The sequence below is a fragment of the Pandoraea pneumonica genome, from assembly GCF_902459645.1.
Classification (GTDB): Bacteria; Pseudomonadota; Gammaproteobacteria; order Burkholderiales; family Burkholderiaceae; genus Pandoraea; species Pandoraea pneumonica.
In genome coordinates, this window is sequence record NZ_CABPSK010000003.1 from 513,115 (window position 1) to 743,189 (window position 230,075).

The 230,075-nt window shown below is 63.0% G+C and carries 207 protein-coding genes, 2 tRNA genes and 5 pseudogenes (1 of these 214 running past the window's edge); 111 read left to right on the plus strand and 103 right to left on the minus strand.

Annotated features, from left to right (window positions below; all coding sequences use genetic code 11):
* The first annotated feature begins 46 nt into the window (after positions 1-46).
* The 3 genes from PPN31114_RS17890 (at position 47) to PPN31114_RS17900 (ending at position 5,252) form a co-directional block, all read left to right on the plus strand.
* Complete coding sequence (locus PPN31114_RS17890; RefSeq protein WP_150680842.1) at positions 47-1,348, plus strand: UDP-N-acetylglucosamine 1-carboxyvinyltransferase; 1,302 nt, start codon at positions 47-49, stop codon at positions 1,346-1,348.
* Positions 1,349-1,791: 443 nt separating this feature from the next.
* Positions 1,792-2,547, plus strand: a complete 756-nt coding sequence (locus PPN31114_RS17895) for a response regulator transcription factor (protein WP_370865900.1) — start codon at positions 1,792-1,794, stop codon at positions 2,545-2,547.
* On the plus strand, positions 2,544-5,252 hold the full coding sequence (locus tag PPN31114_RS17900) for a hybrid sensor histidine kinase/response regulator (protein WP_150680844.1): 2,709 nt from the start codon (positions 2,544-2,546) through the stop codon (positions 5,250-5,252). The genes PPN31114_RS17895 and PPN31114_RS17900 overlap by 4 nt, the downstream gene beginning before the upstream one ends.
* A gap of 91 nt (positions 5,253-5,343) precedes the next feature.
* Here the strand turns inward: PPN31114_RS17900 and PPN31114_RS17905 are convergent, their stop codons facing one another.
* The 3 genes from PPN31114_RS17905 to PPN31114_RS17915 all read right to left on the minus strand — a co-directional run bounded on the left by PPN31114_RS17905 (position 5,344) and on the right by PPN31114_RS17915 (position 8,566).
* Positions 5,344-6,684, minus strand: coding sequence for an MFS transporter (locus PPN31114_RS17905; RefSeq protein WP_150680845.1), 1,341 nt, complete (start codon positions 6,682-6,684; stop codon positions 5,344-5,346).
* A 56-nt stretch (positions 6,685-6,740) separates the two neighbouring features.
* Complete coding sequence (locus PPN31114_RS17910) at positions 6,741-7,394, minus strand: DUF4286 family protein (RefSeq protein WP_150680846.1); 654 nt, start codon at positions 7,392-7,394, stop codon at positions 6,741-6,743.
* Positions 7,395-7,612: 218 nt separating this feature from the next.
* Positions 7,613-8,566, minus strand: coding sequence for a LysR family transcriptional regulator (locus PPN31114_RS17915; protein WP_150680847.1), 954 nt, complete (start codon positions 8,564-8,566; stop codon positions 7,613-7,615).
* 345 nt (positions 8,567-8,911) lie between these two features.
* On the opposite strand from PPN31114_RS17915, the gene PPN31114_RS17920 reads away from it, so the two are divergent.
* From PPN31114_RS17920 to PPN31114_RS17935, 4 genes are all read left to right on the plus strand, one after another.
* Complete coding sequence (locus tag PPN31114_RS17920) at positions 8,912-9,124, plus strand: hypothetical protein (protein ID WP_150680848.1); 213 nt, start codon at positions 8,912-8,914, stop codon at positions 9,122-9,124.
* A 74-nt stretch (positions 9,125-9,198) separates the two neighbouring features.
* Positions 9,199-9,546 (plus strand): hypothetical protein, encoded by a 348-nt coding sequence (locus PPN31114_RS17925; RefSeq protein ID WP_150680849.1) that lies wholly within the window; start codon positions 9,199-9,201, stop codon positions 9,544-9,546.
* Between the two features lie 30 nt (positions 9,547-9,576).
* On the plus strand, positions 9,577-10,980 hold the full coding sequence (locus tag PPN31114_RS17930) for an O-antigen ligase family protein (protein ID WP_150680850.1): 1,404 nt from the start codon (positions 9,577-9,579) through the stop codon (positions 10,978-10,980).
* 25 nt (positions 10,981-11,005) lie between these two features.
* Positions 11,006-11,905, plus strand: a complete 900-nt coding sequence (locus PPN31114_RS17935) for a glycosyltransferase family 2 protein (protein WP_150680851.1) — start codon at positions 11,006-11,008, stop codon at positions 11,903-11,905.
* A gap of 158 nt (positions 11,906-12,063) precedes the next feature.
* Here the strand turns inward: PPN31114_RS17935 and PPN31114_RS26205 are convergent, their stop codons facing one another.
* Complete coding sequence (locus PPN31114_RS26205; protein WP_174988177.1) at positions 12,064-12,237, minus strand: hypothetical protein; 174 nt, start codon at positions 12,235-12,237, stop codon at positions 12,064-12,066.
* 109 nt (positions 12,238-12,346) lie between these two features.
* Complete coding sequence (locus PPN31114_RS17940) at positions 12,347-13,399, minus strand: YeiH family protein (RefSeq protein ID WP_174988180.1); 1,053 nt, start codon at positions 13,397-13,399, stop codon at positions 12,347-12,349.
* A gap of 252 nt (positions 13,400-13,651) precedes the next feature.
* Between PPN31114_RS17940 and PPN31114_RS17945 the strand changes: the two genes are divergently transcribed.
* Positions 13,652-14,314 (plus strand): 2-hydroxychromene-2-carboxylate isomerase, encoded by a 663-nt coding sequence (locus PPN31114_RS17945; protein ID WP_150680852.1) that lies wholly within the window; start codon positions 13,652-13,654, stop codon positions 14,312-14,314.
* An 82-nt stretch (positions 14,315-14,396) separates the two neighbouring features.
* Here the strand turns inward: PPN31114_RS17945 and PPN31114_RS17950 are convergent, their stop codons facing one another.
* The 4 genes from PPN31114_RS17950 to yfiR form a co-directional block, all read right to left on the minus strand.
* Positions 14,397-15,662, minus strand: a complete 1,266-nt coding sequence (locus PPN31114_RS17950) for an SGNH/GDSL hydrolase family protein (RefSeq protein WP_150680853.1) — start codon at positions 15,660-15,662, stop codon at positions 14,397-14,399.
* Positions 15,663-15,872: 210 nt separating this feature from the next.
* Positions 15,873-16,481 (minus strand): outer membrane lipoprotein YfiB, encoded by a 609-nt coding sequence (yfiB, locus tag PPN31114_RS17955; protein ID WP_306439736.1) that lies wholly within the window; start codon positions 16,479-16,481, stop codon positions 15,873-15,875.
* A gap of 128 nt (positions 16,482-16,609) precedes the next feature.
* Positions 16,610-17,905, minus strand: a complete 1,296-nt coding sequence (gene dgcN, locus PPN31114_RS17960; protein ID WP_150681136.1) for a diguanylate cyclase DgcN/YfiN — start codon at positions 17,903-17,905, stop codon at positions 16,610-16,612.
* A gap of 152 nt (positions 17,906-18,057) precedes the next feature.
* Positions 18,058-18,675, minus strand: a complete 618-nt coding sequence (gene yfiR, locus PPN31114_RS17965) for a regulatory sequestration protein YfiR (protein ID WP_370865901.1) — start codon at positions 18,673-18,675, stop codon at positions 18,058-18,060.
* Positions 18,676-19,163: 488 nt separating this feature from the next.
* Between yfiR and PPN31114_RS17970 the strand changes: the two genes are divergently transcribed.
* The 7 genes from PPN31114_RS17970 (at position 19,164) to PPN31114_RS18000 (ending at position 28,357) form a co-directional block, all read left to right on the plus strand.
* On the plus strand, positions 19,164-20,885 hold the full coding sequence (locus PPN31114_RS17970) for a putative bifunctional diguanylate cyclase/phosphodiesterase (protein ID WP_150680854.1): 1,722 nt from the start codon (positions 19,164-19,166) through the stop codon (positions 20,883-20,885).
* 131 nt (positions 20,886-21,016) lie between these two features.
* Entirely contained in the window at positions 21,017-21,685 is a 669-nt protein-coding gene (locus tag PPN31114_RS17975) for a cupin domain-containing protein (protein ID WP_246182624.1), read from the plus strand.
* A 193-nt stretch (positions 21,686-21,878) separates the two neighbouring features.
* Complete coding sequence (locus PPN31114_RS17980; RefSeq protein WP_150680855.1) at positions 21,879-22,985, plus strand: S-(hydroxymethyl)glutathione dehydrogenase/class III alcohol dehydrogenase; 1,107 nt, start codon at positions 21,879-21,881, stop codon at positions 22,983-22,985.
* A gap of 106 nt (positions 22,986-23,091) precedes the next feature.
* Positions 23,092-24,738, plus strand: a complete 1,647-nt coding sequence (locus tag PPN31114_RS17985) for an inorganic phosphate transporter (RefSeq protein WP_217426968.1) — start codon at positions 23,092-23,094, stop codon at positions 24,736-24,738.
* Between the two features lie 223 nt (positions 24,739-24,961).
* Complete coding sequence (locus tag PPN31114_RS17990; RefSeq protein WP_150680856.1) at positions 24,962-25,747, plus strand: SH3 domain-containing protein; 786 nt, start codon at positions 24,962-24,964, stop codon at positions 25,745-25,747.
* Positions 25,748-26,266: 519 nt separating this feature from the next.
* Positions 26,267-27,679 carry a branched-chain amino acid transporter BcaP gene (gene bcaP, locus PPN31114_RS17995; protein ID WP_150680857.1) on the plus strand — a complete coding sequence of 471 codons (1,413 nt, stop codon included), beginning with the start codon at positions 26,267-26,269 and terminating at the stop codon, positions 27,677-27,679.
* 210 nt (positions 27,680-27,889) lie between these two features.
* Positions 27,890-28,357, plus strand: a complete 468-nt coding sequence (locus PPN31114_RS18000; protein ID WP_150680858.1) for a cupin domain-containing protein — start codon at positions 27,890-27,892, stop codon at positions 28,355-28,357.
* A 16-nt stretch (positions 28,358-28,373) separates the two neighbouring features.
* Here PPN31114_RS18000 and PPN31114_RS18005 read toward each other — a convergent pair whose 3' ends face one another.
* Positions 28,374-28,820, minus strand: a complete 447-nt coding sequence (locus tag PPN31114_RS18005; protein ID WP_217426960.1) for a hypothetical protein — start codon at positions 28,818-28,820, stop codon at positions 28,374-28,376.
* 169 nt (positions 28,821-28,989) lie between these two features.
* Here PPN31114_RS18005 and PPN31114_RS18010 point away from each other — a divergent pair, with 169 nt between their 5' ends.
* Positions 28,990-29,775: a helix-turn-helix domain-containing protein gene (locus PPN31114_RS18010; RefSeq protein WP_150680859.1), complete on the plus strand. Its 786-nt coding sequence runs from the start codon at positions 28,990-28,992 to the stop codon at positions 29,773-29,775.
* Positions 29,776-29,792: 17 nt separating this feature from the next.
* Here PPN31114_RS18010 and PPN31114_RS18015 read toward each other — a convergent pair whose 3' ends face one another.
* The gene (locus tag PPN31114_RS18015) at positions 29,793-30,086 is read right to left on the minus strand and encodes a hypothetical protein (RefSeq protein WP_150680860.1); all 294 of its coding nucleotides are present in this window, start codon (positions 30,084-30,086) and stop codon (positions 29,793-29,795) included.
* A 302-nt stretch (positions 30,087-30,388) separates the two neighbouring features.
* Here PPN31114_RS18015 and kefF point away from each other — a divergent pair, with 302 nt between their 5' ends.
* Positions 30,389-31,132: a glutathione-regulated potassium-efflux system oxidoreductase KefF gene (gene kefF / locus PPN31114_RS18020; RefSeq protein ID WP_150680861.1), complete on the plus strand. Its 744-nt coding sequence runs from the start codon at positions 30,389-30,391 to the stop codon at positions 31,130-31,132.
* The gene (gene kefC, locus PPN31114_RS18025; RefSeq protein ID WP_150680862.1) at positions 31,132-33,030 is read left to right on the plus strand and encodes a glutathione-regulated potassium-efflux system protein KefC; all 1,899 of its coding nucleotides are present in this window, start codon (positions 31,132-31,134) and stop codon (positions 33,028-33,030) included. Before kefF ends, kefC begins: the two co-directional genes overlap by 1 nt.
* A 55-nt stretch (positions 33,031-33,085) precedes the next feature.
* Here kefC and PPN31114_RS18030 read toward each other — a convergent pair whose 3' ends face one another.
* Positions 33,086-33,511, minus strand: a complete 426-nt coding sequence (locus PPN31114_RS18030) for a hypothetical protein (protein WP_150680863.1) — start codon at positions 33,509-33,511, stop codon at positions 33,086-33,088.
* Between the two features lie 315 nt (positions 33,512-33,826).
* Between PPN31114_RS18030 and PPN31114_RS18035 the strand changes: the two genes are divergently transcribed.
* Both PPN31114_RS18035 and PPN31114_RS18040 read left to right on the plus strand, forming a co-directional pair.
* Complete coding sequence (locus PPN31114_RS18035; RefSeq protein WP_150680864.1) at positions 33,827-35,149, plus strand: TIGR00366 family protein; 1,323 nt, start codon at positions 33,827-33,829, stop codon at positions 35,147-35,149.
* Positions 35,150-35,271: 122 nt separating this feature from the next.
* Positions 35,272-36,174 (plus strand): ferritin-like domain-containing protein, encoded by a 903-nt coding sequence (locus PPN31114_RS18040; RefSeq protein ID WP_150681141.1) that lies wholly within the window; start codon positions 35,272-35,274, stop codon positions 36,172-36,174.
* A gap of 97 nt (positions 36,175-36,271) precedes the next feature.
* Here the strand turns inward: PPN31114_RS18040 and PPN31114_RS18045 are convergent, their stop codons facing one another.
* The 4 genes from PPN31114_RS18045 to PPN31114_RS18060 form a co-directional block, all read right to left on the minus strand.
* Positions 36,272-36,679 carry a DUF4148 domain-containing protein gene (locus PPN31114_RS18045; protein WP_150680865.1) on the minus strand — a complete coding sequence of 136 codons (408 nt, stop codon included), beginning with the start codon at positions 36,677-36,679 and terminating at the stop codon, positions 36,272-36,274.
* 202 nt (positions 36,680-36,881) lie between these two features.
* Positions 36,882-37,832 (minus strand): SRPBCC family protein, encoded by a 951-nt coding sequence (locus PPN31114_RS18050; protein ID WP_150680866.1) that lies wholly within the window; start codon positions 37,830-37,832, stop codon positions 36,882-36,884.
* A complete protein-coding gene (locus PPN31114_RS18055; RefSeq protein ID WP_150680867.1) occupies positions 37,816-38,172 on the minus strand; it encodes an ArsR/SmtB family transcription factor in 357 nt (118 codons plus the stop codon). The genes PPN31114_RS18050 and PPN31114_RS18055 overlap by 17 nt, the downstream gene beginning before the upstream one ends.
* 93 nt (positions 38,173-38,265) lie before the next feature.
* The gene (locus PPN31114_RS18060; RefSeq protein WP_150680868.1) at positions 38,266-39,180 is read right to left on the minus strand and encodes a bestrophin family protein; all 915 of its coding nucleotides are present in this window, start codon (positions 39,178-39,180) and stop codon (positions 38,266-38,268) included.
* Between the two features lie 243 nt (positions 39,181-39,423).
* Between PPN31114_RS18060 and PPN31114_RS18065 the strand changes: the two genes are divergently transcribed.
* A complete protein-coding gene (locus PPN31114_RS18065; protein WP_246182625.1) occupies positions 39,424-39,825 on the plus strand; it encodes a hypothetical protein in 402 nt (133 codons plus the stop codon).
* A 114-nt stretch (positions 39,826-39,939) separates the two neighbouring features.
* On the opposite strand, the gene mmsB is transcribed toward PPN31114_RS18065, so the two are convergent.
* From mmsB to PPN31114_RS18080, 3 genes are all read right to left on the minus strand, one after another.
* Positions 39,940-40,872: a 3-hydroxyisobutyrate dehydrogenase gene (mmsB, locus tag PPN31114_RS18070; RefSeq protein ID WP_150680869.1), complete on the minus strand. Its 933-nt coding sequence runs from the start codon at positions 40,870-40,872 to the stop codon at positions 39,940-39,942.
* A gap of 30 nt (positions 40,873-40,902) precedes the next feature.
* Positions 40,903-42,402: a CoA-acylating methylmalonate-semialdehyde dehydrogenase gene (locus tag PPN31114_RS18075; protein ID WP_150680870.1), complete on the minus strand. Its 1,500-nt coding sequence runs from the start codon at positions 42,400-42,402 to the stop codon at positions 40,903-40,905.
* A gap of 121 nt (positions 42,403-42,523) precedes the next feature.
* Positions 42,524-43,762: an ABC transporter substrate-binding protein gene (locus PPN31114_RS18080; protein WP_370865892.1), complete on the minus strand. Its 1,239-nt coding sequence runs from the start codon at positions 43,760-43,762 to the stop codon at positions 42,524-42,526.
* 137 nt (positions 43,763-43,899) lie between these two features.
* Between PPN31114_RS18080 and PPN31114_RS18085 the strand changes: the two genes are divergently transcribed.
* A complete protein-coding gene (locus tag PPN31114_RS18085; protein WP_150680871.1) occupies positions 43,900-44,868 on the plus strand; it encodes a LysR family transcriptional regulator in 969 nt (322 codons plus the stop codon).
* Between the two features lie 9 nt (positions 44,869-44,877).
* On the opposite strand, the gene PPN31114_RS18090 is transcribed toward PPN31114_RS18085, so the two are convergent.
* Positions 44,878-45,873, minus strand: coding sequence for a LysR family transcriptional regulator (locus tag PPN31114_RS18090; protein WP_370865893.1), 996 nt, complete (start codon positions 45,871-45,873; stop codon positions 44,878-44,880).
* Between the two features lie 100 nt (positions 45,874-45,973).
* Here PPN31114_RS18090 and PPN31114_RS18095 point away from each other — a divergent pair, with 100 nt between their 5' ends.
* The gene (locus PPN31114_RS18095; protein WP_150680872.1) at positions 45,974-47,203 is read left to right on the plus strand and encodes an MFS transporter; all 1,230 of its coding nucleotides are present in this window, start codon (positions 45,974-45,976) and stop codon (positions 47,201-47,203) included.
* Between the two features lie 97 nt (positions 47,204-47,300).
* Here the strand turns inward: PPN31114_RS18095 and PPN31114_RS18100 are convergent, their stop codons facing one another.
* Positions 47,301-48,149 carry an arylamine N-acetyltransferase family protein gene (locus PPN31114_RS18100; protein ID WP_150680873.1) on the minus strand — a complete coding sequence of 283 codons (849 nt, stop codon included), beginning with the start codon at positions 48,147-48,149 and terminating at the stop codon, positions 47,301-47,303.
* 232 nt (positions 48,150-48,381) lie between these two features.
* On the opposite strand from PPN31114_RS18100, the gene PPN31114_RS18105 reads away from it, so the two are divergent.
* Positions 48,382-48,816 (plus strand): GFA family protein, encoded by a 435-nt coding sequence (locus tag PPN31114_RS18105; RefSeq protein ID WP_150680874.1) that lies wholly within the window; start codon positions 48,382-48,384, stop codon positions 48,814-48,816.
* A 37-nt stretch (positions 48,817-48,853) separates the two neighbouring features.
* Here the strand turns inward: PPN31114_RS18105 and PPN31114_RS18110 are convergent, their stop codons facing one another.
* Positions 48,854-49,390 carry a glyoxalase superfamily protein gene (locus PPN31114_RS18110; protein ID WP_150680875.1) on the minus strand — a complete coding sequence of 179 codons (537 nt, stop codon included), beginning with the start codon at positions 49,388-49,390 and terminating at the stop codon, positions 48,854-48,856.
* Between the two features lie 343 nt (positions 49,391-49,733).
* Between PPN31114_RS18110 and zapE the strand changes: the two genes are divergently transcribed.
* Positions 49,734-50,789 carry a cell division protein ZapE gene (zapE, locus tag PPN31114_RS18115; protein ID WP_150680876.1) on the plus strand — a complete coding sequence of 352 codons (1,056 nt, stop codon included), beginning with the start codon at positions 49,734-49,736 and terminating at the stop codon, positions 50,787-50,789.
* Positions 50,790-50,813: 24 nt separating this feature from the next.
* Here zapE and PPN31114_RS18120 read toward each other — a convergent pair whose 3' ends face one another.
* The gene (locus tag PPN31114_RS18120; RefSeq protein ID WP_150680877.1) at positions 50,814-51,704 is read right to left on the minus strand and encodes a LysR family transcriptional regulator; all 891 of its coding nucleotides are present in this window, start codon (positions 51,702-51,704) and stop codon (positions 50,814-50,816) included.
* 104 nt (positions 51,705-51,808) lie between these two features.
* On the opposite strand from PPN31114_RS18120, the gene PPN31114_RS18125 reads away from it, so the two are divergent.
* From PPN31114_RS18125 to PPN31114_RS18140, 4 genes are all read left to right on the plus strand, one after another.
* Entirely contained in the window at positions 51,809-52,585 is a 777-nt protein-coding gene (locus tag PPN31114_RS18125; protein WP_150680878.1) for an NAD(P)H-dependent oxidoreductase, read from the plus strand.
* Between the two features lie 101 nt (positions 52,586-52,686).
* Positions 52,687-53,313, plus strand: a complete 627-nt coding sequence (locus PPN31114_RS18130) for a LysE family translocator (RefSeq protein ID WP_150680879.1) — start codon at positions 52,687-52,689, stop codon at positions 53,311-53,313.
* Between the two features lie 203 nt (positions 53,314-53,516).
* Positions 53,517-54,158, plus strand: a complete 642-nt coding sequence (locus PPN31114_RS18135) for a hypothetical protein (protein ID WP_150680880.1) — start codon at positions 53,517-53,519, stop codon at positions 54,156-54,158.
* A 35-nt stretch (positions 54,159-54,193) separates the two neighbouring features.
* On the plus strand, positions 54,194-54,952 hold the full coding sequence (locus tag PPN31114_RS18140; RefSeq protein ID WP_150680881.1) for a 3D domain-containing protein: 759 nt from the start codon (positions 54,194-54,196) through the stop codon (positions 54,950-54,952).
* 27 nt (positions 54,953-54,979) lie between these two features.
* Here PPN31114_RS18140 and PPN31114_RS18145 read toward each other — a convergent pair whose 3' ends face one another.
* Positions 54,980-56,464, minus strand: a complete 1,485-nt coding sequence (locus PPN31114_RS18145) for an MmgE/PrpD family protein (protein WP_150680882.1) — start codon at positions 56,462-56,464, stop codon at positions 54,980-54,982.
* 118 nt (positions 56,465-56,582) lie between these two features.
* Between PPN31114_RS18145 and PPN31114_RS18150 the strand changes: the two genes are divergently transcribed.
* Complete coding sequence (locus tag PPN31114_RS18150) at positions 56,583-57,488, plus strand: LysR family transcriptional regulator (protein ID WP_150680883.1); 906 nt, start codon at positions 56,583-56,585, stop codon at positions 57,486-57,488.
* A gap of 18 nt (positions 57,489-57,506) precedes the next feature.
* Here PPN31114_RS18150 and PPN31114_RS18155 read toward each other — a convergent pair whose 3' ends face one another.
* The gene (locus PPN31114_RS18155; protein WP_150680884.1) at positions 57,507-59,135 is read right to left on the minus strand and encodes a metallophosphoesterase; all 1,629 of its coding nucleotides are present in this window, start codon (positions 59,133-59,135) and stop codon (positions 57,507-57,509) included.
* Between the two features lie 416 nt (positions 59,136-59,551).
* On the opposite strand from PPN31114_RS18155, the gene PPN31114_RS18160 reads away from it, so the two are divergent.
* The 4 genes and pseudogenes from PPN31114_RS18160 (at position 59,552) to PPN31114_RS18175 (ending at position 63,951) form a co-directional block, all read left to right on the plus strand.
* Positions 59,552-60,205 (plus strand): PsiF family protein, encoded by a 654-nt coding sequence (locus PPN31114_RS18160; RefSeq protein ID WP_150680885.1) that lies wholly within the window; start codon positions 59,552-59,554, stop codon positions 60,203-60,205.
* Between the two features lie 260 nt (positions 60,206-60,465).
* Positions 60,466-61,875, plus strand: a pseudogene (locus tag PPN31114_RS18165) (sensor histidine kinase).
* Positions 61,872-62,564, plus strand: coding sequence for a response regulator (locus tag PPN31114_RS18170; protein WP_150680886.1), 693 nt, complete (start codon positions 61,872-61,874; stop codon positions 62,562-62,564). Before PPN31114_RS18165 ends, PPN31114_RS18170 begins: the two are co-directional and overlap by 4 nt.
* A gap of 253 nt (positions 62,565-62,817) precedes the next feature.
* A complete protein-coding gene (locus PPN31114_RS18175; protein WP_174988183.1) occupies positions 62,818-63,951 on the plus strand; it encodes a porin in 1,134 nt (377 codons plus the stop codon).
* Between the two features lie 159 nt (positions 63,952-64,110).
* On the opposite strand, the gene PPN31114_RS18180 is transcribed toward PPN31114_RS18175, so the two are convergent.
* A complete protein-coding gene (locus PPN31114_RS18180; protein ID WP_150680888.1) occupies positions 64,111-64,794 on the minus strand; it encodes a hypothetical protein in 684 nt (227 codons plus the stop codon).
* 134 nt (positions 64,795-64,928) lie between these two features.
* Positions 64,929-65,720, minus strand: a complete 792-nt coding sequence (locus PPN31114_RS18185; RefSeq protein WP_150680889.1) for a hypothetical protein — start codon at positions 65,718-65,720, stop codon at positions 64,929-64,931.
* Positions 65,721-66,341: 621 nt separating this feature from the next.
* Between PPN31114_RS18185 and PPN31114_RS18190 the strand changes: the two genes are divergently transcribed.
* The 3 genes from PPN31114_RS18190 to PPN31114_RS18200 all read left to right on the plus strand — a co-directional run bounded on the left by PPN31114_RS18190 (position 66,342) and on the right by PPN31114_RS18200 (position 68,609).
* On the plus strand, positions 66,342-67,295 hold the full coding sequence (locus tag PPN31114_RS18190) for a hypothetical protein (RefSeq protein WP_150680890.1): 954 nt from the start codon (positions 66,342-66,344) through the stop codon (positions 67,293-67,295).
* 92 nt (positions 67,296-67,387) lie between these two features.
* A tRNA-Gly gene (locus PPN31114_RS18195) sits at positions 67,388-67,461 on the plus strand.
* 113 nt (positions 67,462-67,574) lie between these two features.
* Complete coding sequence (locus tag PPN31114_RS18200) at positions 67,575-68,609, plus strand: RNA methyltransferase (protein WP_150680891.1); 1,035 nt, start codon at positions 67,575-67,577, stop codon at positions 68,607-68,609.
* Positions 68,610-68,635: 26 nt separating this feature from the next.
* Here PPN31114_RS18200 and PPN31114_RS18205 read toward each other — a convergent pair whose 3' ends face one another.
* Positions 68,636-69,472, minus strand: coding sequence for an SDR family NAD(P)-dependent oxidoreductase (locus tag PPN31114_RS18205; protein ID WP_150680892.1), 837 nt, complete (start codon positions 69,470-69,472; stop codon positions 68,636-68,638).
* Positions 69,473-69,552: 80 nt separating this feature from the next.
* Positions 69,553-70,251 (minus strand): TetR/AcrR family transcriptional regulator, encoded by a 699-nt coding sequence (locus PPN31114_RS18210; protein WP_150680893.1) that lies wholly within the window; start codon positions 70,249-70,251, stop codon positions 69,553-69,555.
* Positions 70,252-70,349: 98 nt separating this feature from the next.
* Between PPN31114_RS18210 and PPN31114_RS18215 the strand changes: the two genes are divergently transcribed.
* The 5 genes from PPN31114_RS18215 to PPN31114_RS18235 all read left to right on the plus strand — a co-directional run bounded on the left by PPN31114_RS18215 (position 70,350) and on the right by PPN31114_RS18235 (position 76,270).
* Entirely contained in the window at positions 70,350-71,147 is a 798-nt protein-coding gene (locus PPN31114_RS18215; protein WP_150680894.1) for a class II aldolase/adducin family protein, read from the plus strand.
* 108 nt (positions 71,148-71,255) lie between these two features.
* A complete protein-coding gene (locus PPN31114_RS18220; RefSeq protein WP_217426962.1) occupies positions 71,256-72,653 on the plus strand; it encodes an MFS transporter in 1,398 nt (465 codons plus the stop codon).
* A gap of 72 nt (positions 72,654-72,725) precedes the next feature.
* Positions 72,726-74,246, plus strand: a complete 1,521-nt coding sequence (locus PPN31114_RS18225) for a class I adenylate-forming enzyme family protein (protein ID WP_150680895.1) — start codon at positions 72,726-72,728, stop codon at positions 74,244-74,246.
* A gap of 160 nt (positions 74,247-74,406) precedes the next feature.
* Complete coding sequence (locus tag PPN31114_RS18230) at positions 74,407-74,988, plus strand: TetR/AcrR family transcriptional regulator (RefSeq protein WP_150680896.1); 582 nt, start codon at positions 74,407-74,409, stop codon at positions 74,986-74,988.
* A gap of 97 nt (positions 74,989-75,085) precedes the next feature.
* Positions 75,086-76,270 carry an MFS transporter gene (locus tag PPN31114_RS18235; RefSeq protein ID WP_246182626.1) on the plus strand — a complete coding sequence of 395 codons (1,185 nt, stop codon included), beginning with the start codon at positions 75,086-75,088 and terminating at the stop codon, positions 76,268-76,270.
* A gap of 54 nt (positions 76,271-76,324) precedes the next feature.
* Here PPN31114_RS18235 and PPN31114_RS18240 read toward each other — a convergent pair whose 3' ends face one another.
* A complete protein-coding gene (locus PPN31114_RS18240; protein WP_150680897.1) occupies positions 76,325-77,230 on the minus strand; it encodes a LysR family transcriptional regulator in 906 nt (301 codons plus the stop codon).
* A 110-nt stretch (positions 77,231-77,340) separates the two neighbouring features.
* Between PPN31114_RS18240 and PPN31114_RS18245 the strand changes: the two genes are divergently transcribed.
* The 9 genes from PPN31114_RS18245 (at position 77,341) to trmB (ending at position 86,900) form a co-directional block, all read left to right on the plus strand.
* Positions 77,341-78,165 (plus strand): alpha/beta fold hydrolase, encoded by an 825-nt coding sequence (locus tag PPN31114_RS18245; RefSeq protein ID WP_150680898.1) that lies wholly within the window; start codon positions 77,341-77,343, stop codon positions 78,163-78,165.
* A gap of 177 nt (positions 78,166-78,342) precedes the next feature.
* Positions 78,343-78,912: a CDP-alcohol phosphatidyltransferase family protein gene (locus tag PPN31114_RS18250; protein ID WP_246182627.1), complete on the plus strand. Its 570-nt coding sequence runs from the start codon at positions 78,343-78,345 to the stop codon at positions 78,910-78,912.
* Positions 78,909-79,532: a lysophospholipid acyltransferase family protein gene (locus PPN31114_RS18255; protein ID WP_150680900.1), complete on the plus strand. Its 624-nt coding sequence runs from the start codon at positions 78,909-78,911 to the stop codon at positions 79,530-79,532. Before PPN31114_RS18250 ends, PPN31114_RS18255 begins: the two co-directional genes overlap by 4 nt.
* Before the next feature lie 3 nt (positions 79,533-79,535).
* Positions 79,536-80,474 (plus strand): phosphatidate cytidylyltransferase, encoded by a 939-nt coding sequence (locus tag PPN31114_RS18260; protein WP_150680901.1) that lies wholly within the window; start codon positions 79,536-79,538, stop codon positions 80,472-80,474.
* Positions 80,475-80,576: 102 nt separating this feature from the next.
* Positions 80,577-81,383 (plus strand): DUF3348 domain-containing protein, encoded by an 807-nt coding sequence (locus PPN31114_RS18265; protein WP_150680902.1) that lies wholly within the window; start codon positions 80,577-80,579, stop codon positions 81,381-81,383.
* Positions 81,364-84,390 carry a DUF802 domain-containing protein gene (locus tag PPN31114_RS18270; RefSeq protein WP_150680903.1) on the plus strand — a complete coding sequence of 1,009 codons (3,027 nt, stop codon included), beginning with the start codon at positions 81,364-81,366 and terminating at the stop codon, positions 84,388-84,390. Before PPN31114_RS18265 ends, PPN31114_RS18270 begins: the two co-directional genes overlap by 20 nt.
* The gene (locus tag PPN31114_RS18275; protein ID WP_150680904.1) at positions 84,387-85,052 is read left to right on the plus strand and encodes an OmpA family protein; all 666 of its coding nucleotides are present in this window, start codon (positions 84,387-84,389) and stop codon (positions 85,050-85,052) included. The genes PPN31114_RS18270 and PPN31114_RS18275 overlap by 4 nt, the downstream gene beginning before the upstream one ends.
* Positions 85,045-85,842 carry a DUF2894 domain-containing protein gene (locus PPN31114_RS18280; RefSeq protein WP_150680905.1) on the plus strand — a complete coding sequence of 266 codons (798 nt, stop codon included), beginning with the start codon at positions 85,045-85,047 and terminating at the stop codon, positions 85,840-85,842. Before PPN31114_RS18275 ends, PPN31114_RS18280 begins: the two co-directional genes overlap by 8 nt.
* A gap of 257 nt (positions 85,843-86,099) precedes the next feature.
* Positions 86,100-86,900, plus strand: coding sequence for a tRNA (guanosine(46)-N7)-methyltransferase TrmB (trmB, locus tag PPN31114_RS18285; protein ID WP_150680906.1), 801 nt, complete (start codon positions 86,100-86,102; stop codon positions 86,898-86,900).
* A gap of 90 nt (positions 86,901-86,990) precedes the next feature.
* Here the strand turns inward: trmB and PPN31114_RS18290 are convergent, their stop codons facing one another.
* The 4 genes from PPN31114_RS18290 to PPN31114_RS18305 all read right to left on the minus strand — a co-directional run bounded on the left by PPN31114_RS18290 (position 86,991) and on the right by PPN31114_RS18305 (position 89,787).
* A complete protein-coding gene (locus PPN31114_RS18290) occupies positions 86,991-87,833 on the minus strand; it encodes an undecaprenyl-diphosphate phosphatase (protein ID WP_150680907.1) in 843 nt (280 codons plus the stop codon).
* Positions 87,834-87,951: 118 nt separating this feature from the next.
* On the minus strand, positions 87,952-88,572 hold the full coding sequence (locus tag PPN31114_RS18295; RefSeq protein WP_150680908.1) for a DUF1439 domain-containing protein: 621 nt from the start codon (positions 88,570-88,572) through the stop codon (positions 87,952-87,954).
* An 88-nt stretch (positions 88,573-88,660) separates the two neighbouring features.
* Positions 88,661-88,927 (minus strand): YkgJ family cysteine cluster protein, encoded by a 267-nt coding sequence (locus PPN31114_RS18300; protein WP_150680909.1) that lies wholly within the window; start codon positions 88,925-88,927, stop codon positions 88,661-88,663.
* An 86-nt stretch (positions 88,928-89,013) separates the two neighbouring features.
* Positions 89,014-89,787 (minus strand): SDR family NAD(P)-dependent oxidoreductase, encoded by a 774-nt coding sequence (locus PPN31114_RS18305; RefSeq protein ID WP_150680910.1) that lies wholly within the window; start codon positions 89,785-89,787, stop codon positions 89,014-89,016.
* Positions 89,788-89,948: 161 nt separating this feature from the next.
* Here PPN31114_RS18305 and PPN31114_RS18310 point away from each other — a divergent pair, with 161 nt between their 5' ends.
* From PPN31114_RS18310 to PPN31114_RS18325, 4 genes are all read left to right on the plus strand, one after another.
* Positions 89,949-90,575, plus strand: coding sequence for a TetR/AcrR family transcriptional regulator (locus PPN31114_RS18310; RefSeq protein ID WP_174988187.1), 627 nt, complete (start codon positions 89,949-89,951; stop codon positions 90,573-90,575).
* A 79-nt stretch (positions 90,576-90,654) separates the two neighbouring features.
* Entirely contained in the window at positions 90,655-91,323 is a 669-nt protein-coding gene (locus tag PPN31114_RS18315) for a protein-L-isoaspartate O-methyltransferase family protein (RefSeq protein WP_150680912.1), read from the plus strand.
* 122 nt (positions 91,324-91,445) lie between these two features.
* Positions 91,446-91,769: a rhodanese-like domain-containing protein gene (locus tag PPN31114_RS18320; protein ID WP_150680913.1), complete on the plus strand. Its 324-nt coding sequence runs from the start codon at positions 91,446-91,448 to the stop codon at positions 91,767-91,769.
* A gap of 9 nt (positions 91,770-91,778) precedes the next feature.
* The gene (locus PPN31114_RS18325; protein WP_246182628.1) at positions 91,779-93,290 is read left to right on the plus strand and encodes a TolC family outer membrane protein; all 1,512 of its coding nucleotides are present in this window, start codon (positions 91,779-91,781) and stop codon (positions 93,288-93,290) included.
* A gap of 57 nt (positions 93,291-93,347) precedes the next feature.
* Here PPN31114_RS18325 and waaA read toward each other — a convergent pair whose 3' ends face one another.
* The 4 genes from waaA to PPN31114_RS18345 form a co-directional block, all read right to left on the minus strand.
* On the minus strand, positions 93,348-94,643 hold the full coding sequence (gene waaA, locus PPN31114_RS18330) for a lipid IV(A) 3-deoxy-D-manno-octulosonic acid transferase (RefSeq protein WP_150681148.1): 1,296 nt from the start codon (positions 94,641-94,643) through the stop codon (positions 93,348-93,350).
* Between the two features lie 2 nt (positions 94,644-94,645).
* Entirely contained in the window at positions 94,646-95,605 is a 960-nt protein-coding gene (gene kdoO, locus PPN31114_RS18335; RefSeq protein ID WP_246182629.1) for a Kdo hydroxylase KdoO, read from the minus strand.
* Positions 95,602-96,633 (minus strand): lipopolysaccharide heptosyltransferase I, encoded by a 1,032-nt coding sequence (gene waaC / locus PPN31114_RS18340; RefSeq protein WP_281350992.1) that lies wholly within the window; start codon positions 96,631-96,633, stop codon positions 95,602-95,604. Before waaC ends, kdoO begins: the two co-directional genes overlap by 4 nt.
* A 196-nt stretch (positions 96,634-96,829) precedes the next feature.
* Entirely contained in the window at positions 96,830-98,227 is a 1,398-nt protein-coding gene (locus PPN31114_RS18345) for a phosphomannomutase/phosphoglucomutase (protein ID WP_150680914.1), read from the minus strand.
* A 333-nt stretch (positions 98,228-98,560) separates the two neighbouring features.
* On the opposite strand from PPN31114_RS18345, the gene PPN31114_RS18350 reads away from it, so the two are divergent.
* The 7 genes from PPN31114_RS18350 to PPN31114_RS18380 all read left to right on the plus strand — a co-directional run bounded on the left by PPN31114_RS18350 (position 98,561) and on the right by PPN31114_RS18380 (position 106,740).
* The gene (locus PPN31114_RS18350; RefSeq protein WP_150680915.1) at positions 98,561-99,778 is read left to right on the plus strand and encodes an oligosaccharide flippase family protein; all 1,218 of its coding nucleotides are present in this window, start codon (positions 98,561-98,563) and stop codon (positions 99,776-99,778) included.
* Between the two features lie 4 nt (positions 99,779-99,782).
* Positions 99,783-101,000: a glycosyltransferase family 4 protein gene (locus PPN31114_RS18355; RefSeq protein WP_246182630.1), complete on the plus strand. Its 1,218-nt coding sequence runs from the start codon at positions 99,783-99,785 to the stop codon at positions 100,998-101,000.
* Entirely contained in the window at positions 100,961-102,154 is a 1,194-nt protein-coding gene (locus tag PPN31114_RS18360) for a glycosyltransferase (protein WP_150680916.1), read from the plus strand. Before PPN31114_RS18355 ends, PPN31114_RS18360 begins: the two co-directional genes overlap by 40 nt.
* A gap of 6 nt (positions 102,155-102,160) precedes the next feature.
* Positions 102,161-103,315, plus strand: coding sequence for a glycosyltransferase family 4 protein (locus tag PPN31114_RS18365; protein ID WP_150680917.1), 1,155 nt, complete (start codon positions 102,161-102,163; stop codon positions 103,313-103,315).
* Between the two features lie 55 nt (positions 103,316-103,370).
* On the plus strand, positions 103,371-104,468 hold the full coding sequence (locus PPN31114_RS18370; protein WP_150680918.1) for an MraY family glycosyltransferase: 1,098 nt from the start codon (positions 103,371-103,373) through the stop codon (positions 104,466-104,468).
* A 49-nt stretch (positions 104,469-104,517) separates the two neighbouring features.
* Complete coding sequence (locus PPN31114_RS18375) at positions 104,518-105,609, plus strand: MraY family glycosyltransferase (RefSeq protein WP_150680919.1); 1,092 nt, start codon at positions 104,518-104,520, stop codon at positions 105,607-105,609.
* Positions 105,610-105,723: 114 nt separating this feature from the next.
* The gene (locus PPN31114_RS18380) at positions 105,724-106,740 is read left to right on the plus strand and encodes a symmetrical bis(5'-nucleosyl)-tetraphosphatase (RefSeq protein ID WP_150680920.1); all 1,017 of its coding nucleotides are present in this window, start codon (positions 105,724-105,726) and stop codon (positions 106,738-106,740) included.
* 143 nt (positions 106,741-106,883) lie between these two features.
* Here the strand turns inward: PPN31114_RS18380 and PPN31114_RS18385 are convergent, their stop codons facing one another.
* From PPN31114_RS18385 to PPN31114_RS18415, 7 genes and pseudogenes are all read right to left on the minus strand, one after another.
* Positions 106,884-107,714 carry a lysophospholipid acyltransferase family protein gene (locus tag PPN31114_RS18385; RefSeq protein ID WP_150680921.1) on the minus strand — a complete coding sequence of 277 codons (831 nt, stop codon included), beginning with the start codon at positions 107,712-107,714 and terminating at the stop codon, positions 106,884-106,886.
* A gap of 12 nt (positions 107,715-107,726) precedes the next feature.
* Entirely contained in the window at positions 107,727-109,022 is a 1,296-nt protein-coding gene (locus PPN31114_RS18390; RefSeq protein WP_150680922.1) for a dihydroorotase, read from the minus strand.
* Between the two features lie 8 nt (positions 109,023-109,030).
* A pseudogene (locus PPN31114_RS18395) lies at positions 109,031-109,984 on the minus strand (aspartate carbamoyltransferase catalytic subunit); the annotation flags it as partial.
* Positions 109,985-110,052: 68 nt separating this feature from the next.
* Entirely contained in the window at positions 110,053-110,481 is a 429-nt protein-coding gene (ruvX, locus tag PPN31114_RS18400) for a Holliday junction resolvase RuvX (RefSeq protein WP_150680924.1), read from the minus strand.
* A complete protein-coding gene (locus PPN31114_RS18405) occupies positions 110,478-111,047 on the minus strand; it encodes a YqgE/AlgH family protein (RefSeq protein WP_150680925.1) in 570 nt (189 codons plus the stop codon). The genes ruvX and PPN31114_RS18405 overlap by 4 nt, the downstream gene beginning before the upstream one ends.
* A gap of 106 nt (positions 111,048-111,153) precedes the next feature.
* Complete coding sequence (locus PPN31114_RS18410; RefSeq protein ID WP_150680926.1) at positions 111,154-112,584, minus strand: hypothetical protein; 1,431 nt, start codon at positions 112,582-112,584, stop codon at positions 111,154-111,156.
* Between the two features lie 24 nt (positions 112,585-112,608).
* Positions 112,609-112,779 carry a rubredoxin gene (locus tag PPN31114_RS18415; protein ID WP_006400971.1) on the minus strand — a complete coding sequence of 57 codons (171 nt, stop codon included), beginning with the start codon at positions 112,777-112,779 and terminating at the stop codon, positions 112,609-112,611.
* Between the two features lie 212 nt (positions 112,780-112,991).
* Between PPN31114_RS18415 and thiD the strand changes: the two genes are divergently transcribed.
* On the plus strand, positions 112,992-113,864 hold the full coding sequence (gene thiD / locus PPN31114_RS18420) for a bifunctional hydroxymethylpyrimidine kinase/phosphomethylpyrimidine kinase (protein ID WP_150680927.1): 873 nt from the start codon (positions 112,992-112,994) through the stop codon (positions 113,862-113,864).
* 64 nt (positions 113,865-113,928) lie between these two features.
* Here thiD and PPN31114_RS18425 read toward each other — a convergent pair whose 3' ends face one another.
* From PPN31114_RS18425 to recA, 8 genes are all read right to left on the minus strand, one after another.
* Positions 113,929-115,740, minus strand: coding sequence for a PglL family O-oligosaccharyltransferase (locus tag PPN31114_RS18425; RefSeq protein ID WP_150680928.1), 1,812 nt, complete (start codon positions 115,738-115,740; stop codon positions 113,929-113,931).
* Positions 115,741-115,847: 107 nt separating this feature from the next.
* The gene (locus tag PPN31114_RS18430; RefSeq protein ID WP_150680929.1) at positions 115,848-116,372 is read right to left on the minus strand and encodes a pilin; all 525 of its coding nucleotides are present in this window, start codon (positions 116,370-116,372) and stop codon (positions 115,848-115,850) included.
* Between the two features lie 180 nt (positions 116,373-116,552).
* A complete protein-coding gene (locus tag PPN31114_RS18435; protein WP_150680930.1) occupies positions 116,553-117,281 on the minus strand; it encodes a TerC family protein in 729 nt (242 codons plus the stop codon).
* 125 nt (positions 117,282-117,406) lie between these two features.
* On the minus strand, positions 117,407-118,288 hold the full coding sequence (gene sucD, locus PPN31114_RS18440; RefSeq protein ID WP_150680931.1) for a succinate--CoA ligase subunit alpha: 882 nt from the start codon (positions 118,286-118,288) through the stop codon (positions 117,407-117,409).
* An 83-nt stretch (positions 118,289-118,371) separates the two neighbouring features.
* Complete coding sequence (sucC, locus tag PPN31114_RS18445) at positions 118,372-119,538, minus strand: ADP-forming succinate--CoA ligase subunit beta (protein ID WP_150680932.1); 1,167 nt, start codon at positions 119,536-119,538, stop codon at positions 118,372-118,374.
* Positions 119,535-120,212 (minus strand): DUF2889 domain-containing protein, encoded by a 678-nt coding sequence (locus PPN31114_RS18450; RefSeq protein WP_150681151.1) that lies wholly within the window; start codon positions 120,210-120,212, stop codon positions 119,535-119,537. Before PPN31114_RS18450 ends, sucC begins: the two co-directional genes overlap by 4 nt.
* Before the next feature lie 329 nt (positions 120,213-120,541).
* A complete protein-coding gene (gene recX, locus PPN31114_RS18455) occupies positions 120,542-121,087 on the minus strand; it encodes a recombination regulator RecX (protein ID WP_150680933.1) in 546 nt (181 codons plus the stop codon).
* Between the two features lie 79 nt (positions 121,088-121,166).
* A complete protein-coding gene (recA, locus tag PPN31114_RS18460) occupies positions 121,167-122,231 on the minus strand; it encodes a recombinase RecA (protein ID WP_150680934.1) in 1,065 nt (354 codons plus the stop codon).
* 201 nt (positions 122,232-122,432) lie between these two features.
* Between recA and PPN31114_RS18465 the strand changes: the two genes are divergently transcribed.
* The 4 genes from PPN31114_RS18465 (at position 122,433) to PPN31114_RS18480 (ending at position 126,872) form a co-directional block, all read left to right on the plus strand.
* On the plus strand, positions 122,433-123,122 hold the full coding sequence (locus PPN31114_RS18465; protein ID WP_150680935.1) for a response regulator transcription factor: 690 nt from the start codon (positions 122,433-122,435) through the stop codon (positions 123,120-123,122).
* Between the two features lie 93 nt (positions 123,123-123,215).
* Positions 123,216-124,763 (plus strand): sensor histidine kinase, encoded by a 1,548-nt coding sequence (locus PPN31114_RS18470; RefSeq protein ID WP_246182632.1) that lies wholly within the window; start codon positions 123,216-123,218, stop codon positions 124,761-124,763.
* Between the two features lie 171 nt (positions 124,764-124,934).
* On the plus strand, positions 124,935-126,593 hold the full coding sequence (locus PPN31114_RS18475) for an MFS transporter (RefSeq protein ID WP_150680936.1): 1,659 nt from the start codon (positions 124,935-124,937) through the stop codon (positions 126,591-126,593).
* Between the two features lie 202 nt (positions 126,594-126,795).
* A tRNA-Met gene (locus PPN31114_RS18480) sits at positions 126,796-126,872 on the plus strand.
* Positions 126,873-126,935: 63 nt separating this feature from the next.
* On the opposite strand, the gene PPN31114_RS18485 is transcribed toward PPN31114_RS18480, so the two are convergent.
* Complete coding sequence (locus PPN31114_RS18485; RefSeq protein ID WP_150680937.1) at positions 126,936-127,298, minus strand: TFIIB-type zinc ribbon-containing protein; 363 nt, start codon at positions 127,296-127,298, stop codon at positions 126,936-126,938.
* A gap of 186 nt (positions 127,299-127,484) precedes the next feature.
* The gene (locus tag PPN31114_RS18490) at positions 127,485-128,264 is read right to left on the minus strand and encodes a TerC family protein (protein WP_150680938.1); all 780 of its coding nucleotides are present in this window, start codon (positions 128,262-128,264) and stop codon (positions 127,485-127,487) included.
* 180 nt (positions 128,265-128,444) lie between these two features.
* Between PPN31114_RS18490 and PPN31114_RS18495 the strand changes: the two are divergent.
* Positions 128,445-129,317 (plus strand): annotated as a pseudogene (locus PPN31114_RS18495) (LysR family transcriptional regulator); the annotation flags it as partial.
* A gap of 133 nt (positions 129,318-129,450) precedes the next feature.
* Complete coding sequence (locus PPN31114_RS18500; RefSeq protein ID WP_150680940.1) at positions 129,451-130,524, plus strand: AI-2E family transporter; 1,074 nt, start codon at positions 129,451-129,453, stop codon at positions 130,522-130,524.
* 103 nt (positions 130,525-130,627) lie between these two features.
* On the opposite strand, the gene PPN31114_RS18505 is transcribed toward PPN31114_RS18500, so the two are convergent.
* The gene (locus tag PPN31114_RS18505) at positions 130,628-132,202 is read right to left on the minus strand and encodes a tetratricopeptide repeat protein (RefSeq protein WP_150680941.1); all 1,575 of its coding nucleotides are present in this window, start codon (positions 132,200-132,202) and stop codon (positions 130,628-130,630) included.
* A gap of 545 nt (positions 132,203-132,747) precedes the next feature.
* Here PPN31114_RS18505 and PPN31114_RS26640 point away from each other — a divergent pair.
* The 3 genes and pseudogenes from PPN31114_RS26640 to PPN31114_RS18515 form a co-directional block, all read left to right on the plus strand.
* Positions 132,748-133,683: pseudogene (locus PPN31114_RS26640) on the plus strand (ABC transporter permease subunit); the annotation flags it as partial.
* Between the two features lie 165 nt (positions 133,684-133,848).
* Positions 133,849-134,487, plus strand: a pseudogene (locus PPN31114_RS26645) (ABC transporter permease subunit); the annotation flags it as partial.
* Between the two features lie 10 nt (positions 134,488-134,497).
* The gene (locus PPN31114_RS18515; RefSeq protein WP_150680943.1) at positions 134,498-135,814 is read left to right on the plus strand and encodes an ABC transporter ATP-binding protein; all 1,317 of its coding nucleotides are present in this window, start codon (positions 134,498-134,500) and stop codon (positions 135,812-135,814) included.
* A 70-nt stretch (positions 135,815-135,884) separates the two neighbouring features.
* Here PPN31114_RS18515 and PPN31114_RS18520 read toward each other — a convergent pair whose 3' ends face one another.
* The gene (locus PPN31114_RS18520) at positions 135,885-136,778 is read right to left on the minus strand and encodes an outer membrane protein (RefSeq protein ID WP_150680944.1); all 894 of its coding nucleotides are present in this window, start codon (positions 136,776-136,778) and stop codon (positions 135,885-135,887) included.
* Positions 136,779-137,244: 466 nt separating this feature from the next.
* On the opposite strand from PPN31114_RS18520, the gene PPN31114_RS26210 reads away from it, so the two are divergent.
* Positions 137,245-137,388 carry a hypothetical protein gene (locus PPN31114_RS26210; protein WP_174988190.1) on the plus strand — a complete coding sequence of 48 codons (144 nt, stop codon included), beginning with the start codon at positions 137,245-137,247 and terminating at the stop codon, positions 137,386-137,388.
* Between the two features lie 72 nt (positions 137,389-137,460).
* Here PPN31114_RS26210 and PPN31114_RS18525 read toward each other — a convergent pair whose 3' ends face one another.
* Together PPN31114_RS18525 and kbl are read right to left on the minus strand one after the other, a co-directional pair.
* Positions 137,461-138,435 (minus strand): NAD-dependent epimerase/dehydratase family protein, encoded by a 975-nt coding sequence (locus PPN31114_RS18525; protein WP_174988193.1) that lies wholly within the window; start codon positions 138,433-138,435, stop codon positions 137,461-137,463.
* Positions 138,436-138,437: 2 nt separating this feature from the next.
* The gene (gene kbl / locus PPN31114_RS18530) at positions 138,438-139,655 is read right to left on the minus strand and encodes a glycine C-acetyltransferase (protein WP_150680946.1); all 1,218 of its coding nucleotides are present in this window, start codon (positions 139,653-139,655) and stop codon (positions 138,438-138,440) included.
* Positions 139,656-139,779: 124 nt separating this feature from the next.
* Between kbl and PPN31114_RS18535 the strand changes: the two genes are divergently transcribed.
* Together PPN31114_RS18535 and PPN31114_RS18540 are read left to right on the plus strand one after the other, a co-directional pair.
* Positions 139,780-140,370, plus strand: a complete 591-nt coding sequence (locus PPN31114_RS18535) for a helix-turn-helix domain-containing protein (RefSeq protein ID WP_150680947.1) — start codon at positions 139,780-139,782, stop codon at positions 140,368-140,370.
* Between the two features lie 214 nt (positions 140,371-140,584).
* Positions 140,585-142,213, plus strand: a complete 1,629-nt coding sequence (locus PPN31114_RS18540; protein WP_150680948.1) for a methyl-accepting chemotaxis protein — start codon at positions 140,585-140,587, stop codon at positions 142,211-142,213.
* A 9-nt stretch (positions 142,214-142,222) separates the two neighbouring features.
* Here the strand turns inward: PPN31114_RS18540 and PPN31114_RS18545 are convergent, their stop codons facing one another.
* Positions 142,223-142,951 (minus strand): TetR/AcrR family transcriptional regulator, encoded by a 729-nt coding sequence (locus PPN31114_RS18545; protein ID WP_150680949.1) that lies wholly within the window; start codon positions 142,949-142,951, stop codon positions 142,223-142,225.
* A 246-nt stretch (positions 142,952-143,197) separates the two neighbouring features.
* Here PPN31114_RS18545 and PPN31114_RS18550 point away from each other — a divergent pair, with 246 nt between their 5' ends.
* The gene (locus PPN31114_RS18550) at positions 143,198-144,484 is read left to right on the plus strand and encodes an MFS transporter (protein ID WP_150680950.1); all 1,287 of its coding nucleotides are present in this window, start codon (positions 143,198-143,200) and stop codon (positions 144,482-144,484) included.
* Positions 144,485-144,552: 68 nt separating this feature from the next.
* A complete protein-coding gene (locus PPN31114_RS18555) occupies positions 144,553-145,686 on the plus strand; it encodes an alkene reductase (protein WP_150680951.1) in 1,134 nt (377 codons plus the stop codon).
* A gap of 75 nt (positions 145,687-145,761) precedes the next feature.
* Here the strand turns inward: PPN31114_RS18555 and PPN31114_RS18560 are convergent, their stop codons facing one another.
* The 7 genes from PPN31114_RS18560 to PPN31114_RS18585 all read right to left on the minus strand — a co-directional run bounded on the left by PPN31114_RS18560 (position 145,762) and on the right by PPN31114_RS18585 (position 151,386).
* Entirely contained in the window at positions 145,762-146,106 is a 345-nt protein-coding gene (locus PPN31114_RS18560) for a type II toxin-antitoxin system PemK/MazF family toxin (RefSeq protein WP_150680952.1), read from the minus strand.
* Positions 146,100-146,231, minus strand: a complete 132-nt coding sequence (locus tag PPN31114_RS26560; RefSeq protein ID WP_281350993.1) for a hypothetical protein — start codon at positions 146,229-146,231, stop codon at positions 146,100-146,102. The genes PPN31114_RS18560 and PPN31114_RS26560 overlap by 7 nt, the downstream gene beginning before the upstream one ends.
* A gap of 163 nt (positions 146,232-146,394) precedes the next feature.
* Entirely contained in the window at positions 146,395-147,633 is a 1,239-nt protein-coding gene (locus tag PPN31114_RS18565) for a mechanosensitive ion channel family protein (protein ID WP_150680953.1), read from the minus strand.
* A 181-nt stretch (positions 147,634-147,814) separates the two neighbouring features.
* Complete coding sequence (locus tag PPN31114_RS18570; RefSeq protein WP_150680954.1) at positions 147,815-149,014, minus strand: osmoprotectant ABC transporter ATP-binding protein OsmV; 1,200 nt, start codon at positions 149,012-149,014, stop codon at positions 147,815-147,817.
* On the minus strand, positions 149,011-149,658 hold the full coding sequence (locus PPN31114_RS18575; RefSeq protein ID WP_150680955.1) for an ABC transporter permease: 648 nt from the start codon (positions 149,656-149,658) through the stop codon (positions 149,011-149,013). Before PPN31114_RS18575 ends, PPN31114_RS18570 begins: the two co-directional genes overlap by 4 nt.
* Positions 149,659-149,710: 52 nt before the next feature.
* Positions 149,711-150,634, minus strand: a complete 924-nt coding sequence (locus PPN31114_RS18580) for a glycine betaine ABC transporter substrate-binding protein (RefSeq protein ID WP_370865894.1) — start codon at positions 150,632-150,634, stop codon at positions 149,711-149,713.
* Positions 150,635-150,651: 17 nt separating this feature from the next.
* Positions 150,652-151,386: an ABC transporter permease gene (locus PPN31114_RS18585; RefSeq protein WP_174988196.1), complete on the minus strand. Its 735-nt coding sequence runs from the start codon at positions 151,384-151,386 to the stop codon at positions 150,652-150,654.
* An 870-nt stretch (positions 151,387-152,256) separates the two neighbouring features.
* On the opposite strand from PPN31114_RS18585, the gene PPN31114_RS18590 reads away from it, so the two are divergent.
* Positions 152,257-153,624, plus strand: a complete 1,368-nt coding sequence (locus PPN31114_RS18590) for a GGDEF domain-containing protein (RefSeq protein WP_150680956.1) — start codon at positions 152,257-152,259, stop codon at positions 153,622-153,624.
* Between the two features lie 63 nt (positions 153,625-153,687).
* Here the strand turns inward: PPN31114_RS18590 and PPN31114_RS18595 are convergent, their stop codons facing one another.
* The 5 genes from PPN31114_RS18595 to PPN31114_RS18615 all read right to left on the minus strand — a co-directional run bounded on the left by PPN31114_RS18595 (position 153,688) and on the right by PPN31114_RS18615 (position 159,610).
* Positions 153,688-154,107, minus strand: a complete 420-nt coding sequence (locus tag PPN31114_RS18595) for a VOC family protein (RefSeq protein WP_150680957.1) — start codon at positions 154,105-154,107, stop codon at positions 153,688-153,690.
* Positions 154,108-154,126: 19 nt separating this feature from the next.
* Positions 154,127-155,674: a SpoVR family protein gene (locus PPN31114_RS18600; protein ID WP_150680958.1), complete on the minus strand. Its 1,548-nt coding sequence runs from the start codon at positions 155,672-155,674 to the stop codon at positions 154,127-154,129.
* 2 nt (positions 155,675-155,676) lie between these two features.
* Entirely contained in the window at positions 155,677-156,939 is a 1,263-nt protein-coding gene (locus tag PPN31114_RS18605; protein ID WP_150680959.1) for a YeaH/YhbH family protein, read from the minus strand.
* 15 nt (positions 156,940-156,954) lie between these two features.
* Positions 156,955-158,877 (minus strand): PrkA family serine protein kinase, encoded by a 1,923-nt coding sequence (locus tag PPN31114_RS18610; protein ID WP_150680960.1) that lies wholly within the window; start codon positions 158,875-158,877, stop codon positions 156,955-156,957.
* A gap of 457 nt (positions 158,878-159,334) precedes the next feature.
* Complete coding sequence (locus tag PPN31114_RS18615) at positions 159,335-159,610, minus strand: hypothetical protein (protein WP_150680961.1); 276 nt, start codon at positions 159,608-159,610, stop codon at positions 159,335-159,337.
* Between the two features lie 382 nt (positions 159,611-159,992).
* Here PPN31114_RS18615 and PPN31114_RS18620 point away from each other — a divergent pair, with 382 nt between their 5' ends.
* From PPN31114_RS18620 to gloA, 15 genes are all read left to right on the plus strand, one after another.
* Positions 159,993-160,853, plus strand: coding sequence for a metal ABC transporter ATP-binding protein (locus tag PPN31114_RS18620; RefSeq protein WP_174988199.1), 861 nt, complete (start codon positions 159,993-159,995; stop codon positions 160,851-160,853).
* Positions 160,843-161,721: a metal ABC transporter permease gene (locus PPN31114_RS18625; protein ID WP_150680963.1), complete on the plus strand. Its 879-nt coding sequence runs from the start codon at positions 160,843-160,845 to the stop codon at positions 161,719-161,721. The genes PPN31114_RS18620 and PPN31114_RS18625 overlap by 11 nt, the downstream gene beginning before the upstream one ends.
* A gap of 11 nt (positions 161,722-161,732) precedes the next feature.
* Positions 161,733-162,662 carry a metal ABC transporter substrate-binding protein gene (locus PPN31114_RS18630; protein ID WP_150680964.1) on the plus strand — a complete coding sequence of 310 codons (930 nt, stop codon included), beginning with the start codon at positions 161,733-161,735 and terminating at the stop codon, positions 162,660-162,662.
* Positions 162,663-162,891: 229 nt separating this feature from the next.
* Positions 162,892-164,235, plus strand: a complete 1,344-nt coding sequence (miaB, locus tag PPN31114_RS18635) for a tRNA (N6-isopentenyl adenosine(37)-C2)-methylthiotransferase MiaB (RefSeq protein ID WP_150680965.1) — start codon at positions 162,892-162,894, stop codon at positions 164,233-164,235.
* A gap of 31 nt (positions 164,236-164,266) precedes the next feature.
* Positions 164,267-165,328: a PhoH family protein gene (locus tag PPN31114_RS18640; RefSeq protein WP_370865895.1), complete on the plus strand. Its 1,062-nt coding sequence runs from the start codon at positions 164,267-164,269 to the stop codon at positions 165,326-165,328.
* The gene (gene ybeY, locus PPN31114_RS18645; RefSeq protein ID WP_150680967.1) at positions 165,325-165,891 is read left to right on the plus strand and encodes an rRNA maturation RNase YbeY; all 567 of its coding nucleotides are present in this window, start codon (positions 165,325-165,327) and stop codon (positions 165,889-165,891) included. The genes PPN31114_RS18640 and ybeY overlap by 4 nt, the downstream gene beginning before the upstream one ends.
* A gap of 11 nt (positions 165,892-165,902) precedes the next feature.
* Entirely contained in the window at positions 165,903-166,601 is a 699-nt protein-coding gene (locus PPN31114_RS18650) for a gamma-glutamylcyclotransferase (RefSeq protein ID WP_150680968.1), read from the plus strand.
* 78 nt (positions 166,602-166,679) lie between these two features.
* Positions 166,680-167,555, plus strand: a complete 876-nt coding sequence (locus PPN31114_RS18655) for a CorC family transporter (RefSeq protein WP_150680969.1) — start codon at positions 166,680-166,682, stop codon at positions 167,553-167,555.
* Between the two features lie 21 nt (positions 167,556-167,576).
* On the plus strand, positions 167,577-169,124 hold the full coding sequence (gene lnt, locus PPN31114_RS18660; protein ID WP_246182633.1) for an apolipoprotein N-acyltransferase: 1,548 nt from the start codon (positions 167,577-167,579) through the stop codon (positions 169,122-169,124).
* Positions 169,125-169,390: 266 nt separating this feature from the next.
* Complete coding sequence (glyQ, locus tag PPN31114_RS18665) at positions 169,391-170,329, plus strand: glycine--tRNA ligase subunit alpha (protein WP_058379905.1); 939 nt, start codon at positions 169,391-169,393, stop codon at positions 170,327-170,329.
* Complete coding sequence (gene glyS, locus PPN31114_RS18670) at positions 170,326-172,437, plus strand: glycine--tRNA ligase subunit beta (RefSeq protein ID WP_150680971.1); 2,112 nt, start codon at positions 170,326-170,328, stop codon at positions 172,435-172,437. Before glyQ ends, glyS begins: the two co-directional genes overlap by 4 nt.
* Before the next feature lie 23 nt (positions 172,438-172,460).
* A complete protein-coding gene (gene gmhB / locus PPN31114_RS18675) occupies positions 172,461-173,054 on the plus strand; it encodes a D-glycero-beta-D-manno-heptose 1,7-bisphosphate 7-phosphatase (protein WP_150680972.1) in 594 nt (197 codons plus the stop codon).
* Between the two features lie 81 nt (positions 173,055-173,135).
* On the plus strand, positions 173,136-173,900 hold the full coding sequence (locus PPN31114_RS18680; RefSeq protein ID WP_150680973.1) for a lysophospholipid acyltransferase family protein: 765 nt from the start codon (positions 173,136-173,138) through the stop codon (positions 173,898-173,900).
* 101 nt (positions 173,901-174,001) lie between these two features.
* A complete protein-coding gene (locus PPN31114_RS18685; RefSeq protein ID WP_150681154.1) occupies positions 174,002-174,910 on the plus strand; it encodes a M48 family metallopeptidase in 909 nt (302 codons plus the stop codon).
* Positions 174,911-175,009: 99 nt separating this feature from the next.
* Positions 175,010-175,411, plus strand: a complete 402-nt coding sequence (gene gloA, locus PPN31114_RS18690; RefSeq protein ID WP_150680974.1) for a lactoylglutathione lyase — start codon at positions 175,010-175,012, stop codon at positions 175,409-175,411.
* Between the two features lie 62 nt (positions 175,412-175,473).
* Here gloA and PPN31114_RS18695 read toward each other — a convergent pair whose 3' ends face one another.
* Entirely contained in the window at positions 175,474-175,920 is a 447-nt protein-coding gene (locus tag PPN31114_RS18695; protein WP_150680975.1) for a rubredoxin, read from the minus strand.
* A 251-nt stretch (positions 175,921-176,171) separates the two neighbouring features.
* Here PPN31114_RS18695 and PPN31114_RS18700 point away from each other — a divergent pair, with 251 nt between their 5' ends.
* Entirely contained in the window at positions 176,172-177,062 is an 891-nt protein-coding gene (locus tag PPN31114_RS18700) for a DMT family transporter (RefSeq protein WP_150680976.1), read from the plus strand.
* On the opposite strand, the gene rsmA is transcribed toward PPN31114_RS18700, so the two are convergent.
* Genes rsmA through PPN31114_RS18720 form a run of 4 tightly spaced genes read right to left on the minus strand, consistent with a single transcriptional unit; the run spans position 177,037 to position 182,692 of the window.
* Entirely contained in the window at positions 177,037-177,870 is an 834-nt protein-coding gene (rsmA, locus tag PPN31114_RS18705) for a 16S rRNA (adenine(1518)-N(6)/adenine(1519)-N(6))-dimethyltransferase RsmA (protein WP_150680977.1), read from the minus strand. The two genes, PPN31114_RS18700 and rsmA, sit on opposite strands and share 26 nt — an antisense overlap.
* 10 nt (positions 177,871-177,880) lie before the next feature.
* Positions 177,881-178,978, minus strand: coding sequence for a 4-hydroxythreonine-4-phosphate dehydrogenase PdxA (gene pdxA, locus PPN31114_RS18710; protein WP_150680978.1), 1,098 nt, complete (start codon positions 178,976-178,978; stop codon positions 177,881-177,883).
* A gap of 44 nt (positions 178,979-179,022) precedes the next feature.
* A complete protein-coding gene (locus PPN31114_RS18715; RefSeq protein ID WP_150680979.1) occupies positions 179,023-180,390 on the minus strand; it encodes a peptidylprolyl isomerase in 1,368 nt (455 codons plus the stop codon).
* Entirely contained in the window at positions 180,383-182,692 is a 2,310-nt protein-coding gene (locus tag PPN31114_RS18720) for an LPS-assembly protein LptD (protein WP_217426963.1), read from the minus strand. The genes PPN31114_RS18715 and PPN31114_RS18720 overlap by 8 nt, the downstream gene beginning before the upstream one ends.
* 263 nt (positions 182,693-182,955) lie before the next feature.
* Here PPN31114_RS18720 and PPN31114_RS18725 point away from each other — a divergent pair, with 263 nt between their 5' ends.
* The 7 genes from PPN31114_RS18725 to purH all read left to right on the plus strand — a co-directional run bounded on the left by PPN31114_RS18725 (position 182,956) and on the right by purH (position 190,623).
* On the plus strand, positions 182,956-184,005 hold the full coding sequence (locus PPN31114_RS18725; protein ID WP_370865902.1) for an aminoglycoside phosphotransferase family protein: 1,050 nt from the start codon (positions 182,956-182,958) through the stop codon (positions 184,003-184,005).
* An 8-nt stretch (positions 184,006-184,013) separates the two neighbouring features.
* Complete coding sequence (gene murU, locus PPN31114_RS18730) at positions 184,014-184,733, plus strand: N-acetylmuramate alpha-1-phosphate uridylyltransferase MurU (RefSeq protein WP_150681155.1); 720 nt, start codon at positions 184,014-184,016, stop codon at positions 184,731-184,733.
* A 98-nt stretch (positions 184,734-184,831) separates the two neighbouring features.
* A complete protein-coding gene (locus PPN31114_RS18735) occupies positions 184,832-186,163 on the plus strand; it encodes an aminopeptidase P N-terminal domain-containing protein (protein WP_150680982.1) in 1,332 nt (443 codons plus the stop codon).
* A 27-nt stretch (positions 186,164-186,190) separates the two neighbouring features.
* Positions 186,191-187,564, plus strand: a complete 1,374-nt coding sequence (locus tag PPN31114_RS18740) for an FAD-dependent monooxygenase (protein ID WP_150680983.1) — start codon at positions 186,191-186,193, stop codon at positions 187,562-187,564.
* Positions 187,565-187,642: 78 nt separating this feature from the next.
* Complete coding sequence (dusB, locus tag PPN31114_RS18745; RefSeq protein ID WP_370865896.1) at positions 187,643-188,671, plus strand: tRNA dihydrouridine synthase DusB; 1,029 nt, start codon at positions 187,643-187,645, stop codon at positions 188,669-188,671.
* Positions 188,668-188,901, plus strand: a complete 234-nt coding sequence (locus PPN31114_RS18750) for a Fis family transcriptional regulator (protein WP_058376120.1) — start codon at positions 188,668-188,670, stop codon at positions 188,899-188,901. Before dusB ends, PPN31114_RS18750 begins: the two co-directional genes overlap by 4 nt.
* 156 nt (positions 188,902-189,057) lie before the next feature.
* Positions 189,058-190,623, plus strand: a complete 1,566-nt coding sequence (gene purH, locus PPN31114_RS18755; RefSeq protein ID WP_150680985.1) for a bifunctional phosphoribosylaminoimidazolecarboxamide formyltransferase/IMP cyclohydrolase — start codon at positions 189,058-189,060, stop codon at positions 190,621-190,623.
* Positions 190,624-191,036: 413 nt separating this feature from the next.
* On the opposite strand, the gene PPN31114_RS18760 is transcribed toward purH, so the two are convergent.
* The 12 genes from PPN31114_RS18760 to PPN31114_RS18815 all read right to left on the minus strand — a co-directional run bounded on the left by PPN31114_RS18760 (position 191,037) and on the right by PPN31114_RS18815 (position 205,447).
* Positions 191,037-192,092, minus strand: a complete 1,056-nt coding sequence (locus PPN31114_RS18760; RefSeq protein WP_150680986.1) for a porin — start codon at positions 192,090-192,092, stop codon at positions 191,037-191,039.
* Between the two features lie 42 nt (positions 192,093-192,134).
* On the minus strand, positions 192,135-193,196 hold the full coding sequence (locus tag PPN31114_RS18765; protein WP_150680987.1) for an XdhC family protein: 1,062 nt from the start codon (positions 193,194-193,196) through the stop codon (positions 192,135-192,137).
* Positions 193,196-195,430, minus strand: a complete 2,235-nt coding sequence (locus tag PPN31114_RS18770) for a xanthine dehydrogenase family protein molybdopterin-binding subunit (protein WP_306439739.1) — start codon at positions 195,428-195,430, stop codon at positions 193,196-193,198. Before PPN31114_RS18770 ends, PPN31114_RS18765 begins: the two co-directional genes overlap by 1 nt.
* 97 nt (positions 195,431-195,527) lie before the next feature.
* Positions 195,528-195,971 carry a (2Fe-2S)-binding protein gene (locus tag PPN31114_RS18775; RefSeq protein ID WP_150680989.1) on the minus strand — a complete coding sequence of 148 codons (444 nt, stop codon included), beginning with the start codon at positions 195,969-195,971 and terminating at the stop codon, positions 195,528-195,530.
* Positions 195,972-196,180: 209 nt separating this feature from the next.
* Complete coding sequence (locus PPN31114_RS18780) at positions 196,181-197,122, minus strand: AraC family transcriptional regulator (protein ID WP_150680990.1); 942 nt, start codon at positions 197,120-197,122, stop codon at positions 196,181-196,183.
* 232 nt (positions 197,123-197,354) lie between these two features.
* Complete coding sequence (locus PPN31114_RS18785; RefSeq protein WP_150680991.1) at positions 197,355-197,981, minus strand: HutD/Ves family protein; 627 nt, start codon at positions 197,979-197,981, stop codon at positions 197,355-197,357.
* Between the two features lie 15 nt (positions 197,982-197,996).
* Entirely contained in the window at positions 197,997-199,292 is a 1,296-nt protein-coding gene (locus tag PPN31114_RS18790; protein WP_281350999.1) for a glutamate-5-semialdehyde dehydrogenase, read from the minus strand.
* A 31-nt stretch (positions 199,293-199,323) separates the two neighbouring features.
* The gene (gene holA, locus PPN31114_RS18795) at positions 199,324-200,403 is read right to left on the minus strand and encodes a DNA polymerase III subunit delta (protein WP_150680993.1); all 1,080 of its coding nucleotides are present in this window, start codon (positions 200,401-200,403) and stop codon (positions 199,324-199,326) included.
* A gap of 34 nt (positions 200,404-200,437) precedes the next feature.
* The gene (locus PPN31114_RS18800) at positions 200,438-200,953 is read right to left on the minus strand and encodes an LPS-assembly lipoprotein LptE (RefSeq protein WP_174988202.1); all 516 of its coding nucleotides are present in this window, start codon (positions 200,951-200,953) and stop codon (positions 200,438-200,440) included.
* A gap of 82 nt (positions 200,954-201,035) precedes the next feature.
* The gene (leuS, locus tag PPN31114_RS18805; RefSeq protein WP_150680995.1) at positions 201,036-203,627 is read right to left on the minus strand and encodes a leucine--tRNA ligase; all 2,592 of its coding nucleotides are present in this window, start codon (positions 203,625-203,627) and stop codon (positions 201,036-201,038) included.
* A 302-nt stretch (positions 203,628-203,929) separates the two neighbouring features.
* A complete protein-coding gene (gene dapB, locus PPN31114_RS18810; protein WP_150681156.1) occupies positions 203,930-204,727 on the minus strand; it encodes a 4-hydroxy-tetrahydrodipicolinate reductase in 798 nt (265 codons plus the stop codon).
* A gap of 30 nt (positions 204,728-204,757) precedes the next feature.
* Positions 204,758-205,447: an outer membrane protein assembly factor BamE gene (locus PPN31114_RS18815; protein WP_246182634.1), complete on the minus strand. Its 690-nt coding sequence runs from the start codon at positions 205,445-205,447 to the stop codon at positions 204,758-204,760.
* 164 nt (positions 205,448-205,611) lie between these two features.
* Here PPN31114_RS18815 and fur point away from each other — a divergent pair, with 164 nt between their 5' ends.
* Both fur and PPN31114_RS18825 read left to right on the plus strand, forming a co-directional pair.
* Entirely contained in the window at positions 205,612-206,043 is a 432-nt protein-coding gene (fur, locus tag PPN31114_RS18820) for a ferric iron uptake transcriptional regulator (RefSeq protein ID WP_023594193.1), read from the plus strand.
* Positions 206,044-206,209: 166 nt separating this feature from the next.
* Positions 206,210-207,079: a hypothetical protein gene (locus tag PPN31114_RS18825; protein ID WP_150680997.1), complete on the plus strand. Its 870-nt coding sequence runs from the start codon at positions 206,210-206,212 to the stop codon at positions 207,077-207,079.
* A 107-nt stretch (positions 207,080-207,186) separates the two neighbouring features.
* Here PPN31114_RS18825 and gap read toward each other — a convergent pair whose 3' ends face one another.
* Positions 207,187-208,197 carry a type I glyceraldehyde-3-phosphate dehydrogenase gene (gap, locus tag PPN31114_RS18830; RefSeq protein ID WP_150680998.1) on the minus strand — a complete coding sequence of 337 codons (1,011 nt, stop codon included), beginning with the start codon at positions 208,195-208,197 and terminating at the stop codon, positions 207,187-207,189.
* Positions 208,198-208,225: 28 nt separating this feature from the next.
* Positions 208,226-210,238 carry a transketolase gene (gene tkt, locus PPN31114_RS18835; protein ID WP_150680999.1) on the minus strand — a complete coding sequence of 671 codons (2,013 nt, stop codon included), beginning with the start codon at positions 210,236-210,238 and terminating at the stop codon, positions 208,226-208,228.
* A gap of 197 nt (positions 210,239-210,435) precedes the next feature.
* On the opposite strand from tkt, the gene PPN31114_RS18840 reads away from it, so the two are divergent.
* The 4 genes from PPN31114_RS18840 to PPN31114_RS18855 all read left to right on the plus strand — a co-directional run bounded on the left by PPN31114_RS18840 (position 210,436) and on the right by PPN31114_RS18855 (position 213,497).
* Positions 210,436-211,377: a spermine/spermidine synthase domain-containing protein gene (locus PPN31114_RS18840; RefSeq protein WP_174988205.1), complete on the plus strand. Its 942-nt coding sequence runs from the start codon at positions 210,436-210,438 to the stop codon at positions 211,375-211,377.
* 109 nt (positions 211,378-211,486) lie between these two features.
* Positions 211,487-211,909 carry a VOC family protein gene (locus PPN31114_RS18845; RefSeq protein WP_150681001.1) on the plus strand — a complete coding sequence of 141 codons (423 nt, stop codon included), beginning with the start codon at positions 211,487-211,489 and terminating at the stop codon, positions 211,907-211,909.
* Positions 211,910-212,070: 161 nt separating this feature from the next.
* The gene (locus PPN31114_RS18850; protein WP_150681002.1) at positions 212,071-212,808 is read left to right on the plus strand and encodes a 16S rRNA (uracil(1498)-N(3))-methyltransferase; all 738 of its coding nucleotides are present in this window, start codon (positions 212,071-212,073) and stop codon (positions 212,806-212,808) included.
* Between the two features lie 47 nt (positions 212,809-212,855).
* Entirely contained in the window at positions 212,856-213,497 is a 642-nt protein-coding gene (locus PPN31114_RS18855; RefSeq protein WP_150681003.1) for a YidB family protein, read from the plus strand.
* Between the two features lie 145 nt (positions 213,498-213,642).
* Here the strand turns inward: PPN31114_RS18855 and PPN31114_RS18860 are convergent, their stop codons facing one another.
* From PPN31114_RS18860 to PPN31114_RS18870, 3 genes are all read right to left on the minus strand, one after another.
* A complete protein-coding gene (locus PPN31114_RS18860) occupies positions 213,643-214,191 on the minus strand; it encodes a barstar family protein (protein WP_150681004.1) in 549 nt (182 codons plus the stop codon).
* 7 nt (positions 214,192-214,198) lie between these two features.
* Positions 214,199-214,594, minus strand: a complete 396-nt coding sequence (locus PPN31114_RS18865; RefSeq protein ID WP_150681157.1) for a guanyl-specific ribonuclease — start codon at positions 214,592-214,594, stop codon at positions 214,199-214,201.
* Positions 214,595-214,899: 305 nt separating this feature from the next.
* The gene (locus tag PPN31114_RS18870; RefSeq protein ID WP_150681005.1) at positions 214,900-217,203 is read right to left on the minus strand and encodes an NADP-dependent malic enzyme; all 2,304 of its coding nucleotides are present in this window, start codon (positions 217,201-217,203) and stop codon (positions 214,900-214,902) included.
* A gap of 319 nt (positions 217,204-217,522) precedes the next feature.
* On the opposite strand from PPN31114_RS18870, the gene thiL reads away from it, so the two are divergent.
* The 3 genes from thiL to PPN31114_RS18885 are packed head-to-tail and all read left to right on the plus strand — an operon-like array spanning position 217,523 to position 219,685.
* Positions 217,523-218,608: a thiamine-phosphate kinase gene (thiL, locus tag PPN31114_RS18875; protein ID WP_174988209.1), complete on the plus strand. Its 1,086-nt coding sequence runs from the start codon at positions 217,523-217,525 to the stop codon at positions 218,606-218,608.
* The gene (locus PPN31114_RS18880; protein WP_150681007.1) at positions 218,605-219,126 is read left to right on the plus strand and encodes a phosphatidylglycerophosphatase A family protein; all 522 of its coding nucleotides are present in this window, start codon (positions 218,605-218,607) and stop codon (positions 219,124-219,126) included. Before thiL ends, PPN31114_RS18880 begins: the two co-directional genes overlap by 4 nt.
* Positions 219,127-219,181: 55 nt before the next feature.
* The gene (locus PPN31114_RS18885; protein ID WP_150681008.1) at positions 219,182-219,685 is read left to right on the plus strand and encodes a CinA family protein; all 504 of its coding nucleotides are present in this window, start codon (positions 219,182-219,184) and stop codon (positions 219,683-219,685) included.
* 190 nt (positions 219,686-219,875) lie between these two features.
* Here the strand turns inward: PPN31114_RS18885 and pyrF are convergent, their stop codons facing one another.
* Both pyrF and corA read right to left on the minus strand, forming a co-directional pair.
* Complete coding sequence (gene pyrF / locus PPN31114_RS18890) at positions 219,876-220,688, minus strand: orotidine-5'-phosphate decarboxylase (RefSeq protein ID WP_150681009.1); 813 nt, start codon at positions 220,686-220,688, stop codon at positions 219,876-219,878.
* 110 nt (positions 220,689-220,798) lie between these two features.
* Complete coding sequence (corA, locus tag PPN31114_RS18895; protein ID WP_150681010.1) at positions 220,799-221,761, minus strand: magnesium/cobalt transporter CorA; 963 nt, start codon at positions 221,759-221,761, stop codon at positions 220,799-220,801.
* 341 nt (positions 221,762-222,102) lie between these two features.
* Between corA and PPN31114_RS18900 the strand changes: the two genes are divergently transcribed.
* On the plus strand, positions 222,103-222,957 hold the full coding sequence (locus PPN31114_RS18900) for a mechanosensitive ion channel family protein (protein WP_150681011.1): 855 nt from the start codon (positions 222,103-222,105) through the stop codon (positions 222,955-222,957).
* A 97-nt stretch (positions 222,958-223,054) separates the two neighbouring features.
* Here the strand turns inward: PPN31114_RS18900 and mtgA are convergent, their stop codons facing one another.
* The 7 genes from mtgA to mpl all read right to left on the minus strand — a co-directional run.
* A complete protein-coding gene (gene mtgA, locus PPN31114_RS18905; RefSeq protein ID WP_150681012.1) occupies positions 223,055-223,798 on the minus strand; it encodes a monofunctional biosynthetic peptidoglycan transglycosylase in 744 nt (247 codons plus the stop codon).
* 9 nt (positions 223,799-223,807) lie between these two features.
* Positions 223,808-224,701, minus strand: a complete 894-nt coding sequence (gene aroE / locus PPN31114_RS18910; protein WP_150681158.1) for a shikimate dehydrogenase — start codon at positions 224,699-224,701, stop codon at positions 223,808-223,810.
* A 99-nt stretch (positions 224,702-224,800) separates the two neighbouring features.
* Positions 224,801-225,697, minus strand: coding sequence for a lipid A hydroxylase LpxO (gene lpxO / locus PPN31114_RS18915; protein WP_150681013.1), 897 nt, complete (start codon positions 225,695-225,697; stop codon positions 224,801-224,803).
* A 73-nt stretch (positions 225,698-225,770) separates the two neighbouring features.
* Entirely contained in the window at positions 225,771-226,751 is a 981-nt protein-coding gene (locus PPN31114_RS18920) for an energy transducer TonB family protein (protein WP_246182635.1), read from the minus strand.
* A complete protein-coding gene (locus tag PPN31114_RS18925; protein ID WP_150681014.1) occupies positions 226,745-228,958 on the minus strand; it encodes a ribonuclease catalytic domain-containing protein in 2,214 nt (737 codons plus the stop codon). The genes PPN31114_RS18920 and PPN31114_RS18925 overlap by 7 nt, the downstream gene beginning before the upstream one ends.
* Before the next feature lie 129 nt (positions 228,959-229,087).
* Positions 229,088-229,699: a YqiA/YcfP family alpha/beta fold hydrolase gene (locus PPN31114_RS18930; protein ID WP_150681015.1), complete on the minus strand. Its 612-nt coding sequence runs from the start codon at positions 229,697-229,699 to the stop codon at positions 229,088-229,090.
* 66 nt (positions 229,700-229,765) lie between these two features.
* Positions 229,766-230,075 carry the end of a UDP-N-acetylmuramate:L-alanyl-gamma-D-glutamyl-meso-diaminopimelate ligase gene (gene mpl / locus PPN31114_RS18935; RefSeq protein WP_150681016.1) on the minus strand. Its footprint extends 1,073 nt past the window's final position, so 310 of the gene's 1,383 nt are visible here — the last part of the coding sequence; the start codon falls outside the window, past its right edge — the gene reads right to left on this strand; the stop codon is at positions 229,766-229,768.

The following is a 230,075-nucleotide window of genomic DNA, read 5'->3' on the forward strand; positions in this document are numbered from 1 at the left end:
CGATTCGCCGTTCCCCCGCACGACGCACGAAGCCCGAAGGTAGCCCATGTCCCATCTGGTAGTTCACGGCGGCCAGCCCCTGCGCGGCCGCATCACCCCCTCCGCCAACAAGAACGCCGTACTGCCGGTACTGTGCGCGACGCTGCTCACCGACAAGCCGGTGCGTTTGATTGGCGTGCCCGAGATCACCGACGTACGCAAGATTCTCGACATCTTTCGCCAGCTCGGCAGCGATGTCGCCGTCGATTTCGAGGCGGGCACGCTCGACGTGCATCACCTGAATACGAAGTTCGACCCGCGCACCGACCATCTGCCGGAAGAAATGCGCTCGTCGATCATGCTGGTGCCGCCGCTGCTGGCCCGCTTTGGCGTGGCGCGCATCGAAGACAACATCAAAGGCTGCACGCTGGGTGTGCGCGAGATCGACCCGCACATTGAAGTGCTGCGCCACTTCGGCGGACGCGTCGAGCGCACCGAAGGCTCGCTGCTGATTCACGCCGACAGCGCGCGCCCGGCCATTCACCACTGGCTCGACTACGCGTCGGTGACCACCACGGAAAACTTCGTGTTGTGCGCCGCGTCGGCCAACGGACGCTCGCAATTGAACAACGCCGCGTCCGAGCCGCACGTGCAGGAGTTCTGCCGCTTCATGCAGATGCTGGGCGTGCCCATCGAAGGCGTGGGCACCTCGCAGCTCGCCATCGAAGGCGTGACGAGTTTTGGTGGCGGTGAATTCCGCTTCTCGGAAGACTTCCACGAAATCACCACCTTCCTCGCGCTCGGTGCCATCACGGGCGGCGAGATCACCGTCAAGAACACGGCGCCCGAGCAGTTCCCGCTGATCGACCGCACGTTTGCGAAGTTCGGTGTGAAGGTGGAGCATCGCGACGGCTGGTCGACCGCCACGGCGCAAGGCCCGCTCAAGGTGCAGACGCCGTTCACGAAGAACATTCTGACGAAGGTGGAAGCCGCGCCGTGGCCGTACTTCCCCGTCGACCTGTTGCCGATCTTCATCGCCCTGGGCGTGAAGGCCGAAGGCAGCGCGATGTTCTGGAACAAGGTGTATGACGGCGCGATGGGCTGGTCGACGGAACTCTCGAAGTTCGGCGCCCATGTGTTTCAGTCCGATCCGCACCGTCTGATCACGTTCGGCGGCATCCCGCTCTCGCCGGCGGTGGTCGAGAGCCCGTACATCATTCGCGTCGCGATTGCGTTGTTGATGGTGGCCGCGAGTATCGACGGCCAGTCGACGATCAAGAATGCGCTGCCGATCAAACGCGCGCATCCGCGCTTTGTCGAAAACCTTTGCTCGGTGGGCGCCAACGTCGTCTGGACGGACCCGAAGTAATTCAAGGGAAGCGAGCAACGGAAGCAGAGTCCGGCCGGTCCCCCCCCGGGGGGGCCGGGCTCGCAGATCGAGCGCGCCAGCGGCATACGACCCCCCGATCGCCTGCGCGCCGGTCATCGCTACAGCGAACCCGACGGCTGACCTTACCTGAGCCGCTATTGCTCGACGGCATCGCACCTTTGCCCGACGGCATGCGACGTTTGCTTGGCGGAAAAATATTTGCCGCGCCCCGGCAATCGCCCCACATCCCCCCGGCACGCCGGACCGAATGTGAAAGAATGACGGCCATCATGAGCGATCGCCCCCTGCCCTTGCCGCCGTCCGGCGCAGTCCATGCCACGGCTGCCGCACGCCGTGCCGGTACCCCATGGCCCGTCTCGCCGCATGCCCGCCAGTTGTCGGGCGCACGCGTGCTCGTGGTCGACGACAATCAAGAAGACCGCATGCTGCTGATGGACTTCCTCAGCCAGCAAGGCTGCCGCGTCTACATCGCGCAAGACGGCCGCGACGGCTACACCAAGGCGCGCACGGTCCAGCCCGACCTCATCCTGATGGACATCCGCATGCCGGTCTGCGACGGTCTCGGCGCCTGCCGTCTGCTCAAGGCCGACCCGGGCACCCGGCACATCCCTCTGATCTTCCTGACCGCCGCGGCACTGCCGGGCGAGCGTGTCGCCGGACTCACCGCCGGTGCCGTCGACTACGTGACTAAACCGTACGACTTCGAAGAAGTGCGTTTGCGTCTGTCGATTCACCTTAAAGCCAGCATGCCTGCGCCCGCACCCGTGGCCCCTGTGAGCGCGCCTGCGGCAGCCCTGACAGAAGAAGCCCCGTTGCCTGTGCAGGCGCACACGCTCGACGCCGTGCTCTACCGCGCCACGCGCGCCTTGCTGCTCGGCCAGCTCGACGTCACGCCGGAACTGGCCGGGCTGGCCAGTGCCGTCGGCACGAACACACGGCGGCTGAATCTGGCGTTTCGCCGATGCGTGGGCGTGACCGTCTTCGACTTTCTGCGTGAAGAGCGCATGAAAGAGGCGCGCCGCTTGCTCACGGAAACCTCGCTCGACGTGCAAGACATCGCCGCCGCCGTGGGTTTTGCCAGCGCCGCCAACTTTGCGACCGCGTTTCGCGAGCGCTTCGGCATGCCGCCAAGCGGGTTTCGTGGGCGCGGCCCGACCGAGCCGGGATCTCCGCAATGACCGTAGCGCCTGCGGGAAGTCAGGCCAGTGGTTGGCGGCAGGCAGCCTGGGCCGTCGCCGTACTGCTATTCCTACTCATCAGTTGGCTGACGCCCGCCCGCAGCGCACACGCTGCGCCATCGGCGATCGACATAGCGAGCGCGCCGTCGCCGCTCAAGCTCGACCGGCAATTGCGTCTGCTGGTGGACACCTCCGGCCAACTCGATCTCGCACAAGCCCTCGCCGCCCCCGACTGGCGCGACGTCACACCCAAGATGCTCAACCCCGGCTACAGCCGCTCGGCGTTCTGGCTCCAGGGCACGCTCGATAACGCGAGCGATCAACGTGTCACGCGCTGGCTTAGTGTTGGCATCGTGCGATTGGAAGACATTCGCTTCTACGCGATGCCCGTGGGCAGCACACAGCCGTCTGTCGCATGGCGCGCGGGTCACACCGTGCCGCTGGCCCAGCATCCGATACGCTCGGAGACCTCGGTCTTCCCGATCTCGCTAGCCCCCGGTGAGCGCATCACCTTCGCCATTCGCGTGCAAACCCGTTCGTCGGTGAGCATCGTGCCGCAGCTCTGGCTGCCCGACGACTACCGTCAGACCGAATCGCGCAATGCGATGGTCGCGATGCTGCTCGCGGGCTCGATGCTCACCATCGCGCTGTACACGCTCGTACTCGGCGTCGCCCGGCGCGACATCGTGTTCACGCTGCTCGCGCTCACCACGCTGACGCAGGTGGCGCAAGACATGGCGTTCCAGGGGTTCATCTATCGCTATCTGCTCCAGCAGGGCGGCGACTTCATCGTGCGAGCGCCGAGTTTCTTCTCGACCATCACGGCGGCGGTCTTCAGCGCGATGGTAGCGATCTTCTCGGGGCTGAACCGGATCACGTTCTGGCGATGGATGTATCGCGCCATGATTGCGGTCATGGTTTGCATGACCCTCTGGGTCGCGTTCGGCGATCACCGAGCTGCCGCGTTCACTCACCTCCAGTTACTCACCGTCTTCAACGTGATCTGGGTGGTGTCGATGGCCGACGGCTGGCGGCGCGGGTACGCCAACGCCCGGCTGTGCCTGCTCTCGTTCTCGCCGGGCTGTGCGGTGCTGTTCTGGCGTTTGGCCATCATCAACGGGCTGCTGCCCGAAGACTGGCTCGCCAACACGGCGATGGCATGGAGCACCAACTTCTCGGTGCTGATCATGCTCTCGGTGATCGTGGCCGGGCGTTCGCGCGAACTGGATCGCAAGCAACGTGCTGCCCAGCAGGAAGTGCTCGACACGCGCCGCGAAGAACAGGCGCGGCTCGCCAACGCGGTCGATACGCGCACACGCGAACTGCAAGCCGCACTGATCGCCGCCGACGAGGCGAGCAGCGCCAAGAGCGACTTCCTTGCGCGTATCAGTCACGATCTGCGCACGCCGCTCACATCCATCATCGGCTTTGCCGATCTCGTGCAGGCGGGCGGGCGTGAAGATGCCGACCGGGGGCGCATCATCCGTCGCAGCGCCCATCACATGCTCGCAATGATCAACGATCTGATCGAGTACGCCGGTGGCGGTGCTGCCGACGCGCTGCACGTCGCGCCCGTCTACACGCACGCGTTTATCGACGGCGTTGCGCAAGAAGGGATGAGCCTCGCGCGCAAGCACGGCAATGCCTTCTTGCTCGACATCCGCGCGCCGTTGCCGCCGCTGCTCACGCTCGACGCCAAGCGGGTGCGGCAAGTGCTCGGCAACCTGCTCGACAATGCGGCGAAATACACCGCCGACGGCACCATCACGCTCACGCTCTCGGCGTCGCCCGACCCCAAGCACAACGACATCGTGCATGTGTGCTTCGGCGTGGAAGATTCCGGCTGCGGTATTGCCCGCGACGATTTGGCGCGCGTGTTCGAACCGTTCGCACGGCTGGATCGCGCGCGGCGGCTGCCCGGCGTCGGGCTGGGGCTCGCGATCGTGCGGCAATGGGTCGAACGCATGAAAGGCACGATCTCCATCGACAGCACGCCGAACGTCGGCACTCGTGTGGCGTTCACCTTGCCGCTGCGCATTGCGCGCGAAGGCGAACTCGTGCCGCAGTCGCTCGCGGGGGCGACGCATGCGCTGCCCTCCTTCGATGGCACGGGCCACCATATCTGGCTAGCGGAAGATTCGCCCGAAATCCGGCAGTTTTTGCATGACGAACTCGCCAGTCTCGGCTTCACGGTGAGCACGTTCAGCGATGGCGTGGCACTGATTGCGGCGCTCGGCAACCCGCGCGAGACCGAGCCGGATCTGGTGCTGACCGATCACATGATGCCCAACGCCGACGGGTTGAGCGTTGCGCGCGCAGTGCGCCGTTACTGGCCCGGCATGCCGGTGCTGGCCATCTCCGCATCGCCGCAAGTGGTGGCGTCCGACGGCGGCTATACGGCCTGTCTGCTCAAGCCCATCGAACTGGCGGACTTGCGCAACACACTCGCCCGACTGCTCGACTTGCAACGCGACGACGCCCAAGCGCCCACCCAAGACGACGGCAACGTGGCACTGACACGCCCACCGCGCGAGCATCTGCAACAGGCGCGGCAATTGATTGCCATGGGCGCAATCACCGACCTGATGGACTGGGCGCGCGAGCTCAGCGAGCAAGCGCCGCAGTTCGATGGTTTCGCGCGGCACGTGCACCAACTGGCGCAGCGCGGCGATTTGTCCAGTCTTGCCGAGTTGTGCGAAGCCTGAAACGCGGCCATCGCCAATAAAAAACGGCACGCCTTGAAGCGTGCCGTTTTTCGTTACCTCCAGCGCAACGTGCGTTGCCCGGTTTGAATCGTCAGTCTCTGAGCGGCTGGTGTGCCGTTTCGCGAGCCGCGAACAAGGCAATGGCCGTAATCGCCAGCGCCGCCGTCACGTAAAGCGACACCGACACCGTGGTGCCGAATTCCTTGTACAGACTCACGATGATGAGCGGTGCGAAGCCGCCGCCGAGAATGCCTGCGAGCGTGTAAGCCAGCGACGACCCCGCATAGCGAACACGCGTCGGAAACTGTTCAGTGACGAACGCCGCCTGCGGGCCGTACATGATCGCGTGAATCACCAGACCGATCACCACCGACAGCACGATCAGCGCCGGGCTCGACGTATCGAGCAACACGAAGAAGCCATACGCCCAGATCACGGCACACAATACACCGAAGCCATACACCGGACGGCGGCCGAGCTTGTCGGAGAGCGCGCCGAACAACGGCACCGTCAGCGCGTTGAACGCCGTGCCGACCAGCACGGCAGTGAGCGCCAGCGGACGCGACAGATGCAGCGTGCCGGTCACGTACGTCAGCGTGAAGACGACCATCAGCGCGTAGAGCACGTCCGAGCCGATACGCGAACCGCCAGCGACGAGCAGATTGCGCCAATGCTTGCGGAACACATCGGCAATCGGCATTTCCGCCTGACGATCCGAATGCGCCATCGCTTCGAACATCGGCGTTTCCTCCACACCGCGGCGCACCCACAGACCGAAGGCCACGAGCACGAGACTCAGCAGGAACGGCACGCGCCAACCCCACGACAGGAAGTCTTCAGGCGAAATGGCCAGCGTAATGAGCGCGATCAGGCCAGTGGCGAGCAACGTGCCGAACGACGGCCCGACTTGCGTCCACGACGCATTCAGCCCGCGTTTGCGCTGGTCGCCATGCTCCACCGAGAGCAGCACCGCACCCGCCCATTCGCCGCCGAGCGCCACGCCTTGCACGAAACGCAGTGCGACGAGCAGCACCGGGCTCCAGATACCGATCGAGGCGTATGTCGGCAGCAGGCCCATCAGACCGGTCGTGAGCCCCATCACCACGAGCGTGAGCACGAGCACGGCGCGTCGACCGATCTTGTCGCCGAGGTTGCCGAACACCATGCCGCCCAGCGGGCGCGACACGTAACCGACGGCATACGTGGACAGCGCCAGAATCGTGCCCGCGAGCGGGTCGACCGACGGGAAGAACAGATGGTTGAAGACCAGCGCGGCGAGGGTGTTGTAGACCGTGAAGTCATACCATTCGAGCGTGGTGCCGACCATGCTGGCCGTGGCCAGACGGCCTTTTTTCGTCCGTTGCTGGCGGGCCGTGGCGGCAGCATCACCGTCGTGGCCGACGGTATCGCGAGCGTCCGTGTAGGTAGTCATGCGTGTCTCCGGAAGGGGCGGATCGGGGGCGGTAGATCGGGTGGCGTGAGCGTCAATCAATCGTCACCGGCACCGAGACGCCAAAGCATGGCGAATCGCGTGACGTCGGTGGCGGGCACGCCGTAGGCGGCGGCGAGCGTCTCGGCAGCGGCGCGCACGGCATCGGCGTCGGTGCCTTCGATCAGCACGACGGCATCGGCTGGCGGCAGCGGGGCGTCTTTGGCGGTCAGCGAGACCGACAGCTTGGGCACCGTCACTTGCAGCGTGGCGCGCACAATGCCGTCGCCTTGTGCGAGTTCGGTCAGTTGGGAGGCTAGGCGAGCATGGGCTTTCGCCACCGTCGCCTCATTGAGCACGAAAGCGGCAAGCTGGCCGCCCTGACCTTCACCGGCCTCCACATCGAGCGTGCCGACCCGGCGTTGCGTGCCCTGCATGCGCGCGAAGTTGCGCAGCGACCATTCCGTTTGGTGATTGAAGGCTTGTGCGTAAGGCTCGCTGGTGAACACACCGGCGTCCTGCGTGCAGTACAGCGCGAGATAGGGGCGCGGGGTGTCGTGCAGGGCCTTGAAGCGGCGGGCAAACCGGAAGCCCGGAATCGCCACACGCTCCTGCATGTGTTCCCGGTCGTACCAGCGGTTGAAGTCCGCTTCGAAAGCCGGGTCGATATTCGTCCAGATGCAGAGTTGAGCGCGCGGGGCAGTGGCAGTCATGAGGCAATTTCCATCGGTAGCGACAATCGGGGGGCCGGCCCAGCGCAGGCATGCGTTGCATGCGTGGGGCTCGACCGTCGCACCGAGTGTGCAAAACCGGGGAAAAAGCGTCCAACAAGAAATCAAATTTGCCGTAACAGCAAATTCTTATGACCGCCGCAGGCCCGCCTACATTGGGTTCTCGACCGATTGCGGCCCACTGTGGACAAGCGAGGGCGTCAGGATTCCGCGTCGCCCCAGGCGGGGGCCGTCATGGCGGCAGCGGGCGGAATGGCGATATCCGGCCCCATATTGAGCGCGAACTCGCTTGCGGTGCGCTGCGCAAGGCGGGCGACGTTTTCGGCCAGCAGCGCCCCTGTGCGGAACGAGCCGACCAACGGCAGATTGGGGAAATTGGCGTTCACGCGCAGCAAATGCAGGCTGTGCTCGCCCAGTTCGCGTTGAATGATCGCGGGCGGCAGCATCGCCACGCCGAAACCGTCGACCACGAGCCGGATGATGGCGGCCACCGACGTCATGCAGTGCACCCGCACCGGCCGCTCGGCCGCGACCGAGAACATGCGCTCCAACGTCTTGTGGGGCCCGGAATTGCGCGAAAAGCTCACCAGCGAATAAGCCGCCAGGTCGGCGACGTCGAGCGTCTCGCCCTCCAGATTGAGCTTGGGGCTGGCCACCCAGCGCATGGGAAATTCAGCCAGCGGCAGGTTATCGATGCCTGTGCCGTGCTGCATGTCGGTCTGCAACACGAGATCGAGCGACCCGGCTTCGAGCTGTTTGCACAGGTTGATGGTCGTCTCGCTGGTGACCTCGATCTCGAGCTGCGGGTATTCGCGGTGAATACGGGCAGCCAGATCCGGAAACCAGCTATGCACGATCGACTCCACCACACCGATCTTGAGCACACCGGGCGGCATATCGGGGTCGGACAGTTCACGCTTCATCTCCTGCCCGAGCATGACGATGCGCTCGGCATACGCCAGCGCCTTCTGGCCCGCGGCGGTCAGCGTCACCTCTCGCGCGCTGCGATCGAACAGCCGTACGCCAAAACTCTGCTCCAGCGACGCGATCCGGCTCGACACGCCCGCCTGCGTGGTGTGCAGCCGCTCGGCCGTGAGACGGAAATTGCGCAGCTTGGCGAGCCAGACGAAGGTTTCGAGAAAGCGAAGGTTCATGCAGCGTGGCGAGGACGGGGGATGTCAGATTTCGGCAAAAACTCGCCGCAGATTGCGGTGAGGCGTCGGCTCATTCTAATGGAACACAAAAGGGGCACCTCCGCGCCCGCGCGAAGGGTGCGTCGAATTCGGGCCGTCGAACTGAGGCCGTGTTACGTCCGACGTTCCGGCGATGTTTCGTTTCCGTAACGTTTTGGCGGGGTTTCGGAGGGTGTGCGCGGCGTTGCCCGCGCCGCACGCCTTACAAATCAAGTAGTTGAGGGTATCGAGACACATGGCATGAGATTTGCTGACTGAGAAGTAACGGCCCGTCGAGGCCGGAGGGCCGATTCACTGGAGACTGTCATGCCATCAGCCCACTTTCGCCGTCCGCATCCGACAGTAGAACTCGCACGTTGCGTGTTCCGTCAGCACTACATTCGCATCATGCAGGCCGACCAGCCGGGTAATTACGCGGTGCTGGTGGATGTCTGGCCGATGGACGGCCGCACGTTCGCGAGTATCGATCAGGCCAAACACGCCGCCATGCTGTTCATTCGCGATATGGAAAACGATTGAGCGATTGAACGACAGAGTCCACGTAAGTGTTCCCGCGCCGGGACGCCTGGCGCGGCCAACGAGACGAGACCGTCATGAAACACCACCACACACGCCATACTGCCGCCCGAAACCATGCCCTGTCTGCGATGCCGAAGATGGCAGCCCGTCAGGAGGTTGTGCTCGACCCGGCGGCCGACCCGTTCGCCCGCATTGCCGTCGAGGCTTATGCCGAAGCCTGTGCCAAGGAACAGCCGTGGCTGGCGGAAGCGTTGCAGCGGCAATACCAGTTGGCCGGCGGCACCCCGTCGAGCGCGGCGGCCATGTGGCGCGTGTTTCACGCAGCGCAACGGCAGGCGCGCGAGGGCGATGCCTACGACGAAGCCGCCTGGACACACGTGGCACTCCACCTGTGCGCGGTGCTGGGGGCGATGAACCTCTGAGTCAACCCGCGGCAGGCTTGCGCGGAACACTTGTTGTGCCGCAACACACCGTGGGCGCGTAAAGGGCGGTTCCAGGCACTATTTCTGGCATACTTCGTGCAGTTTTATTTGACGAAGTCTGCCAGGTATCCAATGAGCAAGACCCTTGCGCCGACCCGCAATCCCGGCCGGCATTTGTTTGCCACGATTGTAGGCATCCTCATCCTGTTGTTTCCCGCTGCCGCGCTCGTCGTTCCGCGCGGCGGAAATACTGTGATGTTCCTCATTACGGCCTGCGGTGCCATTGCGCTTTTCCAGTCGCGCAAGTGTGGCAAGTCGCGCCCTTGCACTCGGGACCGCGTACCCTTCGGACTGTTTATCGCCTCGCTCGCGCTGCCGGTGATTGCCGTCCTGATCGTCGAATTGCTGCATCGCAACGTCGTCGCCAATACCCTCGACTCTCCGGTCCGGTTTTTGGTCGCCTTGCTGGTATTTCTCGGACTGCGTCATATCGCCACCACGATCCCCAAATGGATCGATCTAACCTTCGGGCTCGGCGCCATCTCAGCGGCGGTCATGGCGCTTTATTCGACGGCAGAAACCCTTTCCACGCGAGCCGAAAGCACGTTTCTCAACCCCATTCACTTTGGCGATATCGCACTCCTGCTTGGCGTGCTCTCGATCGTCGCCATTCACTGGTTCCGCCGTGATCGGTTCTGGATCGTCGCCTTCAAGCTGCTGGGCGGTACCGCCGGGTGCTACGCGTCGTGGGCCAGTCAGTCCCGTGGCGGATGGGTCGCCCTCCCCGTTCTGATCGTCGTTTGGTTTCTTTACAAGCCGCACGCAGACAACATGAAGCGCCGCGCGGCCATCGCGGGCGTGGCCGTGCTGCTTATCGCCAGCACATTCCTGTCGGCCACGGTCAGAGAGCGCTTTGACGCGATCTCCTCAGACCTCACGCTTTTGCGCGCAGGCCAGGCAGACACGTCTGTCGGCATACGTCTCGAATTGTGGAAAGCTGCCGTGAAGCTCATTCGCGAGCATCCGTTGACGGGTCTGGGTGCCCACGGGTATCGGGATGCCATGCCCACCATGGCAGCGTCGGGCGACCTCACGCCGGTCGCTGCCGACTATGGCAAGGGCGAGGTCCACAATCAGATCCTCGCGTATTTCACCGATTACGGACTGCTCGGCCTATTGGCCATCCTTGGCGTCTACGTCGGCCCTGCCTACTTCTTCATTCGCGTAGGCGCAATACAAACCGAGCGACGTGAACAGCGAGCCGCACTCATGGGCCTGATCACCGCGCTTTCGTTCGCCGTGTTCGGTCTGACCGTCGAAACCTTCAATCTGAAGGTCACGGTGGCGTTCTACGCGACGATGCTGGCACTTTTGGCCGCACTTGCCTATCCTGACAAGCCGACCGGCACCGCCGTTGCGGCCGAGCGCTCCTAACTCGCACCGAGGCCGCAGCCCCGCCATGCTAAGCATTCTGATTCCGACGTGGAACAACCTGCCGTTTCTCAAGCTGTGTATCGACAGCGTGCGACGGCACTCGGGCGAAGCGCACGAGATTCTGGTCCACGTGAACGACGGCAGCGACGGCACGCTCGACTGGGTGCGCGAAGAAGGGCTGCGCCACACGCACAGCACCGGCAATGTCGGCGTGTGTCTCGCACTCAACCAACTCGCCCCGCTCGCCTCGCACGATCAACTGTTGTTCCTGAACGACGACATGTTCGTCACGCCCGGCTGGGATACCGCCCTCACCGACGCCGCACGCGCGCTCGACACCCCGGTCTATTACCTGTCGTCGGTCATGATCGAGCCCAATGCGGGCGTGAGCAAACAAGTGGTCTCGCAAGACTTCGGCACGACGACCGAAACCTTCGACGAAGCCGCCCTGCTCGCTTTCGCCAAGTCGCTCGGGCGTGGAGACGTCAATGGCGTGCCTACGCAGCCCACGCTGGTGAGCCGCAGTCTTTGGCACCTTGTCGGGGGCTACAGCATCGAATTCGGTCCGGGCATGAGCAGCGACGACGACTTCCTGATGAAGTTGTGGCTGGTGGGCTGCCGCACGTTCCGCATTGTCGGCAAGAGCGTGGTTTATCACTTCGGCTGCCGCTCGACCGGGCGTGTGATCAAGAACCGGGGCAGCCGCGAGTTTCTGATGAAGTGGGGAATGACGCAGGCGGAGTTCAAGCGCGATTATCTCGACCGCGCAGGCACCCCCGCGGGCGACGCGCTGCCGAATGTGCCGCAACCGAGCGGCAAGAGCCGCATCAAGCGCGCCTTGCACGGCGGCAAACCGTACCCGCTGGAAGATTTGGCGCGCTGGGACAAGAACGTCCCGCGCCATTTGAAATTCGATGAATCGTGAGGCACGTCACCGTCTGACGGGCGATTGACGCCGCCAGACCGGACACACTGCCCCAAGCGGCCGGCCTAAGCGCCGGCCGTTGTCATTTCCGGCAGCCCGGCTTTATGACGGCGCTAACACGCCAACACTGCGGCGCGCACCCGCCCAGCCGTCTGCCGTCAGTGGTGCCGTGGGTGCCGGATACGGGCCCAGGCGTGCTCCATACGCCGCACGGCGGGGCTATCGGGGTGACGCGTCCACCACACCCCTAGCTCCCACACCATGCCCGCGAGCAGCGCAATGATCACCAGGGCGCCGATCGTGTACCAAATCTCTCCGAACGAGGTTGCCATGTTCGTCTCCCGAAAACACATCACGCACAGCCAGCGACTGTGCGTGATTGCATTCTAGGCGAAGCGTTCCGGCTTGCCCGCCGGGTCTGCCCTAGGGCGTGGCCCCGACTTAGAGTTGGCCCATCGCGAGTTGCACGGCCAGGCTGCTCACCGAGACGGCCGCCCACACGCCGAGCCCCAGCAGAATCGGGCGCACCCCGGTCGATGCCATGCGGCGCAGGTTCGACGACAGGCCGATGGCCGTCAGTGCCACGATGATCAGGAATTCCGCCGCCTCATGAATCCACGGTTGCAGCGAAACCGGCACGAGGCCTGCCGTGCGGATGCCCGATGCGATCAGGAAACCCAGAATGAACCACGGGAAGATGCGAGCGAGGCTGAAGTTACCGGCACCCGACTTCTTGGCGCGATACGCCACGATGGCGGCCAGCGTCAGGCAGATCGGGATGATGAGCGTGGCACGCGTGAGCTTGACGATCGTCGCGTAGTCGCCAGCTTCCTTGCTGTAGCTGTAGCCTGCGGCCACCACCGAAGACGTGTCGTTGATCGCCGTGCCTGCCCACATTCCGAAGCCCAGATCCGAGAGGTGGAGCATGTGGCCGAGCATCGGGAACAGCACCACGGCGGCGATGTTGAACAGGAAGATGGTCGAAATGGCGAAGGCGGTCTCATGATCGTCGGGCTTGACGATGGGCGTGACCGCCGCAATGGCCGACCCGCCACAAATGGCCGTGCCCACGCCGATGAGCAGCTTGAGCTTGCCGCCGACGCCCAGCATGCGGCCGAGGCCCCACGCCGACAGGCCGGCTGCCGTGATGGTCACCGCCGTAACGGCGAGCGATTCGAGGCCGGTATGCGCCACTTGCGAGAGGCTCAGGCCGAAACCCAGCGCGATGATCGACCACTGCAACACGTACTTCGATGCGAACTTGATCCCGGCTTCGTAACGCGCGCCGGGAGCAAAGATGTTGCGAACGAGAATGCCGAGCAGAATGCCGAACACCGGACCGCCGACGAGCGGCATCTGACGCCCGAGCAACAACGCCACAAACGCGATGACCGTCGAAAGAATGAGGCCCGCCCACGGGTTGTGTTGATCCGGCACCAGCGTGTCGGGGCGGGATGCCGTTGCGGGGCGAGCGTCGTGGGTTTTCGTTGTCATGGCAGGCACTCCTGTTGAATGCTTGCCAGTCTAAGAAAAGCGCTTCAATAATAAAAATCGTTATATCGAATACGATATATAAATATTCCCGATATTTATCAAGCGCTGCGGTAAATCACTGAATTCGTTGCACTTTCCGGCGGCGGGCGCAGACGGATACGACCGAGCCGTTACGTCGAGTGGCCTGAGATACACTCTTTCTAGCCTGCTTTACGTGACAACCAGAACCCTAAAATCCGGAGACCGTTCCTCATGTCGCAAGCTGCCGACACTCAGGCACATCGCGCCGAGTGGTATTTCGACTTTGCCTCGCCGTTTGCTTATCTCCAGTTCGAGCGCTTCGATTCGTTGCCCCGGTCGCTCACTGTCGAACTCAAGCCCATCGTGCTCGGTGCGATTCTCGTGCATTTGCAGACGCAGGGTCCGGCCGAGATTCCGGCCAAACGCATCTTTACGTACCGCATGGCGCATTTCCGCGCGGCGCAGAACGGCATTGCCTTTCGCATGCCCCCGGTGCACCCGTTCCACCCGATTCGTGTCCTGCGTCTGGCGGTCGCGCTCGGGGCCACGCACGACGTGGTACGCACGATTTTTCGCTTCATCTGGGCGGAAGGCCGCGACGTCACCGACGAGGCCGGGTGGCGCGATCTGAGCGAGCGCTTGGGACTGTCGCCGGAAGAGGCGACCGCACGCACCGAAGCCCCCGAGGTGAAGGCCGGGTTGCGTGAAAACACCGAAGCGGCCATCGCGGCCGGGGTGTTCGGCGTGCCGACGTTTGCCTGCGAGGGAGAGTTGTATTGGGGCGATGACGCCACGGCGCTGTTCCAGCACTGTCTGGCGCATCCGGAATGGCTGCATTCGCCGGAAGTCGAGCGCCTGCAACACCTGACGGTCGGCGTGCGGCGCGAACGCTGAGCATGGCCCGCCAACGCGCTCGATGGTGGATCGTTGGCTGATCGACGACGAAGCGACGACGAATTGACGGCGAACCGATGCGTTATCGGCCAGCGCCCATCACGAGCGGCAACGGCACGGCATCGGCCATAGCGGCGTAGCCCGCGTCGCTGGGGTGCGTGCCGTCGCCGCTATCGAGTCGCGGCAGCATGCGTGTCGGCTGGCCCGGGTCACGCAGCGCAGCATCGAAATCGATCACGCCATCGAACGCCCCGCCCGTACGCACCCACGTATTCACCGCTTCCCGCACGGCTTCACGCTCGGGCGGCAGTTTGCCCGGCGGAATCGTGGTGCCGAGAATCCGCACGCCCCGGGCACGCGCCGCGGCAATCAGCGTCTGATAGCCCGCGATCATCTCGGGGGCGGTCACGATCACGTGCGGTACGTCGCAGTCGAGCCCTGCGTGCGGCGGCACATAGCCGAAGTTGATGTCGTTGATACCGATTTGCACGACCACCGTGCGCACGCCGGGCTGTTCCAGTGCGTCGCGCCGGAAGCGCGCCACGAGCCGTTCGCCGTAACACGCGGAATCGTGCAGCAGTCGATTGCCGCTGATCCCCAGATTGAGGACCGAAATGTCGCGCCGACCCGCCGCTTCCAGACGTTGCGCCAGCCGGTCCGGCCAGCGGTGGTTGGCGTTGAGCGAACTGCGCATGCCATCGGTAATCGAGTCGCCGATGGCGACGATCGCATGCGCGGGCGCTGCGGGCACCACGCTCACACCGGCGAGCCACAGCGTATTGGTGAACTTCGTGCGAAACGGCGTCGGGAGTTCGCTTTCGACAAAATCGCCTGCGCCGCTCAGGAACGCTGTCTGCTGGGCGATCTTGTGCCAAGTGGTCGGCGTTTGCGCTTCACGGGTGAACAGGCTGATGGCAAGCGGCGCGCCTGCGCGGGCGGACATTGCAACCGGATCGCTCTCCAGCGAGGCGCCGGGGGCGATCTTGGCGACCGGCTGGCCCGCGAAAGTCAGTGCGCGCAACGTCGTCGCATCGATGGCCGCGCCTCGCACGGACGCCGCCACACTTGCACGCTCGATCACGAGCGGCTGTGTGCCATAGGCGTTGGTGAAGCGCACGCGCACTTCGCCGCCCGACAGACTGGGATAAATGATTTGCCGCACCGTGCGCCCGCCCACGGCAGGCGCGCGATTGAAAGACGGCGCGGCGGGATGCTGTGCCACCGCCTGCGGGGCCGTGGCCCACGTGCCCACGCGGGCAGTCTGGGCGTTTTGTGCCAGAGCGGACGATCCGAGAAGTATCAGACCGGCAGCGAACGAAAAACGAAGCATCGGCGGTGTTGGGGACATCGGGGGCATCGGGTACGGCGAAGCAGCGGCGAAGAAGCGACGAAGAAGCGGCGCTCGAATCGTTGCCGGGGCAGCCCGGCAATAGCCGCCATTGTGCCTGATTGTGGCCGTTGGCAAGGACTTACATTACCTTACGGCCGCGCCGTGGCAGGACGGCGCGGCCCGAGCGACACAGTGGCTCAGTGGCTCAGTGGCTTACTAGCTCGCGACTCAACGCGTCGAAATGACGATCGCGACGCGTCGGTTCTGCGCGCGCCCGGCGGGCGTGCTGTTGTCTGCCACTGGATTGCGCTTGCCCGCGCCGACGGTCTGGATGCCGCTGCGCTGCATTCCAGCGTCGACCAGGACGCCTGCGACGGCGTCGGCACGACGGGCCGAGAGTTGCTCGTTATACGTGTCGCTGCCCACGGAGTCGGTGTAGCCGTACACGCGCACTTCGGAGAGTCCGACCTTCACGAGCGTCTGGCCGATACGGGTAACGGTTTGCCGGGCAGGGTCGCGCACGACGAACTTGTCGGTATCGAAAAGCACGGTGTCGGACAAGCCGAACTCCCAGCCTTCGTCGGTCTGCACAAAGCCTTCGGACTTGAGCGCGGCGATCTGTTCGGCGGTAAGACCATGTACGGGCGCGGTCTGGCAGCCCGCGAGGACGCCCACGCCGATCAAGCAAGTCAGCATGGCCAAGCGGCGGCTGAGCGTGCTCAGGCGCGAGAGCGATTGCGAAAGAAGGCGCAGAACGAGGCGCGCGGCCCCGAAGATGCAGGCATGAACCGGCGAAGTGCCCGGGCGCGATTGTGTGGTGTCAACTGCGAAGTTCAAGGTGATTCCCCATTGCGGTGTGTAATCCGGTCGTCTTTATCTTTATGGTGCTGCTAGTGCTGCTTTTGCGATGCTTAGTCGCGACTAGTTGAGACTAGTTCTATTCATGTTAGGTGCTGCTCGAAACGCTATCCCTTGGGGGTTTCCGCAACATGCCACGTGCCGACACCGGCTCGCTTGGCCTGATACATCGCCGCGTCGGCCATGCGCAGCAGTGCTGGCGCATCCGGCGCGTGCGTCGGATATAGCGCGACGCCGATACTCATCGACGTAACGATCTCGCCGCCCCCTGGCAGCGCGATCGGCTTCTCCATCGACACGAGCAAACTCTGCGCGAGCCGCACGGCATTGGACGTCTGACGCACCCCCGGGAGCATCACGGCGAACTCATCGCCGCCCAGACGCGCCACCAAATCGCCTTCGCGCAGCGGCTGACGCAAACGCTCGGCAATCGCGATCAATACCGCATCGCCCGCGTCGTGGCCTAAATGGTCATTGATATCTTTGAAGCGGTCGCTATCGAGATACAGCAGCGCGACGTGGGTGCCCAACTCGTGCGCGTCGCTCAGCGCCTGCGCGAGACGCGTTTCGAAGTACGCGCGGTTGGGCAAGCCCGTCAGCGGATCGTGATTCGCTTGATGCGCCAGCGTCGCGTTCTGCGCCCGCAAATGGTTCTGCCAGCCTTCGAATTCGTCGAGCAGCGCGTTGAAGTCGTCGCCCAGCTCCTTGAGTTCAGCCAGCGGCGTGGCGGCAACGCGCTGATGAAACGCGCGCTCGCGGCGCACTGCGTGGGCCACTTCGGCCAGCGCCCGCAACGGCTTGACGATATCGCGGTGCATGCGCTTGGCCAGCACGGTCGCCACCGCGAACGTCACCAGCAGGCACGCCAGCACACCACCCACACCACTCAGTAGGAATACGAAGAATTGATGACCCTGCCCCTGCACTTCAATATGACCGACGACATCGCCGTCATGGCGAATCGGCAGCGTCACCGGCCCGGGCAACGCCACGTCGGCCACGGCACGCTCCAGCGTTGCCAGCGCGCCGCCGTCGGGGCGCCGCCACAACGCGAATTGGGCGCCGTGCGCATCGAGTACGCGCACTTGCACCACATCTTCTTCATTCGCGATCATCGCGATCGCTTCCTGCGCCGCCACACGGTCGCCGAACACGACAGCCGCTTCGACGGTGTAAGCCAGCGAGCGGCCCAGCAACAGCAGATTGTTCTCGGCATACACACGCAAGGCGATCCATGCCACCAGCGTGAGCGAGACGGCCGCCAGCACCACGGCGGAGACCGCCAGACGCAAGTGCGTGCGCCGCAAGACACCTTGCAGCGAGGGCCTGCGGCGGTGTTTCACCGGCGCATCGAAAGCGTTCGCGGCTGCGGCGGCTGCGTCGGTACCGCCAGACAGCGGCATATCGTGCGTGGCGCCATTAGCATGCGCCGTCGACGCACCTTGAGAATCGGCGGACGCGCCGCCGGGCATCTCGACCGGTGCGAGTCCGGCGAGGGGGGCGTGTCCAGACATCGGCGCGCCGGGGGGTGGGGGGATGGGGGGGCGTGGGATCGTCATGGTGTCCCCGGCTTACGTGCCAGCTTCAGCACGTTGGGGTGAACGCGAACGCCGCTGCGCGCGACGGTATCGAGGTTGATGTCGAAGGTCACACGATCGGCATCGACGTTCAGGCAGAACATCGTACCGAGCGTGCACGAGTCGTTACGCTCGCTGATCGTGAGCATGGGGCGACCGGCGATATGGTTCAGCAATTGCCGCCGTTCACCGTCGCTCACGGCACCGAGATAAAGTGCATCGCACGACGTGGCGAGCGCGGGGTCGCCCACCTGAACACGCTGCGCTTCGACCGGCACACCGGCACTCGGCAGCGGCCCGGTCAGCAGATCGCGCGCGTAGTCGGTGTTGCCAGCCACGCACAGCCGCACCTTGGGCGGGGTCGCTGGCCAGCGCGTGAAGCTGATGATGCCCAGCACCACCTGCCGCACGTTGGCCTCGCGCGTGCCCGCCGTCGCCGTGCCACCAGCGCCGCCAGCACCACCAGCACTTGAAGGCGCGCCAGCAGGTACGGCGCTGCCGGAGGCCGCGCTCGCACCCGGCACCTGCGCGCTAGCGCTGCCCATGGCGAGCCACCACAGGCAGAGAAAAATAAGGGCGACGCGCACGCGCGTCATCCGAGGTGTCTGGCGCGTATGCCAGGCCCTCGATGCCATGCTGCCCGTCAACGTCCAGACGCAATACAACGCTGTAGTCCTTAATAATTGTCGGCAATCACCGGCCAATGCGCCGATGGCTTGCCGCATGCCCCAATTTGGGTCAGGCCGCATCATACCGAAGCCCCGTGTGCGAGGCCATATGAAGCCATGGCCCGAAAGGTCGCACGGGGGCCCGTATCGCTCACACCCACCCCTCTTATTTTCGATAGGCCGCCAGTGGCGGCCGACATCGCACAGCATGCGCGCGCGAACCGGTTTTCGAAAGCCCTGTCACGTCCGCATTTTCCCTTGCACGCGCGTGCTTTTACCATGGCAGAATAAAGGCCATAACCTTTTGAAAATCAAGGTAAATCGGGCGGCGAAGATCGCTCGAAAATCAAGAGATTCGCGACGCCAGGGAGGTGTTGCATGCGACTGCGGAAATCCGCCATTCAACGCGCGCGATCATGAACGATCCCGTGCCGCGTCCGGTGCCCGATATTCAAGCCGAGTTGAGCCGTGCCGCGCTCGACAGCGCGCCCTATGCGATGTTCGTCTGCAACGACGACGGCATGCTGGAGCGCATGAACACCGCCTTCACCCGGCTCACGGGCTACCTGCCGGAACACCTCATCGGCTTGCGCAGCGTTCTCTCGCTACTCGATCCGTCCGAATTGGCGCGCCGCCGTCTGCCCGCGCTGGCGAGCCTCTCCCCTAACGAAGCGGTGCCCTACGACGACGAGTGGCATCTGCTGACCCACGTGCGCAGTTGGCTGCCGATCCGCCTGGCGCTCTCCTGCGTGGAGCACGCCCCCGGCGAGCGCCGCTGGGTGGGCATCGTACTCGATCTGTCGCAGCAGGTTCAGGTGGCGTCCCGGCTCTGGTACGTCACCCATCACGATCCGGTCACACGGCTGCCCAATCAAACACTGCTCAACGAACGTCTTGAGCTCGCCATCCATCGCTGCGCCCGTCAGCAGGTGGGACTCACCGTGCTGCTGGTGGAACTCGATCACCTGCGCAAATTGCGCAGCACCTTCGGGCCGCCCACGGCCGAGTTGGCGTTGCGCATTGCCGCCGAGCGGCTGCGCGAAGCGAGCGGTCCGGAAGACGCGCTGGCCTGCCTCGGCAGCAGCCAGTTCGTCATCGTGACGAACGACACCGGCGACGCGGCACGTTTGCTTGCGGCGCGGCTTCAGGCGCGGCTCGCGCAATGGGCGGATGTCGACCAAAACCCCGTCGCGCTCGATGCGAGCATCGGCGCGGTGAGCTACCCCGAGCATGGCAACACGCCAGAAACATTACTCAGACGCGCCCACGTCGCGCTTGCCGAGGCGAGTGCCAGCGGCGGCGGCATGCGCTTTTTCAGCAGCGAAATGGATGCGCAGGCCCGCAGGCGCAACGAGCTGGAAGGCCTGCTGCGGGTGGCCGTGAACGAGCAAGCGCATTCGCAGTTGCATCTGGTGTATCAGCCACAGATCAGTTTGGCGGATGGCGAAATCCGCAGCGCGGAGACGCTGCTGCGCTGGCGTCATCCGATGCGCGGCAACATCGGACCGGCCGAATTCATTCCCATCGCCGAGACCTCGGGCCTGATGCTGCCGCTGGGCGAATGGGTGATGCAGACCGCCTGCCGGGAAGCCAGTCGGCTGCTGCGGCGCTGCGGCCATTTGCCGCGTATTTCCGTGAACGTCTCTGCGCAGCAGTTCGCGCGACAGGATGTGGTGGCTATGGTCGAACGGGCGTTGCTGGCGCACGCGCTGGAGCCTCGGCATCTGGAAATTGAAATTACAGAGACGGTGCTGCTGGGCGACTCCAGCGCCGCCGTGGGCACGTTACGATCGCTGCACGACATGGGCGTGGAGATTGCGGTCGACGATTTCGGCACCGGCTATGCGAGTCTTGCGTATCTCACGCGGTTTCCCGTCAATCGGTTGAAGATCGATCAGACCTTTGTGCGCGACATGCTCGTGCACCCGCCGAGCCTCTCCATCGTGAATGCCGTCATCGCCATGGCGCACTCGCTTGGGTTGCGGGTGACCGCCGAGGGCGTCGAGACAGAAGCGCAAGCGCAGCGTCTGAAAGAACTGGGCTGCGACGAAGCCCAAGGCTTTTGGTTTGCGCGGCCCGTCGATATGCACGGGCTGTATCACATCGTGGCTCCATTAGGCAGCGGCGCCCGCCGCTAAGCCACGCGTCAATGAAGCAGCGGCGCCCGCCGCTGAGCCACGCATCAATGGCATAGTGCTTTCGACGCTTTTTGGCACTTCCTGACAGGACATCGGCTCCCTAAGCTGAGATCCTTTCAGGAGGATTCGCCATGTTCGACTTATCGAAGTTTTCGCGCGCAATGCGCGCGCCGGGCACGCCGGGCACGTCACCGCTGGCCCCATGGGTCGCGCATCGCACCACGGCGGTCGTCGCGGCGCTGAGTATCGCCGCCGTCGGACTCGCCTTAACGCCCCCCGCGCAACGCGCACTGCCCGGCTGGCTCGATACGTTCTGCACACTGGCCACGCGTGCCAACGATGCGCTCTCGGCTCACGCGTCGTCGCTGTCATCGCTGTCCTCGGCTCCGTCACAGCCGCAGGTCACGACCGCCATGACAAGCGCACCGGCGAACAGTGGCGCTGCCGCCCGCCCGTCGACCAAGCTCACCCCGTTGTCGTGCGAGCCGCTCGCCAACGCGCCCGGCAAATCGGTGACCACCGCCATCGTGGAATTTCCACCGCTCGCCTTCGCCCCGGCGCACCGGCATCCGGGGGCGGTCACCGCCGTGGTACTCGAAGGCACGATCCGGTCGCAACTCAATGCCGAGGCGCCCGTCACCTATACGGCCAACCAGACGTGGTTCGAACCGCCGGGCACGCTGCACACGATGTCCGAAAACCCCGATCCGACACACTCGGCCCGCTTGCTCGCCTTCTTCGTGACCGAGGAAAACTGCGGTCCGCTCACGATCTACGAGCCGACGGCGCAGCCGTCATGACCTGACCCCAGCACACCTGGCGGTTCATTGGCGCGCGCCGTGCTGGCGCGGCCTGCGCCTTGCTAATTACGCTCCCGGCCCTGCTTTTTTTGCGCGACTGGCGTGTCAAGACTCGCGCGCAAGTTTAGAACGCGGTAAGGTACGTCGCGAAGGGAATCACCCCCCAAACGTCGTTGCAACGAGGAATTTCTCCATGAAAACCAAAGCCGCCATTGCCTGGGAAGCCGGCAAGCCCCTGACCATCGAGGAAGTTGATCTGGAAGGGCCGCGCGCTGGCGAGGTGCTGATCGAGGTCAAGGCCACCGGCATCTGCCATACGGACTACTACACGCTCTCGGGTGCCGACCCGGAAGGTATTTTCCCCGCGATTCTCGGCCATGAAGGCGCGGGCGTCGTGGTCGATGTCGGCCCCGGCGTGACCACGCTGAAGAAAGACGATCACGTCATTCCGCTGTACACGCCCGAGTGCCGCCAGTGCAAGTTCTGCCTCTCGCGCAAAACCAACTTGTGTCAGGCAATCCGCAGCACGCAAGGCCGCGGTCTGATGCCCGACGCCACGTCGCGCTTCTCGCTCGACGGCAAGCCCATCTTTCACTACATGGGCACGTCCACCTTCTCGAACTACATCGTCGTGCCTGAAATCGCCGTGGCGAAAGTGCGCTCCGACGCGCCGTTCGACAAGGTTTGCTACATCGGTTGCGGCGTAACCACCGGCGTGGGCGCCGTGGTGTATTCGGCCAAGGTCGAAGCCGGTGCCAACGTCGTGGTGTTCGGTCTGGGCGGTATCGGTTTGAACGTGATCCAGGGCGCGAAGATGGTTGGTGCGGACAAGATCATCGGCGTCGACATCAACCCGGGCCGAGTGGAACTGGCGAAGAAATTCGGCATGACGCACTTCATCAACCCGAACGAAGTCGAAAACGTCGTCGATCACATCGTGCAACTGACCGACGGCGGCGCCGACTACTCGTTCGAGTGCATCGGCAACGTGACGACGATGCGTCAGGCGCTCGAATGCTGCCACAAGGGCTGGGGCCAGTCGTTCATCATCGGCGTGGCCGCAGCGGGTCAGGAAATCAGCACCCGCCCGTTCCAGTTGGTGACCGGACGCGAATGGAAAGGCTCGGCCTTCGGCGGCGCACGCGGACGTACCGACGTGCCGAAGATCGTCGACTGGTACATGGAAGGCAAGATCAACATCGACGATCTCATCACGCACACGCTGCGCCTCGATCAGATCAACGAAGGTTTCGATCTGATGAAACGCGGCGAGTCGATTCGCTCGGTCGTGCTGTACTGATCGACACGGCAACCCGCCGACCGTGACCCGCCCCGGCGAGGCAAGCGCCAAGTCACCCGACCCGGCGCTTGCGGCGGACCACCCGCTCGCACCGCCCGACGCGAGCGTGTCCACCGGACCGCTCGCCCAGGCGCGGCGGCGGCGTCATCGCATCCGCCTCGCCATCTTCTTCACGCTGCTCATCGCAGGTCTCGTCTTCACCACTTACAGCCTCGTGCGCGACGTCGGCCGCGCGGGCGAGCACTCGATGGCGTTGCTGCCGTTTGCGCTGCTGGTCATCGCGCTCGTGATCGCGCTCGGCTTCGAGTTCGTCAACGGCTTTCACGACACGGCCAATGCCGTCGCCACCGTCATCTACACCAACTCGCTGCCGCCCAGCGTGGCCGTGATGTGGTCGGGGCTGTTCAATTTCCTTGGCGTGTTGCTCTCCAGCGGCGCCGTCGCGTTTAGCGTCGTGTCGTTGCTGCCGGTCGAACTGATTCTGCAAGTGGGGTCGTCGTCAGGTTTCGCGATGGTGTTCGCGCTGCTGATCGCCGCGATCGTGTGGAACATGGCGACGTGGTGGCTGGGGCTGCCCGCGTCGTCGTCGCACACGCTCATCGGCTCGATTGTCGGCGTAGGCATCGCCAACGCGCTCATGCGCGGGCGCGACGTCACGAGCAGCACGGGCGGGATCGACTGGAGTCAGGTCGCCACCGTCGGCTATTCGCTGCTGCTCTCGCCGGTCATCGGTTTCGCGTGCGCTGCGGCGCTGTTTATCGCGCTGAAGTTTTTCGTGCGCAACCCCGCGCTCTACGAATCGCCCAAGCCACGCACGCCGCCGCCCTGGTGGATTCGCGGCTTGTTGATCCTCACCTGCACCGGCGTGTCGTTTGCGCATGGCTCCAACGACGGTCAAAAGGGCATGGGACTCATCATGCTGATTCTGGTCGGCACGGTGCCCATGGCCTACGCGCTCAACCACGCCATGCCCGACGCGCAGGTTTCACAATTCGTCGCGTCGGCACAGACGGCGCAGCGTGCGCTTGCAGCGCAGCCGCCGCTGCTTGCGTCGAACGTCGCGTCGAACGTCGATGCCACAACGGCCGCGCAGCCCGGCAATGCCGCGTCACCGGCACCGCGCGCCGTGCTCACCGCTTTCGTTCGCACCGAGACACTCACTCCCGAAGTGGTGCCCGCGCTTGCGGTACTAACCGGCGACATCGCTCAAGAAGTCGCCAATCACGGCTCGTTCGCTCGCATGCCCGCCGAATCGGTCGCGAATGTGCGCAACGACATCTACGTCGCCGCCGAGTCGATTCGCCTCCTGGAGCGGCATCACGACGCGCCGGTCACGCCGGAGGCAGCACGCGCGCTTAAAGCGTTTCGCGCGCAACTCGACGAAGCGACGAAATACATTCCGTTCTGGGTGAAGGTGGCCGTCGCGATTGCACTGGGGCTGGGCACGATGGTCGGATGGCGGCGCATCGTCGTGACCGTCGGCGAGCGCATCGGTAAGAAGCACCTCACTTATGCGCAAGGGGCTTCCGCCGAACTGGTCGCGATGGCGACCATCGGCGCGGCCGATCTTTACGGCTTGCCGGTGTCGACCACGCACGTGTTGTCGTCGGGTGTGGCAGGCACGATGACCATCAATGGCTCGGGCTTGCAGTGGGACACCATCCGGAATTTGTTACTGGCGTGGGCGCTGACCTTGCCCGCCGCCATCGTGCTCGCAGGCGGGTTGTACTGGGCCTTCAGCCAGGTGTTGTGAGGCTCTGCGCCGCAATACCGCGCCCGCAACGGGCATCGGCGCGACCTTCCCATTTTGTAAGCCCCGTAATGTGCACAAATATTGCGATCCGGTTTCGATACGCGTGACAGCAAACCAAGTGGGAACATGACGAGTCGAACCGCATACGAAGCTACGAAGCGTGTCGTCCGCTGGCGGTTCTCGCAAACCACCCGGGCGCGCTGTTACGACAGGGAGACTGCAAATGAAGAAAAGCCTCTTGCCACTCGTCATGACGGGGGCATTGACGGCCGTCACCCTCGCCGCGCTGCCCGAAATGGCATCTGCGCAGGCGAGTCAGGCCGTCATCAACTCGCCGGCCAATGTGCGCGCGGGCCCCGCCAGCGACTATCCGATCGTCTCGCAAGCCGGCCCCGGTATGCCGGTGACCGTCTATGGCTGTTTGTCCGATTACACCTGGTGCGATATCGGGCTGCCCGGCTCGCGCGGCTGGATCTACGCCGCGCTCCTGAGCTATCCGTATCAGGGCAATCCGGTGCCGGTGCTCAACTACGGCACGATGATCGGGCTGCCGATCATCACCTTCTCCATCGGCGCGTACTGGGGCAACTATTACCGTGGCCGCCCGTGGTATCACGATCAGCGCTATTGGAACCGCCCGCCACCGCGCCCTCGTCCGCCGCATTGGGGTGGGCCGGGACCGCGCCCGCCGGGTGGCCATTACCCGGGCCCCGGCCCTCGTCCGCCTGGACACGGCGCAGGGCCCGGTCCTCGCCCGCCGGGCCACGGTGCCGGTCCGGGGCCGCGTCCTCCCGGGCATGGCGCAGGTCCGGGACCGGGCCGTCCGCCCGGTCACGGTGCTGGCCCCGGCCCGCGTCCCCCGAGCGGCGGTGGCGGACACGGTCCGCGCCCACCGGGCGGCGGTAACGGGGGTGGGCACGGTGGTAATGGTGGTGGAGGTGGTGGACACGGTGGTAATGGCGGTGGCGGTGGACACGGCGGCGGTGGACGCCCTGGTGGCGACCGCTGATCGCAATGGCAGCGAAGGGGGTCCGTCCGGTACTCCGAGTACGTGACCCCAATTCAGCAGGCACTGCACGCGTTTTGGGAAAAACGCTTAAAATGTGGGCATTGTCGGCCAGGCGGAGGTGCCAATCAGGCGCCCATGGCCGACCCGCAGGACAGCGAGCCCTCGCCCGATCGACGCCCCGGCGTCGAAGTGCGCAGCCAGCGCATCGGGCATCCGTCACATTGCAGACCACTTAGCAGATCTCTCTCAGGCGTGCCGTCGCAGCTTCATCTCGCGGCGCTCACGTCAGTCCGGCAAGATCCTCCGTCAGTCTCGATCGTGTTCCCCCGCCCCCACGGGCGTGCGTCGGCGTTGCTCGCGTCTCCTGCGGCCAATCCGTCAAGCATGGGAACGAGCGGCCACAAGCCCGGGGTGCCCCTTGCAGCCAGGTCGCGGGTCATTGTTGCCCGCGGGATTTCTCTATGGCGCGCGCCTTAATGCCGCGTCAGAGACATACGTTGCAGGAACCTTTTGCAGGTCATGAGTCTTTTTCGAACCAAAAACATCGAGAACATGCTGGCGGCCAGCCGCACCGGCAGTCTCCGCAAGGTGCTCGGCCCCGTCGATCTCGTCCTGATGGGCATCGGCGCCATCATCGGCACCGGCATCTTCGTGCTCACCGGCACCGGCGCACTGACGGCCGGCCCGGCCCTCACCCTCTCGTTCATCATCGCGGCCACGGCCTGCGGCTTCGCCGCGCTGTGCTACGCCGAGTTCGCTTCCACAATTCCCGTCTCCGGCTCGATCTACACGTACAGCTACGCCACGCTGGGCGAGATCGTCGCGTGGATCATCGGCTGGGATCTGATGCTGGAATACGGTCTGGCGTCGTCGGCCGTGTCGGTCGGCTGGTCGGGTTACTTCCAGTCACTGGCCGCAGGCTTCGGCTTGCACCTGCCCGCCATAATTACTGCCGCCCCCGGCAGCGTGCCCGGCGTGACCACGTTCATCAACTTGCCTGCCGTCGTGATCATGCTGCTCATCACATGGGTGCTGTCGTATGGCGTGCGCGAGTCGGCCCGCATCAACAACCTGATGGTGGCGATCAAGATCGGCGTGGTGCTGCTCTTCATCGCTGTGGGGGTGTGGCACGTCAAACCGGCCAACTGGACGCCGTTCATGCCGTTCGGCACCAGCGGCATGTTCAATGCTGCCGCGCTCGTGTTCTTTGCCTTCATCGGCTTCGACGCGGTGACGTCGGCGGCGGAAGAAGTGCGCAATCCGGGACGCGATTTGCCCATCGGCATCATCGGCTCGTTGATCGTCTGCACGCTGCTGTATGTGGCGGTCGCCGCGATCATGACCGGCATCGTGCCGTTCGCGAATTTTGCTGGCGTCGATCACCCGGTGTCGCTGGCATTGCAATACGCCGGTCAGAACTGGATCGCGGGCTTCGTCGATCTGGGCGCAATCCTCGGCATGACGACCGTGATTCTGGTGATGACTTACGGCCAGACCCGCATCACCTACGCGATGTCGCGCGACGGCTTGCTCCCGCCGATGCTCTCACGCATTCACCCCACGCATAAGACGCCGTTCGCAGGCACCTGGATCATCGGTGTGGTGTTTGCCGTGATCGCCGGTTTCGTGCCGCTGGGCGTGCTTGCCGAGCTGATCAATATCGGCACGCTGTCGGCATTTGCGCTCGTGTCGGTGGCGGTGCTCGTGCTGCGCCGCACCCGTCCGGACCTGCCCCGCGCGTTCCGCGTGCCGGGTGCGCCGGTGGTGCCGCTGATCTCGGCAGGCCTTTGCCTGTTCCTGATGGCACACCTGCAAGCCGCGACGTGGATCGCCTTCGTCGTGTGGCTCGCCATCGGCATGGTGATCTACTTCACCTATGCGCGCCGCAACGCGCTGCTGCACAAGCACGGCGACAAGCCTGCGCAGCCGTAATCGTCGTCATAGCCAGTTCGGTCGTACCCCCCGCTCTACCGACTTCCCCGTCTCCCGCCGTTTCGCGGGAGCGCGTATAGTCCGGCACAGGCCCTGCCGCACACATTGTTGTGCGGCAGGGCCGTCCGCCCTCATGGCGGTTCTGCAAGTCGCTCGCTCGTGTTTTCCGTTGTCCGCTCACTACAAAGCACCCACAAAAGGAACAAGAACATGCGTCGTTACGTCCTGCTCGCTGCCGTGCCTGCCGCCTTCGCCGCGGGCTTCCTTTCGTCCCACCTGATGCCGAACGCCTCGGCACAAGCCGCCGCCCCGGCACCGCTCACCGCCCAGATCATCGACGTCGGCGCTATGACCGACGAACAGATCGGCAAGCTCGTGCCCAACGTCGGCACGTTGCGTTCGCGCACCCTGGTCGCCACGGCCAACGGCACCGTCGCCGTGCAAAGCGGCAACGTGCCGCGCCACACGCACCAGGAAGCCGACGAGATTCAATATGTGATCTCCGGTAGCGGCACGTTCTGGCTGGGCGACCAGCAGCGCGAGGTGCACCCGGGCGATCTCATCATCATTCCGCGCGGCACCGTCCACGCTGGGTCGCAAAACACCAGCGGCGAGTTCAAAGTGCTCGCGATCAAGCTCCCGCCGCAGGCACCCAACGACATTCAGTTCGTGAAGTAATCGAACGTAGCGCACCTCAGGCCTGCGCTGCTCGGCGGCGCAGCCCGATTAACGTCAGCTCGGCGAATACCAGCACGGTGACGATCTGCACGCCGATGAAGGCCGCACCTAACGCGTTGGGTGCGATCCAGCTGGAGGCCAGCAACACGCCGCAGTCGAGCGCCCAAATCACGTTGATCGCGATGACCACCCACGCCGCGCTCGCGGGCAACGTGGTGCGCCGTACCAGCCAAACGAGCGCCGCCCCGTAGACGAGCAAGACGAGGCCTGTCACGCGCAGGCCATCGGCGGGCAGGTCCAGCAGCGCCGCCAGCGGTGCCGCAGCGAGCACCTGCAACAGCCCGACGGCACCGCTGACGATGGCGTCGGCGAGCATGACGCGGGCAAGAAAAACAGAACGGGAAGAAGCACCAACCGAGTCGTGGCGCGAAGCCTCGAGCGAAGACTGACGGGATGACATCATGATGACCTCCATCGAAGTGGGACCGATCCGGACAACGCGCCCTCGGCGACGTTGTTCAGGATGACGAGACATCGTGTCTCGCTGACTGCCATCTTCGTGACTGCACGACGTGCCGTCGATTACCTGTGAGGTAATGGCGGCTCACACCCCAGCCGCTATCATCCGTTTCATGACAACACCTGCTATCGGAACCCTGTTGCGCGACTGGCGTCAGCGCCGGCGCATGAGCCAACTCGATCTCGCGCTGGAAGCCGAGATATCGACGCGTCATCTGAGCTTTGTGGAGACCGGCCGCGCGCAACCCAGCCGCGACATGCTCCTGCATCTTGCGCAAGCGCTCGACATCCCGCTGCGCGAGCGCAATGCCTTGCTTGTGGCGGCGGGCTTCGCGCCCCGCTTCGAGGCACGCGCCTTCGACGCCCCCGACATGGCCGTCGCTCGCGAAGCGGTGCAACGTGTGCTCGATGGACACGAACCGTATCCGGCGCTGGCTGTCGACCGGCATTGGACGCTGCTCGCGGCAAACCGGGCAGTCATGCCGCTGCTCGCCGGTGTCGACCCGTCGCTGCTGAGCGGCGCGGTCAACGTGCTGCGCTTGTCGCTACACCCCGACGGGCTCGCGCCCCGCATTGCCAATCTGCCGGAATGGCGCGCGCACCTGTTACATCGCCTGCGTCAGCAAATTCACGCGAGCGGCGACGCGACGCTGGGCGAGTTGTATGAGGAATTGAAGGCGTATCCCGTGACAGAGCGCGGACCCGCACCGGTGGTGCCGCCAACGGCAAGCATCTTCGTGCCGATGCAATTGCGCACGAACGATGGTTTGCTGTCGTTCTTCAGCACGACGACGGTATTTGGCACGCCCGTAGATGTGACGCTCGCCGAACTGGCGCTCGAAGCGTTCTACCCGGCCGACGAAGCGACGGGCCGAATCATGCGCGCCATGGTGCTGTGACGCCGCTGCCGTGCGCTTTAGCCGAAGTTGCGGTTGAACCACACGATGCCGTACCCAAGGGCAAACATCGTGAGCAGCAACGGCACCGAGATGCGCAGCACCTGAATGACGAGCGGGCGCGGCGGCAAGTCCTCTTCCTCGGGCATGCGGTCCGCCTCGCGCAGCGCACCGGTACACAGCGCCGCCGCGACGGCACTCACAAAAACCCAGAACGTCTGGTTATAGACGAGTGCGACGAGCAACAACGCCAGCGCGACGTTGCGGCCGTGGTAGATCAGGTTGACGGTATTGCGAAAGGCTTGCGGCGACATGTCGGTGTGGCGCAGGTCTTGGCCGCCAGGCGGCCCCTGCGCAAAAGTTCTAGTTATGTGACGTCATCCCGTGCTGCCGTGCACGCGGCACCGGGCAAAACAGAGCCCTCAAAAAGCTCAGCGAAGCATAACCAGACTTAACGGCCAGTGCTACCGCAGTCTTTAACATCTGCCTGAATTGCCCGCTTCATCGGCCCTCATCGGCCCATTTCGGCGGCCTCATCGAAGGTGTGTGCGCCGCATATCAGCGCCTTGCGCGAACGCCATGTTCGCTGCCATATGAATGCGGTATTCTCCCTCGCATGACCGAATCCGCCGCCTCCCCCACCCCCTCTGTCAGTGCCGACGGTCCGCCCGGGCGTGCCGTCTACGTCATCGTGGCCCATCCGCGCTGGCGCGACTCCCGCGTGAACCGCCGGTTGCTCGACGCCGCGCGCAGCATCGCCGGTGTCGACGTCAACGACCTGTATTCGACCTACCCCGACTTCAGCATCGACGTTGCCGCCGAGCAGCAGCGCGTTGCCCGGGCCGACCTGATCGTGCTTGTACACCCGATCTACTGGTACAGCATGCCGCCGCTGCAAAAGCTCTGGTTCGATGAGGTACTCACGTGGGGCTGGGCTTATGGGCACGACGGCCACGCGCTCGCGCAAAAAGACCTGTGGCTCGTGCCGAGCACTGGCGGCCCGCAAGCGAGCTATCGCGTCGAAGGATATAACCAGCACGAATTTGCCGACTTCCTGCCAGCCTACGAACAAACGGCGCGCCTTTGCGGCATGCGGTTCCTGCCACCGCATGTGTTCTTTGGCGCGCGCCGCAGCGACGATGCCGCGCTCGACGCGCACGTCAGCGAATTCGCCGGTCGGCTGGCGACCTACCCGCAGTGGCCGGAACTGATCACCATGGACGCCGCGCCCGAGTGCAGCGACATCCCCGACAGCGACCGGCCTCGCTGCCCGCCGGACGCCTTGCAAGGTCCGGCATCCGCCACCGATCCCGAGCCACCCGCCAATGACGCGAGCGCACGCTCCGGGAGGGCCGTCTGATGGAACACGTCCCGTCGTGGCTGCTCGCCAGCCTCATCTATCTTTCCGCTGCCGTCATCGTCGTGCCGCTCTCCCGCGCCTTGGGTCTGGGCGCGATCATCGGCTACCTCGCCGCAGGCATTGCGATTGGCCCATGGGGGCTGGGACTCGTCTCGCGCGTGGAAGATGTGCTGCACTTTGCCGAGTTCGGCGTCGTGCTCATGCTGTTTCTCGTCGGTCTCGAACTGGAGCCGAAGCGGCTGTGGAACCTGCGACGGCCAATCTTCGGCTGGGGATCGGCACAAGTCATCGGTTGTGCGGTGCTGCTCTTCGGTGTGGGCGTCGCGCTGGGCGCCCCATGGCGTATCGCGTTGGTCGCCGCCCTCGGTCTTGCGCTGTCGTCGACCGCCATCGCGTTGCAGGTGATGGCCGAGCGCAACCTGCTCGGCACGCCCAGCGGACAAGCCGGTTTCTCGATTTTGCTGTTTCAGGACGTGGCGGCCATCCCGATCCTGGCGCTGCTGCCACTGCTCGCCAACTCGGTCGATAGCCATGCGCTCACCGGCACCGAGCGCGCACTCGAAGCACTGAAAATCGTCGGTGTCATCGCGGCCATCATTCTCGGCGGACGATTGGCATTGCGCCCGTTGCTGCGCTGGATTGCCAACAGCAAAACGCCTGAAATCTTCACCGCCGCAGCCCTGCTGCTCGTCGTCGCCATTGCGGCGTTGATGCAATGGGTGGGGCTGTCGATGGCATTGGGTGCATTTCTCGCCGGGGTGCTGCTCGCAGAAAGCGAATACCGGCGCGAGCTTGAGACCGACATCGAACCGTTCAAGGGCTTGCTGCTCGGGCTGTTCTTTATCGCCGTGGGCATGAGCATCGACTTCGGGGTGCTGTTCGCGCAACCGCTGCGCATGCTCGCCGTGGTCGTCGGCTTTATGGCGGTGAAGGGCTTCGCGATCTACGGGCTGTCGCGCCTGATGAAGCTGCCGTATCAGGAACGGCCAATCTTCACGCTGCTGCTGGCACAGGGCGGCGAATTTGCGTTCGTGGTCTTCCAGTCGGCGGGCCCGCAAGTCTTGCCGCCTGCCGTGTCGTCGTTCCTGATTGGCGCCGTCGCCCTCTCGATGCTGATCTCGCCGCTGTTGCTCGTCGCGATCGACAAATGGCTCCTGCCGCGCTACAGCCTCAAGGGCTCGCCGCGCATGGAAGAGATTGCCGAGCCGCAGACGGCCAGTGTGGTGATTTGCGGCTTTGGCCGATACGGCCAGATCGTGGGCCGCGCGCTAGTGCCGCAGGGCGTGTCGGTGACTGTGCTCGATCATGATCCGGACACCATCGAGAGCCTTCGCCAAATTGGCTTTCGCGTGTTCTACGGCGATGCCACGCGCCTCGACTTGTTGCGTATTGCGGGCGTCGCGAATGCCCGCGCGGTCGTGGTCGCGGTCGACGATGTCGATCAGTCGCTCGAGATCGTAGATTTGCTGCGCGAGCATTTCCCCGACGTGCCGATCGTCGCGCGAGCACGTAACGTGGGACATCTGTTCCAGTTGCGCGACCGTGGCGTGAAGCACATCGAGCGGGAGGTCTTCGAGTCGTCGCTGCGCAGCGCGCGATCGGTGCTGGAAGAACTGGGCTGGCCGACGGCCGAAGCGCGTGAAGCCACCATGGCGTTCCGGCGCGGCAACATCAAGCTGACCGACGAGATGTATCCCTTCTATCAGGACCGCAACAAGATGATTGCCAAGTCCAAGGAAGGCCGCCGTCAGTTCGAGGAGCAGATGACGCGCGAGCGCGAACAGCGCAAAGCGCAGCGGCAAGTCACGTTCGGATGGGACGGCGATAAGGCACCGGACGTGACACCCACGCCCGTGCAAACGCCAACGGCAACGAAGGAAAAAACTACCGGGCAATAACGCCTAGTAACACCTAGTAACGCCCCGCCCGGTGTATGCGCTGCCGTCCGGCCGTTCAGTCGAACGGCTTGAAGTGACCGTCGGCCGGAACTTTCGCGTCGGTGCGCAGACGCTCTTCAGCGTCGCTGCCAGCCAGCCCGCGATAGTAGAGATGCACGGCAATCGCGGCCGAATAGCGGCGAATTTCCACCAGCGTCAGGAAGGCGTGCGTGGCCGACGTGAACATCAGGTACGGCGACTCTTCTTCGATGAGTCCAGCGACCTGATGCAGCCCGTGGCGGTGGAGCACGTCGGCGAGTTCATCGCGGCTGCGGTGCGTGACGGCATCGGTGGCCGGGTACATCATGCGCAGCAGTACGAGCGGATGCTCGGCGCACGCCAGCGAGAGCGCCTGCACGACGGCGTGGCTATCGAGTGCCGTAGCGACGGCTTCACCTTCGGGGCGATGCTGGGGAAAGAGTTGCTCAAGGGTCAACGTCATGATGAGTCCAGTGCAAAGAAGCTGAAAAACAGCGACAGCGGGCTCACCAGTCTAGTGAGCCCTCGACTCAGGATAAACGCTGTCGGGTGATAACGCGCGTTGCGTCAAACGAAACAATTACAGCATATTTCAAGCCGCCCGCCCTCTTGCCCCACCTCACTTCCGACTGAGTTTCACCTCCGTAGCGCCCCGATTTCCACACACCTGCAACTGCCTTCGGCACTTCGCAATTACGTAGTTTTACGTCATGTCTGCGCCCTGAGGCGCGTGCGACAATGCGCCGATTAACATGTTAACTATAAGGAAGAGGCAACTGTGGTTAAGAGTATTTCCCGTTTCTTTACGCAGGTCGTGCATCGTTTTTTGCCTGATCCGCTCATCTTCGCCATCTTTCTCACCGTCATCACTTTCGCGCTCGCGCTGGGCTTCACGCCGAAGACGCCCGGGGATCTGGTCTTGCTGTGGGGATCGGGATTCTGGAATCTGCTCGCGTTCTCCATGCAGATGGCGATGATTCTCGTCACCGGCCATGCGCTGGCCAGTTCCGCCCCGATGAAGCGCGCGATGGCCGCCCTCGCCAGCTCGGCGCGCTCGCCCGCACAAGCGACGATGATGGTGGCGCTGCTCGCAGGCATTGCGTGCGCGATCAACTGGGGCTTCGGTCTGGTGCTGGGGGCGATGTTCGCACGCGAAGTCGCTCGGCGCGTGAAAGGCACCGACTACCGTTTGCTCGTTGCCTGTGCCTACATGGGCTTCCTGACGTGGCACGGCGGGTTGTCTGGCTCGGTGCCGCTGGTCGCGGCGACGCATGGCAATCCGATGGAGAAAGTCGTCGGCCTGATTCCCGTGTCGCAAACGCTCTTCACCGGCTACAACGCGTTCATCACGATTGGTCTGATCGTGATGTTGCCGCTGCTCGCGCGGGCGATGATGCCGCGCCCGAACGAAGTCGTGTCCGTCGATCCGAAGCTGCTGATCGATGAACCCACGCACGAGCGCGTGCTCGGCCCCGACGCTACGCTGGCCGAGAAGCTCGAAGAAAGCCGTCTACTCTCGCTGCTTGTCTTTGTGCTGATCGCGGCTTACCTGATCATTCGCTCGGTCACCAAAGGCTTCACGCTCGACATCGATACCGTGAACATCGCGTTCCTCGGCATTGGTATCTTGCTGCACAAGACGCCGATGGCTTATGCCCGCGCAGTGGCCAATGCGGCGCGTGGCGCGTCGGGCATCATGATTCAGTTTCCGTTCTACGCTGGCATTCAGGCCACGATGGATCACTCCGGGCTGGCGGGCGTCATCACCAACTGGTTTATCGAAATCGCCAACGTGCACACGTTCCCGTTGCTGGCCTTCCTCAGCTCGGCGGTGATCAACTTCGCCGTGCCTTCGGGCGGCGGTCACTGGGTGGTGCAAGGGCCGTTCGTCATGCCCGCCGCGCAAGCGCTCGGTGCCGACATGGGCAAAGCCGCCATGGCCATCGCGTACGGCGAGGCGTGGACGAACATGGCCCAGCCGTTCTGGGCCCTGCCCGCACTGGCCATCGCAGGCCTGGGCGTGCGCGACATCATGGGCTATTGCGTGACGGCGCTGTTGTTCTCGGGCGTGATTTTCGTCGCCGGAATGTACTTGTTTTAAAGGGGTTTGCGCAGCATTCGCGCGCCGCGAACAGACAATTCTGGTCGGCGCGCGCGTATCGCTTGAGGTATGATTTTTGCGAATGCCGATATGACCGATACCTCATGCGATATCCAAACCAGATGTCCGACACGCAGGCGGCGGCCGTAGCCGCTGCCGACCATGTCATGCGCCATTGGCAATACGATGTCGATGGCGCGGTGGCAATTGGTTCGGACTCCCACAAGCAGATGTTTTGCCGCATGCTGCTTGAGTCTCACAATCCCTACAAACCGGCCGTTATCGACTGGCCCGAGCTTCCCCCCGACGCACTCAAGCGGCTTACCGCGCTGCCCATTTGGGACATCGCCGTGCAAACCGAAGGGCGCGCCTCCATTCGCGTGAGCACTTACGCTGCGACCGTTCAAGACCCGTTGTTACGCGATGCGATCGCAATGGACGGCGACGAAGAAGCGCGCCACAAAGTCGTGCTCTCGAAGCTGGTGAAAGCCTATGGCATCGAGCTCGTTCCCGAGCCTGCCTACCCGCCGCCCAACGATCCCGAATGGGCATGGATGAAGACCGGTTTCAGCGAGTGCATCGACAGCTTTCTCGCGTTCGGTCTGTTCCGTTCGGCACAGCGCTCCGGTTACTTCCCCAGCGCCCTTGTCGAGACGTTCGAGCCAGTCATTCAGGAAGAGGCCCGCCACATTCTGTTCTTTGCGAATTGGCTGGCTTGGCATCGCCACAACCTGCCGTTCTGGAAGCGCCCATGGTTTTACGCGCGCGTCGCTGCCATTTGGGTCGTGTTGATTTGGGAGCGCGTGGCCATGGCACGTGGCATCGACACCGATGGCGTGGCACACGATGCGAACTTCCTTGCCACCGGCACCGCCGAGATCGGCGAATCGCTCAAGCCCCGCGATCTAATCGCGTTATGTCTAGAGGAAGACGCCCGCCGCATGGACGGCTTCGACAAGCGCCTGCTGCGCCCGACGTTCGTGCCGAAACTCGCGCGGCTGGCGCTGCGATTCATGAAGGCGTGAATTGCGAATCAGGCGCTGTCAGCCCGGCCATCACAAAGAAAAAAGCCGTTCCCTCGGGAACGGCTTTTTATTACCTGCTGCGAGTGCTACCGGCAGATCAGCTGCCTTCGCTCACATTCAGTTCACCAGCAGCGCGGGCGCGGGCGAGTTCTTGCTTGACGTCAGCGCGCGACACGCTCGGGCCTTGCGACACGACGATCGGGTAGTCCACGTCGTTTTGTGCCATCAGGCCTTCAGCGCGGGCTTGTGCCAGTTCGCTCTTCACTTCGACGCGGCTCTTGGCCGGGCCCGAAGCGACATACACCGGATAGTCGGCGTCGCCTTGCGGGATCAGACCGTTAGCACGGGCTTGAGCCAGATCGGCCAGCACGGCAGCGCGGGTCAGCGGAGCACCTTGCGAAGCCACGTCCGGGTAGTTGTTACCGTTTTCGACAGCGTAGCTGGAAGCGGCACCGAACGAAGCGGCAGCGGCGATAAGGGCGATTGCGATGTTCTTGCGGTTCATGTTTGAAAACTCCTGTCAGTTGCGACGGCTTTGTTTTGTTAAAGCGCCGTCGATGGAAGGAAGTCTAGAACTCGCAAATGCAATGAAAAACGCGATATTTGTCCACGAACTATTGCGTCTTTCGATGAGAATCGCATGCCCGATATTGGTGCAAACCCTGAGAAACCGCGCCCAGCAACGATCGCCGGGCGCGGCCACTGCGTCAGTTCGCCAGGGACGCCCCCAGCGCATCGAGCAAAAATTGCGTGCCGCGCTCGCGCGAACCGGAATCGTCGTACCCGTCGAGAAACGCGCCTTGCTCGGTCATCACCAATTGCGTGCCGCCGTCATGCGCGCGCAGCTCGATGGTGGCGAGCGACGCCGAAATCTTGCGGGTATCGAGGTGCATCTCGTAGGCGTAGACGAGCCGAGTGTCGGGGACCACGTCGTAGTAGAGCGCGTCGAACGTCGAGACCATGCCGCTCCCCCAACGCCCTTTCGAATGCTCGCGGCCGCCCGGGCGCACATCCATCGAACGCTCCACTTGCGTAAAACCGGGGCCGCCACCAAACCATTTGTCCTTGGCTTCGCGCACCGTCAGGGCCCTGAACACCCGTGCGGGCGAGGCCGCATACTGCCGCTCGATGCGAAACGTGGCGTGCACCACCGACCGGTTCGACGGCGCGGCGGCGTCGGCATCGAAGCGCGTGACTTCGCGGCCAAGCTTGTCGAGGGTTTGCGCCCAACCTTGGCTGGCGCCCGCAGGCATCCACGCGAAGGCTGGATCGAGCACGGTGTAGCGTTGCTCGACTTCCAACCGCGTGCCGTCGCTCACATTGGCAAAGCCCGCCGTCGTGTGTGCGCGAAACAGCGCGTGCCCGGCAGCATCGGTCACGTCCATTTCGATGGCCAGCCTCACCGGCGCATCGACTTCGGTGAAATGTCCGCGAATCCAATGCGACTCGCCTTCCGGCGACTGCATTCGCAGTTCGAAAACACCGCCCACACGCGCATCGACGCGTGCCTCGGGCACGGTGTAACCCGTCGGACAGAACCAACGTTTGACCGCCTCCGTCGTCGTCCAGGCTCGAAACACCGCCTCACAGGTGGCCGGATAAGTGCGGCCAATCGTCAGCGGGCGTGGCTGTTCTGCTGCATCACTTGCCGTGTTCATCAACGTCTCCTTCGGGCGGCAGGCTGGCCAGATACTCGCCCAACCGGTCGAGATGGCCCTCCCACTCATGTCGGCGCTGGTTGATCCATCGCTCAGCAAGACTCAGCGCCTGAGGTTCGATCCGGCACGTTCGCACGCGGCCGGCCTTTTCCGTTCGCACCAAGCCCGCGCTCTCAAGCACGGCAAGGTGCTGCATGACCGCCTGTAGCGACATCGCCAACGGCTGCGCCAACGCACTCACCGACGCCGGCCCCTGCGCCAGGCGCACGAGCATCGCGCGCCGGGAAGTGTCGGCCAGCGCCTGAAACGTCAAATCGAGGGTGTTGTCATGGTCAAGCATGTGCTTGAGTATAGTGGCGAAAATTAGTAAAGCAAGAACTTTAGTATCAAGTCCTTGCTTAGCGGTAGATCGGGTGGATTGGGCTGAATCGGATCAGGTGATGATGTGATGCTCGCCGCGCTCGCGCAGCTTGGCGGTGTGCTGGCGATGCAGAATTTCGCGTAGCGACTGCTCGGTGGAATCGGACATCGCGTCGAGTGCGAGGTCGTTAGGCTCCAGCCCGAACGGCTCTTCGATCTCGGCGCTAACCGCTTCGAGGGCAAAGAAGGTGTACGAGATAAACGCGACGATCACCGGCGTCATCGGCCCGATGGAGTCGACCAGACCGAACGGCAACAGCACGCTGTAGAGATACGTCACGCGGTGCAGGATCACGCCGTAAGTGAACGGAATCGGCGTCGAGGCAATGCGCTCGCAGCCGCCGATAGCCTCGCCAAGCCGGTCGAGGTGCATCTCCATGACTTGCGCGAGCGGGGCTTCGATTTGCCCCTTGAGACGGCGCTCACGCAGCCATTCCCCGGCCATCAGCAAGATGGTGATCGGCTTGAACTGCTTGCGCATCAGGCACTTCACGTCTTCGGGGCTGAGCAGCCGCTCGAAGTCGGCGCGCGGGTCGGTGCCACGCAACTGATGGCGCATGCCGTGCACGAACGCGATCAGGTACGCCACGAAGCGCGGCGAATCGGAGGTATCGGAGACGAGCGTCATCGACTGACGGGCGAGCGCACGCGTCTCGTTGAGCACGCTGCCCCAGAGCACGCGGGCTTCCCAGTAGCGGGCGTAGCTCGTGGTGTTACGAAAGCCGAGAAAGATGGCGAGCGTGATGCCGATGAGCGAGAACGGCACAAACGTGAGCGGAATCTTCCACTCGAACACACGGCCGTGCGCCAGCGTGACGACGATCGAAATGATCGTGGTGAAGATGAGCTGCGTGGCGATCTTGGGCACGATCGAACCGCGCACGACGAAAAGCATGCGCAGCCAATGCAGATTGGGACGGACGATCATGGCGGAATTAACGCTCGCAAGCGCTCAGAACAGGCGGTGGGGGAGCCGATTCGCGGGCATCATACGCCGCTGCCCCGCGTCCGGCAACGATTTCTGGCAATTTCTCCGATCCCTGCGGCGGTGGCCTCACATTGCTGCGGCTGAAATGGTTGCAACCGTTTGCAACAACGCTACCCGCCGCATTCGCGGCTCGCGAGAATGCAACTGCGCCGTCTTGGCGTGTACAAGTGCTCAATAACGATCATGAATCCACATCGCACTCAGGGTAAGGCTCGCGGCCTGGCCGCTCTCGCACTGGTCGCCGGTCTCGCCGGCGTGGTTGGTAGTTTGTCGGGTTGCGTTGTCGAGCCGCCCCGTCCCGCGCCTGCCGCGCGCGTCGTGGTCGAGCAAGACCCGCATACCGTTGCCTTGCAACGCCGCGAGCAAATCGACCGCCGTATCTCGAATGAATCGCACGACATCGACAATCACGTGAACCAAGGCTACTACCCGCCGCCGCGTGGCTACGATCTGCACCGCCGACTCGACGCCATCGCGCAGGAAACACGTGACATGGGCGCCCAACATGGCGGTGGCTTGTCGGCGGACGAACAGCGTGCGCTCAATCAGGAACTCGATCAGTTGCATCGCATGATCGCTGGCTAAGCGCAGCGCATAACGCACTACGCGCTACGCACTAAGTGGCTAGACATGCAAAAACGCCCGGTGGCTCCTAAGCCATCGGGCGTTTTGTCATTCGAGCGATGCGTGTGGGCGTAGTTACTTCACATCCAGCGCCTGCGCCAGCGTCACCGGATCTTGGAAGATGCTCGAGAAATCGAGCGCCCCATGACCGTTGGCGCGATGCACTTCGAAGATGCGGCGCGCCAGATCGCCCAGCGGCGTCGCCACATCGCTGGATGCCGCCGCCCCGTGCGCGAGACGCAGGTCTTTGGCCATCAGGTCCGTCGCAAAACCGCCGGTGTAGCCGCGCGACGAGGCCGCGTTCTCCATCACGCCCGGACACGGGTTATAGACTTCCAGCGTCCAGTTGCGCCCGGAACTCGCTTGCATCACCGCCGAGAGCACCTTCGGATCGAGCCCGTTGGCAATGCCCAGCCGCAGTGCTTCGCTCGTGCCTGCCATCAAGATGCCGAGCAGCATGTTGTTGCACAGCTTGAGCGTCTGCCCTGCACCGAGCGCACCGCCGTGATGAATGGCGCGGCCCATGTTGGAGAGCAACGGCCGCATGCGCTCGACGAGCGCCGCGTCGCCGCCCACCATAAACGTCAGCGTGCCCGCCGCCGCGCCCGCCGTTCCGCCGGATACCGGCGCATCGAGCAACGCCGTGCCAGGGCGCGCCAGCTTCGCGAGTTGTCGCGGAATCTCCGGCGGTACCGTGCTGCTGTCGATCAGCACCGCGTCGGGTGCCGCGTTCGCCAGCACACCGTCCGGGCCATCGTAGGCGGCCAGCACATGCTCACCGGCAGGCAGCATCGTGATCACCACCTGCGCGTCGCGCACCGCATCCGCAATCGATTTCGCCGCCTGACCGCCCGCGGCGGCGAGCCGCTCCAAAGCCGGGCCGGATAGATCGAAGCCGCGCACGGTGTGTCCGGCCTTCACCAGATTCGCCGCCATCGGGCCGCCCATATTGCCCAGTCCGATGAACGCGACGCGCCATGTGGGCTGAGATGTCGTTTCCGTAGCCATCGTCATGTCTCCCAAGTATTGGTGCGCGCCTTACTTCAGCGTGATCGTCGTGTTCACGCCAGCAGGGCCGGTACCGCGCGCTTGCCAACGTGCCGTGACCGTCTTCGTTTGCGTCCAGAACAGAATCGCCTGCTTGCCGTTGGGGCCCAAGTCACCCAGCTTCGAACCACGCGAACCGGTGAAGCTGAACCACGCCACCGGCACCGGAATCGGCAGATTGATACCGACCTGCCCGACGTCGATCTCGTTCTGGAATTGACGCGCCGCGCCGCCGTCTTGCGTGAACAACGCCACGCCGTTGCCGTTCGGGTTCGCATTAACGAAGGCGATGGCTTCGTCGAGCGTGTCGACACCGGTCATGCACAGCACCGGCCCGAAGATTTCGTCGCGATAGATCGACATATCGGCGTTCACGCCGTCGAAGATGGTCGGGCCGACGAAGTTGCCTTCCGGCGCTTCCTTCACGACATGACCGCGCCCGTCGAGCAGCAGCTTCGCGCCCTCTTCCACACCGGCGCCAATCAGCTTTTCGATACGTGCGCGCGCTTGCTTCGAGACCACCGGGCCGAGGTCGGCCTTGCGATCGGTCCCCGGGCCAACCTTGAGTGCACGCGCACGTTCGACGAGTTCCGGCACCCACTCACGCGCCTCGCCCACGAGCACGGCGACCGACGTGGCCATGCAGCGCTGCCCGGCAGCGCCGAATGCCGCGCCCAGCAGATGATTGATCGCTTGTTCACGGTCGGCGTCCGGCAGAATCACACAGTGATTTTTCGCGCCCATCATCGCCTGACAACGCTTACCGGCTTCCGACGCGCGGCGGTAGATATGCGTGCCGACATGGGTCGAACCGATGAACGACACCGCCTTGATGTCCGGGTGATCGCAAATCGCGTTGGCGATGTCCGGGCCGCCGTGCACGACGTTGAGCACGCCCGGGGGCAGACCGGCTTCGAGCGCGAGCTCGGCCAGACGCAGCGACGCGCTCGGGTCTTGCTCCGAAGGCTTCAGTACGAACGTATTGCCGGTGGCGACAGCCAACGGGAACATAAAGCACGGCAGCATCACGGGGAAGTTGAACGCGGTGATACCGGCGCACACACCCAGCGGTTCGATCAGCGTGTAGACGTCGACGCCACCTGCGGCGTTCTGCGCGTATTCGCCCAGTTGCAGCGACGCGATCGAGCAAGCGTGTTCGACCACTTCCAGACCACGCCCCACTTCGCCCTCGGCGTCGGGCAGCGTCTTGCCGTGCTCACGGGTAATCAGTTCAGCCAGTTCGCCCGTGTGATCGCGCAGCAGTTGTTGAAAGCGCAGCATCACGCGCATGCGCGACGCCTGCGAGGTGGCACGCCACGTCTTGTAGGCGGCCTTCGACGATGCGACGGCGGCGTTGAGTTCTTCCGGCGTGGCAAACGGTACGCGTGCAATCACTTCCTGCGTGGCAGGGTTCACGACGTCGCGCCACTGCGACGACTTCGATTCAACGCGCTTGCCGTCGATGAGCAGCGGAATGGTAGGCAGGGACATGACACGCTCTCCAAATCGAAACGAATGCAAAGTTCAGGAATGGCGGGTTGCGAGCGAGACCGCCCACAGCGCCGCCGGTAACTCAAAGATAGGCAATCGGCGCGACGCCGTTGCCACGCATTTATCGTGCCGCCGCCGTCGTCTTCACGAGCGGACAGGTCGACTTCGACAACGGTTGGAACGCTTCGGTGGCAGGCACCGTGGCGACCGTGGTGTAGTAGTCCCACGGGCCTTTCGACTCGGCGGGCGACTTCACACGGAACAGGTACATGTCGTGAATGACGCGGCCGTCCGGGCGGATCGATGCGTTGTGCATGATCGGATCGCGAATCGGCAATTCACGCATCTTTTGCGCAACCACCTTGGCATCGACGCTCTTGGTCGCGGCCACGGCGCGCAGGTAATGCAGCACGCTGGAATACACCCCTGCTTGCACCATCGTCGGCTTCAGATCCTTGTACTTCTTCTGAAAGCGTGCCGACCACGTGCGCGAGGCATCGTCGAAATCCCAGTAGAAGCCGTCGGTAAACATCAGCCCCTGCGCGGTATTGAGCCCCAGCGCATGCACGTCCGAGAGGAACACCAGCAATGCGGCGAGCTTCTGCCCGCGTTGCACGATGCCGAATTCGCGCGCCTGTTTCAGCACGTTGACGGTGTCTTGTCCGCCATTGGCGAGTGCAACCACTTCCGCCTTCGAGCTTTGCGCCGAGAGCAGGAACGAGGCGTAATCCGACGCATTGAGCGGGTGGCGCGACTGGCCCACCACCGTGCCGCCCAGCGCCTTCACGTTGTCGGCGGCATCTTTTTCGAGCGAGTGGCCAAAGGCGTAGTCGACGGTGATGAAGTACCACGACTTGCCGCCGTTCTTGACCATCGCGCGAGCCGTCGCGGCCGATTGCGAATAGGTGTCGAACATCCAATGGAAGCCCGTCGGGGAGCAGTCTTCGTTGGTCAGGCGGGTCGTGGCCGGGCCGGAGAACAGCGCGATGCGCTGTTTGTCCATCGCAATCTTCTGCACGGCGAGCGCCGCCGCAGAGTTGGTCAGGTCGGCAATGGCATCGACGTTATCTCGATCGAACCATTCGCGCGCCTTGTTGGCGGCGACATCGGCCTTGTTCTGGTTGTCGGCCGAGACCAGATCGATCTTCATGCCCTTGCATTCGGCGGCCAGACAGTCGTCGATGGCCATTTGCGCAGCCACCACCGACCCCGCGCCGCCCATCGCCGAATACGTGCCCGACATGTCGGTGAGCACACCCACCTTCACCGGACGGTCCGGCAACTGCGCCATGCTGCCCACCGACGCCATCCCCAAGCCCGCACCGAATCCCAGCGCGAGCAGCCACGGCTTGATCTTCATTGCTTTGTCTCCTGGTTTTTATCTTGCGTCGCTGTCGTCTATGCGCAGCGCTCATGAATTGTATTTGTGCGAATTTGCTTTACATAGCACATAACTGCATCTACTTTGTGCATAAATGCACATAGGAGACGGCGCCCATGGCGACCCGCAAGCTCGCAACGGCCACCCCGCCCGCAGGCGTAGAGCCGCGTCCTGATTGGGACGATCTTCGTTACTTTCTGGAGGTGGCACGCACGCAGCGCGTGAGTGCTGCGGCACTGCGGTTGGGCGTCGATCACACGACGGTGTCGCGCCGCGTGCGGGCGCTGGAGCAGTCGCTCGGCACGTTGCTATTCGATAAATCGCGCAACGCGGGCTTTGCGCTCACGCCGGAAGGCCAGCAATTGCTCGTGCATGCCGAGCAGATGGAAACCACGCTGCAATCGGCATGCGAGCAAGTGGCGGGTCTTGGGCAGACGCTCTCCGGTCACGTGCGCATTGGTTCGACGGAAGCCTTCGGCACTTATTTCGTCACGCCCGTGCTGGCGCACTTTCAGCGCGAATACCCGGCCATTCAACTCGACGTGCTGCCCGTGCCGCGCTTCGTGAGTTTGTCGAAACGCGAAGCCGACATCGCCATCACCATCGAGCGGCCGCAGCGCGGGCCGTACGTGTGCAGCAAACTGTGCGATTACCGGTTGCAGTTGTACGCGACGCCCGGCTATCTCGCGCAATACGGCGGCGTGGAGACGTTCGCTGACCTGAGCGGACGGCGCTTTATCAGCTATGTCGACGAACTATCGTTCAGTAATGAACTGCGCTATTTGGAAGATGTGGTGCCCGGCTGCGACGTCGTGATGCGTAGCACCAGCGTAATCGCCCAGTATCAAGCGGCGTTACAAGGCGAAGCGCTTGCGATCTTGCCGTGCTTCATGGCCGCACAGGACACGCGGCTCGTGCCGCTGCTCGCTGGCGAAGTGGTCGTCACCCGCAGCTTCTGGATCTATTGCCACGAAGAGTTGCGCACGCTCAAGCGCATCACCACGCTATGGGACTATCTGCGCGATGCGGCCCAGCGCAACGAAGCGCTGCTGCAAGGCAAAGCGGGGAAACTCGTGCAGGCGTGAGCATCAAGTTCACAAATCGCGAATCTTGCGCTGCTCGTTGTTGATCACCATCGGCACAGCGGCGCGCATCGCCTCGACAAAGCGCAGCAGGCGTGCCGGGTAGTGCTTCGCGTAGGGATAGATCAGGTTCATCGGCAGCGCCGTCGAGCGCCATTGCGGCAACAGTTGAATCAGCCGCCCTTGCGCCACGTCTTCGGCCATCACCCATGCCGAACTCACCCCCACGCCCAGCCCGCGCAATGCGGCACTGCGCAATACGTACAAGCTGTCGGTACTCATGCGCGCGTCGAATGCCACCCGCGCCCGCTCGCCGGTCGTCTTGTGCGTGAGCGTGATGTCGTTGCGATAGAACGTGGTGAGCGCCAGCCACGGCATCTGCACAAGATCCTGCGGATGCGCAGGCATGGGCCGGTCTTGCAGCAGATCGGGCGACGCCACGACGATACGCGGCACATCGGTCAGTGTGATCGCCACGTTCGACGGATCTCGCAACTCGCCCACATGGATGGCGCAGTCGATGCCTTCCGCAATGAAGTCCGGTTCGCGGTCCGACAAGAACCAATGCACCTTGATGCCTGCGTAGCGCTCGAGAAAGCTGACGAGCGGTGCGACCAGCAGTTCCTGCCCAAACGCGTGCGGCGCCAGTACACGCAACGTGCCTTCGGGTTCTTCGCCAGTGCCGCGCAAGTCGGCCTCGAATGCCTCCCAGCTTGCCACCAGTTCTTTCGCACGGACAAAACATCGCTCGCCGTCTTCGGTGAGCTTCATCTGGTGGGTGGAGCGTTGCAGCAGCCGAAGCCCGAGCGAGCGCTCCAGCATTTGCAGGCGGCGGCTGACCGTCGGCTGTGTGGTCCCCAGCAGCGCCGCTGCCGCCGACAGGCTGCCCGCTTCGACGATGCGCACGAAGGTCTGCATCAGTTCGACACGGTCGGCCCCGCCGCCCTTCGGAGCTGGGGTGTCCATTGAGATGCTGGGCGAATTCGGCACTTCCGGGGCTTTGGTCATACGTCACACGTATAAAGGTTCTACGGATTATAGGTCTACCGTTGCACCGCACCAAGGGCGAAACTACGCGCCGTACTGTGTCCTCACTGGAGCAACACACATGAGTTCCGCCCAACTTTCGAATGCCAGCCCGTCAGACGTCCGGCCTCAGCCGGAACTGTCGGCACGGCTGATCCTGCTACTTGCCGCCGGTGCGGGTTTGACCGTGGCCTCGCTGTACTACGCCCAGCCGATGCTCGGCATCATGACCGACGACATCCATGCGGCGAACACGACCGTCGGCTGGGTGCCCACGCTCACGCAATTGGGTTACGCGCTCGGCATCTTGCTGCTTGTGCCGCTGGGCGATCGCTTCGACCGCCGCCGTATCGTGCTGATCAAGGGTGCGGCACTGGCGCTGGCCTTGCTCGTCGCCGCTGTCGCGCCGGGAATCGGCACGCTGCTGGCCGCGAGCCTCGCTATTGGGCTGACGGCGACCATGGCGCAAGACATCGTGCCCGCCGCTGCCGCGCTCGCCCCCGAGTCGATTCGTGGGCGCGTCGTCGGCACGGTGATGACCGGCCTGCTGATGGGCATCCTCCTATCGCGGGTGATTTCAGGGTTTGTCGCGCAGAACTTCGGCTGGCGCGCCATGTACGTCGTCGCGGCCATCAGCGTGGCGGGGTTTGGCGTGGTGGCGTGGCGCGGCCTGCCGTCGTTCCATCCGACTACGCAGATGACTTACCGCCAACTGCTCGGCTCCGTCATCGGCCTGTGGCGCAAGCACTCGACACTGCGCCGTGCCGCGCTCGCACAGGGCTTGCTTTCGGTGGCGTTCAGCGCGTTCTGGTCGACGCTGGCGGTCATGCTCCACGAAGCGCCGTTCCATCTGGGCGCGGCAGCCGCTGGCGCGTTCGGTCTGGCCGGTGCCGCAGGTGCGCTCGGCGCGCCGCTGGCCGGGCGTATTGCCGATCGCAAGGGCCCGCAGGTGGTGACGCGCCTCGGCGCTTCGCTCGTCGCGATCTCGTTCGCCGCCATGCTGTTCGCGCCGTTGCTCAGTGCCCATGCGCAGTTGTGGCTGATCGGGCTGGCCGCCATCGGTTTCGATCTGGGCGTGCAGGTCGCGTTGGTCTCGCATCAAACCATCGTGTACGGGATCGAGCCGCCCGCACGCAGCCGCCTCAATGCGGTGCTCTTCGTCGGCGTGTTCATCGGCATGTCGGTCGGTGCGGCGCTCGGCGCGCAGGCGTTGGCGCACTGGGGCTGGACGGGCGTGGCGTCGCTGGCAACCCTCGCCTCGCTTGGCGCACTGGCAGTGCGCATGTGGCCGGGGACGACCGTCGCCGATTGATTCGCGCAACCATCGCCGGTGTGCTCAGGTGGGGCGGATGGCGATGGCGACAAAACAATGGCCGCGTCCCTCACGGGAGGCGGCCATTGTGTTTTGTTCAGTTGGCGGCAGCAGCGGCTTTGGCAGCACAAGCCTGCACACGTCGGAACAGATCGTCGATATCGATCTGCGTGACGTTCAGGCCGAAGCGATCGCGCAATAGCTGTTCCAGTTGCGCGGCCGATGCAATTTCTGATTCGCCGATCGCTTCCCCCCGCGTATTCCGCTCGGTCAGCCGGGTGTTCAACACGGCGAGGCGGCCGTGCGGCAAAGCACGCGTGAGGATCAGGTTGTTGCGGAACACCGAATCGGGCGCGGTTGACGTGAACCAGTTGCCGAGCTTGTAATCGACCCACTCGGCCGGGCGCGTCACGAAGCGATACACCGGCAACCATTTGTCGGCCGATTGCACGCTTAGGTGAAACTCGCCATCAGGCGCGGTGGCGAGACGATAGGTTTCCAGCGGCGTCTCTTGCGGTTGCGTCGAATGCAGGCGCAGCGGCGCTGTGAGCGTGACCGAACCGAAACCTACATCGGCGAGCCACGTCTCGCCCTCCAGCGCGACGCGCAGCAGCATGTGCGTCTGCCCGGCTTCCGCATCGAACGAGCGCCCCCACACCACGCGGCCAATCATCGGCGTGACGTCAAAACCGAGGTGCTTGAGCGCCGTCGCGAAAATCAGGTTCTGCTCGAAGCAGTAGCCGCCGCGACCGCCATCGATCAACTTGGCGACAACAGACGGCAAATCGACGTGGACGGCGAGTTCCCGAATCGGATTCAGGTTTTCGAACGGAATGGCGAGCGGATGCAAAGCGTGAATGCGGCTAAGAACATCGAGCGTCGCTTCGCGCGGGCCGGTATAGCCAATGCGCTGAAAGTAGCGCGCCAGATCGAATGCATCGGACATTTCAAGCACTTCCAGTAACGAGAGATGCCGGTACGTTACCGCATTGGCTGCATGCGCGGGCAAAGCCCCGATTTGGCCAGGGCCATTCGTGCCTCGCATAGGCGGCGAAGCCTGCGATTTTCGGTAGGCGTCGCCAAGCGCCGGGTGCCGTATGCTCAAGCCTTCGCGCTTCGGGCGCACTCAATATGGCCACGGAACGTCGACAACATGACGCCGGGCCAGAACGGTTTCAATGAATTCAGCAACCCATACGTTGTCTGTGACCTGCCAGTGTGGCGGCGTCACGATGCATCTGCACGGCGCACCCGCCGCCCGCGCCAACTGTCACTGCAACGCCTGCCGAGATTTTTACGGCGCGCCAGTGCTGGCCGCGACGGCGTGGTCGCCCGAGCAAGTGGGTGTCGATGGTGCGACGCAGGTTTTCGCGCATCCGTCGCGCAGCCTCACGCGCCGCTTCTGCCCGCAATGCGGCGAGACGATGCACGGCACCAACCGGCTCGACATGTGTGTTGTGCCGAACGCGCTGCTCGCGCGGGCGCACGACGGCAAGCTGCCTGCCGAACTGCAACCGACGATGCATCTGTTTTATCGCCACCGTGTGCTCGACGTGCGCGACGCCCTGCCGAAGTATCTCGACGGCTGGGACGGCCCTGTACACGACGAATGACCGCGACGGCAGCACCGACGCGGTCATTGGCATTGGCTTAGTCTTTGGATTCGCAGAACCGAATGCGGTTATTGAACGGGTCGGTGACCGTCATTTGATTGCCCCAGTCGAGCTCCTCGATGCCGGGGTTCATATTCGGGTACCGCTTGCCGGAGAGTTCTTGCTGATAGGCCATGACGCCGTGCATAAACACGAAGGTCGTGGCACCGGGGCTCGCGTCGCCGAAGTGACCGGAGAGATGCAGCGTCATGCCCGCGCGCGAGACCTGACAGTAGAGCGGCATGCCGTCGGCAAAGCGGTGTTCCCAGTCGAGCCGGAAGCCGAGAAAGTCGAGATAGAACTCACGCGCTTTCGCTTCGTCGAAAATCCGGTGAATCGGTGCGACGGTGTTGAAGACAATGCCGTCGGCGCCCGAGGCAGATGCCAGTTTCGCGGCGAGCACGTTCCAGTCCGCAAAGCCGAATTGTGCGGCGACGGATTCTAGTGCCTGAGCGTGGGAGATATCGATGCCCTCGCGTGCCAAACGTTCGCGCAGGGACTTCGCCATGATCTTGGCGTCGAGATAAGTTCGCATGTTAGCCATCCTTGATAGCGTTCTACGGCGACGGATGCGTTCAGTGCTCGCGTTGCTGATGCGTGTCGCCAATGGAACGGGACGGACATGCGAATTGCGATGCTTTCACCGTGCCCGGGTTGCGGGTGCGAGCGGCAGGCAACATCAGCCTTGCCGGCGATTCTAGCAGCATCGCTCTCACCAACGGAAGTCCCCAAGCGATGCCGAAATGCGATGACCTGCGCGCGAATTCCAGATTGGCCGTAGCCGCGGCAGGCCGGTATAGTGGCGCTCGTTATCACCGTCCCCCGTCACCCTCCTCTCCCCTGAGGGGCCGGTTGCCGTATTGCGGAGCCTTATTCTCATGATCGACGCCGCGCGCGTTACGCAAGCGCTGGCTGAGCGCCACGTTTCTCCCGATGTCCGCCAGCGCGAGGCCATTGCCGCCCTCACCGCGCTAGGCACGTCAATCGCCAGCCATGCTGGCAGCACGTTCGACGGCGTGTATTGCTACGGCTTGCCCGGACGCGGCAAAAGCCTCGTCGTCGATATGGCATTTAGTGTCGCCGCGTGCGAAAAGCGCCGCGTCCATTTCCACGAATTCCTGCGCGATATCCATCGCCAGCTCGTGCGCGAACCGAAGTGCGACGACCGGCTGGCTGCGGTGGCCAATCGTTGGTTATCTGGCGTCGAGTTGCTTTGCTTCGATGAATTCCATGTGCACGACATTGCCGACGCTTTTCTCATCGGCCGTTTTCTCGACATTGCGCTCGCCCGAGGCGTGAAGCTGGTGCTGACGTCGAACTATGCGCCGCAGAACCTGTTGCCCGATCCGGAATTTCATGAACGGTTCGAGCCGACGATTGCCGTCATTCTCCAGCGCTTTGCCATCGTGCATTTCGATGGGGCGACCGACTATCGGATGGGGGGCGAGGCGGCAACGATCCCCCGCTGGTTGGCACCGCTCGATGTGGCGGCGGCGATGCTGCCGCAACACTTCGCCACGTTGGAAGGCGCGCCAGCGGGTGACGCCGCTGAAGTCTCGCTGGCGGGACGCCCGCTTGCCGCGCGCAGCGCAGGCGAGCGTGTGCTGTGGGCCAATTTCGACGATCTGTGCGTCGCGCATCGCTCACACCTCGACTATCTCGCGCTGGCGGAGCATTGGCAGGCGTTGATCGTCGACGCGCTGCACGTCGAACAATTGCGACGCCCCGACACGTTGCAGCGTTTTCTCTGGCTGGTGGATATTTGCTACGACCGGCAGCGCACGCTGCTCATTGCGTCGGATGCGCCGCTGATTCCAGCACTCGATGCGATGCGCGACTGGCGCGATCTCTCGCGCACGATCAGCCGGCTGGCCGAGATGGGTTCGCTCGATTACGAGCAGCGCACGATTGCCCCGCTTACTCGACCTCGCTGATTGTTCTCGACAAAGCCTCGTGCGCTACACCGCGTTCGCGATTCGCTCTCGCAGCCATTGATGTGCCGGGTCGCGATGCACGCGCTCGTGCCACAGCATCGAGATTTCGAATCCGGGGACATCGATAGGTGCCGTCACGATTTGCAGGGCCGGATCGTTGCGCACTAGCCGCTCGGGGGCCATCGCCACGAGATCGGACGCGGCCACTGCGGCGCGCGCGATCAGAAAGTGCGGCACCGACAGTACGACCCGGCGCGCATGTCCCAACCCCGCCAGCACCTCGTCGGTGCCCGCCTGAAACCCACCGCTCTGCGACACCATCACGTGCTCAAGTTCGCAAAACTGTTTGAGTGTGGGACGGCGGCGCAACTTAGGGTGCTCGCGGCGCCCCACGAGCACGTAGCGCTCGGTGAACAGCGTGCGGCGGCGCAGCCCTTCCGGTGAGCCGTCCGTCGTGTGAAACGCGAGATCGATGTCGCCCTGTTCCGCCTGCTTCGTCATCAGGGCTGGCGCCATCTCGACTAGGGCAAGCCGCGTATTCGGTGCGACTGCGCGCAAGTCGCCAAGCATCGGCAGCACCACCGTCGACTCGGTGTAGTCGGTGGCGGCGATGCGCCATGTTCGATCGGCGCTCGCAGGATCAAACGGATCTGCGGGGGCAACGGCCTTCGAGAGCGCCGCCAACGCTTCGCGAAGCGGCGCGCGTAACGCTTCCGCGCGCGCGGTCGGACGCATACCGCGCGGCCCCGGCAACAGCAGCGGGTCGCCCAGCAGATCGCGCAACTTCGCCAGATGCACACTCACGGCCGGTTGCGAGAAGTGCAGCCGCTGCGCCGCACGTGTCACGTTTTGCTCGGCCAGAAGCACGTCGAGCGTGACGAGCAGGTTCAGATCGAGGCTTCGCAAATTATCCATGGTTATACCTGCAATATTGGCAATTCATTTCCAATATACCTGCTAGCCGCCTAAGCTGCCTTCATTCCCTGAACGAATTGATGAATTGGTAATGGAGGTTGGTCATGAATGTCCTGATTGTCTACGCGCACCCCGAACCGCGCTCACTGAACGGCGCGCTGCGCGACTTCGCTGTGCAACGCCTCGAAGCGGCTGGACACCACGTGCAGGTTTCGGATTTGTACGCGATGCAGTGGAAAGCCGCAGTCGATGGGGACGACTCGCTCGTGCACGAAGCCAGCACGCCGTTCAACCCGTCGCTCGCGTCGAAGCACGCTTTTGAGAACGGTCAACAGCGTGCCGATATTGCGCGTGAACAAGACAAGCTGCGCTGGGCCGACACGGTGATTCTGCAATTCCCGCTGTGGTGGTTCTCGATGCCCGCCATCATGAAAGGCTGGATCGATCGCGTTTATGCCTATGGGTTCGCCTATGGCGTCGGCGAGCATTCGGACGCACGCTGGGGCCTGCGTTATGGCGAAGGTTCGATGGCAGGCAAGCGGGCGATGCTCGTGGTGACGACTGGCGGCTGGGACTCGCATTACAGTCCGCGCGGCATCAACGGCCCGATTGACGACATCCTTTTCCCGATTCAGCACGGCATGCTGTTCTACCCAGGGTTCGACGTGCTGCCGCCGCATGTGATCTATCGCGCCGGCCGTATGGATGACGCCAGGTTCGAGCAGACTACGCGTGAACTGGGTGAGCGTCTCGACACGCTGGCGACGACGCCGCCGATTCCGTTCCGTCGCCAGAACTACGGGCAGTACGAGATTCCGGCACTCACGCTCAAGGACGATGTGGCCCCGGGCAAGCGCGGATTTGCCGCCCATATCGGCTGAATTGGCTGAATCTCCAAGGCTGGCGGGCGGTCCGCCGGCCGCTTGCCGACGCCGGGGTTATCTGCAAGACTGGCACCCGATCCCCTTTCCGGTGCCTCGCCATGCAACTCTCCACGCTTGCGATTTACGCCACCGCCGCGCTGATCGGCGGCCTGATTCCCGGCCCGACCACGCTACTGGCGTTGGCCAACGGCGTTTCCGGTAACTGGCGAGTGGTGCTGGTAGGGATGGCTGGCGCGGCGCTTTCCGACCTCGCGATCGTTGCGGCCGTCGGTGCTGGCCTTGGCGCCCTGCTCATGGCATCGGCGACGCTCTTCGCCACGGTGAAATGGGTGGGTGTGCTCTATCTCGTGTGGCTGGCGGTGCAGTTGTGGCGCAGTCATCCGAAGGATTTGAGTCAGGTGCGCATCAAGGCCGATCTCAGCGCCCGCCGCGTCTTCCTGCGCAGCTTCGGCGTGACGCTCACCAATCCGAAGATTCTGCTGTTCCTGTCGGCGTTTCTGCCGCAGTTCGTCAACACGTCTGAGGCACTGGTGCCGCAGTACGCCACGCTGGCGGTGGTCTTCGCACTGGTCGATATCGTGGTGATGACGCTTTACGCGACCGGTGGCGTGCAAGCCGCACGCCTGATGACGGCACGTGGCCTGAAGCGCCTGAACCGCGTATGCGCTGTGGTGATGTTCTCGTTGGCGGGCGGGCTGGCGTTGTACCGAAAATCGGGGAATTGACACCTCCGGCACCGCCTGGACGCGGCCCTCCACGGCCATCGTCCATTTGAAGGATTCCCAACCTTTTTCGTTTCCCCTATTTTCTGACGCAGCCGTTCGTTTTAGAAAATCAAGCCCCAGCCTGACGCCGTCGACCGATCGCGGGCATGGGTCAAAAATAATGACGATGCTGTACCGGCGCCCAGCGCCGCAGGGGAAACGTTATGAATCGGTATTCGGCCATCACCGCCATCAGTGCGGTGGCCATCGCCTTGCTGCCCACGCAGGCCCTCGCGGCTGACACTTGTACTTCCGAGGCGTCGCTGTTGAACACAGGGGTTAGCACCCCGCAGCTCAAGCCGTTGTTTGCCCCCTCAAAGCCCGATACGGCATTGGTCAGTGAGCTTCAGATCAAGCCCGAGCAACTGAACGAACTAGAAACCACGCTCACGACCTATCAGGTCATCGATGGCGTAAAGCTGGAGGCCGTCGTAGGTCAGGCGACCGGTAGCAGCGACCAATTCCTGACGATCTACTCGTTCAAGCAATACCGCTCCGACGGCGGGAAGAAATACGGCGTGTCGATCGAGATGCGAATTCGTTACAAATCCAAGTCGGGTTCGATCTCGCTCTCCAATCTGTTCGGTTTCCTCTCGGCGTCGGGTAATGCCAGCAAGTTCGACGGCAGCATCAGTTTGTCGGTCCACGGTATCGGCAACGCGAAAACGGCGGCCTTATTGCCGATGCCATCGAAACTGGATGAAAGCGCGGCAGCCATGTATTTCGGCTACATGGGCACACTCAAAAGCCTGATCACGGATCAAGGCACGCAGATCATCCCGGTAATTCTCTCCGAGTGCACTTAAGCACCCCGGCCAATCGACTTGCATAAGGACGCACGATGACGCTTCGCTATCTGGCGGCTGTCACGCTACTCATTTCGCCTGCGCTGACCTTTGCAGGCACCGCGCAGCAATCCGACTTCGATCTGCCTGCACCGGCGGCCATCACGACGCCTAAGCAGCTTTGGGCAACGCACTACTACGTTCATGTCGCGGCAAGCGCGCCGACGGGCATCCCTTACCGCGATGCGGCGGGCAACGCGCTGTCGGACAACATTTCCCCGAAGGACTGGTGTCTGGGCGCCATTGAGGGGACCGTGCAGGTGACTCTGGGGACGGAGAAGCGAACACTGAATTACGACGGCAAGGGTGCCCAACAGGTCGATTGCAAGGCAACGCTCAACGCCAACGTCAAGAAAACGCCGTGGATCACCAGCACGGGCAAAAGCTATTTCAAACTCGCGAAGGGGCCGTTTGGCGACGGCGTGAACGACTTTCAATTGGTGCCACTTCGCACCATTGCGGTGGATAAGAGCGCCATTCCGTATGGGTCAGTCATCTATGTCCCAGCGGCGCGAGGTGCGACGTTCGAGATCGATGGCCAGAAACTCCAGCACGACGGCTACTTCTTCGCCGGGGACACGGGAGGCGCCATCAAGGGCAATCACGTTGACGTGTTCTGCGGTGCCACCACGGCCAACTGCCTGCCGGGCATTATCACGAGCAACGACAAGCGCACGTTCGATGCCATCGTCGTCACAGACGCGAGCATCGTGAGCCGCTTGCGCGCGTTGCACGAAGGCAAGTCCACGCCGTAATCGCGTCGCGGTCTTGCCTCCCCGACGTCACGCCTTGATTGCGCCCAGCGAAGCGATATCCGCCGCGTTATCCAACTTCTCGACGTGCCAGCACGCATCGATCAAACGATGCGCCTGTGCGTCGGGCAGGATACCGTTCACCAGATCGAGGAATTTGGTTTCGAGTTGCTTGTCGGTCATCGGCACTTCCAGGCTGCCGATGGCGTGCTCGATGAACTTGTGCAGCTTGCGGCCGTCCTTGAGCGTGATGGTCATGTCGACCTGTTCCGGCTTGATCGACGGCACGATGGTCGCCGTCACACGATCGCGCAAAGCGATCACGGCCGGGTCTTGCACCGCGCGGTCGCTGTACTGACGCTCGCCCGCTGCGCCTTCGATGATGGCGACCGCCACCGAGTGATACACGCTGAACTTGCCCTCAAGCCCGATGCGCGGCGTCTTCTTACCGGTCAGTTCGATGACGAGCGGATTGACCTTCAACTCGATGCCCGCGATCTGATCGGCCGTCAGCTTGTACTCGTTGCGCAACTGAATCGCCGCATCGATCGCCGGGTGAATCACGATGCCGCACGCGAACGGCTTGTAAGTGTTGAGCGCCGCCTCGTAGCGCTGCCCCAGCCCTTCGGTGATTTCGCGATAGTCCTGCTTAGTGCTGATCGCATTCGCCCAGCCGCGCTTCGCTTCGATCATGCCGTCCGAACTCGTGAAATCTTTCGCCGCGAGCAGCGCTGCAAACAGCCCGTTGCTCGCCGCGCGCCCCGGGTTGAAGCTCTTGTTCATCGAGCCGAACGACTCACGCAACCCCACCGGCTGCGACGCCGCCAAGCCCAGCGCCCAGACCATCTGCTGCTCGCTCAGCCCCAGCACTTTGCCCGCCGCTGCTGCGGCACCGAACACGCCTGCCGTGCCCGTAATTTGCCAGCCCACATCGTAGTGATTCGGATAGACGGCGTTGCCGATGCGGCATTCGGTTTCCACGCCGAGCACCAAGGCGTTCAGAAAATCGCGGCCGGAGATCGGGTGATATTCCGACAGCGCGAGCAATGCTGACGTGACCGGACCCGCCGGGTGAATGATGGTCTTCAGATGGGTGTCGTCGTAATCGAAGATATGGCTGGCGACGCCATTGAGGAACGCGGCATTCATGATGTCGAAGCGTTCTGTGCGGCCGAGCAGATGCGCTTGCGCAGGCCCGGAGAACGGCGTGAGTGCGGCGACTGCACGATCGACGGTCTCGTGACGCGAGCCGCCCACGGCGACGCCGATCCAGTTCAACAGCGTGCGCGTGCCTTCCTTGCGCACCTTCGCGGGCAGGTCTTCATAGCGCGCGGTGACGATGTATCGCGCCAGCGTGCGCGTCACGCCCTGCCCCGCAGTGCCCGCGTCGCTGCTGGCGGCCGACGCCGCTGCCGGAGCAGGTGCGGCCATGCTGCGCTGCATGAGCCCTTGCGCCGCAGCGATGGAAACCACGGCACCCGCCTTCAGGGCCGCGCGGCGATTGATCGTGTTCATGTGTCTTTCCTCCATGTGTGTCTTGTTGGTGCACCCTGCGATGGGGCGGTCTTCGATCATGCGCGATATCCCGACGCATTAGAATCGCAAAAATCACAACCATTAGTGCACCGTACGCATGAATCTAGAACTGAGCGATCTGCGCGCCTTCGTGGCGATTGCCGAGCGGGGAAGCTTCCGTGCGGCGGCCGAGGAAATTCATTTGTCGCAATCGGCGCTGTCGCGACGTATCGCCAAGATGGAGAGCACGCTCGGCGTACGCCTGCTTGAGCGCACGACGCGCCGCGTCGATTTGACGGTGTTCGGGCGCGATTTCGCCCGTAAGGCGCGCGACCTACTGAACGAGTTCGAAGACAGCCTGCGAGGCCTGACCGATGGCGCGACGCGCATGGGCGGCGAAGTGACGCTGGCCTGCGTGCCGTCTGCGGTGCGTCACTTCCTGCCGGAAGTACTTCGCCGGTATCACGAGACTTATCCGCGCGTATTGATTCGCGTGAGCGACACGGGCGCGAGCGATGTGCTGTCGAGTGTGGTGCGCGCGGAGGCGGACTTCGGTCTGAATTATCTGGGCGCGCAGGAAGAGAACATCGAGTTCCAGCCGATTCTCAACGAGCCGTTCGTGCTGGCGTGTCGGCACGATCATCCGCTCGCTGCACGCAAACGCGTGAAGTGGTCGGAGCTGAAGGAGCACGAGTATTTGGCGGTAGCGAAGGCCAGCGGCAATCGGTTTGTTCTCGATCTGGCGCTTGCGGAGACGCCCGACTTGCCGCGCTCGTTTTGCGAGGTTCGGCATGTCATGAGCGTCGTGAGTCTGGTGGAAGCGGGGCTCGGCATCGCCGCCGTGCCGCGTTTGGCGATGCCGCCCGGCGACCACCCCACGCTCAGAAGCGTGCCGTTGGTGGATCCCCCGGTCACGCGCACGATGGGGCTGATTCGCCGCCGGGGGTTGGTGCTATCGAGCGCCGCGCAGCATCTTTACGACACGATTCTGGCGTTCGCCGAGCGGCCGGGTAAAAAGCGTTAAGCGAGCGCTAAGCAAGCATTAGGCGCGACCGGTGCCATCTCGGCGCGGGCGGCGCAGCGTGAAGTGTTCGAACGGCGCAATTTGCCCGTCTATGCCCACCACGTCGTAGTAGGTCACACGAATCTCGGTCATGTCGCCGGGGCGGCGTCCCGGGTCGACATCGAACGAGGCGAAGCCATAGGCGCGTGCGGCGTTGCGCACGGCTGACCACGGGGCGTCTTCCTTCACGTAAATCGGTGGGCGTTTGCCGGTCTTGGCATCGCGCTCGCCCACGCCCGTGATGACGCGGCAGCAAGGCGGGTTGAACAGCAACTGATTGGACGGCGCAGACGTGCCCCCGCCACCGATCACCATGTGCACGGTGCCTTGCGTGGTGTCGATGACTTCGGTGCCCATTGCGACAGGAATCGGCGTGAGCGTGCCGTTGGCTTGCTGGCCGCGGATGGGATGCGAGCGCTCGTAATGGTGCTCGTGACCGCAGACGACGAGATCTACGCCGTATTTGTCGAAGAGCGGCAGCCATTCCTCTCGGATCCCCAGATCGGCGCCGTTGAATTTATCGGCGGTCGAGATCGCGACCTGGTGCATGCAGACGATCAGCCAGTCGATCGATCGGTCGGCGCGGGCGGCGGCCAGCTCTTTTTCGAGCCATGCCTTTTGCGCGCCGTTGGAATAGCCGCGCACGTAGGTGTCACCGGCGTCCTGATAGCAGACGTCGTCGTTGGCAATGGCGATCACTCGCACTGCGCCTGCGGTGAAGGCGTACCAGAGGCCACGCGTCACGTCGGTCTGGCCGTCTGCGGGCGGCAGCGAGAAATAAGTCTGGTAGGCCTGATAGCCGATCGGCCCGTTGCCGAGTTCGTTTTCGTGATTGCCCGGCGACGGCATCCACGGACGATTGCGTGCGCTGCGGGTGTTGTTGTTCCAGAAGTCCCACCACGTGCGCACGCGATCTTGCGAGAGGTTGGCGTAGCAGAGGTCGCCGTTGAACAGATGGAACAGCGGACGCAAGCGTTCGACGCCGAGCACGGTGTCGCCAGCGACGGGGGAACCGAGGTTATCGTTCACGTAGGTCGGCGGCAGCGTGACGCCTTCGGGCGGCGTGAAGAGCTTGCCGAGGGTCGGCGTGCCCTGATCGCCGAAGCTGGTGAAGCGCAGCGGCTGACGACCGCGCGGTGCAGTACGGAAAGTGCCGAATTGCGGTTCTGCACCGTCGTGCAGCGCGGCGTAGAGATAAGCGGAGTCGGAGGCGAGACCGGTGATCTTCGCGTGATAGGCGTAGACGGTTTGCTTCGATTTGCCGTCGACATAGCGGACTTCGTCGGCGGCGACCGTCTTCTCGAGTCGCCCGTCGGGTCGGCCGAGGATGGCGCGCGGGTGCTTGACCGGTTGGAGTGAATGCCAAGACACGACGATATCGCGCGAAGCATCGGCACCGAACTGGAGATGCAGGCCTGCGACCGGGGGCGTTGCGACGGGATCGATTGGGGTGGCCGCGTGTGCCGATGCCAGCGGCGTGGCGGTGCCCTTGCCTGCTGCCTCAGCGCTAAGCGGCGCGATCAATCCAACGGCACCGATGCCCGCGGCGGCCAACAACCGACGGCGTGCGAGATCGGGGTTGACGTCGTTTTTGTCCAGAGCAGTCATCTCGGAGACCCACCAGCTTTGAAGGGACTCCCACTTTAAGGACGTTGTGTGACAGCCGATGGATTACGCGGCGGAAATACAGCCCACTGTGATTTGTCTCAGTTTCCCCAAATCCGGTCGGCGGGTATCTTTGAATCAACTCGCGGAATCAACCAACCCGCGAGACCGATGAAACCCAAGACTGGAGGTGTGACATGCCCTGGATGGCAATTCTCGACGGAATGGTGACGGTGGGTACGTGGGCTAGCCGGGCCGCACCGGTGGCAAAGTTCTTCTCGGATGTGGCGAGCCTGTTCATGTAAGACCTAGCGCGTGGGGCAGACACATGTCCTTCATATCGTGGATGCGCAGCGGATCTCCCCGTGGCACCATGCGCACATCTCGGAGGCACACAAACCAAATATCAGGGGGAGAGGATGCGACGACATTCACTGATCGGCATGCTGACATGGGGCGTCCTGTTCGTCGCGGCTGACGCGGCCGCTCAGGCGCCTACGGCGAACCAACTGCGCATGAAGCAATGTGCCGACTTGGCGGGTTCACGCCAAGGCAGCGACCGCACGGCTTTCATGCGGGCGTGTATCACGAGCGATTCGCCACCGTCGGCGCCTGCTGACGCGCAGACCCAAGGCAATCTGACGGCATCGGGCTTTTCGGGAACCGCAGATGGCTTCGAGTTTTCCGTGGACGGATCGCAGGCGGTCGGCGTCGGAGGGCCGTGCGTAAGTGCGGGCATCAAACGATTTACGTTCACCGTCGTGCCGAGCTTCGTGCAGTGGCAACGCGGCACGTTCCGCACTCAGTACGTGTTGACCGGCCATGGGGAGCTGCCTCAGAACTCCGGCCCGCCGCTTGACGTGCTGTACACCTTCGACGCGAATTTCGACTGGGCAGGTCAACTGGCGGCAGTTGCGCAACAGCGCCGTCGCCTGTCGGACGGCGGCGCGCCCATTGAATGCCTTGCGCGCAGCCACAGCAAATACGTCGAAGCCGCCGAGAACTGGATGCGAATCAACAAATCGATGATTCAAAAACAGTGGGGCGCGCAAATCAAGGAAATGACCCACTAACTCCCTCCCCCTAACCCGCTAATACGGGCGGGACGGGGGACGCGCTCGTTTCACCCTGCGGCACCGCGCCAAGCCGTCTCCTGTGTGATGCAGATACGCAACAAAAAGGGAAACCCCTTAGTCCTTTTCCCGCCCAGATGAAAGCTGGTCGAAGGATTGCGCTCCGTAAAATCGCCGAAAAGATACCGCTGCCCCCCCTCCCTTCGTTGGGGAGCACAGCGGCACATTCGGAGACAATCATGCGACCCGGCATTCCTTTAATGCGGTGGCCCCTGCGCGCCGTGCCCCCGCGTGACCTAAGCCTGCGGCATCGACTGCTGTGGTGGTTGCTGCTTCCCTTAGCCGTCTTCACCGTGATCTCGGGCGCCATGTCATACGACGCCGCCCGGCAGACCGCTGCGTTGGTCGAAGACGGGGCGTTGCTCGCCTCGGTGCGCACCATCGGCGAGGACATCGATTGGGACGACGGCGTCGTGAATGCGACGGTACCGCCAGCAGCGCTCGAAATCTTCGAATCGCCCGAGCAGGACCACGTGTTCTACAAGGTGACGGATCAACGCAACCGGCTTCTGGCCGGTAATCCGGACCTCGCGCCGCCCCCGGTGCGGCCAGCGCATCCGCTTTACTACGACACCACGCTCGCCGGCCAACGGATTCGCGCGGTTGCCTATGAGCGCCAGCTCTACGACGCCGGGGCCACGACCGTGGTGACGGTCATCGTCGGCAAGACGCGAGCCTCGCGAGACGCCATGGTCTAGCGCCTGTGGCAGCCGCAGTTGCTCCGCCAGGTCATCATGCTTCTACTTGCCGCGCTGTTCGTCCATCTGGGGCTCACCTTCGAATTGCGCCCGCTCATGACGCTCAAGGACGAAGTGGCTAACCGCGAGCCCACGCATCTCGTCCCGATTCGCGTGGATCGCCTGCACGCCGAACTCAGACCGATCGTCGATGCCATCAATCAATGCATCGCTCAATTGAATCTGTACGCCGCAACACAACGGCAATTCATCGCCGACGCCGCGCACCAGCTACGCACGCCGCTGGCCGTACTCGATGCGCAGATTCAGTTCGCCCGCCGCTGCGAGAGTCCCGATCCCAAACTGGCCGACACGCTGGGTTGCATGCAACGCAGCAGTCACCGAATGGCCGCGCTCACCAGCAAGTTGCTGTTGCTCGCACAAGCCGAATCCACGGCATCCGGCAGCCTGCAAGACAAGGTCGATGTCGCTGGCGTCGTCTCCGATACGCTCGGCGACATGCTGCTGCTCGCCGAACAACGCGACATCGACCTCGGTGCCGATCTCGCCCCCGACACGCATGTGGCCGGGAACGCAAGTTTGCTCTCGGCGCTGGTGGCGAATCTCGTCGATAACGCAATCCGCTACACACAGGGCGGCGGACGGGTGACCGCCAGTTGCCGGCGCGAGCACGACGACGTCGTCGTGCAAGTCGCCGACAGCGGCCCCGGCATCCCGGCCGAAGCCCGTGCGCGCATCTTTCAGCGCTTCTATCGTGGTGTCACGCAAGCCGAGGGCACCGGACTCGGCATGGCGATCGTGCGCGAAATTGCCCAGTCCCACGGCGGCACCGTAGAGCTTGGGCAGGGCGCGCAAGGCACCGGGCTATTGGTGACAGTCAGACTGCGGGCGTGGCCGGGGGGTGTCGCATGAAGCTGCTGCTCGTTGAAGACAACGCCGAGCTTGCCCACTGGGTCATCACGCTGCTGCGCGACGAGCACTTTGCCGTCGATTGCGCCGAACACGGTGAAGCAGCGGAAGTGATGCTCACCACGCAACTCTACGATGCGGTACTGCTCGATATGCGCTTGCCCGGCATGAGTGGCAAGGAGGTATTGGCTCGCCTGCGACGCCGATGCGACAACGTGCCGGTACTGATGCTGACCGCGCACGGCTCGACGGACGACAAGGTCAGTTGCCTCAACGCGGGCGCTGACGACTACGTGGTCAAACCCTTCGACGCCCGTGAACTAGTGGCGCGCATCCGGGCGTTGATCCGACGGCAATCGAGCAACCGGTCGGGCGAGATGCGCTGTGGCGACCTGCAATACCTGTTCGGTGCGCGTGAATTCCGCCATAACGGCACACCCATCGCCCTACGGCGTCGCGAGCATGCCTTGCTTGAAGCCTTGATGTTCCGGCAGGACAAGGCGGTCTCGAAAGTCCTGTTGATGGAAAGCGTTTTCTCGCACGACGACGAACCGAGTGTCGACGCAATCGATCTTTACGTCCATCGTCTGCGCAAGCACCTAGCGCCCTCCACGGCGCGCATCCTGACCCTGCGCGGCTTCGGCTACGTGCTGCGCGAGCATGTCATGGCCGACGCCATCCTTGCGCCATAAGAGCGAATCGGCCGACGCGTCGCGGCAGATTGGCCGCGACGCGATTCCCCCCGCAGCAGGCCTGCGCGGCCGTGAATCCGCATTTCCCCTGAGTTGTCTTCACCGGCCGTGAAAGGATGGTGAAGGATTGCCCTCACTACGATGGACATCGATGGTTTCGCCCTGAATTCGAGTGACTTCGCGAGAGGCACCACCCGGCAAACCATCGACATGGCGACACATAAAACCCATCCATTGAGAGAGGTACGAGGAGATGCGCTTGAAGAACCCCACCCTGGCACTTGCTGCCGCGGCTGTTTCCCTGTGCGCGGGCCACGCCCAAGCCCAGTCGAACGTGACGCTTTATGGCTTGATCGACATGAGCGTGCCGACCTATCAAAGCAACGCTGGCCCCAACGGCGCGAAATCGTTCGGCATGGGGTTTGGCGGTGAACCCTGGTTTAGCGGCTCGCGCTGGGGCCTGAAAGGTGCCGAGGATATTGGCGGCGGCAACCACATCATCTTCCGGTTAGAGAGCGAGTTCGTGGCCGCCAACGGCGAGATGGAAGATCCGGGTCAGATTTTCGACCGCGACGCCTGGGTCGGGATCGAGAACGATACCTTCGGCAAGTTGACCATCGGCTTTCAGAACACCATCGCCCGCGACGCATCGACCATCTACGGCGATCCGTACGGCAGCGCCAAGTTGACCACCGAAGAGGGCGGCTGGACGAACGCCAACAACTTCAAGCAGTTGATCTTTTACGCTGCCAGTGCGACCGGCACGCGATACAACAACGGCGTCGCGTGGAAGAAGCTGTTCAACAACGGGTTGTTCATGAGCGCCGGATACGCGTTCGGCAACACCACGAATTTTGCGGTCGGCTCGAACTATCAGGTGGCGCTCGGCTATAACGGCGGTCCGTTCAACGTGTCCGGCTTCTACAGCCACGCGAATCGTGCCGGTTTCACGAATCAGTCGTACTCGGTGGGCGGCAACTATACGTGGGACATCTTCCGGGTGAACGCGGGCTACTTCCACTACACGGGTGATCAAGGGGCCCTCGGGCAGCGCCGCGACAACGCCTGGACAGTCTCGTTCAAGCTCGCGCCAAAAGGCCGCTTCGACTACGAACTCGGCTATCAGCAAATGCACACCAGCAACGCTGCCTATAACGCCGATGGCTTCGTGCCGAACGCCAATAGCGGCGCCTTCAGCATGACGTCTGGCGTGGGCAGCGGCTATAAGGAAACCCTTTACGCGTCGGTGTTCTACCACCTCTCGAAACGCACTGAGGTCTACGTCGCCGCCGACTATATGAAGCTGCACAGTGGCTATACGGTGGCTGGCACCAACGGCGCGAATAATCAGGTTGAGGCGACAGCCGGTATCCGAACCCGCTTCTGATGGATTTCTGATGTGCTGTGCGCGCGCTCGTGACGTGCGCTTGCCCCTTGCGCCCCACCCTGTCGAGTCGTTGATTCAGGGGTGGGCGCTATTGTCTTCTGCGATTGCAGCGCATCGAACGTTTTTGCACTTCGACTTCGGGGGCCAGCGTGTAAGCGCTCAATTCGAACCCGCCTTCGCGCGGTCCGACTGCGCGATGCGCAGCGCCCTGAGCTGGATATCAAGGGCTCGTGCCAGTTGTTCCTGCTCGACACGCACTTGTGCCAGCCGCTTTTCGATGTCGTCCTGCTTGCTCTGCGGTGTGGACACGGGTTGCGCTTGCGCGATGGGCGCATCGTTGAGCACCACCAACCCGAGATTGCCTTCCTTGGTATTGGCGAGCCCTTCCGAATTTAGCGTCGGGCGCCCGGCCCGCTCCCATTCGTCTTGTGTCATCGGGCACTGCACCCCCGTCACTGCCAACGCATAGCGGTTCTCGGCGATGGTGCACAACACGGCGACCGATGCTTTCACCTGCCCCATGCTGCGCAGTTCTCGTGCGTTCTTGAGCGTCTCGCAATGATGGTCCGTCCACGTGGTGCCAATGGAAAAACCGAACATCGTGCCCGAGCCGCCGACGCTGGTCGATCCCATGCAGGTATCGGTCGATGTTGTCAGTGCAGGGCCCACAGCGGTGGATGCCGAGAAGCGTGTGTCGGTGTTGTAAATCGCGTGTGAATCCATATTGAGCGAGCCGCCGGTCGCTCCCGATGAAGCGGTACCGCTGCCCATGCCGGTCATCGATTGCCCGAGCGCCGAGAACGCAAGCGTGACGAGACCGATGAAGAGCGCAATCTTCTTCATGATGTTTCCCCTCAATGTGTTTTGTGTGTGCTCTCGTGTGGCGGGCGAGGTGCCGATGATGCGAGTGACACCTGCCCGCTCTTGCACGTCATGCGTTGTCGACGCGGTGTTGTCGACGTTCGCCAACCGACAACTTAGTGGGTCGGCGTAGGCAGTTGGACGACCGACAGCGGCGACGTGTTGTCGGCCTTGACCGTCACACCAAACGACGCATTGCTGCTCGCCGTGTTATGCAGCGTGTTGGTGAAACCCGACGACTCGTTGTAGGTAGCGCCCGCGCCGATCTGGTTCACGTTCGGGATGTTGGCGAGATTGATGTTCGCGCTCGTGAGCGCGGCAAGCCCGGTCGCGGCGATGTTATCGACACTTGCACTGCCGCCTGCGCTCGTGGTGTTCGTCACCGAGAATCCGTTGTACTGCGGCCCGGTGTAGGCGACGTCTTGTTGAATGCTGCTGTAGAAATTCGCGCCGCTCGCCGACGCGTTCGAGTTGGCTTCGTTACTACCAGCCTGCGCGTAATTGGATGTGCCGGACGTGGCGCTACCGGTACCGGTGCCATGTGCGCTCGGAAACGCGAGCGTGCCATTTGCCGTCGAGCTTGTCGTGCCCTGTGCGATGGCACCGCCACTGCCGCCGCCCACCGATGCGTTGAATGCCAGTGCCGAGCCTGACGTTTGCGTCGTTCCCACGAGATTCATCTGCGTGCTGGCGTAGGTGTTCGTCGTCGTACCGGGTTGCAGCGTGAACGACGACATCTGCGTGGCGCTAGCACCGGTGTACGACTGCCCGGGCGCCACGGAGGCGGCAGAACCGGAAACACTGGTGGTGTTGCTAAGAATGCCGGTGCCCGAAGCGCTCGGTACTTGGGCATGTGCGACGCCAATCGACGCGAACAGAGCGAGCAGGGTCAATGAGACTTTTTTCATGGTGTGGCTTCTCCAATTTTGGTTCTGTGATTGAGCTTCAAAGCACTGGAGATATGGCCACTGAGCACGTGCGAACGATGCGTCGCCTCGTGTGTGATCATCCCCCCGAGACGACCTGATCACTGGTGAACGCGTTATGGTTGCGTCCGATCCAGCTTGCCGTTCGTCTACAGAGAGGCTCAGCAACTTGTATGCCAATCACGAATCGGGATTGAAAAACGTCATCAGGGTTTAGACCGAGAGACACGCGGCTTCGCCATGTCTGTCTTCAGTTGATCGAGACGATTGAATGTGAATAATTCGATCGGTGTGCGCAACGTTCGAAGGACTGCGAAGCGGCGCGAGTCGATCAAAGCGTTACGAAGGGCGAATACGTAACGTAACGAGATGGGGACGCCTTGGAACATCGGCGAAACGGCGCGTTACTGGGTGCTTCAGAGATGTTGCGCGCGCGTAATGCGCCACCTTGGAAGTGCGGTCAATACTGCATTTGAGGGATAAGCGGAAAAGAAAGCATTTGAATGATCGAGGGATCGACGGACTTCCTTCAATTGAATGATGTCTTTGCGAAATCAGCCTCCTAGAATCCGCAAACAAGTGAATTCGACGTTGGGGATTCGTGTGAAGAAGAACCTTTCGCAACGGCTTCAAATCGCCGCGATCGCAAGCATTGCCGTCATGCTGACGGGCTGCGGACTGCCCGGACCCACACACAAGAGCAACGCCCAGATCGCGTTGGATAACCGCCCCGATTGCAGCGTATTCGGTGTTTGGGAACATTACACGTGGTCGGGCGAATGCCAGGGCGGTCTGGCCAGCGGGCAAGGCACGCTGCTCGGTTACGCTGGCTCGACGCTGATGCTGCGCTACGTTGGCGAGATGAAGGCCGGTCTTCGCGACGGCTGGGGCGAAATGTGGATCAACGGCGACAAGATTCACGGCGGCCCCACCACACGATCAGGACGCTTCGCGCGCGGGGGTCTTGTGACTGGCGCCGAAACGAACAACTACAGCGTTAGGAACTACACGAACGGCGAGAACTCGAGCACGACGTATACCTCCGAAAAAAGTGAGTCGTCTTCGGGGGTCGGCTCGATGACAGCAGGCCTACTAGGCGCAGTCGCGCTGGGCGCGGCGGCCGGTGGCGGTAAGAACGCAGCGCAGTTGCAAGCCATGGGCTCCGCACTACAGGGCACAGCATCTGCCAGTCCACCGATACGTTCGACATCGGCAGGCACGAACAACGGGGCATCGAGTGCAGACACCAGCCCACCGGTCAACGGCTGCGCGCACCTGACGCCGGTATTGAAGCCTGCGTACAACGACGCCGATATGTTCATCGAGAACACCTGCTCGTATCCGATTGTCGTTGTCGTATGCAATGTTGCTGCGACATCGCAGTCCTGCACGCACCAGTACTCGCAAGTCAAACCTAACGCCAGATATGGGCTGGGGGGCGGGTTTGCGCCGAAGACCACGTATGCGTCCTTCAGTTGCAAGGCGCCGTACTACCCCAACGTCCGACTCGCGGGCGGCGTGTTGTCGGGTGGATGCACCAGTGTCCCGGCTTATTAGCGGCTGCCGGAGCGTCCTCCCGAAATCGTCCCCCGCTTTGGAAACACGCAGATTGCCAAAAACCCCCGACCCCGCTTAGAATGTCGATCTTCGCGGGCGTCGTATAATGGTAATACCCTAGCTTCCCAAGCTAGAGCCGTGGGTTCGATTCCCATCGCCCGCTCCAACACCCTCTCTGCTATTTTTCCCCTAGATTGCTCCGCCACTGACGTCGCACCGACGCCTTGAGCCTCTGTCCGTCCGGCCGGTCCGTATCTGGTGGAGTAAAATCCGCTTCCCATGCGCTTCTCTGACTTCGACCAACGCCTCGCCGCACTCGGCGCTCAACCTGTCCATCGCGGGCGGGTGGCTCGCGTCTGGCTGAACGGTCAGGCACTCGATACGGGTACGCGGCGACGAAGCTCAGAACACTTCCTGCCGCTCGCGCTGCGAAACGCCCTTCCCGCGTTGACCGCAGAACTCGACGGCCTTGCCCGCGTCCGCTCGGAACACACCGGCAGCGACGGCTCGCGCCTGCTCGTCGAACTCGCCGACGGGCAAATGGTGGAAAGCGTACTGCTGCCGCGCGACGGACTCTGCGTCTCCACTCAAGTCGGTTGCGCCGTCGGCTGCCGCTTCTGCATGACCGGCAAGAGCGGCCTGATCCGCCAGATTTCGAGCATGGAAATCCTCGCCCAAGTCGTGCTGGCCCGCCGTTTGCGCGCAGTGAAGAAAGTCGTGTTCATGGGCATGGGCGAACCCGCCCATAACCTCGACAACGTCCTCGAAGCCATCGACCTGCTAGGCACTGAAGGCAATATCGGCCACAAGAACCTCGTGTTCTCCACCGTGGGCGACCAGCGTGTGTTCGACGCCCTGCCCCGGCAACGTATCAAACCTGCGCTTGCACTCTCGCTTCACACGACCAAAGCAGACCTGCGCGCCCACCTGCTGCCGCGCGCGCCGAAGATTGCGCCGGATGCCCTGATCGAACTCGGCGAAAAATACGCCCGCGATACCGGCTACCCCATCCAATACCAGTGGACGCTGCTCAAAGGCATCAACGACGGCGACGATGAACTCGACGCCGTCGTGCGTTTGCTCAAGGGGAAATACGGCGTGCTCAACGTCATCCCCTTCAATAGCCTTGAAGGCGACGACTACCAGCGCCCCGATCGCGAACGCATCCGCGAGATCGTCCGCTATCTGCACAGCCGCGGTGTGCTGACCAAAGTGAGAGACAGCGCTGGCCAAGACGTCGACGGCGGTTGCGGACAGTTGCGCGCCCGCGCCATCGGCGAGACGAAAGTGATTGAACTGCGCCGCACGCAGTAAGCACGCGACGCAGCAAGGCCGTAAGTTTATGCCGCGTTGGCGCGCGAGAGTTCGCGGAAATTCATCCAGTGCGAACTCACCAGCCACCCCGCATCCACCGGCAAGCTCACCCCCGTAATCGCACTCGACTGATCGCACATCAGGAAGCTGACGGCCGCCGCAATCTCGTCGGTACCGACCAGACGACCCAGCGCCGAGTGCGCTTCAATCGCCGTGGCGCTGCGCTTGCCGGTCGCAAGCTTGTCTTCGAAGATCGGCGTGAGCGTGAAACCCGGCGCAACCGCATTGACACGAATACCCGACGCCCCCAACTCACCCGCCGCCAACTGGGTCAGCGCACCCAGCGCCACCTTCGTCGGCGAATAGGCGTGAAGCGGCAACGGCCGCAGTTCATTGATCGACGTGATATTGACGACCGCACCCGCGCCCGCCTGCGTCATCAGCGGCGCAAACGCCCGCAGGCAATGCTGGGCACCGAAATAGTTCACTTCCCACACGCGACGCTGCATGGCATCGTCCATCTCCAGCATCGGCATGACGTCTTGCAGCAGGCCGGCCACGTTCACCAGCCCGGCAACGCCGCCACGCTCGCGCAACGACGCCGCAAGCGCATCGACCGACACATGGTCGGTCACGTCGAGCGCCGCCAACGTCATTCGCGGCTCGCTGGCACGCGCACCGAAGACATCGCGCAACCGGGAAAGGTCGAGATCCGTGGCCACGACGTGCCAGCCATCGTCGAAGAGGCGGTTCGCCACCGCCAAGCCAATGCCGCCGCTCGCACCCGTCACAACAACGGCGTGTCCGCTATCGCGCAGTGCGTCCAACGATTTGCGCTTCGCGCGCTCAGGGGATGGGGTCATACATGCGTCTCCGTCAGGGGGTGTTGTCGTTTTAATTTCTAAACAATTCGTTTAGTTTATCAACACCCCCATCCGACGCGTCAAGCCTTTTTTGCCGCACCCTTTGCGCGCGAGGTCTTCGCAGGCGCGGCTTTTGTGCCCCGTGTGCTTTTCGCCGCCATCGCGGGCACCTTGCCGTTCGGACCGATCAGGCCTTGCATGACAAGGTCGACGTGCTCGCGCACAAACGCTCGTGTCAGCGGCTTATGCCCGACGAGCAGACGGTAATACAGCGGTGCATACAGGATGTCGAGTACCACGTCGGGGTCGCCCGGCTTGATCAGACCGCGTGCTACCGCGTCGCGCACGATCTCCACGCCCTGCTGGCGGCGAGCCGACACGTATCCGTCACGGAAAGCTTGCGCGATTTCAGGATCGGACTGCCCCTCCGCGATCAGCGCGCTAATCATCGTGCCCATCGGCCCGCAAAACTCCTCGGCCATCTTGAGCAGGCGCGCAAAAATGCTGTCGAGTTGCAACTCCTCCGGATACGGCAACGCCTGCCCCGCTTCCCTCAGGAAAGCCGTCATGATCACCGACGCGCGGTTCGGCCACCACTTGTAGATCGTGGCCTTGCTCACACCCGCTGCCGTCGCAATGGATTCCATCGTCGTCGCGGACAACCCCTGCTCGAGCAACAAACGATAAGCCGCATCGAGCACGGCGCGCTCTGCTTCAACGCTGCGTTTGCGTCCGCGCCGGCCTGCCGCGGGAGATTCGGGATTCAACTGACTTGACATTCGTTATGCCCAGACAAATACTAAACTAAACGTTTAGTTTATAAATTTCGTCACCGCTTCGAAAGCCCCTTGAGCGGTACGTCGGTTTGGAGAACGGAATGCAGAAGTCTGACACAGTTTTTTCTTCATTTGCCCTGCCCGCTGGCGAAGCGCTGGCCGATACCGGCATCACACCGGCCGAGCAACGGGTGCGAGAAGACCTCGCCGCAGCGTATCGGCTCTGTGCGCTCAACGGCTGGGACGACTTGATTTACACGCACTTGTCTGCGCGCGTGCCGGGCCCGTCGCATCACTTTCTCGTGAACCCGCTTGGTCTGGCATTCGACGAAATCACTGCCTCGAACCTTGTGAAGATCGACCTCGACGGCCGCGTCATCGGCAACTCGTCGTATCGTCCCAATGCCGCCGGTTTCGTGATTCACGGGTGTATCCACGCGGCGCGTGAAGATGCCGCATGCGTGATGCATTTGCACACCGAGGCCGGTATGGCGTTATCGGCGTTGGAAGACGGTCTGCTGCCCATCACCCAGCACGCCATGCGTTTTGTGGGACGGCTGGGTTATCACGATTACGAAGGCATTGCGCTCACCATCGGCGAGCGCGAACGGCTGCTTACCGACTTGGGCAGCCATGCGGCCTTGATTCTGCGCAATCACGGCACACTCACCGTGGGACGCTCAGTAGGTCATGCGTTTGTGGAAATGTTCTATCTAGAGAAGGCGGCACGCGCGCAACTGCTCGCACAGGCGACGGGTGCCCCGCTGCGAATTCCGGCACCGGACATCGCCGCGTTGACGGCCCATCAATGGGTGACGGATCTACGCGGCTCGGGCGATCGCGAGTGGCCGCCCCTGCTGCGCCAACTCGATCGCCATGGCGATGGCTACAAGCGCTAGTGTTGCGACGATGTTGTGCAGTACGAGTAGGAAAGACGAATTACGAAAGACGAAATGGGCAGTTGGCAGCGACCAGCAAACATAACAGAACCATGACGGAGACACCCCTTGAACCCGACCCTTGCATCACAGGCGCGCCAACCGGTCGCCGGTGGCGATAACGCCGCCGCACTGGACTCCCGCATCGCGCAGGAGACGATTGGCCAGCTATTCCGGCGCATTCTGCCTTTCCTGATCCTCTGCTACATCGTCGCTTTTCTCGATCGCGTGAACGTCGGCTTCGCCGCCTTGCACATGAACGGCGATCTCGGGTTCACCGCCACCGTCTATGGCTTCGGGGCGGGCATCTTCTCGATTGGCTACTTCGTGTTCGAGGTGCCGAGCAACCTGATCCTGCACCGAGTGGGCGCACGCATCTGGATCGCCCGCATCATGGTGACGTGGGGCTTCGTGTCGGCAGGGTTTGCATTCATCTCGGGCGAAACGTCGTTCTACGTGATGCGCTTTTTGCTGGGCGTGGCCGAGGCAGGATTTTTCCCCGGCATCGTGTTGTATCTAAGCCTCTGGTTCCCGGGGCGCGCCATGGCGCGGGCGACGGCCATCTTCATTCTGGGGCTGCCGCTGGCCGTGCTGATCGGTGCGCCGCTCTCGACGGCCATTCTTACGTCGTTCCACGACTTCGCAGGCCTGCGCGGCTGGCAATGGATGTTCCTGCTCGAAGGGACATTGGCCGTCGTGGTCGGCGTCATCGCGTACTTCGTCCTCGGCAGTTCGCCGGACAAGGTCACGTGGCTAACCGAAACGCAACGCGACTGGCTGGTGCGAACGCTTGCGCAGGAGCGCGCCGCGAAGGAAAGTGCGCGGCAATATAGCGTGATGCAGACGCTGCTCTCGGGCAAGGTGCTGCTGTTGGCGCTGGCGATCTTCTGCAACATCACCGCACTGTTCGGCATCACCTTGTGGATGCCGCAGATCATCAAGGGCATCGGCGGGCTCGACAACACCCGGGCCGGGCTGCTCAGTGCCGTGCCGTACGTGTGTGCTGGCATTGCGATGGTGATCAACGCACGGCACTCCGACAAGACCGGTGAGCGCCGTTGGCACATTCTCGTGCCCGCAGCGATCGGTGCGGTCGGCTTGGTGATGGCCGGTAGTGCGTCATCGCCGTACGTCGGCATCATCGGGCTGTGCATCGCGGCGGCGGGCATTCTGGCATCGAACATTCTGTTCTGGCCGCTTGCCCCGATGTTCCTGACGGGTGCCGCTGCGGCGGCCGGCATCGGACTGGTGAACTCCGTCGGCAATCTGGGAGGCTTCGTCGGCCCGTACCTGACCGGCTGGGCGAAAGACACCTTTGGCGGATACAGCGCCAGCATGAACACGCTTGGCGTCATGGTGCTGGTCTACGGCCTGCTGCTCTTTGCATTCCTTACCGTGACGACGCGACGTGCAGGCAGCGCCAGCGCAAGCGTTGCCACGCCCGTGCAAGGTACGGCAGCGCGCTGAGCCTGCCACCTCTGCCCATCGATCCCGTTTCTTTACTTTGCCCGAGCGCGCGCCGCGCGCTCGGTTCTTGCCATGAATATTGCTAACACCCTTGCCCGTGCCGCTGCCCGGCATCCTTCGCATATCGCAACTTATGTCGGCGACGCGCCGCAGCTCGACTACGCCACCCTGGCGCGTCGTTGCGCCGGTATCGCCAGCGGCCTTCGTTCGTTAGGGCTGGCCGAAGGCGCTCGGGTAGCGCTATGGATGCGCAATCGTCCCGAGTACCTCGAATGGCTCTACGGCATCTGGTGGGCAGGTCTCGTGGCGGTGCCCATCAACGCGAAACTGCATCCGCGCGAGGCGGCGTTCATCGTCGATGACGCGCAAGCGGACGTGGTACTCGCAGAAGCTGAGGACGCGCAGGCGCTTCTCGAATGTCTGACGACGCAGGCCATTTGCCTCTCGCCGGAAGACGATCGGGTTCGGGAATGGGTGAAGACGGATGCGTCGCCCACCGTGCCTGCGGCATCGCGCGAGAACACGGATCTTGCGTGGATCTTCTACACGTCTGGGACCACAGGGCGGCCCAAGGGCGTCATGCTCTCGCATCGCAACCTCTGGTCGATGGCGGCATGCTACCTCGCCGACGTCGATGCGATCGGCCGTGAAGACCGCACGCTGTATGCCGCGCCGATGTCGCATGGTGCGGGCCTGTATAGCGTTGTGTTCATGATGCAGGCAGCGGGGCACGTGTTTCCTGCCTCGGGCGGGTTCGACGCACCGGAGATGTTTGCGCTCGCCGATTCGCTCGGCGGCATCTCATGCTTTGCCGCGCCCACGATGGTCAATCGGCTGGTGCGTCACGCGCAGGCAACCGGCGCGTCGTCCGACGGGTTCAAGACGATCGTGTATGGGGGCGGCCCGATGTATACGGCGGATATCGAATGCGCGTTGTCGGTGATGGGCTCACGCTTCGTGCAAATCTATGGTCAGGGCGAGTCACCGATGACGATTTCGGTGCTACCGCGCGATAGCATCGCGGCACGTGAGCATCCGCGTTGGCCGCAACGTCTGGCGTCGGTAGGGCACGCGCACGCGATGGTGGAAGTCGAAGTGGTCGACGACAAGGGCGCGCCCGTACCGACGGGGACCGCGGGTGAAGTCGTGGTCCGCGGCGATGTGGTCATGCAAGGCTATTGGCGCAACGCGGAAGCCACAGCAAAGACGCTGCGCAACGGCTGGCTATGGACGGGCGATATCGGCGTGCTCGATGACGACGGCTTCCTCACGCTCAAGGACCGGTCGAAGGACGTGATCATCTCTGGTGGCACAAACATCTATCCGCGCGAAGTGGAAGAGGTGCTCTTGCGCGCCGACGCTGTCGCCGAGGTCGCTGTCATTGGAGAACCGGATCCGGAATGGGGTGAAGTGGTCGTGGCTTACGTCGTCTGCACGCCCGGTGCTGCGCTGGATAGCGCCGAGTTGGATAGACATTGTCTGGCGCACATCGCGCGATTCAAACGCCCTAAACGCTACGTACCCGTTGATGCCCTGCCGAAGAACCACTACGGGAAGATATTGAAGACGGCGTTGCGAGGTGACGGCACTTGAACTTGGCCTTTGCATGCCGCCTAAGGCCAAACCCACAACCCAGGTCCGGTTATTGGAACATTCGTTAAAAAATAACCTATAGTTCCGACTACCGGACTGGCGTGATTTGTCGCACCCCGGCGTTCGTTCCTGACTCCCCATTTCGCCGAGGGCCATTCACATGAGCGGCAGACCACGAGAATTCGACGACGCGGCCGTTATCGACGCGGCCATGGACGCGTTCTGGACCCACGGCTATGAAGGCACGTCGGCGCAGACGCTCGTCGAATGCACGGGGCTCGGGCGCGGCAGTCTCTACAACGCCTTCGGCAACAAACTCAACCTCTATCACGAAGCCCTCGAGCGCTATCAGACGCTCGGGCTTCAGACACAAGCGGATATCCTCAACGCGCCCGGTCTCGTGAAAGACCGGTTGCGCGCACTCATGCAATGGGGCATCGACGAAGACCTCGATCCCCAGAAAGAGCGCGGCTGCATGGCGCTGTTCGCCGCACTCGAACGCGGCGGCAAAGACCCCAAGGTGCGCCAGATCAGTCAGGCCTATCTCACGCGCATCGAGCAAGTGCTCGTGCATCTGATCGCCATCGGTCAACACAGCGGCGAGTTGTCCTCCGACCGGCCCGCTCTGCTCGTCGCGCGCACCTTTCTCAGTAGCTATTACGGACTGCGCGCACTGGGACGTACCGTTTGCGAGCGCAAGTTCCTCGAAGACATCATGGAAGGCACGCTCGCCCAACTCTGACGCGCCCCGCCACGCACATCCAACACGCAACCTCCGACATTCGCTCAAAGCCCTTTGGGCTTTTTCTTCCCCCCGATATGGAATGATCGTTACAGATATGACGCAAAAATCCACGATGCCACCCGTCGTCTACTTACTAGGGCTCACCGTCTTTGCGATGACCACGGCCGAATTCATGGTCGCCGGCATGATGCCCGCGCTCGCCCATGCGATGAACGTCGGCATTGGCGACATCGGCAACTTGATTTCGCTTTATGCCCTCGGCATGACCATTGGCGGCCCAGTACTCACCGCCCTGCTGCTGGCCTTGCGCACGCCGCACAAGCAAGCCCTCGTATGGCTGCTCATCATCAACGTCGCCGGTGGTGTGTTGGCCGCCGTTGCTACGCGTTATGAAGTGATGGCGCTCGCGCGCATCATCATGGGCGTGGCCAGCTCCGCCACCTTTGGTGTCGCCCTCACGTTGTGCGCCGACCTCGTCGCCCCGTCGGTGCGTGGGCGCGCCGCCTCGTTCGTGCTTGGCGGCTTGATGTTCTCGCCCGTGGTCGGCGTGCCGCTCACCGCATTCATCGAGCAGCACTATGGCTGGCGCGCCAGCTTCTGGCTTGTCGCCGTGCTCGCTGCCCTGTGCACCGTGGCCGTCGCGCTGTGGGCCCCGGCCACAGAAAAGCGCGAGACGGTGAGCCTCGCCGCCGAATTCCGCTCGCTGCTCAATCGGCCGCTATGGGCTGCATTCATCACGAGCGGTCTGATCATCGGTGCCACGTTCGCCGCGTTCAGCTACTTCTCGCCGATCTTTCTGAACGTCGCCGGGGTCTCGGCGGCCACGATCCCGAATCTGCTCGCCATGTACGGCATCGCCAACATCATCGGCAACGCCGTGACCGGACGCTTTGCGGACCGTCACACGCTGACCGTTCTGATCGTGGGGTTGAGTGTGCTGGCGCTTGCGTTGGTGAGCTTCGCGTTGTGGGCACAGATCACGCCCATCGGCATCGCCGCCTTCGCCGCAATCGGTCTGACCGGCGTGTCGCTTAACCCCGCCATGGTGGCGCGCGTGATGCGCGCTGCTGCGCCGGGGCCACTCGTGAATACGATGCACACGTCGGTGATCACCGCTGGCTTGGCATTCGGCACGTGGGCAGGCGGGTCGGCCATCGATGCGGGCTACGGCATGCGCGCGCCGCTGTGGATCGGTGCTGCCATGGCAGCCGTCGGTCTGACCAGCCTGCTGCCGTATCTTCGTTCCGGGCTGGCACAAACGGCTGACGCCACCTGCTGATCCGAAGCAGCGGCCATCTCGTCTGCGCTATCTGAGTTTCACGCCGTCTCTGGGCTACCCCTGCGCGATCTCCGCATCGATGCTTTCGCGCAAATACGTCCAGAGACGGTTCGCCACGGGGCCGTGCGGGCCGTCGGTGCGCCGGGCAGCGACGATTTCCTCGGTGTGCACAGGCAGGTATTTCCCTGCGATGGACTTCAGCGCGCCGCTTCGCAGTTCCTCCTCGATCAGATGCGCGGGCAAATGCCCCCAGCCCAAACCTTGCAAGATGACATCCTTCTTCATCGCCTGATCGGCCACCGTGCATTGATGCGCGCCTTCGATTACGAAGAAGCTTTCACCACTCGATGCCCGCGCCGAATCTCGCATCACACATTGCGTGTAGCCGCGCATATCCACTGGGCGCACCGCTCGGGGCAACGGCGTGGTGAGCATCTGCGGCGCCACTACCGGTACGAGCCGCACGTTGCAAAGATCGATCCATGCGATGTCGGCGTCGCGTTTATCGACGCGATGCAAGATGAGGTCCGCATCGCCCGCTTTGAGCCGCTCCATCGGGCCGCCAACCGTCTCGAAGTGCAGTTGCAAGCGCGTGTGCGAGCACTGCGCGAAAAAGCGCGCAAGCAACCCCAGCAACGTCTCACGCGGGCATAGGTCACCAATCACCACGTTCAACTCGCTTTCCTCGCCCATCGCCAACTGCGCCGCGTGATGCCGCAACCCGGCCGCTTCGCGCAACAGCGGCTGCGCGCGCGCGTAGAACGACTGTCCCGCTTCGCTCAACTTCACGCGATAGCCGCTTCGGTCGAACAACACGAGCGCAGTCTGACGCTCCAGCCGCGCCACCGCAGCGAAGACCGCCGGATGCGTGCGATGCAATACCTCCGCTGCCGCCTGAAAACTGCCTTCGCGGATAACGGCGTCGAAGCATTGCAGGTCATGCAGGGTGAAATCCATCATGTCATCTCTTTTTACAAAGATCGTTCGATCTTTGTAATTTAAATCATTTCTCGCCTCGACCAGAATGGTCTTCACCAACTGACCCAGTTGAATTTCTTCCGGAGACTACGATGGACAACTATTCCTTCTTCGACACCACCGACGGCGCTCGCATCGCTTACCGCATTGATGGCGGCAGCAAAGACGCGGCGGACAAACCCGTGCTGGTGCTCTCCAATTCGATCGGCACCGATCTGCATATGTGGGACGCGCAAATTCCCGCGTTCTCCCAACACTTCCGCGTGCTGCGCTACGACGCGCGCGGCCACGGCGCGTCGAGTGTGCCGCCCGGGCCGTATTCGCTCGACCGTCTCGGTGAAGATGTCGTCGACTTGCTGGATCATCTGCATATCGCCCGCGCGCACTTTCTCGGCCTGTCGCTCGGCGGCATCGTGGGGCAGTGGCTTGGGGTGCATGCGGCCACGCGCATCGATCGCCTGATTCTGAGCAACACGGCGCCCTATCTTGGTCCGGCAGAAGTTTGGGACGCGTCCATCGCCGCCGTGCTGCAAGCGAGAGATATGCGCGAGACAGCGCAGACGTTCCTGCGCAACTGGTTCCCGGCTCACATGCTTGGCGACGGAGATTCGGCTAACGATGCGGCCCACGCGCTCGTCGCCCCGTTCCGTAAAACGCTGCTCGCGACGAATCGTCACGGGCTCGCCGGGTCTTGGGCGGCGGTGCAACAAACCGATCTGCGGCGCGCGATTGCCGACATCACGCGGCCCACGCTTGTGATTGCCGGAGAACACGACACGGTGACCGCCGCCGCCTTCAGCAGGACGATGGTGGAGACGATTCCAGGCGCACGCCTGCATGTCTTCCCGGCAGTGCATTTGTCGAATGTGGAATTCCCGGAAGCGTTCTCGGCGGCAGTCATCGCGTTTCTCGAGTGAATCCACCAAACAACGCGACGGATTTCGATCGGCAACAACATTTTGAGATGCCATGGAAATGATGGGCTGCGGGCTGCCATAATCGCCTCATTCTTGCGCGCGCCCCTCACGTCCAATTAAAAAATGACGCCCAATCGAAGACCCATAAAATCGCGTTCGAACGAAATCATCCGTGGGTTGGCGAGCCGCCTCGCCACTTGCGGCATCACACCGAATCAGGTCTCGACAGCCAGCGTTGCCTTTGCCGCTATCGCGGCAGCCGCACTCTTGTACAGCCACACCTGGCCCGCGATGTTGATCGCGATTCTGGGTATTCAACTTCGCTTGCTTTGCAACGTGGTCGACGGTCTGATCGCCGTGGAGGGCGGCAAGAAATCACTGCTCGGCGCGCTCTACAACGAATTCCCCGACCGGATCGCCGACAGCCTGTTGCTGGTGGCATCCGGTTACGCCGCAGGAATTCCCTGGCTCGGTTGGCTGAGCGCGCTGCTCGCGGCGTTGACAGCCTATGTGCGCGTGTTCGGTGGCGCGCTCGGCCTCGAACAGCGCTTTCTCGGCCCGATGGCAAAGCAACAGCGCATGGCACTGCTGAGTGCCGCTTGCCTTTTGGTAATTGTTGAGACCGCGTTGCAGCGTCCCTATTACGCGATGGGCATCGCCCTTGCGGTCATTGCCGCGGGTAGCGCTTTGACTTGCGTCACGCGCACCCGCGCAATTGCGCGCGATCTGGCGGCAGCATCCTCATGAATAACTTCCAGCAAAGACGGCTGCTCGGTCTGGTGCGGCTCGTGGTGGGCGCACATGGCCGGTTTCTCTTGCCCCCATCGGCATGCCAGACGATCTACTTCGCCAACCATACGAGTCATATCGACACGCTGGCGATTCTGGCCGCATTGCCGGAGTCGCTGCGCGAGAACGTGCGCCCGGTGGCCGCGCGCGACTACTGGGACAGCTCGCCCAGCAAGCGCTATATCGCACAGCGAATGCTCGATGTCATTCTCATCGACCGCTCGGGTGAGCGCACTGCGGAGAACGCCACGGATCCGCTGGCACCCGTCGACGCGGCGTTAGATGTCGGCGAGTCGGTCATTCTGTTTCCCGAAGGCACCCGCAATGCCGACGGCGAAGTACACGCATTCCGAAGCGGACTGTACTGGCTCGCCAAGCGCCACCCGGATGTCGATCTGGTGCCCGTCTATCTGTCGAATCTCGCACGTGCGATGCCCAAGGGCCGCTTTTTGCCGATTCCATTCATGTGCGAAGCCATGTTCGGCAGCCCCTTGCATCTTCTGCCCGACGAACCGAAGGCCGCGTTTCTCGACCGCACTCGCCAGCACATCATCGATCTCAGAGACCGCAAGGGATAAGCCATGCCTACCATCTTCTGGCAAACGATCATCGGTGTGATCGGCCTGCTGGCCGTGGCATCGATCGCCGGTTACTTGCTCAAACGCCGACACGGACCGGATAACGACACGATCCGCAATCTCAATCAACGGGTGGCCGCATGGTGGCTCATGGTGATCGTGATCGCCGGCGCACTGCTGCTCGGCAACTACGCGACGATCGTCTTGTTTGCCATTTGTGCGTTCTTCGCGCTGCGGGAATTCATCACGCTCACCCCCACCCGGCCTGCCGATTACTGGCCGCTGGTGCTCGTCTACTACGTGGCGCTCCCGGGCCAGTTCCTGCTGCTCGGTCTTGGCTGGTACGGCTTGTTCACGGTATTCATTCCCGTGTACGTGTTCTTTGCACTGCCCGCCGCCGCGGCGTTGGCGCAGGACACGAATGGCTTTCTCGAGCGCAATGCCAAGGTGCAATGGGCGGTGATGGTCTGCGTGTTTTCGCTTAGCCACGCCCCGGCATTGCTGATGCTGCAAATTCCGGGCTACTTCACGACGAACGCGCCGCTGTTGCTGTACTTCCTGCTCGTCGTGCAGTCGAGCGACGTCTTTCAGTATGTCTGCGGGAAGCTTTGGGGCAAGCGCAAGCTCTCTCCTCACGTCAGTCCATCCAAAACGTGGGAGGGACTGCTCGGCGGCGGCGCAATGGCCGTCGTACTGGGCGCGCTGCTCCATGGCCTAACGCCGTTCCATCACTGGTGGCAATCGACCCTGATGGCCTTCGTGATCGTGATCGGTGGGTTCATCGGCGGGCTGGTGCTCTCAGCTGTCAAACGCTCGCTCGGCGCCAAGGATTGGGGGGTCATGCTGACCGGACACGGCGGCATGCTCGATCGCCTCGACTCGATCTGCTTCTCCGCCCCGATCTTCTTTCACCTGACCCGGTACTTCTTTACACCGGCGTGAGCGATCACTGCGCTCGAACGTCAAGAGTGCACACAACGGGCACAAACCGGGGTGGCAAGGGCCGCGCAGTGTAAACTGCTGGGTTTTTGACCCCCCAGTGGAATGGTGCAAGTGCCCCGGCGTCCTGTAATCAGCGCCCCGACACTCATACGCTCTCTGGCCCGTCTGAGCACGTTCACGCCGCCTGAGGCCGCGCCGTCGCTCTCGGACCGCATGAGTGAGTGGCTGGGCTGGACCGACGCCATCGCCCTGTCGTCGGCTCTCAAAGCCTCCCCGCCGGCCGAAACGCCCGGCGCGCGGGCGGCTGCGCCTGTCGCGACCGGCGCGGCGCAAGCCCTCGCACGCGTGCGCACGGACCTCGCCGCAGCCATCGCCCGCGATTGCGGACTGGCCGCAGCGCCCGGCGGGCAAATTCGCGCCATGAGTGCCGCCGAGCGTCAACGGGCCGCTTCGTTTGCCGAATTTCCCGCTTATCGGCAGCGCTACGCCACGTCGCAACAGACGATGGACACGGCCATCAGTGCCTTGCGCACCCGCCTGCGCGCACAACTGGCGTTGATGTCGCCAGATGCCGCCAAGCTGGCCGGCGTCGATGCCGTGATGGAGCGCGTGCTGGGCGCCCGCGAGCGCACCCTGCTGGCCGGCGTGCCGAATCTGCTCGAAAGCCATTTCGTGAAGCTGCGAGATACCGAGCAGGCCGCCCTCGCCGCGCCGCGCGTGCCCGGTGCCCCGCCGCTCGCCCCGGCAGGCACGTGGCTCGACACCTTCCACCGGGATATGCAGAGCATCCTGCTCGCAGAACTGGATATCCGCCTTCAACCGCTTGAAGGGCTGCTCGCCGCCCTGCTCGCGAATGAACTCGGCGAAAACGTTTGTGAACCCGGACAACATGACCCGTTACCTCGTTGATCTCATTGCCTTTGTCGCCGGACTGGCCGTTGTCGGCTGGATCGCCATCGGCTATGCCGGCACCAACACCCTCGCGCTGGCCGTCACGCTGCTCATCGCAGCCGTCTATCTCATCGGTGCGCTCGAACTCAAACGCTTCCACCAGTCGTCGGACGCGCTCGCAAAAGCCGTCGGCGGCCTGAGCACCGCTCCTGCGTCACTGCCGTCGTGGCTCGACACACTGCCCGCTGGCCTGCGCACCGCCGTGCGCCTGCGCGTGGAAGGCGAGCGCGTCGGCTTGCCCGGCCCGGCACTCACGCCGTATCTGGTCGGCCTGCTCGTGCTGCTCGGCATGCTCGGCACCTTCCTCGGCATGGCCGCCACGCTGCGCGGCACCGGCATCGCCCTCGAAGGCGCGACCGACCTGCAAGCCATTCGCGCATCGCTCGCCTCACCCGTCAAAGGCCTCGGCTTCGCGTTCGGCACCTCGGTCGCCGGTGTCGCCACGTCGGCTATGCTCGGCCTGCTCGCCGCACTCGCGCGTAAGCAGCGCGCCCAAGTCGTGCAAGCGCTCGACGCACGCATCGTCACCACGCTGCGCGGCTTCTCGCAGCAGCATCAGCGCGAAACCACCCTGCAACTGCTCCAGCAGCAAGCCGCTGCAATGCCCGCGCTCGTCGACCGCCTGCAAGAGATGATGGCCGCCATGGAGCGCCAAAGTCAGGGCCTCGGCGAACGCCTCGTGGCCAATCAAGACGCGTTGCACGCCCGTACCGATGCGTCGTACGCGCAACTCACCAGTGCGATGCAGCAGTATCTGAAAGACAGCGTCGCGACGACGGCCAGCGCCGCCGGTGCCGCCATCCGCCCGGAAGTCGAGGCGACGATGGCCAGTCTGGCGCGCGAAACCGCGTCGTGGCATCAAACCGTCTCGGGCGCAATGCAAGATCGGATGGACGGCTTGTCCGATCGCTTTGAAGCGACGACGGCTCGCGTGGCCAACGTCTGGAAAGATTCGCTCGACGCACAGTTGCGCACGAATGCGTCGCTCGCCACCGATTTGCGCGGCGCGCTCGGCGAATTTGCGCAGACGTTCGAGTCGCGCTCGGCCCGCCTTATCGACGACGTTGCGACGCGATTGGAAGGCGCGACCTCACAGGTCAGCACCGCGCACGCCGGTGTCGCACAAACGTGGGAAACGTCGCTCGCAGCACAACAACGCACCAGCGATGCGCTCGCCAAGGAGCTGGGCGCCACGCTCACACAATTTGCGCAAACGTTCGAGACCCGCTCCGCTGGCTTGCTGGCTGACGTGACCACGCGTCTCGACAACGCGACCGGCAGCATCGCCACCGCACAGACGACCGTCGCGCAAGCCTGGGAACAAGCGCTCGCGCAACAGCAGAGCGCTCACAACGCGCTCACGCAAGACCTCGGTGTGGCCCTGGCGCATTTCGCGCAAACCTTCGAAGCCCGCTCGACGGCGCTGCTCGGCGATGTGGCTGCCAAGCTCGATGCCACGAGCGGCAACGTCACGGGCGCTCACGAACGCGTGGCGCAGGTGTGGGATCAAGCGTTGACGCAACAACGCGCCGCGCACGACACGATGGCGCAAGCACTCGGCACGGCGCTGGAACGCTTCGCACAGACCTTCGAGACACGCTCGAATGCGCTGCTCAGCGATGTGGCGGTGAAGCTCGACACCACCAGCGGGAATGTGTCCGGGGCGCACGAGCGCGTGGCGCAAGCATGGAACGAATCGCTGGCGCTGCAAAAGGCCGCCAACGCCGCGCTGACGGCCGATCTCGGCACCGCTTTGGCGCAATTCACCGAAACGTTCGAACAGCGTTCTGCGCACTTGGTCGACGGTGTGAGCACGCGCACGGAAGGGGCGATGCAAAGCGTCGCCGAAACGGCAGCCGTGGTATCCGGCGAGTGGAAGCAAGCCATCGGTGCGCAGCAACAAGCCAACGATGCCCTCACGCAGAACCTCGCCGCCGCCCTTGAACGCTTCGCAGACACGTTCGATACGCGTTCGACACAGTTGCTGCAAGGCGTCTCGACGCAAATGGACAGCGCCTCGACCAATGTCGCCCAAGCTTGGCGCGAGGCCATCGCCGACCACGCCCGCGTAAGCGAACAACTGGCCAGCGGCAACCAGCAACTCGTCGCCGCAACGACGACGGCATTCACCGAACATAGCGCATCGCTGCTCGACGCGCTGAGCGCTGCCAACGCCGCGCATCACGACGCCACGGCGCAGCGCGAAACTCAACGTCTGTCGGCATGGACCGAAACCCTCGAAGGCACGCTCGCCACGCTGCGCGAACAATGGCAGCAGATGGGCGCACAAACGGCCAGCCAGCAACAAACGATTTGCGAGACGCTCACGCGCACCGCGCTCGACATGTCGGAACAAACGCGCCGCAACGCGAGCGACACCATCGCCGAGATTTCTCGCCTGATGCAGACCGCTGCGGAAGCCCCGAAGGCCGCCGCGGATATCATCGCCGAGTTGCGCCAGAAGCTTTCCGAGAGCATGGTGCGCGACAACGCGATGCTCGAAGAGCGCTCGCGTCTGCTGGAAACACTCGGCACGCTGCTCGACACCGTGCGCCACGCGGGCAACGAACAACGCGCGGCGGTCGACGAGCTCGTCACCACGTCCGCACAGTTGCTCGAACGTGCCAGCGCCAATCTGGGCGACACCATTGCCGCGCAAACCGAGAAGCTGGCCGCCGCGTCGGCGCAAGTCACCGGCAGCGCCGTGGAAGTCGCAAGCCTGGGCGACACGTTCGGTGCCGCCGTGCAGGCCTTCGGCGAATCGAACACACAACTGCTCGACCATCTGCAACGCATCGAAGCCGCGCTCGACAAGTCGATGGCGCGCAGCGACGAACAGCTTGGCTACTACGTCGCACAAGCACGCGAAGTGGTGGAATTGAGCGTGATGTCGCAAAAGCAGATTCTCGAAAACCTGCAACAGCTCGGCGGTGCCCGCGCGCAACCGGGTAGCGCGGCAGCATGAGCCACGACTTCGACTCCGACTTCGCCGACAGCGATGTTGGCGCCGCAGCGCCGACGTGGGCCGTCTTCGGCGACTTGATGTCGGTCATGCTCGGTGCGTTCGTGCTGATCATGCTCGGCGTCATCGGCGTGCAGCTCGAACTGTCGGCCAAGCTCGAGCGCGAAGTGAAAGAGCGTCAGGCCGAAACGCAACGCCGCGAGACGCTGGAAAAAGCGCTCGCCGGACCGCTCGCGGGTGGACGCGTCACGATCGTGAACGGCCGCATCGGCATCAGCGGGAACGTGCTGTTCGCGCTGAACTCCGACCAATTGCAGCCGCAGGGGCGCGAAGTGCTGCGCAGCCTCGCCGCACCGCTTGCCGCCTATCTCAAAGTGAGCGACGAGATTCTGATGGTCAGCGGCTTCACCGACGACCAGCAAGTGCGCGAAACGAACCGGCGATTTGCCGATAACTGGGAGCTGTCCGCACAACGGGCGCTCACGGTCACACGCGAATTGATCGCGGCGGGCATTCCGCCGTCGTCGGTGTTCTCCGCCGCGTTTGGCGCCGAGCAACCCGTCACGTCGAACGCCGACGAAGCCGGTCGCGCGAAGAACCGGCGCGTAGAAATTGCCCCGATGCCACGCAGCAGCGCGGGGAATACCGGGAAGTCGAATGGCTGACGATCCGCGCGATCTCCCGGAAACGTTGACGGCGCCAGAAGCGTCCGTCTGGCAAGCGCAACTCGACGGCTGGCGTGCACAGCAAGCCGACAAGCGGGATCCGGTTCGCTTTCACCTTATTGAAACGTTGGCTCGACGCGCGGCCACCTTCACGGGCGAAACGCGGCGCGTGCTGGACGAGCGCTTGCAAGTGCTAGTCGATGCGTTCACGAAGGCGCTGGCGGCGCGCGAGGTCTCAGTCACTGATGACAGCGCGGCGACGCCACAAGGCGCACCGTCGCCGCTTTCCCTGCTGATCGCGGATATGACCCAGCGCGTTGGTGAGCGGCCCGCGCAAGCGATGCCGCCGATCAAGCGCCCAGTGCAGTCAGCGCCTGCCGCGCGGCAAGCGGGGCCCGCTGGATCGGCCGCGCCGACAGTTTCGGCGGCTTCGACAGTTTCGCCCGCACCGGTCACCACGCCCACGGTCATCTCGACCGGCGACGGTTTCGAAGACATGGACGTGCTGGAGTATTTCCGCGAAACGTGGTCGAAGCTCAGCACCGACGGCAATCTGCGGCAGTCGCTCGCCCAAGTGCCAGAGAATGCCGGGCCGTTGAATTCCAGCCACCTCGTGCACCGCGCGCTCTCGCTCATGCACGACGTTTCGCCCGACTATCTGCGCCACTTCCTGCGCCATGCCGATGCCCTCTCGTGGCTCGAAGACATGGACACAGCAGGTGCGATGCGCAACAAGAGCGCGGCACGTGTCGCGGCGTCGGGCAAGCCGTCGCGCGCGAAGGCGCGGTAATCGGCTTTGGCCAACGTTTGCGGAATCGGCGGCATTGGCGACATCAGGCGGCAGTGGGCCCCGCCGGACGCCAACTTGCCAGTGAAGGCCGTTCCGGGCGATAATCGCGCTCGTTCCCGCTGCCAACGCGCGGGAAAATCCTTTGAAAATCATCGTGTTGGGCGTAAGTCACCCGTACGCTGGCATCACTTGCCGAGCGCGCCGCCCGCCGCAGCACTTCCTCGATAAGCCCTCGCACCCGACGGCTTTCTGCTTCCATGACGAACCACGGACACCCGCCGGCTGACGACGCGCAACCGGCCCACGACGACGCTGCCGACCTCGACGCGCCGCAAACTTCTGACGCGCAAGACGGCGACACCCAAGTCGGCCCGGACGGCGTTGCGCATCCGCGCCGCATTCGCAGCTTCGTGCGCCGCGCTGGCCGTAGCTCGGAAGCGCAAAAGCGCGCCTTCGATACGCTCGGCCCGCAGTTCTTGGTGCCCTATACGCCCGACGCCCTCGACTGGCCCGCAGCGTTCCATCGCCCGAATGCGCCGCGTATCCTCGAAATCGGTTTCGGCATGGGCGACGGCACCGCGCACATTGCGAAAGTGCGTCCCGACGACGATTTCCTCGGCGTGGAAGTGCACGAACCCGGCGTGGGCGCACTGCTCAAGCTCATCGGCACGACCCCGCTCTCGAACGTGCGCATCATTCAGCACGACGCCGTGGAAGTGGTGGAGAACATGCTGCCCGAAGCGTCGCTCGACGGCGTGCACGTGTTCTTCCCGGACCCGTGGCACAAGAAGCGCCACCACAAGCGCCGCCTGCTCCAACCGCCGTTCGTAGCACTCCTCGCTTCGCGCCTGAAGCCGGGCGGCTATCTGCACTGCGCGACCGACTGGCAGGAATACGCCGAGCAGATGCTTGAAGTGCTGGGCGCTGAGCCGACGCTCGAGAACACCGCAGCCGATTACGCACCGCGTCCCGACTATCGTCCGGTGACGAAGTTCGAGAATCGCGGCCTGCGTCTCGGTCACGGCGTGTGGGATCTGGTCTTCAAGAAGCGCGGCTAAACGACGCGATTGAAAGGCTGAGGCATACGAAAAAGGGCACCGCGAGGTGCCCTTTTTTCATTGCGTCAATCTGTGATGCTTGGGTAATGCTCAGTCGGCCCAGACCACCAGCCCGCTGTAGCCGGTCGCCAGCACCACCAGACCGAACACGATGCGGTACCACGCGAACGCCGTGAAGTCGTGCGACGCGATGTAGCGCAGCAGCCAGCGCACGCAAATGAACGCGCTGATGAACGCTGCCACGAAGCCGATACCGAACATACCGATGTCGTCCACCGACAGAATCGAACGCGATTTATACAGTTCATAAACGGTCGCGGCGAACAGCAGCGGGATCGCAAGGAAGAACGAGAACTCGGTCGCCACCTTGCGCTCCAGCCCGAACATCATGCCGCCGATGATCGTGGCGCCCGAGCGCGACGTGCCGGGGATTAACGCGAAGCACTGCGCGAAGCCGACCTTCAGGGCGTCCACCCACGTGAGTTCGTCGATGGAATTAACGCGTGGCAATTTGCCAGCCTCGACATTACGACGGTTATGCCGCTCGACCAAAAGAATGATCACGCCGCCAACGATAAACGCCGTCGCCACCACCGTCGGGTTGAACAGCACCGCCTTGATATGCGCACCGAACTGCTTCGCCAACAAAGCCGCCGGCAGGCAACCGAGAATCACGTTGAGCGCGAAGCGGCGCGACTTGCTATCGCGCGTCAGCCCGGCCACGACGTGCACGATCCTCGCGCGGAATTCCCAGCACACGGCCAGAATTGCGCCGAACTGAATCACGATCTCGAAGACCTTGCCCTTCTCGTCGTTAAAGTTGAGCAGACTGCCGGCCAGAATCAGGTGACCGGTCGATGAGATCGGGAGGAATTCGGTCAGACCTTCGACCACACCGAGAATGATCGCTTTAAGCGCCAGCAACAAGTCCATGCAATGGTTTCCTGAGAAGTCTTGAAATCGGAAGAGAGGTTTTACGCGGAAAAAATTAGGTGAGCCGTAGGGCGCTAAACGGCCGAACGATTTAACGCCGAAGCTTGGCAGCGCCGGATCAACGGGAATCGAATTTGACGTTCACACCGTGCGAAAGCACGGTGATCTGGCCCGGCTGGCGTGCCACGCCGCCAATGGTGAGTTGCTCGGGCTTGAACGTGTAGATCGGCGCGCCTTGCAGCAATTGCGTGGCGAGCAACGCCCCCGCCGCGTTCAATTGACGCGACCAGCGCTCCGGCAAGCCATCGATGGTGAACGTCTCGACTTCCGGATCGCGCAGCACCACGGACATCGTGGCCGGGTCGTAAGCCAACGCGCTGTCGATGGCCAGCGTGCCGGTCAGCGGCGCGCCGCCCAGCGGATGCGTCACCGTGGCGTCGACCGCCACTGCCAGGCGGTTGCGCTCGGGCAGCAGCGTCAGGCGCGGGTGCGACAGGTTCACATCGAGCACGGCCAGCACGCGGCGATCGAACGGAAACTTACGCTCCAGCGCGCGCTGCAATTGGCCTTCGGAAAAGGTGTAGTCGTTGCCGAACGGCAAACCGGCACAGGCGGCAAGTCCAGCAGCAAGCGCCGAAGCACCGGCGAGTGTCAGCCAGCGACGGCGTGCGGGATCGACCGCCTCAGATGCCTCGCACTGCTGATAATTTTCTCGATCCGAATGCGATTGACGCGCCATGTCCCCATCCAAAACAGGGCGCCCAGCGCCCGACACGCGCGACTATAGCACTCGCACATGACGTGGAACTACCGGTGCCTATTGGTACCTATTGGTGGTGAACCGGTGCCGTCAACGCTTCTAGCTGCGAGAGCCACCGTACGGCTTGCTCTCGGCTGTCACCGCACATTTCTGCTGACGGTTGCAACGAGGCGCACACCGCCGGGCGTTGCGGGCTGCCGAAAATCTGGCAACGGTCGTCGGCGTCGAGTTGCACGCAACGCGTGTTCGCGGGCTTGCCGTGCGGCATGCCGGGAATGGGCGTGGAGATGGAAGGCGCGATACAACAAGCCGCGCAATGCGGTCGGCAATTCATGAAACGTGATGAAGCTGTGGAAACAGTGGATGCCGTGAAAGCAGGCGGCGCATTTTACCGCGTACGCCGCCTGCCCCCGTTCACCGTCACCACGGCAACGCGCCCGCGACGTCGAAGAACCCGCCGTTGACCGGCCCGCGCTCGCCCAGCGCCAGCATCACCACGCTGCGCGCCCCGTCTTCCACGCTCTGCTTGCCGCGTTTGCCGTTCAGGTCGGTCGCCGTGTAGCCCGGGTCGACCGAGTTCACCGTGATCGCCGTCTCGCGCAGGGTGTGCGAGAGCTGCACGGTCAGCATGTTGAGCGCCGCCTTCGACGCGTTGTACCCAATCAGCTTGAACGCCGCATGCTCCCACGCCGGATCGCCGTTGTAGGCGAGCGAGCCCAAGCCGCTCGACACGTTGACGATGCGCGCGGCGTCCGAGCGCGACAGCCACGGCAGCATGGCTTGCGTCACCCGCAACGTGCCGAAGAAGTTGGTCGCAAACACCCGCTCGACGGCCTCGATGGAGGCCCGCTCAGGCACGTCGTCACGCGGATCGGTAATGCCCGCGTTGTTCACCAGCACGTCGAGCCGCCCGTGATAGCGCCCAATGCGGTAGGCCGCCGCATGCAGTGTCTCGGGCTTGAGCAGGTCGATGACCAGCGTCTCTGCCTGAAACCCCGCCTTGCGCAGCGGTGCCACCACTTCCTCACCCTTGGCCTCGTCGCGTGCCCCCACGACCACCGTCATGCCCGCCTCGGCGAGCGCACGTGCCACTTCCTGCCCAATGCCCTTGGTCGCGCCCGTCACCAGTGCCACCCGTCCCAGATGGCTTTCGGCGTCCGCTCGCACTGCTTTGTCGATTGCGTCCCGTTTCATCACTGCTCCCGTCGTCGTACCTGTTGTTCTGCGCCCAGCCGCACGCAAATTTGTTAGCATCGAGTTTATGAAGAATCCTTCAGTTTTTCTATTCGCATATGAAACCTGACATCCGAGGGGTCTCCGGGCCCCGTAAATCGCCGCAGCAGGCGCGTTCGCGCGTGACGATCGACGCGATTTTCGAGGCGGCCCTTCAGGTTTTGCTGCTCGATGGCGGGCGTCAGCTCACCACCACTCGGGTGGCCGAGCGCGCGGGGGTGTCGGTCGGCACCCTCTATCAGTACTTCCAGAACAAGCAGGTGCTGCTCTATGCCGTGCTCGAGCGGCATATCGATCGCATCGTCTGTACGGTGGAGAAGACCTGTCAGGATTCGCACGGCTTGCCGATTGAGGCGATGGCCCGGGCGCTGGCCGACGCCTACGTCGGCGCGAAGATGACGGATATCGAGGAAGCGCAGGCGCTGTACCGTTTGTCGGAAGATTTGGACGGGCGCGAGGTGTTCTCCTGCGCCAGCGAACGGATGCACGCGGCGGTCGCCGCCATGCTAGATACCGCGCAGGACGGGCGTTTCGACGATACGAGCACGGTCGCGTTCGTGTTCCTGAACTCGATGACGGGGCCGATCAAGGCGATTCTCGAAAACCGCACCCCGCCGAATACCACCTGCGACAAGCTGGCCGCCCACATTGCCGATCAGATCGCCACGATGTGCGCGGCTTATCTGCATCGCGTGGCGCTTCCTAGCTCACCTTCCAGCGCCTCGCTCAGCGCACCAGTTAAACCTTAAGTTCACGCGTCATCATGACCGTCGCCCGGAACTGGTAAAATGCGCGGTTGTGTTTGCCTACAATCCCACGGTAATCGAAATGAATTACGAACAGGCCCGCTTTAACATGATCGAGCAGCAGATCCGTCCTTGGGACGTGCTCGATCAGCAGGTGCTCAATCTGTTGACGGTGGTCAAGCGCGAAGACTTCGTGCCGGCGCCCTACCGCAACCTCGCATTCACCGATGTGAAGATCCCGCTGCGCGACGCCGCCATCGGCAACGACAGCCAGTTCATGCTGGAGCCGCGTGTCGAAGCGCGCATTCTGCAAGCGCTCGCGCCGAAGAAGAACGAGAACGTGCTGGAAATCGGCACGGGTTCGGGCTACATGGCCGCGCTGCTCGCCTATAACGCGCACCACGTGACGACCGTCGAATTCGACGCCAACCTGGCGCAAGCCGCCCAGCAGACGCTGCGTGCAAATGGCGTGACGAATGTGGAAGTGGTCAACGCCGACGGCGCGCAAGGCTGGAGCGCCGCCGCCCCGTACGACGTGATCGCCATCTCGGGCGCGCTGGCGGAACTGCCGCAAGCCTTCCTCGCGCAACTGAAGGTCGGTGGCCGTCTGGCTGCCTTCGTGGGCGGTTCGCCGGTCATGGAAGCGCAGCTGATCACGCGTCTGTCGGAAAACGAATACCGCACCGAAAACCTGTTCGAGACGCAAGTGGCCTATCTGGTCGCGCCGCAACCGTCGAGCTTCAAGTTCTGAGCCCGGCGCCCGGGTGTGTGCTGCCGCCAACTGACGGCGGCGCGCCCCGGAATGCCGTGTGCGGACCAGCCCCGCGGGGGATCAATGAGGACTGGCCGCCATCTATACGACATACGTTCATCATGCAAAACATTACACCGGCGCAATTGGCCCAGTGGCTCGCGGATGGGGACCGCAGCCAACCCACGCTACTCGACGTGCGTGAGGATTGGGAAGTGCAGACCTGCCACATTGCGCAGAGCAAGAATGTGCCGCTCGGCGACGTGCCGGCCCGTCTGAACGAACTCGACGCCGAAGGCCCCATCGTGTGCATTTGCCATCACGGCATGCGCAGCGCCCGCGCGGCGATGTTTTTGGAACAACAAGGTTTTACCCAGCTTTTCAATCTCGACGGTGGTATCGATGCCTGGGCTCGCCAGGTCGACCCGTCGATGCCGACTTACTGAGCCAGGGCCATGCGCCCCCCGAGGCTCGCCGCGCATCCGCGCGCGGCCAAGCGTGCGCCTGCCCTGCGCGCGGCGTTTGCAATGCCTGTCGTCTTCGCGACGATGTGCTTTGCCGCCGCGCCCGCCAGCGCCACCGATCTTCTCCAGCTCTACGGGGAAGCCCAAACCCGCGACGCGCTGATCGCCAGCGCCCGGTCGGCCTATCTCGCGAACGTGGAAGCGCTGCCCCAGGCACGCGCCGGGCTGCTGCCACAAGTGGTCGCGCGCTGGAGCACCGTCAACACGCACTACGGTTCCGGGAATATCTCGAACACGTTCGGTAGCAGCGGCTATAGCCTCGCGCTCACGCAGCCGATCTTCCACTGGGATAGCTGGCAGACGTATCAACAAGGCAAGCTCACGGTGGCGGCCGCCGAGGCGTCGTTCGCCCAGGCAGAGCAAGATCTGATTCTTCGCGTGGCCACGGCGTACTTCGACGTGCTTGCCGCGCAGGACGATCTCGCGCTCGCGGGCACGCACAAACAGGCGATTGCCGAGCAACTCGCCGCAGCCAAACGTAATTTCGAAGTCGGCAACGCGACCATCGTTGATGCGAACGAAGCGCAAGCCAGTTTCGATCAGGCCACGGCGCAGGAAATCGCCGCGCAGAACACGCTCGACGTTCGCCGCGCCGCCTTCGCTCGCATTGTGGGCCATCAAGTCGGTTCGCTCGCGACGCTGCGCGCCGGGGCCACGCTCCCGTCGCCGCAACCGAACAATGTCGCGGACTGGGTCGCGCAAGCCGAGCAAGCCAACTACGGCGTGCAATTGCAAACGCTCACGCTGGAGACGGCACGACGCGAGACGTCGAAGGCGAAATCGGGCTACATGCCGTCGGTAGATCTGGTCGCTAGCGGCGCGCACTCGAACGTGGGCAACGCCAACAGTCTGCTGTCGTCGGCCATGTCGAGCCCGTCGAGCCAAGGCTCAGGGCCTAGCTCCGCAGGCCAGATTGGCATCCAGATCAGCATTCCGATCTTCTCCGGCGGCTCGGTGCAAAGCAAACTGCGTCAGACACTCGCGCTCGAAGACAAAGCGCAAAGCGATCTCGACGACGCACGCCGCCTCGCCGTGCTCGGCGCTCGGACGTCGTATCTGGGGGTATCGAGTGGATTGGCGCAGGTGAAGGCGCTTGAGGCTGCCGAGCAATCGGCACAATCGTCGGTGGCGTCGAACAAGCTCGGCTATCAGGTCGGCATTCGTATCAACGCCGACGTGCTCAACGCAGAAGACAAACTCTTCACGACCCGCCGCGATCTCGCCAAAGCCCGCTACAGCACGCTGCTCTCCAGCCTTCAGTTGAAAGCTAGCGCGGCAACGCTGGTCGATACGGACCTGCAATTGCTCAATGCGCTGCTGACGGAAAACCCGGACGCTTCTGCGGCGATGGCCGGTGCTCGGGAGGCGTCACCCGCGAATGCTGGGGCTGGGTTGCCTGAACGAGGCGTGCGGCCCGGGACTTCTGCGCCGTTGCGACGCTAACTGCAACCCCGGTTCGTCCCTTCTCCGGGACGGACCGGCATACGCATGCGGTGCCGCTTAAGCCACCGCCGCTTCCAGCCAACGGCCCAAAGCACCCACCGTTCGGCCCGTTGCGCCCTGATGCTGTCGTGCGAATAACGTTGCGGCAGTACGCATCGCCAGCCGACGGTCATCGTTGACCAACAAGTCGGCCAGCGATGTCGCCAGTTCGCTCGCATCGCTCACCCGTCGCGCAGCACCCGCCGCCAACGCGTTTTCGCTCGCCTGCGTGAAGTTGAACATGTGCGGGCCGAAAATCACCGGCGTACCTGCCGCACACGCCTCGATCAAATTCTGCCCGCCCAACGGCAACAAACTGCCCCCGATGAAGGCCATGTCCGCCGCGGAAAAATACGCCGCCATCTCGCCCATCGAGTCGCCCAATACCACCTCGACGTCGGCAGGCAACGGGGCACCGTCATCCGGCCACGCACTGCGCCGCACGTAATTCAGCCTGAACTTCTCGAGCATCGCCGCGACTTCGTCGAACCGTTGCGGATGACGGGGCACCAACACCAACAACGCCCGCCGACCTTCGTCGGACGCCGCCGCCAGCATGGCTCGCGCCTGCAACACCTGGGCTTCTTCACCGTCGCGCGTACTGGCCGCCAACCACACCTTGCGGTTGCCAAAGCGTTCACGCCACTGCTTACCCAGCATCAGGAGCGCGGGCGGTGGCGTCATGTCGAATTTCAAATTGCCCAGCACGTCGACGTCGTGCGCACCCAGCATGCGCAGTCGCTCTGCGTCGGCATCGCTCTGCGCCAGCACCCGCGTGAAGCCGCCGAACACCGGACGTGTCGCGTCGCCAAACTTGGCCGCACGTTTGAATGAACGCGCCGACATACGTGCATTCGCCAGCACCAACGGCACGCCCTGTTCGCGGCACGTGAAGATCAAATTCGGCCAGACCTCGGTCTCCATCACCACACCGACGCTCGGCCGCCACTGCTTCAAGAACCGGCGAATCGATCCGACCATGTCGTACGGCAAATAGCACCGCAACACCCGATCGCCAAACAAGCCCTCGCCCGTGGCGCGGCCCGTGGGCGTCATGTGCGTGAGCAGCACGCCGTGCGATGGATATTTCTCCAACAAGGCTTCGATCAGCGGTTGCGCGGCGCGCGTCTCGCCAACGGAGACGGCATGCACCCAGATCAGCGGGCGGCCGGTGTACGGCGGCGCATCGTAGAAGCCGAAACGCTCGCCAATATGACGGCGATACCCCGGCTCGAATCGGCCACGCCACCACAGACGAATGACCGCCAGCGGGGCCACGATCCACCACAACGCACCATAGACGAGACGCAGCAGCATCAGATGAGCGTCCGGTCGGTAAGGCGTTGCAATACCGCCAGCGGCGAGCACTCGGGGTGCACCATCGCTTCGGCGGGCAGGAAGAAGGTCTGCTCCATCATGAACTGCCCCGACATCACGGCGTGCGACGTTTGGTCGGAGAAGCAAATCCACACGCTGCCCGGTGGGAACGGCATGGTCTGCTGATCGGCATCGTGCTGATACGTCATGTCGGCCTTCATGCCGTCGTGCAAATTCAGCATGATGTGGTCGTAACCGCTGCGCGGACGCTTGGTAATGCCCAACGCATTTTGCAGCCACGCCGAACCCGGCCACTGCGTGGGCACCTTCGGCAAGAAGCGCTTGGCCACGTCTTCGAACGGCTCACCCACACGCCATACGCGCGGCTGCCCTGCCGGGTTGATATTCGTGAACACGCGCAAGATGCGCTCGCCGTAGTTCGGTCGCGACGGGAACGCGTCGACGTGCAAACGGCTATCATCCTTGCGCCACGAGGTCTGGCGCGTCTCGACCTGATGCAGCCGCAGACTCGTCGGCGCAGCACGCAGCTTGCCGCGATACTCGGGCAGCAAACCGTCGATCAGGCTGCATGCCTGCGTGTAGTAACGCTTCACGAGTTCGTGCACGGCACGTTGCGTGGCCTCATCGGCGGCGACGCCCACGAGGACGTCGGTCTTCGGATCGAGGCTGATGTTCTTGCGCTTCGGATCGGCGATGGCCGGATCGAGCAGACGTTTTTCATCCGCACCGATGGCAAAGGCCAGATGCGGGAAATACAGCACTTTGCCCGCTTCGACGTCGGCCACGAGCGTCTCGCGCGGCAGCGACAACTCGCCGCCCTGCCAATTGCCCGACTCGACGGTCACGATCTGACTGCTCGCCTGCGCGGCGCCCTCGGGATTCGCTGGATTCGCGGTACGTCCCGCGTTCGCTGCGTTCGTTGGGTTCGTTTGGCTCATGCGTTTCGATCCTCCCCTGAATGCCCCGATGCGGCGACGCCAGTCAATGGCGCGACCGGCAATAGCGGCGCGAACTCGCGCACGGTATCGCGCACCTGAGCGAGCGTGGGTTTGTGCTCGGCGTCGCCGAGATTGACGATGTGCGGCGACCAGAACCCTCCGGTGCGCCACGCCGTGCTGAAATTGTATAGCTCGATCGTGGGACGGTTCAGCGCTGCGGCAATATGTACCAAACCGGTATCCACGCCGACGGTAATCGCCCCGCGATCGATCAGCCCGACCACCTGCGACAAATTCATCTTCGGCGGCACCCAGGCGTGCTCGCCCAATGCCGCCGCCAATCGTTCAGACACCACGCTCTCGGCTGCACTGCCCCACGGCAGCACGATCAGCAGGCCCTGCCCCACGAGATCGCGTCCCAGCGCAATCCAATCGTCTTCGGGCCACGTCTTGTCGTCGCGCGACGTCGCGTGCACGAACACGGCATACGGACGGTCCGGACATTGGCTGTGGTCGGCACGCTCGGTTGCAATACCGAAGTCGATATCGCCCGGCACCTTGAAACCCAGCGCCTGGGCCACGAGCAAGCGCGAGCGCGTCACCACGTGCGTATGCGGCTCGATGCGCACCATGTGCTGATAGAGCAGCCGCACCGGCCATTCGTAGCTGGCACCCTCGGTGCGGTTGCCCAGCCCCCACACCGCGCCGCGTGCCGTACGCGCAATCCAGCCGGTTTTCACCAGCCCTTGCGTGTCGATCACGTAGTCGTACGGGGTCTCGCGCAACGCACGACGGAACGCACCGATTTCCTGCCACGTTTGGGCGGCAAACGGCTTCTTGCGCCAGCGGCGCAAAGCAAAGGGAATAACTCGGCGCACACCGCGCACGAGTTTCACGAGATCAACGAAGCCCTCTTCCACAACCCAGTCGATCTGGGCATCGGGATAGTGACGCAGGATGTCCTGCACCACGGGCATGTTGTGAACGACGTCGCCGAGCGACGAAACTTTGACGATCAGAACCTGCAACCGAACGCTCCGGCGGTTCGGCCGGGCCTCGTGAGCAAAACCGCGATTTTACCCCGACACGGCCCGCCAATCATGGCTTCGGTAACGGTTTGGTATGGGGTTCGGTATGGGGTTGAGTACGAGGTGCTATACGGCGTCGGGCCCGGCGTCACCGCTTGGCGGCGAGCACCGGGCCCGAAAGTCCCGCGAAACCCCGTTAGAACGGCAGCTTGGCGTCCGGCTTCACTGCCAGAATGGCCGCGCGGAAATCGTCCTGAATACGCTTGATGGCGGCTTCGCTATCGGCTTCGAAACGCAGCACGACCACCGGCGTGGTGTTTGAGGAACGCGCCAGGCCAAAGCCGTCGGGGTATTCCACGCGCACGCCGTCGATCTTCACAATCTCCTGCGCCCCTTCGAACTTGGCGGTCTCGCGCAGCTTGTCGATCAGCGCGAAGTTCTCGCCTTCGGCCAGCGGGATTTGCAGCTCAGGCGTGGAGATCGAGTTCGGCAGCGCATTGAGCACCGCGCTCGGATCGGCCGATTTCGACAGAATTTCGAGCAGACGTGCGCCCGTGTACAGGCCGTCGTCGAAACCGTACCAGCGGTCCTTGAAGAACACGTGACCGCTCATTTCGCCAGCGAGCGGTGCGCCCGTTTCCTTGAGCTTGGCCTTGACCAGCGAATGCCCGGTCTTCCACATGAGCGGCTCGCCGCCATGCTCACGCACCCAGCTCGCGAGATTACGCGTGCACTTCACGTCGTAAATGATCTTCTCGCCCGGGTTGCGGCTCAGCACCTCGGCGGCAAACAGCATCAATTGGCGATCCGGATAAATGATCTGGCCGTCCTTCGTGACCACGCCCAGACGGTCGCCGTCGCCATCGAACGCCAGACCGATTTCGGCGTCGGTGGTCTGGAGGGTGCGGATCAGGTCCTGAAGGTTCTCAGGATGTGCCGGGTCCGGGTGATGGTTCGGGAATGTGCCGTCGACGTCGCAGAACAGTTCGATCACGTCGCAACCAAGCGCGTGGAACAGCGCCGGCGCGTACGCCCCGGCCACGCCATTCCCGCAATCGACCGCAATCTTCATCGGACGCGCCAGATGCACGTCGTTCGAAATACGCGAGCGATACGACTCGCCGATCTCGTCGGCCGTGTAAGTGCCCTGGCCAGTCTCGAAGTCCTGCTGCTCGATGAGCTTCGCCAGGCCTTGAATGGCATCGCCGTAGATGGCGCGGCCGCGCAGCACCATCTTGAAACCGTTGTAGTCCGGCGGGTTATGGCTGCCGGTGACCATGATGCCCGAGTCGACGACGCGCCCGTGCAGGGTCACGTTCGTTGCGAAATAAACCATCGGGGTGACGACGACGCCGATGTCGACCACGTCGACGCCGGCAGCGCGCAGGCCGTCGGACAGCGCACCGACCAGCTCAGGGCCGGACAGACGGCCGTCACGGCCGACAACGACGGCGTTGCCGCCTTCGCGACGCAGCGCCGTGCCGAAAGCGCGACCGATCAGGTGCGCGACGTTGGCATCGAGTGTCTTGCCGACGATGCCGCGAATGTCGTATGCCTTGAAAATCGCAGGCGAAACTTGCGTGGTTTGCGTCATGGGAAAGGGTCTCTCGGAAACGAGGGGAAATGAGTACCGAATACGAATGCCTGATGCGCAGACTTAAGCGCGGCGTGTCGGAGCACGCTCGCCATGCTGCCGTATCAAGAAAAGCCCGCCACGAAGGCAGGCCGGGCACGGCGACATTACGCTAAAATTATACGGGACTTCGCTGCGCTGCGGCACGCCCGCGAAACCCTTGTCAGCGAGTGCCTACAATCGCCCGGCGAACCGTACCGGCTCACGATGACAAGCGAGTGAAGTCTCCCAGCACCGGCCTCTCAAGGCCGGTTTTGCTTATTTCGACAACGAGTGAGCCGCGCGCCCGCCCACATGCCTTACCGGACCATCATTCGCAACATCCTCTGGATGCTGACCGAGCGCGGCGCGCAAATCGTCGGCGGCATTGTGGTCTCCGGCCTCCTCGCCCGCAGTCTCGGTGCCGCGCAGTTCGGCCTGTTTCAATACGCGCAATCGCTGGTATTTCTCGCCGCCTCGCTCACGCTGCTATGCGGCAGCGAGGTCGTCGTACCCCGGCTCGTCGGCAAACCCGAAGCCGAGCAGCGCACGGTCATCGCCCACGCCTTCATGCTGCGGCTGGCCGCCGCTGCCGTGGCCTACGCCGCGCTCGCCATCTACGTCATCGCGTTTGCGGACTCCGAACTGATGGCCGCCGCCCTCTGGCTCGGCGTCGCGCTCTGGTTTCGCGAGCCGGTCGGCATCGTCATCGCCTGGTTGCAAGCGCGCACGTACAACCGGCCCAGCGTCACGGCCAATCTGTGCGCGCTCGGTGCAAAACTCGCCCTCGTGGCGGTGTTGTTCGTCACGCATGCAGGCATCGTCGCGTTTGCCGTCGTCTACGCCATCGAAGCCATCGTCGCCGCAGCCCTGTTGGCCCGCTATTACTTCCGGCACTCGCCCGCGACACCGGTCGTTTGGCGACGCGATCTGTTGCGTGAATTGCTCACCAGCGGCCTGACGTTCTGGGGCGGATTGATGCTGATGATGCTCTTCAAGCGCATCGATCAACTGGTGCTCAAACCCATCATTCCGCTAGCGGAACTTGGCGCTTACGCCGCCGCGATGCAAATCACGGAGAACTTCGTTCTCGTCGCGCCGATCATCGCAAATTCGCTGGCCCCGCAATTGATCTTTCAGGCGAACGACAACACACAGGCGCGGCGCAATACCGTGCGCGCCGTATGGCTCATGGTCGCCGCCGGGGCAAGCCTCGCCGTCCCCATTGCCATCCTCGCGCCGTGGATCGTGCACTTGATTTACGGGGCGGGGTTTGCCGAATCGGCGCAGATTCTGCGCGTCTCGGCGCTCATGGGCATTTTGGTGTTTGCCGATGCCGCACTCAACCTGACGCTGATCCGACGCGGTGCAGGCCGTTGGGTCGTCGCCAAATGGCTATGCGCGGCCGTGATCGCGTTCGTGGTGGTGCGTAGTTTCGCGCCGCAAATCGGGGCCATGGCGGGTGCACTGGGGTATGGCGCGGGTTACGCCGCCGCCCTGGCGCTCGGTATCTGGCTGCTGCGACGGGACTGACGCGATGCCTCCTACCACGTCAGCCATGCCCGCCACGCGCCCCCAAACGATCTGCCTGTTTACCGGCACGCTGGCCGCTTTCGCCGGTGCCGAGCGCGCCACCGCTACGCTGGCGAATGCGCTCGCCGCGCGCGGACACCGCGTGCACGTGCTGTCCCTGTGGGGCCATACGCCCGTGTTTGCGTTGGCACCCGAAGTCCGGCATCACGCGTTGTTCGCCGAACGGGTGGCGTTCAAGCACCACTATTTGCCGATCGTTCGTGACGTCAGGCGATTTGTGAAAGCCCACGGCATCGACGTGATGATCGACGTCGACCCGATGCTCGCGCTCTACACGCTCCCGGCGACGTTAGGCCTGCCGATACGGCGAATCGCTTGGGAACACAGCACCTACGCCAGCGACCTCGGCCGCCGCGCACGCCGTTGGGCGCGGGCGTTGGCCGCACGCCGCTACGACGCCGTGGTGGTACTCACCGATGCGGACCGCGACGCCTGGCAGGCCCACCACCCGCACGCGCGGGCGCAGTTCGTGACGTTGCCGAATCCGCTGGGGATTGCTGCCCCGGCCGAACCGCCGTCTCACGACGGCGCGCGCTGCGTGCTCGCCGTCGGGCGATTGGTGCCGGAGAAGGGATTCGACCGGCTGATCGCCGCCTGGGCCCAAATCGTCACTGACAGCACCGCTAACGTCACCACTGACGCCGCCACTGAAATCGCCCTCAATATCACCGCCAGCGGTGGGGACGCCACCCCTGTCACGGGATGGCAAGTCCGCATTGTTGGCGATGGCCCGTTGCGCGACGCGCTGCGCTCGCAGGCGCAGGCGCTCGGCGTGGGCGACACCGTGCAGTTGCTCCCCGCCGTGGCAGATATCGCGCAGCACTACGCGCAAGCCGCGATTTACTGTCTGCCGTCGCGACGTGAAAGCTTCGGCCTCGTGTTGCTCGAAGCCCAGGCGTACGCACTGCCGATCGCAGCATTTGCCGCCGACGCCGGGCCGCGAGCGCTGCTGCACGACGGTATCGACAGCCTGATCGCTGCCGACGGCGACATCGATGCACTGAGCGCCGCCCTGCGCCGCCTGATCGACGATGCGCCACTGCGCAGCCGGTTGGGTTTGGCCGGTTATCAGCATGCACAACGCTTCCGTCCCGACGCCATCGCGGCGCGCTGGGAGACGTTATGGCAGCCATCGACGGCAAGCGCCGAGGCTACGTCATGAAGATCGTTTTGTTCGTCACCGGCTTGCAATTGGGCGGCGCGGAAACGCAAGTGGCCGATCTCGCCCGTGGTTTTCTCGCGCAGGGGCACGAGGTCGTCATGATCTCGCTGACCGGCGAGTGCGCCGTGCGGCTGCCCGATTCGCCGCGTTTCTCGCTGATTGAATTGCGCGCCAACAAAACGCCGTGGTCGCTCGCCGCTGCCTTGGCGCAATTCGCGTCGCATATCCGGCGCTTGCGGCCCGACGTCGTGCACGCGCACATGGTGCATGCCAACCTGCTTGCGCGCGTGGCTCGGTTATTCGTATCGATGCCGGTGCTCGTCACCAGCGCGCACAGCCGCAATGAAGGTGGACGGGCCCGCATGCTCGCCTACCGGCTCACCGACCGACTCACCGACCTGACGACGAATGTCAGCGACGACGCCGTGGCCGCTTTCGTCGCCCAAGGCGCAGCCCCCGCGTCGCGCATCGTCAGCATGCCCAACGGCATCGACACGCAACGCTATCGGCCCGATGCCGCCAATCGCGCGGCGCTGCGTGCGTCGCTGCCCGCATCGCTCGCGCCGTCTGCCGATGGGCACGGCGCGGTGCCTATCGTGCTTGCTGCGGGGCGTCTGGTCGACGCGAAGGACTACCCCACGCTGTTAGACGCCTTCGCGAACGTGCACCGCGAGATGCCCGACGCCCGCTTGTTCGTCGCCGGAGACGGTCCATTGCGCGCCGCCTTGCAGGCACGTGTCGACGCTCTGAACCTGGCGCAGACCGTCACGCTGCTCGGCCGTCGCGACGATGTTGCCGACTGGATGCGCGCCGCCGATGTCTACGCCATGTCGTCGGCCTGGGAGGGCCTGCCGCTCGTGATCGGCGAAGCCATGGCCAGCGCGCTGCCGGTGGTTTCGACCGACTGCGGCGGTGTGCGCGAATTGCTTGGCGCGCACGACGGGAATGCCTTGGTTCCCGTCGGCAACGCCCAGGCCCTGGGCGATGCCATTCTCCAAACGCTGCGCCTGCGCCAGCACACCCCCGATGCGCTGAACGCCATCGGCGCCACCAACCGCGAGCGCATCGTCACCCATTACTCGCTCGACGCCGTCGTGGCGCGCTGGCTCGATTGCTATGCGCAGCTCGCCGTGCGAACCGCCTCAACCTACTGATCGCCCATGCGCCAGCCCGTTCTGTTTTGCTCCAATTCGTTCTGGTCGATCCATAACTTCCGTGGTGGCCCTATCCGCGCATTGCTGGCCGACGGTTATCCGGTTCACGTAGTGGCCCCGGACGACGACTACTCGCCGCTCTTGCGGGCGATGGGGTGCGTTGTCCACATCATGCCGATGGCGTCGAAGGGGAAAAATCCTTTCAGCGACCTCGCGCTTGCCTGGCGGCTGTATCGTCTTTACCGCAGCGTTCGTCCGGCCGTTTGCTTTCACTACACGATCAAACCCAATATCTACGGGGCGATGGCGGCGCATTGGGCGCGCGTTCCCTCTGTGTCGATCACCACGGGGATGGGCACGGTCTTCATCAACCGCTCTTTCCTGACCCGAATCGTGCGACAACTCTATCGCCACGCGTTTCGCCACACGCGGGAGAACTGGTTCCTGAACGAGTCGGATTTCGAAGCGATGGTCGGCGGGGGCCTCGTCGATCTGCGTAAGGCACGGCTGCTGCCCGGCGAAGGGGTCAACCTCAATCACTTTGCCAGTGCTCCGTGGCCTGCCGACGATGGCTCGTTCCGGTTTTTGCTGATCGCACGCATGCTGCGCGACAAAGGCGTGCTGGAATTCATCGAGGCGGCGCGCGCGCTGAAGTCGTCGGCACCGCACGTCAAATGCCAACTACTCGGACCGGCAGACGTCGAGAACCCGACATCCATTTCGCACGATCAGATCGCCGCCTGGGAGCGTGAAGGGCTTGTCGAGTATTTGGGCGTGACACAGGAGGTGCGACCGGCCATCGCACAGGCGCACTGCATTGTCCTTCCGTCCTATCGCGAAGGGCTGTCGCGAACCCTTCTAGAGGCTGGCGCGATGGCGCGTCCAGTGATCACTACCGACGTACAAGGGTGCCGCGAAGTCGTCGACGATGGCCGTACCGGATGGGTCGTGCCCGTTCAGGACGCCAAGGCCCTGACAGCACAAATGGCAGCAACGTCGAGGATGTCACCTGCCGAATTGGCGGCGGTCGGACATGCCGGGCGTGCTAAAGTAGCGCAAAATTTCGACGAAGGTCTGGTGATCGCCGAGTATTTCAGAGTCCTCGGCGAGGTCGATGGGAGCGACAATCGCCCAAGGCTCTCATCCGATTCAGCGCAGTAAGCTGACGCCAGTCACATATAAGAACTAACATCGCGCTCAACGACTTGTCCGTACCATGCTGAACCTGACAGTGGCCCTCGTAGTCTCGTTTATCACCACGCTGCTGATTGTGCGTTATGCCCACGTGCACGCGCATTTTTCGAGCGATAGCGATACCAAGGGTGTCCAGAAAGTCCATGCCCATCCGGTGCCCCGGATCGGCGGCTTGGGCATCATGCTTGGACTGCTCGCCGCGGGCACGTTCGCCAACTTTCACTACCCCGGGCCGCTGGAAGAAATCCTGCTGCTCGCAGCGTGTGCGGCCCCGGTATTCCTCGGCGGTTTCATCGAAGACATTACCAAGCGCGTGTCGCCGCGCATGCGCCTGTTGTGCGCCATGGTCTCCGCTTTCATCGCCTATCTCGTGCTGGGCATTCACATCAATCGCATCGGTATTGCACCGGTGGATCAGTTGTTGGCGATTCCCGTGATTTCGGTGGTGTTGACCGTGATTTGCACGGCGGCGATGACCAACGCCGTCAATATCATCGACGGATTCAATGGTCTGGCGGCAATGGTGAGCATCTTCATGTTCGCCTCGCTGGGCTATGTGGGTTTTCAAGTCAACGACTACATCGTGCTGGCCACATCGATGATCATGATCGGTGCCGTGCTGGGGTTCTTCATCTTCAACTACCCCAATGGCTTGATTTTCCTCGGTGACGGTGGGGCGTATTTTGTGGGCTTCATGCTCGCAGAGCTCGCCATCCTGCTCGTGATGCGCAATCCGTTGGTGTCGCCGTGGTATCCGGCGCTCATGCTGATCTACCCGATCTTCGAGGTGTGCTTCTCGATTTATCGCCGTCGATTCGTGCGGGGTGTCTCGCCCAGCATGCCGGACGGGGTGCACCTGCACATGCTCATCTACAAGCGGATTTTGCGTTGGGCCGTCGGCTCGCGCGTCGCCGCACAGCTCACGCGACGTAACTCGATGACGTCTCCGTACCTCTGGGTGCTATGTCTGCTGGCCGTCGTGCCCGCGACGATCTTCTGGCGCCACACGGGTATTCTTGCCGCGTGCTGTTTGGCGTTCATCGTGACCTATGTCTGGCTGTACCGGAGCATCGTGCGGTTCCGCTCCCCGCGCTGGATGATCGTCAAAAAGAAACGCTGAATTTCGCTTCACTCGTTGATGGCCCTGCTTCAGGCCATCGGGTCGCCCCATGCTGAGTCTTGCCATCGCCCTCGTGGTGTCGTTTATCACGACGCTGTTCATCGTGCGTTACGCGCACGTGCACGCCCGTTTCTCCGGTGACAGCGATGTCGCCGGCGTGCAGAAATTTCACGTACGGCCGGTGCCGCGCATCGGCGGCGTCGGCATTTTGGCCGGATTGATCGTCGCGGCGACGGCGCTCGGCTTCCCCTATCCGAAAGTTGCGCGCGACATCCTCCTGCTGGTGGCCTGCGGCCTGCCCGCGTTTCTCGCCGGCTTCGTCGAGGACGTGACCAAGAAGGTGACGCCTACCGTGCGGCTCGTCTGCACCATGTTCGCCGCGTTGCTCGCCTGGCTGCTGCTCGACATCCACATCACACGCATCGACATCGCGCTGGCCGACCGCGCATTGATACTGGCCGCCGTGTCGGTACCGCTCACCGTGCTGTGCGTGGCGGGCATGGCCAATGCCGTGAATATCATCGACGGCTTCAACGGGCTTGCCGCCATGGTCGCCATGATCATGTTCGCCTCGCTCGGCTACGTCGGGTTTCAGGTGCAAGACCCCATCGTGCTCACCACGTCGATGATCATGGTCGGTGCGATTCTCGGCTTCTTCATCTTCAACTTCCCCGGCGGCCTGATCTTCCTGGGCGACGGCGGCGCCTATTTCGTCGGGTTCATGCTCGCCGAAATTGCCATCCTGCTCGTGATGCGTAACCCGCAGGTCTCGCCGTGGTATCCCGCGCTCATGGTGATCTACCCCGCCTTCGAGGTCTGCTTCTCGATTTATCGCAAGCGTTTCGTGCGCGGTATTTCGCCCGGCATTCCCGATGGCGTGCACCTGCATATGCTGGTGTACAAGCGGCTGATGCGCTGGGCCGTCGGCGTGCGCACGGCGAGCGCGCTCACGCAACGCAATTCCTTGACGTCCCCGTACCTGTGGCTGTTATGCTTGCTGGCAGTGATCCCGGCGACAGTCTTCTGGCGACACAGTCTGGTGCTCGCACTGTGCTGCGTCGCGTTCATGGTGACGTATGTCTGGCTGTACCTGCGCATCGTCCGATTCAAGGCCCCGCGCTGGCTGATCTACAAAAAATGAATGACCACGGGGGGCGACGCGCCTGAGTAGAGGGTAGATAACTCACCAAGGCGCGCGGCCGCAGCACACGGAATCCCCCTGTTCGGGACAACAAGACAAGACAGCGCCACCGCGATGCGTGACATCTATGCCATCGGCGACCTTCAGGGTTGCCAAACGTCGTTCGAAGAACTCCTTGCCCTCTTGCCGCAGGATGCCGATCTATGGCTCGCGGGCGATCTCATTAATCGCGGCCCCCGTTCCCTCGATACTCTGCGTCAGGTCATCGCCCTTGGCAATCGCGTCACCGCCGTGCTGGGGAATCACGACCTGCATCTGTTAGCCGTTGCCGCCGGGGTGCGCCAAGCGCACGGCAGCGACACGCTCGACGATATTCTCAACGCGCCGGATCGCGATGCCCTCATCGATTGGGTGCGCCATCGCCCGCTCGCGCATTTCGACCGCGGTCATCTGATGGTGCACGCCGGCGTGCTGCCCCAATGGGACGCCGCACAGGTCGTGACGCTCGCTCACGACGTCGAAACGCAATTGCGCGGACCGGACTGGCAAACGTTTCTCTCGCGCATGTTCGGCAATCAGCCCGATCAGTGGCGCGAAGGGTTGCCCGACGAAGATCGCCGACGTCTCACGATCAATGCGCTCACGCGCCTGCGCTTTTGCACGGCAGATGGCCGTATCGACTTCAAGCTCAAGGAAGGGGCCGACGCCGCCACGGACGACCTCAAACCGTGGTTCGATGCGCCCAATCGACGCACCGCCGATGTCACCGTCGTGTTCGGCCACTGGTCGGCCCTCGGTTTGGTCATGCGCGATCGCGTACTCGGGCTCGATACCGGGTGCGTGTGGGGCGGGAAGCTCAGCGCCGTTAAGCTCGCGGACGCGCCTGCGCAACGCGACCTGATTCAGATCGACTGCCCGCAAGTGCGTGACCCGTTCGGCTCGGGCGACGGCAAGAAGCGCAGCAAGATTAAGAAGTCCGAGAAGGCCGAAGATGCATTCAAGGCCGCCAAGGAAGAGAAGCTCGGGAAATCTGCGCGCAAGATCGAAAAGATCGGCAAGAACGCGGAGAAACGCGTCAAGCTGGAGAAGGTCGAGAAAGTGGAGAAGACGGCCAAGCGCAAAGAGGCGTAAGCCGAATCTGGCGACGTTACTTCACCGAACGACATCACACCCCATACAAAAACGGCACCGCAGTGAATCTGCTGGTGCCGTTTTTTGTTGCTGCGTCGCTGCTGGTTATTCGTTGCTTCGTTGACGCTAAAGGGGGCGGCGCATCAAACCTGCACGGCCTGAGCGGTATCGCCTTCCTCGTCGCCCATTGCAGCGTCGCGCGATCCGACCGAACCGCTTTGCGGCAGTACCGCTTCCGGCAGATACCCCTGCAACTGCTCGCCAACCGCCTTCTGCGCGCCGAGCGCCACTTCGCGTCGATGCTGCCCGTCCTGCGGATACTGCGGCTCGCCCACGGCCAAACGCACCGTCATCGGGGGCGCTCGCAGAATCATGTCGATCGACTCGATCAGCGTCATCTCACCGATATACGCCGGTGCCATCGTGTGACGCCCGCTTGCCGCATCCGTATAGAACAGGCACAGCGGCTGCACCGGCTTGCCCGTGCTCACTGGCGCTTGCAGCAGATTCGCGTGGAACGGCAGGAGACTTCGGCCATCGGTCGTCGTGCCCTCCGGAAACACCGTGATGATGTCGCCGTCACCCAGACAGTCAGATAGGTAATGCATGATGCGGCGCGCGTCGGCACGACGCTCGCGTTGCAGGAAGATCGTGCGCGTCTGCACGCAAAGCCACCCCACGAGCGGCCAGTGACGAATCTCGGCTTTGGCCACGAAACGCACTGGTTGCCACGCGTTGATGGCAAAGATGTCGATCCACGAGACGTGATTGCACAACAGCATCACGCCGCCCTCGGGCAACGGCGCAGCCTGCTCGACTTCGAGACGCATGCCGCAAAGCCGCAGCAACTTCTGCGACCACGCGCGAATGCGGCGATGCTTGCCCGCTTCCGAGAGCATCGGGAAGAGCACCAGTGCAGTCAGCAGACCGCGCGCAAGGTGCAGGCCCAGACGGAGTTTTTTGATCAACAGCACGGCTATCGCGTCCTAAACGGCAAGAGTTTCATGCGCCACGTGGCCACCGACCAGCGTCAGACGCACGCGTCCCGGTAATTCGTACCCGAGGAACGGTGTGTTGTGTCCCGCACTACGCAGCAACGCTGGCGATACCGTCCAATAAGCCGACGGTTCGAACACGCACAGATCGGCAGGCACGCCGACGGCTAGTCTACCCGCTCCGGCAATCCCGATGCCCGATCGGGCGGGTCCGCCAGCGTTGTCCAGCCGCTGTGCGGGGCCATGTGTCACGCGCGCCAGCGCATCGATCAACGGCACACGCGCTTCGTCGGCCCATTTCAAGACCAGCGACAGCAGCAATTCGAGCCCCGTGGCGCCCGGTTCTGCCTCGGCAAACGGCACCAACCGAGCGTCGGCGGCAAGCGGCGTGTGGTCGGAACAAATGGCATCGATCGTGCCGTCGCGAGCGGCATCGCGAATCGCCTCGCGATCGCGCTGGCCGCGCAACGGCGGATCGAGCCGGTACTGGGCATCAAAATACCCGATGTCCATGTCGGTGAGATGGAGGTGATGCGCCGCAACGTCGCACGTGATCGGCAACCCCTCCGCCTTGGCCGCCCGCACGAGCGCGACGCCTGCGGCCGACGACAAACGGCACAGATGCACGCGCGTGCCGGTCACACGTACGAGTTCGAGAATGGTGTGCAGCGCAATCGTCTCGGCAGCCACGGGAATCCCCGCCAGCCCCAGGCGCGACGCCACCGCGCCGCTGGCGGCCACGCCCCCGGCAGCGAGGGCGGCATCTTGGGCACGCAGCCAGACGGTCAGCCCAAAGGTGCCCGCATATTGCAGGGCTCGCAATAGCGTGCGGTTGTCGGCAATGGGCGCATTGGCCTGCGACAAACCGATGCATCCGGCGGAAGTCAGCTGGGCCATCTCGGTGAGTTCTTTCCCGCCGAGCCCAACCGTGAGGGCACCGAGCGGGTGAACTTGCGCATGGTGCATGGCCTGCGCGCGAAGCTGGAGCATCTCGACGAGATCGGGCTCGTCGAGCACCGGATCGGTGTCGGGCGGACACACCACGCGCGTCACACCACCGGCGAGCGCCGCCGCCGCTTCGCTCGCCGCAGTCACCTTGCGGGCGGCGAGATCGACCAAGCCGGGCGCCACGACGAGTCCCTTCACGTCGATCGTCCGGTCTGCCGTGAAGTCGGCCGATGCTTGCTCGAAAGCAGCGATCTGGCCGTTGGCGATAAATACGTCTTGCACCCGGTCGGTACGGGTGGCGGGGTCGATGACGCGGCCACCCTTCAAATGCAGTTTCATGGGCACCCTCAACCGTTGTTAGCCGCGACGATGCTCATCACCGCCATGCGCACGGCAATGCCGAACGACACCTGTTCGAGGATGACGGACTGCGGACCGTCAGCCACCTGCGAATCGATCTCCACGCCGCGGTTCATCGGCCCCGGATGCATGACGATGGCGTCCGGCTTGGCCAACGCAAGCCGCGCCGGGGTGAGGCCGTAATACTTGAAATACTCGCCCGCCGAGGGCAGCAATGCGCCATTCATCCGCTCGTTTTGCAACCGCAGCATGATGATGACGTCCACGTCGCGCAGCCCCTCGTCCATGTCGTGAAACACGCGCACACCGAGTTGTTCCAGCCCGGTGGGCAGCAGCGTGCGCGGGCCGATGGCGCGCACTTCCGGCACGCCGAGCGTGGTCAGTGCGTGAATGTCCGAACGGGCGACGCGCGAATGCAGAATGTCGCCGACGATGGCCACCGTCAGGTTGTTGAAGTCGCCCTTGTGATGGCGAATCGTGTACATGTCGAGCAGGCCCTGCGTCGGATGCGCATGACGGCCGTCGCCCGCATTGATGACGTGCACGTGCGGCGCGCAATGCTCGGCGATCAAGTACGGTGCGCCCGACTGCGCGTGGCGCACCACGAACAAATCGGCATGCATCGCCGAGAGGTTGCCGATCGTGTCGAGCAGCGTCTCGCCCTTGCTCGTCGACGACGCGTTGATATTCAGATTCAACACATCGGCGGATAGACGCGCAGCCGCAATTTCAAACGTCGTGCGCGTACGCGTGGAGTTCTCGAAGAACAGATTGAAAACGGATTTGCCGCTCAGCAACGGGGCTTTCTTCACGTCGCCATCGTTGAGGCTGACGAACTGTGTGGCGGTATCGAGAATGTGCGTGAGCACGGCGCGCGGCAGGCCTTCTACCGTCAGCAAGTGCTTCAACTCGCCGTTGCGGGTGAGTTGCGGGTGGCCGCGCCGGCCGAGAATTCCATTAGCCATACGGCGACTCCGAAGGGGCAGCCAGCGATCGCGTGCACGTTCTGTCAGGCAGGCACATGCTCGTCGAAGTACTGCTGGAGAATGATGCGGGCGGCTTCGGCGTCGAGCGAGGTCTTTTGCGAGACCTTGACGCCGGCTTCCGCGAGCGCGGCGGCAGCTGCCACCGACGAATACCGCTCGTCGACCCACACCACAGGGACATTGAAGCGTCCGTTGACCTGATTGCCGAAGCGCTTGGCCTGTTGTGTCATTTCGTGCGGCGTGCCATCGGGATGACATGGCAGGCCAACGACGATGAGCTCTGGCTGCCATTCGGCAATGAGCTTGCCGGTCTCGGCAAAACGGACTTCGCGATTGAGATTGGCGAGAACAGTGAGGGCACGGGCTTCGCGGATCAGCAAATTGCCGATTGCCACTCCGATACGGCGCTCGCCGTAATCGAAGGCGAGCACCGTGGCGCTGCCAGCCGTCATGCGTGACCGGCGTCGGCGGAAAGCATCGAGGACGACACTCCCAGCAACGCGAGTGCAGCGTCGAAACGTTCGGCCGGTGGCACATCGAACACGATGCCAGGGTCGGCGGCCACCGTCAGCCAGCCATTGCGGCTGATTTCATCTTCCAGTTGCCCGGCGCTCCAGCCCGAATGACCGAGCGTGAGCAGGAACCGGCTGGGGCCGTCGCCGTTAGCCACGGCTTCGAGTACGTCCTTCGAGGTGGTCATCTCGAGACCGCCCGGCACCGACAGCGACGAGCTGTATGCGGTGCCCGTCGACTCATGCAGCACGAAGCCGCGCTCGGTCTGCACCGGGCCGCCGAAAAACACCGGCTGATGGGCCAACGGGTCGATTTCCAGCTTGAGGTCGAGCCGCTCGAAGAGCGATTGCAGATCGATGTCGGTCGGACGATTGATCACCAGTCCGATCGCCCCGCGCTCGCTGTGCTCACACAGATACACGACCGTTCCGGAAAACGTCGGATCGGCCATGCCGGGCATGGCGATAAGGAACTGATTCGTGAGATTGATACGGTCGTTCGGCATAGGGCCAAATTTGATTAGCGGACGGTTTGCGGGCTTGCCGCATCGTGCTACGGCCATCGGCCACCTCGGGTCTGGTCCCCCTAGGGCAGCCTTTGCGCCGACTTTATCACGGAACGTCACGCCCGGTGACGAGCCGCTGTCCGAATACGCTCGCGTCCAGCGCCCGCTCACGCCACATGGCCATCTCGGCGATCAGGTCGGGGCGCGGCTCCGGATACGCGTCTGCCGCAAACTGGTGCAGCATGCCGCGCAACGCCTTGACGGTCATGGCCAGCGCCGCCGGTCCGCCCGGCTCGGCGGGGGGCGATGCAGCAAGCCGCTCGCCGGTGGCCGACACAGCCGCCGCGAGCCGGGCGACCGGCGCCAAGCCGATGGCCGACGCATATTCGGCAACGCGCCCTGCCACGGCGGGATCGTTCAAATTCGGTAGGGCTTCGTCGGCCAAGCTCAGGAAGGTCTGACAAACGTCATGCCGCACCGCGAGCGGACCGATGCGCAGCCAGTCGCGCGAGCTCGATCCCGCGCCTTGCTTCTGGGCAGCTTCGACGGCATCGGCCAGCGATTCGGGCAGCGTGCCCGAGCGGCGCAGCACGCCAAAATCGGCCAGCAGCGTGCTCAGCCAACTATCCGGTGCCTGCGCTTGCCAGGTGGCCAGCGCTTCGATCAGGTCGTGACCCGGGATGACTTCGGCTTGTGTTTTGGCGGTCGTCTGGCCGGGATTCGTTGCGGCGGTAGCGGAAGCGGTCGCCGCCGGAGCCACGGACGTCGGCACGGCCGACGCTTGAACGGTCTGCCCCGGCGTCGTGGGGCGCGTTAGCTGCCGCCGCAACGCCATGTTCATCCGCCCGATCTGGCGCTTGTCCGCAAGACTCAGCGGGGCGCGTGCAAACCGCAACCACGCCGCCGCGAGACGCCAGTAGTCGAGGGGCGCTGTCGCCCCGGCACGGTGCAAATCGGCAGCAAGATCCGCGAGTTGTGCGAGCGCTGCCGTGGTGTCGGTAGCATCGGCATCCGGGCGCAGCAGGCGCAGCAACACCCGCTCGACATCGGCGCGCAGCGGCGCCGTGCCTGCCGGCAGACCATGCAGACGTGGCGTGGCAACCGCCCAACCCGTCATGCGCAACTCACCGGCGGTCGGAGCGCCGGGCCAGCTACGACCTTCGGCCCCCTCGGACGCTGCCGCAGGCATTGCCGCAGCCAGCGTCGATGGTGCGGCGCCAGCCTGCCATATCTCCCGTTCGAACTGACGCAACGCATTGCGCATGGCGTCTTGACTGCCCGGCTGACCATAAGCCGTCTCGGCAATGGCTTGCACCAGCCGCTCGCCATGGAGCGCCCAGTCGGCATGGCCACTTGTCTGCAACAGTCGATTGGCACGCCGTAATGGCCCGAGCGCCGCCGCCGGTCCGTTCGACCAGGCGTCGGACGCTTCGGTCAGCGCCTCGGCGACATCGGGCAGGCGCCACAACGGGGCGTCACGCGTCTCGCGCGTTGAAGGGCTCTGAGAGGCGTCGGGGGGCGTTTGCGGGGTCACCATGGGCGGTCGATCAGGCCATCGGCCTCAGATCTGCACCATCTCGAAGTCTTCCTTGCGGGCGCCGCACTCCGGACAGGTCCAGTTGATAGGCACGTCTTCCCAGCGCGTGCCGGGGGCAATGCCTTCGTCGGGCAAACCAGCCTCTTCGTCATAAATCCAGCCGCAAATGAGGCACATCCAGCTCTTGTATTCCATTCTTTCTTAAGCGACTAGCGTTCCGTTACAATGGCTTGTCAACCGCTTCGGGCCCCGACGACAGACTTGTCGTACGGTGATGTGGGGACCTGCCGATAGCTTGCCCGGCGGGTGCAGCCCACGGCGCTTGCAAGCGCTCCGAAGCGGGCATTTAAGGCGTGATGGTACCAACGAACCCAAGCCCTGACCAGATCGCCGTCTATCCTGCCTCCATGCACACTGAATCCCCTCCCATTGCGCTGACCTTCGGGCTTTCCGACCCCACTTCGGCTACCGGCGTCCAGGCCGACCTGCTCACGTTCGCGAGCATGGGCGGTTATGGCGTGTCGGTACTCACGGGCTATTCCTCACAAGACTCACGCGCTTGCGTCGACGTACAACCCGTCGATCCCGACTGGATCGTCGATCAGGCCCGCATGCTGCTTGAAGACATGCCGGTCGCCGCGTTCAAGGTCGGCAGCGCGATCAATGCCGAAAATGTCGCAGCGATTGCCGAAATCGTGGCCGATTACGACGAGACGCCGCTCGTGGTAGCACCCGACTTCGGTCTGGCCGGCGAGCACCTGCTCTCCGCCGACGAACTGCGCGAAGCCACGGCGAGCCTGCTCGTGCCGCAGGCGAGCGTGCTCGTCGCAAGCCCCGCGAGCGTTGTCGCGCTGGCGCAGACCGTGAGCGAGAACGAAAACCTCGCGCTCGACGAAGCCGTGAGCATTCTTCTGGAACACGGTTGTGAATTCATTCTGGTGAGCGACAGCAACGCGCCGCAATTCACTCACACGCTGTATTCGGACGACGGCGTAGTGCGCGAAGACGCGTGGGACCGCCCGCCGCATAACGTGGCCGGCGCGATGGACACGCTCGCGGCCGCCGTGGCCGCGATGCTGGCCAACGGACTGGCCATGCCCGAGGCCGTGCGCGAAGCGCAGGAGTACTTGCAACAAGTGCTCGCCAACGCTTTCCGGCCCGGTATGGGGCGGCATTTCCCCGATCGATTCTTCTGGGCGCGCGCCGACGAGAACGAAGACGGGGCGGCAACGGATGCGCCCGACATCGTCATTCCCCCGGACGCTGACGAGAAGGCCTGACGAAAACAAATCGCCCGCAATTGCGGGCGATTTGCTTAATACGCGCCAACTAGCGCGTCGGCGCTCAGGAAACCTTTCGCGTCGCCGACGCTGGCGCTGCCATGGCATCGTCCTCATCCGGATCGCCCTTCGGACGCCCCCACTTCTCGATGACGCGTGCAACGAACGGCTTCAGTTCGTCGCCCTGACTACGCAACATGCGAATCAGCGAAGCGTACTGGCCGTCGAAGATCAGCATGTTGTAGTTCTTCAAGCGCTGCACATCTTCCAGCGCCTCGTCGTCTCGACCGGCGAGTGCAAGCAAAACGATATAGCGCTTGATCATCGTCGGCCCGGCCCCGAGCGCCAGCGCCTCACGATGGGAGGCCAGCTTCTCGTCGAGCTGATCGCGATTGAGGTACAGCGCGCCGGTCACGGCGTAGTCGCCATACGGGGCGAAGAACAACGCCGGATCGGTCCGGTAAGTCTCGATCTTGCCCGCACGGTACGCGACTTCCACACGCTGATAGTCACCAATCAACCACGGAATCGCGACGCAAGCGAACAGCACGATCACGCCATTGATCGCGCCTGTGGCCGCGGGCGACACGCCATTGATCGCTTTGGTATCGCAAAAACCCAGCAGGAACAACGCAGGGAGCAAGAAGAACGCATAGTGCTGCGGATACTCGAGCATTGCGTGCACGGCGAGCATGCCGAGCAAGATGAACGCGAATGCCACCGGCGCCGATTTGATGGCTCGCACCGCACGCACGAACCACAGCAGCAAAGGCACCAGTACCAGCAGCGTGCCGACGAGGCCGATCTTCGCCAGCAGATCGAGCAGCGCGTTGTGCGCGTTGTCGGCCATCTCGACCGGGCCGAGCTTATCGACCAACGCAAACTGCGCATCGATATAGTTCGACCACCCGGCACCAAAGAGCCAATGCTCTCGGAAGATCGCGAACCCGTATTCCCACAGATTCAAGCGCCCCACCACCTGCCCCGCCTGCTGCATACGCGCGACCGCACTGCCGTCGAGTTGCAAACCCCACGCCACGTTGGCCCAACCGACAAACGTCGTCATCAGGAACAGCAACGGCAAGATGGCCACCGGCACGAACCAGCGCAGCGGGCCGCGCAGATTGTGCGGTGCGTGCTGCTGCGCCATCGCGCGCTCGTTCCAGACGAGCCACAGGCCGAACGCCGACAGCAACGCCAGTTGCAGCCACGGCGTGCGTGAGCCGGTGAAGCAAATCCCGATGTCGAACGCCGCACACACGGGCAGCCATAGCCACACCGGCAGCTTGCGCTGATACCAGAGATAGAACGCCCCGGCGCTTGCGAGCGACAGATACGTCGCCAGATGATTCGGCTGATACATATTGCCGAACAAGCGACGCGCGGCAGTGACGGTGTACTTCGCCACCAGCCCCGGCACATGCGCTTCGAGATGGAAGGCCTGCACCACTTGGGCGCCGAACGCGTACAGCCCGCCGAGCGTCAGCGCGGCCGCACTCCATCGCATGAGGGTGCCGCGCCAGCCCAATTGCGCCAGCCAGAAGCCCGAACTCGCGGCCACGATCATGCCGACGCCATAGAGCAGCGCGGTCATCATCAACTGCGGCAGTTCGGTCGCCATGGTCGCGCGCTGCACCAGGATGACCGCGATGTACATCAACGGCATCCACGTGATGCGCGGCAGTTGCAGCAAGCGCGAATCGCGCCGCCACACGGCCACCATCGACAACACGCCGAGTAAGGCAAACAACGAGAACGCCAATGACTCCGAATAGAACGTGGAGATCGGATACGTATGTTTGACGAAGTTGTAGGGCAGAGCCCAGATCGCGGCTAGCGTGAGCCCGATCATCGAGAGAAGCAGAGGTGGAAACAAGGTCGCCGCCGTGCAGTACACCGGTTGAAAGATGCGCAAGCATAACGAAAAATGGCCGCCGAAGGGGCGACCATTTCATGCGAGCGACGCCGACTCAGGACTTCGACTCAGGACTTCGCGGCTTCCGCCTGTGCACCACGGCATTCGGGCGGTGCCAGCTTGGCTGCCAGCGTGGCACCGGTCGGTGCCCCGTCGCGCCCTTGCGCGTAGCAGGTCCAGACGATCTGGCCTTCCGGCGTCTTGCCCACGCTCAGCGTCTGCGGCTTGCCGTCGGCACCGGTGCTCGTGGGCACCAGCACGATCGAGCCATCGCCCGCGCGCTGCGTGTAGGCGATGGTGACATTGCCGGTCGACGCTTCGATGCTCACCGCGTTGACGTTATCCGTCGCGCTCGGGGCTTGCCAGCCGCTATTGAACGGCGCGCCGTGCATGGCGTTCTCAGAAACGAGTGCCTTGGCCGCTGCTGCCGACCCGAGCCCCTCGACGACGCGCGCACGCACCAGATAATTTTGCAGATACGGGACGCCTGCCGTGACCAGCACGCCGATGATCGCCAACACGATCATGAGCTCGATCAGGGTGAAGCCCCGGGACTTGGCGATACCGGTGGTCCGGTGGCCGAAACGACGCATTGTGTAACTCCCAGCGAAAGCATTGAAAACGAAACGGACGCGCCATTTCAGAGAAGAAACGGCGCTCGTCGGGGGGAAGTGGGCGGAGTATGCCATAGCCCCCGCGCCGCGAGCCCTGCCGCAGATCAAAATCGGGCGGGGCTGTGCGGGTGTTCAGAATCACCCGCCCAATGGACCCGATTATTCCGAAGAGGTTGCACGCAAATGACGCGCCTCGCTGCGACGTCGGAGCAGCAACCCCACGCCGACGACCATAAGCGCACCGATGGCCGACGCAATGTAGTGCGTGTATTGGGCCGCTGCGCCCGGCAGGTGCAGCCACGGGCCGATGCCCGGGTCGGTCACGATCAGATTGCCGGCAATCCAGCCGAGCAGCGCGGCGCCCGCCATCACGATGACAGGGAAACGGTCGAGGGCCTTCAACACCAGTTGCGAGCCCCACACGATCAGCGGAATGCTCACGAGCAAGCCAAAAATCACGAGCGGCAATTGGTGATGATCGGCAGCGCCTTCGGCGGCGCCCGCGATGGCGATCACGTTGTCGATGCTCATCACCAGGTCGGCCACGATAATCGTCTTGACCGCGGTCCAGAGCTTGTCGGCAGGCTTCACACTGTCGTGCGCGTCGTGGTCGGGCACGAGCAGCTTCATGCCGATCCAGAGCAGCGCCAAGCCGCCCAGCGCCTTCAGATAGGGCACCGCCAACAGCGTCACAGCGAACGCGATCAAAATCACGCGCAACACGATCGCACCGATCGTGCCCCACACGATGCCTTGCAAACGTTGCTTGGCCGGCAAATTGCGGCACGCGAGCGCGATCACCACGGCATTGTCGCCACCCAGCAGGATGTCGATCATGATGATTTGCAGCACCGCTGCCCAGTTCAGCTCAGCGAAGAACGCCAGCATCGCGAATTTATCCTTGGTTGAAAACCCATAGCAAAAAAGGGAGCCCGATAGTCCGGACTCCCTTTCGAGTGACCGATCGTGCGGCTACCGGTTCGGGCAGCCGCAACGGGGTCGACCGACGGTAATTACAGCACCGACTTGAGCAGGCGGCCCATTTCCGACGGGTTCTTGGTCACCTTGATGCCGCAGGCATCCATGATGGCCAGCTTGGCTTCTGCCGTATCGGCACCGCCCGAGATCAGCGCGCCGGCGTGGCCCATGCGCTTGCCCGGAGGCGCCGTCACGCCAGCGATGAAGCCGACGACCGGCTTCTTCATGTTGCCCTTGATCCACTCAGCAGCCGTGGCTTCGTCCGGACCACCGATTTCACCGATCATGATCACGGCGTCCGTATCCGGATCGTCGTTGAACATGCGCATGACGTCGATGTGCTTCAGACCGTTGATCGGGTCGCCACCGATACCGACGGCGGTCGATTGACCCAGACCCAGTGCGGTCAGTTGGCCCACGGCTTCGTACGTCAGGGTGCCCGAGCGCGACACGACGCCGATGCGACCCTTCTTGTGGATGTGACCCGGCATGATGCCGATCTTCAGTTCGTCCGGCGTGATCACGCCCGGGCAGTTCGGGCCGAGCAGCAGGGTCTTACGACCTTCGCGGCGCATACGGTCCTTCACTTCGATCATGTCACGAACAGGAATACCTTCCGTGATACAGATCGCCAGGTCCAGATCGGCTTCGACGGCTTCCCAGATCGCGGCAGCAGCGCCTGCGGGCGGCACGTAGATCACCGACACGGTCGCGCCGGTTTGTTCCTTGGCGTCCTTGACCGAACCGTAAATCGGAATGCCCTCGAAGTCCTCGCCGGCCTTCTTCGGGTTCACGCCAGCGACGAACGCGTTCTTACCGTTCGCGTATTCGCGGCACATGCGGGTGTGGAACTGGCCAGTCTTGCCAGTAATACCCTGGGTGATGACCTTGGTATCTTTGTTGATCAGAATCGACATTGCTTGATTTCCTTCATCCGGTTGCCGGGCAGCGTTCGCGCACCCCTTTGAGGCGGCGCGCCGCTGCGGCTAAGACAGTTCTGTTAGTTGCCCTTGGCAGCTGCAACAACCTTCTGGGCAGCTTCTTCCATGCTGTCTGCGGCGATGATCGGCAGGCCGGACTCAGCGAGCATCTTCTTGCCCAGGTCTTCGTTCGTGCCCTTCATGCGCACGACCAGCGGCACCTTCAGCGAAACGGCCTTCGACGCAGCGATCACGCCTTCGGCGATGACGTCGCAGCGCATGATGCCGCCGAAGATGTTGACCAGGATGGCGGTCAGGTTCGGGTTCTTCAGCATGATCTTGAACGCTTCGGTCACCTTCTCCGTCGTGGCACCACCGCCCACGTCCAGGAAGTTGGCCGGCTCGCCGCCGAACAGCTTGATGGTGTCCATCGTGGCCATGGCCAGACCGGCACCGTTCACCAGACAGCCGATGTTGCCGTCGAGCGAGATGTAAGCCAGATCGAACTTCGAGGCTTCGACTTCAGCCGGATCTTCTTCGTCCAGGTCGCGGTACGCAACGATTTCCGGGTGACGGAACAGGGCGTTCGAATCGAAGTTGAACTTGGCGTCCAGCGCCGTGACCGTGCCGTTCTTCGACACGTTCAGCGGGTTGATTTCGGCCAGCGATGCGTCGGTTTCCCAGAAGGCCTTGTACAGACCTTGCAGGATCGCGCGGGCTTGCGGGATCGAAGCGTCGGGGACGCTGATCTTCTTGGCGAAGTCGTCGGCTTGCGCGTCGGTCAGACCGGCCGACGGATCGATGACAACGTGGTGAATCAGTTCCGGATGCTTTTCGGCGACTTCTTCGATGTCCATGCCGCCTTCGCTCGAACCCATCATCACGATCTTCTGCGTGACGCGGTCAACCACGAGGCTGACGTACAGTTCGTTATTGATGTCCGCGCCTTCTTCGATATACAGGCGGTTGACCTTTTGGCCTTCCGGACCGGTCTGGTGCGTGACCAGTTGCATACCGAGGATCTGGTTGGCGTACTCGCGCACTTGCTCGAGCGACTTGGCCACCTTCACGCCGCCGCCCTTACCGCGACCGCCTGCGTGAATCTGGGCCTTGACCACCCAAACCGGACCGCCGAGTTCTTCGGCTGCCTTCACGGCCTCGTCCACGGAAAACGCCGGAATGCCGCGGGGCACCGCGACTCCGAATTTCCGGAGGATTTCCTTGCCTTGATACTCATGAATCTTCATGCGTGATTCCCTTCTTGCTGAGTTGGAAGTTTGGGTTCGAGCTTGCGAGTCGAGGCACCATCGCGCACCGCTTCGGTAGTGGCGGGCGTCGTGGGCTCGTTCGCTCGATCGTTTGCGCGGCCGTTGAACCAGCGCGGGTAAAACCGGCGCACTGCCTCGCCATCAAACCGCAAGGCGTGACAATGTCCGAGTTGGAAAGGAGGCGCCGTGTTCTCGGCGTCATTGGCCGCAGTGTCCGGTGTGTGAATGACAACACCGGCAAAGGCCTGAATCGCTGCCGTGGGCAGGACACTACATAGTTCTGTCAGATGCGTACAGCCTGCCGCGCCGGCGAGTCGCTCGCGCACACCGTGGCGGAAGCCGCGGCGCAGGTTAAGACCGATCAACTGACGGTATTCGGTACCGATCTGATCGCAAATGCCGGGATACGGCACCCAATCGGACACGGCTTCAGCGTCGCGCACTTCGAACTCTTCATCGATCGTCACCCGCAGCCATAGCTCATGAATCGGCGTGCCCTCCTTGCGAAGGCCCGTAGCCAAAGCAAAATCCCGATCTTTGTGATCGGTTAGACGGGCTTCGATGTCCCATAGGCCATCCTCGCGCGAATACGCTTCGACAGCGATCGTGCGGCGGTGACGCAGGGTACGAGAGGCAGGCTCAGAGAGCGGCATGCGAGAGTGTGCAATGCATGAACGCAGAAAGACCTTGATTCTAGCATAGGCAGCGAAACCGTCTGCCGCAGTGCAGCAGACGCCCGCTGCATAAGGCTCAATTACCCGACCCACTGGTCGGGTTATGCGATTTTCGATGCCGTCGCGAACATGGTGCGACGCCACATCGCGATAACCGTGGAAGCAAGGCGATACGCGAGTTTCCGTGCCGCGTCATACGTCACGCGAGGTATGCGCAACCCGTTCGGTAACGTGGCGATTGCGTTGCCCACTGCCGATGAATGACGCTTCATTTATGAGAAAAAATTTTTACCGCCGCTGCGTCAGCGTTAGCTATCGTCCGAGAACTCATCGGCGCCCCGCACGATTTTGCTGATAACGGTACGAGAAAAGCCGCGCGATGCGAGAAAACGCATCTGTTTGGCGCGTGCTTCAGGTGTAGTGGCGACTTCACCGAACTTTTTCTGCCAAACGGCGCGGGCGCGAGCGAGCTCGGTGTCGCGCAACTGCTCGGCCAGGGCGGCTACGGTTTCCGGGTCCACTTGATGTTGCCGGAGTTCACCGACGATGCGGGTCGTACCCAGCCGCGAGGCCCGGCGGTGCACCACGCTCTCGGCGAAGCGTTCGTTGGATAGCCACCGCTCGGCTTCGAGCGCGTCGAGCAGACGATCCAATGCTTCGGGCTCCTCGGCATCGACATAAGGCGCGAGCTTGCGGCGCAATTCGGCACGGCTATATTCCCGACGCGACAGATACCCCAGTGCCCGGCCTTTGAGGCTGAGCACGGGTTTGCGCGAGCGCTTGGCCGCAACGGCTTCATCCCCCGGCGGAGGCGGTGGATCTTGCGGCGTACGGGGAGGACGTCGATTCATCATGATGATGCGGTGCCGCTAAAACAAAAACGGCAACGCGACGCCTTTTCAGCGTCGCGTTGCCGCATTGACTCGGAGGTCATCAGACCTCGTCGTCTGCTTCGATCTCGCCGGTCTCGTTGATCGCCGTCACGCCGAGCGATGCACGCACCTTGTTTTCGATCTCGTGCGCGATGTCAGGATTCTCACGCAGGAATTCGCGTGCGTTGTCCTTACCTTGGCCGATCTTCTCGCCGTTATAGCTATACCAGGCGCCCGACTTCTCGACGATCTTGGCGGTGACGCCCAGATCGATGATTTCGCCTTCGCGCGAGATGCCTTGACCATACAAGATGTCGAAGATCGCCTCGCGGAACGGCGGCGAGACTTTGTTCTTCACCACCTTGACGCGGGTTTCGTTGCCGACGACTTCGTCGCCCTTCTTGATCGAACCGATACGGCGGATGTCCAGACGCACCGAGGCGTAGAACTTCAGCGCGTTACCGCCCGTCGTCGTTTCCGGGTTACCGAACATGACGCCGATCTTCATACGAATCTGGTTAATGAAGATGACCGTGCAGTTCGTGCGCTTGATCGTACCGGTGAGCTTACGCAGCGCTTGCGACATCAGACGCGCTTGCAGACCCGGCAGCGAGTCGCCCATTTCGCCTTCGATTTCGGCCTTCGGCACCAGTGCCGCAACCGAGTCGATGACGATCAGGTCGATCGAGCCCGAACGCACCAGGGCGTCGGCGATTTCGAGCGCTTGTTCGCCCGTGTCCGGCTGCGAGATCAGCAGTTCCGGCACCGAGACGCCCAGCTTGTTGGCATAGCCGACATCGAGCGCGTGTTCCGCGTCGATGAACGCGCAAGTGCCGCCGATCTTTTGCATCTCCGCCACGACTTGCAGCGTGAGCGTCGTCTTACCCGACGATTCCGGTCCGTAAATTTCGATCACACGGCCACGCGGCAGACCACCGACGCCAAGCGCGATGTCCAGACCCAGCGAGCCCGTCGAGACGACCTGGATGTCAGCTTCGACCTCGCCGTCGCCAAGACGCATGATCGAGCCCTTGCCGAATTGCTTTTCGATCTGCGCGAGGGCAGCGGCGAGCGCCTTGCCCTTCTCAGCCGACAGATTGGCAGACCCTTTCTTGCTTTCTTCCATGAATCGTCCTTTGATATGATGAGCGAGACGGCTCGAGTGAGGCGTGAATGCCAGCACTGTATAAAAAAACAGTGCTTTTGGCAAGTGCCTGTTGTCCGAAAGCGCCGAAACGACAAAAAAAGCCGCGAACCACGCGCCGCAACATCACTGGAGACACGCCGCAGCCGTCAGGCTCCGGTGCCTAACAAGCCTATCACGCCCATGCGAATTCTCATCGCAGAGGATGACAGCATTCTGGCTGACGCCCTGACTCGCTCGCTGCGCCAGGGAGGCTACGCCGTCGATCACGTCAAAACGGGGCTCGAAGCCGACTCCGCGCTATCTGCCCAGACGTTCGATCTGCTGATTCTCGACCTTGGTCTGCCCCGCCTGCCCGGCCACGAAGTGCTACGCCGGCTGCGCGCCCGAAATTCCCATCTGCCTGTTTTGATACTGACCGCTTCGGACAGCGTCGACGCACGCGTGAAGGGCCTCGATCTCGGCGCCGACGACTATATGGCCAAACCGTTTGCGCTCGCCGAACTCGAAGCGCGCGTGCGCGCCCTCACGCGGCGTGGTGCGGGCGGCGGCTCGACGGTCATCCGGCACGGGCCGCTCAGTTTCGATCAGGTCGGGCGCACTGCCTATATACGTGAGCAGATGCTCGATTTGTCGGCGCGCGAACTCGAACTGCTCGAAGTGCTGCTGTTGCGCACCGGCCGACTCGTCTCGAAGGAGCAACTCGTCGACCATCTGTGCGGCTGGGGGGAAGAGGTAAGCAACAACGCCATCGAGGTGTACATGCACCGGCTGCGCAAGAAGATCGAGCCGAGCGGCGTGCGCATCGCGACGATTCGCGGACTGGGCTACTGTCTGGAAAAACCCGCAACTGCCCCTGCCAACGCGGCGTGAGGTTTTATGCGCCTGAGTCTTCGTCATCATCGCGATGCTAACGCGGTGAGTTCCCCTCGCCCGTCGCGCTCTGCGCTGGAGAACGCAGACCCAATGCGCGATGCCATGGATTCGGCCGATTCCGCCGACACCACCGACCCGTTCGATCCCTACGCCGATCCCTTCACGCGCCCCGGCTTCGGCGCGCCGCTAGAGCGCGAGGCCGAGCCGCCGCCGCGCTCGCTGTTCGGTGAGATTCTCGATTGGATGCTCGCGCCGTTGCTGCTGCTCTGGCCGATGAGTATTGCCGTGACGTATCTCGTTGCGAAGTCGATTGCCAACGGCCCGTTCGACCGCGCACTGGAAACCAATACGTACGTCCTTGCCCAGCAGGTCCATGCCGATCGCGGACAAGTCACGCTCACGCTGCCCATGCCCGCACGCGATCTGCTGCGGGCCGACGCTACCGACAGCGTCTACTTTCAGGTGCTTGGCGCGAAGGGAGAACTGGTGGCCGGCACGGCCGAGTTGCCGCTGCCCCACGAAGACGATCGGCCGCAGCCGGGCGTGGTGCAATTTCGCGACGAGACGCTCGGCGGCAACGACATTCGCGTGGCCTTCACTTACGTCGATCTTCCGCGCCTCGAACCGAAGGGCGGCATGGCGCTCGTACAGGTCGCCGAGACACTCGATAAGCGCAGCCAACTGGCCAACGAAATCATCAAAGGCGTGATCCTGCCGCAGTTCGTGATTCTGCCGCTGGCCATCGTGCTCGTCTGGTTCGGGCTGTCGCGCGGGCTGGCCCCGCTGCATGCGCTGCAAGAGCACATTCGCGCGCGGCGTCCCGACGATCTCTCGCCGCTCGAAGCGCGGCAAGCGCCGCCGGAAATTGCCCCGCTCGTGAATTCGCTGAACGATCTGCTGGGACGGCTCGAACAGAATATGAAGCTCCAACAGCGCTTCATCGCCGACGCAGCGCATCAGTTGAAGACCCCGCTCGCGGGTTTGCGCATGCAGGCTGAACTCGCATTGCGGCAAACGTCGCCGGACGAGTTGCGCCGTTCGCTGTCGCAGATTGCCGTCAGCTCGGAGCAGGCCGCACGTCTCGTCAATCAGTTGCTCGCGCTGGCACGCGCCGAGAACAGCGCGAACGACGCCGCGGCGTTCACCCCCGTCAATCTCAGCGTGCTCGCGCGCAACGCGATGCAAGACTGGTTTCAGGCAGCGTTCGCCAAGCGCATCGATCTGGGCTTCGAGGAGCCGCCGTTCCCTGTGCATCTGTCGGGTCAGCCGGTGATGCTGCGCGAGTTGCTCAACAATCTGATCGACAACGCGATTCGCTACACACCCGCCGGGGGCAAGGTCACGGTGCGCTTGCGTCATGAAGCCTCCGACGGCTTCGTGCATCTGGAAGTCGAAGACACTGGGCCGGGCATTCCGGCGGCGGAGCGTCCGCGAGTGTTCGAGCGTTTTTATCGCATTCTCGGCAGCGACAGCGACGGTAGCGGACTGGGGTTGGCGATCGTGCGCGAGATCGTGCAAATCCATCGTGGCGACGTGAGCGTGCTCGACCATGTCGACGCGCAGCATCCCGAAGCAACGGGCACGTTGATACGCGTCACCCTGCCGCTTGGCGACCCTATCGAAAACCCGCATGCGTAGCGAAAAGGCGTCGAAAACCGTCAATTTCGGGGCAAAGACGAGGGTAAGTCCCTAGCGGCGTAAGCTTCGAGTCAGTTTGGCGTCAGACGGCGGTAAGGTTGTCCTCCAATAATCAGTTGCAACGGCCCGGGTACGTCCCAGGGGCGTGCTTACATTACAGGAGACAACCGCATGGCTACTGCAACGACAGCCACTACGCATGCGCCGATGACCAAAGAAGAACGCAAAGTCATCTTCGCGTCGTCGCTGGGCACGGTGTTCGAGTGGTACGACTTTTATCTGGCCGGTTCGTTGGCCGCTTTCATCAGCAGACACTTCTTCTCGGGCATCAACCCGACCGCCGCTTTCATCTTTACGCTGCTGTCGTTTGCTGCTGGCTTCGCGGTGCGTCCGTTCGGCGCGATCGTGTTCGGCCGCATCGGCGACTTGGTCGGCCGTAAGTACACGTTCCTCGTCACCATCACGTTGATGGGTCTGTCCACGCTCGTCGTCGGTCTGTTGCCGGGCTACGCGTCGTGGGGCATTGCCGCACCGGTGATCTTCATCGCCATGCGCTTGCTGCAAGGTCTCGCACTCGGCGGCGAATACGGTGGTGCCGCCACGTACGTGGCCGAGCACGCACCGCACGGTCGTCGCGGCTTCTACACGTCGTGGATTCAGACGACGGCCACGCTGGGCCTGTTCCTCTCGCTGCTGGTGATTCTCGGCACGCGTATGGTGATGGGCGAAGAAGCGTTCGGTGAATGGGGCTGGCGCATTCCGTTCGTGCTCTCGATCGTGCTGCTGCTGGTTTCGCTGTGGATTCGTCTGCAACTGAGCGAATCGCCGGCATTCCAGCGCATGAAGGCTGAGGGCAAGGGCTCGAAGGCACCGCTCAAGGAATCGTTCGGCGAGTGGAAGAACCTGAAGATCGTGATTCTGGCGCTGGTCGGTTTGACCGCTGGTCAGGCAGTCGTGTGGTACACGGGCCAGTTCTATTCGCTGTTCTTCATGACACAGGTGCTCAAGGTCGACGGCAACACTGCCAACATCATGGTGGCGTTGGGTCTGTTGATCGGCAGCCCGTTCTTCGTGTTCTTCGGTGCGTTGTCGGACAAGATTGGCCGCAAGCCGATCATCATGGCCGGCTGCCTGTTGGCTGCGCTGCTGTACTTCCCGATCTTCAAGGCGCTCACGCACTACGCCAACCCGGCACTGGAAGCGGCTACGGCACGCTCGCCGATTACGGTGATTGCCGATCCGAACGAGTGTTCGTTCCAGTTCAACCCGGTGGGCACGTCGAAGTTCACGAGCTCGTGCGATATCGCGAAGAGCTATCTGTCGCGCGCAGGTTTGAACTATGAGAACCAAGCGGCACCGGCGGGCACGATGGCGACGGTGAAGATTGGCGACAAGGTGATCCAGTCGGTGGACGGCAAGGCAGCGGACGCGAAGGACAAGACCAAGGCGTTCGAGACCGACATGTCGGCCACGCTCAAGGCTGACGGCTATCCGCCGAAGGCCGATCCGGCGCAGATGAACAAACCGATGGTGGTGATTCTGCTGGCGATTCTGGTGATCTTCGTGACGATGGTGTACGGCCCGATTGCAGCGATGCTGGTGGAGATGTTCCCGACGCGCATTCGCTACACGTCGATGTCGCTGCCGTATCACATCGGTAACGGCTGGTTCGGCGGCTTCTTGCCGGCCACCGCGTTCGCGATCGTGGCAGCCAAGGGCGATATCTACTCGGGGCTGTGGTATCCGATTGTGATCGCGTTGATTACCTTCGTGATCGGTATGCTCTTCATCAAGGAAACCAAGGACGTCGATATCTACGCCAACGACTAAGGGTGTGACCGACCAGACTGGTTGAATGGATCGACAACGCCGGTGCCTTCGGGTACCGGCGTTGTCTTTTTGTGCGACGGGTTCTGGTGGCGTGCGCGGGCGGCGGTTCGATGGGTGGTGTTACGAGGCAGGCGAACTATTTTCATCTTCTCGTAAAAACCTGTTGACAGCGCATGATGGGGTTCATATAATCTTTTTCTACGGCGAATTAGCTCAGTTGGTTAGAGCGACGGAATCATAATCCGCAGGTCCGGGGTTCGAGTCCCTGATTCGCCACCAGATGTAAAAAGCCGCTGTTCCGAAAGGATCAGCGGCTTTTTCTTTATCTACGCCTTTGCACCATCAATCAAAGTCAAACATCTCGAACAGCGACCTCTTCTTGCGTGGCTGATCGTAGTGGCGGCGGCGGTCGTCGTGGCCGTAGTGGGTATCGCGGCGGTGATCGCCGTTGTGGCCGAAGCCGTGTCCTTGGCTCTCCTTCCGATATTCCCGCTCGATGTGCTGGTCTCGTTCGTCGCGAACATTGCGCTCGCCACCGCGTGTCAGATGCGCCGGCATCGTGGCGCTCCCGTCCGTGCGCTCGATCAGCTTGTCCAACTCGCCCCGATCCAGCCACACGCCGCGGCAGCCCGGGCAGTAATCGATCTCCACCCCCTGACGCTCCGTCATCAACAAATCCCGGGTACTGCACACAGGACATTTCATCGTTTCGCTCCGTCACGTAAAAGACAACGTCCTCAATGTATCGGTCGGCAGCGCCACGAAAAACCTGCATTTCCATTCACCTAACTTCGTAAAAACCGAACTCAACCCACGCACCGCCCCAACGAAAAAGCGGTGCCGATTTTCACCGGCACCGCTTCGTTCAGCCTTGATTCAACGCGTCGGCGATTAATTCACCACGCGCGCCTTCTCCGTTTTACGCCGCGCCTTGGCACGACGCGTCAGCATGTTCAGGCCTTCGACGAATGCCGAGAATGCCATCGCCGCGTAGATATAACCCTTCGGCACGTGCGATCCCATCCCCTCGGCAATCAGCGTCATACCAATCACCAGCAAGAAGCCCAGCGCCAGCATGACCACCGTCGGGTTTGCCGCGATGAAGCGCGAGAGCGGACCCGCCATGAACAACATCGCCGTCACCGCTGCAATCACCGCAATAAACATGATCGGGATGTGCTCCGTCATGCCCACCGCCGTCACGATACTGTCGATCGAGAACACCAGATCCAACACCAGAATCTGCATGACCGCCGCGCGCGCCGTGATCGTCGCCACCGTGCCAGCCGCCGATCCCTCCTCAGCGTGCGGCTCGTCGTCGGTCGCCGACGCCACGTGGTGATGCATCTCCTTCGTCGCCTTCCACACCAGGAAGAGACCACCTGAGATCAAAATCAGATCGCGCCACGAGTACCCATGACCGAACAACTCGAACAGCGGCATGGTCAACTTAGCGATCCAGGCCACTGTGCCCAGTAACGCCAAACGCATGATCAACGCCAACGCGATACCCATGCGCTGCGTACGCGCACGCATCGACAACGGCAACTTGTTGGTCAGAATCGAAATGAAGATCAGGTTGTCGATGCCAAGCACGACTTCCATCACCACCAGCGTGACAAGCGCCGCCCATACCGCCGGGTCGGCCGCCAAAGAAAGCAGATAGTCCATAGGTGCGCCAGAGTTTCCGTAGAGTTATCGAAATCGCGCCCGCCAACAGCGCCAATCTCGTTTGTTGTCCCGCCAACAACGCATTCCGCGGGTTCAGGACAGCATCATCGTCGAACTCATGCTTCGCAAAAACCAGTTATATACTTCACCAAAGTTCGGTTTTTTCGAAGTTACCTCATTATGTTGAACTACCGTCATCTTTACTATTTCTGGGTCGTCGTCAAGGAGGGCGGCTTCGCACGCGCGGCGGAGCGTCTCGACATGGCCGTGCAGACGATTAGCGCACAAGTTCGCGAACTGGAAAAGTCACTGGGGCACCAGTTGCTCAAGCCCATGGGGCGCGGCGTCACGATGACCGAGCCCGGGCAGGCGGCCTTCCGGCGCGCCGAAGAGATCTTCCGGCTTGGACAATCTATTCCCGATGAAGTCCGCGAAGCCGCCAGCGGCCGGGTCGCGCGCCTGGCGGTCGGCCTCTCGGACGGTATCTCGAAGCTGGCCGCCCACGCGCTGCTGGCGCCGGTGCTCGGCACGCCGTCACTGCGCCTCGTCTGCCACGAAGGCGAGCACGAACAACTGCTGGCCGAACTCGCCCTGCATAAACTCGATCTGGTGCTCGCCAGTCAGCCTGCCCCCTACAACCCCACGCTGCGACTCGCGAGCGAGCGCCTGATCGAGTCGCCGGTCGACTGGTATGGCCCGGCGTCGCTCGTGCGCAATGCCTCACGCGACCACTTCCCGCATTGTCTGACCGAACTCCCGGTGCTGATGCCGACCGGCCACTCGGCACTGCGGGCACGGCTCGATCAATGGTTCGAAGCCGAGGGCATCCGGCCGAATATCGTCGGGGAATTTGAAGACAGCGCCCTGATGGCCGTCTTCGCCACGCGCGGCATGGGCGTCTTTCCCTTGAGCGAAGCCGGTGCCGGTGACGTTTCGGTGCTACGTGGCCTGCGCTGGCTCGGACGCCCGCACGGCGTGCACGAAGACATTCACGCCATCCGCTCGCGGCGCGGTGAAGGGCATCCGCTCGTGCACCAGATCATGGCGCAAGCCGGCACGCTCGCGGCGACGCCATCGGAGTCTGATATAACGGCGGGTAACACGCCTGCGGCGTCCGCCGAGCCTGCCGGATCATCGGCGTCGGCCTCTGCCTCAGCGTCAGCGCCCGCACTTTCGAGGAAACCTCATGTCAAGCCGTAGCGATCAGCGCAAGTTCTTCCATCTCCTGCTGTTCGCCGTCACCATCGCCTTCGTGTGGATTCTGTTCCCGCTCTTTGGGGCGGTGTTCTGGGGAACGATTCTGGCCGTGATCTTCCAGCCGGTGCAGCGGCGGTTCGAGCGTCGTATGCGCGGCCGCAAGAATCTGGCGGCCTTCGCCACGCTAACGCTCATCTTGCTCATCGTGATTCTGCCGCTCACGCTCATCGTCGGCATGCTCACGCAGGAGGTCGGCACGGCCCTCGTGCGCTTTCGCACCGACCTGCCCCAACTGACGGTTTCTTTCCAAGGCCTGCTCGACCGGCTGCCCGGCAGCGTGCACCGGATCATGGATCTGGCAGGCGTGCAGGACATCACCGCCATTCAACAGAAAGTCGGCGACGGTGCCGCGCAAATCGGCCGTTTCGTCGCTGTCTATCTACTCAGCATCGGCCAAAACACGGCGCAGTTGCTGGTGAGCTTCGGTGTGATGCTCTACTTGCTGTTCTTCCTGCTGCGTGACGGCATCGTGCTGGGTGTGATCATCCGCCGGGCGATTCCGCTCGACGAACGTCACAAGACGCAGTTGCTCAAGCAATTCACCACGGTCGTGCGCGCGACGGTCAAAGGCAATATCGCCGTCGCCGTGGCACAGGGTGCGCTCGGCGGTTTCATCTTCGCGGTATTGGGTATTCAGGGGTATGTGCTGGCCGCCGTCGTGATGGCGTTTCTGTCACTGCTGCCAGCCGTCGGCGCGGCCTTCGTCTGGGTGCCCGTCGGCGTCTGGCTGTTCCTCTCGGGCGATATCTGGCGCGGCGTGATCCTGTTCGCCTTCTGCGGCACCATCGTCAGTCTGGTCGACAACGTGCTGCGCCCGATTCTCGTGGGCAAAGACACCAAGCTGCCCGACTGGGTGGTGCTGATCTCCACCCTCGGCGGCATGTCGCTCATCGGCCTGACCGGCTTCGTGATCGGTCCGCTCATCGCCGCCCTCTTCATCGCGTGCTGGAATATCTACACCCGCATGCGCGACGAAGAGGTCGATCAGAGCGATCTTGGCTAAGTTTGCGGCCAAGTGCGCGATCGAATGATCGGCTAACCGCGTAACTCACAACACCTGAGCGCTGCCCACGCGGCGCTCAGGCGCTCAGGCGCTTCCAGCCCGTTCAGGCCACGCGGGCGTTGGCCGTCGAGGCGACGATGGTCTCGAGATCGGCACCCACTTGTGCCATCACCGCGTCCCAATCGCCGCGCTGCGGCTGGCGATACAGCGACGCCGACGGATACCAGTCGCTGTCGCGGCGCGTGACCTGCCAGCGCCAGTCCGGCGTGTGGCCCAGCAGCACCCACACAGGTTTGCCCAACGCCCCGGCCAAATGGGCCACTGCGGTGTCGGCCGTAATCACCACATCCATCTGCGCGATGACCGCCGCCGTCTCGGCAAAATCGCTGAGCTTCGCGCCGATATCCATCACATTGGCATGCTCGGCCAATTGCGCGCGCTCCTCGTCGGTGGCATCCACCTGCAACGCATAGAACTTCGCGCCCGTCGCGAACAGCGGCTTCCAGTGATCGAGTTCGATATCGCGATTCGGCGGGAACGGCCGCGCGCGCCATGCAAAGCCCACGCGGACTTGGCCTTCCGGCTTGGCCCCCAACATCGAGCGCCAGATCATCTCGCGCGACGCACTCGATCGCACATAAGGCATGTGCGCCGCCGCCACGTCGCCGCCAAGGCCCAGCAAATGCGGCAGGCTGAGCAACGGCATCTGCCAGTCGAAAGACGGCACCGGCATGTGTTCGCCCAACACGGTCACGCCACGGGCGAAACCGCCCAGTAGCGTCACGAGCGGCGCCTGCACGTAGAGCATCACCTGCGCGCCCAACGCCACCAGGCGCGGCACGAATCGCACGAACTGGAGCGTATCGCCCAAGCCCGGCTCGCTATAGACGACGACCTTCTTGCCCGCGAGCGGTGCTTTGCCATCCCACAAGCGGTCGGCAAAACGCCGCGGCTGCGTTTCATCGACCCAACGCCACTCGTAATCGGCCCACCCGTGCGCGAAATCGCCTAGCAGCAAATTCGTCTGCGCCCGGTTGGTACGGGCGCCCGCGTGTTCCGGCGCGAGCCGCACCGCTTGGGTGAAACACTGCAAGGCATCTTGAAACGCATGACGCTCGCGCAGCGCAACGCCGAGATTGACCAGCGGGTCGGGCTGCTGCGGGGCGATGGTGTTGGCGAGCCGGTAAGCGTCGATTTCTTCGTCGTACCGGCCCAGCGCGCCCAGCGCGCGACCACGATTGAAGTGGGCCTGCCACAGCGCAGGCGCCTTGGCGGCGGTGCGCTCGAACCACGTCAGCGCACGGGCGTTATCGCCCGCCTGCGCCCACGTGAGTCCAACCGTATGGGTCGAGCCGATGGCGTCCGGCGATTGCTGCACGGCCGATTCGAACAGCGCATCGGCACGCATGGGCCGGCCTGCCTGCAAGCTGGCCATCGCGGCATCGAAACTCACCTGCGCGCCGGCTTGCGGCACCAACGCCAGCATTCGGTCGAACGCGTCGGCGGCCGAGTCGAACGCCTGCATGCGCAGTGAGACGTAGGCCAAACCTTCCAGACCGGGCAGAAACTCGGGTGCCTGCTTGAGCAGTTGGCGCAGTTCGGCCATCGCTTCGGCCAGCCGTCCGGCGGCACTCAGTTGTCGTGCGCGCTCGCAACGCGCATCCATTGGCGTCGTCATGCGGCGCTTCCTTAGTGTTCTGAAATTGGGGGGGGCGGGGCAGCCGGGAAGTCCCGTATCTACTGGGGAAAATCAAGTACCGGTGCCCGAACAAGCGGTGCACACTACACGACCGCACGGCACGAAGCAAGCCGCGGGGATTCGGCCGCGCAGGCAACGCAAAGTTCACAACTTAACGACACTTAAATGTGACAATTTTTATCCGCGCAATCGGTAGCTCGATCGGTGACTCATTTGGTAGCTCAACCGGTCGCTCGATCGGCGGCTCGCCGCACCGTATTACCCTTCGAAACGACATCTGCGGCGGTGCAGCATAAAAACCACAGTCGGGGAATGACGAGCGCCGTTTGCCAGCCCGATGCGCTCGCTTTAACATCATTTTGCGGGTCAATCTGGTAGCATCCGCTGCCGTCCATGCATACGTGTGCGACGACCGCAAACCGGGCAGCTGATTTCGCCCTATCGCTTTGCTGGTCGCCGCGTTGCGCCGCATGCCGACGCCGAGTCCCGTTGTTCGTCCGACCCCTCATAAACACGAGGTCCTGATGCCGCGCGTAGCCCGACCGTTCATTCCCGCCACCGCGCGACGCCTGCTGCCCAATCGCTGGGATTTCATTGCCTTCCCGATCATCATCGGTTTTCTGATGGTCAGTTCTTCGGGCATTCGCCAGACGTGGGCACCGCTAGCCGATCTGCAAACCGAAGTCATCTCGCTCGACCCGTCCAATCTGCCCGAGTACGCGCTACGCACCACGCTGCGCATGCTCGCCGCGATGGTCGCCTCGCTGATCTTCACCCTGGTTTACGGCACGCTCGCCGCAAAGAGCCGCCGCGCCGAGAAGCTGCTCGTGCCGATGCTCGACATCCTCCAGTCGGTGCCGGTGCTGGGCTATATCTCGTTCACGGTGACGTTCTTCCTCGCCCTCTTCCCCGGGCGGGTGCTGGGCGCCGAGTGCGCCGCCATCTTCGCGATCTTCACGAGTCAGGCGTGGAACATGACGTTCTCGTTCTACCAGTCGATGCGAACTCAGCCGCGCGACCTCGCTGAAGTGGCGGTCAACCTGAGGCTCTCGCCCTGGCAGCGCTTCTGGAAGCTCGACGTGCCCTACTCGATGCCGGGCCTCATCTGGAACATGATGATGAGCATGTCGGGCGGATGGTTCTTCGTGGTGGCCTCCGAAGCCATTACGGTGGGCGACAAAACGGTCACGCTGCCGGGCATCGGTGCCTATCTGGCCACCGCCATCCTTCAGCGCGACTTGCACGCGGTGGGCTGGGTGATTCTCGCCATGACGGTCGTGATCTTGATTTACGACCAGTTCCTGTTCCGCCCGATGGTCGCGTGGTCGGACAAATTCCGCCTCGAAGACACCGTCTCGCAAGCCGCGCCCGAGTCGTGGGTGCTCAACATGATTCAGCGCACGCGCGCGATTCAGTATCTGCTGCGCCCGTTCGGCAAGCTGCTGCGCACGATTGCGCGGGCGCGCATGCCCGTCTCGCTGCCGGCGGCCATCCATTCCGAGTCGAATACGCCGCTCTCTCGCGTGATCGACTGGATCTGGGCCGCCATTCTCGTCGCCCTTGGCGTGTTCGCGGCGTGGAAGATTTGTGCGTTCGTGCTGGCCGAAGTGGGGTTCTCCGAAATTCTGCGTGTCTTCGGGCTGGGCCTGATTACGCTGGTGCGCGTGCTGGTGCTCATCGCCATCGCGTCGGTCGTCTGGGTGCCGCTGGGCGTGCTGATCGGCCTGCGCCCCAAGCTCGCCGAGCGCATTCAGCCACTCGCGCAGTTCCTCGCGGCCTTCCCGGCGAACCTGCTGTTCCCGATCTTCGTGGTGGCGATCGTGCATTTCCACGCCAACCCCGATATCTGGCTCTCGCCGCTCATCGTGCTCGGCACGCAGTGGTACATCCTGTTTAACGTGATTGCCGGGGCGACCACCTTCCCGAACGATTTCAAGGAAGCGGCGACCAACTTCCGTATTCGCGGCTGGCAATGGTGGCGTCAGGTGATGCTGCCCGGCATCTTCCCGTACTACGTGACGGGCGCGATTACCGCCTCGGGCGGTGCGTGGAACGCGTCGATCGTCTCGGAATACGTACAGTGGGGCGACGACAAACTCGCCGCGCACGGGCTCGGCGCCTATATCGCGCAGACGACCGCCGCCGGCGACTATCCGCGTATTTTGCTGGGCATCGCCGTGATGGCGCTGTTCGTCGTACTGTTCAACCGCTTGCTGTGGCGTCCGATGTACGCCATCGCCGAAAACAAGCTTCGCCTGAATTGAAGGGACCGTGATGCCGAACGATACCCAACCGACCGTCGGAAAAGAGATCTTCTCGCTCGCCAATGTCAGCCGCGGCTTCCGCAAAGGCAGCGACGAGCGTCAGGTGCTCGATGGCGTGAACCTGCAACTGCATGAAGGCGAAATCGTCGGGATGCTCGGCCGCTCCGGCTCGGGCAAGTCGACGCTGCTGCGCATCATCGCCGGGTTGATTCAGCCGAGCTCGGGCGACATCCGCTACCTCGGCGCGCCGCTCGAAGGCCCGCCCGAAGGCGTGGCCATGGTGTTCCAGACGTTTGCTTTGTTCCCGTGGCTCACGGTGCTGCAAAACGTGGAAGCTGGCCTCGAAGCGCTGGGCGTCGAGCCGAAAGAGCGCCGCAAGCGTGCGCTCGCCGCCATCGACTTGATCGGTCTGGACGGGTTCGAGAACGCCTATCCGCGTGAACTCTCGGGCGGTATGCGTCAACGCGTGGGCTTCGCCCGTGCGCTGGTGGTCAACCCGACGCTGCTGCTCATGGACGAGCCGTTCTCTGCGCTCGACGTGCTGACCGCCGAGACGCTGCGTACCGACCTGCTCGACCTCTGGAGCCAGCGCCAACTGCCGATCAAATCGATTCTGATCGTCACGCACAACATCGAAGAAGCCGTGTTCATGTGCGACCGCATTTTGGTGCTGTCGTCGAACCCGGGGCGCGTCGTGGCCGAGATCAAGGTGCCGTTCGCGCACCGTCGCAATCGTCTCGATCCGGCGTTTCGCAAGATGGTCGACGACATCTACGCACTGATGACGTCGCGCCGTAACGCGCACACCACGCAGAAGATTCCGCTGGAACTGTCGAGCCCGCTGCACGAGGTGTCGACCAACCTGATGGCCGGTCTGCTCGAAGCCCTGGCTGGCCCGCCGTACAACGGCCGCGCCGACTTGCCGGAAATCGCGCAAACGCTGCTACTGGAAGTGGACGATCTGTTTCCCGTGGCGGAAATTCTCGACCAGTTGGGCTTTGCTGAACTCAAGGAAGGCGATTTGCTGCTGACGACGGCGGGCAAACGTTTCGTGGATGTGAGCACGCAGGAACGCAAGGTGCTGTTTGCCGAGCATCTGCTGCGTCACGTGCCGCTAGCGGCAAAGATTCGCGCAGTGTTGCAAGAGCGTCGCGGCGGACGCGCACCGCGTGTGCGTTTTGAGCAGGAACTGGAAGACTCGATGTCGGACGATCTCGCCCAAGAGACGCTCGACACCGCGATCAACTGGGGACGCTACGCCGAAATCTTCTCGTATAACGACCACACTGAGACGTTCAGTCTCGAGGACGTGGAAGGCGCGACCTGAGCGGAACGCCTCGCTGCACGACTGACGAACTACGCCGCGCCGGACGCAAGTCCGCGCGGCGTTTTCGTTTTTAGAAGGCGTAGCCGACGCCGATCATCCAAGTCTGATTGATCGTCTTCGAATCGGGCTCGTAAGCATTGTTGCCCGGCGAGATTTGCGTGACATCGGAGCGGCCATACTGAAAGCGCGACCACTCGTAGGTCGTGTTCACGTGGAAATTGCGCGTCACCGCGTAGTCCAGCCCGAAGCCCGCTACGATCACCGGCTTGTTGCCCAGACTGAATGTGTTTTGCGAACCGGCTAACGTCATCGACGAGCCGAGCATCGCGCCCGCGCGGAAGTCGGCCGTGGCGACCAATTTCGGTGTCACTTCAAGCTGGCCCATCAGGCCGCCGCCGACCACGTGGTGACGATAGCGCTCGTAAAAACCGTACGGATCGCGGCTGCTGTCGCGAATCCACTCGTGATAGCTGTAGCTGATGTACGGCACGAGTTGCGCATGCCACGTGCCGAGCATGAAGGGCAGCGCCTTACCGGCCTTAAGCGTGACGTCGGTGGTAGTCGAGCGCGTCGTCATCTGGTAACTCGGCTGCACGACCTGCCCGGTCAGATTCTGCAAATAGCCGCCGTAATCGACGTTGCCGTGTGCGACGCGCACCTGTCCGCTGAAGTACAGGTTCGAGATACCGAATAGCTGGTGCTGTGTAGAAGCGCCGAGACTGAAAGCGGCGGTGTTGCCGCGCTCGGAATCGCTCTTGCCGGGGCCGATATCTTCCCAGTAGTGCAACTGCTGCACCCCGGCGTCGACCCAAACCTGATTGTTGGCGCGCAGCATGGCTTCCTGCGCATGGACGTTGCTCGCCATCAAGGCGGCGGCAACCAAGGCAATGGCGGTGACCGCGTGAAGCGATGCGGCGGCTCCGCTGTGGCCGCAAGCGATGGTGCGGCGCGTATTCGGCGTCATGACACGACCCTCCCCAGGCGTGAGATCAACGACGATTCGGCAATGGCCGTCGGCGCGGCCACCGTTTTCAGGCATTGTTTCAGCGCGCGCGGCGGGGCGCAAGCGGACAACCGTGGATTTTTTGTGGTGTTCGCGTTGCGCAATATCTCATCCATCGAGAGACCTGCTGGGGCCAGCCCTCGTCGTCGCGGTAACGGCCTTAGCGGACGAGCGTCAGGACAAAAGAAACGCGTTACGGGGAGGATGGCGGGCAGTTTCGAGGAGGGCGTCGAAACGCATGAGGCGGCGACGCAACCGTGTCAAAAAGGCCACACCTATCAGTGTAGATACTGATTCGCGGTCGTTTTTGTGCAGTCGCATAATCAGTGACGGACCTGCTTGTCACGCGCCGGGGGGCGCGGCGGCAAAGGCTTGCGCAGGTTCCGTCCGCGGCGAAGACCGTGTACTAGATCTGAGAAGACGCAATATGAGCTACTACCACTCGAAAGAAGAAGGCCGGGGACGCGCCTTGACCTTCACCACCGGCTATCGCTGGCGTCGTCGCGGCCTCGCCGTCACCTGTGCGGTTATCGCCGCGCTGGTCTACTACGCGGTTCACCACCCGAAGTAAGGTCCGGCCGCCACCAGACACGAGCGCCGTTTTGTCCTTATTTGTTCCGGCGCTCCTGTCCCCGATGACGCCTCAGGCGGCGTTTCCCAAGACCGGTGCATGCCAGTCGAGGGGTACGTTTGCGAGCATATCCTCGACCATCGCATCCAGACCGTACGCGGGCTTCCAGCCCCAGTCGTAGCGCGCATGCGTGTCGTCGAGCGTGTGCGGCCACGTCTCGGCAATCGCCTGACGGAAGTCCGGCGCGTACTTCACCGTGAAACCCGGCACGCGGCGTGCAATCGCCTCGGCCAGCGTCGCCGGATCGAAACTGACCCCCGCCACGTTATACGACGAGCGCACGCGCAGACGCGAGGCGTCGGCATTCATCAGCTCGAGCGTGGCACGCACGGCGTCAGGCATATAAATCATGGGCAGCGTGGCGTCTTCCTTCAGGAAGCACGTGTACGTCTCGCCACGGCGCGCCGACTGGAAGATATCGATGGCGTAGTCGGTCGTGCCGCCGCCCGGCGGCGTCTTGTAGCTGATAACACCGGGGTAGCGCAGGCTGCGCACGTCCACCCCAAACTTCGCGTGGTAGTACTCGCACAGCCGCTCACCGGCCTGCTTGCTAATGCCGTACATCGTGGTCGGATCCATGATCGCCAGTTGCGGCGTTTCCACGGCGGGCGTGTGCGGGCCGAACGCGGCAATCGACGACGGCCAGAACACGCGCAGGCCCTTGCGCGACTGGTGCTCGCGAGCGAGTTCCAGCACGTTGAGCAGCCCGTTCATGTTGAGCGTCCACGCTTGCAGCGGACGGGTTTCGCCCGTGGCCGAGAGCAGCGCCGCCAGATGGAAGATCTGCGTGATGCCGAAGCGCTCGACGAGCGCCGCCAAACGGGGCGCATCGAGCACGTCGAGCGTTTCGTAATGCACCGGATGACGCGACGGTCCCGGCGCGATATCGGTCGCGACGACATTCTCGTTGCCGTACTGCGCGGCGAGGGCTTCGACGAGTTCGCTGCCGATTTGCCCGTTGGCGCCGATGATGAGGATGCGTTCCATGTTCAACCTTGCTTGAGAATGCCGAGTTCGTTACCAGCCTGCGCAAAGGCGGCCAGCGCGCGCGTGAGGTGCTCACGCGTGTGGGCCGCCGAGAGTTGCACGCGCACGCGCGCCTGCCCCTGCGGCACCACCGGATAGAAGAAGCCCGTCGCGATCACGCCGAGTTCAAAGAGGCGTTGCGCGAAGCTTTGCGCCAGCGTGGCGTCGAACAACATGACCGGCACGATCGGGTGCGTGCCCGGCTTGATGGTGAAACCTAGGGCGGCCACTTCGCGGCGGAAAAACGCCGTGTTCTCATGCAGTTGCTCGCGGCGGGCCGACGAGTGTTCAAGTTCGTCGAACACCGCCAGCGACGTGCCCACGATGGCCGGGGCCAGACTGTTCGAAAAGAGATAGGGGCGCGAGCGCTGACGCAGCGTCTCGATGACTTCGCGACGACCCGCGGTGAAACCGCCCATCGCGCCGCCCAGCGCCTTGCCCAGCGTGCCCGTAATGATGTCGATCTTGCCGATCACGCCGTGATGTTCGTGCGTGCCGCGCCCCGTCGCGCCCATGAAGCCCGTGGCATGACATTCGTCGATCATGATGAGCGCGCCGTATTGCTCAGCCAGCGCCACAATGCGGTCGAGCTGGGCGATCGTGCCGTCCATCGAGAACACACCGTCGGTGACGATGATGCGATGACGCGCCCCGGCAGCCGCTTGCAATTGGCGCTCGAGGTCTTCCATATCGTTGTGCGCGTAGCGCAGACGTTGCGCCTTACAAAGACGCACGCCGTCGATGATGGAAGCGTGATTCAGCGCGTCGGAAATGATGGCGTCTTGCTCGTCGAACAGCGGTTCGAACACACCGCCGTTCGCGTCGAACGCCGCCGCATAGAGGATGGCGTCTTCGGTCCCGAGATATGCGGCAATGCGCGCTTCGAGTTCCTTGTGCGGGCCTTGCGTGCCGCAGATGAAACGCACCGACGACAGGCCGAAACCGAAGTCCTCAAGCGCCTTCTGGCCAGCTTTGACCAGCGATTCGCTGCCCGACAAGCCCAGATAGTTGTTCGCGCAGAGATTGATGCGGGTCACCCCGTCGTCGCACATGACCTCCGGCCCCTGCCGCGACATGAGCACGCGTTCCTGCTTGAAAAGGCCTTGGCGGCGCGTGTCTTCGAGTCGTTCGGTCAGTTGCTGATAGAAACCCTCGCGGGCTTCCGGGGTGTGTGCGGTCATCGTGTGCTTCTCCTCGGGCGGTGCGTGTGCTCTGCTACCATGCAGGCATTCACCTTAGCGGAAACTATACTTTATATTGAACAAATTTCAATATATCGAAAAATTCTAATATCCCGGAAAGAATATGGCAAGCATCCCCGCAACGCCCGCCACCGTGCCGACCGCACCGCCGCCGGTGGGCGACATGATTCAGCAACTGCGCAAGGAGCGCGGCATGACGCTCGAGACGCTCTCGCGCGCCTCCGGCGTCTCGAAGTCGATGCTCTCGCAGATCGAGCGCGACAAGGCCAACCCGACGATTGCCGTGGCCTGGCGGCTGTCCAACGCGCTGGGCGTGCGGCTCGATCAGTTGCTCGGCGCGCCGACCGGTGACCCCGAACCGGTGCGCGTCATCGGCAAGCACGAGATCCCGACGCTGGCCGGGGCAGAGCATGCCTATCAGTTGAAAATCCTCGGGCCGATGGAGCTCGCGGGCAAATACGAGTGGTACGAGCTCACACTTCAGCCGGGCGCCGCTCTCGTCTCCGAACCCCACGACCCGGGCACTCGCGAGCACTTCACCGTGTTCGACGGACAGGTCGACATCGAAGTCGAACACTTCGTGCGCCGCGCGAAACCCGGCGAGACGGCTCGCTATCCCGCCGATCGCGCTCACGCGATCCGTAACGCGGGCAAGTCAGTGGCGCGCGGGCTACTCGTGGTCATTCACGGCTAACGATCCCCAATACGATCCCCAATATCTCCACAATCTCGCGCTCAAGTCCGCCGCCAGACTGCCGTTACCACACCTTCGGTCGGTGTCTTCATCAGGGGCACTGATAACCAATACACAACCGGACCGCCCGGGCGTACCCATACGCCACGGGTGGCCGCCGCCAGCGCGCGCGATCGCGTGGAATTTGAGCGGAACGAGTGGGGATGACGAAGTCATGCAGCGATTGAGTTTGAATGCGAAGTTGTGGTCAGCTGTCGGATTGATGTGGATCAGCTTGCTGGTCATGGCCGTGTGGGGCGCCTGGGCCCAGCGCAATACGATGCTCAGCGAGCGCCGTGCAGGCCTCACGCACGTGGTCGATTCGGGCCTGAGTCTCGTGAAGCACTACGCCGAGCGTGCCGAGCGCGGCGAAATGACGGTGCCCGATGCGCAAAAGCTCGCCCGCGAGCAGATCGGTGCGATCCGTTACGACGGCGACAACTATTTCGGTATCTTGAACTCGCAGCGCGTCATCGTGCTGAACTCGGTCAATCCGAAGCTCGAAGGCCGCGACATGAGCCAGTTCCGCGATCCGTCGGGCAAGCTCATGTTCTCCGACATCGTGGCGGCCGCCCGCACCGATGATCCCTTCGTTACCTACCTGTGGCCCAAGCCGGGCTCGGAAAAACCTGTCGAGAAGATTAGCCGTGTCGGGGCCTACACCCCGTGGGACTGGTACCTGACGACCGGCGTCTACGTCGACGACATCAATGCCGCGTTCGTCGGTGCACTGGTGCGCTGGGGGGTGATTCTCGCGATCATCGGGCTGGCAGTCTCGGCCGTAATGCTGCTCATCATTCGCAATGTCCGCGACAGTCTGGGCGGCGAGCCTGAGTACGCCGCCGACATCGCGTCGCGCATTGCCGATGGCGATCTGCTCACGCAAGTCAAACTGCGTCAGGGCGACCGGGCGAGCCTGCTCTACGCCATGCAGCGCATGCAGGGGAATCTGCAACAGATGATCGGGCGCATTCGCGGGGGGACCAGCGCGATTACCTTGGCCTCGCGCGAAATCGCCGAAGGCAATACCGATTTGTCGGCCCGCACGGAGCAACAGGCAGCGGCGCTCGAAGAAACGGCCTCGTCGATGGAGCAATTGACCTCGACCGTGCGCCAGAACGCCGATAACGCCCGTCAGGCGAGCCAGCTTGCCGAGAACGCCTCGTCCATCGCAGTGCGCGGCGGACAAGTGGTCGATCAGGTCGTCGCCACGATGGAAGGCATTTCGCAGAGTTCGAACAAGGTGGTCGACATCATCAGCGTGATCGACGGCATCGCGTTCCAGACGAACATTCTTGCGTTGAATGCGGCGGTGGAAGCCGCCCGCGCCGGCGAGCAGGGCCGAGGCTTTGCGGTCGTGGCCGGTGAAGTGCGCACGCTTGCCCAACGCAGCGCCGCCGCGGCGAAGGAAATCAAGGAACTGATCGAAGCGTCGAACGGCCGCGTGCAGGACGGCTCGATCCTCGTCGCGCAAGCGGGCCAGACGATGCACGACGTGGTGCAAGCCGTGCGGCGCGTGACCGACATCATGGGCGAGATTTCAGCCGCCTCGAACGAGCAGAGCCACGGCATCGAACAAGTCGGCCGTGCGGTCACGCAGATGGATGAAGTCACGCAGCAGAACGCCGCGCTGGTGGAACAGGCCGCCGCAGCGGCGGCCTCGATGGAAGATCAGGCCCGGCAGCTCGACGCTGCGGTCGCGGCCTTCCGTATGTCGAACGGGGAGTTTGCCGATGCGGCATCGAGCGCCAGCCCGATTCGCAGCGGTACTGCGTCGGTGGCCATGCAGCGTTTGGCCGCATAACGTGCTTCCTTAAGCTGGCGAAGTGACCTTCGCCAGCGCCGCGTCGATAATCTGCCCCGCGACCGTGGGCAGCACCCGCAATGGGGCCGACCCCGGGCCGAATGTCTGGCTCGCGGCGTACGCCCCTTCCAGCACCAGCGACAGCGCATCCACCAACGGTGCGGGCTCATCCAGCCCCGCGGCGGTCGCTAACTCGGTGAACCGGCGCACGACTTCTGCCTTGTAGTTCACCACCGACTTACGGGCGGGATGCTCCGGGTCCGGAAACTCGGCCGCCACGTTCACGAACGGGCAACCGCGATAGCCGGGATGGCTGGCGCGCTCGGATAAATCCACGAAGATTTGCAGCAACTGCGCGCCCGGCTCGCCCGGACGGCGCGCGATGCTTTCGTCAATGCGCTGGAGGCTGCACGTCTGCATTTCGTCCAGATACGCGAGGATCAACTCGTCCTTCGACGCGAACTGACGATACAGACACATCTTGTTGACGCCCGCGCGCTTGACGACGGCATCCACCCCCACCGCGCGCACCCCTTCCGTGTGAAACAGTTCCACTGCGGCGTTGAGCAAATATTGCTGCGCCACTGGCGCCGGCGTCACATGCCGACCGCCGCCCTTGGCCGCGCGTGTTGTCGCGCTTAATGCAGTCTTGCGAGCGCGGGCAGGCGACGCCGCCTTGTCGTCCGGTGCGGCTGACGTGGCGGCTTGCGAAGGATCCCGGGCTATCGATTTGGCCATTTGCTGGCGCTCCTGATTCTATGATTTGCAACATGCGGGGGCCGCGCCCATAAGAGTCGACCAATGCGGGTCGCGCAATGCCCCTGCCGTCACAAAGGAATGCTTGACATGTTACCGATCGGTTCATAACATGGCAACCTCATGTTACCGAGCAGTCACAACCGACTATTCGGCATAGACAGCACGGCACCAGCCAACGTTCCCGACATTGTGACGCGGTCCCCCGGAGCCGCAAGGATTCCCGCCATGAAGGCAGCCATTGCAAGACGCATCAACGGCCATTTCCACTACGGGTGGATCGTCGTGGGTGTCATTTTCCTCGTCCTGCTGGCCTCGGCGGGCATTCGCGCCACGCCCAGTGTGATGATGGTGCCGCTGGAGCACGACTTCGGCTGGAGCCGCGCCACGGTGTCGCTGGCCATTTCGGTGAATCTCGCACTGTACGGGCTGACCGGCCCGTTTGCCGCTGCGGCGATGCAGCGCTTCGGCATCCGCCCGACGGTGATGGTGGCCTTGTTGCTGCTGGCCTCGGGCACCGCACTTTCCTCGTTGATGACCGCGCCGTGGCAGATGATTCTGATCTGGGGCGTCATGGTCGGCGGCGGCACGGGTGTGGCGGCCGTCACGCTCGCGGCGACGGTCTCGAACCGCTGGTTCCATACGCACCGCGGCTTGGCCATGGGCATTCTCACGGCCAGTTCCGCGACCGGGCAAATGGTGTTTCTGCCGATGATGGCCGCGATCACCGAGCGTTACGGCTGGCGTCCGGTTGTGTTGATCGTCGCCGTGGTCGCCGCCCTGGTGCTGCCGCTGGTCGCGTTTTTGGTACCTGAGCGCCCGGGTTCCGTCGGCCTGCGTCCGGTCGGCGCACCGGCCGATTCACCTGACGTGCCGCTCGCCCAAGGCAACCCGTTGGCGCACGCGTTGTCGGTGCTGCGCATGGCGGCGGGCAAGCGCGATTTCTGGCTGCTGTTCTTCAGCTTCTTCATCTGCGGTGCCAGCACCAACGGGTACATCGGCACGCACTTCATCGCGATGTGCGGCGACTATGGCATCTCCGAGGTCAAGGGCGCGGGCATTCTCGCCGCCATGGGCATGCTCGATCTCGTGGGCACGACGCTCTCGGGCTGGTTGTCCGACCGCTATAACAGCCGCGTGCTGCTGTTCTGGTACTACGGGCTGCGCGGCTTGTCGCTCATTTACCTGCCCTATGCGTTCGGCTTCGACTTCTTCGGCTTGCCGCTGTTTGCGCTGTTCTATGGCCTCGACTGGATTGCCACGGTGCCGCCGACGGTGCGTCTGACGACCGACGTGTTCGGCAAGACCATGGCTCCGATCGTATTCGGCTGGATCGTGGCCGGGCACCAGCTTGGTGCAGCCACGGCGGCACTGGTCGCCGGTTCGCTGCGGGCCACGCTGGGCAACTACACGATGGCGTCGATGCTCTCGGGCGGCGTGTGCATCATCGGCGCGTTCATGGTGCTGCGGATTGCTCGCCGTGCCCCGACGAGTGCGGCCCCTGCAAGCGCTTAAAAATTGTCTTAACCTGTGCAGGTTTTTGTGCAGCACAGCAACCCCCAACTTTCACAGGATCTTCAGCAATGACGGATTCCCAAGCGACTCCCCTCTCCCCCCTTTCCGCGCTCGATACGGACTTGTTTTCGCCGTACACGCTCGGCCCGCTCGAACTGAGCAATCGCGTCGTGATGGCGCCGCTGACCCGCAGCCGCGCCGGTGCCGGCGATGTGCCGGGACCGCTGGTCGCCGAGTACTACGCGCAACGCGCGTCGGCTGGTCTCATCATCAGCGAGGCCACCAATATTTCGCAGCAAGGCAAAGGCTACGCGTTCACCCCCGGCATTTACACCGACGAGCAAGTCGCTGGCTGGAAGAAGGTGAACGATGCGCTGCACGCCAAGGGCGGCAAGATCTTCTGCCAGCTCTGGCACGTGGGCCGCATCTCGCACCCATCGCTGCAATCTGGCGGTGCTTTGCCGGTCGCGCCTTCGGCGATTCAACCGGCAGGCAAGGCATTCACCGAACATGGCTTCGAGCCGCACCCGACGCCGCGTGCGCTTGAGACGTCCGAAATTCCGGGCATCGTCGAGCAGTATCGTCATGCGGCCGAGTGCGCCAAGCGCGCTGGTTTCGACGGTGTGGAAATTCACGCGGCGAACGGCTATCTGCTCGACCAGTTCATGCGCGATAAGACGAACCATCGCACCGACCAGTACGGCGGCAGCATCGAGAACCGCGTGCGTCTGGTGCTGGAAGTGACGCAGGCGGTGGTCGATGTTTGGGGCGGCGATCGCGTGGGCATCCGCCTCTCGCCGATTAGCCCGGCGAACGATTGCGGCGACAGCAACCCGGAACCGGTGTTCACGTACGCCGTAGAGCAACTGAACCGCTTCAACCTTGTGTATCTGCACGTGGTGGAAGGTGCGACGGGCGGTCCGCGTGAAGTGGCCGACGGCTTCGATTTGCAAAAGCTGCGCCGCATTTTCAACGGCACGTACATGGCCAACAACGGCTATGACCTGGCGCTGGCCATCGAGGCTCGCAAGGACAATTTGGCGGACCTGATCGCCTTCGGCAAGCCGTTCATCGCCAACCCCGATCTGGTGGAACGCCTCAAGCGCGGCGGCCCGTTCAACCCGCTCGATCGTGACACGCTCTACGGCGGCGACGCCCGCGGTTACGTGGACTATCCGACGTTGGACGAGTCGGTGGCGTAAGGTTGCGGCAATATCGGTTGCCAAATCAGCGGCAATAAAAGAAGGGCTCCTGCGGGAGCCCTTCTTTGTGCTGATTCAATGCATGGACTCGTTTCGGTCATCATCAGCAAACGCTTCACGCAAACAATCCATCGTATCGCTTAGCGCAGACGGATTGAGTACGCCAACCCGCCGCACTAAACGCCGCCTGTCGATTGCCCTCACCTGATCGATAACCACAGATCCGCGCCGTCCATCGAAACACGTCGGCACCCGATAGCCGGTTAGGCGTGCGGACGACGTGAGTGGCGCAACGATCACCGTTCGAACCCGCTGGTGCATTCGCGCAGGCGACACCACTACACATGGACGCGTCTTTCTGATCTCGCTACCGACAGTCGGATCTAGCACCACGAACCAGACGTCGCCACGCTTCACCACGTCCACTCCTCCTCGTCGAAGTCGTTACCGAACTCTCCAAGAAGCAGCACGCTATCGCCGGATGCGCCCTCTGCATCAGCTTCCGGCGCGTCCATCACGGCATCAAAACCATCCCTTTCATCCATCGCACTGCCCTCATTGCATTACCCCGTTGCTCGCTCATCTCGTGTGAGCTGAGACGCATCGTCGCAGGCGCAAAACACGAAGTAAATAGGGATGGCAATGTTCCGGAATATTCCTGATGCGTTGCTCGGAAGAATCACGCTATCGCGCAGAATCGATGCAACATCAAGCCACCCGTTGCGCCTGCCAGCGCAACAAATCCGCACCCGCAGGATTCTGGTACATGCGCAGGCCGAACTCCGGCAAGATCGCCAACAGATGGTCGAACACGTCGCCCTGCACGCGCTCGTACTCTGCCCACACGATCGTGTTGGTGAAGCAGTACAACTCCACCGGAATGCCCGTTGCCGACGGCTCCAGCGAACGCACCATGCACGTCATGCCCTCGTGAATGTTCGGATGCGACTTCAGATACGCCAGCGCATAGGCGCGGAACGTGCCGATGTTCGTCAGCCGACGCGTGTTCGCCAACACCCCCGCCGCCGTGCCGAGCGCCGCGTTCGCTTCCGCAATCGTGCGCTGCTTCTCCGACAAATACGGCCCGAGCAGATGCAGTTTCGATAAGCGTTCAATCTCGCTTTCGTCGAGAAAACCCACGCTGCCCGCATCGATACACAGCGTGCGCTTGATACGGCGTCCGCCCGCCTGCTGCATCCCGCGCCAATTGCGGAAGCTCTCCGAGATCAGCCGCCACGTCGGAATCGTCGTGATGGTCTTGTCCCAGTTCTGCACCTTCACCGTGTGCAATGCGATGTCGACCACGTCGCCATCGGCACCCACTTGCGGCATCTCGATCCAGTCGCCCACACGCAGCATGTCGTTCGACGTGAGCTGCACGCTCGCCACGAACGACATGATCGTGTCTTTGAATACCAGCAAAAGCACCGCCGACATCGCCCCCAAACCCGAGAGCAACAACCACGGCGAGCGATCGATGATGGTGGCCACAATGGCAATGGCAGCGACCACGTACAACGCGATCTTGCCCAACTGCACGTAGCCTTTGATCGAACGCGTGCGCGCATGCTCCGACGTCGCATAAACCGCTTGCGATGCGTTCAACATCCCCGCGATGGCGAGTGTCGCGTAGAGCAACGTCGTGGCGAGCGCGACGTTGCTGATGACGATCGCCAGCTTCGGCGGCAAATCAGGCACCAACGCAATCCCGAACTGAATCACGAGATACGGCAGGATATGGGCCGCGCGCTGGAAAACCCGATGCGCGAGCAGCGCGTCGTCCCAGCGGTTCGCCGTGCGCTGTACGACGAGGCGCACCACGCGCACGATCACGAACGTCGCCACCGCCTGCACCAGCATCGCCGCCACGATCAGGATCGCCAAGCCGCCGACCATGCGCGCCCACGGCGCATTTTCAAACCATATCAACATCGAATCCAACGTCATCCCGCAACTCCTTGACTACGATTGATCGGCCCAGCATCCCGCAGATTCTGCACGGCCTGCGCTGTGTGCACTGTGCGCATGCTCCATGCGCCAATGCAAAAATGACGGCCCCGCAGGACCGTCATTTCCGAACATCATGACGTGCCCGCGTATAAGGCACGTCTGCGTGAGCGTACCGTCGTTACATCTGCGCGCCGAACGGCACGCTCGCCACTACGCTCGGCGCGCCAGGCAGTGACGGGGCAACGATCGTACCACCGCCGCTCCCACGCGATTTGCCGGAACTCAAATAGTCGGCAATCGAGTCCTGCGTGACTTCGCCCAGATACTGATTGTCGTCGCCCAACACCGGCAGCGACGCCAGGTTGTGTTCATACATGCGCGAGAGCAGCACACGCAGATTGTCGTTGGCCACCGCCGACGCCTTGAAGTCGCGCACGCGCTCGCCGCACGTACCCTGCGCATGACGCGTATCGCGACGCGCCACATACCCCAATGCCTTCGCATTCTCATCGACCACGACCAACGAGCGCGTGTCGAGCTCGTCCATCAGGCCGTAGGCTTCCGCGAGGGTCGTCTGCGGCTTGACGGTCGGCTGCGGTGTCGCGGCGTCTTCTGCGCGCACCAACAGCAAGCGCTTCAAAATGCGGTCGTGACCCACGAAGCTCGCCACGAATTCGTCGACCGGGCGCGCCAGCAATGCATCCGGTTGCGCGTATTGCACCAGACGCCCTTGGCGGAAGATCGCGATACGGTCGGCCAGCTTGATGGCCTCGTCGATATCGTGACTGACCATGATGACGGTCTTGCCCAACTGGCGTTGCATCTGGAAGAACTCGTTCTGAATCGACTCGCGATTGATCGGGTCGACCGCGCCGAACGGCTCGTCCATGAGCAGCACGGGCGGGTCGGCCGCCAGCGCACGAATCACACCGATACGCTGCTGCTGACCGCCGGACAACTCGCGCGGATAACGCGACAGATAGTGCTTCGGATCGAGCGCGACCATCGCCATCAGTTCCGTCGCGCGCTCGCGGCAGCGCTTCTTGTCCCAGCCCAGCAGACGCGGCACGACGGTGATGTTCTCTTCGATGGTCATGTTCGGGAACAGACCGATCTGCTGAATCACATAGCCGATATGGCGGCGCAGTTCGATTTCATTGATCTTCCCGGTGTCTTCGCCGTTGAGCAGAATGCGGCCCGAGGTCGGCTTGATCAGACGGTTGATCATCTTGAGTGTGGTGGTCTTGCCGCAGCCCGACGGGCCGAGGAAGACGCAGATTTCGCCCGGCGGCACTTCGAGACTGACCGAGTTCACGGCGTTCACGCGCGTGCCGTCCTTCTGGACGAAGCTTTTAGTGAGATTGTCGAGTGTAATCATGCGGTTCGAATTCCTTTGGGTGTCAGCACGCGCTGGAGGCGGTGCAACAAGGTGTCGGCAACGATGGCGAGCAGACTCACCATGACCGCACCCACGACAAGTTGTCGGGTATCGCTCTGGCTGATCCCGCGGGTGATCAACACCCCGAGACCGCCGGCACCGACGATGGCACCAATGGCCATCACGCCAATATTCATCACAACGGCCGTGCGCACGCCGCCCAGCACCACCGGCACCGCCAGCGGCAACTCGACCAGACGCAAGCGCTGCCAGAACGTCATGCCGATGCCGATGCCCGCTTCGCGAATGCTCGGATCGATCTGTTGCAGCGCCAGACACGTGTTGCGCATGATCGGCAACAGCGAGTAAAGAAAGACCGCCGCCACAGCGGGCGCAGGTCCAATACCGATGCCATACACAGAGAGCACCGGAATCATCAGGCCGAACAACGCGATCGAGGGGATCGTGAGCACGACCGTCGCCAACCCGAGCACTGCGCCCGACAGCCAGCGAAAACGCGTGACCAGCACGCCCAGCGGCACGCCAACCACGATGGCAGCGCCAACCGACGCGGCCACCAGCCACGCATGCTGCCCTGTGAGGATCAGAATGCGGTGCCAGTTATGAGTCAAATATTCAATCATTGGATTTCCTCAGTCAGTGACGTCAGGGAGCACAGCGCAGAAGGCAAGCGCCTCACTGCACCAACCCTTCCTGTTCGAGGAATTCGCGCGCCACACGGGCCGCGCCCTTATGCTCGATGTCGACCTTCGCGTTCATATCGCGCATGTTGTCGTCGTTGATCTTTGCCGCCAGAACGTTGAGCTCATCGGCCAGCTTCGGATTCGCGTCGAGCACTTCCTGACGCACCACCGGGGTCGCGGCATAGGCCGGGAAGAACCCCTTGTCATCGGTGAGCACCTTCAGATCGAAACCCTTGTTGCGGCCATCGCTCGTGTAGACCAAACCGCTGTCGATCTGCTCGTTCTTGAGGGCGGTGTAGACGAGGCCCGGGTCCATCTGCTTGATGTTCTGGCGCTCGAGATGGAAACCGTAAAGCTGCTCCATCGGCTCGAGACCATCCGAGCGGCCGACGAATTCCATGTCGAAGGCGAATTGCATTTTCGGATTCGCCTTGAAGCGCTCGATGAGCTGCGAGACGGTCTCGATGCCCTCTTCCCGGGCAATCTTGCCCGGCATGGCGAACGCATAGGTATTGTTGAGCGCCGACGGATTGAGCCAGACGATGCCGATCTTGCCGTCGAGTTCCTTCACACGCTCGTAGGTCTGTTGCGGGTCGAGCTTCTCGGTGACCTTGTTGTAGACGATGAGCGACGTGCCGGTGTATTCCCAGACGATGTCGAGTTGCTTACTCTCCATGCCTTGACGCATCACCACGCTGCCCAAACCGTTCTTCAGTTCGATGTCGTAGCCTTTGCTCTTCAAGTACTGCGCGGTCATCTCCGAGAGAATGAGCTGCTCGGTGAAATTCTTGCCGCCGATGGTGAGCGTGGCAGCGTGGGCAAGACTGCCCAGTGCCATCGCGCCGAGGGCCAGCCCGGTCACTGCCAGCTTTCGCGTCAGCTTGCCGAGTCGTGTTCTAGAGAAAACTTGCTTCACGTGTGGTCTCCTTTGTCTTAGCGCGTCGCTGCGCCGTGACGTGCGAACCAGAGGCCGCTCGCGAAGGCGACAATGCCGTCGAGCACGAGCGCAAGCAGCGCTGTGCCGGCAGCGCCGAGCAACAACTTCGTCTGGTCGTTCAAATAGATGCCGGGGAAAATCAATTGACCCAGGCTGTCCGCACCGATCAAGAACGCCAACGGCGCAGTGCCGACGTTGATCGCGAGCGCGGTACGAATGCCGCCGATGATGACCGGCATGGCGTTGGGCAGATCCACGCGAAACAGCACCTGCGCGGGCGTCATGCCCATGCCGCGTGCGGACTCACGCAACGCCGCGGGGACTTGCCGCAAGCCTTCGTAGGCATTGCGAACGATCGGCAGCAGCGACGCAAGCCACAGCGCCAGAATGGCGGGGCGGTCCCCGATACCGAGCACTGCCATCGAAAGCGCGAGCACGGCGAGCGACGGCAGCGTGTTACCGATGTTGAAGATCTGCACGGCGCGCTCGGCGTGTTTCGCGAATATCGGCCGCGAGATCAACACGCCCGCGGGGACGCCGACGGCAATCGCCATCGCCATCGAGATGGCCACGAGCTTCAAATGCTGTTGGGTGTAATACACCAGGTCTCCCCGGTATTTGACGAGCGAGTCGACGCCCAGCCAATACACCAGACCGGTGACTGCGGCGGCAACACCGAGCAGTCCGAAGCCGGCCAAATAGAGAATGCGATACTGCTTCGCCACGTTCATGCTCCCTTTGAATGGGTTGGCAGCGCTGGCGCGAGGCAATAGCAATCGCCCCGCGTGACAACGCGGTCAAACAAGCATGACAACTGATAGCTGCCTTGCGAATTGTGAGGTGTTCGCTCCGAAGGTCTGAGAAAGACAACGGTGACGAACCAGGCGTCGCGTGATGCGACTTGAGAGACGAGCTTTCGACGCCGTGGGCGCCTGGGCCTCTCGATACACGCTTATTGAAAGCGCGCGAATGTTTTACTGCACAAGCTCATTGCGTGATGGTACGGATCGCCGGCGCAACGAGGAACACCGGCAACGCTTATGTTTCTATTGGCCAGTCAGAGCGATTGGCCTTTTTTATTCTAGTACAGATAGTGCGTCGATGCCAACCCATGACATTAACTTCTGCCAATAATTCAGCACATTTCCGCATTATCTGCCGCTATATCTCCCATATATATCGGATACCGAATCAATTGCGTGCGCTGTAATCGCCCGTCATCTCTGGCTTCTCCGCGGGTCAATGGGAGATGTCCCATTTATTGAACATTCGACGTTTCGCAGAGCGGTTCGGTGTGTCGCATTGAATTATTTTCCGAACTTAGTAGGGAACCCTCTAAACGCGTTTTCGATGCCGCGAAACACGCCTGTTTATGAGGCTCTCGGCGAATTTGGAGGGGGGCTCTGGAAACGGATGCCAACCCGTAAAAACTCGTGTATTCTCCGAGGTTTATCTTAGTTTTCAACCATTTAGCGCAAAATCGGGGAAACGGGGCGGTAACGCGAGGCTATGACCTGGCGGCCAGTCACGGGCGCGGTGGTTGAACGGTAAAAGAGCGATCGTGCGCGAGGCACGAGGGCGTTGATCGGCAAATAAGAACTATGAAAAGTACCATCAGCCGTACCGAACAGGGCAACCGTGTTGCAGCGACGACCATTCTCGCCGCCTGTGCCGCGCTCACCCTCGCAGGGTTTCTCACACGCGCCTTAGAAGGTGCGGTGAACCCATTGCTCACCTTCTTTCTCGTCTCCGCCGGCGGCATTCTCAATTTATCGACGGCGTGTCTGCTCGGTGTGCAATATCTGTACAACGGCAAGCGCTACTTCGCCCAGTTCGGCTGTGCGTTTTTACTGCGCGGCCTGTTTATGTTCACGCAAGGTGTGTTGCTGGCGAATCAACTGGCTGGCATCTCGACGCACATCACGCGCGCGCCGTTTTGGCTCTGGCTGGTGGCGGAAGCCAGTTTCGCCGCATACGTCATGATCAGCGTGCGAAGCTATTCGCGCACCCGCAGCGATCCGCATACGCGCCCCGGTTACTCCGAAGCGGCCCGCTACGGCGCTACCGTGTTGATCATCTGGCTGACGGTTTCGCTCTCGGTCGTGGGCGCTGCCCGCACGCTCGTCACACCCAAGTTCGCGGGTGGCATCGATGTCGAGACGATTGCGCTGGGCGCGATGTTCGTCGCCTATCTCGCGCTCTGGTGGCGCATCGCAGCGGTCACGCGTCTGTCGCACAAGTTGTTTCTGCTGGTTTGGGTGGTGGTCACCATCTCGCTGTGCCAGTTGCTGCTCGCACTCACCGCGCCCAGCGAGGCGTCGTATCAATGGTATGCGGCGCGTTTGCTCGCGCTGGCGTCGCCGGGTGTCGCAACGCTCGCACTGGTGTGGGAAATCACGCGTCAGTATCAATCGCTCGCGCTCACGAACACCGATCTCGTCGAGAAAGTTTTCATCGATCCGCTCACGCATATCTACAACCGCCGCTATTTCGACAATCGCATCCGCATCGTGGCCGACCGCGTGCAGCAGCACAACACGCCGCTGTCGGTGCTGATCATCGACATCGACTTCTTCAAGCAAGTCAACGATCGCTATGGACATCCGTTCGGCGACGCCGTGCTGCAACGCATCGCCAACACGATTCAGCATTGCATTCGGCTGCCGAGCGATTTCGTCGTGCGGCTAGGCGGGGAGGAGTTTGCCGTGGTGTTGCCGGAGATCGATCAGCATGCTGCACTGCGCGTGGCCGATCGCATTCGTGAATCGGTCAAGCGCGCGAGTACCGACTTGCTGCCCCTGAAGGCACGCGAGGACGGCGAGGCCATCACGATCAGCGTGGGCATTGCGTCGTGGCATCCGGGCGAACCGCTGGTCATCAGCTCGATGCTGGAGCGGGCCGACAAAGCGCTCTATCAAGCCAAGCACAAGGGCCGCGATCAGAGCGTGCTGGGGCAGTTGGCGGCTTAGTGGCGGGCTAGATAGCGACGTCGGTGACGACTGAATTGGTAGCGCGGAAACGTTGCGGCGTGGTTACCGCCTCGGGTGTGTCGGCGGCCCTTTGAGTTCGACGGTATTCCCGTCGGGATCGGTGAGATAGCACGACGGCCCTTCTCCTTGGGCGCCGTACCGCTGCACCACTTCGCCCAACGTCACGCCATGCGACGCCAGCCCTTGCCGGATGGCTTCGTCGTCGAACGGTTCGACGCGCAAACAGAAGTGATCGAGGTTGTGGCCTTCGGCCCCCGGCGCGTCGCCGCCTTGTCGACCGATCGTTCCGGCGACATCGACCAGATCGATCAACGAATCCCCCGCGCGCAACTGCACGAGTCCGATATCGGCCTGCACCTTCTCCAGCGTGCAGCCCAGCACATCGACATAGAAGTGTTGAAGACGCGCAACGTCCACCGTGCGCAGCACCACATGATCGAGCGCGACGAACGGGATCTTCATCGAACGTCCGTCGCCCCGCTCATGCCGCGCTCAACGCATAGCGCCGACGCTTTTCGACCTTGGTTTCGTGGGTCATCTCGCTGCGGCCGTCTTCGAACACGGTTTCGAGTCTGACCGTGAACCCCCACAATCGCGCCACGTGCTTGAGCACTTCCTCGAACCCGTCATCGAGCGGTTTGCGGTCGCTTTGCACGTGCCGCAGCGTGAGCGAGCGGTCGCCATGCAGATCGACATGCGAAACCTGAATGTTCGGCTCCAGCGTGCTGAGGTTGTATTGCTGTGCCAGCATCTCGCGAATTTCGCGATAGCCGGTGTCGTTATGAATCGCCGTCACACGCAAGCGGCTGTCGCGATCGTCGTCGAGCACCGAGAACAGCTTCAGATCGCGAATGACCTTGGGCGAAAGAAACTGCTGAATGAAGCTCTCGTCCTTGAAGTTGCGCATCGCAAAATCGAGCGTCTTGATCCAGTCGCTGCCCGCGATGTCGGGTGCCCACAGGCGGTCTTCTTCCGTCGGCTCCTCGCACATACGGCGGATGTCCTGAAACATCGCGAAGCCAAGCGCATACGGATTCAGGCCGCTGTAATACGGGCTATCGAACGACGGTTGATAGACCACGTTCGTGTGCGCGTGCAAAAACTCCATCATGAACGCGTCGTTGACGAGTTTCTCTTTGTAGAGCTGCTGGAGAATCGTGTAGTGCCAGAACGTCGCCCAGCCCTCGTTCATCACCTTGGTCTGGCGTTGCGGATAGAAGTACTGCGCGAGCTTGCGCACGATGCGCACGATTTCGCGTTGCCACGGCGCCAGCTTCGGTGCGTTCTTCTCGAAGAAATACAGCAGGTTCTCCTGCGGCTCGCCCGGGAATGCCGGCTCGTCGGAATCGGTCGGATCGAGCCCGTCGTCCTCGTCGTCATCGTGCAGCACGTGATTCGGCAACGTGCGCCACAGATCGTTGATCTGCAATTGCAGATAGTTCTCGCGCTCCTTCTGGCGCGCTTGCTCCTGCGCGAGCGACAGGCGTTTAGGCCGCTTGTACCGGTCGACGCCGTAGTTCATCAACGCGTGGCACGAATCGAGCAATAGCTCCACCGATTGCTCGCCGTAGCGCTGCTCGCACTCGGTGATGTAGTTCCGCGCGAACAGCAGATAGTCGACGATGGCGTCGGCATTGGTCCACGTGCGGAACAGGTAGTTGCCCTTGAAGAACGAGTTATGACCGTAGCTGGCATGCGCAATCGTGAGCGCCTGCATGGTCATGCTGTTCTCTTCCATCAAATACGCGATGCAAGGGCTCGAATTGATGACGATCTCGTAGGCGAGCCCCATCTGCCCGCGCTTGTAGCCGCGCTCGGACGACAGAAAATGCTTGCCGTACGACCAGTGGTGATAGCCGATCGGCAACCCCACGGTGGCATAAGCGTCGAGCATCTGCTCGGCGGTGATGATCTCGATCTGATTCGGATACGTGTCGAGCTTGAAGTTCGCGGCAATGCGCGCGATCTCATGCTCGTAGCGTTGAATCAGTTCGAAGGTCCATTCCGATCCGGTCGATATGTAGGCCATCGTCAGGCCGCCTTTTTCTTGAACAAATCGTGCAGCACCGGGTAAATCTCCGCGGCCTCCATGATGCGTTGCATCGCGAAGTTCGAATGCTGCTGCTTGACCGACAAGTACTCGTTCCACAAATTCTGCGGCTCCGCGCTCGCCACTTCCACATACGCGAAGTACTGCACAGCAGGCATGATCGTTTGCATCAGAATGTCGCGGCAGATCGGGGAGTCCCCGTCCCAGTTGTCGCCGTCCGAGACTTGCGCGCCGTAGATATTCCAGTCGCTCGGCGAGTAGCGATCAGCGATGACTTCCGCCATCAATTTGAGCGCACTCGACACCACCGTGCCGCCCGATTCCCGTGCGTAGAAGAAGTCGTCTTCGTTGACCTCCTTCGCGGTCGTGTGGTGACGGATCAACACCAAATCGATGCGCTCGTAGTTATGCCGCAGGAAAAGATAGAGCAGCATGAAAAAGCGCTTGGCCAGATCTTTGCGGCTCTGATCCATCGAGCCCGACACGTCCATCAGACAGAACATGACGGCCTGCGCTTGCGGGCGCGGCTGCATGATGCGGTTCGAATAGCGCAGGTCGAGCTTCTCGATATACGGAATGGCTTCGACGCGCGTGCGCAGGTGCGTGATTTCGTGTGCGAGCGCGAGCGCCCGCGGCGACGTATCGCCTTCGCGCGAAACGACATCGGCGTACTCGCTCTCCAGTTCTCGCAACTGCTTGCGATAAGGGGCGGTGAGTGCGATGCGCCGGCCCAGTGAGCTGCGCATCGTACGAATGACGTTCAGGTTCGACGGCGTACCGTCGATGGAGTAACCCGCCCGAACCTTGCGAAACTCCGGAATCTGCGCGAGCCGGCGTTTCGCGAGGTCGGGTAAGGCCATGTCTTCGAAGAAGAACTTCAGGAATTCCTCGCGAGAGAGGTTGAAGACGAAATCGTCTTCGCCCTCGCCCGAATCGCTGGCGCGGCTTCCGCCGCCACCTGCGCCCGACGGTGGACGCTCGAAGTTATCGCCCACCACGAACTCGCGGTTGCCGGGATGCACCATCTCCCGCCGCCCGCCGGGCCCGTGGTGGAACAAGGGCTCAGAGATGTCCTTGACCGGGATCGAGACCTGTCCGCTGCCATCGATATCGGTAATCTTGCGCCCAGACACCGCCTTCGCTACCGCGCGCCGAATCTGATCGCGGTAGCGCTTGATAAAGCGTTGCTGGTTGATGGCGCTTTTGTTCTTGCCGTTTTGCCGTCTGTCGATGATCGCTGACATAGTGGCCCCGACTGGTTACGAGGATTTGCGCACGCGCAGGTACCATTCCACGAGCAGGCGGACCTGCTTCGGGGTATAGCCTTTTTCCACCATCCGGTTGACGAAGTTGGCGTGCTTTTCCTGGTCCTCCTTGGACGACTTCGCATTGAAGGAGATCACCGGCAGCAAGTCCTCGGTGGTCGAGAACATGCGCTTCTCAATGACGGCCCGCAGCTTTTCGTAACTCGTCCAGAGCGGATTCTTGCCCGCATTGTTGGCGCGCGCGCGCAGGACAAAGTTGACGATCTCGTTGCGGAAGTCCTTCGGGTTCGTGATACCGGCCGGCTTCTCGACCTTCTCCAGTTCATCGTTGAGCGCCGTGCGATCGAGAATCTCGCCGGTATTCGGATCGCGATATTCCTGATCCTGAATCCAGAGATCCGCGAAGTTCACATAGCGGTCGAAGATGTTCTGACCGTACTCGGAGTACGACTCCAGATACGCGGTCTGAATTTCCTTGCCGATGAACTCGACGAACGGTGCGGTCAGATACTCCTTGATATAGGCGAGATAGCGCTTCTCGACTTCGCCCGCATACTGTTCGCGCTCGATCTGCTGTTCGAGCACATACAGCATGTGCACTGGGTTGGCCGCGACTTCGGTGTTATCGAAGTTGAACACTTTCGAGAGCACTTTGAAGGCGAAGCGCGTCGACATGCCGGTCATGCCTTCGTCCACCCCGGCGTAGTCGCGATACTCCTGATACGACTTGGCCTTCGGGTCGATGTCCTTCAGGTTCTCGCCGTCGTAGACGCGCACCTTGGAGAAGACATTGGAGTTCTCGGGCTCTTTCAGACGCGTGAGCACGGCGAACTGCGCGAGCATCTTGAGCACGTTCGGCGCGCGCGGGGCATTGGCGAGCGAACTGTTCTTCACCAGCTTCTCGTAGATCTTCACCTCGTCGGTCACGCGCAGGCAGTACGGCACCTTCACGATGTAGATACGATCGAGGAAAGCCTCGTTGTTGCGGTTGCCCTTGAAAGTCTGCCACTCCGCTTCGTTCGAGTGAGCCAGCACGATGCCGTCGAACGGGATCGCACCGAACCCTTCCGTCCCCTTGTAGTTGCCTTCCTGCGTGGCGGTCAGCAACGGGTGCAGCACCTTGATCGGCGCCTTAAACATTTCCACGAATTCGAGCAGGCCGCGATTGGCCAAGCACAGGCCGCCGGAGTACGAATAAGCATCCGGATCGTCCTGCGGGAATTCTTCGAGTTTGCGGATATCGACCTTGCCGACGAGCGACGAGATGTCTTGATTGTTCTCGTCACCCGGCTCGGTCTTGGCGATCGCGATTTGTTGCAGCACCGACGGACGCAGCTTCACCACACGGAACTTGGTGATGTCGCCGTTGAATTCGTTCAGGCGCTTGGTGGCCCACGGCGACGGAATCGTTGTCAGATACCGTACCGGGATGCCGAAGTCCTCTTCGAGAATCTTGCCGTCTTCCTCGGGCGAGAACAGACCCAGAGGCGACTCGTGCACTGGCGATCCCTTCAGGCAATAGATGGGCACTTCTTCCATCAATGCCTTCAGTTTCTCGGCCAGCGACGACTTGCCGCCCCCCGGAGGCCCGAGCAGATACAGGATCTGTTTGCGCTCTTCGAGCCCCTGTGCGGCGTGTTTGAAGAACGAGACGATTTGCTCGATGGTGTCTTCCATGCCGTAAAACTCACGGAAGGCCGGGTAGATCTTGATGATCTTGTTCGAGAAGAGCCGCGAGAGCCGCGGGTCATGGTGCGTATCGATGAGCTCGGGCTCACCGATGGCGCGCAGCATTCGTTCGGCCGCCGACGCATACGCGGTCGAGTCTTTCTTACAGATCTCCAGATACTCCTGGATGCTGTACTCCTCTTCCTTGCGTGCGTCGAAACGTGTCGTGTAGTGGCTGAAAATATCCATATGCCTCACCCCCCGCTTCATCGGAAAACACCGCAACGCGATGCCCGCTCTGTTGCCTAAGACCCGGATGACTGCGCAATGGTTTCGACCTGGCTCACTGCATGCCGGAGCGACGTTCGCGAAACCTTTCGCACTGTCCCCTCCCTCACATGAACGACTCAAAATCGGTTTAGGTTGACTTTAAACTTGTCACTAGAAAAAGCAACCGTTAACTCATCATATGCACAAACAAAAAAACTGTCGCTAGATATTTGCCGCAGCGCTAAGCATTCTCGATAACCCGCACCCGGCAAGGGTTTCCGCGCAATCTACGCATTGCGCATGCCAAGCGAAATACATCAAAATTCGAGCGAATTATCACGCGCAACGGCACGCATTGCGCACTCGGGTTTGCCTGCATTCGTAACACGTCGTAATGCGTTGCTAATTATTAAGTAATCCTATTTATTCGATAGCATTAAACAGCAAATGTCAGCACGTCGGCTGCGATGATTTTTGGAAAAAAGAGTGGGTAGCCCGACGACGTCGCAGCGTGCGAAGCCGTGGGCGCGAGACGAGAGGTTTGCCGGCGAGAAGCGACGCGACTGCGCAAGTCGCGAAGGTCGTGCGGATCGCATGCGATGCATGAATCCACAACCGGAAAACCAACGACGATCGGATGATTGAACGGGCGAACCTCCTCAGGCAGGGCCGGCATGAAGGCGTGCGCGCGTGAGTCGCTGCGCCGCATCATGTCGCCGTCTCATCGATGCCTTGCATATTGCCGAACTCTGGAATGAAGCGAACACCATGCCAGTCGATCGAGCGTGAACTCATGTTACGCCGGTTCGCAAAAATGTGCTGCCGCGATATGTAACGCGTTGTGTCGTGCTGACGGCAGCCCTCCCGAAGCGCTCTGGCGATGCGCGCGACGCCGGGAACGATTCATGCAATAATGCAACTTTGTTGCATTTATTACACAGTTGCAATCTGTGTGATGTCCGCCCTACCCGCGCCATGATTCGCTTTTCCGTTTGGCTCTATCGCCTCGCTGGCTGGCAGCGCACCGCACTTACCCTGCTGGTGCTCGTGCCGCTTTGGGCGCTCGTAATGTGGGCGCTCCAAGGAGTCGCCTCGTGATCGGCTGCCGCAATCTCTCCGTCCGTTTCGGCCCCAATTTGGCGCTCGAAGGCGTTGACGCGACTTTTGCACCCGGCGTGCTCTCAGCCGTCGTCGGTCCGAACGGCGGTGGCAAAACCACGCTGCTGCGCGTGCTCGCAGGGCTTCAGAAGGCGTCCACCGGCAATGTCATCTGCGACGAGCCCGTCGCCTATCTGTCGCAACGCCCCGAGACCGACCACCGCTTCCCCATGTGCGTGGAAGAGTATGTGCTGACCGGCACCTGGCGCCGCACCGGCGACGCACGCCGACTTGGCCGCGACGAATTCGACCGCGCCCACGAGGCGCTCGCCCGCGTGGGGCTCGCCGACAAGCGCGCGCAGCCGCTAGAAGTCTTATCCGGTGGGCAATGGCAGCGCGCCCGCTTCGCCCGTTTGATCGTGGAAGATGCGCCGATCGTTTTGCTGGATGAACCGCTCACCGGCATCGATGTGCCCTCTGCGGAACTGTTGCTGGCACTGCTGGATCAATGGCGCAATGAGGGTCGCACGGTCGTGACGGTGCTGCATGACCTGCCGCTCGTGCTGGAACGCTTCGCTTATGTCGCCGTGATGGCGGGCAAGCTGGTCGCTGCCGGACGCCCGGCAGACTGTTTACATAGTGGGTTCCCGTCGGCCGCGGGCACGTTTGGCGGCGGCACTCATGCCGGACTGTCCGATGCCGGGGGCTACACGACGTTTGCGCCGCATACGGCCGCGCCAGTAGGTGGCGTCGCTACCCACGCTGCAACAGCTAGCGGCGTGACCGGCACGATAGGCGAAGGTCCGTCGACTGCATCTGGCGCGCGGGAAATCCCGGGAGGTCGCCATGGCGCTTGAATTGCTTAGCGCCGCTGGCAACGTAGTCGATCTGTTGATCGGCCCGTTCGCCGAGTTCGACTTCATGCGGCACGCCCTTGTCGGCAGCCTGGCGCTGTCGATCGGCTGCACGCCGGTCGGCGTGTTCCTGCTGTTGCGGCGCATGAGCCTGATGGGCGATTCGCTCTCCCATGCGGTGCTGCCCGGCGCTGCGGTCGGCTATCTGATCGGCGGGCTGTCGCTGCCATGGATGGCCGGTGGCGGCATGGTCGCTGGCCTGCTCGTCGCGTTGTTAGCCGGGGTGTCGAGCCGCCGCACGCGGCTGGATGAAGGCGCGTCGTTCGCCGGTTTCTATTTGCTGGCGCTCGCAGGCGGGGTGGTGATCGTCTCTAAATGGGGCAACAGCGTCGACCTGATGCACCTGCTGTTCGGCTCGGTGCTGGCGGTGGACGATCCGTCGCTGATTCTCGTGGCGGCCATCGCGACTGTGACGCTGTTGTGGTTCGGGTGGCATTATCGCGGTCTCGTGCTCGACAGCGCCGACCCGGCGTTTCTCGGCCACGGTCACGGCAAAGCCGTGATGCGTTATCACCTCGGCTTTACCGTGCTGACGGTGATGAATCTGGTCGCAGGGTTTCAGGCCATGGGCACGCTCATGGCCGTGGGTTTGATGATGTTGCCGGCCGCCACGGCGCGGCTGGTCGCCAGCACGCTGCCGGGCATGCTGCTAGTGGCCTGGCTGGTCGCCAGCGTCTCGAGCGTGGTTGGCCTGCTGATTTCGTACTATCTGGCTTGCCCGTCGGGGCCGGCCATCGTTTTGACGGCAGGGCTCGCCTATCTCGGCGCGCTCCTTGCCACGCCGGGCCGCACACAGGCTCCGGCGATCTGAGAGAGGAAAACATGTTCGGATTGGGTAAATCGGGCGGTAAATCGTGGCTTGGCGCCGGCTTCTTCGCCGCGTTGTTCACGCTGGCGCTGGCAGTGGCCAGCCCGGCGCAAGCGCAAGACACACGCCTGCCGGTCGGCGTGAGCTTCAGCATCCTGTCCGATATCGTGAAGGTGGTCGGCGGCGACCGTGTCGACGTCACCACGCTGGTGGGACCCGACCAGGACACCCACGTGTATGAGCCGACCCCGGCCGACGTCGCCAAACTCTCTGGCACGAAGCTGTTCTTCGTGAACGGTCTGGGCTTCGAAGGCTGGTTGCCGCGCTTGATGAAGGCGAGCCACTATCCGGGCACGATCGTGACGGTGACCGACGGCCTCAAGCCGCGCACCATGCGCGACGACGGCCGTGTCGTCACCGACCCGCATATGTTCCAAGACCCGGTGCTGGTGAAGTCGATGGTCGACAACGTGGCCGCTGCGCTCTCGAAGGCCGATCCGGCAGGGCGCGCGTACTACACCGACCGCGCCAAGAACTACCAACTCGCGCTGGACGACTTGATTACGTGGGCCCGCAAGCAACTGGCGCCGATCCCGTCGAACCGCCGCGTGGTGCTGACGTCGCATGACGCCTTCGGCTATCTGGGCGAGCGTTTCGACATCAAATTCCTCGCCCCGGAAGGCGTGTCGACGGAAAGCGAAGCCAGCGCGCGCGATGTGGCCAACCTGATCCGCATCATCCGCCGCACGGGCATCAAGGCCGTGTTCATGGAGAACATCTCGAACCCGCGCCTGATTCAACGCATTGCGCACGACGCCAAGGTGAAGGTCGACGGCAAGCTGTACTCGGACGCGCTGTCGCAGAACCCGGAAGCGGCGACCTACCTCCAGTTGTTCCAGCACAACATCCGCGCCATTGCCGCCGCGATGAAAGACAACCGCTGAGCGTTGCGGGGGTGCAATACCCCTGCCGTTCACGCGGTATAATGCGCGCACCACTCACCGGCCCCGCTAAGGAGGTCCGGACAGGCCGGCCACGCCGGCTTTTGCGTTTGGGCCGCCGCTTTTTCTTTGGTCGGCCCCCGACAGAACCCCGGAAACCTCTGAGCTCACGCCTCCGAGATAACCAATTACGGACGCCCCCAGGTTAATCACTGCGAACGGCGCACACTCAATGGCAAAGAAGATTTACATCAAGACGTTCGGCTGTCAGATGAACGAGTACGACTCCGACAAGATGGCGGACGTGCTCGGCGCGGCGGAAGGCCTCGAGAAGACCGATACCCCCGAAGACGCTGACGTCATCCTGTTCAACACCTGCTCGGTGCGCGAAAAAGCGCAAGAGAAGGTGTTCTCGGATCTGGGCCGCATGCGCGCGCTCAAGGAAATCAAGCCGGATCTCGTGATCGGCGTCGGCGGCTGCGTCGCCAGCCAGGAAGGCGCGGCCATCGTGCAGCGCGCCCCTTACGTGGACGTGGTGTTCGGCCCGCAAACGCTGCACCGTCTGCCGCAGATGCTCGAAGCCCGCCGCTCGACCGGCCGCTCGCAAGTCGACATCTCGTTCCCGGAAATCGAAAAGTTCGATCACCTGCCGCCCGCCAAGGTGGAGGGTGCCACGGCGTTCGTCTCGATCATGGAAGGCTGCTCGAAATATTGCAGCTACTGCGTGGTGCCCTACACCCGCGGCGACGAAGTCTCGCGCCCGTTCGAAGACGTGCTCACGGAAATTGCCGGTCTGGCCGAACAAGGCGTGCGTGAAATCACGCTGCTGGGTCAGAACGTGAACGCCTATCGCGGCCTGATGGCCGACGGCGAAATCGCCGACTTCGCCCTGCTCGTCGAATATGTGGCCGAAGTGCCCGGCATCGAACGCATTCGCTTCACGACCAGCCATCCGAAGGAATTCACGCAGCGGCTGATCGACATGTACGCCAAGGTGCCCAAGCTCGTGAGCCACCTGCACCTGCCGGTGCAGCACGGCGCCGACCGCGTGCTCTCGGCCATGAAGCGCGGCTACACGGTGCTCGAATACAAGTCGATCATTCGCCGCCTGCGCCAAGTGCGCCCGGACATGTCGATGTCGTCGGACTTCATCGTCGGCTTCCCCGGCGAGACCGAAGAAGACTTCGACAAGCTCATGTCGATGATTCACGAGATCGGCTACGACACCAGCTTCTCGTTCATCTACAGCCCGCGCCCCGGCACCCCGGCGGCCAACCTGCCGGACGACACGCCGCGCGAAGTGAAGCTGCGCCGTCTGCAACACTTGCAGGCCGTGGTCGAAGAGAACGCCGCGCGCATCAGCCAGCGCATGGTCGGCTCGCGCCAGCGCATTCTGGTCGAAGGCATCTCGCGCAAAGACCCGAACGAGCTGCAAGGTCGCACGGAGAACAACCGGGTGGTCAACTTCCCGGCCTCCGAGGCACAGCGCAGCGCGCTCATCGGCCAGATGACGGACGTCGTGATCACCTTCGCCTACCCGCACTCGCTGCGCGGCGAACTGATCGTCACGCATTGAACAGGCACCTTACCGGATCAACCGGATCATCTTGAAAGCACTCGCCCAAGAATTCACCGCACCGCGCGACGATAATCGCCGTCTGGCCAACCTTTGCGGCCCGTTCGACGAAAACTTGCGCCAGATCGAACAGGCACTCGACGTGGCCATTTCCCGCCGCGGCCATCGCTTCACGATTCGCGGCAAGAGCGCCGTCATTGCCACGCAGGCGCTCGAGAGCTTCTACAACCGCGCCACCGAACCGCTGTCGGTCGACGACATTCAGTTGGGTCTCGTGGAAACGCGGCAGGGCCATGCGCCCATCGTGCGCCACGGCGACGATAACCCGTTCGCCACCGGCGAAGAAACGGAAAACGGCTCGCCCGTGCTGCACACCCGCCGCGCCGACCTGCACGGCCGCACGCCCGCGCAGCGCGACTATCTCAAGCAGATTCTGTCGCACGACGTCACCTTCGGTATCGGACCGGCCGGCACAGGCAAGACCTATCTGGCCGTGGCCTGCGCCGTCGACGCCTTGGAGCGCGATGCCGTCAAACGCATCGTGCTCACGCGCCCGGCGGTGGAAGCCGGTGAGCGTCTCGGCTTTCTGCCGGGCGATCTCGCGCAGAAGGTCGACCCGTATCTGCGCCCGCTTTACGACGCGCTTTACGATCTGCTCGGCTTCGACAAAACGCAGAAGTACTTCGAGAAGCAGATGATCGAGATTGCGCCGCTTGCGTACATGCGCGGGCGCACGCTCAATCACGCGTTCATCATTCTGGACGAGGCGCAAAACACCACGCCCGAGCAGATGAAGATGTTCCTCACGCGTATCGGTTTCGGCAGCAAGGCGGTGGTCACGGGCGACACGACGCAGGTCGACTTGCCGCGCGGCCACAAGAGCGGTTTGAACGAGGCGCAAGTGATTCTGAAGAACGTGCGCGGCATCGCCATGACCCGCTTCACCAGCGTGGACGTGGTGCGTCACCCGCTGGTCGCACGCATCGTCGACGCGTACGACGCTCACGCGCAACACGCGGAAGCCGGGCTCGATCTGCCGGCTTCGGCAGAGCAGGAACCCCGTCAGGCGCGCGCGCCGCGAGGCAAGGCATGAGCGCAGCGCAACCTCGTCACGCGCTCACGCTGACGTGTCAGTTTGTGATCGGCAAGTCATTCGCCGATCACAAGGCGGTGCTCTCGCGTGCCAACCTGCGCCGCTGGGTGCAGGCGGCGCAGTTGGCCGATGCCGAACTGACGCTGCGCTTTGTCGACGCCGACGAAGGTCAGGAGCTGAACCGCAGCTATCGCGGTAAGGACTACGCGACCAATGTGCTGACCTTCGCGTACGCGCAAGACGAGAGCGACCCGGTGATGGGCGACATCGTGCTGTGCTGCCCGGTGGTCGAGCGCGAAGCGAACGAACAAGGCGTGACGCTCGAAGCGCATTACGCCCATCTGATCGTGCACGGCGTGCTGCATGCGCAGGGCTACGATCACGAAGAAGACGACGAAGCCGAGGAAATGGAAGCGCTGGAGACGGAGATTCTTGCCGGTCTCGGCTACGCCGATCCGTACGCTTCGGAAAAGACGGCTGCGCCGCGCAAAGCCGCGCCACGCAAGACAGCCGCAACCAAAACCACCAAGACCACCGCGCCGGCCAAACCGCGCCGCGCCTGACCCGCTACCGCATGGACCGCATCCCAGACCGCCCGACCGCCCCCGACTCCCCTCCGGCCAGCGTGTCGAGTGGCCCCGGATGCAACCAGTACCCGCCCGATCTGGGCATCGCCCGCCATTTGAGTCCCGAAGAGCTCTCGCGCTCGCTCGATGCCGCACTGGCCGGATGGAACGGCAAGCAAGACCTCTGGATCTTTGCGTACGGCTCACTCATCTGGAACCCCGGTGTGCCCGTCGAAGAAAGCCTGCACGCCCGCGTGTTCGGCTATCACCGTGGCCTGTATCTGTGGTCGCGCGTCAATCGCGGCACGCCGGAACATCCGGGCCTCGTGCTGGCGCTGGACCGTGGCGGCTCGTGTGCAGGCGTGGCCCTGCGACTTTCCGCCGCACATGCGCGCGCGCATCTCGAATCGCTCTGGCATCGCGAAATGGCGATGGGCTCGTACCGCCCCGCATGGCTGCACTGCGCGTTGGCCGATGGCCGGACCACGCCCGCGCTCGCCTTTGTCATGCGTCGCGACGTGAAGAGCTACGCCGGGCGCTTGCCCGACGACATCGTCCGAAAGGTGTTCGATCAGGCGCAGGGCCGCTACGGCACCACGCACGACTACGTTGCCCGCACGGTCAAGGCGCTGCGCGAAGCGGGCATGCCCGATCCGGCGCTCGAAGCCGTGTTGCACCGCTGCGGTGCACCGGCGAGCCCCCGCTGACACGGTGTTGGCGTGCATCTGGTGTATCCTTGAGCTTCCTGTAACAGCTCGGCGTCCGCCCAACTTGGACGCGCCGTCATGAACGACCCTTATCCCAGTCGACCCGGTCAAAAAAAGCCCGAAAAACCTCGCTCTCTGCTCGAACGCCTCACCGATCTGATTTCCCCAGAGCCGGAGTCGCGTGCAGAGTTGCTCGAAATTCTGCAAGACGCTCACGCCCGTAACCTGATGGACGCCGATTCTCTGGCGATGATCGAGGGCGTGTTCCAGGTGGCAGATCTGTGTGCCCGCGACATCATGGTCCCGCGCGCTCAGATGGACGCCATCAACATCGAACAGACTCCCGAAGAATTCATGCCGTTCGTACTGGAACAGGCGCACTCGCGCTATCCGGTCTACGAGGGCAATCGCGACAACATCATCGGCATTCTGCTCGCGAAGGATCTGCTTCGTTACTACGCGAATCACGACTTCGATGTGCGCGACATGCTGCGCCCGGCGGTGTTCATCCCCGAGTCGAAGCGCCTGAACGTGTTGCTGCACGACTTCCGCGTGAACCGTAATCACATCGCCATCGTCGTGGACGAATACGGCGGCGTGGCAGGGCTCATCACCATCGAAGACGTGCTCGAGCAGATCGTCGGCGACATCGAAGACGAGTACGACTTCGATGAAGAAGAAGACAACATCATCGCCGCGCCCGACGGCACCTATCGCATTCGCGCGCTCACCGAAATCGAGCAGTTCAACGAGGCGTTCGGCACCCAGTTTGTGGATGCCGAAAACGACACGATCGGCGGTATGATCACGCACCAGTTCGGTCGTGTGCCGCGTCGCGGCGAGCGTCTGCGCGTGGGCAATCTCGTGTTCGAAGTGCTGCGCGCCGACGGCCGCCAGATTCACATGCTGCTATTGCGGCGCGTGGAACCGGCACCCGCCGTTGACTCTGACTAAATCCAACGATCCATGCAGGAAATGACCGTCCACGCGCCCGAGCGGCGCTCGTGGCCGGTCTGGCGCGCGCGTGCGCTCGCCGGACTGGCCGGTATTGCACAGACGCTGGCCTTCGCTCCGCGCGATGTCTGGTGGTTGCAACTGCTGGCCATGGCCGGTTTGTTTGCACTGGTCGAGCGCAGCCCGTCGCGGCGCGACGCGCTATGGCTCGGCGGCGCCTTCGGCGTGGCGTCGTTTGTCAGCGGCATCTGGTGGCTCTACATCAGCATGCACACGTACGGCGGCATGCCCAGCGTGATGGCAGGCGCGGCCGTCGTCCTCTTCTCGCTTTATCTGGCCATTTACCCGGCGCTTGCGACGTTCGTCACACGCTGGGTGCCAAGTGCCGGTCCGTGGCGCGCGTTCGCGTTCGCCGGGGCCTGGACGCTGGCCGAATGGCTGCGCGGCACCGTCTTCACCGGCTTCCCGTGGCTCTCTCCCGGCTACGCGCACGTTGACGGCCCGCTGGCCGGTTTTGCGCCGCTGCTGGGGGTGTACGGTATCGGCGGCCTCGCCGCGTTGGCCGCTGCGTGGCTCGCCCGCGCGGTGTTGCCGTTGAATATGGCCACGCGACCAGTGCGACGTCTCGCCGCCGTGGCCGGTGTGCTCGTACTGCTTGGTGCAGGGGCCGGTCTTGCGCGTCATGCGTGGACGACACCTTCCGGCGAGCCCATCACCGTGCGGCTGCTGCAAGGCAATATCGCGCAGGACATGAAATTCGAGCGCGCCGGTATCGATCATGCAATGGCGCTCTATCGCGACATGATCACCGCCGCGCCCGCCGATCTGATCCTTACGCCGGAAACGGCCTTCCCGGTGCTGCTGCAAGGGATTCCTCCGGAAATTGCCGAACCCATTCGTGAATTCGCCGATCGCACGGGCTCGCATGTCGTGCTCGGTGCCGTGGGCGCCACGTTGACGCCGCAGGGCCCGACCGATCTGACCAACAGCCTGTTCGGCGTGACCCCGCGCGACCAAACGTTGCACCGCTACGACAAACACCACCTCGTGCCTTTCGGCGAGTTCGTGCCGTGGGGCTTCCGGTGGTTTGTCGACATGATGCATATCCCGTTGGGCGACTTCCTGCGCGGCACGGCCACACCGACCGGCTTCCCGGTACGCGCTCAGCGAGTCGCGCTCGATATCTGCTACGAAGACTTGTTCGGTGAAGAAATTGCCGAGGCGCTGCGCAACATGCCCGAGCCCGCGACGGTACTCGCCAACGCGACGAATCTGGCGTGGTTCGGCGACACCATCGCGCTCGATCAGCATTTGCAGATCGCGCGCATGCGCACGCTGGAAACGGGTCGCCCGATGCTGCGCGCGACCAACACCGGCACCACGGCCATCATCGATGCTCACGGCCGCGTGCAAGGCCGCCTGCCCGCGATGACCACCGGCGCGCTTACTGGCACGGTGCAGCCCTATACGGGCCTCACGCCTTATGTGCGCTTCGGCAATGTGCCCGCACTGGTGCTCGCGCTCGTCGCGCTCGGCCTCGGCCTGATCGTGGGACGGCGCGCTCGCTGAGTGTGACGGGTGAAGGCAGCGAGTGAATGCGGCGGGTCTGGCAACACGGCCCGCCTCGGATTCACCCGATTGGTCGGCCAACGCCCCGCTCGGGCCGGATTCCCGCTAAAATTCAAGGTTTTGGGGCCTGTTCACCCTGGTTTTCGACGGGCATTCTCTGCCCGAGATCAGGAGGAACAGGCCCCAGTTCGTCGGCCGCGCTCGCGGCCGGGCCGATGGACTGCGCAAAATCCGCATATTTCCCTGTTCGTCCGCGCGAATTCATCATGCTTACCTTTCAACAAGTCATCCTGACGTTGCAGGATTACTGGGACAAGCAAGGCTGTGCACTGCTCCAGCCTTACGACATGGAGGTCGGCGCCGGTACCTCGCACACCGCCACGTTCCTGCGCGCGATCGGCCCGGAGCCGTGGCGCGCCGCCTACGTGCAGCCGTCGCGCCGTCCGAAGGATGGCCGTTACGGCGAGAACCCGAACCGCATGCAGCACTACTACCAGTACCAGGTGGTGCTCAAGCCGGCGCCGGAGAACATTCTCGACCTGTACCTCGGTTCGCTGCGCGCGCTCGGTCTCGATTTGACCGAAAACGACGTGCGCTTCGTCGAAGACGACTGGGAAAACCCCACGCTCGGCGCCTGGGGTCTGGGCTGGGAAGTTTGGCTCAATGGCATGGAAGTCACGCAGTTCACTTACTTCCAGCAAGTGGGTGGCCTCGATTGCAAGCCGGTGCTCGGCGAAATCACGTACGGTATCGAGCGTCTCGCAATGTATCTGCAACAGGTCGAGAACGTGTACGACCTCGTGTGGACGGAGTGGGAAGAGCAAACGGCAGACGGCCCGGTGACGCGCCGCCTCACGTACGGCGACGTGTTCCATCAGAACGAAGTCGAGCAGTCGACGTACAACTTCGAGCATTCGAACCAACCGATGCTGTTCAGCTTCTTCGATAACTACGAAAGCGAAGCCAAGCGTCTGATCGAAGCCGAACTGGCGCTGCCGGCCTACGAAATGATTTTGAAGGCGGCACACACCTTCAACCTGCTCGACGCACGTGGCGCGATCTCGGTGACCGAACGTGCGGCGTACATTGGCCGTATCCGGGCGCTCTCGCGTCTGATCGCACAGGCCTACTACGCTTCGCGCGAAAAGCTCGGCTTCCCGATGCTGAACGCCCCCGCCGCCCAAACCCGAACGCAAGCCGCATGATGAGCACCGCACAACGTACCCTGCTGGTCGAACTGCTGACCGAAGAACTGCCGCCGAAGGCGCTGGCACGTCTGGGCGACGCCTTTGCCGAGGGCATCGCCAACGGCCTGCGCGCACGCGGTCTCACGACCGACGCGAGCGTCGTCAAACCCTACGCCACGCCGCGCCGTCTGGCGGTCGCGATCACCCACGTGCTCGAACGTGCGCCGGATGCGACCATCCGCGCCAAAGTGCTGCCGGTGTCCGTCGCCCTCGACGCCAACGGCAACCCGACCCCGCCGCTCGCCAAGAAGCTCGCCGCGATGGGCTTCGCCGACCTGCCGGTCGCCAGCCTCGAACGCGCCATGGACGGCAAGGCCGAAGCCTTCTTCCACACGTACACCGCTGCCGGTGCGCAACTGGCCGACGCGCTGCAAGCCGCGCTCGACGAAACGCTCGGCAAGCTGCCCATCCCGAAGGTCATGAGCTACCAGCGCCCCGATGGCGAAACGGTGCAGTTCGTGCGTCCGGTGCATGGTCTGATTGCGCTGCATGGCGATACGCTCGTGCCCGCCACGGCCATTGGCCTGTCGTCGGGTAACAAGACCTTGGGTCACCGCTTCCTGTCGAACGGCGAAGTCGTGATCGCCAACGCTGACGAATACGCCGCCACGCTGCTCGACGAAGGCCGCGTGTACGCAAGCTACTCGGCGCGTCGCGACGCGATTCGCGAACAGCTGCTCGCCGCAGCCGGAAACGACCACGTGGTGATGCCCGACGCGCTGCTCGACGAAGTCACCGCACTGGTGGAATGGCCGGCCGTGTACGCCTGCCACTTCGAAAAGGAATTCCTGACGGTGCCGCAGGAGTGCCTGATTCTGACGATGCAGACGAATCAGAAGTACTTCGCGCTCACCGACAAGCCGCTGGCCGACGGCGGCCGTCTGACGAACCGCTTCCTCATCGTCTCGAACATCGCCACCGACAAGCCGGAACAGATCGTCACGGGCAACGAGCGCGTCGTGCGTCCGCGTTTGGCCGATGCGAAGTTCTTCTTCGAGCAAGACAAGAAGAAGCCGCTGGCCGATCGCGTGCCGCTGCTGGCCAACGTCGTTTATCACAACAAGCTGGGCTCGCAGTTGGAGCGCACGCAGCGCTTGGCCGCGCTCGCCGGTGCGATTGCGAAGATGACGGGTTCCGACGTGGCACTGGCCGAGCGCGGCGCGCTGCTCGCCAAGGCCGACTTGCTGACCGACATGGTCGGCGAATTCCCGGAACTGCAAGGCACGATGGGCACGTACTACGCCCGCCACGACGGCGAGCCGCAAGACGTCGCCCTCGCCTGCTCGGAACACTATCAGCCGCGCTTCGCTGGCGATGCGCTGCCCGTCACGCCGACCGGCACCGCCGTAGCGCTGGCCGACAAGCTCGAAACGCTCGTGGGCATCTGGGGCATCGGCCTGCAACCGACGGGGGAAAAAGACCCGTTCGCGCTGCGCCGTCATGCCCTCGGTATCGTGCGTATGCTCATCGAGAAGCGTCTGCCGGTGATGCTGCCCGACCTGCTGCGCACGGCCTACGAAGGCTTCACGACCGGTGTGGCCGATGGCGCTTACCTGAACGACGTCTACCTGTTCGTGCTCGACCGCCTGCGCGGCTATCTGCGCGAGCGTGGTTTTGCCGCCAACGAAATCGAAGCCGTGCTGGCGGATCAGCCCAAGTATCTGGGCGATCTGATCGAGCGTCTGGAAGCCGTGCGTGCGTTCTCGGCGCTGCCGCAGGCCGAAGCACTGGCCGCAGCCAACAAGCGCATTGGCAATATCCTGAAGAAGACCGCGCCGCCCGCCGACGGTATCGTGCAGCCGTCGCTGCTGATGGAACCGGCCGAAAAGGCACTCGCCGCCGCGCTCGATAAGGTCACGCCGCTCGTGCAGACTAGCTTCGAAGCTCGCCAGTACGAACAGGCCCTCACGGCGCTGGCGCAATTGCGCGATGCGGTCGATGCGTTCTTCAACGACGTGATGGTGATGGCCGACGACGAGGCGCTGCGTAACAACCGCCTGGCGTTGCTCACGCACCTGCACGTGCAGATGAACCGTGTGGCCGATCTCTCGAAGCTCGCCGCCTAACCTGTTGCTACTCGCCGCCCGCCATGGATTCGCGTAAAGACCGTACCCCCGGACCTGCCGCTCGCAAGCTGGTGATTCTCGACCGAGACGGCGTGATCAACGTCGACTCGGACCAGTTCATCAAGTCGACCGACGAGTGGGTGCCGTTGCCCGGCAGTCTCGAAGCCATCGGGCGGTTGAATCAGGCCGGCTATCGCGTGGTCGTGGCCACCAACCAGTCGGGCGTCGGCCGTGGTCTGTTCGACATGGCGACGCTGGGTGCCATGCACGCGAAGATGTCGAAGCTGGCGGCCGCGGTCGGTGGGCGTATCGATGCGGTGTTTTTCTGTCCGCACACGTCGGCCGAGGGTTGCGATTGTCGTAAGCCGAAGCCCGGTCTGTTTCAGGAAATCGCACGGCGCTACGAAGTCGACCTGACGGGCGTGCCCGCCGTGGGCGATTCGCTGCGCGACTTGCAAGCCGCAGCGGCCGTGGGTGCGCACCCGCACCTGGTGCTCACCGGCAAGGGCAAGAAAACACTGGCCGCCGGTAATTTGCCGGAAGGCACCCGCGTGCACGACAGCCTTCAGGCGTTCGTGCACGACATGCTCGCCGAAGAGGACGCCAAGAGTGCCTGAGCGGCCTGAAGTCATTCAGATGCCCATTCAGACGCCCAAGACACTCCCCGCCCCCGGCCCACTCATTCAAGCGCCAACCTGATGCAGCGACTTCGTTCGATTCTCTTTTTCCTCTTCCTGATTGTCTGGACGATTCCGTACGCGCTCGCGTGCATCGTGACGTTCCCGATTCTCTCGCGCGTCAAACGTTATTGGTTTGCGGTGGGCTGGTGCCGCACGGTCATTTGGGTGGCAGACAAGCTGTGTGCCATTCGCTACCGCATCGTCGGCTGGGAGAATCTCCCGGACACGCCCGCCATCGTGCTCTCGAAGCACCAGTCGGCGTGGGAAACCGTGGCGCTGCCTGCGCTCATGCCGCGTCCGCTGTGCTTCGTGTTCAAGCGCGAATTGCTCTATGTGCCGTTCTTCGGCTGGGCGCTCGGCCTGCTGAGCATGATTCACATCAACCGCAGCAAGGGCACCGATGCGTTCCAGTCGGTGGTGGCGCAGGGTCGTGAGCGTCTGGCCGAAGGGTCGTGGATCATCATGTTCCCGGAAGGCACGCGTACGAAAACCGGCTCGCGCAACAAATACAAGTCGGGCGGTGCGCGTCTGGCGGCAACGACGGGCGCGCCCGTGGTGCCTATTGCGCACAACGCCGGGCGCGTGTGGCCGCGCAATTCGTTTATGAAGTATCCGGGGGAAGTCATCGTGTCGATCGGCCCGGTGATTCAAACGGAGGGCCGCACTGCCGAGGCCGTCAATGCTGATGTGGCCGAATGGATCGAACGTGAGATGATTCGTATCGATCCGGCCGCGTACACGTCAGCCCCGAAAGCCACGCCGGAAGCCTCCCCAAGGATCTGAGCGCACTACGAGACTGTCTCATGCCGAACGACCGACCCGCGACCCGCAATGCCAGTAGTACCCGCGATCGCCACGCCCGGCATGAGATGCTCGTTCCCCAAATGGAACTCGATTTATTCGGCAGCCCGGCCGCCGAAGCCAACGGCGTCGCAACCGACGCACCGGCCGCCGCCAGCTTGAACGCCCCGCCGCAAAATCCGGGCGTCACCACCAACCCGACCAACCCCGCTCCCCCAGCTACCTCCGATCTGTCCGATGCCCCGGTCACGCCACGTCGCGCGCCGGCGGCTGGCGAGCGGGTGATCATGCTCGACGGTCATGCGCTCTACTACCGCTTCAAGCGCTCGTCACGCCGCACGATCGGCTTCATCATCGACGAATCGGGTCTTGCGGTCACCGCACCGCGCTGGGTGACGATCGCTGACGTCGAAGCGGCTGTCGTCGAAAAGAAACGCTGGATTTTCAACAAGATCGCTGAGTTTCGCGAACGCTCGGCCCGGCGCGTGATTCCGCGCGTGAACTGGGTCGATGGCGCGACGCTGCCGTATCTCGGACACACACTGACCGTGCGTCTGGGCGGACGTCCCGGCGCGCAGCAATACGACATCCACACGCATACGCTCTGGCTCGATTTGCCGCCGCAGGCCGCGCCTGAGCAGATGCGCGACCGCGTGCAGGGTTGGTTGCAGCAGGAAGCCCGCAAGCTCTTCACGTCCCGGCTCGATGTCTACGGCGAGCGTCTGGGCGTGCGCTACTCAGCACTCGGTTTGTCCTCCGCCACAACGCGGTGGGGCAGTTGCAGCGCCGATGGCCGCATTCGCCTGAACTGGCGGCTGATCCACTTCCCGCTGGGCGTCATCGACTACGTGGTCGCGCACGAATTGGCGCATTTGAAGGAAATGAACCACGGGCCGCGCTTCTGGCAAGCCGTCGCGTCGATTTTTCCGGAATTTGAATCTGCGCGCGATACGCTCAAGTCGCATGCGCCGGAGTGGCTGCCGGAGTTCTGACCCGGTTAGTGAAATTACTCAACGCTGCATGAACTCGGCTCATTTTGGCTGACGCGGGTACAATTGACGCTTCGTTTGTCCCCACACAGTCAAAACACCATGCGAATGCTCCACACCATGCTGCGCGTCGGCGACTTGCAGCGCTCGATCGACTTCTACACCCGTGTGCTCGGCATGCAACTGCTGCGCCAGAGCGAAAACGCCGAGTACAAGTACACGCTGGCTTTTGTGGGCTACGGCCCCGAGTCGGAGAACACCGTGCTTGAGTTGACCTACAACTGGGGCGTGGAAAAGTACGAAATGGGCACGGCGTTCGGCCATCTGGCCGTCGAAGTCGACGATGCCTACAAAGCTTGCGATACGATCCGCGCCGCTGGCGGCAAGATTTCGCGCGAAGCTGGCCCGGTCAAGGGCGGCACCACGGTCATCGCCTTCGTGGAAGATCCCGACGGCTACAAGATCGAACTGATTCAGAAGCACTCGGCCAAGGGCGGCCTGTAAGTCGACGAGCTTGATGCGTTGATACGGCGGCGGCCTGCTTCGGCAGCGCCGCCGCCAAAACGTCAGAACTGCACCATCGCGAAATCTTCCTTGCCCACGTCGCACAGCGGGCAGCGCCAGTCTTCCGGCACGTCTTCCCACCGCGTTCCCGGCGCAATGCCGTCTTCGGGATAGCCGGTCGCTTCGTCGTAAATCCAACCGCAGATCACACAGACCCACTGGCGGAATTCCGTTGCCGTGGCGGGCGTTGTCTCGTCTTCAGCAACAGCGTCGACGTCATTCGCGCCACGCGTGGCCTTCCCCGGCACAGCCGGATCAAGCAGCGTGAACATCAGCGGCTGATCGGTCCCCATCGCTTCGTGTTCAGTGCGCGCGAGATGCGTTTGCAAGGCGGCGAGCAGCGCCTGCGCTTCGTCGCGCGTGAGATCGATCCAAAACGGATCGCCTGCCCCATCGTTGAGTCGCGACGGGGAAAACTGGAGTTCGACGGCAGAGCCTTTCTTGTACATGGGGGAATACAGCGGTGATGAGGCGGTGATGACGCAGCGCTTGACGGACGATGGACGGCAATGGAGAGCAATAGCACCCGAGGGACGCATTTTAGCCGCGCGACTGTCCCCGATAAACCCTGCTAACGGGGAAACATTGTGCCGCATAGGTCAACAATGATTACCCCTACGGCGCGCACCAAAATGATGCCTGCCCGATACGGATCGTGGACAATGAGCGCCAACGTCCGCGCCATCCTCTGAGTTAGCCAATGAACACCGCCCCTCGTCCGATCGATGCCACCGCGCTCGCCATCATGGTGGGCCTATGCGCCATCTGGGGCGGCCAGCAGGTCGCAGTGAAGCTCGCCGTGCCCGTGGTCCCGGCCGTGCTGCAAGCGGGCCTGCGCTCGGTGATTGCGACGCTGCTGGTGGGCGGGTGGATGTTGTGGCGGCGTCAGCGCCTCATCACCGGCGAGGGCACGCTGCCCGCCGGTATTCTCGCGGGCGTGCTGTTTTCGCTGGAATTTCTCTGCATCTTCGTCGGACTCACGCACACCACGGCATCGCGTATGGCGGTGTTTCTGTATTCCGCCCCCTGCTTCACCGCGATCGGCCTGCATTGGACGGTGCCTAGCGAACGGTTGCGCACCGGCCAATGGCTCGGCATGGCGCTCGCGTTTTGCGGCATCGTGGTGGCGTTCTCCGACGGCGGCAGCACCAGCCTCGCGACCACCTGGCCGGGCGACTTGCTTGGCATTCTGGCCGGGGTGTTCTGGGGAATGACGACGGTGGTCGTGCGCGCGTCGAAGCTGGCAACGGCCGCGCCCGCGAAGACGCTGCTGTATCAGTTGTCCGTCTCGGCGGTGCTGTTGTGCGTGCTGGCGCTGGCGACCGGCAACGTGCATATCGGCGAGGTCACCACGACCACGTGGATCAGTCTCATCTACCAATCCATCGGCGTGGCGTTTGCGAGCTATCTCATCTGGTTCTGGATGCTCACACGCTACAGCGCCGCCCGGCTCGCCTCGTTCTCGTTCCTGAGCCCGCTCTTCGGCGTGACGTTCGGCGTGTTGATTCTCGGAGAATCGGTGGGCTGGCGCTTTGCAGGCGCCGTAGCCCTGGTGTTTGCGGGGATCAGCCTCGTGAACCGGCGCCGCTGATCGCACGCGCGAGCGACACGTACTCGTCGACCGAGACATCTTCCGCGCGGCGCGTCAGATCGAAACCGAGCGCATCGAAGTCGACACGGTCGCGATAGCTGTGCAGCGTATTGCGCAACATCTTGCGGCGCTGCGAGAACGCCTGCGCGACCACGGCTTCGAACACATCTAAATTCACTTCGGGCAAATCGGCCAGCGCGCGCGGAATCATCCGCACAATGGCCGAATCGACCTTCGGCGGCGGATTGAACGCCTCGGGCGGCACGTCGAGCACCTTATCCATCCAGTAACGGTATTGCAGCATGACCGAGAGGCGGCTGTAGTTGCTCGACCCGGCCGGCGCGACCATGCGCTCCACCACTTCGTTTTGCAACATGAAGTGCTGGTCGCGTACGAGTGCGGCAAAGCGCATCAGATGGAAAAGCAGCGGGCTCGAAATGTTGTACGGCAGGTTGCCGACGATGCGCAACGGCGTCTCGTCGCGACGATCTTCCGGCACCAGCGAGCCGAAATCGAAGTCGAGCGCGTCGCCTGCGTGCACCGTCACACGATCGCCGAACTTGCGCGTCAGGCGCGCGACGAGATCGCGGTCGAGTTCCACGACATGCAGATGGGCGAGCCACTCGGTGAGCGGCGTCGTCAGCGCGCCAAGGCCCGGCCCGATTTCGACCATCAGGTCATCGGTGCGCGGCGAAATGGCGCCCACGATCGCATCGATCACGCCCATATCGACGAGAAAGTTTTGACCAAAACGTTTGCGCGCCACGTGGCCCTGTTGGACGCCCGTGCGCTTCGATGCGCTGCTCATGTGAAATTCCTTAGGAACGCGGTGGGGTAACGGCACCCGTGGGCGCCGTTGGCGCGGCACTCGCATCGTTTGCGGTGCCCGCGCTCAGTTGTGCGTGAGTGGCCGCATTGGCGGCCATGGTGGCGGCGGTGCGCAGCGCTTCGAGCAGACTGCCGCTCTCGGCGCGTCCGGTGCCCGCGAGATCGAGCGCCGTGCCGTGATCGACCGAGGTGCGAATGATCGGCAGACCGAGTGTGATATTCACACCAGCACCGAAGCTCGCGTATTTGAGTACCGGCAGGCCTTGATCGTGATACATGGCCAGCACGGCGTCGGCCCCGTCGAGATGACGCGGCTGAAAAAGCGTATCGGCCGGGTACGGGCCGCGTGCGTCGATGCCCACCGCGCGCGCGTCGTCGAGCGCGGGGGTGATGACATCGATCTCTTCGCGGCCGAGATAACCCGATTCGCCTGCGTGCGGATTGAGTCCAGTCACGAGAATGCGCGGACGCGTCAGGCCGAAATGGCGCATCAGGTCCTGATTCAGGATGACCAGCGTTTGCAGCAGATCGTCGCGGCGGATGGCGCCGGGCACCTGCGCGAGCGGCAAATGCGTGGTCGCGAGCGCCACGCGCAGGCCACCGCCCGCCAGCATCATCACCACGCGCGGGGTATGCGTGCGCTCGGCAAGATACTCCGTATGGCCCGTGAAGGCGACGCCACTGTCGTTGATCGTGCTCTTTTGCAGCGGTGCCGTGACAATCGCGTCGAAAGTGCCCGCCATCGCGCCGTCGATGGCCGCATCCAGCAGTGCGAGCACATAGGGGCCGTTCGCGGCATCCAACTGCCCCGGCACAGCCGGGACAGCGAGCGGATGGTGTTCGACATGCACACGCCCTTGCGCCAGCAATGCCTGCCACGCGTCGCCAAGCCCAACCGCTTGCGCGCGCGAGGCGAGCAGCGTCGCGTCGCCGAGCACGGCGAACTGACATTGATCGAGTTGGGGATCTGAAACAGGCGGAGTGGACGGCGTCAGGTACTGAACCAGCGCCTGCACGGTCAGCTCCGGCCCGACGCCTGCCGGTTCACCGGTGGTGATGGCAAGGACGAAGGGCCGGGCGGATGTCATACGAAGTGATGTGGCGGTGTCGGGTCGTCGGTGTCGGGCCGCGCTTATTGCGCAGCCGTATTCAGACGATAGTCGACGTAAGCGCTGTCGCGCAGTTGTTGCAGCCAGTCGCGATACTGCTGCTCGGCCTTACGGCCACGCAGTTCCTGCATGGCGAGGTTGCGCTCTTGATCGCCCGAGACTTGCGACTCGCGATGGCCCAGCACCTGAATCAGGTGGTAGCCATATTCCGAGCGCACCGGATCGCTGATCTGGCCGTCCTTGAGTTCCGACATGGCACGCTCGAACGCCGGCACGGTTTCGCCCGGCGAAATCCAGCCGAGGTCGCCGCCCTGCGAGGCCGAGCCGTCCACCGACACTTGGCGGGCGAACGTCGCAAAGTCACCCTTGCCAGCGTCGATTTGGGCCTTGATGTCGAGCAGCTTCTTCTGCGCTTGCGCTTCCGACACCCCGTCGCCCACGCGAATCAGGATGTGACGGGCGTGAATCTGCGGCACGGTCATGCCCTGCTCGCCACCCTGCTTGCGGGTTTCGACCAGCTTGATGACGTGAAAACCGTTATTGCTGCGCAGCACCTGCGGCACGAGCGTGCCCGCTTGCAGCTTCTGCACCTGCGTCAGATACAGATCGGGAATGCGTTCGGGAATGCGAAAGCCCATGTCGCCGCCACTGGTGGCGTCCGAGGCATCCGAATATTGCTTGGCGAGGGCAGCAAAGTCGCCACCGGCTTTCGCCTTGTCGAGCGCTTCGTTGGCCTTCTTCTGCGCGGCGTCGACTTGGTCGGCCGATGCGCCGTCCGGCACCTTCACCAGAATTTCGCTGATGCGGTATTCGGTTTCGGAAGGCGTCGCCGAGGCGCCGCGCTGGGCCGCGAGGAACGTGTTGATTTCCGACTCGCTGACCTGCACCTGGCTGTCGACTTCCTTGTCGCGCAGGCGGGCCAGAATGATTTGTTCGCGCACTTCCTTGCGGAACGCATCCCAAGGCACACCGGCTTGCAGCAGGCGGGCCTTGTATTGATCGACGGACAGGCGGTTGTCGGCGGCAATGCGTTGCAGCGCCTGCTCGACATCGGCGTCCTTGACCACGATGCCGTCTTCCTTCGCGCGCTGGAGCTGCACCTGCGTGATGATCATTTGCTCGAGCACTTGGCGCTGGAGCATGTCGGCCTCGGGAATCGGACGCTTGGCGAGGGTCAGCTGATGCTTGGCCTCCTCGATGCGCGTATTCAGTTCCTTGCGGGTGATCACGGCGTCGTTGACCACGGCCACGATGGAATCGACCGCACGCGCGGACGATGCGGGCGCGCCAGCAGCTTGAGTGCTGACCGGTGCCGGCTGAGCCACCGCCACCCCGGCGGCGAGACACAGGCTCGCCAGCAGCGAGGCACGCTTCACAAACATGTCATTCATAGTTGCTGAATCGAGAAGGAATCTGGTTCGTCGGCGGCGGCTGGTAGCCAGGCACGCCTTGCTTGAAGGCTTCGGTGGCGCTGGTGCCGGACTTGGTCAGGCCCTTCAACTCCAACTGCGCAAAAATCCGCGAAGTCGTCGTTGTGGCATTGGTCGCATAGCGCTGCACCCCGACCCGGAAAGCCCAGCAGTCGGCATCATACTCGAAACCCGCCAGGGCATCGATGAACGACTTGTCGGTGATGCTGTAGTTGATCCGGCCCACGACCCCGAACCGGGGTGTGATCGGCCACTGCCCCGAAAGTTCGATCTGGTTGATCGGGGTCACCGTCAATGCCGTCTGCCCCACCACCGGCGGCGGATTGCGCAGGTAACGGTAGTAGATATTGAACACGCGGCGCTCGCCCGGGCGCCACGTGATACCGACGTCCGACCGGTTGAACTGCGACGTGCTCGGGCTGTACTGCACTGCCGTGCTAAACGTGATGTTGCTGTACAGCAGCGCAGAGCCGCCGACCAGGAAGTCGGACACCCCGGCGTTCTCGGGCGTGCCGCCCGGCATCGTCACGAGCGACTGCTGAATGTTGTAGCGCTGCGCATACCAGACACGCGCCCGTTCGATACCGCTCTCGGCATCGATCAAACGCGAGGTCAGGGCCATCGTCACACGGTTGGCATCCTGAATCCGGTCTTCGCCGATGAACGAGTTCTCGCTGAAGATTTCCGCGAGGTTGAAGTCGGCGACCGCACTGTCGAATACCGGAATCGAGCTTTGATCCCGGTACGGCGTGTAGACGTAGAAGATGCGCGGCTCCAACGTCTGCTTCATGCTCGAGCCGAACAGCGTGAGCGGACGCTCGAACGTGAGACCGGCATCGAGGCTGACCGTCGGCACCGTACGCGTGATCGACGACTGCATCGTCGACCCGTTCGGGTATTGAACGTTGTACGAGGCCGCGTTGAACATCACCTTCGGCACGATGAAGTAACCCGGGGTCAGAATCGGGTAGCTCAACGTCGGCTGCGCATACAGGCGCTCGCCATCCGGCTGGCCGGTGACAGCGGCGATACGGAACCGGTTGTACCGGATCGGCATCGTGAAGTCGAAGCCGTGGAAATCGTATTTGTTATACGTTGCCGACAACTCAGGAACCGACTCGTACTGCGGCGCGCTCGGGGCCAGCGTCTGGTACTTCAGCACGCGCGCGAGGAACGACCAGTCGCCGTAATTCCACGTCAACCCCGCCTCGCGGTTGTACACGCGTGTCACGCCCGTCTGGAAGTTGGTCCCCGCACCAAAATCGTCCGGATACGTGTCATCCGAGACTTTGGTGAAGTTGACGTACGCGTTGACCCCGTAGCCCAACTTCTGACTGTGCTGCCACGTATACGTGTAACGCGCGTCACCGGTCACCCGGTCCTTCGGCAGATACTCGATGTGAAACAGGCCCGAGTAGGTATCTTCCAAATAGCGGAAGTCACCCATGAGCATCGTGCCGCGCTTCGTCATGACGCGCGGCGTAATGGTCAAATCGCGGTTAGGCGCGATGTTGAAGTAATACGGTTGCGTGAATTCGAAACCCGTCTGACTCGACTGCGTAAACGTCGGTGCGAGCAAGCCCGAGCGGCGCTCGGTGGTTGTCGGGAACGACATGTACGGACTGGCCAGAATCGGCACGCCCTGGAAGAACAGAATGCCGTTGTAGGCCGTGCCTTCCTGCTGTTCCTGATCGAATTCGAACGTCGACGCTTTGATGTACCACGCGGGCGTCTTGTCGTCGTCGGTACAGGCGCATGCCGAATAGGTACCGCGATGCAACGTCACGACATTCGCCGCATCGACATCGGCACGCTCACCCTTGCCGCCACCGCCCGTCACGAGCTGGTAGGTCGGCGTGAGCATGAAGCCGTCGCCCGCACCGGTATACATATGCGCTTCCGGGCCGACAAACGTATTGCCGCCTTGCGACATATGCGCATTGCCGTGCGCCACAACCTCGTCGGTATCTTGATCGTAGGTCAGGCGATCGCCCTTCACATAGGAGCGCAGCTTGCGCGCCTCGGCATCGCCGTCGACGGTCGCGTCGACATTGGTCCGGCCGGTGAGGTGCATACCGCGCACGTACATCGGCACATCTTCACCCTCGCCCAGCACGTAATCGGACAACGCCGGCACCGTGCGCAGCACGAGGCCATCGCTTTTGGCGAGATCGGGAGGGGGGGCTTCCTGCGCACCGGCGAGCGAACACCACACTCCAGGCAAGGAGAGCAGCAGGGCCAGTGGCTTGCGTCGCGTGCGCATCAAGCGTCGCAGCGACGAAACTTCATTCGTATGGACTTGTTTATCCGGCATGTACGCAAACAGCGAGACAATCGTGGCGCCGCTTGCGGGGCAGCCAATCCCGCACGTCCAAACGGCATTGCCGGGACATTCGGGACGGTCGATCGAGGTCGAGAAACAGGGCGTCGGGAAAACATGATCGGGTATTATATGGCAAGACGTTTACCGCCCCCATCATGACCGCACAATCCAGCGTTCCCGCGAGTGTTTCCGAGGCTTCCAGCCTGTCCGCCAGCAACCTCGCAGATTCCCAAGATTCCCGCCTGAAATCGCTCGCCGCCTGGCTCTCGGGTCTGGCCGAGTCGTTCTCGCTCGATATGGCCCAGTGGGCGCCAGCCTCGGCGGACGCGAGCTTCCGGCGCTATTTCCGCATCGGTAGCCACAATCCGGCGCATCCGAGCCTGATCGTGATGGATGCGCCACCGCCGCAAGAAGATTGCCGTCCGTTCGTGCATGTCGCGCAATTGCTCGACGAAGCGGGCCTGCAAGCCCCGAAGGTGCTCGCCGAAGATCTGGCGCAAGGCTTCCTGCTGCTCACCGATCTGGGCCGCGAGACCTACCTCGATGTGCTCAACGAGGACAACGCCCGCCCGCTCATGCGCGCGGCGCTCGACGCGCTGATCGTATGGCAGCAGAGCTCACGCGCCGACGTGCTGCCCGCCTACGACACCGCGCTGCTCCAGCGTGAGCTCGACCTGTTCCCGGATTGGTATATCGGTAAGCATCTGAAAGTCGAACTGACGGCCGACCAGCGCGCCACGCTCGATCGCACCAACCAGTTGCTCATCGAGAGCGCGCTCGCACAGCCCAAGGTGTTCGTGCATCGCGACTACATGCCGCGCAACCTGATGCCGGGTCTGCCGGGCACCGCTGGCCCAGGTATCTTGGATTTTCAGGATGCCGTCTACGGCCCGCTGACCTACGACGTCATCTCGCTCATGCGCGACGCGTTCCTGAGCTGGGACGAAGAGCGCCAACTCGACTGGCTGGCCTATTACTGGGAACGCGCCCGTAAGGCCGGTCTGCCGGTCGACGCCGATTTCGGCGAGTTCTACCGTCAGGCCGAGTGGATGGGGCTGCAACGCCATTTGAAGGTGCTCGGCATCTTTGCCCGCATCAACTATCGCGACGGCAAGCCGCGATATCTGGCCGATACGCCGCGCTTTCTGGAATACGCCACCAAGGTGGCCGACCGTTATGCGCCGCTGCGCCCGCTCGCCCGTCTGCTCGACACGCTGACCGGTCAACAGGCCGACGTCGGCTACACGTTCTGATGCGACAAATGAAGGCGATGATCTTCGCCGCCGGACGCGGCGATCGCATGCGTCCGCTCACGGACACGACGCCCAAGCCGTTGCTGCCGGTCGCGGGCAAGCCGCTCATCGTCTGGCAGATCGAAGCCTTGGCGCGCGCGGGCTACACCGACATCGTCATCAACCATGCCTGGCTGGGCGCGCAAATCGAAGCGGCGCTCGGCGACGGCAGCCGCTTCGGCGTGCAACTGGCGTATTCCGCCGAGCCGCAAGCGCTCGAGACAGCCGGTGGTATCGCGCAAGCCCGCCCACTGCTCGAAGGGGCGGGCAACGTGTTTCTGGCCATCGCAGGCGACCTGTTCACCGATTTCGATTTCGCTACGCTGCGGGCGCCGGCCGAGCGTATGACCGCGCAAGCTGCCCCCGGCATGCACCTCGTGATGGTGCCGAACCCGTCGTTTCACCCCAAGGGCGACTTTGCGCTCGACGCCGACAACCGGTTGCATCTGCGGGACAACGCCCCGCCGGGCACCGTGCCGCTGACCTTCGGCAGCATCGCGCTATACGACTTGCGGTTGTTCGACGACATCACCCCTGGCACGCGCATGGCGCTGACGCCGCTGTATCAACGCACGATTGCCGCCGGACACGCGACGGGCGAGCGCTTCGACGGCGAGTGGGAAAACGTCGGCACGCCCGCACAATTGGCAGCACTGAACGACGCAGTGACGGGCCGACAGCCCCGATAGCCCTCGGACAGCCGCAGTGAGCAGTATTGAGCACCGCTATGCAGCGCTCACCCCCTCGGCAGTAGAATCGCCTGAATACGACAACAATGGAGCCCGCGATGACCGATACCCCTTACCGTGCCCGCCGTGAGCGCGTCATCGAGCAAATGCGTCAGGCCGGTGGCGGTCTCGCCATCTTGCCGACCGCGCCGGAAGTGCCGCGCAACCGCGACAGCGACTATCCCTATCGTCACGACAGCTATTTCTATTACCTGTCGGGCTTTACCGAACCCGAGGCCGTCGTGGTCCTCGATAGCCGCAACGGTCAATCGATCCTCTTCTGCCGTGCGAAGAACGAAGAGCGCGAGATCTGGGACGGTTTCCGCTACGGCCCCGACGCTGCGCGCGAAACGTTCGGCTTCGACGCCGCCTATCCCATCGACGAAATCGACACGCGTCTGCCGCAGTTGATGGCCGACGCCCCCGCGCTGTTCTACGCGCTGGGCGCCTCGGCACAGCAGGACCGTCAGGTGCGCCACTGGCTCAACAGCGTGCGCGCCCAGAGCCGCATGGGCGTGTCGGCCCCGGCTGCCGCCCGCGATATCCGCGCCATTCTCGATGAAATGCGTCTGGTCAAAGATGCGCACGAGATCGACATCATGGCGCGCGCCGGCAAGATTTCCGCTGACGCTCACGTGCGTGCGATGAAGACGTCGCGCCCCGGGCTGCGCGAATATCACCTCGAAGCCGAATTGCTCTACGAATTCCGCCGTCACGGCTCGCAATTCCCCGCCTACGGCTCGATCGTCGCCACCGGCGCGAACGCCACCGTGCTGCACTACCGCGCGGGCGACACCGAGTTGCGCGACGGCGATCTGTGCCTGATCGACGCCGCTTGCGAGCTCGACGGCTACGCCTCGGACATTACGCGCACGTTCCCGGTGAACGGCCGCTTCACGCCCGCCCAGCGCGAGCTTTACGACATCGTGCTTGCCTCGCAACAAGCGGCGATCGACGCCACCCGCGCGGGCGTCGCCTTCGACGCGCCGCACAACGCTGCCGTGCGTGTCCTGGCACAAGGCATGCTCGACACTGGATTGCTCAAGCGCGACACCGCGGGCAGCGTGGACGATGTGATCGCAGATAAGTCGTTCAGCCGTTTTTACATGCACCGAACCGGTCACTGGATCGGCATGGACGTGCATGACTGCGGCGAATACCGCGAAGACGGCCCGAACGGCGAGCGGCCGTGGCGCACGCTCGCCGCGAATATGGTCACGACCATCGAGCCGGGCATTTACGTGCGCCCGGCACCCGACATCGACGAGCGTTACTGGAACATCGGCATTCGGATCGAAGACGACGCGGTCGTCACGCCCAACGGCTGCACGCTGCTCACCCGCGACGTGCCCGTCGACGCCGACGAGATCGAAGCGCTCATGCGTCGCTGATTGGCCGGTTTGCGTGCAGACATGACGATGACCGACATGACACCCGAGGCCCCCGTGCGCCGTTTCGACGTTGCCATCGTCGGCGCCGGTCCGGTCGGTACGACGCTGGCGCTGTTGCTCGCCGAGCGCGCCCCGCAGTTACGCGTGGCGCTCATCGATGCGCGTGGGCCGCAAGCGGGTTACGACGATCCGCGTGCACTGGCGCTCTCGCATGGCAGCCGTGAAATTCTGGCGCGCGCCGGTGCCTGGCCGCACACGGCACAGGCGGCGACCGGAGCGCGTTCGGACACGGGCCTGGCGGCGACGCCGATTCACCACATCCACGTCTCGCAAGCGCGCCGCTTCGGCAGCACCGAGATCGATTTTCGCGAGCATGGTGTCCCGGCCCTCGGTTACGTGGTGCGCTATGGCGCGCTGATGCGTGCCCTCGACGGCGCGATGCAGCGCACGCCCACGCGTTTCGAACACTCGCCCCAGACACCGCTCTCGCAAGGCGCGCTCGCACCGGGCGTGCATCACTTCCGCCCTTATCAGGCCATTGCGCTGCGTCAGGACGCACAGCAGGTGACGATCACGCTCGGCACCACGGCCGACGATCATGCCGAAACCCTGTATGCGACCTTGGCCGTCAATGCCGAGGGTGGGCTTTTCGAGAGCCAGACGTCACGCCCCCGGGCGCGCGACTACGGACAGACGGCACTCGTCGGGTTCGTCACCTGCGAACGGCCGCGTGCCGGATGGGCGTGGGAGCGCTTCACGTCCGACGGCCCCTTGGCGCTGTTGCCGCAAGACCACGGCTACGCGCTCGTGTGGTGCTGCGCGCACGAGCAAGCCAAGCGCCGCCGCGATATGGACGACGCGAGTTTTCTCGCAGAACTGCACGCGGCGTTCGGCGACCGCATGGGCCGCTTCACTGCCATCAGCGCCCGCGCAGGCTTCCCGTTGGGCCTGAACGCCCTGGGTCACGTGATCGACGGACGAGTGGCGGCCATCGGCAACGCGGCCCAGACCCTTCACCCGGTAGCAGGACAAGGGCTCAATCTCGGCTTGCGCGACGCGTTCGACCTCGCCGACACGCTGGTGCGTGACGCGCGCAACCCGAGCCAGCACGCCGCGCCTGCCAATGTCGGAGTCGCCGGGGCTACCAGCACGACTGGCGCGACTGGCGATGCTGGCGGTGTCTTTAGCGTTCCCGGCCCGGCGGCCCTCGCGGCCTTTGCCCGTCGGCGGCGGGCGGACCGGGGCATGACCATCCGCATTACCGACCTGCTGCCCCGCGTTTTCGGCATCGACGCCGCGCCCGTGGCCGTGCTGCGGGGCATGGCGCTGGCCGGTCTCGACCTTGTGCCGCCGCTCAAGACGGCCTTCGCCCGCCAGATGATGTTCGGGCAACGCGGGTGATTCTGCACATTTTTTAGGCGACGGGGACCGGTTTTCGCAGTAAAATGCTCGTTTTTTCCCCCGGCGTTTCTCTGCATCGTGCGTATCGGTCCCCACGAACTCCGCAATAACCTCTTCGTCGCGCCCATGGCTGGCGTGACGGATCGCCCATTCCGCCAGTTGTGCAAACGGCTGGGGGCGGGTTATGCCGTCTCGGAGATGGTGGCCTCGAACGCGCAGCTCTGGAAAAGCGAGAAGACCATGCGCCGCGCGAACCACGCGGGCGAAGTCGCACCGATTTCCGTGCAGATTGCCGGGGCAGACCCGGCCATGATGGCCGAGGCAGCACGCTACAACGTCGAGCGCGGTGCGCAGATCATCGACATCAACATGGGGTGCCCGGCCAAGAAGGTTTGCAATGTGGCCGCGGGTTCGGCCCTGTTGCAAAACGAGCCGCTCGTCGCGCGCATTGTGTCGGCCGTGGTCGGCGCGGTGGGCGATGTGGTGCCGGTCACGCTCAAGATTCGCACGGGTTGGGATCGCGATCACAAGAACGCGCTGACCGTGGCACGCATTGCCGAAGACTGCGGCATCAGCATGCTGACCGTGCACGGCCGCACGCGCGCCGACCTTTATCACGGCGACGCCGAGTACGAAACGATTGCCGCCGTGAAGGCCGCCGCGCGCATTCCGATCGTGGCCAACGGCGACATCGCCTCGGCGCAAAAAGCCAAGCACGTACTCGAAGTCACGGGGGCGGATGCCATCATGATCGGCCGCGCCGCACAGGGCCGGCCGTGGCTGTTCCGCGATATCGAACTGTTTCTCACGACGGGCGAAATTGCGCTCGCACCGCGCGTCGACGAGATTCAGCAAATCATGAACGAACACCTCGAAGACCATTACGAGTTTTACGGGGAGTTCACCGGGGTGCGAACCGCCCGCAAGCATATTGCGTGGTATTCGCGCGGGCTGCCGGGGGCGGCCACTTTCCGCCAGCGTATGAATACGCTCGACAGCACGCAGGACCAGTTGGCTGCGGTCAACGAATTTTTCGAACAGCAGAAGGCGCACTCGGACCGTCTCTGCTATGAACAAGAATCGCCGAGGGAGCTATTAGCCGCATGAGCAAAACAAACATAGAACAATGCGTACGCGACAGCCTGGATTCGTATTTCCGCGATCTGGATGGCGCCGTACCACACGATGTCTACGATATGGTTGTCACCGTCGTTGAAAAGCCGTTGCTCGAATTCGTACTGGGCAAGGCCGATGGAAATCAGTCGCTCGCCGCAGAATATCTGGGGATCAACCGCAACACGCTGCGCAAGAAGTTGCAGCAGCACGGCCTGCTGTAGTCGCCCGCGAGGACAGGCGGCCACGTCGATGTGCACGCCTGTTCTGCCCCGCCGGGGCGTGCGCGTAGAAGGCTCGGTTCGTTAGCTCGATAAGATCCGCCCCATCGTTTCTGCCCGCCCTATTTGTCCGTTTTTGCCGCTTCACTACCGTCCGTCATGATCAAGCAAGCTCTCATCTCCGTCTCCGACAAGACCGGCATCGTCGACTTCGCCAAGTCGCTCGCTGCACAGGGCGTGTCGATTCTCTCCACTGGCGGCACCGCCAAGCTGCTGGCTGACGCCGGTCTCAAGGTGACCGAGGTGGCCGACTACACCGGCTTCCCGGAAATGCTCGATGGGCGCGTGAAGACCCTGCATCCGAAGGTGCACGGCGGCATTCTGGCGCGTCGCGACCTGCCCGAGCACATGGCAGCGCTCGACCAGCACGGCATCCCGACGATCGACCTGCTCGTGGTGAACCTGTACCCGTTCGTCCAGACGATCGCCAAGGACGACTGCTCGCTCGAAGACGCCATCGAGAACATCGACATCGGCGGCCCGACGATGCTGCGCTCGGCCGCGAAGAACCATCGCGACGTGACCGTCGTGGTCGACCCGGCCGATTACGCCGTGGTGCTCGACGAGATGAAGGCTAACAACAACACGGTGGGCTACACCACGAACTTCCGTCTGGCGACGAAGGTGTTTGCGCACACGGCGCAATACGATGGTGCGATCACCAACTATCTGACGAGCCTGGGCGAGTCGCTGCGTCACAGCGAGCGCGCGGCCTACCCCGCAACGCTCAACCTGGCCTACACGAAGGTGCAGGACATGCGTTACGGCGAGAACCCGCACCAAAGCGCCGCGTTCTATCGCGACATCACCACGCCGGCCGGTTCGCTCGCGAACTATCGCCAGTTGCAAGGCAAGGAACTGTCGTACAACAACATCGCCGATGCCGACGCTGCGTGGGAATGCGTGAAGACGTTCGACGCCCCCGCCTGCGTGATCATCAAGCACGCCAACCCGTGCGGCGTGGCCGTGGCAGCAACGCCGGCCGACGCGTACGCCAAGGCATTCCAAACCGACCCGACGTCGGCCTTCGGCGGCATCATCGCGTTCAACCGCGAAGTCGACGAAACGGCTGCGCAATCGGTGGCCAAGCAATTCGTCGAAGTGCTGCTGGCCCCGTCGTTCACCGAAGGTGCCAAGCAAGTGTTTGCCGCGAAGCAAAACGTGCGCTTGCTGGAAGTGCCGCTGGGCGACGGCGTGAACCAATACGACTTCAAGCGTGTGGGTGGCGGTCTGCTGGTGCAATCGCCGGACGCGAAGAACGTTGCCCCGCATGAACTGCGCGTGGTGACCAAGCGTCATCCGACGCCGAAGGAAATGGAAGACCTGCTGTTCGCATGGCGCGTGGCGAAGTACGTGAAGTCGAACGCCATCGTGTTCTGCGCAGGCGGCATGACGCTGGGCGTGGGCGCGGGTCAGATGAGCCGTGTGGATTCGGCACGTATCGCCAGCATCAAGGCACAGAACGCCGGTCTGTCGCTGAACGGTTCGGCCGTGGCGTCGGATGCGTTCTTCCCGTTCCGTGACGGTCTGGACGTGGTGGTCGATGCAGGCGCGACCTGCGTGATTCACCCGGGCGGTTCGATGCGCGACGACGAAGTGATCGCCGCTGCCGACGAACGTAACGTCGCCATGCTGATGACGGGCACGCGTCACTTCCGTCATTAATCACGAATTAATCACGATGCTGGGGCTCGCGCCCCGGTTCGCTGACGTCTCAAAGCAAAAGGCCGCTTCGATTGTCGAAGCGGCCTTTTGTTTATGGTGTCCGACCGTAAGCGCATCGGGTCGGCTTATTGAAACAGCGGGGCGGCCGACGAGAGCAGGATCAGACCTTGGAAGGCGTATTCAGCGGCGAGCATGAGGGCTGCGGGCATGGTGTTTCTCCTTGTGTTTGGCTTAGCGCGGTGTTGCGTGAGCCAGTGAACGCAGTATCTCCGCGATGCCCTTTTGCCGAAACTGTGATTAATACAAGTCGGCTTCGCGCCCGGTGCTGTGCCTGACACCGGGCGCGTCCGACACTTCCCGCGCCGCCATCCCCCCGGATCGACGACGCGCGACGAGGCGGTGACGGTGCCGCCTCAGAAGTAGTGTGCGAGACCCACGGCGACGCCGACCTGATTGCTCCCCGGCACGATGCTCAGCCCATACCCGGTCACGCCAAGATTCGAGTTGTTCTGATTGCGCGAGAAGCCGACTTCCGCAAAGAGCTGCGTGCGCTTGGACAACAAATACGCCGCGTTCGCTGCGAGCAGATACGGATGCTGATTGGCCGACGTGATGTTGTTGTAGTAGATCGCGCCGGACAGGATGACCTCCGTCACGGGGCGATATTGCAGCCCGGCGTAGTACAACTCGTTGCGCCCGGCCACCCCCGGCACATTGCTCAGATACCACTGATAGCCCGCGTACGGCTTGAAATTGCCGATGGCGTAACTCACGCCCGCCGCCACGCGTTGCGACGTGGCACCCTGCGTCGCGACCGACGTGCCCTGCTGCTGGTCGTACACGAGCGAGACATTGAGCGGACCGTTGCCGTATCCGACCGACACGCTGTATTCCTTCCCCACGCGCCACTCGCCCGGCACCTGCGCACCGTTGGCAATGGTCGCGTCGTATCCGGTGGAGAAAAGTCCGGCAACTTTGAAACCGTTGAAGTTGCCTGCGTACTTGATCGAGTTGTCCGCGCGACCAGCGAACTGCGCATCCATCGCGGGTAGCGAGTAGCTGTAGTAAGACAGCGGATCGAGTTCGAGGAACGCGTCGTAAATGAGGTTCTTCTGGCGGCCGATCGTCACCGCGCCCCATTCGTTCTGAAGCCCCACGTAAGCCTGTCGGCCGAACATGCGCCCGCCTTGCTGCAATTGCCCCGTGTCGAGATTGAAGCCCGCTTCGAGTTGCATGATGGCTTTGAGCCCGCCGCCCAGATCCTCCGAGCCTTTGAAGCCGAACCGGTTCGGTGCCTGCGAGCCGTTACTCACTCGAAACAACGACGACTTGCTGCCGTTCGCGCCAGCCCCTGCGTTGGTGAGGTATTCCAGACTGTTGTCCAAAATGCCGTAAATCTGCAAACCATCCGCCTTGGCGCAACCCGCCGCAACGGTGAGTGCCATTGCCATCCAAACTTTGTGCTTCATGACATTCCCTATTTTTATGTTGGATACCAAACTACCTGTCCGTCATTTGCTGCGAACCAATGCAGCGGGGGGATTGGGTTCACACGCTGGGGGATGCGTGCAACGGCGCATGGTGTCGCCGAGGGTGCCGAGGGTTCGAACGACGCCGAGGGTCCCATTACGAAGCGCTGTGATCTCTGCAAGAATGGCCAGCGCAATTTCCGGTGGCGTTCGTGCGCCGAGGCGCAAACCGACCGGACCATGCAAACGTTCGATCTGCGGGGGTGTTAGATCGAACATCGCCAAACGCTCGCGGCGCGACGCCTGATTCCGGTGCGAGCCGATCGCACCGACGTAAAAGGCATCGGATTTGAGTGCTTCGAGCAACGCCATGTCGTCGAGCTTCGGGTCATGCGTGAGTGCGACGATGGCGGTGTTGCCATCCGGGCGCAGACTCACGATCAAATCGTCGGGCATCTCGCTGACTCGCGTCACGTGCGGCGACAGCGCACCGGGCGCGTCGTCAGCCATCTCATGAATCTCACGCGGATCGCAGATCACGACCTGATACCCCAGCGGCACCGCCATCGCTGTGAGATGCCGCGTGAGTTGCCCATCGCCGATGACGATGATTCGCCATCGCGGGCCGAACGGAACGCTAAGACGCTCCGGCGTGTACGAGAACGCTGCTGGCTGTGCAACGCGCTGCACGCAAGCCTGACCGGTGCGCAGGTCGAGCTCACGCGTGCCGAGTTGCCCCGCGTTGATCGCTGCGCGCATGGCGTCGAGCGCGCTGTGCCGACTCACGGATTCGAGAATCAGTTCGAGCGTGCCGCCACATGGCAGACCGAAGCGATGCGCCTCGTCGGCGGTGAGGCCGTAAGTCTGCACATGAGGACGTATTCCCGGGCGAAAGCCATTCGCCACCTTGGCGAGCAGATCGTCCTCGATGCATCCGCCGGACACCGAGCCAGCCACCCGGCAACGCGCGGTGAGCGCCATCATGGCGCCGACGGGCCGCGGCGCCGAGCCCCACGTGCGCGCCACGGTGGCCAGCAACACCTCGTCGCCCTGCGACTGCCAGCGCGACACGGCATCCAGAACTTCCGCATCGAGAACGTCCATTACACGCTGCCTTTGCCTTGTCCCGCAGCCACACTGCCAAGCGCGCGGGCTTCCGCGACCGTCTGCGGTAGCGGCATCGAACGGGGGCGTACGCCGGTGGCCCGTTTGATGGCCTGCGCGACGGCGGGGGCCATCGGCGGCAACGACACTTCGCCACACCCTTGCGGCGGCCGATCGCTCGGCACGATCACCGTTTCGATCTTCGGCATCTCGACGAGATACAGCAGCGGGTAATCGCCGAAGTTGCTTTGTTCGACGCCGCCGTTCGCAAACGTGATCTGACTCTTGAACGTGTTGGTGAGCGCGAAGCCGATACCGCCCTCGATGTTGGCGCGAATCAGATTCGGATTGATCGCACGGCCGCAGTCGACACCACACACGACGCGCTCGATCTTGAAGCGATCGCCGACGACACGCATCTCGACGGCCACCGCCACATACGTAGAGAACGCGGCACCGCGCCCGGTGTACGTGCAGTAACCGAAGCCGCGATAAACGCCGGGCTTGGCATTCGCCTGCCAGCCAGCCGCCTTCACGGTGGTATCGATCACGGCGCTTGCCAGGGCATCGTGGCGAAGCAGACGCTTGCGATACGCGATCGGGTCGCTACCGGCCGCTTCGGCCATTTCATCGATGAAGCTCTCGAGAAAGAACACGCTGGACGTCGAGCCCACGGAGCGCATAAAGCTCACGGGGATGTTCGGCTGCGGCACGTCGACACCCTCGACGCGCAAGTTCGGCACTGCGTAGGCCAGGTCGTAGAGCCCGTCGAGCATCGTCTCGTCGTAGCCCGCTTTCTCGTAGTTCTCTTTCTTGATGACGTTGTAGAGCGACTGCCCCGCCACACGAAGATGCATGGCACGCGGCAAGCCGTCGCTGCCGAGCACGGCTTGGAATCGGCCCGACGCGCACGGCCGATAGAAGCCGTGCTGCATGTCGCCTTCGCGCGAACGGATCACTTTGACAGGCCGACCGACCGCTGCGGATGCCACGGCCGCGTGAATCACGAAGTCAGGCACGTATTTCCGCCCAAAGCTGCCGCCGAGGAACGTGGTGTGGACCGTGACCTTTTCAGGCGGCAGCTTGAAGATGCCACCGAGTGCCCAGCGCACTTTGTCTTGCCCTTGAATCGGCCCCCACACTTCGATTTCGCCGCGATTTTTGCGCACGTGGACGGTGGCGTTCACCGGCTCCATGGTCGCGTGCACGATGTAGGGCGTGTGGTACTCGCCGGTGACCACCTTGCCGCCTGCGGCGATCATCGCCGGGGCGTCGCCGATGTCGGTAGCGATACCGGGCTTGCCGTTGATCAGCGCCGCACGACGCTCGGCGAGAATCGCGGCGCTGTCGGCTGCGGCCCCGGCCTTCCATTCGACGTCGAGCGCATCGCACGCTTTCTTGGCGCGCCAATAGTCGTCGGCCACCACGATGACGGCGTCTTTGGCGATCACGACGTCATGCACGCCTTTGCGTGCCTTGATGTCATCGCGATTCTTCACGGCGACAGGGGCGCCGCCCGTTGTCGGCGCCATGCGCACCGCACCGATCAGCATGCCCGGCACATTGACGTCGATACCGAAGACCGCCGATCCGTCGACTTTCGACGGCGTATCGAGGCGCGGCATCGGCTTGCCGATCAACGCGTGTGCCGCTTCGTTCTTCAAATGCGGATGCGGATTGAGCGGCACTTTCGCCGCGTCCGCCGCCAACTCGCCATAGCCGAGCGAGCGGCCCGACTGCGGGTGAATCACGCGGCCATCGCGGGTGATGCAATTCGTCGTGCGTACACCCAGCCGCTGCGCCGCCACGCTCACCAGCGCTTCGCGTGCCTGTGCGCCGGCAACGCGCAAGCGCTCGTAGAAGAGCGTCACGCTCATCGAGGCGCCCACGAACTGCTGCAACGCTTCGTTAGCAGCCGCCGTGCGGTAGGCATCGCGGGCAGTGACGAATTCGACGCGCACGCGCCGCCAGTCCGCATCGAGCTCGTCGGCAAGCACCTGCGGCAGGCCGGTGTACACGCCCTGCCCGACTTCGCATTGCGACAAGCCCAGCACGGTCGTGCCGTCGGCGTCGATACGAATCCAGTCGTTGATTTCGATGAGATGACCCGTAGCGCCTTCACTCGCTGCGCGCGCCTGCGGACTAGTCAGCCACGACGCAGACAACGGAATGACCAGACTACCGGTGGCAATCGCCATGCCCTTGAGCCAGTTACGCCGTGACGGCGATGCCATCTCGCCTTGCGCTTCGTACGCTTCGTGCGTTGCTTTCTTTTCGTGAATTTCCTGAGTTTCGTGTGATTGGCGAGCGCGCGACACGGCGCGCTTAGCCTCAGCGTTTGGCAGCGGCATGGATCGCCTCCCGAATGCGGTGGTACGTCGCGCAACGACACAGATTGGTCATGGCTTCGTCGATCTGCGCGTCCGTCGGATGCGGGTGCTTATCGAGCAGTGCAGCGGCGGCCATCACCATGCCTGACTGGCAGTAGCCGCATTGCGGCACGTCGTTGGCGATCCATGCCTGCTGGATGGGATGCGAGCGCGTGGGCGACAAGGCTTCGATCGTCGTGATGCGCTTGCCCGCGACGGCGGAGACCGGCAGCACGCACGTGCGCGTGGCCACGCCCTCGAGATGTACGGTGCAGGCGCCGCAGGCGCCGATGCCGCATCCGTATTTGGTGCCCGTGAGTCCCGCGGCATCGCGGATGACCCACAGTAGCGGCGTGTCGTCTTCTCCTTCGAAAACGAACGGCCGCCCGTTGAGCTGGAATTCCATTGACTCTCCCGTTGTGACTGACTCACTCGCAGCAACGCGTTATCGCGCGTTGTCAGATGACGAGTGAATTCTCACTACGAGAAAATTGCCGAACAACGGCCAGCCGACCCGAAAAGGTCGCCGTTCGTCCAGAGCGGGGAAAACCCCTGTGTGATGCCGTGTGAGCGCGCATGTGCTTTCGCATGCGCGTGTCGGCCGGTGTGACGCGGCTAGTTGCCTAGCTCGCAACTGCGCAGATACTCGCGTGGCGGGAGGCCATAACAGCGGCGGAAAGCTCTTGTGAAGGCCTTCTCCGACGCGTATCCGACGGCGTCGGCGACGTCCGAGATTCTCGCCCCAGCGCCCGCCAAACGCTCGGCGGCCAGATACATCCGATGCGTCGTCAGATACGACATCGGCGACTCCCCCACCAATTCGCGGAAACGCAGGCAGAACTTCGAGCGCGACATGCCCGCGATGCTCGCCAAGTCCGCGACCGTCCATGCACGCGCCGGGACCTCATGCATCGACGCAATGGCTCGGCCCATCTGCGGGTCGGTCATCCCTCGCATCCAGTGCGTACTCATCGCACCGCTCGACGCGAGATAGGCGCGCAAGATCTGGACAAACAACACGTCCGCCAATCGCGCGACGGCCACTCGCCAACCCGGGCCGCGCTGCATCGATTCCTCGATGAACGCTGCTAGCGTAGTGGTCAGCAGCGCGGGCACCGCCGGGTCGCCCGCCCGAATGTGAATCAGTGGCGGCAGCGATGCCAACAACGGGTTTCTCACCCGCTCGCGAAACATCACCACCCCCGTGTACAACTCGCTGACCTCACCCGTGCCACCGGCGCGGAACGCCAATGGCGTGTCGAGCCTCGGCTCGATGCCCTGCGCCGACATCATCTGCTCGAACACGACAGGCGGCTCGTCTAGCGACGAACACATCACATGTTCGTGCCCGTGAGGCAACAGCACGCAATCGCCCGGTTCGATCCTGACCGGGGCCATGCCCGCCACCCGCAGATAGAACGGCGCGCCCAGCGCCGTCCGGAACGGCACCCCCTCCAACGCAGGCTTTCGCAACGACCACGGGGCACCAAACGTGAAACGCCCAGTGACGACGGCATCCGCCCGCACATCGCTCAAGACATCGCTCAACGGATCCATGGCACCGGACCTCGCTGGAATCGAGAGAATTGTTGTTTCATGGGTGGAACTTTGATTTATAGGCGGATAAATCAAAGTATGCCGTTTCGCTCGCCGGAAAAGTATCCGGATCAGCCTAGGGGAAGTACGGGGGGAAGGCGGTAGGTGCTGGAACGGCAAACCCGCGCAGCCGTCGTGAATCGATGCTGGCGGGCTTGGCGGGGCGACGGCAGGCCTGCCCCTAGAAACGAGATTAGCGACGCGTCAGGCAGGTCAGGAAGACGTCGCTTGGCGTTGTGCCTTCGGCGCGCAGTTGGCAAGCGGTCCCGTCGATGTCGCCGATCTCGTCCAGACGCAGCGCGTGGCCGGTCGGCACGTTCACCGCCTCGCCATTGGCGAACGTCACGGTCACGCCGCCCTCGGCACAGTAAAGGAACGCGATGCTATTCGCCTGCGCTGGCAGCGCCCACGTCGCCACGTCGGTCGTCAGGCGGTGTTGCGCCAACGTGTGCTGCCACTCGGCGCGACGCGTCATGACGTTGAAGTCGTCGATGGGCACGCCGTCGACGTCGAGCGCCGGGGCGCTGCTCACGGCCAGCTCGCCGCCAAACGCGTACGGCGGCGTTTGCGTCGTGAGCGTCACATCGTCGCGGCCTTCCACGTTCAACGTCAGCGAGCCGCCTCGCACGATCGCCAGCGAGCGGTCGATGCCAGCAAAGACGGAGAAGGGCCCCGGCGCAGCCACCGTTGCGGTGCTGATGCGCCAGTCGAAGCCGTCTTCACCCGGGCGACGGGCAACGGCCAGTTCGGTCGTCACCCCCAAGCCGTTCTTCCACGGCATTTTCTGAAAATCGGCCGGGCCGAGCACTTGCGCTTTCATTCGCCGATCACCCGCTTACTGGCGAACTTCGCCATGGCCGAACACCACGTATTTGAGACTCGTCAGCCCTTCCAGCCCCACCGGGCCACGGGCGTGCAACTTGTCGTTCGAAATGCCGATTTCCGCGCCCAGCCCGAATTCGAAACCGTCCGCGAAGCGCGTGCTCGCGTTGATCATCACGCTGGCCGAATCGACTTCGCGAAGGAATTGCATCGCCGCGCTGTAATCCTCGGTCACGATCGCATCGGTGTGGTGCGACCCGTAACGATTGATGTGCTCGATGGCCGGGGCCATGCCGTCGACGATCTTGACCGCCAACACGGGCGCCAAATACTCGGTCGACCAATCTTCCTCAGTGGCGGCCACAACGCCTGCGATACCCGCCTGCGTGAGCGCCGCCACGGTGCGCTCGCAGCCGCGCAACTCGACCTGCTTGTTCTGGAACATGCGGGCGATAGTCGGCAGTTGGTCCACCGCGCCCTGATCGACGAGCAACGTTTCCATCGTGTTGCAGGTGCCGTAGCGATGCGTCTTGGCGTTCTCGCAAATCGCCAGTGCTTTCACGGGGTCGGCACGATGATCGACATAGACGTGGCAGATGCCGTCGAGGTGCTTGATCATCGGCACGCGCGCGTCTTGCATCAAGCGTGCAATCAGGCTCTTGCCGCCGCGCGGCACGATCACGTCGACGTACTCCGTCATGGTGATCAACTCACCCACGGCCGCCCGGTCGGGCGTGCTCACCACCTGCACGGCGTCGCCCGGCAAGCCGGTCGCGGCGAGTGCTTCGGCGATGAGCGTCGCCAGTGCAGTGTTGCTTTCGATCGCCTCGGAGCCGCCACGCAAAATCGTCGCATTGCCCGACTTCAGGCATAGCGCCGCCGCATCGATGGTCACGTTCGGACGCGACTCGTAGATGATGCCGATCACGCCCAGCGGCACGCGCATCTGGCCCACCTGAATGCCGCTCGGCTGCACGCGCACGTTGCTGATTTCACCAATCGGGTCCGATAGACCGGCGATCTGACGCAGGCCTTCGATCATCGTGCGCAGTGCCTTGTCGGAGAGCGTCAGACGATCGATGAACGCGGCATCTTGCCCGTTCGCGCGCGCGCGTTCGAGATCGCGTCGGTTCACTTCCTGCAACTTCGCTCCGTCGCGCTCGATGGCGTCGGCAATGGCCAGCAAGGCGCGGTTCTTCGCGGCGGTGTCGGCACGCGCCATGGCGCGCGATGCTTCACGGGCACGTTGGCCCAGTGACTGCATGTAGGCTTTGATATCCATATCGTTGCTTTGGTCTGTTCGGCCGATGGGGCCGATTAAGTCGGGAGATACCGCCGCGTTACCCGTGCACCGGACGCGGCGCACGCGCGGAACGCGCCATCGGCGGTCGCTCACCCACGAGCAGCAAGCCGAGTTGCAGCATGCCGTCCCAGGGGTCGCCCGGCAGCCCGTCGGCACGCAACCCTTTCACCTGACGGTCAAGGCGCGCAGCCAATTGCAGCGCTTGCGCAAGCATGGTCGGGGTGGCGCGATTGGCCGCCTGTTCCATCAAACGCTCGCGCGGGCCCCACACGCGGTATTCACGCAGCAACATCGCGAGCGGCTTGCCAGCGGCCATGCCGCGCGTGATTTTGGCGAGCGTGCGCACCTCTTCGGTCAGCGCCCACAGCACAAGCGGTGCCGCTTCGCCCTCGCCGCGCAAGCCGTCGAGCATGCGCACGAGACGCGGCGCATCGCCCGCGAGCACGGCTTCGCTCAACTTGAAAACGTCGTAACGCGCGACATTGAGCACGGCATCCTGCACCTGCTCGAATTCGAGCGTGCCCGCCGGGTACAACAAGCCGAGCTTCTGAATTTCCTGATGGGCCGCTAGCAAATTACCTTCGACGCGGTCGGCGATAAATTGCAGCACGCGGCGTCCAGACTCACCCGCCGCAACGCGCTGCCCTTGCGCAGCCAAACGTTGTGCGATCCAGTCCGGCAAGCGTGCGCGATCTACGGTGTCGATCTTCACCGTCACTCCCGCGCGATCGAGTGCCGTGAACCAATCGGACTTGGTAGCTGCCGCGTCGAGACGCGGCAACGTGATGATGGTGAGCACGTCGCCGCTCGCGGCTTCGGCATGCGCCTTGAGCGCCACACCGCCCTCTTTGCCGGGCTTGCCGCCGGGAATGCGCAACTCGATCAATTTGCGATCGCCGAAGAGCGACATCGACTGTCCCGCGTTGGCCAGCGCCCCCCAATCGAAACTGCGCTCGACCGACAGCACGTCGCGCTCGGTAAAGCCGCCCGCGCGCGCCGCCGCCCGCACCCGATCGACCGCTTCTTGCACGAGCAGACTCTCGTCGCCGTAGATCACGTAGATCGGCGAGAGGGTCTTGGCAAGATTCGCGTCAAGCGCGTCGGGGCGCAGTTGCATGGCGTTGGGGTTCGGTCCGGTCGGCAGAATGGCCTTAGTGATCCGGCGTGGGCGTCGGCATGGCCTTCACGGCTTCCATGCGGCGAATGATCTGATCGACGGCATCTTTCTGCATGTCGCGATTGAGCAAGGCAGCCTCGGTATCGCGCGCCGTCGCTTCGCTGTCGCTGTACGGCAAATTGCGCGACAGACGAATCGTGCTCAGCGGAATGATCGGCGTGCCGTCCGGCGTCACCAACTGGAACGTGAACGTGGCGCGCATTTCGTACTCGCGCGCCTGTCCCGTCGAATCCAGACTGACGGCCGTTCTCGACTGCGTCTGATTCAGGATCTCAAGGCGAGCATCGGCATCGCTCGGCGCATCGACCACAACGGTGCCCTTGCTGCCGTAACGGATATAACGCTTGAGGTCGATGCCCATCTGACCGCCGCCCGAGATATACAGCCGCTTGAAGGCGTACTCGCTCGCCCCGCGTAGTTGGAAGCCGCACGCCGACAAGGTCAGCGCGCAGCTCAGCAGCGCGATCCAGCCGAAAATCCTGCGCGTCATACCCGCGCTGCGTTGCCCGGATGTCATTTGCACGTGATGTGCCCTCTTCTCACCAAATCATGGATCGGCAGTCGCTGCCGGCTCAGACCACCACGTTCACGAGACGTCCCGGCACGATGATGACCTTCTTGACCGGCTTACCTTCGCCGAACTTGACCGTCATCTCATGCGCCAGTGCCGCTTGTTCGATCGCTTCACGCGAGGCGTCTTTGGCCACGAGAATCGCGCCGCGCACTTTCCCCGCCACCTGCAACACCAGTTCGATTTCGTCTTGCACGAGCGCCGCTTCGTCCACTTCCGGCCACGAGGCATCGAGCAGATCGCCCGACTGCGCCGCATAGCCCAGCGCGTCCCACAGACCGTGCGTCACGTGCGGCACCACCGGGTAGAGCACGCGCAGCAAGATGCCGTAGCACTCGCGCACGGCGCCCGCGCCAGCAGCGCCCTTGTCGTTCTCGATGGCGTTGAGCATCTTCATCGCGGCCGACACCACCGTGTTGTACTGCACACGCTGGTAGTCGTAGTTAGCCTGCTTGAGCACGCCATGCACCTCGCGGCGCAATGCCTGCGCTGCCGCATTCGACGTCTCGATGGCCGCATCTGCCTGACTCAGCATCGCCGCTTGCGACTGGCCGAAGCCCCACAGGCGACGCAGGAAACGGCTAGCGCCTTCGACGCCGGCGCCCGACCACTCGAGTTGCTGCTCCGGGTGCGCCGCGAACATCACAAACAGACGTGCCGTGTCGGCACCGTACTGATCGATGAGCGACTGCGGGTCGACGCCATTGTTCTTCGACTTCGACATCTTCTCGATGCCGCCCAGGATCACGTCGCCACCATCAGCCTTCGACGTCGCGCCCAGCGGACGGCCCTTGTCGTCGAACTGCACTTGCACGTCGAGCGGGTTGAACCACGTCTTCTTGCCAGCGTCGTCTTCGCGATAGAACGTCTCGTTGAGCACCATGCCTTGCGTGAGCAGGTTCTGCGCCGGTTCCTTGAACGTCACCAACCCCAGATCGCGCATGACCTTGGTCCAGAAGCGCGAGTACAGCAAGTGCAGAATCGCGTGCTCGATGCCGCCGATGTACTGGTCCATCGGCATCCAGTAGTCGGTGCGTGCGTCGACCATGGTCTCGGCATCCGGGCAGGCGTAGCGCATGAAGTACCACGACGAGTCGACGAACGTGTCCATCGTGTCGGTCTCACGGCGCGCCGGTTTGCCGCACTTCGGGCAATCGCACTTGAGGAACGCTTCAGACTTGGCGAGCGGGTTGCCCGTGCCGTCCGGCACGAGGTCTTCCGGCAGCACCACCGGCAGATCTTTCTCCGGCACCGGCACTGCGCCGCATGCGTCGCAATGGATGATCGGGATCGGCGTGCCCCAGTAACGCTGGCGCGAAATACCCCAGTCGCGCAGACGGAACGTCACCTGCTTGTCACCGACTTCCTGTGCCTTCAGGTCGGCCGCAATTGCGTCGACGGCCGCTGCGAAGTCCAGGCCGTCGTACTTGCCGCTATTGATCAGCGTGCCCGCCTTTTCGCCGTACCAGGCTTGCCAGGCGTCGGTCGAATACGTTTCGCCGGCAACAGACACCACTTGCTTGATCGGCAGGCCGTACTTGCGTGCGAACGCGAAATCACGCTCGTCGTGCGCCGGCACGCCCATCACAGCGCCTTCGCCGTAGCCCATCAGCACGTAATTACCGATCCACACTTCGACCTTGTCGCCGGTGATCGGATGCGTGACGAAGAAGCCCGTCGGCATGCCCTTCTTTTCCATCGTGGCGATGTCGGCCTCGGCCACGCCACCCTGCTTGCACTCGGCAATGAAGGCCTGCAAGTCGGGACGCTCGGCAGCCAAGCGCGTGGCGAGCGGATGCTCGGCGGCAATCGCGCAGAAGGTCACGCCCATAATCGTGTCGGCACGCGTAGTGAACACGCGCAGCAGCTTGCGCTCGCCATCGAGTTCGTACGGGAAGCCGAAGTTCACGCCGAAGCTCTTGCCGATCCAGTTCTGCTGCATCACCTTCACGCGCTCGGGCCAGCCGAGGTCGTCCAGATCGCCGAGCAGTTCGTCGGCGTAATCGGTGATGCGCATGTAGTACATCGGAATTTCGCGCTTCTCGACGAGCGCGCCCGAACGCCAGCCGCGGCCGTCGATCACCTGCTCGTTGGCGAGCACGGTCTGATCGACCGGGTCCCAGTTCACCGTCCCCGTCTTCAGATACACGACGCCCTTCTCGAGCATCTTGAGGAACAGCCACTGATTCCAGCGGTAATACTCCGGCGAGCAGGTGGCGACTTCGCGCGACCAGTCGATCGCCAGCCCCATCGCCTGCATCTGCTTCTTCATGTAGGCGATGTTGTCGTACGTCCACTTCGCCGGCGGCACGTTGTTGGCCATTGCCGCGTTTTCCGCCGGCATGCCGAAAGCGTCCCACCCCATCGGCATGAGCACGTTGTAACCGCGCATGCGCATCTGACGGTACATCACGTCGTTGATGGTGTAGTTGCGCACGTGGCCCATATGCAGCTTGCCCGACGGATACGGCAGCATCGAGACGCAATAGAATTTCTGCTTGTCCGCGCGCTCGGTGGTCTTGTAGGCATCGATAGCCTGCCAATGCGACTGGGCGGCGGCTTCGACGTCGGCGGGAACGTATTTTTCTTGCATGATGGGTCGGCGGATAGGATTCGGCTCGGCTTTGCCCTGCCGGTGTACGGCCAAAGGCGCAGTACACGGTAACGTCGGGCAGATCCGGGGAAAACGATGATTATAACGCCGCCGGGTGCGGATTCGGCGCGATGGCGGCGGGCGTCGCAACCTTCGAATCGAAGGGCTGCCAGCGGGGCTCATAACTTCGCCCCATTAGGGCTGGCAATGCGTCAATGCGTACCGGCGAGACCGCCGGAAAGCGAGAGAGCCGGGCGTTCGATTACCTTGCGGCACCACGAACGCCCAAGCTCGGCAGGGGCTTAGCGTAGGCCTAGCACGTCCTGCATGTCGAACAGGCCCGTCTGACGCTCGGCGAGAAAACGCGCGGCGCGCAGCGAGCCTTGTGCGTAGGACAGACGGCTCGACGACTTGTGCGTGATTTCGATGCGCTCGCCGATGCCGGCAAACAGCACCGTGTGATCGCCCACGATATCGCCGCCGCGCACGGTCGCAAAACCGATCGTCGACGGATCGCGCTCACCGGTCACGCCTTCACGGCCGTAGACCGCACATTCCTTCAGATCGCGTCCGAGCGCCTCGGCCACCACTTCGCCCATACGCAACGCGGTGCCCGACGGGGCATCGACCTTGTGGCGATGGTGCGCTTCGATGATTTCGATGTCGTAGCCGGTATTCAGAATCTTCGCAGCGATTTCAAGCAGCTTGAACGTAGCGTTCACGCCAACGCTCATGTTCGGCGCGAAAACGACGGCCACCTGCTTGGCACCTTCAGCCAAACGCGCTTTCTCGTCTTCCGAGAACCCGGTCGTGCCGATGATCATCTTCACACCGTGCTTCTGGGCAGCCGCCAAATGCAGCAGCGTGGCTTCCGGACGCGTGAAATCGATCAGGAATTCGGCGTTCGCCAGAGCGGTGTCGAAATCGGCAGTGATGTTCACACCGGTCTCGCGACCGAGGAAAGCGCCGGCGTCGTGACCGAGTGCCGGGCTGCCCTCACGATCGAGCGCGCCCACGAGCTGCGCGTCGTCGGCAGCCAGCACGGTTTCAATCAGCATCCGGCCCATACGGCCGGACGCACCGGCAATCGCAATCTTCATCATGGTGAGTCTGTTGGTTTTTCTGAGCGCTTACTGGGGGGCCGTGAACAGGCCGCCGGAGGTCACGCGCGGCGACGGCACCAGGCCCGTGCCAGTAGCCGTACCGGCGCCCAGGCTGCTCGTGCCGCCAGTGGCGAGGCCCGTGCTGGCATTGGAGGTCGTCGGCGCTGTCGCGGCTTCGGCGGACACCGTAGCAACGTCGTTCGCGGCCGGGATGGCAGCGGTCGGTGCTGCTGCGGCGACATCAGGCGACGGCGCTGCGGCTTCGGCGGCGGCCGCACTCGCGGTCGACGGGGCCGGCGCCTCGGTCTTCACGGTCTTGCCCTTCTGACCGTCGATTTCCTGCACCAGTTGATATTCGGTCGGCAGGTTCTCGCCACCTTCCCAACGGGCCAGCGTATCGCTCTCGAAATACAGCTTCAGATGGCGCTCTTGCACCACCGACGCGTTGCCGCGTTTGAAATAGAAGACGTAGTCCCAGCGATTGGCGTGGAAGATATCGGTGAGCAGCGGCGTGCCGAGCAGTTGGCGCACTTGATCGCGCGTCATGCCGGGCTTGAGCTGGTCGTAGGCTTCCTTCGAGACGAAGTTGCCCTGCACGATATTGATTCGATACGGCGTCACAACGCCGATCACCTTGTCGGTCACGCTGTCGTACGTGGAACAGCCGGCCAGTGCCAGCAGTGCTGCGGCAGCATACAGGGAGAGATAACGACGCAAATCTGACTCGCTTTCAAAAAAATCGAACTTGACTCCGGCACGCCGGGCGCGCCGCCACATCGCCCCCGTTGACGGCTAAACCGTCCCGTTTGCGCCGGTTTGCGCCGGGCAAGGCAAAAAGGCATTATTATTGGGGCTGTATTGTACTCTAGGGACGTAGAGCGATGCCGAATCCCGCCGATCTGAAAAATATCGGACTGAAAGCCACGCTTCCGCGCCTCAAAATTCTGGAAATTTTCCAGAACAGCGAGGTGCGCCATTTGACCGCCGAAGACGTTTATCGTCACCTGCTCGGCGAAAATCTCGACATCGGTCTGGCGACGGTCTACCGCGTGTTGACGCAATTCGAACAAGCCGGACTATTGTCGCGCAGTAACTTCGAGTCCGGCAAGGCCGTATTCGAACTCAACGAAGGCCATCACCACGATCACCTGGTGTGCCTGGACTGCGGTCGCGTCGAAGAATTTTTCGACGCAGAAATCGAACGCCGCCAGAAGTTGATCGCAAAAGAACGCGGTTTTGCGCTTCAGGAACATTCCCTCGCCATGTACGGGAGCTGCACGAAGGATCCGTGCCCGCACCGGCAGAAGAATTAATTTCACTTCATTTCAACATCATCGCCATCCCGGAGGCCAGGTCCGGGAGATGCCCCAATAAGTCGGTTACTTGGAACATAAAGAGGGTTCACTGCATCAAATGGTGATTCCTCAAGCGCAAGGCATACGGCCATCCCGGCCACGTCTCGACGTTCGATTCCACCCGATGAATAACGATAAAACGCCCAACGAAATGGCATCTGAAGCGCAGACGGACCTCTCACTCTCAGACGTCCTGCACTTCTTGCGAAGCAATGCCACCTGGATCGCCGGTCTCGCCATCGTTGGCGGCGCCATCGGCGTTGGCACCACGTACCTCGTGCAGAAACAATGGGAAGGTAAGCTCACGCTCCAGGTAGGCCGCGCCGCGGGCTCCCCGGTGAGCGGCCCCGACGGGCCACTCATCGAATCGGTGCAACAGACCGTGGGGCGGGTTGGGCTGAACACCTTCCGCGATGATGTCGCCAGCAAGGTGCTCCCGGAGCTCAAGGGCAACCAGGAAGCCCTGCACAGCGCCGTCGTCTGGAAATCGATCAAGGCGCGTGCCGTTCAAGGCACCTCATACGTTGAAATCACCGCGCGAGGCACGTCAGAGCAGCAAGCGGAGATGGCACTCGACGACGCCGCGCAACGAATTATGAGTGACCATGCCTCGATTCTCGAAAAGGCACGCGATTTGCCGAAACAGCAGTTGAGCGTGATCGATGCCGCGATTGATGCGAATGAAAAAGCGCAGGCAGAACTCAACACGGCATTGGCACACTCGAAATCGACCGACTCAGTGATGGCGCTCAGCGCCTTACAGAGCAGCCGATCGGAGCGCGCTGCGTTAAATGACAGCCGATACCGGATTTCGCAAATGTTGGCCCCCGATCAGTCGTACAACACCCGCATCGTGAGCGCCACACAGGTCGACGACCACCCGGTCTTTCCTCGCAAATTGTTTTTTGGTTCCGGCGGTATCGTGATCGGCGGTGCGCTCGGCGTCCTTATCGGACTGATCCGAGTGCTTTCCTCGCGTCGTCGTCCCGACTAAAGCAGATCGCTGCTACGCGCGACGCACAGGCCGGTTTATTTGGCGCGCCAATAAAAAAACCGCTGTCTTCCGACAGCGGTTTTTTATTGCACTACCGAAGCAGCAGCTTACTTGGCCGACATCAGCGCGACGGTCGTGTCGAGCATGCGGTTCGAGAAGCCCCACTCGTTGTCGTACCACGACGTCACCTTCACCAGACGACCCGAGACCTTGGTCAGCGTACCGTCGAAGTTCGACGATGCCGGGTTGTGGTTGAAGTCGACCGACACCAGCGGTGCCGTGTTGTACGTAGCGATTGCCTTGAGCGGGCCTTCAGCGGCTTCCTTCAGGATCGCGTTGACTTCTTCAACCGTCGTGTCGCGCTTGGCGATGAACGACAGGTCGACGATCGACACGTTGATCGTCGGAACGCGGATAGCGTAGCCGTCGAGCTTGCCGTTCAATTCCGGCATCACCAGACCGACAGCCGAAGCGGCGCCCGTCTTGGTCGGGATCATGCTCATCGTGGCCGAACGGGCACGACGCAGGTCTTCGTGATAAACGTCCGTCAGCACCTGATCGTTGGTGTAGGCGTGCACCGTGGTCATCAGGCCGTTTTCCAGACCGATCTTGGCGTGCAGCGGCTGAACCAGCGGGGCCAGGCAGTTGGTCGTGCACGAGGCGTTCGAGATGACCGTGTCGGTCGACTTGAGCACGCCTTCGTTCACGCCGAACACGACCGTCGCGTCCACATCCTTGCCGCCCGGGGCCGAGATGATGACCTTCTTCGCGCCGCCCTTCAGGTGGGCGCCGGCCTTTTCCTTCGTGGTGAAGAAGCCCGTGCACTCGAGCACGACGTCCACGTTCAGCTCGCCCCACGGCAGTTCTGCCGGGTTGCGGTTGGCCAGCACGCGGATCTTGTCGCCGTTGACGATCATGTAATCGCCATCGACCGTCACCGTGCCCGGGAACTTGCCGTGCGCCGTGTCGTACTGCGTCAGGTGAGCATTGGTCTGTGCATTGCCCAGATCGTTGATAGCGACGATTTCGATATCGTGCTTCTTACCACCTTCGTAATGGGCACGCAGTACGTTGCGGCCGATACGGCCATAGCCGTTAATAGCGACGCGAATGGTCATGGGGGTTTCTCCGTAAGGTCTAACGAAATCAGCCAAGCACGGACTTGACCGTCGCGACCACGTGGTCGACGGTGAAGCCGAAGTGTTTGAACAGCACGCCGGCCGGGGCCGACTCGCCAAAGGTGTCAATGCCGACCACGCCGCCTTCCAGGCCGACGTACTTGTGCCAGAACGCGGTCACACCGGCTTCCACGGCCACACGCGGCACGCCGCGCGGCAGCACGCTTTCGCGGTACGCCTTGTCCTGACGGTCGAACACATTGGTCGACGGCATCGACACGACGCGCGCCGCAATGCCCTCGGCAGCCAGTGCTTCGGCGCCCTTGAGCGCCAGATCCATTTCCGAACCGGTCGCGATCAGCACGATCTGCGGATTCGCCACGTCGCGCAGCACATAGCCACCGCGGCGAATATTGGCGATCTGCGCTTCGTCGCGCGAGACGAACGGCAGGTTCTGACGGCTGAGCACCAGGCTCGACGGGCCATCGTGACGCTCCACGGCCGCCACCCAGGCGCTTGCCGTTTCGGTCGTATCGCACGGACGCCACACGTCCATTTGCGGAATCAAACGCAGGCTCGACACATGCTCGATCGACTGGTGCGTCGGGCCGTCTTCGCCCAAACCGATCGAATCGTGCGTGAACACGAAGATCGAGCGCAGCTTCATGAGCGCCGCCATACGCAACGCGTTGCGGCTGTAGTCCGAGAACGTCAGGAACGTGCCGCCAAACGGAATGTGACCACCATGCAGCGCCAGGCCGTTCATGATGGCGCTCATGCCGAATTCGCGCACGCCGTAGTTGATATGGTTGCCGTACTGCACGCCGTCGGCGTTGGCACGCACAGCCTTGCTCGCCTTCCAGTTGGTCAGGTTCGAGCCGGTCAGGTCGGCCGAGCCGCCCAGGAATTCCGGCAGCACCGCCGCAAGCCCTTCGATCGCCAGTTGCGACGCCTTACGCGTTGCCACCGTTTCGGCCTTTTCGTTGGTCTTCGCGATCAGCGCGGCAGCCGACGACTTGAAGTCGCCCGGCAGTTCGCCCTTCATGCGGCGCTCGAATTCGGCGGCTTCGGCCGGGAACTGGCTGCGGTACGCAGCAAAGCGTTCGTTCCATGCAGCTTCGGCTTGTTGGCCCGCGGCCTTGGCGTCCCATGCGGCATAGACTTCGGCCGGCACTTCGAACGGCGGCAGGGTCCAGCCCAGCGCGGCACGCGTTGCGGCGATTTCGTCTGCGCCCAGCGGCGCGCCGTGCACGTCGTGACCGCCCTGCTTGTTCGGTGCGCCCTTGCCGATCAACGTCTTGCAGCAAATCAGCGTCGGACGATCCGACGTCTTGGCTTGCGCAATGGCGGCATCGACAGCATCGGCGTTGTGACCGTCGACATCGCGGATCACATTCCAGCCGTAGGCTTCAAAACGCTTCGGCGTGTCGTCGGCGAACCAGTATTCGACGTCACCGTCAATCGAGATGCCGTTGTCGTCGTACAGCGCGATCAGCTTGTTCAGGCGCAGCGTACCGGCCAGCGAACACGCTTCATGCGAAATGCCTTCCATCAGGCAACCGTCGCCGAGGAACGCATACGTGTAGTGATCGACGATGTCGGCGCCCGGACGGTTGAATTCCTTGGCGAGCAGCGCTTCAGCCAACGCAAAACCGACGGCATTCGTGATGCCCTGACCCAGCGGGCCAGTCGTCGTCTCGACGCCCGGGGTAATACCCACTTCGGGGTGACCCGGCGTCTTGCTGTGCAGTTGGCGGAAATGCTTGAGTTCTTCGATCGGCAGATCGTAGCCCGTCAGATGCAGCAACGAGTAGATGAGCATCGAGCCGTGGCCGTTCGACAGCACGAAGCGGTCGCGATCGAACCAATGCGGGTTGACGGGGTTGTGCTTGAGGTGACGCCCCCAGAGCGCGACCGCGATATCGGCCATACCCATAGGTGCGCCAGGGTGACCGGAGTTAGCCTGTTGAACCGCATCCATGGAGAGGACACGAATGGCGGAGGCCATCAGGGCAGCCGTTGCAGTAGAGGAGTTCGTCATGGTGACCAGCCGGAATAGCGGGCGTGCCCCGTTGCCGCGGGCTGCCGCGCGAAATCAAATGCAGGAGAAAGATCGCGATTTTATCAGATACGGCACCTTCCCGGGTCGGTTGCCGCGAACTTCCCCAAATGGCGAGAACGTGGAATGATGCGAAAAAGTGGCGCAATCACCGCAATTTAGAGGAAGTTGTCACAACAATGCCCGTCATACGCGACGTCACACAGGACGATTCCGATTCCACGCCATCGCCTTGCACCGCCCCGCTCGGGCCTTGGGCCACCTACGCCTTTGCCGCGCACCCGGTGGCGCAGATGACTTCCCCCTATCAGCACATCGAAATCGTCGATCTGCCCGCCTTCGGCCCGCTTGGGCGCGCCTATCGGCTCGACGGCCGGTTCATGGCCAGTCTCGCGGACGCGCACATCTGCCACGAGTGCATGGTCCATCCGTTGCTGCTCGCGCACGGCGAAGCCCAGCGCGTGCTCGTGATCGGGGGCGGTGACGGCGGCTCCGCACGCGAAGCCTTGCGCCACGCGAGCGTGACCGAGGTCGTCATCGCCGAACTCGACGCCCAAGTGCCCGCGGCGATTTTGCAGCACATGCCATCGCTCGCTGGGGGCGCGTTCGACGACCCGCGCACCACACTCGTCATCGGCGATGCGCGCCATTTCGTCGCGGCCGCCTGCGCCCAAGGCGAGCGCTTCGACGCCGTAATCTTCGATCTGACGGAAGCCGACGGCGCGGCCGCCCCGCTGCACGATGCCAGTTTTTTCGCGCAGGTTCGCGCCCTGCTGACGCCGCGCGGCGGCATCGCCGTGCAACTCGGCGCGCCTTGGTTCGCGCCAACTCAGGTGCGGCGCATGCTCGACGCGCTGCGTTCGGTCTTCACCCACGTGCAGCCGATGACGGCCTACGTTCCGCTCTATGGTTCGCTCTGGGCACTGGCGGTGGCGAGCGATGCTCTCGACGTGCGGGCGGTCGATCCCGACACGTTGCAGACAGCGGCACGCGCGGCGTCTCCCGACGCTTTGCGCACACTGCGGCACTACGCCGTCTCTCGCCACGCGGCACTATTCGACATCGCCCCAGATTTGATTGAAGTCCTGAATCATTCCAGCGCATCGCCCGAGACGAGATGACGCGCTCCGCGTGAACATCGCACGCGTTCCTTGTATATTGAACGCACGTCACGAATGCCGAACCCGCAGCGCAACCGCCCGGTTGTCGGCAGCAAACACGGAGGCAGTCATGTCCGATCCCCGCCCGTCCCACGTGCCATGGTTGACGCCGTATCTGACCGTGCGCGACGCCAAGGCGGCCGCCACCTTCTACGAGCAGGCGTTTGGCTTTACCGTACACAACACGATGGACGACGATGGTGCCGTGATGCACGTCGAAATGTTCTATCAGGGCCAGTTGATTTTGATGTTCGCCCCGGAAGGTGCTTTTGGCAGTACCGCGCGCACACCGCGCACCTCGGGCGTGGAAGCGCCGCAGAGCTTCTACGTCTATACGGAAGACGTCGACGCGCTCTATGCACGTGCGACCGGCGCCGGCGCAAAGGGGCTGATGCCGCCGGAAGACCAGTTCTGGGGCGATCGCTTCTGCCAGCTTGAAGACATCGATGGTTATCGCTGGGGCTTCGCACGGCCGGTCGCGGCACGCGGCTAGGCGATGCGCTCGCGCGCCACATCGAGCATGTACACGCCCGCGCGCGCCCTTCCCCATGCGGTATGCTTGCGCCCCTGACCGCTCATTGGCCGAGCCCACGCCGAAAGCGTCGACACTACGTCGTTCGCCGACTGGCCTAATCCGGCCCCATCCCGATTCGTATGCCCCGTTTCTTCGTTGATGCGCCATTGCACGCAGGCGCCCTGCTAGAGCTTCCCGACGCCGTCGTGCGTCATGTTCAGGTATTGCGCCTTAAAGCGGGCGATTCGCTCACGCTGTTCAATGGGACTGGCGGCGAATATCCGGCCGAGCTGACGAGTCTGGAAAAGCGGCACGCCACGGTGCAATTGGGTGCCCATGACACTCGGGAAGCCGAAACACCCTATCGGGTCACGTTGGCGCAAGGCATTGCGGGCGGCGACAAAATGGACTGGCTGATCGAGAAGGCCATCGAGTTGGGCGTCACGGAAATTCAACCACTGGCCACCGAGCGCTCGGTCATTCGACTCGACGGCGAACGCGCCGCTAAACGGGTTGCGCACTGGCAAGCCCTGGCGCAGGCGGCATGCGAACAATGTGGCCGAAACCGTGTGCCGCAAATCCTGCCGATCCGGCCGATTACGGCCTGGTTACGTGACCCGAACACGGTTACGAGTTACGCATGGCGTGTGCTATTGTCACCTAGAGGGGACAGCGGCTTCGATTCGCTATTGCCGCAAGCACCGGCACAGCCCGGCGTGCTGCTCTTCGGCCCGGAAGGCGGGCTCACACCTCAGGAAGAAACCCTCGCGCGCGACGCCGGTTTCGGGGCCATTCGCCTCGGGGAACGGATTCTTCGCACGGAAACGGCGGGCATGGCAGTTCTCGCGGCACTGGCCGCACGCTGGGGGGGTTGGTAAGGCATCGTGATTGGCAACGGCCTCGCAGGCCTCAAGGAGAAATCGTCATGGGTATTCTCGATTCCATTCTCGGCGGTGCGGCCGGCAACTCCGCAGGCGGTAACAGCGGTGGCGGCAATACACGCATGCTGTTGTTGATGGGCCTGCTGGCGATGATCGCCAGTCATGCGGGCAAATCGGACGGACAGGAAGGCGGTGGCGGCCTGCTAGGCTCGCTAGGCGGTGCGCTGGGCGGCATGCTTGGCGGTGGGGCCGCAGCGGGCGCTGGCGCGGCAGGCGGACTTGGCGGTTTGCTAGGCGGCCTGCTCGGCGGTGGGCAAGCCCCCCAACCGGGCGGTGCAGGCGCACCGGCCACGTCGCCGACCGATTTGATCGGCGCACTCGGCGGCCTAGGCGGGCTGACCCAAGTGCTGGAAAGCGGCGGACTCGGCGACGCGGTGCGCTCATGGGTAGGCACGGGCGGCAATCAGCCGGTGTCTCCCGACCAAGTCGCGCAAGCGCTCGGCCCGGGCGGCCAACTTCAGCAGTTGGCCAACACGGCAGGCGTGAGCCAGGATGAAGCCGCACAGCAACTGTCGTCGATTCTGCCGGAAGTTATCAACCACCTCACCCCCAACGGCGACGTCCCGCAGGGGCAGTTCGATCTGGCCGGTCTCGCCCAGAAGTTTCTGGCTGGGCATACGTCCTGAACGACGTACTGTGTCGGCGCGCGATGCGCTGGCATGACGCCTGAAAACAAAAAAGGTCCGCAGTAGCGGACCTTTTTTCATGGCGATCTGACGTGAGACTTAGCGGCAATCTCAGTGAAATTCACACCCGATCACAGCATGTAGCTTACGCAAACGAGTAGAACACGCGGAAGCTCACACGACGCTCACCCCAAAACTCGGCGGCATCGCGGAAGACATCGAGCAGCGTTTCGCGCGCATCCTTGTCGAACTTCGTCGCCACCGGCAGCCCTTCGAGCACGACAACGAACCCGGGCTGTGCACCGCTACGGCTGACGAGATCGGTCAGACAATCGTGCAATGCGTCGAAATTCTTGCCGAAATGCTTCGGGAACAGGAATGACGTCGCAATCGTTTCAAGCACTTCAGCCTTGCTCTGCGCCTGCGCGCAGTTCGCATACAGGAAGTGCTGCCCCAGTCGCTCGGCCTCGTCAGCCAGTTCCGGCACACGGAAGGCGCGGATCGACTGCACGATATTCGGCCTGACGGTCTTGAAAAGACTCATATCTCCCTCTTCCGATAAGGTATGGCGGCGGCCAGCCCGCGCAACAGCATGCAGGCCCAGCACCTGCTTGAACAAGTTGCCATCGCCCGCACCGAATGGATCTGCCATAAGATCTTTCCCGCGTTCCTGTGCGAAAACCGGCTCACTCATACTGCTGTCATTCCCTTATGCGTCTAAAGCTGTTGTAGTGATCTTGGGTGTAGTAACAAGGATCGACTGCACGTTGATCACCGCCACAGATGATGCGCCTGGCACCTCTATTGCGGGCACCGGGAGTCGGCACCGTGTATTCATGGTAATAGCCACGCGGCATTTTGGGCAGGCGCTTTTCGTAGTTCCCGAACACAATGCCATCTTTGGCATAAGGGAACGGCCCGCCCTGGGCAATCAGCGATAGCGTGCGCTTCGCTTCGCGGGGCAACTCGGTGGCGGATACCGCCGCCGTTTGATCCGTGACATATGGCGCGGTTTCGCGCGCCACGGCATTGCCCCCCAGAAAAACACTCCCAGCCGCCGTCAGCGCCACGATGCTCCGGTGAAGCCAACGTGCCATTGTCATAGCTAGGTTGTCGGCCTGCGCGGTTTTGCGCTGCGGGCCCGTTCTGGTGGGTGAAGCCGTAAGGGTATCGCTATTACTCACCGGAATCAATGTCGGCTTACATTTCGCAACTAATTCACTCAACAAATTCATGAAAACAAAGAGTTTTTCACGAAAGTGAGTGCACACATCACGATATACGATACGGGAAAAGCGTCGTCAAAATGACAAAACGCCGCCCGTGAAGGTGCGGCGTTTTGTCGTTAACGTGGGCCGAACGGCGGCGAACCGCCAACCGGCCTTAGCGGGTCAGCACACGCTCAGCGGACGTCTTGCTGCGCTGCCGCATCGGCGACCACGAGGGCCACCATGTTGATGATGCGTCGCACCGTGGCCGACTCCGTGAGGATGTGCACCGGTTTGGCGGCACCCAGCAGAATCGGGCCGATGGCCACGTTGTTGCCCGCAGCCGTCTTCAGCAGGTTGTAGGCAATGTTCGCGGCGTCGATGTTCGGCATGACCAACAGATTGGCCGCACCGGTCAGCGTCGATTCCGGCATGATGCGCGCGCGCAGTTCCGGATCGAGGGCGCAATCGCCGTGCATTTCGCCGTCCACTTCGAGCTCCGGCGCACGTTCTTGCAGAATCGCCAGCGTTTCGCGCATCTTGCGGGCGCAGCTCGCGTCGCTCGTCCCGAAGTTCGAGTGCGAGAGCAGTGCCACCTTCGGCTGAATGCCGAAACGGCGAATTTCTTCGGCGGCCATCAACGTGATCTCGGCCAATTCTTCCGCGCTGGGATCTTGGTTGATGTGCGTATCGACGAGGAAGATCTGACGATTCGGCAGAATCAGCGCATTCATCGCGCCGTAGACATGGCCGCCTTCGCGCTTGCCGATCACACGATCGATGAAGTGCAGGTGGCGCCCCGGCGTCGATACCGTGCCGCAGATCAAGCCGTCGGCCTCGCCCTTGCGCACCAGCATGGCGGCAATCAGCGTCGTCCGGCGGCGCATTTCCACGCGGGCATACGAGGCCGTCACGCCCTTGCGGTTGGTCAACTGGTGATACGTCTCCCAGTAGTCGCGGTAGCGCTCGTCGTGCTCGGGGTTCACCACCGTGAAGTCGACACCTGCGGTCAGACGCAGGCCGTACTGCTGAATGCGATGCTCGATCACCGCCGGGCGACCGACCAGAATCGGCGTGGCAACGCGCTCGTCGACGAGAATTTGCACCGCACGCAGCACGCGCTCTTCTTCACCTTCGGCAAACGCAATGCGCTTCTTATCGGCAGGCACACTGCGCGCGACCGAGAAGAGCGGCTTCATCAGGCCGCCACTGTGATAGACGAATTGCTGCAACGACTGCGAGTACGCATCGACATCGGCGAGCGGGCGCGTTGCGACACCGGCGGCCATCGCGGCTTCGGCCACGGCAGTCGCCACCTTGACCAGCAGGCGCGGATCGAAAGGCTTCGGAATCAGATACTCGGGACCGAACGACAAGTTCTTGATGCCGTAGGCCGATGCGACGATGTCGCTCTGCTCCTGACGCGCCAGTTCGGCCAGTGCATTCACGGCCGCAATTTCCATCGAGCGCGTGATCGTCGTCGCGCCCACGTCGAGTGCGCCGCGGAAGATGAACGGGAAGCACAGCACGTTGTTGACCTGATTCGGATAGTCGGTGCGGCCCGTGGCCATCACGCAATCCGGACGCACTTCCTTCGCGAGTTCCGGCGTGATTTCCGGATTCGGGTTGGCAAGCGCGAAAATCAGCGGCTTGTCGGCCATCGTCTTGACCATTTCCGGCTTGAGCACGCCAGCCGCCGACAATCCGAGGAACACGTCGGCACCGCCGATCACATCGGCCAGACCGCGCGCGTCGGTCTTTTGAGCGAAGCGAATCTTCTCGGGGTCCATCAACTCGGTACGGCCTTCGTACACCACGCCGGCCAGGTCCGTCACCCAGATGTTTTCAATTGGCAGGCCCATGTCGACGATCAGGTCGAGACATGCGAGCGCGGCAGCGCCTGCGCCGGACGTCACGACCTTGACCGACTTCAGATCCTTGCCGACCACTTTCAGACCGTTAATGAGCGCCGCCGCCACCACGATGGCCGTGCCGTGCTGATCGTCGTGGAAAACGGGGATCTTCATGCGCTCGCGCAGCTTGCGCTCGACGATGAAGCACTCAGGAGCCTTGATGTCTTCGAGGTTGATCGCGCCGAACGTCGGCTCGAGTGCGGCGATGATGTCGACGAGCTTCTCGGGGTCCTTCTCGTCGATTTCGATATCGAACACGTCGATATTGGCGAACTTCTTGAACAGCACGCCCTTGCCTTCCATCACCGGCTTGGAGGCGAGCGGGCCGATGTCGCCCAGCCCGAGCACGGCCGTGCCGTTCGAAATCACGCCGACGAGATTGCCGCGTGCCGTGTAGCGCGACGCATTGAGCGGGTCGATGACGATTTCCTCACACGCGGCGGCAACGCCCGGCGAGTACGCCAACGCGAGATCGCGCTGGTTCAGCAACTGCTTGGTCGGGGCGATGGCAATTTTGCCGGGGGTGGGGAATTCGTGATACTCGAGCGCAGCTTCGCGCAGTTTCGGATCGATCGGCGTGGGCATGTGGGAAAGCTCTTAACGGACAAAATGGCTCAAATTTTCTATGCGAATTGTAGCCCCATTTATTCACGCCATTTATGCAAAAAGCGGATAAGGGCTGCACCTTTTTCCTGACGATCGTCGCGAAAATTCTCCGCAAATTCAACGCTGCATCGCACCATATTCGTTTTTTCGGACCACGGATGAAACATCAGTGAGGCAATGTCCGAGTGTTGGATAAGCCGATGTCCGAAATCGCCGGGCCGCGCGATAAGAGCGTTGGGAAAACCCGGTCAGCCTCGTAAAATGCGCTATCGGGTCTCTACCCGAAACTTCGCCATCCATGACCAGGCCCGCCGCAACCATGTCAGTTCCATCAACGCCCTTGTCTGAGTTCTCGCTGATCGATCGCTTCTTTACCGGAGCGACGCGTCAGGGCGACCAAGTGACGCTCGGCATCGGCGACGATTGCGCATTGCTGCGCCCGCCAGCGGGCGAGCAGCTCGCGATATCGACGGACATGCTGGTGGAAGGACGCCATTTCTTTCCCGACGTCGATCCTCGCGCGCTCGGTCACAAGACGTTAGCCGTGAATTTGTCGGATCTGGCCGCCATGGGGGCCAAACCGCTGGGTTTCACCCTTGCGCTCGCACTGCCCGACAGCGATCCGGCATGGCTTGCACCCTTTGCGCAAGGATTGGCCGCGCTGGCCGATCGTTATGATTGCCCGTTGGTAGGCGGCGACACGACGCGCGGGCCGCGCAATCTCTGCGTGACGGTCTTCGGCGCAGTGCCGGGCGCGCATGCGCTACGACGTGACGCTGCTCAGCCGGGGGACGATATCTGGGTATCTGGAACGGTCGGGGATGCGCGCTTAGCACTCGGGGTATTGCGGGGTGAATGGCAACTGGCCGGGGCAGCCGATGCGGTTGGGGCCGCCGACGCGACCGGGCCAACCGAATCCGCTGGCCGTGCCTTGCCAGCCAGCAGTGATTTTGAACAAGTGCGCCGCGCGATGGACTGGCCCGAGCCGCAGATCGAACTCGGCATGGCGCTGCGTGGCGTGGCGCGCGCAGCACTCGATATCTCCGACGGCCTGCTTGGTGATCTCGGCCACATTCTCAAACGCTCGGGGGTTGGCGCGCGAATCAACGTCGACGCGGTGCCGCGCTCGACGATACTTGCGGCGCAGTCGCTGGCAATTCAGCGACTTTGCACATTGGCCGGCGGCGACGATTACCAATTATGTTTCTGTGCCGACAGTGCGCAACGCGAGCGAATTTCAGCCATCGGCAACGAACTCGGCCTGCGCGTGACGCGTATCGGTACAATAGCGCTTCCTGATGCACGCCAGGCCCCGCTGCAATTACATGACGATACGGGCGCGCCTGTCGCTGCCGACTTCAAAAGTTTCGACCACTTCCAATGAGTACTGACCAAACGGCCGCCCTCAATCCGGGCAGCGGCCCGCGCCGGCCGAACACGCGTTTTCTGTTCTCGCACCCGGCCCATCTGTTTTCGCTCGGTTTCGGCACGGGAATGTCCTCGCTGGCGCCGGGAACGGTAGGCACGCTCTTCGGCTGGGCGTCGTATCTCGTATTGAATCTGTATCTGACGGTCACCGGCTGGGCGACGCTGATTGCGCTCGCCGTCGTCGGCGGCATCTGGATTTGCGGTTTCACGGCGCGCAAGCTCGGCACGCAAGACCCCAGTTCTGTGGTCTGGGATGAAATCGTTGCCTTCTGGATTGTGCTGCTGCTCATTACGCCCACGAGCTTCGTCGGACAACTGGTCGCGTTCATCCTGTTCCGCTTCTTCGACGCGGTGAAGCCGCCGCCGATCCGCTATTTCGACCGTACCGTGAAGGGCGGGCTGGGCATCATGCTCGACGATCTCGTCGCTGCGTTCTGCACGTTGCTCGTCATTGCGCTGTGGCGCTCGATCTGAGTTTTCGATCGACGCATCGCAGCGCATCCCTCCCCATTATTGAAGGCGCCGTCCCGTGGTCTCCCAACAATCTCTTCTGGCCCAACTGTCGGTAAAAGTCGGCAACCGTCTGCGCGACGAGCGTCTGATGCTGACCACGGCAGAGTCATGCACCGGGGGGCTGGTGGCCGCCGCGATCACCGATATTTCGGGCAGCAGCAACTGGTTTGAACGTGGCTTTGTCACGTATTCGAATCAGGCAAAGACCGAAATGATCGGCGTGCCAGCCGAACTGATCGAAAAACACGGCGCCGTGAGCGAGCCCGTGGCGCGCGCCATGGCCGAAGGTGCGCTGTTCAACAGCCGCGCGCAGATTTCGCTCTCGATTACCGGCGTTGCCGGTCCGGGTGGCGGCAGCGCGGAAAAGCCGGTGGGGATGGTTTGCTTCGGCTGGAGCAATCGTGTGAAAACGGTTGTCGAGACGAAACACTTCAAGGGCGACCGCACGCAAGTGCGCAGTCAGGCCGCGCAACACGCGCTGCGTGGCGTGATCGAATTGCTCGACACGGCCGAGTCATAACCGTCTCAACGGTCTTAGCGGTCGCAGAGGTCGCAGCGCACCTCGCTCCTTTCACTGCGCCCGATCAACGGACATAAAAAAAGCGCCTCGCGAATTCGCAGGCGCTTTTTTATCGATGGCGTAGTCGCTGTCGCGAAACCATGGTGCGGCGACACCCGACAACGGTGCCCACCGCAACGCACACGACGACTTACCGATACGCGTTAATGCTGTCGCGAGTCTTCTGCGCAGCCGCCGCGGCGGCCGCCGCAAACTGCTCGTCGCGGCCAGCGTAGATGATGGCGCGCGACGAGTTGATCATCATGCCCGTGCCGTTCGCCGTCCGTCCAGCCGTGACCGTCGCTTCCACGTCACCGCCCTGCGCACCAACGCCGGGAATGAGCAGCGGCATATCGCCGACGATGCCGCGCACCGTGGCAATTTCCGCCGGGAACGTCGCGCCCACGACCAAGCCGATCTGACCGCTCGTGTTCCACGGCCCCGCCGCCAGACGCGCCACGGTTTGATACAACGGCTTGCCGTCGACATCGAGGAACTGAAGATCGCTGCCGCCCGGATTCGACGTGCGGCACAGCACGATCACGCCCTTGTCGGCGTGCGCGAGATACGGCTCCAACGAATCGAACCCCATGTACGGGTTCACCGTCACGGCATCGGCACGATAGCGCTCGAATGCCTCTCGGGCGTACTGCTCGGCGGTGCTGCCGATGTCGCCGCGCTTGGCGTCGAGAATCACAGGCAAACCCGGGTGATCGGCGTGGATATGCGCAATCAGACGCTCGAGCTGCTCTTCGGCGCGATGCGCGGCAAAGTAAGCGATCTGCGGCTTGAATGCGCAGGCAAACGGGGCCGTGGCGTCGACAATCTCGCGGCAGAATTCGAAGATCGCTTCCGGGCGGCCTTGCAAATGCGCCGGGATACGCGACGGTTCGGGGTCGAGGCCGACGCACAACAGCGAGTTGTTGCGGGTCCAGGCCGAGCTGAGGGCTTGCGTGAATGTCATGACGGTTTTCCGGCGGTGTTCCGATTCGAGGACGCTATTTTACCTGCTTGGCGTGCCCGTCCCACCGGAACCGTCGCACCGACACCGGCACGCCCCCGCGAGCGCCCCAATCAATCGAGCCAGCCGCGGTGACGGAAGTACAGGAACGGCGCAATAGCCGACAAGATCATCAGGCCGACCGCAAACGGATAGCCCGCCTCCCACTGCAACTCCGGCATCATCTGGAAATTCATGCCGTAGATACTCGCGATGAGCGTCGGCGGCAAGAACGCGACCGCAGCCACCGAGAATATCTTGATGATCTTGTTCTGATTGATGTTGATGAAGCCGATCGTGGCGTCCATCAGGAAGTTGATCTTGTCGAACAGATACGCGGTGTGGTTATCGAGCGACTCGATGTCACGCAGAATCTGTTTGCCCTCCTGATACTGCTCGTCCTTGAGCATGCGCGTGCGCATCAGAAACGACACCGCACGGCGCGTGTCCATCACGTTGCGCCGAATGCGGCCGTTCAAATCCTCCTCGGCCGCGATGCTCTCGAGCGCCTTGGCAGCATCGGCGTCGGTGAGATTCTTGCCCAACACACGCCGACTCACCTCTTCGAGCGCCGCGTAGACCCCTTCGAGCGAATCGGCCGAGTACTCGGCATCGGTCGAGTACAGATCGAGCAGCACGTCCATGGCGTCACGCACCGACCCGGGCCGAATGCGCGCACGCATGCGCACCAGCCGGAACACCGGCAGGTCTTCGTCGTGAATGGAAATCAGCAGGTCTTTGAGCACCACGAACGCCACCGGCACGTTGCGCGATTGCTCCTCTTCGTCGAGCAGAAAATCGGTGCGCACGTGCAGCACGCCGCCATCGTCTTCGTAATAGCGTGCCGACGCTTCAATATCGGTGAGTTCATCACGCGAGGGCAACTTCACCCCGTAGGCCTCTTCGACCCAGCGGCGCTCGTCTTCCGATTCGCTATGTAAGTCGACCCAAACCGGCGAAACACTCGCCAAATCGCTCGGTTGGTCGCAAGTCACCTGTTGCAGGCGGCCATTATGGATGACGAAGGCATTGATCAAACGGAGTTCTCCCTGCTACGCGGCGACGCCAAGTGTACAGGCACGCGACAGGCACGCCAAGCGCGGTAACGCGGCGGAGCGCGTCGGAACGAGGCGCGTTCGAATCACGCGAAAACATCGCAATATCGCCGCGTTTTCAGGGCGTTGCCCGTGAGTTGCGCGGCTTGGCTTCTCGTTGCCCTTGTCAGCGGATGCCGCACCGGCACGTAGGATTATTCTCAAAATCGATGAGATGGCGTCCCGCCATAGTCAGTCGCGTCACACTTCGCGAACCAATCAACGCACTTTGCGTCAATTTTGATATCGACGTTTCGAGACGTCTGCTGACAGGGAGTTCCGAAATGACTGAGGTCACCACGCCCCTCGCATCTTTCGATGCCGTGATGGGGTTTCTTACTGCGAATGCTGTGAACTACGGCTTGTCGTTCGTGCAAGCCGTACTGATTCTGCTGATCGGCTTCTGGATCGCCGCGCGCCTGGGCAATTTCGTGCGCAAGACGCTGGGCCGGTCCGCCAACTTCGACGCGACGCTCAAGCCGCTCGTCGCGTCGATCGTGCAATGGTCGGTGCGTATCGTGACCGTCATTGCCGTGCTGGCACAGTTCGGTGTGCAAACGGCCAGCATCATCGCGGTACTCGGTGCAGCCGGTCTGGCCATCGGTCTGGCGCTGCAAGGCACGTTGCAGAACATTGCGGCGGGCACCATGCTGCTGCTCCTGCGGCCGTTTCGTATCGGCGACTACATCACGGCGGGCAGCAACGTCGCTGGCACGGTCGAAGAGATTGGCCTGTTCACCACGACGCTCACCAATGCCGACGGCATTTTCGTGTGCGTACCGAACAGCCAGATCTGGGGCCAGCCGGTAACGAACTACAGCCGCAACGCGACGCGTCGTATGGAAATTACCGTGGGGATCGCGCTCGACGACGATCTCGACGCAGCCATGAACGCGTTGCGCGAGCACGTGCAGCAAGACGAGCGCGTGATCGACAAGCCCGCACCGGAAATCATGGTCAAGCAAGTGAGCGACAGCGCCGTGATCGTGAACGTGCGCGTGTGGTCGCTGCTGAGCAACTACTGGGGGTTGTATTGGGACCTTCAGCGCGGCGTGAAGGAAACCGTCGAGGGCGTGGGTTGCTCGCTGCCGTATCCGACGCGGACTGTCGTACAAATTCCGGCAGATATGCCGCGTTGAGGGCTAGGGACGGGGCTTGAAACGGGGCTAGGGACCGGCGCTGCCGTTGGCGCATGTATCGCAGGCGCGCCGCTGCTCCCTTGGCAATCCGCTACCGCTACTGCGGCAACTCCGCTGCCCCCATGCGGCGCGCGATCACACCGGCGCGCTGAGCGAGATACGGGGAATTACGATGCGTATCGAAATAGCGCGGCCGTGGCAGCATCACGGCCAATCGCGCTGCTTGCCATGGCGATAACTTCGACGCCGGAATGCCGTAGTAATAGCGCGACGCCGCTTCGGCACCGAACACCCCTTCGCCCCACTCCACCGAGTTCAGATAAATCTCGTAGATCCGCTGTTTATCCATCCAGAACTCCAGCATCCACGTGATGCTGAATTCCTCGGCCTTGCGCAGATAGCTCTTCTCGCTCGAGAGAAACAGGTTCTTCGCGAGTTGCTGCGAGATCGTTGAACCGCCCGCGACGATGTGCCCCTTCTTCTGATTCTTCTCCCACGCGCCGAGCATCGCGTCGATCTCGTAGCCGTCGTGATTGACGAAGTTGGCGTCTTCGCTCGCGATGATCGCGCGCTTCAAATTGCGTGAAATCTGGTCGTACGGCACCCAGTCGTGTTTGAGCGATGCTTTCGGATCCGACTCACGTAAGCGCTGCTCCGCCGCGCGCATAAACGCCGTCGATTGCGGATTGAAGCGCACCCACCAGCCAATTTGCAGGAAGTAATAAAGCTGCGTGGCGAAGATGCCCACGACCAGCAACGTGACGAAGTAGGCCGTCCATTGCCACGGCCCCCACCGACGTTTGCGGGCGTTGCGTGGATGACGGCGTTGGACGGCACTCATGTGAGGCGATCAGCCCTTGGCCACGAGCCGCGCGCGCAACGCGGCACGCACGGCCTGCGTCGTTTGCGCTGACGGACGCACACCGCGCCAGAGCGCGAACGCTTCGGCGGCTTGCTCCACCAACATGCCCAGACCGTCGGCCACCTTCGCGGCACCGTTTGCGCTGGCGTGCGTCATGAAGACGGTCGGATGTGCGCCGTACATCATGTCGTAAGCCAATGCCCCGGCGGCGTACACGCCTCGGGGCAGTGGCGGCACATCACCTTGAAGACTGCCCGCCGTGGCATTGATGACGACATCGAAATCCATCGGCACCGCGTCCCAGCCGCCGCCCGCGAGACTCACGCCCGCCTTGCCTGCGGCCTCGGAGAAGCGGGCCACGAGTTCGTCGGCACGCGCGACCGTGCGATTCGCGACGAACACCAGCGAAGGACGCCCCGCGATCAACGGGAGTAGTGCCCCGCGCGACGCACCTCCCGCGCCCAGCAACAGCACACGGCGTCCGGCAAGCGACACGTCGAGCGGCCCTTCGATATCGCGCACCAGCCCCACGCCATCGGTGTTATCGCCGGTGATGCCGCGCCCATCGAACACCAAGGTATTCACTGCGCCCGCCGCTTGCGCACGCTCGGTCAGGTGATCCGCTAGCGCGTGGGCTTCCAACTTGAACGGCACCGTCACGTTGGCCCCTCGAGCGCCGCCGTCGATGAACGCGCGCACCGTCGCGGCAAACGCGTCGAGCGGCGCGAGCAGACGCTCATAAGTCAGGTGCTGGGCCGTCTCGCGCGCGAACTCGGCGTGAATGTAGGGCGACTGGCTGTGTTCGACCGGGTGGCCGATCACAGCGTAGCGATCGGCGGGCGTAGCGGCAGTAGCAGGCGTAGCTGGCGTGTGGTTTGTCATGGTGGTCAAAGACGCGGCGCCTGGCTTTCGCTCAGGCGCCGCTTGGAAATTGCATCGCATCGTACACCGCGGGCGATTCAGCGAATCAGCGCGCGCAGATCACAAGAAGATCCACAGCGCGAGCCCCCCGAACAGCGCCCACTTCACGGCATAGTACACATAGCGGTTCCACGCCTTGAGGCGTTTGCCGACAAGTCGGATGGCGTAAATATACTTGAACGCCTTATTCATTCCGCCAGTTTTGTCACCGGCCTCGTTCGGCGACGCTGCCGCGCCCACCAAGTGACGCCCGAACCAGTGGTTCACCCTCTGCGTCCAGCGGTACCGCATCGGCCGCTCCACATCGCAGAACAGAATGATCCGGTTCTGCCCGCTCTGATTTTCCGCGTAGTGGATGTACGTCTCGTCGAACACCACACCCTCGCCGTCGCGCCAGCTATAACGTTGCCCGTCGACGTCGATATAGCAACGGTCGTCGTTGGGCGTCACCAACCCGAGGTGATAACGCAACGACCCGGCGAACGGGTCGCGATGACGCACCAGCCGGCTGCCGGGCGGCAACTCGGCAAACATCGCCGCTTTGATCGTCGGAATTCGCTGCACGAGACTCGTCGTCAGCGGACACAACGTGTGCGCCGACGGATGCGCGTCGTCATACCACTTCAGATAGAAGCGCTTCCAGCCGCTCTTGAAGAACGAGTTGAAGCCAACGTCGTTGTAGGTGTCGGAAGCCTTGATGCGTCTGGCTTCGAGAAGTGCAATCGCTTCCGTGCGAATCGCTTCCCAGTTCTGACGCAAAGGTTCGAGCTCTGGGAAGTTGTCCGGCTTCAGATACGGTGTCGTCGGCACGCGTGAAAACGTGTACATGAACACATTCAGCGGCGAGAGAAACGTCGAGTGATCGGACAGTTGACGGAAGAATTGATGGCGGACCTTACCTCGCAGGTGTACATACACCGCGCACGCAGCAAAGATCGCCAGGAGGACCCATTTCATGGCGGACTTTCCAGTCATTCGGGAAAACAGCCGAATTATAAAAAGTTTTGGAAAGTTTTTCCGTGCAGACCTGTCAGGGGCCTGACTTACCGCCCGCCGTGTCGGACCCCGACGCCGGTAACGCAAGCGTTTGCGCCTGCACGCCTTGCCGCGTAAACGTCATCCGCGTGACGATTTCCAGAATGTCGTAGCGCTGCTTCATCTCTGGCGAAAAATCGCCGAATGGTGCGCTCGCCTGCACGATCGCGACCGCGCGCCGGTCGAGATCCTTATTGCCCGAGCTACGGGTGATTTCCACCCCCTGCACATCCCAGCCATCCTTGTGATAACCGAGCCCGCCGCGCTGATTCACGTTGAGCGTGACGATCAACTCGCCGTAAAGGCGGTCGTTGCCCACTTGCGGGAAATGGTCGGTGCCGTAGCGCTCGATGCGATGACGCAGCGTGTCGAAGTAACGCGCATAGGCCACTTCACGTGTATTGGCCGTGACCTGTCCGCGCTTCGGACGCGTCTGATACGCCCGCAATTGCTTGTCGATTTCGGCCTGCAACCGGGCGATCTGTTGGTCGACCGTTTGGTCGTCCTGCCCGCGCCCGTTTTGCGCGGCGTTGCTCCGGCTGCGTTGCGATTCCGGCACGGCTGCGTACTGGCTGCGCAACTGCGAAAGCAGCTTTTCCTGCACGGCCTCGAGTTCGCTCACACTGCGCTGAATCTGCGCCACAGGGGCACCGTCTCGCTCGACGGCGCGCGACGGTAGCGGCGAAGTGGCGCGCTCGCCATCGTGTTCGCCACCGCCCACCAAATTCGCTTGGGCGAGCGCCGTGGCTTTGTCGGGTGCGTTGGCGGATTTCGCATTGACGAGGACGACTTCGAGCGGCGTGTCGGCGCTATGCAAGCGGAAGCTGTCGGGCGCGACGAAATGCACGGCCAGTGCGATCAAATGCACGATGGCCGAGATGGCGAGCCCCGTGGCGAGCGGATGCTCGCGCACGAGCGCCCAGCCGCGGCGGCGAGCCGCGGCCAGATCGCCGGACGCGACAGCCGGTTTCAGCACGCAGTGTTCGCCGAAGCGTTGGCAGCCCCCGCGGCCATCAGCGCCGCCCCGAACGGGGACGGTTCAGTGACTGCGGTGGCATCGGTCGCATCGGTCGCAGCAGCGGCACGCTCGGCGCGGTCGTCGCGATCGTCTGCGCCGCTGTCGTCGTCGCGCTCGGTGCCTTCGGCGTCATCAGCGTCATCGCCGTCGTCATCCTCAACGCCGCCCTCGGCATCGGTGGCACCGTCGATGTTCCCGTCGGCACCGTTGCCGCCTTCCTGACCGCCTTCGCCACCGTCACCATCGTCTTCGTCGTCGGCCAGCAGCGACTGGCTGGCGTCGAGCACCTGCGAGACGCGCACCGAAATACCGAGCGTGACGACGTCGAGCGACAGCACGTCGAGCATGATTTGCGTACCGCGCGCATGCGGTGCGAGGCCGGGCACGACCAACGTGAGCGGCACGTCGTTCAAACGCACCGTGTCGCCCTTGAGCACACTCGCCTGCACCTGCGACTTGTTCTCTTGAAGCAGCCAGCGCAGGCACCAGTAACGCTCCATGCGGCTCTGATGCTCGGCATATGCAGCGTAAGCCGCTTCGAAGCTCGACACAGTGACGTACAGGTCGGCATCTTTCGGCTTGAACGGTGCCGCCAGCTTGGCCGTCACGCCATGTCGCACGCAAGCCAGCAACTGCCACTGATTCACCAAGTCCACATAGCGGCGCAGCGGCGAGGTGCTCCATGCGTACTGCTCGACGCCAAGCCCTTCGTGCGGTGCGGGCGACGTTTGCATGCGCGTGCGGTTCACGCCATAGGCACGCTGCGCGCGATAGATACCGGGCACGCCGCAGTCGGCCAGCAAGCGGCCCCAGCGGCTGTTCGCCAAAATCGCCATTTCCGCCACGATCAGATCGAGCGGCGCGCCACGCATGCGCTGCTTGATCGTGACGTGCTCGCCGTCGACGTAGAAATTGAAATCGGTCTTGTTCTGCACTTCCGGGCGCAGGCCGTAGCCCACGCGCGCCGCCTGACGCTTGTCGTAAAGCGATTGCGCGAACGGCCACAGCAAGCGCAGTTCTTCCTTATGGGGATACTCGCCGCTGCCGTCGGCCAGCGTTTCGGCCGTGATGATCGAATCGAGTTCGTTATGACGCAGATTGGCGGAGATCGGCACCATTTCGGCGCGCGTCTCGGTCGTGACAATCTCGTAGGTATCGGCCTTGACCACCACATACAGCGAGAGCGCCGGACGCGCACCGCCTTCGGCGAGCGTGTAGGCCTCGACCACCGAGTCGGGCAGCATCGTGATCTTCTCGCCCGGCGCATAGACCGTCGAGAGGCGCACGCGCGCAATTTCGTCGATGGCGTCGCCACGCGCGATACCGAGCGCCGGCGCGGCAATGTGAATCCCTACGCGCAGCAACCCGTCAGGCAGCACCTGCACCGACAGCGCATCGTCGATTTCCGTCGTCGTGGAATCGTCGATGGAGAACGCCTGCACGTCGGCCAGCGGCAAGTCTTCGGTCGGCACCGGCGGCGCCCCCACATCGGGGAAGCCCGTGCCACGCGGGAAGTATTCGTACAGGAACGCGGCTTCGTGATAGGCGCGCGGCGAGGCAATGCCGCCACAGGCCAGCATCACTTCGGCTTGCGTTTTGCCCAGCGCGCTGGCGGCCGCGTCGAGGGCCTTCCATTCGATAGCGTTTTTGTCCGGGCGGAACAGCAGTTGCAGTTCCTTGCCCTTGAGCGCGTCGGGCAGCGTGCCCGCGATCATCTGCTCGGCGTAGCTCGCTTGCAACTCGGCCTGCTGTTGCTTACGTGCGAGACCGGCGAGCGCCGCCTGAATCTGCTCTTGCGGCGCGCGCTGGTATTGACCACGGCCTTTGCGGCGGAAGTAGATTGGCGACGCTTGGAGGGCGAGTGCTAGGCCCGCTTGCTGCGCCACGCTCGCGCCTTCGCCGAAGTATTCGGCCGCGAGCACCGGGAACGCGAATTCCTCGGCCGGCGCGCATTCCCACAGGAAGCTCATGTCGATATCTTGCGACGCCGCCTGCGCCTGCACGATCAACTCGGCCGGCGCGGGAGACTCGAAGCGCAAGAGAACGTCGCGTCCCTTGATCTTGCTGCGGCGTCCGCCCGGCAGCTCCACCTGATACGACTCGCCCTGCTGCGACAACACCGTGCCGGCCTTGAAGCCGCCGGATTCCTCAAAAAAAATGTTCATGAAACAGCCATCGATCGCAATAGGCGACATTGTAGCCCGCCGACGTGCGGCGGTTTAGGGCGAAAGGGGAACGCGCGTGTCGTCACGGCCATCGGCAGCACTTGCCGTGGTTTGCCGTCGACGCGAATCTCATTCCCCGGCAAAAGCGGCCGACGTGCCGATGGGCGTGGGCACATCGATGCCGGCAAACCGCAGCACGTCGTCCATGTAGTCGACGAAATCGGAAATCCCGTGATCGCTGCCTTCGATCAACGTCAGCTTGGCCCCCGGGAATTTCGCGACCATGTCGCGATAGTCGAGCGTCTGATCGCCGGTCGCGGCCACGAGGTAGTAGCGCTCCGGACGCGTGATCTGCGCCACATCGATCATGCGCAGCTCGTCGAGGTGACGGGGCTCCACGACGATCGTGCCGCCACCGTGCCACATCGGCTGCTCGCCCAGCCACTTCCCGAGATCGTCGTACGGGCGCGTAGCCGGATTGAGCAGCACCGCGCGGCAACCGAGTTTCTCGGCCAGATAGGTCGCGTAGTAACCGCCGAGCGAGCTTCCCACGATGGTCAGTTCGTCGGGGTTCACGCCGGTGAGCAACCGCTGGGCGTCGACGACTGCCGCCAGCGGCGACGGCGGCAGTTGCGGGCATGCCCACACGTGGCCCAGCCCAAGCTTGTGCATGCGGGCGGCCATCAACTGCGCTTTGAACGAACGCGGCGAGGAACGGAAGCCGTGCAAATAGAGAATCATGTAAGGCTCCGGAAAACTTGTAGGTCGGTGGTGCGGGCGGCGATCAAGGACGTCATGAATCCTAGATTAGGCGCGCGCCGCGAGCGCATCGAGTAATTTCTGATGAATGCCGCCAAAGCCGCCGTTGCTCATGACCACCACCTGATCGCCCGGCTGCGCGGCCGCGACCACGGCACGCACCAGCCCGTCGATATCGCTGAACGCTTGGCCGCGCGCACCGAGCGGCGCCAAGGCCTCGGCCAAATTCCAGCCGAGCGAGTCTTTGCCGCTCGGGGCGCCATAGCCGAACACCAGATCGGCATCGGCCAGACTCGCGGGCAACTGCGCCTTCATGACGCCCAGCTTCATCGTGTTAGAGCGCGGTTCGAGCACGGCC

Coding starts and splice junctions, on each gene's coding strand:
- PPN31114_RS18470 (WP_246182632.1), top strand. CDS start 123,216: ATGCGCGATGCCATGGATTCGGCCGATTCCGCCGACACCACCGACCCG.
- PPN31114_RS18175 (WP_174988183.1), top strand. CDS start 62,818: ATGCGCTTGAAGAACCCCACCCTGGCACTTGCTGCCGCGGCTGTTTCC.
- PPN31114_RS18215 (WP_150680894.1), top strand. CDS start 70,350: ATGCAGAAGTCTGACACAGTTTTTTCTTCATTTGCCCTGCCCGCTGGC.
- PPN31114_RS17895 (WP_370865900.1), top strand. CDS start 1,792: ATGCTGCTGATGGACTTCCTCAGCCAGCAAGGCTGCCGCGTCTACATC.
- PPN31114_RS18555 (WP_150680951.1), top strand. CDS start 144,553: ATGACGGATTCCCAAGCGACTCCCCTCTCCCCCCTTTCCGCGCTCGAT.
- leuS (WP_150680995.1), bottom strand. CDS start 203,627: ATGCAAGAAAAATACGTTCCCGCCGACGTCGAAGCCGCCGCCCAGTCG.
- zapE (WP_150680876.1), top strand. CDS start 49,734: ATGATCGACGCCGCGCGCGTTACGCAAGCGCTGGCTGAGCGCCACGTT.
- PPN31114_RS17950 (WP_150680853.1), bottom strand. CDS start 15,662: ATGTCCCCAACACCGCCGATGCTTCGTTTTTCGTTCGCTGCCGGTCTG.
- PPN31114_RS18490 (WP_150680938.1), bottom strand. CDS start 128,264: ATGGACTATCTGCTTTCTTTGGCGGCCGACCCGGCGGTATGGGCGGCG.
- PPN31114_RS18160 (WP_150680885.1), top strand. CDS start 59,552: ATGCGACGACATTCACTGATCGGCATGCTGACATGGGGCGTCCTGTTC.
- PPN31114_RS18550 (WP_150680950.1), top strand. CDS start 143,198: ATGAAGGCAGCCATTGCAAGACGCATCAACGGCCATTTCCACTACGGG.
- PPN31114_RS18245 (WP_150680898.1), top strand. CDS start 77,341: ATGGACAACTATTCCTTCTTCGACACCACCGACGGCGCTCGCATCGCT.
- PPN31114_RS18345 (WP_150680914.1), bottom strand. CDS start 98,227: ATGACGCAAACCACGCAAGTTTCGCCTGCGATTTTCAAGGCATACGAC.
- tkt (WP_150680999.1), bottom strand. CDS start 210,238: ATGACGAACTCCTCTACTGCAACGGCTGCCCTGATGGCCTCCGCCATT.
- PPN31114_RS18295 (WP_150680908.1), bottom strand. CDS start 88,572: ATGGCGCGTCAATCGCATTCGGATCGAGAAAATTATCAGCAGTGCGAG.
- glyS (WP_150680971.1), top strand. CDS start 170,326: ATGATGAGCACCGCACAACGTACCCTGCTGGTCGAACTGCTGACCGAA.
- yfiR (WP_370865901.1), bottom strand. CDS start 18,675: ATGACGCGCGTGCGCGTCGCCCTTATTTTTCTCTGCCTGTGGTGGCTC.
- PPN31114_RS18780 (WP_150680990.1), bottom strand. CDS start 197,122: ATGGATCCGTTGAGCGATGTCTTGAGCGATGTGCGGGCGGATGCCGTC.
- PPN31114_RS18375 (WP_150680919.1), top strand. CDS start 104,518: ATGCTGAGTCTTGCCATCGCCCTCGTGGTGTCGTTTATCACGACGCTG.
- thiL (WP_174988209.1), top strand. CDS start 217,523: ATGACCAGGCCCGCCGCAACCATGTCAGTTCCATCAACGCCCTTGTCT.
- PPN31114_RS18485 (WP_150680937.1), bottom strand. CDS start 127,298: ATGAAATGTCCTGTGTGCAGTACCCGGGATTTGTTGATGACGGAGCGT.
- PPN31114_RS18300 (WP_150680909.1), bottom strand. CDS start 88,927: ATGAATTGCCGACCGCATTGCGCGGCTTGTTGTATCGCGCCTTCCATC.
- PPN31114_RS18260 (WP_150680901.1), top strand. CDS start 79,536: ATGCCTACCATCTTCTGGCAAACGATCATCGGTGTGATCGGCCTGCTG.
- PPN31114_RS18505 (WP_150680941.1), bottom strand. CDS start 132,202: ATGACGACGCCAATGGATGCGCGTTGCGAGCGCGCACGACAACTGAGT.
- PPN31114_RS17970 (WP_150680854.1), top strand. CDS start 19,164: ATGAACGATCCCGTGCCGCGTCCGGTGCCCGATATTCAAGCCGAGTTG.
- PPN31114_RS17910 (WP_150680846.1), bottom strand. CDS start 7,394: ATGACTGCCACTGCCCCGCGCGCTCAACTCTGCATCTGGACGAATATC.
- PPN31114_RS18735 (WP_150680982.1), top strand. CDS start 184,832: ATGACCGATACCCCTTACCGTGCCCGCCGTGAGCGCGTCATCGAGCAA.
- PPN31114_RS18155 (WP_150680884.1), bottom strand. CDS start 59,135: ATGACTGCTCTGGACAAAAACGACGTCAACCCCGATCTCGCACGCCGT.
- kefF (WP_150680861.1), top strand. CDS start 30,389: ATGACCGAATCCGCCGCCTCCCCCACCCCCTCTGTCAGTGCCGACGGT.
- PPN31114_RS18010 (WP_150680859.1), top strand. CDS start 28,990: ATGACAACACCTGCTATCGGAACCCTGTTGCGCGACTGGCGTCAGCGC.
- gloA (WP_150680974.1), top strand. CDS start 175,010: ATGCGAATGCTCCACACCATGCTGCGCGTCGGCGACTTGCAGCGCTCG.
- purH (WP_150680985.1), top strand. CDS start 189,058: ATGATCAAGCAAGCTCTCATCTCCGTCTCCGACAAGACCGGCATCGTC.
- PPN31114_RS18515 (WP_150680943.1), top strand. CDS start 134,498: ATGCCGAACGATACCCAACCGACCGTCGGAAAAGAGATCTTCTCGCTC.
- glyQ (WP_058379905.1), top strand. CDS start 169,391: ATGCTTACCTTTCAACAAGTCATCCTGACGTTGCAGGATTACTGGGAC.
- PPN31114_RS18090 (WP_370865893.1), bottom strand. CDS start 45,873: ATGACCAAAGCCCCGGAAGTGCCGAATTCGCCCAGCATCTCAATGGAC.
- PPN31114_RS18585 (WP_174988196.1), bottom strand. CDS start 151,386: ATGAACGTGGCGAAGCAGTATCGCATTCTCTATTTGGCCGGCTTCGGA.
- dgcN (WP_150681136.1), bottom strand. CDS start 17,905: ATGCCGCTGTCTGGCGGTACCGACGCAGCCGCCGCAGCCGCGAACGCT.
- PPN31114_RS18095 (WP_150680872.1), top strand. CDS start 45,974: ATGAGTTCCGCCCAACTTTCGAATGCCAGCCCGTCAGACGTCCGGCCT.
- PPN31114_RS18140 (WP_150680881.1), top strand. CDS start 54,194: ATGACGCTTCGCTATCTGGCGGCTGTCACGCTACTCATTTCGCCTGCG.
- PPN31114_RS18315 (WP_150680912.1), top strand. CDS start 90,655: ATGAATTACGAACAGGCCCGCTTTAACATGATCGAGCAGCAGATCCGT.
- PPN31114_RS18125 (WP_150680878.1), top strand. CDS start 51,809: ATGAATGTCCTGATTGTCTACGCGCACCCCGAACCGCGCTCACTGAAC.
- PPN31114_RS17920 (WP_150680848.1), top strand. CDS start 8,912: ATGCCATCAGCCCACTTTCGCCGTCCGCATCCGACAGTAGAACTCGCA.
- trmB (WP_150680906.1), top strand. CDS start 86,100: ATGACGAACCACGGACACCCGCCGGCTGACGACGCGCAACCGGCCCAC.
- PPN31114_RS18145 (WP_150680882.1), bottom strand. CDS start 56,464: ATGAACACGATCAATCGCCGCGCGGCCCTGAAGGCGGGTGCCGTGGTT.
- PPN31114_RS17945 (WP_150680852.1), top strand. CDS start 13,652: ATGTCGCAAGCTGCCGACACTCAGGCACATCGCGCCGAGTGGTATTTC.
- lnt (WP_246182633.1), top strand. CDS start 167,577: ATGACCGTCCACGCGCCCGAGCGGCGCTCGTGGCCGGTCTGGCGCGCG.
- PPN31114_RS18205 (WP_150680892.1), bottom strand. CDS start 69,472: ATGACCCCATCCCCTGAGCGCGCGAAGCGCAAATCGTTGGACGCACTG.
- PPN31114_RS18060 (WP_150680868.1), bottom strand. CDS start 39,180: ATGATCGTCCGTCCCAATCTGCATTGGCTGCGCATGCTTTTCGTCGTG.
- recA (WP_150680934.1), bottom strand. CDS start 122,231: ATGGAAGAAAGCAAGAAAGGGTCTGCCAATCTGTCGGCTGAGAAGGGC.
- miaB (WP_150680965.1), top strand. CDS start 162,892: ATGGCAAAGAAGATTTACATCAAGACGTTCGGCTGTCAGATGAACGAG.
- sucC (WP_150680932.1), bottom strand. CDS start 119,538: ATGAAGATTCATGAGTATCAAGGCAAGGAAATCCTCCGGAAATTCGGA.
- PPN31114_RS18600 (WP_150680958.1), bottom strand. CDS start 155,674: ATGGCCTACATATCGACCGGATCGGAATGGACCTTCGAACTGATTCAA.
- PPN31114_RS18845 (WP_150681001.1), top strand. CDS start 211,487: ATGTCCGATCCCCGCCCGTCCCACGTGCCATGGTTGACGCCGTATCTG.
- PPN31114_RS26560 (WP_281350993.1), bottom strand. CDS start 146,231: ATGGATGAAAGGGATGGTTTTGATGCCGTGATGGACGCGCCGGAAGCT.
- kdoO (WP_246182629.1), bottom strand. CDS start 95,605: ATGAGCCAAACGAACCCAACGAACGCAGCGAACGCGGGACGTACCGCG.
- PPN31114_RS18045 (WP_150680865.1), bottom strand. CDS start 36,679: ATGAACCGCAAGAACATCGCAATCGCCCTTATCGCCGCTGCCGCTTCG.
- PPN31114_RS18655 (WP_150680969.1), top strand. CDS start 166,680: ATGAACGACCCTTATCCCAGTCGACCCGGTCAAAAAAAGCCCGAAAAA.
- PPN31114_RS18110 (WP_150680875.1), bottom strand. CDS start 49,390: ATGCGAACTTATCTCGACGCCAAGATCATGGCGAAGTCCCTGCGCGAA.
- PPN31114_RS18750 (WP_058376120.1), top strand. CDS start 188,668: ATGAGCAAAACAAACATAGAACAATGCGTACGCGACAGCCTGGATTCG.
- dapB (WP_150681156.1), bottom strand. CDS start 204,727: ATGAAGATTGCGATTGCCGGTGCGTCCGGCCGTATGGGCCGGATGCTG.
- PPN31114_RS18255 (WP_150680900.1), top strand. CDS start 78,909: ATGAATAACTTCCAGCAAAGACGGCTGCTCGGTCTGGTGCGGCTCGTG.
- PPN31114_RS18590 (WP_150680956.1), top strand. CDS start 152,257: ATGAAAAGTACCATCAGCCGTACCGAACAGGGCAACCGTGTTGCAGCG.
- PPN31114_RS18605 (WP_150680959.1), bottom strand. CDS start 156,939: ATGTCAGCGATCATCGACAGACGGCAAAACGGCAAGAACAAAAGCGCC.
- PPN31114_RS18075 (WP_150680870.1), bottom strand. CDS start 42,402: ATGTCCCTGCCTACCATTCCGCTGCTCATCGACGGCAAGCGCGTTGAA.
- ybeY (WP_150680967.1), top strand. CDS start 165,325: ATGAGCGCAGCGCAACCTCGTCACGCGCTCACGCTGACGTGTCAGTTT.
- PPN31114_RS18325 (WP_246182628.1), top strand. CDS start 91,779: ATGCGCCCCCCGAGGCTCGCCGCGCATCCGCGCGCGGCCAAGCGTGCG.
- PPN31114_RS18355 (WP_246182630.1), top strand. CDS start 99,783: ATGCCTCCTACCACGTCAGCCATGCCCGCCACGCGCCCCCAAACGATC.
- PPN31114_RS18860 (WP_150681004.1), bottom strand. CDS start 214,191: ATGAGTGAGCCGGTTTTCGCACAGGAACGCGGGAAAGATCTTATGGCA.
- PPN31114_RS18305 (WP_150680910.1), bottom strand. CDS start 89,787: ATGAAACGGGACGCAATCGACAAAGCAGTGCGAGCGGACGCCGAAAGC.
- PPN31114_RS18870 (WP_150681005.1), bottom strand. CDS start 217,203: ATGCCCACGCCGATCGATCCGAAACTGCGCGAAGCTGCGCTCGAGTAT.
- PPN31114_RS18535 (WP_150680947.1), top strand. CDS start 139,780: ATGGCAAGCATCCCCGCAACGCCCGCCACCGTGCCGACCGCACCGCCG.
- PPN31114_RS18925 (WP_150681014.1), bottom strand. CDS start 228,958: ATGAACATTTTTTTTGAGGAATCCGGCGGCTTCAAGGCCGGCACGGTG.
- PPN31114_RS18435 (WP_150680930.1), bottom strand. CDS start 117,281: ATGCTGGCGTTCTTCGCTGAGCTGAACTGGGCAGCGGTGCTGCAAATC.
- PPN31114_RS18545 (WP_150680949.1), bottom strand. CDS start 142,951: ATGGCCAAATCGATAGCCCGGGATCCTTCGCAAGCCGCCACGTCAGCC.
- PPN31114_RS17975 (WP_246182624.1), top strand. CDS start 21,017: ATGTTCGACTTATCGAAGTTTTCGCGCGCAATGCGCGCGCCGGGCACG.
- PPN31114_RS18540 (WP_150680948.1), top strand. CDS start 140,585: ATGCAGCGATTGAGTTTGAATGCGAAGTTGTGGTCAGCTGTCGGATTG.
- PPN31114_RS18040 (WP_150681141.1), top strand. CDS start 35,272: ATGTCCGACACGCAGGCGGCGGCCGTAGCCGCTGCCGACCATGTCATG.
- PPN31114_RS18320 (WP_150680913.1), top strand. CDS start 91,446: ATGCAAAACATTACACCGGCGCAATTGGCCCAGTGGCTCGCGGATGGG.
- PPN31114_RS18715 (WP_150680979.1), bottom strand. CDS start 180,390: ATGAATGACATGTTTGTGAAGCGTGCCTCGCTGCTGGCGAGCCTGTGT.
- PPN31114_RS18290 (WP_150680907.1), bottom strand. CDS start 87,833: ATGGACTTGTTGCTGGCGCTTAAAGCGATCATTCTCGGTGTGGTCGAA.
- PPN31114_RS18610 (WP_150680960.1), bottom strand. CDS start 158,877: ATGGATATTTTCAGCCACTACACGACACGTTTCGACGCACGCAAGGAA.
- PPN31114_RS18085 (WP_150680871.1), top strand. CDS start 43,900: ATGGCGACCCGCAAGCTCGCAACGGCCACCCCGCCCGCAGGCGTAGAG.
- PPN31114_RS18000 (WP_150680858.1), top strand. CDS start 27,890: ATGCGTCGTTACGTCCTGCTCGCTGCCGTGCCTGCCGCCTTCGCCGCG.
- mmsB (WP_150680869.1), bottom strand. CDS start 40,872: ATGGCTACGGAAACGACATCTCAGCCCACATGGCGCGTCGCGTTCATC.
- PPN31114_RS18850 (WP_150681002.1), top strand. CDS start 212,071: ATGCCCCGTTTCTTCGTTGATGCGCCATTGCACGCAGGCGCCCTGCTA.
- PPN31114_RS18050 (WP_150680866.1), bottom strand. CDS start 37,832: ATGAACACGGCAAGTGATGCAGCAGAACAGCCACGCCCGCTGACGATT.
- PPN31114_RS17890 (WP_150680842.1), top strand. CDS start 47: ATGTCCCATCTGGTAGTTCACGGCGGCCAGCCCCTGCGCGGCCGCATC.
- PPN31114_RS18430 (WP_150680929.1), bottom strand. CDS start 116,372: ATGCGTCGTTTCGGCCACCGGACCACCGGTATCGCCAAGTCCCGGGGC.
- fur (WP_023594193.1), top strand. CDS start 205,612: ATGCCGAATCCCGCCGATCTGAAAAATATCGGACTGAAAGCCACGCTT.
- kbl (WP_150680946.1), bottom strand. CDS start 139,655: ATGACCGCACACACCCCGGAAGCCCGCGAGGGTTTCTATCAGCAACTG.
- PPN31114_RS18410 (WP_150680926.1), bottom strand. CDS start 112,584: ATGGTGACCCCGCAAACGCCCCCCGACGCCTCTCAGAGCCCTTCAACG.
- PPN31114_RS17900 (WP_150680844.1), top strand. CDS start 2,544: ATGACCGTAGCGCCTGCGGGAAGTCAGGCCAGTGGTTGGCGGCAGGCA.
- PPN31114_RS18865 (WP_150681157.1), bottom strand. CDS start 214,594: ATGGCACGTTGGCTTCACCGGAGCATCGTGGCGCTGACGGCGGCTGGG.
- recX (WP_150680933.1), bottom strand. CDS start 121,087: ATGATGAATCGACGTCCTCCCCGTACGCCGCAAGATCCACCGCCTCCG.
- PPN31114_RS18775 (WP_150680989.1), bottom strand. CDS start 195,971: ATGGAATTCCAGCTCAACGGGCGGCCGTTCGTTTTCGAAGGAGAAGAC.
- PPN31114_RS18360 (WP_150680916.1), top strand. CDS start 100,961: ATGGCAGCCATCGACGGCAAGCGCCGAGGCTACGTCATGAAGATCGTT.
- PPN31114_RS18625 (WP_150680963.1), top strand. CDS start 160,843: ATGGCGCTTGAATTGCTTAGCGCCGCTGGCAACGTAGTCGATCTGTTG.
- PPN31114_RS18005 (WP_217426960.1), bottom strand. CDS start 28,820: ATGATGTCATCCCGTCAGTCTTCGCTCGAGGCTTCGCGCCACGACTCG.
- PPN31114_RS18575 (WP_150680955.1), bottom strand. CDS start 149,658: ATGATTGAATATTTGACTCATAACTGGCACCGCATTCTGATCCTCACA.
- PPN31114_RS18130 (WP_150680879.1), top strand. CDS start 52,687: ATGCAACTCTCCACGCTTGCGATTTACGCCACCGCCGCGCTGATCGGC.
- PPN31114_RS18030 (WP_150680863.1), bottom strand. CDS start 33,511: ATGACGTTGACCCTTGAGCAACTCTTTCCCCAGCATCGCCCCGAAGGT.
- PPN31114_RS18840 (WP_174988205.1), top strand. CDS start 210,436: ATGCCCGTCATACGCGACGTCACACAGGACGATTCCGATTCCACGCCA.
- PPN31114_RS18450 (WP_150681151.1), bottom strand. CDS start 120,212: ATGCCGCTCTCTGAGCCTGCCTCTCGTACCCTGCGTCACCGCCGCACG.
- aroE (WP_150681158.1), bottom strand. CDS start 224,701: ATGACAAACCACACGCCAGCTACGCCTGCTACTGCCGCTACGCCCGCC.
- PPN31114_RS18365 (WP_150680917.1), top strand. CDS start 102,161: ATGCGCCAGCCCGTTCTGTTTTGCTCCAATTCGTTCTGGTCGATCCAT.
- rsmA (WP_150680977.1), bottom strand. CDS start 177,870: ATGAGCAGCGCATCGAAGCGCACGGGCGTCCAACAGGGCCACGTGGCG.
- PPN31114_RS18770 (WP_306439739.1), bottom strand. CDS start 195,430: ATGGCATCGCCGTCACGGCGTAACTGGCTCAAGGGCATGGCGATTGCC.
- gmhB (WP_150680972.1), top strand. CDS start 172,461: ATGGATTCGCGTAAAGACCGTACCCCCGGACCTGCCGCTCGCAAGCTG.
- PPN31114_RS18415 (WP_006400971.1), bottom strand. CDS start 112,779: ATGGAATACAAGAGCTGGATGTGCCTCATTTGCGGCTGGATTTATGAC.
- PPN31114_RS18740 (WP_150680983.1), top strand. CDS start 186,191: ATGACCGACATGACACCCGAGGCCCCCGTGCGCCGTTTCGACGTTGCC.
- PPN31114_RS17990 (WP_150680856.1), top strand. CDS start 24,962: ATGAAGAAAAGCCTCTTGCCACTCGTCATGACGGGGGCATTGACGGCC.
- PPN31114_RS18065 (WP_246182625.1), top strand. CDS start 39,424: ATGAATCCACATCGCACTCAGGGTAAGGCTCGCGGCCTGGCCGCTCTC.
- pyrF (WP_150681009.1), bottom strand. CDS start 220,688: ATGACATTCACGCAAGCCCTCAGCTCGGCCTGGACCCGCAACAACTCG.
- PPN31114_RS18230 (WP_150680896.1), top strand. CDS start 74,407: ATGAGCGGCAGACCACGAGAATTCGACGACGCGGCCGTTATCGACGCG.
- PPN31114_RS18595 (WP_150680957.1), bottom strand. CDS start 154,107: ATGAAGATCCCGTTCGTCGCGCTCGATCATGTGGTGCTGCGCACGGTG.
- PPN31114_RS18405 (WP_150680925.1), bottom strand. CDS start 111,047: ATGCCGAACGACCGTATCAATCTCACGAATCAGTTCCTTATCGCCATG.
- PPN31114_RS18760 (WP_150680986.1), bottom strand. CDS start 192,092: ATGAAGCACAAAGTTTGGATGGCAATGGCACTCACCGTTGCGGCGGGT.
- bcaP (WP_150680857.1), top strand. CDS start 26,267: ATGAGTCTTTTTCGAACCAAAAACATCGAGAACATGCTGGCGGCCAGC.
- PPN31114_RS18880 (WP_150681007.1), top strand. CDS start 218,605: ATGAGTACTGACCAAACGGCCGCCCTCAATCCGGGCAGCGGCCCGCGC.
- PPN31114_RS18240 (WP_150680897.1), bottom strand. CDS start 77,230: ATGATGGATTTCACCCTGCATGACCTGCAATGCTTCGACGCCGTTATC.
- PPN31114_RS18785 (WP_150680991.1), bottom strand. CDS start 197,981: ATGAAAGCGCAAGTGCTCGGCCCGGCCGATTTTCAGAAAATGCCGTGG.
- lpxO (WP_150681013.1), bottom strand. CDS start 225,697: ATGAAATGGGTCCTCCTGGCGATCTTTGCTGCGTGCGCGGTGTATGTA.
- PPN31114_RS18225 (WP_150680895.1), top strand. CDS start 72,726: ATGAATATTGCTAACACCCTTGCCCGTGCCGCTGCCCGGCATCCTTCG.
- PPN31114_RS18800 (WP_174988202.1), bottom strand. CDS start 200,953: ATGACGCGCAGGATTTTCGGCTGGATCGCGCTGCTGAGCTGCGCGCTG.
- sucD (WP_150680931.1), bottom strand. CDS start 118,288: ATGTCGATTCTGATCAACAAAGATACCAAGGTCATCACCCAGGGTATT.
- PPN31114_RS17905 (WP_150680845.1), bottom strand. CDS start 6,684: ATGACTACCTACACGGACGCTCGCGATACCGTCGGCCACGACGGTGAT.
- PPN31114_RS18105 (WP_150680874.1), top strand. CDS start 48,382: ATGAATTCAGCAACCCATACGTTGTCTGTGACCTGCCAGTGTGGCGGC.
- PPN31114_RS18135 (WP_150680880.1), top strand. CDS start 53,517: ATGAATCGGTATTCGGCCATCACCGCCATCAGTGCGGTGGCCATCGCC.
- PPN31114_RS18465 (WP_150680935.1), top strand. CDS start 122,433: ATGCGAATTCTCATCGCAGAGGATGACAGCATTCTGGCTGACGCCCTG.
- kefC (WP_150680862.1), top strand. CDS start 31,132: ATGGAACACGTCCCGTCGTGGCTGCTCGCCAGCCTCATCTATCTTTCC.
- PPN31114_RS18570 (WP_150680954.1), bottom strand. CDS start 149,014: ATGATTACACTCGACAATCTCACTAAAAGCTTCGTCCAGAAGGACGGC.
- PPN31114_RS18680 (WP_150680973.1), top strand. CDS start 173,136: ATGCAGCGACTTCGTTCGATTCTCTTTTTCCTCTTCCTGATTGTCTGG.
- PPN31114_RS18565 (WP_150680953.1), bottom strand. CDS start 147,633: ATGACGTTGGATTCGATGTTGATATGGTTTGAAAATGCGCCGTGGGCG.
- PPN31114_RS17935 (WP_150680851.1), top strand. CDS start 11,006: ATGCTAAGCATTCTGATTCCGACGTGGAACAACCTGCCGTTTCTCAAG.
- PPN31114_RS18900 (WP_150681011.1), top strand. CDS start 222,103: ATGACTGAGGTCACCACGCCCCTCGCATCTTTCGATGCCGTGATGGGG.
- PPN31114_RS18265 (WP_150680902.1), top strand. CDS start 80,577: ATGGTGCAAGTGCCCCGGCGTCCTGTAATCAGCGCCCCGACACTCATA.
- PPN31114_RS18280 (WP_150680905.1), top strand. CDS start 85,045: ATGGCTGACGATCCGCGCGATCTCCCGGAAACGTTGACGGCGCCAGAA.
- PPN31114_RS18370 (WP_150680918.1), top strand. CDS start 103,371: ATGCTGAACCTGACAGTGGCCCTCGTAGTCTCGTTTATCACCACGCTG.
- PPN31114_RS18100 (WP_150680873.1), bottom strand. CDS start 48,149: ATGTCCGATGCATTCGATCTGGCGCGCTACTTTCAGCGCATTGGCTAT.
- gap (WP_150680998.1), bottom strand. CDS start 208,197: ATGACCATTCGCGTCGCTATTAACGGCTATGGCCGTATCGGCCGCAAC.
- PPN31114_RS18765 (WP_150680987.1), bottom strand. CDS start 193,196: ATGGACGTTCTCGATGCGGAAGTTCTGGATGCCGTGTCGCGCTGGCAG.
- PPN31114_RS18825 (WP_150680997.1), top strand. CDS start 206,210: ATGAATAACGATAAAACGCCCAACGAAATGGCATCTGAAGCGCAGACG.
- PPN31114_RS18695 (WP_150680975.1), bottom strand. CDS start 175,920: ATGTACAAGAAAGGCTCTGCCGTCGAACTCCAGTTTTCCCCGTCGCGA.
- PPN31114_RS18350 (WP_150680915.1), top strand. CDS start 98,561: ATGCCTTACCGGACCATCATTCGCAACATCCTCTGGATGCTGACCGAG.
- PPN31114_RS18930 (WP_150681015.1), bottom strand. CDS start 229,699: ATGATTCTCTATTTGCACGGCTTCCGTTCCTCGCCGCGTTCGTTCAAA.
- PPN31114_RS18235 (WP_246182626.1), top strand. CDS start 75,086: ATGACGCAAAAATCCACGATGCCACCCGTCGTCTACTTACTAGGGCTC.
- PPN31114_RS17980 (WP_150680855.1), top strand. CDS start 21,879: ATGAAAACCAAAGCCGCCATTGCCTGGGAAGCCGGCAAGCCCCTGACC.
- PPN31114_RS18270 (WP_150680903.1), top strand. CDS start 81,364: ATGACCCGTTACCTCGTTGATCTCATTGCCTTTGTCGCCGGACTGGCC.
- PPN31114_RS17925 (WP_150680849.1), top strand. CDS start 9,199: ATGAAACACCACCACACACGCCATACTGCCGCCCGAAACCATGCCCTG.
- PPN31114_RS18500 (WP_150680940.1), top strand. CDS start 129,451: ATGTCAAGCCGTAGCGATCAGCGCAAGTTCTTCCATCTCCTGCTGTTC.
- PPN31114_RS18275 (WP_150680904.1), top strand. CDS start 84,387: ATGAGCCACGACTTCGACTCCGACTTCGCCGACAGCGATGTTGGCGCC.
- PPN31114_RS26205 (WP_174988177.1), bottom strand. CDS start 12,237: ATGGCAACCTCGTTCGGAGAGATTTGGTACACGATCGGCGCCCTGGTG.
- PPN31114_RS18650 (WP_150680968.1), top strand. CDS start 165,903: ATGGACCGCATCCCAGACCGCCCGACCGCCCCCGACTCCCCTCCGGCC.
- mtgA (WP_150681012.1), bottom strand. CDS start 223,798: ATGAGTGCCGTCCAACGCCGTCATCCACGCAACGCCCGCAAACGTCGG.
- PPN31114_RS18630 (WP_150680964.1), top strand. CDS start 161,733: ATGTTCGGATTGGGTAAATCGGGCGGTAAATCGTGGCTTGGCGCCGGC.
- PPN31114_RS18855 (WP_150681003.1), top strand. CDS start 212,856: ATGGGTATTCTCGATTCCATTCTCGGCGGTGCGGCCGGCAACTCCGCA.
- PPN31114_RS18390 (WP_150680922.1), bottom strand. CDS start 109,022: ATGAAACTGCATTTGAAGGGTGGCCGCGTCATCGACCCCGCCACCCGT.
- PPN31114_RS18685 (WP_150681154.1), top strand. CDS start 174,002: ATGGAACTCGATTTATTCGGCAGCCCGGCCGCCGAAGCCAACGGCGTC.
- PPN31114_RS18615 (WP_150680961.1), bottom strand. CDS start 159,610: ATGATGCGGCGCAGCGACTCACGCGCGCACGCCTTCATGCCGGCCCTG.
- PPN31114_RS18210 (WP_150680893.1), bottom strand. CDS start 70,251: ATGTCAAGTCAGTTGAATCCCGAATCTCCCGCGGCAGGCCGGCGCGGA.
- ruvX (WP_150680924.1), bottom strand. CDS start 110,481: ATGACGGCTGGCAGCGCCACGGTGCTCGCCTTCGATTACGGCGAGCGC.
- PPN31114_RS18015 (WP_150680860.1), bottom strand. CDS start 30,086: ATGTCGCCGCAAGCCTTTCGCAATACCGTCAACCTGATCTACCACGGC.
- PPN31114_RS18475 (WP_150680936.1), top strand. CDS start 124,935: ATGGCTACTGCAACGACAGCCACTACGCATGCGCCGATGACCAAAGAA.
- PPN31114_RS18200 (WP_150680891.1), top strand. CDS start 67,575: ATGCGCTTCTCTGACTTCGACCAACGCCTCGCCGCACTCGGCGCTCAA.
- PPN31114_RS18380 (WP_150680920.1), top strand. CDS start 105,724: ATGCGTGACATCTATGCCATCGGCGACCTTCAGGGTTGCCAAACGTCG.
- PPN31114_RS18520 (WP_150680944.1), bottom strand. CDS start 136,778: ATGACGCCGAATACGCGCCGCACCATCGCTTGCGGCCACAGCGGAGCC.
- PPN31114_RS17915 (WP_150680847.1), bottom strand. CDS start 8,566: ATGAACCTTCGCTTTCTCGAAACCTTCGTCTGGCTCGCCAAGCTGCGC.
- PPN31114_RS18700 (WP_150680976.1), top strand. CDS start 176,172: ATGAACACCGCCCCTCGTCCGATCGATGCCACCGCGCTCGCCATCATG.
- PPN31114_RS18720 (WP_217426963.1), bottom strand. CDS start 182,692: ATGCGCACGCGACGCAAGCCACTGGCCCTGCTGCTCTCCTTGCCTGGA.
- PPN31114_RS18055 (WP_150680867.1), bottom strand. CDS start 38,172: ATGCTTGACCATGACAACACCCTCGATTTGACGTTTCAGGCGCTGGCC.
- thiD (WP_150680927.1), top strand. CDS start 112,992: ATGCACACTGAATCCCCTCCCATTGCGCTGACCTTCGGGCTTTCCGAC.
- murU (WP_150681155.1), top strand. CDS start 184,014: ATGAAGGCGATGATCTTCGCCGCCGGACGCGGCGATCGCATGCGTCCG.
- PPN31114_RS18180 (WP_150680888.1), bottom strand. CDS start 64,794: ATGAAGAAGATTGCGCTCTTCATCGGTCTCGTCACGCTTGCGTTCTCG.
- PPN31114_RS18120 (WP_150680877.1), bottom strand. CDS start 51,704: ATGGATAATTTGCGAAGCCTCGATCTGAACCTGCTCGTCACGCTCGAC.
- holA (WP_150680993.1), bottom strand. CDS start 200,403: ATGCAACTGCGCCCCGACGCGCTTGACGCGAATCTTGCCAAGACCCTC.
- PPN31114_RS18525 (WP_174988193.1), bottom strand. CDS start 138,435: ATGGAACGCATCCTCATCATCGGCGCCAACGGGCAAATCGGCAGCGAA.
- pdxA (WP_150680978.1), bottom strand. CDS start 178,978: ATGACATCCGCCCGGCCCTTCGTCCTTGCCATCACCACCGGTGAACCG.
- PPN31114_RS26210 (WP_174988190.1), top strand. CDS start 137,245: ATGAGCTACTACCACTCGAAAGAAGAAGGCCGGGGACGCGCCTTGACC.
- PPN31114_RS18170 (WP_150680886.1), top strand. CDS start 61,872: ATGAAGCTGCTGCTCGTTGAAGACAACGCCGAGCTTGCCCACTGGGTC.
- PPN31114_RS18185 (WP_150680889.1), bottom strand. CDS start 65,720: ATGAAAAAAGTCTCATTGACCCTGCTCGCTCTGTTCGCGTCGATTGGC.
- PPN31114_RS18150 (WP_150680883.1), top strand. CDS start 56,583: ATGAATCTAGAACTGAGCGATCTGCGCGCCTTCGTGGCGATTGCCGAG.
- PPN31114_RS18080 (WP_370865892.1), bottom strand. CDS start 43,762: ATGAAGATCAAGCCGTGGCTGCTCGCGCTGGGATTCGGTGCGGGCTTG.
- PPN31114_RS17940 (WP_174988180.1), bottom strand. CDS start 13,399: ATGACAACGAAAACCCACGACGCTCGCCCCGCAACGGCATCCCGCCCC.